This is a genomic window from Enterococcus larvae, from assembly GCF_017830045.1.
GTDB lineage: Bacteria > Bacillota > Bacilli > Lactobacillales > Enterococcaceae > Enterococcus_L > Enterococcus_L larvae.
Genome location: NZ_JAEDXU010000002.1, coordinates 288,358 through 519,043 on the forward strand (window position 1 = coordinate 288,358; position 230,686 = coordinate 519,043).

The window sequence follows — 230,686 nt, forward strand, 5'->3', positions numbered from 1 at the left end:
ACTTAAAGAGAGCACCATTCCAGCGATTTTAGCGGAATACGGTTATGACTATACAACTCTTTTGCTAAACGATGATCAGTGGTCGATTTTGGAACAGTCTGCTCCGGATATTTGTGCAGATCGCATCGATTACACATTAAGGGAAATTCACCGATATTTTGATGTTCCCCTCACTGAAATTCATGGATTCATCAAAGCTATGGAAATAATTGACGGAAAAATTGTTTTGACTGAGCTATTTTGGGGAGAATGGTTTGTTGATCAGTATAAGAAAATCGTGATTGATTTTTTCTATGCGCCTTTGAATGTTTACAGCTGTGAAATAGTTGGGAAAATGCTGGCTCACTCATTAAAAACAGGGGTGGTTACGGAATCTGACTTACATGAAACAGATACCTTTCTTTGGCAGAAAATGACTATTTCAAAAGATCGACAGCTGCATGCATGGGCTAAACAGCTGCGGGCAAAGATTTCTTTTGCATTTGTTGATGAGGATTCGATGTATGATCTTCACCAGCAAAAGAAAGTCAGATATGTTGACCCGTTGATTGAGTACCAAGGCGATGTGATTAGCGTTTCTAAGCTTTCGCAATCAGCAGCTGAGCAAATCACACAAATGATTGAACAAGGGGAAAAAGGGATTTATTTGAGCTACAGGATAGAGGAAATAGTTGATAACTAGAGGAGGAGGATAATGTGGAACTGACAGCATATACCGGCCAGAAAGAATACGCCAGACAGATAGAAAGCTATCAACTACCTGATGAGCAGATACTTTTTTCAGGGCTGCCGGCTACAGCCATTAAGCTCGCTGAGGGTGATCCAGATAAATATCCTATCTTTTTGGTAGATGATCAGCAGTTACCAGTATTTTTTATTCTGCATAAAAATGAAGGAGTCAAGCCATACACTGCAAATGATCAAGCGATGCTCCTTAGAAGCTTTTCGACAAATTTTATTTATCAGGGAATGGGATATGCTAAGACAGCGCTGAAAATTTTGGATAGCTATGTTCATGATCATTTTCCAGAGATAAATGAAATTGTATTAGCTGTGAATGCAGCGAATCAGCCGGCAATTTGTTTGTATCAAGCTTGTGGTTACCAAGAAACAGGTGACGTGATAAAGACAGAGTATGGGCGATTATTGATTTTGTCAAAAAAATTGTAAAGAGGAGAATGTATATATGAAATTGGATTTTATGTCTAAGGGATTGAATACCTTGCCTGAATGTAGTTATGATCCGTTAGAGGTCACAGCGTTTAATATCTATAACAATACTTTTGAGCAAATTCCCGAAGAGGCTTTTGAGATGAGGCACTTGAAAGATTTGAATATCTCTGTCAATCGAATCACATGTATTCCTGATGCAATCGATCAGTTAGGAGAATTGGAATCTGTGGATTTTGGGCACAATCAAATCAAACGTATACCCGCCTCCTTCTTCTCTTTAGCTAATCTTGCTGATTATGTCTATCTTCATAATAATCAACTGAAGGAGCTGCCGGATCTATTCGGAAAAACGAAAAAAATCATGTATTTGAATCTAAGTGATAATCAGCTATCTGAGCTTCCGACGAGTATCGGAGAACTGCAGGAGTTGTTGGAGCTAAGGGTCATGAATAATAAATTGGAAGAATTACCTGCTTCACTGAACCAGCTAAAAAATCTGAGAGAGCTTTACTTGAAAAACAATCAATTGAAAGAAATTCACTTTGATGGAAGCCGCTGCGAGTGGCATAAAGTAAGAGTATTGGATTTCGAAGACAATCATATCCATTCTTTAGGATTGGACTTTTCGATCCTTCAGCGTCTGCAGCGATTGAATCTAAGAAATAACCAGTTGAAGACATTGCCAAAGGAAGTCGGACAGGCGAGTCAGCTGATTGAACTGGATTTGAGAAGCAATCACTTGCTGACCTTACCGATAGAGGTATTGGAATTGAAGCAGCTGAAACGTCTTGATTTGCGGTGGAATCATGGGTTTGAGAAGCCTGAATGGTTTGAAGAGCTGGCTAAGCGGGATTGCGTAGTGTATTTATAGTCTAAGAACAATCATTCCTGCAGCTATTTAAAAAAAATTGGTGTATAGTAGTTGACTTAAAGTGGGCTTAAAGGTGTATACTTTTAGTTGTAATATATTTTATACAACTAAAGGGGGAGATAGACATGTCCGGATCGCTAAAGTTGCTAAAGGGAACGGAGCAGAAAAAAGTAAATGTATACTTTACTTTTTCACAACGCAACCTGTACTTGATTCCAGCTCAGCGAGAGGCTCAGGAAAGCTTGATAGTTCCATTGAATAAAATCAGTGCAAAATGCAGCAGTAGAACTGTTCGATTGACATTTTCAGAATCTGATAATAGGTATAAATTTTCTTTTGATGCGTCAGAAATGGATCAAAAGCTATGGGCTCGCTTGAATAAATCACACGAATAAGATTTTAAGCATAAAACGAACTGAATCTGTTAAGGGATTCCAGTTCGTTTTTTTATTAAGCTGCTGTTAACTGTATCTTTTCTTCTTCTGTGAAAAACTATAGAATAGATAGCAAGTAAATCAGATAAGGAGGATGGATAGGAATATGACAGGATATAGGATCAGACCAATCAATCAAGGAGAAGAAGAGCTGCTTGAGCTATTTCTTTATGAGGCAATTTTCCAACGGGAAGGAGTAGAGCCTTTACCAAGAAGTGTGATTCAACAGCCTGAGCTATACGTCTATATTGAGGATTTCGGTAAAAAGGATGACTATTGTCTTGTTGCTGAACAGGAGGACCAAATTGTTGGGGCTGTATGGACAAGGATTCTTTCAGGAAATCAAAGCGGATTTGGCAATTTAGACGATCAAACACCGGAATTTGCGATTTCTGTATTAAAGGAGTTTCGAGGGATGGGCATAGGAAAAGCTCTAATGAGTACCATGTTGGAAGAGTTGAAGACAAGGGGATATTCACGTGCATCTTTAGCTGTTCAGAAGGATAATTATGCGCTGAAGATGTATCAAAATTTGGGCTTTGAGATTATTGATTCGAATGAGGAAGAATATATCATGCTTCGATTGCTCGGCTAATTGTATTCGTGCATAAGTAAAAACGGAAATCTTATCTATCTTACATTAAAAAGGGCTGATACTCAGTGATATATTGAGTATTTAGCCTTTTTTTCTATTGAAACAAAAATGAACTAATGGTATATTAAATGAACTGGTAGTTCAGAAAGGTAAGAAATAATGGATAAAAAAGAAGCGATGGCACAATTCCATCAAGAAAGAATCATTGAAGCCGCAGAGCGACTATTCTTAGCTAACGGTATAGAAGCCACTACGATGGACATGATTGCAAGGGAAGCAAATTACAGTAAAACAACGATTTATAATTATTTTAGTAGTAAACAGGAAATTTACTATACAGTAACTTATCAAAGTTTTCTTATGGAGAAAAAAATCTTAGAAGAAGTGCTTGAAAGAGAACAAGATTTTTTTGATCAATATTTTTCTATCTGTCAATCGATGGTCGTCTTTCAAAAAAACTATCCGTTGTATTTTGACACGTTATTGGAAACGATTGATATCAATTCGGATGAACCTATCTTGAACGCTATCTATGATATTGGAGAAGAGATAAATGGTATTCTCCAAAGAATGCTGGAAAAAGGAATTGAGGAAGGTCAAATATCAGCAGATATAAAGTTCCCGGAAGTCATCTATATCATGTGGTCCTCTATTGCCGGAATAATCACTATGGCGAATAAAAAAGAGGACTATTTCACACAGACATTAGATATGTCAATGACAGCTTTTAGAAACTATGGATTCAAATTATTACTTCAAGGTCTAATGTAAAGGGGAGGTACTCATGAAGCGTAAAAAGAAAATGATTATTTGGACAATTGGTTTATTAGGTAGTATTGGATTGATTTTTGGCTTGAATTACTTGTATAGGACATATAGATATAAACAGATAGTTGCGGATATTGTTATTGAGCCGGTTGATTTGGCTCAAATCTCAGATGGTGTATATTCTGGAGAATTTGATGCGCTTCTTGTTGGTTCAAAAACCAAAGTCACTGTGAAGGACAATCAGATTGCAGCAGTTGATCTGATTGAGCACAAGACAGAATTAGGAGAAAAGGCAGAAAAAATCGTTGATGATGTAGTCAAGCAGCAGAGTTTGGAGGTCGATGTTGTCAGCGGCGCAACAAATAGCAGCAAAGTGATTCTGAAATCGATTGAGAATGCGCTGAATTCAGCAGTGGATAAGTAGCTCATTTGTGCGTATCAAGAACAAAATTTTCATTTTTTACAATTAAACGATAAGAATTTTTAAAAGAAGCAAGATTTTCAGAGAATATAAAAAAGATAATTATCAATATTGCAAAAAAAGTAAAACATCAGTTATTTTGGCTGATGTTTTTTGCTATACTTATAGTGAGCAAACAGCGTAAGAAGGTTTGGAATAAATCATAGATAAGTAAAGAAGAGTCAGCCGCTGCTGTAAAACATTAAAAATAGACCTTCGGGGGCTTTGATTCTTGTTTTTCAGCAGCTAGTCAAAAAAGAAGGAGTTATTGATCAAGGTATTCTTTACTCTGTGTCAGCTTAAACGGGAAAATAATTAAGAACTACATGAATAATAATTTTTGGGGGAAGATGAATGTGAATTTTTATATGGATGTCCAGTTTGTAGAAGAAAGGAAGGAAAACGGAGGCGTATTTGAAGTTGTCTTTTCCAACTATTCTGATGACAAAAAAATAGAGAAAATAATTGCCGGCGGGCTAAATTCTTTTCAAAAAAGAAATCCGTATATTCAAGTTGAAGATGGATTTATTGAGTTTTTTGAAGATAACTCAATCAAACTAAGAATCGAATGTACTTGTAAGTATCCTTTGTCAAAAAGAAGAATCGAGGATTTAAAACAGGAGTTGGTTCTAGCCTTTAAAATGACCAGTGAAGAACGGGCGCGCTTAGAGACCAAGGTGCAAGTGGAAAGTAAAGATAAAACAGTCTTGGCGGCTCTTCGGGAAATGAAGGAAGAGTGGAATCGACGTCTATCCAGTCAAGTTGGGGAGCTGAAGCAGGAATTTACAAAACAACTGTCAGTAACTCAAGCAGAAATGAGACAGCAGCTACAGGAAACCGGAGAAGCGCATACCCTTGGTCAAAAAGAGCTTCAGGAAACTGTAGCCTTGGAACATGAGATGCTGACGGATCATCTACAAGAGATTCTTCAAAAGGAAAAAAGCTTATCGAGTCAGCTGAAGAAACGTGTTGCTGGTTTGGAAACTTCACTAGTTCAGCGCGATGATGAGTTGAAAACAGCACTGGCAAATGTGTATAAAGAAACTTCGGCTGGAAACTTTGAAAAAATTGATTTTCTAAAAGAAAAGCTGTCCAGTGAAATAGATGAGAATAATTTTGAGCTAAAAGAAGAAATCGGTATTTTACGTAAAAAAATTGATGAAGATGCTCAAGGGATGACTGTTAATATACAGCATCTGGAAAAAGTATTCTCCCAAGCAGATACTTCAGCAGAAAAAAGAGAAGAACAGCTTAACAAGCAATTCAGTGATTTGAGTGAAACGATCAGCCAGCTGAAGGAAGAGCATGGACCACTGACTGCAGCGATAGAAAAGAAAGAAGAAACACTTTTTAAAAAGATCGATGGTTTTGAGAATGCTGTAGCTGAATTATCAGAAAAAGTTCAACAACTGCAAGATAATAAGGATCAGCCGATTATAGATAAGGTCAATGAGCTTAAGGAAAGCTTGAATGACAAACTGGAAGAAGAGATCAAGAAGATCAACGAAACTGTTCACCAGCAAGCGTCTCTATCCGCTGAAGAAGGCAGCGAGAATGAACAAAAGCTAGCCTTTGAAAAGCAATTGCTAGAGATGAAGAAGTTGGTCACTGGGAATCTGAACAAGATCACGCCATTGTTCTCGACATTGCAAAAAGAAAATATCATGCTTAGCCGTAAAATAGATAGCTTGGAAGTAACTGTCAATGGTTTTCTAACTATTGCTGATAACGCAGTAGTGGAGAAGCCGACGATCGAAGAAACAGAAGAACCGAAAAAGGAAATAAAAGAAGATGTAACAAAAAATGTAAAAGAAGAAGTGAAAGTAGAAGCAAAAGAAAAAATAGAGCCTGTAATACAGGTATCTTCTGCCCCAGAGCCGGATGTCGAATGTCCTGAGCCTGCTGCAACAGAGGAAAAAACGGAAGAGAAAAAAATCGATCCTGTTGCTCCGACTCCTAAAGAAAAATTGTCGCCGCTAAAACCAGCAGAGCCAGAACGAAGAATTAAAAAAATTGGGGCAAAGGAAGACGTTGCAGAAAAGGAAAAAACGACTATCACAAAGCGTGAGCAGGCAAAAGTACAAAGACTGCTTCCTAAAACGGACGCACCAGTAGAAACTAAACCAAAGGTGCCAAGAGAACGGCCGACAGTTAACCCATTTCTAGCAGATTTTCAACAGTTGGAACAACGCTTTTTAGAGTTGGATAAGAGTCAACGTTTTGATAAACCGGTTCGACTAAGTAAATTTGATTACCGAAAATCAATTACACATGTTCATTATATTGAATATCGTTGGGAAAATGTGGTACTTGATAAGGAGGATTATGACTTTTTCGGTCTTGAAACATTTGAATCAAGAATCAATGAATTGCCCGAATTCCTTATTGCATTGAAATCAGACAATAAAAAGGAATCGCTATTCAATCAAAACAGTTTCCGACTTAAGAAGTCAGTATGGGAGAAAATCAAAACATACCACTTATTAAGCATCTATTTAGAAGATATCCTGACTCTGAGAAAGGGATAGGCGTATCCAGCGACTATTTTTTTATTCTGCGGCAGTTATGAGAAGGAGAATAGGATAATGATCCACTTAAAAACAGACGATAAAAGAATCATCATTAAAGCTATAAGTAAAGAGGATATCTATCCGTTGTGGCATCTATCCTATCAAGAGAAATTGGAGTGGATGAAGTGGAACGGTCCATACTTCAATAATCCGATTTATTCGTGGGAAGAATTTAAAGAGAAAACATTGTCAGAGGTGAATTCAGAAATGACTGCGCTGATTCACTATGAAGGCACAATGATTGGTCAGGTTTTTGCTTATTGGGAAGATAAACCAATCAATAATTGGCTGGAGTTTGGTGTTGTTATTTATGATCATGATTATTGGGGGAAAGGGATTGGCAGTGAGGCTGCATCCTTGTGGATACCCTATCTATTTACTCTCTATCCGGATATTCAGCGAGTAGGTTTTACTACCTGGTCTGGAAACATAGGCATGATGCATATTGGAGAAAAAATCGGTATGGTAAAGGAAGCACAGATTAGAAAAGTTCGTTTCACACAGGGGAAATATTTTGATTCGGTGAAATATGGTCTTCTAAGAAGTGAATACAAGCAAATGAAGGTTTCCGATGAGTGATTGCGAAAGAAGTTGCTTCTAATCCACCGTTTATTCTAGCTTTAAAACGAAAAGAGTTTGAGAGTGTTTTATGGCTCAAGCCCTGACGGAAGATTTCATAGTACTATTTGCTATCAAGTGTTTCAACAATTTAGTATGACCGCAATACTGTACAATCAAGAAATTTTTAAAATAGAGTTCAAAAATCCTGATGGAGTTTTTCTCTTTCAGGATTTTTGAGTATAAATATGGAAATGGAGGACAATCAATAATGGAAATCATTTCAATACGGGAAAATCCTGATTATCAGGCAATGGCTATCGACTATTTTCAGAAACAATGGGGAAGTGAAGAGTCAAACAAGGTTTATGAGGACGCAATTACCCATTATGGGGCTGCTGCCGGCTCTTTACCTCAATGGTACCTGTTGATGGATCATGAGCGAATTCTAGGCTGCGCGGGCTTGATCACAAATGATTTCATCAGCAGGATGGATTTGTATCCGTGGTTGTGTGCTTTATATATTGACGAAGAGGTTCGAGGGAAAGGCTTGAGCCGCTTGCTGATAGAAAAAGTAAAGGAAGATACGAAAGCAGCAGGCTTCAAGCACTTGTATTTGTGTACAGATCATATTGGATTCTATGAAAAACAAGGCTTTGTATACATCGGGGACGGCTATCATCCATGGGGCGAAAAAAGCAGAGTCTATGCTGCCGAGGTTTAACTCTTGATTCAATAAGCATGAAGCTTTGCGGGCTTACTCAAATGAATAAAATATCGTATATGAGGAGGAAAGCTTTATGACAGGAAGATCAAAGCAAGATGATTTTGACTGCTATTATCGTGGGCAAGGGTTTATTATCTTGAAGAAGGCAGAGGAGTATCAGATCAATTGGCTTGTTGGAGCTTTTGGCGAAGAGGTAAGCTATCCGATTTCAGCAGAGCTGGTAGAAAAATCAATGAGGTCAGATCGGGATGCCTATGAAGTGATGATTTATGTTCAAACAGGTTCGTGCCCGCTAACTGCTGAAAAAAAGGAACAGGCAAACTTGGCGTTTTTAAGAAGACATCCGGAGCTGTTGATCAAGGTTCCTGAGAACCAGAAAAAATTTAATCAAAAAGAATTAAAAACACTATTAGCACGGGGAAAACGAGTTTTGGAAAAATAAGAAAGCGGGGAAAATAGCAATGAATGAAAAAGAGGAGAGTGACTTATGAAAAATATTCAAGGAACCTGTTTATGCGGGAGGAATCATTTAGCGATCAAGGAATATGGAAATTTTGTTTACAGCTGTCATTGTGATATGTGTCGAAAAATGTCAGCGGGACCAGTAATGGCTGTTGATCCTGAGACAAGTGATAATGTTGAATTAGCGCTTGATGAAGCCTCGGTTACTTATTATCAATCTAGTCCGGAGGTAGAGCGGGTGTTTTGTTCAACCTGTGGGACATACTTGTTCTGGCATCATCTTGAAAGAGATCATTATTGTATGAATGCTGAGCTGTTCCCTGATATTATCAAGGAGGCAAACTTTGGCTTACAGGTATTCTATGATAAAAAGCCAGCATACTATGATTATTCAAACGAGACAAAACGGATGAGCAGCACCTGGGAAGAACTATAGGAGTAACCATATATGATAAGGGAGTAATTCTATTATTAGACCTGAGATCTTAAAGAGATCTTCAGGTTTTTCTTAAATAGAGGAACGTCGCTAAAAATGTTTGACAGCTATGAAAACAATGCAGAAACAAGTCATGGAAAAATGATCTTTACTCATGAAAGGGGTAATGAACATGCTTGAAACGAAACGTCTGATTTTAAGAGAATGGAAAGAAAGCGATGCGCAAGCATTATTTGAGTATGCAAAGGATGAGCGGGTTGGTCCAATTACCGGATGGCCTCCCCACACAAGTATTGAGAATAGTAAAGAAATAATTAGAACTGTGTTGATGAACGAACTGACCTTTGCTGTTACACTAAAAGATGAGCCGGAACGAGCGATAGGCAGCATAGGTATCATGTTGAATAAGGGCGAAAAGCGATTTCCATTTATGAATGAAAATGATGCAGAAATCGGCTTTTGTCTGGGTGTTCCATTTTGGGGGAATGGCTATATTCCGGAAGCCGTGAATCGATTGCTGACTTATTGCTTTGAGGAATTGTCTGTAGATAATGTTTGGTGTGGCTATTATGAAGGGAACGACCAATCTAAACGAGTGCAGGAAAAAGTAGGCTTTGCCTATGAACGAACGGAAAAGCAGCTATTTGTTCCATTGCTCAAAGAATACCGTGATGAGCATTTTACTAAGCTGACTAGTAAAGAATGGAAAATTTCAAAACAGTAAAAGAGTAGGTATAGGGTGGGGATAAAGGAAATTGAAAAGGTCTTCTCACAAGAGAAGACCTCAGATGATGTATCTTCCTCGAATTAGAAGAAGAAGCCAACAACAGTCATAATTGCATTAATTACAAAATCGATAGCACCAAAAATGAATGACATTTGAGTAACCTCCTTATTTCTTAATGTAATAATAATATAACTTACATTTATGACGATTGCAATAGTTTTTTGAAAGAAATTAATTACATTGAAGGTGGGTATTAAAAATGAGGAGCGTTATTTATGGAAAAATGGCAAAGAAGAATAAGGGTGTTGTCATACTTGAATCAATCCATCAGAGCAAGTTTTACCCCAAAAAAACAAGAATCAAATCAAATGATAAGTTTATTCTTAACTGATATTATTCGCTGATGTTTGTTTATTTTTCAGAAAAGCATTTACAAAGTGTTTATTTTTTTATATACTTAATTAAACGACTTAAATAAGTGAGTTAATTAAGTGCGGAAGGAGGAGGTATCTTGACTATCACAAGGAAACATTTGATAAAAGAAGAAAACTTAAAGAAGATGAAAACATTTCTTTATCAAAATGAAATTGCAACAAAGGCAGAGCTGGCTGAAGCTGCAAGCATCAGTGTAGTAACATCGAATGCCTTGGTAAAGGAACTTGTAGAGTCTGAGGTATTTTTGGAGGGTGCCCAAGTACAACAGGAGATGGGACGTCCGGCAACCAATTATTATTTCAATTACAACCATCAACACTATTTATTGTTATCTATCCAAGCAAGAGATCGTCAATTGGAAATAGTGGCTAAGGTCATCAATTTGAAGGGGATTTCCTGTTACGATGAAAGAATTCCGTTTGCTTCTGTAGAATTGGGCGACTTAGCGAAGCTAAGTAAAACAATCTACGATCGATTTTCTACGATTCTGGCTATTGGCATTTCCTTTCCTGGGAAAATGGATGGGGATATTGTGACCTCCAGTTGGTACGATAAGATGAATGGCTGGAACTTTAAGGAAAAATTGAATGAGTATGTTCCGATACCGGTGCATGTTCAAAATGATGCGAATTTGGCTACTGTCGGTTACTGCATTGAGCATGGATTGCCGAAGCCGCACTTGATCACAGGAATTTATTATCCCGAAAAAAGTATGCCGGGGATTTCAGTATTTATGAATAATTACTTACTTCTGGGGAATCGTGGTTTGGCAGGAGAGGGAAAGTATCTTCCGATGTTTATGGATCAAGAGGATACATCGGCTCTCAGCTTTGAGAAATATACGACGAATCTGCTTGAGATGATTCTTTTATACAATGGTGTTGTTGCACCTCATGCAATCATAATCTTTAAAGCAGAAAATGAGCTTACCGAAAATCAGCTGACAGAGCTGCTGAACAAAAAGGACGTTTTTCTTCGACAACCAAACAGACCGGCAATCATAGTCACAGATTCCTTTGATATGAGTGTTTTCAAGGGAATCCAATGGCTGGCAATGAAGGAATCTATTTACTTCAATACATTGATATAAGGAAATAAAAAATGATATTAGCAGGAGGAATAAGAGCATGATCAAATTGATTTTATCTGATATGGATGGTACTTTTCTCAATCGAGAGGGGGATTTTAATCGTCCCCTTTTCAAGGAACTGAAGCAGCTGCTGAAGGAAACAGGTGTAGTCTTTGCTCCATGTACAGGGAAGCAGTGTGAACGGATCGAGGAGCTGTTTGGTCCGGAAGATGCGAAGGATCTCTGGATTCTGGGGGACAGTGCAACAAGGATCAAGCATAACGGCGAGTATGTCTACCAGTCATTGCTGCCAAATGAGTTAGGCTTGCGTATTATCAAGAAGTTAGAAGAGATCAGTAAAGAGTATACAATCATTGCCTGTACACCAACAGCAGCTATCGTTAAGAAATCAATTAGTGATGACGAACTGAAAATTGTAAAAGGCTCTTATGCAAAGGTGATTCAAGTGGATGATTTGAATGAGATCAAAGAAGATTTCGTTAAAATCACGATTTATGATAAAAAGCTGCAATGCTTTAAAACAAGAGAGAAGCTTGCTGAGTTTTTTGATTCGGCATACATCGTTGCTTCTGAAGCAGCATGGATCGATATTTCAAACCTGAATGTTCACAAAGGAACAACAGTAGAAAAACTTCAGGAAATGCTGGCAATCGATTTCGAAGAAACAATGGTTTTTGGTGATGGTTTGAATGATGTTGAATTGATGGAACGCGGGGCCTTCAGCTTTGCCATGAGAGATGGCTTTGAAGAAACGAAAGAAGCCGCAAACTATATTATTCGGACCAATGAAGATGACAGTGTTATGAAGACAATTATTCAAATTTTGTCTCTACAAAAAAAATAGATGGAAAAAGTACCTGTTCCTTGATACGGAATGGGTACTTTTCATTTATCTAGGGATTTACCAAAAAAAGTAAACGTTTCATTTCCAATTGGAAATGATATACTGAAAATAATAAAGGAGGGATTAGATGACGAATACACAGGATTTTTATCATGATTTTATTGAGCATTTTGCAGCAGTTGGTAAAGAGAGAGAAGATATAAAAGCAGCTTATATTATCGGCTCGCGAGCTAGAAAGAAACATCCAGCTGATCAGTGGTCTGATTTGGATGTTTTACTATATACGGACACACCCGAGTACTATTTGAACACTTCTGAATTTCTTCAACAATTTGGTGAAATATGGAGTTCGTTTGCAACGAAAACATTGGGCAATGATATGGAACGACTGACGCTTTTTGATGGAGGCTATCAAGTGGATCTTGTAACGAAAAGTGCCCAAGAATACGAGAAGGAATTGGCTTCCGGGACTGTTCCATGGCTGTTCAAACGAGGTGCCTGCCTAATTTTAGACAATACAGGAGAGGCAGCTAAGCTATTGCCTCAAGAAGATGTTTTACCTGAAAAATTGCCCTTGAATGAAGCAACCTTTAGTGAAGTGAATCAAATGTTCTGGTTTGTGACAATGTATATCAGTAAGCAGCTTCTACGAGAAGAAAGCTGGGCAGCTAAAGCTAGAGATATGGACTATAAAAATATTATTCTTCAAATGATTGAGTGGTACGAGCTGTCCGTACATGGCGAAGAGTATGACACGTGGCATGGCGGCAGATTTATTCATGATTGGGCAGAGCCGGATGTTTATGAAGCCCTATTTGATATCTTTGGTCATTTCGATTTAGCAGATAGTTGGACAGCACTAGAAAAATCAATCAAGCTGTTTTCTGATTTGACGGAGAAAATCAAAGCAAAGAACGGCTTTACTATTGCAGATGATTTGAGTAGAAATGTGACACAATGGATTGCGGATAAAAATGATTCGTTTAGTCTAAAGTAATGCATGCAAAATTAACTGTGGTGTAAATAGAAATCGCCTTTGCCGAGTAATTTCGGTAAAGGCGATCATTTTATATTCTTCTTTTTACTGCTGCAAATCTGTAAACAATAAAGCTCATCAGTAGTGAAATCAGTAAAAACCAGAGATTATCATATAATTTTATCGGCAGCATTTGTCCTCCAAAATAGAAGATCAAGAAGGTACCCAACGCACCTAAAACGGCGAATATTTTCCTGCGAACATTTCTTTTCGAATAATTTGAACCTGTAGAGTCATCAGAGGGGACATAGGAAGAAAGATTAGGATCTCGGCTCAATAGTCGATTGTCTCTGTCAATGTCATTTTTTCCAACTGACCAGCGCTTATCACCCATACTCATTGTGCTCATCTCCATTCTGGTTCATTACTTAATTATAGCATATATCCGATTATCCGGCGCTTTAGCTGTTTACAGTCAAGAGAATCAAAAATGGAAAATAGCTAAAAATTTTATCAAAGAAGCTTACTATATTTGGTATAATTTATTTCAAGAGGCAGGTTTCAAAAAAACGATAAAAAAACTATGTTGTAAAGGAAAGCAAAACGGTTATTCTACATAAGAAACAAGAATCAGATGATTGACTGGAATAATTTTTTTGAATAAGAAAAGGGACGGGATTAAGTATGGATGAAATGTTTAGGTTAGTATACCCATTGACTGTTGAAGATAATTTGATTTATCAGGAAAAAATTTTTTTGAGTAATAAAAATCCTAGTATTGTGGATAGTATTCGACGATGGACTCGCTTGTCCTTTTTATTGCTCGTCATTCTTTACCCTTTGCTGGTGTTTGTATTGACAAGCTCTTTAAAATGGACAGCAGCTATAGCGTTACTCGCTGTTATAATATTTGTATTGTTATGGATGAATGCTGCAAAAATTTATTGGAAAAGGTATCGCTCAAAAGCAAAAAAAGATATGATCAAAATCTATTTTGAAGGTGATGCCTTGGGAGTGGTTCCGATCGAAGCAATTTTTTTCGATGAAGAAGTAACTATTGCTTCAGAAGCAAGAACGAAAACAATCAGAAAATCAGATATTGATTTGACAGAAATCACAGCAGACTATATTCTTTTCTACACAATAAAATATGATGGTTCACTCATTCCATTAGCTGAACTGACAGAAGCAGAAAGGCAACAGGTTATAAACTGGTTCGATTAAGGACTGTTATCCAACTCTTCTGGTTTAGAATAGCTTTAAGATGGATATCGGATGTACTAATCCATCATTAATATAATCAAAAATGAAGGTTTCGGGGGGATTCAGATGATAACAATTAGAACAGCAACGGAGAAAGATACAGAGGCATTACACGAGATATATGAGCCCTATGTACTAGATACACCAATCACGTTTGAATACCTTGTGCCATCTTTGGAAGAGTTTCGAGGGAGAATCATAGACACTTTAACAAATTATCCCTACCTTGTAGCTGAGGATGATGGTGGGCGAATCATTGGGTATGCTTATGCCCATGAGTATAAGGCAAGAACAGCCTATGACTGGGCGGTGGAGGTCACGGTATATGTCTCTAAGAAAGCGCAGGGGATGGGTGCCGGTAAGTTGCTTTACCAGGCACTTGAAAAGGAACTGGGGGCACAGAATGTGGTAAGCTTGACTGCTTGTATCACTGGACAAAATGAACACAGCATTCGTTTTCACGAAAATATGGGGTATAGATATGTTGGTGTTTTTGAAAAAATCGGTTATAAGTTTGAGACATGGTATGATGTTGTTTGGATGCAAAAACAGCTGACACAAACGGATGAGCCTGCGGCATTTATCCCATACTCACAGCTGAAAAGATAGTCAAACAATGACGAACCTATAATTTAGGAAAGAAAAGAGGATACAGGTCATGTAAAAATGATTCTGTATCCTCTTTTAAGTTACTATAATATTATTATGTAAACTAAAAACTGGAAACAACAAATTTATGTTGCATTTGCAACTAAAAAGTTGTAAGATAATTTTAACAAATGACAAGGGAGGGCGGAAGAGATGGATATTCTTCGAGATATTGGAATAATCAGTCGAGTATTGGATTCTATTGCTAATATAGAGTTTAAAGAGCTGAAACTTACAAGAGGACAGTACCTTTATCTTGTAAGGATTTTTGAAAACCCGGGAATCATTCAAGATAAGCTGGCAGAATTGATCAAAGTAGACCGAACAACGACCGCGAGAGCCATTAAAAAGCTGGAAGCTAACCAATTTATCGAAAAGAAACCTGATGAGCAGAATAAAAAAATCAAACGATTGTTTCCAACCGCTAAAGGAAATAACGCAGCTGTCTATATTCTTCAAGAAAACAGCTACTCCAACAGTAAAGCACTAGAGGGCTTTAGTGATGAAGAGCAGCTGGAGATCTCTCGATTGTTGAAGAGGGTCAAAGACAATATTGAGGGCGATTGGGAGCAGGTAAAGAAAGGCCATAGACGAACCTATTAAGGAAGGAAGTTAGAAAATGAAAACCATGATCAAAAAAGGAACATCAGCAGACATAAAGATGCTGCAGGAAATCAGTATTGAGACATACACAGATACCTTTGGTGCCCAAAATACAGCAGAGAATATGGCTGCTTACTTAAATAGTGCTTTTACATTAGAGGGATTAGCTGAAGAAATGGGTAATGAAGGAACGAGCTTCTATTTTATTTATTTTGATGAGCAGCTGGCAGGATACCTAAAGCTGAATGTTGGTGACGCTCAAACAGAGTCAGTTGCGGAATCAGCGCTAGAGGTTGAACGGATCTACATTCTTCCGTCATTCAAGCGAAAAGGATTGGGGAATCAGTTGATTGAGACAGCTATTGAAAAGGCCAAGGCGCAAAATAAGAAAAACATCTGGCTTGGTGTCTGGGAAGAAAATGAACCGGCATTGAATTTCTATGAAAAAATGGGATTTGTTCAGTTTAGTAAGCACTCCTTCTTCATGGGAGATGATGAACAGACTGACTTGATCATGGTCAAATCTTTGGGGGAATAAATATGGAAAAGGGAGAGAGGCGCATGCAGGATGAGACAATGGAACAGCTCACAGCATTTTTTGAAGAAAACAGCGATTTGAAGGTTTTCGGGATGAACGGCTCCAGAACAAACAAGAACATTCCACTGGATCATTTCAAGGATTATGACGTTGTCTTTTTTACGGATGAAGTGCTCAAGTATAAAAATGACTCCACCTTCTTAAGTGATTTTGGTGAGATTCTCTTATTTACAGAGCCGGAAATCGATGCCTCCGATCCGTTATTTCCTGAAAATGAGGGGTATATCTATCTTGTTCAATATATAGATGGTACCAGAATCGATATACAATTTCGAATGGTAGATAAGCTGGATGCATATCTTAAAGAGGATAGCTTGACTCAGATTATTGGAGATAAAGAAGGACGGGTCACAAGTATGCCTACTCCGAGTGATTCAGATTATTGGTTGAAGCAGCCGACGCAAAGCGCTTATGAACAATCAATAAAGGAATTTTGGTGGGAATTCAACAATACCTTGAAAGCAACGCTGCGAGGTGAGCTTTTACTGGCACAATTTTATTTAAAATTGACCAGAGAGGAGCTGATCCTTCTTATGACATGGACAATAGCACAGAAGTATGGTTATGCTAAAAATTATGGAAAGAAGTATACAAAGCTCTTGGACCATCTTTCAGATAGTGAGCAGGCGATATTGCTGAGCACCTTTGATACAGGCTCAGTGGAAAGTATTTTTAAAGCCCTAAAACGGATGAAACAATTGGAGGAACGATACACCAAAGCATTTGAAGAGGGCGGAGTAGTTGATTATCAGAGCTTGTTGCCTTTAAAGGATGTACCGAGCAAGTATTTAAAGAGTAAAGGCTATCTTGAGCTTGCTGATTTCTTTTGTTGAACTGCCCCTTTTTTCTACTGAGTATTTGAATACTAAAAGCAAATAGGAGGAATAAAATGATAGAAACAAAACGATTGCTCCTCAGAAGATTTCGTTCATCTGAGGAGGATATGAATGCACTTTATCAGATTTTATCTGATAAGGAGGTCAATACGTATCTGCCTTGGTTCCCAGTTGAAAATCATGAACAGGCGATTGCTTTTTACAATCAGAGAATTTTGAAAAAATACGAGACAGAAGATGGCTTTTATTTTGCTGTTTGCCGTAAAGAAGAGGATCTGCCTATTGGGTATGTCGTAGTGAGCGGCGATGAGAGCCGTGATTTTGGCTATGGCTTGAGAAAGGCGTTCTGGAATCAAGGGATTATCACTGAGGCTGCTGCTGCAGTGATCGATTTTTTAAGAGAAAGCGACTGGAAATATGTGACAGCAACCCACGATCGCAAGAACAGTGCAAGTGGAGAGATAATGAAAAAGCTGGGGATGACTTACCGATATTCTTATGAAGAACAGTGGCAGCCTAAAGATATTCCGGTCATTTTTAGAATGTATCAGTTGAATTTTGACGGTAGTGATTGGACGTATCAAGCCTATTGGGATAAATATCCGGGGCATTCAGTTGAAGAGCTAGACTGATTCTTCACTGCATAAGAGGAACAAAAAGGCTGAGCTGTGATTCCTACAGCTCAGCCTTTTTGTTACACATCCATTTTTCTTTCAGCCATCCAACGGATCATATTAGGGTCTGCGTGGGAGAAGAACTGACTTTCGCCTTGATTCAGACCAGCAATGGCCTGTTTATCATCTTCTGTAAGCGCAAAGTCGAAGATAGCCAGATTTTCTGCCATACGTTCAGGCTTAACAGACTTAGCCAGAACAACGATTTCCTGTTCGATCAGCCAGCGTAGGATGACTTGCGCAACTGTTTTATTATATTTCTTGCCGATTGCAGTTAATACATCGTTGCTGAAAATATTGTTTTTTCCCTCAGCAAATGGTGCCCATGCTTCTGGAACAATACCTTCTTCCTTCAGCGCCTGAATAACCTCAGTCTGTTGATTAAAAGGATTGATTTCTATTTGATTCATTTGCGGAGTGATGTTGTTGAATTCAGCCAAGTCGACTGCACGATCAACGGCAAAATTAGAGATTCCAATTGATCGTACCTTCTTTTCTGCTAGAAGCTCTTCCATCGCCCGCCAAGCACCATAGACATCGTTATATGGCTGGTGGATCAAAAGCAAGTCGATATACTCAAGACCTAGACGCTCAAGGGAACGCTGAAAAGATTCTTTGACACCAGTATAAGAAACGTTTTCTACCCAAATTTTTGTTGTAACGAACAGCTCTTCTTGTAGAACACCGGATGCTGCAATGCCTCTGCCGACCGCTTCTTCATTCATATAAGACTGAGCGGTATCAATATGACGATAGCCCGCTTGAATGGCATCTTTTACTGCCTGTTCAGCTTCCTTTGGATCAGTGATTTGAAAAGTACCGAAACCTAATACAGGGATTTCTACACCGTTATTCATAGTAATTGTTTTCATATTGAATCTCCTCCAAATTATTTTTCTTTTTTTATATGTTTCATTTTCCATAATTCTTCGATTTCATCATCAGTTATATTTCCGTTTCGGAATTTGGCTATATGATCATCATATGTTTCGATTTTGTATTCAAGCAGATCTCGAACTTGTACCATTTCTGTAATTTTCTCGTTTAATTCTTTTAGCTGGTCCTTCAAGATATCCTTTTGCGCCAATCGTTTATCATCTTCCAATTGTGAAAGAGCCGCAAATTCAATCAGTGATTCGATTGATAAACCAGCATTACGCAAGCTTTTTGCCAGGAAAACCCAGTTCAAGTCTCTTTTTTTGAAAACTCGATACCCATTTTTATCTCGTTCGATCGGTGGAATGACACCTACGCGTTCATAATATCGAATCGTATCAACCGTTAGATCGAACATTTCAGCAACTTGTTTGATATTCATGGATTCACTCTCCTTTTCACTAACTGTTTGTGGGGCAAGGAACGCTATTCAAGATTGGAAAAGTCATGGTTGATGACGTCCAATAGTTTGAATGTGTTGTGATCAAAGGCAAACTTTAAAATACAGCAATTACCAATCCGTTCTTTTTGATCCACGTCACTTGTGTGACTCCAGTTTCTCATGAATTGCCTACAGGAAGCGCCATGTGAGACAGCCAACACAGTACTACCGGAAACGCTTTGCATAAGCTGCAGCAGAGTATCCGACACACGTTTTTTGAAGGCTTGCTCTTCTTCGCCGCCATAGCTGACAAAAAAGTCACCATAAGGGAGTGGGGGATTCAAGTATTCATGTTCAGCTTCCATTGTCCCAAAATTCCATTCCTTCAAGCCTTTGACTCTTCTATACTCTAAATCAGTAACCAATTCTAAGGTATCACAGGCTCGTTCTGATGTAGAGGAAAAAGCATGTTCCAGCTGAATATGATTTTCTCTAAAGTAATTTCCGGCAATTTCTGCTTGCTTTCTACCTTTTTCGGTAAGTGGAGAGTCAGACCAGCCTTGGATTTTTTTCTGCTGATTGAAAAGTGTCTCGCCGTGTCTCATCAAATAGAGTATTTTCGCCATATTCTTCATCCTTTCGTTTTTTCTATATAGTTATCATAAACCCTGAAGTACACTTCAAGGCAAGAGAAAACAAAAAATTTTTTTAAACTGTAAAAAGAGTAACTTAAGGAAAGCTTTAGCGATTGTTCCCTTGAAATGGATCGATGCCCCATGCTATTTCATGGTAGAATAACAAGTAACAGGTCTAAGAAGTAATCGAGAAAGTGAAACAAAACTGAAATCAGAAAATAGGAGAATAAATATGTTTGTTGAGTATGGTGCATTGAGTACAAAAATGTATGAATTAACTAAGCCGGTCGGGCATTCAATGGATGGGGATCTAGAGTATTACTTTAAGCAGCTGAAGAATACAAAAGGAAAAATATTAGAAGCTGGTGTTGGTACTGGGAGAATGCTGATTCCATTTATTCAAAAGGGATTGCAGATAGAAGGCGTAGATCTCTCAGAGGAAATGCTGGAGCAGTGCAGAATAAATCTCAAGAAGGCAGGGGTAACTGGAAAAATTTATCAAGGCGATCTGACTGAGTTACAGCTTGAAAGCAATTACGAGGCAATCATTATGCCTACAGGCAGCTTTTGCCTCCTACCAAGAGCAAAGGTGAACGAAATCCTTCAATCCTTCTATAAGCATCTAGAGAAGGGCGGGAGAGTAATTATTGATCTTGAACTACCATCTTGGTTCATAGAAAAAGAGGTAATTGTCAATGAATACCCAATAGATGATGAGGTCGGGATACTTTTCACAAGTACAGCGCAAAGCATGGATTGGCAGAAGCAAAAGACATCCTATATCCATCGTTACGACTTGGTCCGAAAGGGTTATGTAGAGCAGACAGAGGTTTCAAATTTTGTCCTTTATTGGTATGGGATCGATGAGTTTATCTCGCTGCTTAAGGCAAATGGATTCTCTTCAGTCACTCATGAAGTCGGCTATGGAGAAAATGCTGCAGCGTCACTAATTACCTTTACTGCAGTTAAATAGAAACAGGTAATTTGATTGACGGAAGATTAGGAGGAAAAACATGAGCAGACAAGCAATTATCTTTGATATGGATGGTGTGATCGTTGATACTGAATTTCTAGATTATAGGATTCAAAAGGAGTTTATTGCACAGGAGAATGGTGGAGTAAGCAAGGATGAACAGATAGACTACAGCTCTTTGATAGGTAGGTCTTATGATGATTTGTACAGAACTATGCAGACTTTTATTTATCAGGAGCACTCGCTGGAGTCATTAAAGGAGAAGTTTCAAGTATTTAATGCTGAAAGATATCAAGCGCTTGATTACCAAGAGTTGTTCAGAAGCGATATAAAAGCGATTCTAGAGGAAGCGAAGCAAGAAGGACGATTGTTAGCAGTGGCTTCTTCTTCGGAGTATGAGCATATCTTAGAAGTATTAGAGGCTTGTGGAATTGCAAGCTATTTTGATGTTATCTATAGTGGAGAGTTTGTTAAGGAGAGTAAACCAAATCCTGAAATTTATCGAAATACTTTGACAAAGCTTGGCGTATCACCTGAGCGTTCTTTAGCAATCGAAGATTCCAGTCACGGAATAAAAGCGGCTAAAAGAGCAGGCATACAGACCATCGCTTATAGAGAGATACGAATGAATATTGATCAGTCAGAAGCGGATTATTTGGGAGAAAATATGCTTGAAATCAGAAAAATCATCACTACGCATTTCAACAATATCGATAAATGATCATTATGTCTGAAAGTAGCTTGAATTTCTGGGATAAGAACAAGCGGCTCAGCTCGTTCAAGAATTGGGAGGTCTATCATGGAGTATACATGTAAAACACTTGAGAATGCAGACCTTCATCAGCTATATCAAACCTTTTTAGCTGCATTTTCAGATTATGCGGTCAAAATGGATTTGTCTTTTGAAGAATACAGAAAAATGCTGCAAAGAAGAGGAATGGACAACAGTGTATCAGTGGGCGCATTCAGTGATGCTGATTCCCAACAAATGATAGGGATGATGATCAATGGTTTACGAGAATGGCAGGGAAGACGAACAGCTTATGATCTTATGACAGGGGTTGTTCCCTCCGGTAGAAGGTTAGGAGTTACCAAGAATATGTTTGCCGAGGTGTTGGTCGCCTTGGAAAAAGAAGAGGTCGAACAATACTTGCTGGAGGTTTTACAGGAAAATCGTGCAGCTGCTGCTTTATACAAAAAACAGGGATTTGAAATAACAAGAAGCTTTTCTGTATTCAAGCTGGATAAAAATGGACAAGTCAGAAAACCCTCTGTGCATTCGAATGATGTCGTTGATGAACCAGCTTCACTTGATTGGGGAGTGTTGAGCGGGTTTTGGGACTTTCTTCCTTCCTGGCAAAATTCTATTGCTTCTATTCTTGCTGTATCTGATGCATTCATCTGTATGACGATTTCCAATGAAGAGGAAATCGTTGGTTACGGGCTGATCGATCAAGAAACAGGCGATATTCCTCAAATTGCTGTACATGATCAGTATAGAAGGAAAGGTATAGGCAGCAGTATAGTTTCAGCTTTAGCCAAACATACAAAAGCATCAGCAATAAGCATCATCAATGTTGATGATCGCTGTCAAGGAATGAAAGATTTCTTAAAACAGTTGGGCTTCAAGCAAACGACGAAGCAGTATGAAATGATACGTTCATTTCATAAAAATATATGACAGCATTGATATTGAAAAATGGCTGAGGCAAATAATTGCCTAGCCATTTTTTTGCTTCACTTAGTTAGTGCTCCTATACCAGTAGATTCTTGGCAGAATCATCTCTCTTGACGAGCACGCAAAGCGGATAAGATAGAAACGGTGTCAATAATTTCCTGCAGAGCAGCCCCGAGGAGTGCAGGAATGATTCCAGTGCTGGCAACCAACATCAGGAACACGCAAATGAATAGTCCGATCAATACAGATTGACGAGCAATCGTCATTGTATCCTGCGAAATCTTAACTGCTTCAGAAACTTTTGTCAGATCATCCTTTAATATAACGGCATCAGCACTTTCGCTTGCGGCGGTAGAGCCTCGAGCGCCCATTGCGATTCCAATATCTGCTACAGCTAAGGCAGGAGCATCATTGACACCATCACCAACCATAATGATTGGGCGATCAGCAGCAACAGCTTGCTCCAACACAGCAATTTTTTCCTTCGGCAAGCATTGGGCATGAACTTCTGTTATCCCCACCTGCTCAGCAATTTGATCAGCAACAACCGCTTGATCTCCTGTAAGCATCATGATTTTCTTCAAGCCCAATTTCTTCAATGCTGAAATAGTTTCCTTTGATTCAGGACGGATATTGTCTCTAAATGTAATTTTTCCTGCATAAACCTTGTCAATAGATACCCAGACACTTGTTTGATCAGAAGTTTTGGCAGTATCAGAATCGGCAAAATGTGCTTTCCCGACCTTGATCAGTTGGTTGTTGACGATTGCTTGAATCCCTTGTCCTGTGATCTCCTCCAAATGGGATACTGGATAAAAGGAGAGCTTAGCATCTTTGGCATATGAGACTAAGGAACGAGCGAGGATATGGGAGGATTCCTGTTCTGCACTGGCAGCTAATCGAAGTAATTCTTCTGAAGTGAGCTGTGATGAAGCCGGCTCAACCAAATCGACAAATAGCTTCCCTTCTGTCAGTGTTCCGGTTTTATCAAAGGCAATAGACTTAGCTCGTGCCAACTTCTCGATTGTCGTCCCGCTTTTTACAACGACGCCGTTACGACTGGAACGGCTCATACCGGCAACTAAGGCAATCGGTGCTGCCAAAATCAAGGGACAAGGAGAAGCAACAACTAAAACCTCTGCGAAACGTACCGGATCTTTTGAGAAAAACCAAGCCAAACCACCAATAATATAGGCAGTGATAGTAAATGGTACAGCATATCTGTCAGCCAAACGTACGAAGTGAGCGGGCTTTGCCTCAGACTCCTTGACTAGCTTAACAAGTGTTTGGTACTGGCTGTCTGCTGCTTTTTTTGTAACCTTAAATCGTAATGCGGTATCGCCGTTGATTGATCCAGACATTAGTTCATCAGAGATTGTTTTTTCTACTGGCTTAGATTCCCCTGTTAGTGAAGATTCATCGACGAAGGATTCGCCATCAATAATAATACCGTCAACAGGAACCAGTTCTCCCGGCTTGACTAAGATCAGATCATTGATTGCTGCATCACTTACAGGGATATCTTCTATCGTGTCTGTTAACACTCGATGAGCAGTTTGCGGCGAATTATCAAGCAAAGCACGCAGCTCCCGACCTGCCTGCTTTCCAGCATAATCCTCTAGGCTGTCTCCGCCAGTCAGCATAATAAGGACCATAAGGCTAGCCCAATATTCGCCTACTGCAAGAGTAGCAATAATTGCAGTGATTGCTAGAATATCAATGCCGTATTTGCCAGATTTCAATGTTTGTATCATTCCTAAAAACATTGAAACCGTTGTGATGCCGCCGACAAGGACGATCAGCCAGAAGGCGATTTTCGGTTGGTCAAAGACAAACTCACTAATCAAAGCAATAATTCCTACAGCAATCGTACTAATAAATTTCTTGAAATTGCTCATAATAACACCCCATTTATACTCGTTAAACCAAGTATAGCATCAGAGTAAGGTAAGGAATAACAAATGGGGCTAAGTGAAAACGATAATCATTTTAAGTGCTTTCAGCAGCTCAATGATTACGATAAGTGCTGTTGATCATAGTGAAATGGATCAGGAAAAAGAGCCGTCTATTTCACATATCAAAAACCTATTTACCAAATAAATGTATCAACTTATTGGCGAGTCAGCGGATGAGACGATCTTGTCGGCCATTGAGCTGGGAGAAAATCCACCTCAGCAGCAATTTCCAGCTTATAGAGAAGCGAAGAAAATCGATCTTTTAAAGCCAACCCTTGATTCCGATTCAGCTGATTAGAGAACAGGAAGAGAAGCAAGCTGCAGTCATGTGCAAACGCTAAGAATGACTGTTCTCACATGACTAGAGTGTGGTACACTTGATTCAAAAGAAACTCATGCATGGTTTTTTATAGAGAATAGCTGATATATATATAGGATAGAGCACAGTAAAGGTTATGAGGGTGGGTAAATGGAAAAAGAAGCGCTGATCAAGAAATATTACTCTGATTTTGACATTGAGTCACTGCAATTTTTGAATGCCGGTTATGATAGTGAAGCCTATCTTGTGAATGATCAGTTTGTTTTTAAATTTCCAAGACATCATATAGCTGCCGGCAATCTTTATAAAGAAGCACAGGTCTTGCTTGAGATCCGAGATCAACTTCCGATAAAGGTGCCTGAGGTAAAATACCTTGGGCAATCACAAGAGACAGGGCAGATGGAATTTGTAGGATATGAAAGGATTATGGGAGAAGCACTAACTCCCGAAATCATTCGAGTTTTAAGTAAAGAAACACGTGCTGCTTTAGCGAAAGAAATCGCGGATTTTTTCACTGCTTTGCATAGTATTAAGCTGAGACGTCCGATCGAAGGACTGACGATCAATAAAAAGGAGAAGTGTCTAAAAGAATTTGGTTTCATAAAATCAGTTGTCCTACCTGCCGTAACAGAGGAGTCAAAAGAAAAAATCAACACAATTTACGACTCTATTTTAGGATCAAAGTTTAGTGATACCAACTGTTTGGTCCATAATGATTTTGGAGCTAGTAATGTTTTCTTTGATATAAAAACAAATAAGCTATGTGGAATCATCGATTTTGGCGATATTGCTGTTTATGACAGAGACATTGATTTTGTCTGCCTGCTTCAAAGTCAGGAAGAGGGCTTCGATCAGGCATTTGTGGATATGGTTTTAAGCCAATATGGATACAACGATTTGGAAACATTGAATAAGAAGAATAGTTTCAATGAATTTTATGCACAGCTTGAAAATGTTTTTCTAGGGTATTCTTATGAAATGAACGAGCTTTTTGAAGAGAGTCTTGAAGCGTTAAAAAAGGGGATATCAGATTACGAAAGGCAGATCGTGATTGAACAAAATTATCGTTATTATATCTGATAATGTAAGATGGAGGTTATAGATGGGGATCAAAAAACTGGTGGAGGATCAAGCGTTTACCTTTCAGGAAAGCAAAGAAGGGAAAATCATTATTTTCTATTACAATAAACAAATCATGATCGTGAAAGAGCAGAGAGCGCGTACGCTGTCTCAAAAGTTGGCGAATGCTTCCCTTGAAGAACAACAAATGATTTTAGCGAAGACTACTGGTAATTTCAAAAGGGGAAACGAACGTTTAATCAATAAAAAACAATGAGTCAATACCTGATATAAAGGGGAAAGCATTCTGGAAAAGGAGGAAAGCAGATGATCTACGCACCGTTATGTGAATGTGATGTACCAAGCTTCTGCTGATCAGCGGAAGTTCTCCGCTGAGAATGACACGATAAACTAATTACGCGGAGGTTTTTAATAATGAAGATAAAAAGAATAGAGGGCTTACCTGAGTCAGCCCGATTAGCAGTGACAGAATTAACATTTATCAATAGTAAGTATGATGATGAGCTGTGGCAAAATCACTTAAATCCATTGCTAAAGAAGGTTGAACAGACATACAGCACGGAAAAAATACGTGAAGATGAACGAATTTCTTCCACAAAACAAGCCTATAGACAATTAGGACTGGACCGATCAAGGTATCGTCCGTCATCGGAGAGTCTTCTTCGGAGGGTAAGTAAAGGAAAAGGTCTTTATCAAATCAATACGCTGGTAGATGTTAACAACTATCTTTCTATACTGTTCCGATTGCCTGTAGGAAGCTATGATGTAGAACAAATGACAGCTTCTATCCATTATGGTGTTGGTCAGTCTGGAGAAAGCTATGAGGCGATTGGTAAAAAAAGAATGGATATCAATCATTTTCCAGTGCTGATCGATGAGAGAGGACCATTTGGCAGTCCAATATCAGACTCTACAAAAGCGATGATTTCTTTGGATACGACACATGCATTACTTGTTGTATACAGCTTTGATCAACCTGAAGAAGAGCTGGTGGAAATTCAACAGCAAAGCAGAAAAGTCCTTCAGGAGTTAATTCCCACAGCAAAGATTATTAAGCAAATGATTATTTAGATGTAACTAATTTTTTTATGGTTAGACAAGCCGGCACATTCTTCAAGGAGAAAAATGTGCTGGCTTGTTTTGGTAATGAAACTATCTTGACATTTTTTGCGAATTTAGTTAGTATACTAATTAAAAATAGTTAGTGAACTAATTATATTGGAGGGATATCTGTGAATACCGGTTATTTACTAATAAATATTTCAAAGCAGTTGAGGTATCATTTGAATCAAGCACTTATTTCAAATGGAATCACGATCCAACAATGGGCCGTACTTCAGCAGCTGTCTTCCGAAAAAGAGGCTGCGGCTGCAGAATTGGCAGCAGCGTTGGATATGGATAAGCCGACAATATCAGGCATCATCAAAAGACTAGTTAAAAAGGAGTATCTCATAAAAAAAGATAATCCAAGAGATAGCCGATCGTATATCTTATTGCTGACAAAATCAGGAGAGGCTAAAGCCTTGGAAGGTCGACAAATCAGTGATGAGCTTTTGACGGATCATTTATCTATGCTAACGGCAGAGGAACAGCAAACCTTAAATGTCCTTTTATCAAAAATCAATCAGAACAAGAAGGAGTAAGGATAATGGATCATATACTTATAATTGGTGGGAGCGGGAATATTGGCTACCCCTTAGTTGAATATTTAGCCGATCGTAAAGATATCACCCTCACACTGGGAATGCGTGATACGGAAAAAGAAAACGAACGATTTAAGGATTTTGAAAATGCGACGATCGTTCGTTTTGATTTTCTTGATCCTACAACATTTCCAGAAGCATTTGAGGGAGTCAATAAAGTCTTTTTCATTCGTCCGCCTCAGCTGGCTAAGCCGAAGGAAGATATGGCGCCTTTTCTATCCTATGCGAGGAAGCAGAACATTGAACAAATCGTCTTTGTCTCGTTGATTGGTGTAGAGAAAAATCCAGTTACTCCCCATCATAAAATCGAAAAGATGATTCGTGAACTGCAAATTCCCTATACATTCATTCGTCCAAGCTTTTTTATGCAAAATTTAAATACAACGCATCAGGAAGATATTAGAAAGAACCATGATCTTTTTATTCCTGCAGGTAATTCAAAAACAAGCTTCATCGATACGCGGGATATAGGAGAAATAGCTGGTATTTGCCTGACTGACAACCAGTATTTGAATCAAGAGTTGGAAATCACAGGTTCACAGGCTTTGACCTATGCGGAAATAGCCGCAATCATGAGCCGTGTGCTGAATGTTCCGATCACTTACAGTAAGCCGGGGCTGTTGAAATTTCGTCGGACAATGATTCATCGGGGAATGGAAAAAGAATATGTAAATGTGATGGTCATGCTGTATCTGATCACTCAGTTGGGAAATGCTAAGAAGGTAACAGATACTGCTGAAAAAGTCCTAAAACATGCTCCAAGAACCTTCGAAATGTATGTTCATGACTATAAGGATTCTTTTCTTTGATTGGGAAAGGAAGAGTGCAGTATTGCCTGTGTGATTTCCTTGAAGGACAAAGTGCATCCGTCTATCTCCTTGAGCCCTATCCGTGAAGTGGACAGCTGGATAAGGCTGATGGTATCATAAGTATAGTTACTTACTTTTAGATACTTAAAGGAGAGAAAAGGATGCTTACAAAAGAAGAATTACCCTTTTGTCCGGTTGCTACGACAGTCGATTTGATTGGAAATAAGTGGAAGCTGTTAATTTTAAGAGAATTATTAACAGGGACTAAACGATTCAATCAGATTCACCAAGCAGTTGAAGGGATCAGCCAGAAGGTATTAACGCAGAACTTAAGAAAGATGGAAGAAGACGGCATCGTCACTCGAAAAATCTATCCTGTTGTTCCGCCGAAAGTTGAATATTCATTGACTGAGCTGGGCGATTCTCTTCGTCCAATCATCGACAGCATGAGCAAGTGGGGAACGGACTATATAAAAAATAATTTATTAACTCAAAACTAACAGGGGTTCCAAAAGTTACTCAAAGGTAACTATCTAATAAAAAAGTGCCTTCTTCCCCGGGGAGGTTCTTTTCCTTATACTGAAATCATAGATTTAGTAGAGGAGATACAAACATATGCTTATTAAAAACGGTGAACAGAAGTTAAAAGAATTTTCAGAGGTTGCTTATCCAAAAGAAATCGTTAAGATCTCTGATCGAATCTATCACATCACAGGATACGGTCATAGTAACTGTATTGTTGTCGAGGGCGAAACATCAATTATTTTGATTGACACACTTGATTCCAATCAACGAGCGAAGAAAATGATTGACGATATTCATATTTTTATAAAGAAGCCTGTACATACGATTATCTACACCCACAGCCACCCGGATCATAGAGGAGGAGCTGGTGCTTTTCGAGAGACCGTTCAGGAAATTATTGCATTTAGCAATAAACAGCCGGCTTTGGCATATACGAATATGCTGACAGATGTTTTGAACCAAAGAGGCGTACATCAGCACGGGTATCATTTGACAGATGAGGAATCTCTTAGTCAAGGAATCGGCATCCGTGAAGGGCTGGCTGCTGCTGATGGGGCTTATGACTTTATTGACCCCACATTGATACTCAAAGAGCAGGAAGTAACGAAAGTGATTGACGGTATACCAATGACCTTTATTTCTACTCCTGGCGAGTGTGGAGATACTGGGTTGATTTGGTTTCCAGAAGACAAGGTCCTTTGCTGCGGTGATAACTACTATGCTTGTTTTCCCAATTTATACCCAATCAGAGGCGGACAATACCGTGATCTTTCTCAATGGATCAATAGCCTTGAAGTAATGATATCCTATAATGCTCGAGCTGTTTTACCAGGACATACAAAAGCACTTGTTGGAAAAGAAGAAGTGCTTAAGGTATTGTCGAGTTACAAAACTGCAATCGAAGGGTTGTTACTAGATACACTGCGTGCAATGGATCAGGGACTGACCATAGATCAGGTTGTAGCAGCTGTATCGTTACCTGAACAGCTAAAGGATGCTTCTTATCTGCAAGAGTTCTATGGTTCCACAGAATGGACAATTCGAGAAATCTATGGGGCTTATCTAGGCTGGTTTGATGGAAATCCCACAAATTTACATCCGTTGCCAGCTCCTGCCTACGCAGAGAAAATGGTTCAGCTGATAGGCAGTAAAGATATAGCTGTTGAGGAAATCAAGCAAGCTATTACAAATGAAGAGTACCAGTGGGCACTTGAGCTAAGCGACTTATTACTGAGCCTGAATTATTTTGAAGTGAAAGAATTGAAGCGAAAGGCATTGATTGGAATAAGCAAGCTGGAAACAAGTGCAAATGGCCGGCATTACTATCTTTCTTATGCAAAGCAACTGTAATGTAGATGGTGAAGGAGTTGCCACAAAGCAAGTTTTGGGAGGAAGCGTATGAAAGCTATTGTTATCCATGAAGCAGGTGGGTCTGAAAAATTACTTTATGAAGAACGGCCGATTCCAGATATTAAATCCGGCTGGTCTTTAGTGAAGGTAAAAGGCTTTGGAATCAATCGTTCCGAAATCTTTACTCGGAAAGGGAAGTCACCTTCTGTAGCATTTCCAAGAATACTTGGTATCGAATGTGTCGGGATTATCGAAAAAACAAGTGATTCAACACGATTTAGTCTTGGTCAAAAGGTCGTCTCAATAATGGGAGAAATGGGGAGAGCGTTTGATGGAAGCTATGCGGAATACGTTCTATTGCCTAATGAGCAGATTTATAAAATTGATAGCGATCTTCCTTGGGCGACATTAGCGGCAATACCGGAAACCTATTATACAGCCTATCAATCGATGCGGAATCTCTGTATTCAGGAAACAGACAGAGTTTTAGTTAGGGGGGCGACAAGTGGTGTAGGGGTAGCATTTGCTCAATTGGTTCGAGCGAAATTTCCGTCAATAGAGTTATACGGAAGCAGTCGATCTCTGGAAAAAGTCCAAAAGCTAAAGAACATCGGTTTTACAGGGTGCATTCAGGATAGAGCCGGCACCTTGGAGACGAATCAGACATTCCATAAAATCTTAGAATTGATTGGACCAGCCACTATCAAAAACAGCTTTGAACATATTGAAGAACGCGGTATTATTTGTAATACAGGACAACTGGGCGGGCAATGGTTTCTCAAGGAATTTGACCCAATCACAGAGATCAAGAAAAATAGTTATTTTACGTCGTTTTATTCTGGAAATATATCCGAGGGAAAGATGACTGAACTACTCAACTATATAGAGGAATTCCAAATTCAGCCGAACATAGAGAAGATTTTTACACTTAAGGAGACAGCTAATGCTCATGACTATCTTGAAGCAAAAGCCAGCTTTGGAAAAGTCATTGTTTTAAATGAAAAATAAAAAAATCCTGTGCATAGAAAAACACCTAGCAATCAATTGTTGGGTGTTTTTTCTATGCCACTAGTAAATATACCTTGCTATGAAGTGCACTTCATCGTTTACTCTAAAAGTGTAAAGTAGAGTTTTTGACTCTAAAATAAAAAATAGGAGCGAGTTTATGCAAAAATTAACGATGTACGGAGTAATCCTTAGTTCTATGGTATCTTTAAGTGCATGTTCTTCTGACAGCACCAAAAGCGAAGTATCGACAACCCAAAATAGAGAATCCACGACGAAGCAGAATAGTCGAAGTCAGAGTAACTACTTAGTGGTTTACTACTCAGAGCCTGAATCAGAAGGGACTGATGCGGTTGCCGGAGCAAGCAGAGCTGAGTATGAGAATCGTATAGTTGGGAATACCGCACTGATGGCGGAATGGGTAGCAGAACAAATGAATAGTGATATCTATGAAATTGAAACGACAGAGTCCTATCCAGGCAACCATGAGAAACTAGTTGATCAGGTTAAGGAGGAGCTTTCGCAAGGAATACGACCGAGATTATCCTCGTCTTTAGAAAATTTGGAGGATTATGACACTATTTTCATCGGTTATCCAATTTGGTGGTCAGATATCCCAACACCTCTTTATGCATTTTTAGAAGACACGGATTTGTCTGGAAAAAGAATCATCCCATTTTCAACTCACGGCGGAAGCGGGTTTTCCAATACAATTTCAACTATTTCTGAGCTGGAGCCTGATGCAGAGGTTGAGACACAAAACGTATTAACTATTTCAAGGGAAAATATTTCTGAAGCAAGGGAAGAGGTAAACGACTGGCTCAATGACTTAGGATTTTAGGCTGTTTTAAAGGAGATAGCTTCCGATTTCATATCTGGAGGCTTTTTCTATTTAAAGATACTTTTAAATAGGTTTGCTCTAGCTTGGAGGATGTGATAAAATCTAATTAAACAGTCGTTTAAATAGATTGCGAGGAGAAACCGTATGAGTATATCTGAAAGCTTTAAGGCTTTAGCTGTTCCGATGAGACGTGATATATTAGATCTTTTAAAAGAAGGGAAGATGTCTGCCGGAGATATCGCAAGCCATTTCAATGTGACTCAACCAGCGATTTCGTATCATCTAAATATTTTAAAGAAAGCGAACTTGATATACGAGAGTAAATATAAAAACTTTATTTATTATGAGCTGAATACGACAGTATTTGACCATTTGATTCTATGGCTTAAAACTATAAAAGGAGCTGATGAAGAATGAACCTGCGATTAGTTGTTTTACGAATATTTTCCACAACACCGATACTATTACTTGGCTTTTTACCCTTCATGAACCATTCATTTGCATGGCAGTATAATCTGGATGGTACACCGGTACGTTTTGGAAGTCGTTATGAGCTTATTCTATACATTCTGATTCCAATCATTATTGGTTGGGGCTGTTATTACTGGATAAATAATGGCAAAGGAAAGGGATATAACATTCAAAAAAATGAAAAGTTTGTTACAATACTCGCAATTACTATTGTCATTCTTTTTCAGGGATCAATGATTTGGAGTATAATTTCAGGGCTGAATACGGATGGCTCTAGCATTTCAACAGTGACTAAAATGATTCTTTATCTAGTCGGCATCCTACTTCTTGCTTATGGGAATCAACTCCCTAGAGCTTCCTTTAAAAGCGAATTTGGCTTTAAGAATATGTGGACCACCGACAGCGAGAAGGCTTGGATTTATTCTCAAAAATGGGTAGGGATACTCTGCATGTTATGTGGAATGAGTATAATCTTACTGAATGTATTCTTACCATTATCCAATCTAGCTGTTATTTTGTTGCTTCCAATTGGAGTGTTTGTTTTAGGCAGCTACTTACTATCTTACATGGCCTATATAAAAACAAGTAGAACTGTTTAACTGTATTAGAGGCATGTTATTTCTGTGGTATCAACAGCTTGACATACCGCTTCCAATTGCTATGCATAAAAATTCTTTACACAAGATCCCCATAATTATTAATAAGTCAGAGAAGGGGGCAAATGTCATATACTCTTTTTACAGCGGGAGAAAGAAGAAGTTACCGAAGACTAAAACAAGCCTCTCACATGTCAGAATAAAGTGCAGCACTCAGCATGTTCCTGTTGGGTGTTTTTGTTATGAAATAAAAAAGATTGGAGTGTTGAGGCAGAAACTATTGACGATACATAGATGTTTGTCTATATTATATATAGATAATTATCTATCTTAGAGAATAGGGGGAACCTCCATGGAAAAATATGAACAGATGTCTGTCATTCTAAAAGCTTTAGCTGATCCTAAGCGCCTTAAAATCATTGATCTTCTTTCTGCCGCCGAGTCTCTTTGTGCGTGTGATGTACTTGAACACTTTGATTTTACTCAGCCAACTTTATCTCATCATATGAAGATACTTGAAAAGGCTGGAATCGTGAAAGTAGAAAAAAGGAGCCAATGGCATCATTACTCTTTACAGGAAGAATTTGTTCAGCAATTTTTATCCGATCTAAAAGGGTTGCTTTTAAGTGAATCACCTGTAAGCTAAATCAAATGAACTTAAGGAGCCTTTGAAATGAATAATGTGAATAATGAAGCAGTAGAAAGACCTGAGATTGATTTCTTCGAGAAATACCTTTCAGTGTGGGTGCTTTTATGTATGGCTGCTGGTATGCTAATTGGTACTTTTTTACCTGGTATAGCAGATCAATTAGAAAGCTATCAAGTGTTAAATACCAATATACCAATCGCTGTACTGACTTGGGTCATGATTTTTCCTATGATGTTGAAGATCGACTTTAAATCTCTTTTAAACGTTCGAAAGACGTATCAGGGAATATTGATTTCCAGTATAACTAGCTGGTTGATCAAACCGTTTCTTATGTTCGGATTAGCTTCATTTTTCTTCTATGTTGTCTTCAGCAATTTCATACCAGCTGACTTGGCCAAAGATTATGTCGCCGGAGCTGTTTTGTTGGGTGCAGCACCATGTACCGCAATGGTATTTGTCTGGTCCAATCTAACAAAAGGAGATCCAGCCCATACGTTGGTCCAAGTATCTGTCAATGATTTACTGATTATTGTGCTCTTCGTACCGATCGTTTCATTCCTATTAGGTGTGAACAATGTGTTCGTTCCTTGGAACATTCTTTTTGGTTCAGTGGTTCTGTTTGTCGTGGTTCCATTGGTTGGGGGAGCATTTACTCGATACTTTATGATCAAACGAAAAGGCATCGAGTATTTCAATCAGAAATTCTTACCTAAGTTTGACACGATCACAACCATTGGACTACTACTGACACTGGTAATCATCTTTACCTACCAAGGAGACATTATATTAAACGATCCTTGGCATGTGCTTATGATCGCTGTTCCATTGATTTTACAGAACGTTATCACAGCAAACTTTGCTTATTTTACCTGTAAATGGACGAAGCAACCACATAATGTGGCGGCTCCAGCAGCTTTAATTGGTGCTTCAGACTTTTTTGAACTATCTGTCGCTGTAGCAATTACACTATTTGGTGTTAATTCACCGGTAGTTCTTGTCACAACGGTTGGTGTACTCACGGAAGTACCGGTTATGTTGTTATTGGTAAAAATGGTTAATCATACACGCAGCTGGTTTCCAGCAGAGAAAGGGGACAACTAATGAAGAAGATTTACTTTTTATGTACAGGAAATTCTTGTCGCAGTCAAATGGCTGAAGGCTTCGCCAAAAAATATTTAGGGGATCAGTGGGAAGTTCGCAGTGCCGGCATTGAGACCCACGGTCTAAACCCTAGAGCTGTTTCAGCTATGAAAGAAGCGGGTATCGATATTTCTTCACAAACATCTGATTTAATTGATCCGGAGTATTTTAATCAATCAGATTTGATTATCACACTTTGTGGAGACGCCGCTGATAAATGTCCTGTCATTCCCAAAGGTAGTGTTCACGAGCATTGGGATTTAGAAGATCCTGCGAAAGCAACTGGGTCAGAAGAAGAAATAACGGTTGCTTTTCAACAAGCAAGAGAAGAAATTGAAAAACGCATGATTGAGTTGGCAAATAAACTCAACTCATAAAATTAAGGATTATGCTATCATCATAATAGCAGGCTATGGATTAAGTAAGGTATCGGTTTTACATGTTTGACTGGATATTAACAATGAGAACCACATATTGACACTATGTGGTTCTCAAAAAACAACTTCGTATAATATATATTATGTAAACTAGAATAAAAACAGAATTTACTTCCTTCGATTCTTTCTGTTCTAAGTCCGTCCTTTACCCTTTGTTTGCTCAGTCATCGATTATATTACTTCACGTTTGACGTTTGATCCATATCATGAAATCATGTTGTTTCTCAAGGGTCATTATACAATGACAATGATAAGCTAAATCACTTTTATCATCAGGTGTGTTCTAATCCTTGGGATTCGCATTAAAGCTTCAATAAGACTTTTACTTGTGTATTTTGAGCTTCTTCATAAAGTGTTGCTGCTATGTCAATTGGTCATTCTTTCATTTTTATTCCAATAGCTGATTGTCTTTTCGTTCTTGAAGCAATGCGTTCTCCGAATGAATCAGTTCTTTGGCTTCTGCTTGAAGAGATTCTTTCTTATCCTCTAAATCGGAAAAATTTCGCTTATGCAGATGCACTATTTCTTCTTCCATCTCAGAAAAATAGTGAATGGATTTCTTGTCCTGTGTAGTCTGTATTATCTCAGAAAGGAATGCTTCATGCTGCATGGATAAGCGCTGACAATCCCGCTCCAGTTCTTCTAGTCGCCAACGCTGTTTACGGTTCATTTCTTGATCAGCTGTCAATTGAGATAGCTTCTTATTGATATGTTCTTCGCGGTTTTCCATGTGAATCAACTCCTTCTTACCTGTTAGTTGTAGTGTTATCTAGATATGCTTATTTATGTGTATATACCTGAACGATTTTGCTGTTAATTTTCTCCCAATTGATCTTAAAGGAAGTTAGAATTAATTAACAGGGGTTATGTATAGTTTAATTTAGAAGAGTATTCGTATCAAGAACTATTTTGTCTCTTAGTGATTTTTTCGTTGTCAGTCCCATTCTTTATGACCTCTTTTCACCGCAAACCATTGTTGAAGACAGTATTTGAGCCCTCTCCCCTCTTCGGGAAAAAGTCAGACGACTGTGTTCTCCTCAGTGCTTGAAGTAAATGGAAATTTTTATTTTGACAATCAAAGTATTTTATTTAATAATAGTCAGTAGAGTCTTCAACTGTTGAAGGTGTAATCTGTTTGATAAGAACGATTATTTTAAAAGTCGATTAGGAGGAATAGAGTTAGTATGGGATTTTTAGAAGGCAAAAAGATTGTGATTATGGGTGTTGCAAATAAACGCAGTATAGCTATGGGTTGTGCGAATGCAATGATTGAACAAGGTGCAGAGCTTATCTATACCTACCAAAATGAACGCATGAAAAAATCAGTAGCAAAATTAGTTGATGAATCCGCATTGTTAGTTGAATGTGATGTTGCTGATGACGCCAGCATTGCTTCAGCTTTTCAAGTAATAGAAAATAAGGTTGGTAAAATCGATGGTGTTGTCCACTCCGTTGCTTTTGCGAAAAAAGAAGAGCTTTCTGGAAATGTGACAGACATCAGTCGTGACGGCTATGCCCTGGCACAAGATATCAGCAGCTATTCGTTACTTGCTGTATCAAAGTATGCTCTGCCGATATTAAATGAAAACAGTGCAATCGTCAGCTTATCATATCTAGGAGCCGTTCGCGCGATTCCTAACTACAATATGATGGGGATTGCTAAAGCAGCTTTAGAATCTGCTATTCGTTATCTAGCAGCAGAGCTTGCGCCAAAAGGAGTTCGGGTAAACGGTATTTCTGCTGGAGCGATCAAAACCTTAGCTGTTACTGGTGTGAAGGATTACCAGAAGCTGATTCAGCTTTCTGAAGAGCGAACGCCTGACAAAGTAGGTGTTACTATTGAAGAAGTCGGTAATACCTGTGCCTTCCTGATGAGCCCTCTTTCAAGCGGGATCGTTGGAGACATTGTTTACGTTGACAAAGGGGTACACCTTACGTAGTTGTAGTTTCTATCTCTACTGAATGAATGTCAGGATCGATCATGGCGATGCTCTATTATGTACTAAAGTCATTATAAAAAAACCAACAGAAGAACTGTGAGTTACAAAACACAGCTTTTCTGTTGGTTTTTATTGCATTTATTTATAGCATTATCAAACGTGCATATATTGCTCTCTCAGCTGTTCCATTTTTCTATCTCTTGATTTACTGATTTCTTTTGTGCTTCCTTTTGGAAGTACTTTATCAGAAGTACACTGACTTTCACGATCCCAAGTCATAGGATCTCCGTAATCAAAGTTTGTCAGGAAGGTTACAGTCTCTCTGATAACATAGGTTGGTGTTGAAGCACCGCCGGTTACACCAACCACGTTGACATCTTTCAGCCATTCGATTTTGATATCAGAAATATCCTCAATCAGATGTGCTGGCGTACCTGTTTGTTCAATCGATACTTGTGCCAATCGGTTACTGTTGTTACTCTTTGCATCACCGACAACCAATAACAGATCACACTCACCAGCTTGCTCCACTACAGCAGCCTGACGCTCGATTGTGGCGCTGCAGATGTCTTTATGGTAAATAGCATTTGGGAATTTCTTCATCAGATATTCCGTCATTTCTTCTACATCCCACTGACTCATGGTTGTTTCGTTGGAAATGTAGATTTTTTCATTGCTTAGCTGGATAGCTTCCGCATCCTCCAAAGAGGTGATCAAATGAACTTTTTCCGGATTGATTCCAATCGTTCCGACAGCTTCCGGATGTCCGGCCATTCCAATGTAGAGCACATCAAAGCCTTCGTTTACTCTTTGCTCAACAATCTCATGAATGATAGCGACCTCAGGACAAGTTGTATCAACAACAGCCAAGCCTTTAGCAGCCGCAATTTCTCTTACCTTTGGCGATACACCATGTGCAGTGAAGATAACTGTGCCGGAATCAATTTTTGCCAGCATCTCTTCTCTATCCCCTTCCATTACGATGATCCCTGCTTCTTCAAACGCTTTTGCGACAATTGTATTGTGCACAACATACCCTAGTGAGTAGATCGGTCTTGGAAGACTTGTATCCTTTACAACATTTTTCGATAGGACCAATGCATCAACAACTCCGTAACAATGCCCTCTTGGTGTGATATTTAAAACGTTCATTTAATATAATCCCCTTTTCTGTTTGAGTGTATATAAATTCTATTGATAGACGAGAAACAAGCTTTAGGTATTTCCATCTATTTGAACATGCTTAGTAGAAATTGATAGAAACATAAGCAGCTTCTCGTGCAATAAATAATCAAATAGTAGTTATATAGCGAATTTAAATGTGTTGATTAATAATAGCTGCGGTTTCAGTATTTTCTGTGATAAAGAAATGACCACCTGCTACTTGAAAGAATCTGCATTCGGCGGTAGTATAGTTGCGCCAGTCTTCATGGTGTTCCAAGGCCTCAGCATCGTCTTCTCCATTAATGATGATCAATTCACAGTCCATCTGCTTTGGTATCTGTGAAACCAGTGAGTTCAGTAAAAGGTAGTCTGCTTGAACGATTGGTAAAAACAGTTCAACTAGCTCAGGACTTTCAAAGAACTCTTCAGATGTCGCACCCCCTTTCTTCATTTCCTTTAGAAGTGAAGCCTCATCTGTCTCCGCCAGTGCTAAATGCTCTGGTGGTTCGGCTCCGCAGATAATCAATCCCTTTGGGGGAGTTCCGCCGCGTTCGATGATCTTATGGTATAGATGCGGAAGTAATTCACCACCCATACTATGACCTAGAAGATAGTATGACTCGTCTTGTCCAGTCGATTCTGACAATAATGGCTCAATTGCCTGAAAGAGGTCTTCTGTTGACAACACACACTCTTCTCCGAAACGCATCCCCCGTCCCGGCAGCTCCAATGGAACCGCCGTATAATTGCTGCTGTTTAGCTTTTGTGTCAATGCATCGGTCAGAACTGTCGCAGATCCGCCGGCATAAGGGAGACAAAAGATGTTGGTTGTTCCCATTGAATAACCTCCTGTAATAAATTAGTTACAATGATAGTCGTAATGAATCAAATCCGGCAGACAGCCCTTTACACTGCCCGCCGAAATGACGCATTATTTATTTCTTAACGAGCGGATATAGTTTTCCAACTCTTTGTCAAGCTTACGAAGTAGTTCTTTTTCTGTCCCGCGTTCACACTCAAGATTCGTCAGAACAATACGTTCTTTTGTATGAAGGATATTTGCTACTTTTCTGCTGTTAGAGGTTCCGACAGCTTCGTTTTCTTCTAATAGTTGTCTTTCGTCAAAGAGACTGTTCTCCTGATCAAACATCATCAGGAAGTTGACGATTTGAGCGGGAAGGTTGGTCAAATTGATTTTTCCAACGATGTCCGCAGCGTTTGGATACATTTTCTGTAACTCTTGATTCTCCATCAATGACAGCAGATGAACACGATGCATACTCATATAGCTCATAATTGCTCTGCTTTTCTCTGTCAGTGTTTGATTCTGTCTTGTGGTAAAGGTTATTGGCAGTAAATCAATAAAACTTCCGATCTGTTCAGTAAATTGCTGCTGACCATAGCTCCTGCCGATTTGAATCATCAGTAATGGAACATCAATATCAGGAAATGCATGTTGTAGTGCAGTTAAATACAGTCTTTCAGCCAGCTTGAAGCCTTCATCTTCTGCCAAATCAACTTCCTGCATATCATGATGATAGGTGATCCAAGTGTATTCTTTTGCAGCTTTTGCGGCATGATAGCTTGTCAGTGCCTGATCGAAGGTCCTAAGCTCCAAAGCATCAATAAGCTCTGGTTCAGAAGTTGCCACAGGTCCCTGATTCAACAAATCTGTGTAGCTTTCGTATTGAGGAATCGCAGCAATTTTCGGCTGTTTCATCGCAAGCAGCTCATGGAACCGAGCATTCAACACTTCGCTGCTGAAGCCGTCGAAAATCAAGTGAGACACTGGGAGCAATACTTCATATGTCTGTCGACTCTGCTTAACCACCAGCATATGATGAGCAATATCATCTTGCAGCTCATACTCTGGTTTGCTGTAGCATTCTACTTGTTCTTCGATACCTTTGAGGTATTCCGATCTGTTCTCTGAAGGGTAAATAGAGAGATCAATAAACGGAATAGTTCCTATCTGTGCCCAGTCAAATACTGTTATTTCCAACTTCTTCGGATCGATCTGACTTCGTAAAATCTGCTGCTCCTTTAAAAGAGTATTCCAAACATTGCTGAATTCTTCTTTGTTCCACGGTTTTTCTACGTGAATTCGCCCAAAAGAGCCTAGAACATCCATTTTATATAAGGCTTTCTGAGAGGCAGACAACTCATTAGTCATCATTGCTTTTCCTGAAAGGATTTCTCCGCTGTATCCCTTGATTTCAGTCAGTAATTGCTCCATTTGCTGTTCAATTGAAGGTGCTGCCTGACCTTGTTCATTCGGCTCGATCTCAGTGAGTTCCTCTTCAACAGCAGTTTTGATTTTTTGCAGCTCTGCGATCTTGCTGCCAAGCTCCTTGATAGTTCTATATTGGAAGATGTCTCTAACTGAAAGCTTTATCCGTTTCTTGGTCAACATGGATAGAATACTGATTGCTTTGATAGAATCACCACCAAGTTCAAAGAAGTCATCTGATCGACTGACCTGCGCTATCCCTAAGACGGTTTCAAACATTCCTGCCAACATTTCCTCGTTCATACCTTGAGGTGCTTCGTATTGGCGATCGGTTTTCAGCTCTATTTCCGGCAAACTGCGCTTATCTACTTTACCAGTAGCTGTTACCGGTATTTGTTCTAATTGCATCATATATGGCGGTACCATGTAATCTGGCAGCTCTTCTCTCAAGGCTTCACGCAGTTGAGGAAAGACCAATTCTTCTTGGCTAACCATATATGCATGGATCGCTGATTCTCCTGTGTGATCAGGTTTAACAACAACAGCGGCATTACTGATTTGTGTCTGTTTCCGCAGTACGCTTTCGATTTCTCCTAGTTCTACACGTAAGCCGCGGATTTTGACTTGCTCATCAATTCGTCCCATATATTCCAGATCGCCATTTGGCAGCCAACGAACCAAATCGCCAGCGTGATACAGCTGTCCGGCACCAAATGGGTTTGGTACAAATTTTTCAGCGGTCAAATCCGGTCTCTTCATATAGCCGCGTCCCAGATTTTCCCCAGTAATACATAGCTCGCCAGGTACTCCAACACCACATAGCTGCCCGTCATTCATGACATATATCTGATTATTCGGTACAGGTTTTCCGAGTGCGATATAGCTGCTGTCTGTTATTTCATGAGTAACAATCAACACGGTCGCTTCTGTTGGTCCGCACATATTGAAGATACGCGCATTTGTATGTCTGCGCATTTGCTCAAACAGGCTTGCCGGGAAGACCTCTCCTCCTAAAATGATTGTAGTGAAGTGACGCATGTACTGGCAGTTCTCGTCATCCATCATGAACATCTTCATTTTAGACGGTGTTGTTACCAGTAAATTCGCGTTAGTCTTCTCAACTAACTGAGCCAATAAATCTTGACTTTCCTGCTGTTCTTCATCCGCCAGTACGATTTTGATCTGGTTCAGTAAAGGCAGGAAGCTTTCCTTGATAAATACATCAAAACAGTAAGTAGTTACTGAGACGAATGTCGGCTCCTCATGATTAAAGAAGGAATCGCCAAAGGCCATTTTTCCTGTACAGTAATTGACAATATTTCGGTGTTCCAACATGGCTCCTTTAGGCTTCCCAGTCGTTCCGGAAGTATAAAGACAACAGAATAAATCTGTTGGGCTATTAACTGTTGTGAGATTGTCAGTTGGCAGCTGTGTCAGTTCTTCGTTTTTGTGAAGCTCGATGATCGGTATAGTCGTTGAAACAGGTAATTCCCTATAAGCAGTAAGAATTGCTTTTGGCTCGCTATCCTCAAGCATATATCTGATTCGATCCTCTGGATAGCTTGGATCGATTGGGACATAGGCGCCTCCGGCTTTGATGACACCCAGCATTGCTACCAGTAGTTCAACACTTCGAGCAGTGAACAACGCAACACGGTCATCCGGCTGCAGTCCCATACTGCGAAGTTTAACAGCCAATTGATTGGCACGCTGATTCAGCATCGCATAAGTGATTTCCTGATCTTTGAAGACTAATGCGACTTTATCAGGAACATTGGCCGCCTCTATTTCAAATAACTCGACCACGGTCTTTCCTTTTCCTGAAGGGGTTTGTGTATCATTGAAATCAACAGATACCAGTTTTGCTTCTTCTTCGTCCAAAAGTGACAGCTGACGGATTGAAAGTTCTGGTTCCTTCAATATCCCCTGAAGAATCTGCTTCATTCGCTTCAGGACCAGTTGGATTTCTTCATTTGTGTAAATTGTCGGATCGTACAACACTTCGATTGTCAGCTGTTCAGCCATAAAGGCCTTAAGCGTGATTGGGTAGTTTGTCTGCTCTCTTACTGCATGAGTCTCAAATGCTGTTCCTTGCTCGACAGATTGACGGACTTCTTCATCAATATAGTAATTTTCAAAAATGAACAAGGTTTTGAAAAGGTCAGAGCCAAGACTGCTTTGCTGCTGCACCTCAGCCAGTGATAAATGATCATAGCTGCTGCTTTCGATGGATTGCTGCTGTACCTCCTTCAACAGATTCAGCACAGAACGCTCCTCTTCCCCATTTACACGTACGGGTACAGTGTTGATGAACAGCCCTACCGCTTTTTCGATGTCAGTCAATGGTACATTTCTTCCAGAGACTACTTTTCCGAAAACAGCATCTTTTGTATGGTTCAAGCGTTGTAGAGTCAGTCCCCACGCCGTTTCTAAGATACTACTCATGGTCAGCTGATTTTTAACTGAAAGCTCTTGCAGTCCCCTGCCCTCTTCTTCTGTCAATGTCAACTGCGCATCAGCAACCTGTTCCTGTGTCTCTTCTCTTCTTCCCAGCATCGGTAAAATTTCAGCGGCTTCTGAGTAATCAACCAGCAGTTCGCGCCAATAAGTAAGCGCCTCTTCCCTGTCCTGCTCCCTTTGCCATTGAATGTATTCCTGATAATTCGGTAACCCTCGCTCTTCTTCTTTCGCTCTCTCAGCGATTGTCTCAAAGCGTTGCCCTTCTGTCAGTGCTTGATAGTTTTCCATGAAATCCTTAAACAGGATTGGGAAACACCAGCCATCAAGAATAATATGGTGAGCACTCCAAATCAATAGTGTTTCGTTAGGAGAACGTAGGATCGTCAAACGAATGAGAGAATCGTTGTCAAAATCAAAGCCTCTTTCTACATCAGCAGCAATGAAGTCTGCGGATGTGCCTTTCGTTTGTTCAACAACCTCTGCTTCCAGATCCAAATCATTCAAGACGACTTGAACAGGAGTAATTAGATCCTTAAATACAATCTTTGTTCGTAAAACAGGGTACTTATATTTCAGCAATTTAAAACTTTGAATCAAGGTTTCGTTATCCGCCGGAACGCTTAGACGAAGAATCTGCTGCATAAAGTATTCCCCTGAACGGTCATTCTTCAGCTTATGATAGAGAATACCTGATTGCATTGGACTTAATGGATACACCGAATCAGTTTTTTCAAGGGGAACCAATTTTTGAACCTGCTGGAACTCCTCTAATGGCATATCCAATTGATAATCAGAAGCGGTCAATACACGCTCTTCTTGTGCGAGACAATGGCGTGTCAAGTCACGTAAGCTTTCGTTAAAGGCTTCGTAAAATTGCTTGATTTGTGCTGCTGAATACTCTGTTGAATCATAAATGATTGTTGTTTTCAGCTGCTTATCAATGATGGAGCAGTTGACTGTCAGCGCTTGATCCATTTTGTTATCGGCTGCTATTGCGTTGCCTGTGCTGTATATAGATGGCTGCAGCAATTCTTCCGGCTGATTGCTGTTGTTGCCTAGGTAGTTAAAAGCAATGTCTGTCGTGATTTTTGGAAGCATCCGTTCACTATTGTATTTGATAACACCATAGCCCAAACCATTATTCGGAACCTTGTAGAGGGCTTCTTTGGTTTGAATGATTGTCTTCTCCATCTCCGAATAGTTTGTCAACAGTAAAGGATACAGGCTTGTAAACCACCCTACTGTTCGATCTATTGCAGGAAACTCCTTTAAGTTTTCACGTCCATGACTCTCTAATTGGATACTTAATTTATCTCTACCGAGAAGTTTAGCAGCAGAACGGCTTAATGCTGTCAGCAATAAATCATTGATTTCTGTTCCATATGCTTTTCCTGCGTGGTAAAGGAGCGCTTCAGTTGTCTCCTGTTCCAAGGCCGTAGAGGCTTCATCATAAATACCAGTCTTGCTCTCAATGGAATGGTCAGTGCTTGCCAGCCCATTGATTTCATCTGATAGCTGCTGCCAAAATACCACTTCTTTTTGCAGCTCTTTGCTTTGACCGTATTGCTCCAGTGTTTTTGCCCATTGATCAAAGGAAGCTGTTTTTTCCGGCAGCTGAACAGCTTCGTTTCGAAGCAGAAGCTGGTAGCTTGTGGCAAGATCTTCGAGAACCACTTGCCAAGAAACTGCATCAACAACTAAATGATGGATACTGATAAAGAGATGATCCTCTTCCTTCAATTGATAAAGGACTGCTTTCACAAGAGGTCCTTGCTCAAGATCCATACTGGCTTGAACACGCGTATTCTCGTCCTTGATTTTATCTGCAACAGAAGTTTCGTTCTTCCAATCGACTATATGCAGTTCGATCAGACCACTCTCTTCTGCACGTAAAATAATTTGCTCGCCATTTCTGTATACACTTCTTAACTGATCATGGTGCGTAATGACAGCTTCCAAAGCTGTTCTCAGTGTTTCTTGATCAAGACGAACCGCAGCCATCAGCATCAACGATTGATTGAAATGTTCCGGCTGAGAATGGGCCGTTTTGAAGAAGTGCTTTTGAACTGGCGTCATTGCGGCAGGTCCGCTAAGCTCTAGTTGGTCATAGCTTATCGTTGGTGCTGTCATGCTGATTCTCAATGAGATCGATTGAACAGTGTATAGCTGCATGATGTCCTTGACGCTGACTTCATACCCCTTTTCTCTCATCTTGGATACTGCTCGAATCGCTTTGATAGAGTCGCCGCCAAGTTCAAAGAAGCTATCTGTGATACCGATGGGTGAAACAGCCAATACATCTTCAAAGACGTCAACTAATGACTGTTCGATTTCATTGTTTGGAGCGACATATTCTCGTTCATTTGAAATTTCTATTTGAGGTAATCTGCGTTTATCGACTTTACCGGTTGGTGTGACTGGTATGTCCTCCAACTGCATCATATAAGGCGGAACCATAAAGTCCGGCAGCTCTTGTCTTAATGCTTCACGTAAGGTAGATAAATCAAGGGCTTTTTGACTGACAAGATAAGCATGGATCGCCGACTCTTCTGTATGATCCGGCTTAACAACAACTGCTGCATTACTGATGTTGTCCTGTCTGCGCAACACACTTTCAATTTCCCCAAGCTCGACCCGCAGACCGCGGATTTTGACCTGTTCATCGATTCGACCTAAATACTCTAGATCACCATTTGGCAGCCAGCGAACTAAATCTCCGGCATGATACAGCTTACCGGGACCGAATGGATTTGGAACGAATTTTTCAGCAGTTAGATCCGGACGTTTCATATAGCCTCGTCCTAGATTTTCTCCGACAATACATAATTCACCAGGCAGCCCAACACCGCAAAGCTCACCTTGGTCCATCACGTAAATCTGGTTGTTCGGTACTGGTTTGCCTAATGGAATATAACTGCTGTCTGTCACTTCATGGGTAACGATCAAGACAGTCGCTTCTGTTGGTCCGCACATATTAAAGATACGAGCATCTGTATTTCTACGCATTTGTTCATAGAGGCTGCCCGGGAATACTTCGCCCCCTAAAATAATCGTAGTGAAATGGCGCATATAGCTGCAATTGGACTCGTCCATCATAAACATTTTCATTTTAGACGGAGTTGTTACTAAAAGGTTAGCCTGATGCTTCTCCACTAGTTGAGCCAATAAATGTTGACTCTCCTGCTCTTCTTCGTCTGCCATAATAATCTTGATCTGATTCAGCAACGGCAGGAAGCTTTCTTTGATAAAAATATCGAAGCAGTATGTCGTTACTGATACAAATGTTGGTTCCGGATGACTCATAAAAGAGTCACCAAAGGCCATCTTCCCTGTACAATAATTGACGATATTTCGATGCTCCAGCATGACGCCTTTCGGCTTCCCGGTTGTTCCAGAAGTGTATAGACAGCAAAATAGATCTGTCGGCGTATTCACACCTGCTAGATTGCTTACTCCCGGCAACGCACAGTCACTTTCAGGAGCAGTCACTTCAATCACTGGGATATCCACAGCCAGCGGCAGTTCTCTATAAGCAGTTAAAATTGCTTTCGCTTCGCTGTCATCCAGCATATATTTGATTCGGTCCTCTGGATAACTCGGGTCGATTGGCACATAGGCACCGCCAGCTTTAATAACGCCCAGCATGGCTACAAGGAGCTCAACACTTCGAGCTGTAAACAAAGCAACCCGGTCATCTGGCTTGATTCCCATTGAACGGAGATACCAGGCTAGACAATTCGCCCGCTGATTCAGCTCACTATATGTGACTTGCTGATCTTTGAAGACAATAGCGACTTTATCAGGTGTCTGTGCTGCCTGCGCTTCGAAAAGCTCGACCATAGTCTTTCCTTTGGCAGAAGGCGCAGCTGTGTCGTTGAAGGTCTGAAGTACTAGCAGCTCCTCCTCTGCTGATAATGCCGAAAGTGAATGGATCGACCGCTCCGCATTTTTGACTACTTCTGATAATAATTGCTCATAATGAGTAATCATGTGAATAATCGTTTCTTCTTCAAATAAATCAGTCGCATACTCAACACTTAGCTCATAGCCGGCATTTTTTTCAATCAAATTAAATGTTAAATCGAACTTAGCAGCAGGATGATTAAGTGTTAATTCCTCTACTTCGACATCCTTCAAGTTGATTTTAGCAGCTTCGTTATTTTGAAGAACGAACATCACATCGAATAATGGATTTCTTGAGAAGTCTCTGGAAAGTGCCAGATCCTCTACTACCTCTTCAAATGGATATTCCTGATGCTCATAAGCCCTCAAGCTCTCCTCTTTGATTTCCTCAAGGAAAGCAGTAAAGTGCTTCTCAGGTGTCGGCTTTCCGCGCATAGCCAGTGTGTTAACAAACATACCGAGAATCTTTTCTGTATCTTTATGGATTCTTCCGGAAATCGAAGTTCCAACAATGATGTCCTCCTGTCGACTATGCTTATGGAGCAACAACATACAGGCGGAAAGCAGAACCATATACTCTGTTGCGCCATGCTGTTGTGCTAACTGAATGATTCCGTCCTTCAGCTCCGGTGCGAGAGCTCTCTTGAGCATCGCTCCTTTGTAGGTTGGCTGTATAGGACGTTGATGATCGAGCGGCAGATCAAGAACCGGTAATTCTCTGCTGAAATGCTCTTTCCAGAAGTTTTGATGCTCTTGTTGCTCTCTATCGGCAAACCATTGGCTGTAGTCCTTGTAGGAAACAGTATATTTCGGTAGGACTGCATGTGAATCATTGTATAAAACAGAAAACTCCTCAAATAGCTGACTGATGGAAACTGCATCTGCGATAATATGATGGATATCGAAAAACAATACATACTGATTTTCACTGATTGTTGATAGTTGGATTCGTAGTAAAGGAGCATGGGATAAATCAAACGGCTGAACAAAGCAATCAAATAAATGCGAAAGCTCCTTCTCAGAAACCAAAACCGGCTCATGAGTAAAATCGATGGTGATTTGCTCATGTATTTTTTGAACCGCTTCTCCATCAATCGTATGGAAGCTGGTTCTTAGTATTTCGTGACGCTGCATCAACTGTTCAAAGGCACTTTTTACCTTTGAAGCCTCTAATTTTCCATTAAAACGGATAGCCGCTGGAAGATTATAAGCAACACCCAAATCATTCAATTCATTCATAACATAGATTCTTCGTTGAGCAGAGGACATTGGGTAATATTCCTGCTCTTTTGCTTTAGGAATCGGCTCATAGCCGGCTTCCTCTTTTTGCTGTTCAACAACTTCACTCAACTGCTCTACTGTCGGCGAGCTGAAAAGCATACGCAGCGGCAGTCGTATAGAGGTTACGGCTTCCAGCTTGTTGATCACTTGTGTTGCTCGAAGAGAATGTCCGCCGATTTCGAAAAAGTTGTCAGTGATACTGATTTCCTCTACATTCAGCACCTCTGAAAAGATATCTGCAATGATTTGCTGGAGTTCATTCACAGGAGCAACGACTTGTTTATCATCTGTTGTTGTATGGATTTCCGGCAGTTCTCGTCGACTGACTTTTCCTGTTGGTGTTACTGGGATACGGTCGATCTGCATCATATATGGCGGAATCATAAACTCAGGAAGTTCTTCCCTCAATATTTCTCGGATATGCTGAAGATCGATCAGCTGGTCTGAAACCATGTATGCATGGATAGCACGGTCGCCGTTGCGATCATTTTTAACAATAACTGCCGCATTACTAATGGCTTCCTGTTTTCGAAGGACACTTTCGATTTCCCCTAATTCCACTCGGAAACCACGAATCTTGACCTGCTCATCGATTCGTCCAAGATATTCCAAATCGCCGTTCGGCAACCAGCGTACTAAGTCGCCTGCATGATACAGCTGTCCTGGGCCAAATGGATTCGGCACAAATTTTTCAGCAGTCAGATCCGGGCGTTTCATATACCCTCGCCCTAGATTTTCTCCGGCAATACATAGTTCACCCGGCATCCCGACACCACAAAGCTGTCCTTGGTTCATAACATAGATTTGGTTGTTTGGTACCGGCTTCCCTAGCGGGATATACCTGCTGTCTGTTATTTCATGTGTCACAATCAACACCGTTGCTTCTGTTGGTCCGCACATATTGAAGATACGAGCATCTGTATTTTCCCGCATTTGCTCATAAAGCGTTCCGGGGAACACTTCTCCACCTAAAATAATCGTTGTAAAATGGCGCATATAGCTGCGGTTGGATTCGTCCATCATGAACATTTTCATCTTAGACGGTGTTGTTACAAGTAGGTTTGCTTGATGCTTTTCTACTAGCTGAGCCAATAAATACTGGCTTTCCTGTTCTTCTTCGTCAGCCATGATGATTTTGATTTGGTTCAACAACGGCAGGAAGCTTTCTTTGATGAAAATGTCGAAACAATAGGTTGTTACTGATACAAAGGTCGGTTCAGGATGACTCATAAATGAATCGCCAAACGCCATCTTCCCTGTACAATAATTAACGATGTTTCGGTGCTCCAGCATGACGCCTTTCGGCTTTCCAGTCGTTCCGGAAGTATAAAGACAACAAAATAAATCTGTTGGAGTATTGACTGTCGGTAGGTTTTCCATCATTGGAAGCTCTTTAGCTGCAGTTCTGTCTGTTACTTCTATGACTGGCAAATCAACAACCAGTGGGAAGGTGTGGTGAGCGGTCAAAACGACCTTAGACTCACTGTCCTCCAGCATGTATTGAATTCGCTCTTCTGGGAAGCTTGGGTCGATTGGTACATAGGCACCGCCAGCCTTGATAACACCCAGCATCGCTACAAGGAGCTCAACACTTCGCGCAGTGAACAGTGCAACACGATCATTCGGTTGAATGCCCAACTCACGAAGCTGAGCAGCTAAATGGTTTGCTCGCTGATTCAGCTCTTGGTAAGTTACTTGCTGTTCCTTGAAAACCAGCGCAACTTTATCTGGGGTCTTCTCTACCTCAGCTTCAAACAGCTCAACCATTGTTTGACCTTTGGCAGAAGGTGTTTTTGTATCATTGAAGGTATGAAGAACCTTCTGCATTTCTTTTTCTCCGAGACATTGAATCTCGCTGATTTTTTCTTCCGGCTTCAATGCGATGTGACTTAAAATCATTTTGAAGGTTTCCAAAAGCTGCTGCATCTCTGTATTTCCATATAGCTTTGGATCGTAAAGAGCCTCTAAGCTCAATGATTCTGTGTTTGTAGAATGGTAAACCTTCATAGCAATCGGATAGTTTGTCTGTTCACGCATTGAATCAGGTTCAACATCAATGCCCATCATCGTTTCCTGGAATGAATCAGCATCAAAGTAGTTTTCATACATAAGCAGTGTTTTGAACAAGTCGCCGCCTAGTTCACTTTGCTGCTGCACATCTGCCAATGAAAAATAATCAAAGCTGCTGCTGTCAGCGGCTTGCTGTTGAACAGCCTGCAGTAATTGTGCTGGTGTTTGATTTTCTCTTGCATCTACTCTGACTGGAATCGTGTTGATAAAAAGTCCCACAGCTTGTTCGATACCACGTAAAGGTGCATTTCGTCCGGAAACGATTTTTCCGAAAACAACATCCTGTGTCCAGTTGTACTTCTGTAAAGTGATTCCCCACGCGGTTTCCATCAGTGAGCTCATAGTAATCTGCATGGAAAGCGTTGCTTGATGAAGCTGTCGGCTGACCGCTTCATCAAGGGTAACTTTTTCTGTTCGAACCTGCTGGGTATCAGCAGTGTCTCCTGTATACATTGAACGGATTTCAGCTACTTCGGAATAATCAGATAACGTTCTCTTCCAATAGTCCATCCCTGCTGATAAATCCTGTTGCTTTTGCCAGCTGACATAATCCTTAAAAGAAAATGATGATTTGCTCTCTTGTATAGCAGCGGCTGCTAGTTCTTGAAGGCTCTCTCCTGTCAGCAATTTATTGTAATAGTAGATAAAATCTTTGAAAAGGATGGAGAAGCACCAACCATCAAGGATGATGTGATGCGCACTCCAAATCATAATAGTCTTTTCCTTATCCATGCGAACAAAGGTTACTCGAAGAAGTGAATCTTTTTCCAGATCAAATCCTCTTGTGATATCCTGCTCCTTGATTTCCTGAAGCATTTCTTGTTGAACTGCTGCTTCGTAAGCACTCAAATCAATGACTGTTGTTTCTTGTTCTTTTTCGTTCAGGACGATCTGTCTGGGTTTTGCTGCTTTTCTATATAAAAAGATTGTTCGCAAGCTTTCATGCTTTTTGTTCAGAAGCTGAATACCAGCCAGAAGCTTCTCCTCATCTACAATACCTTTCAGCTGGAAACTCTGTTGTAAAAAGTATTCGCTGGATGTTTCATCCAATAATTTGTGATAAATCATGCCAGACTGCATTGCTGTTAAATCGTAAATACCTGCAACATTCTTGTTGATCGTCCGCTGCTTCATTTTCTGTACCATGACCAATCTCCCCTCGTCGCCAACCGATGATCCAATGTTCTTTTTTAATCCAATAGTGTATTCAACAGATCGATCTCATCGGCTTCCATATCGAATACCTCAAAGTCTTCCGCTGTTCTGAATGCTTCTTCCTGATTTAGACAGTGACCAATGACTTGTAGAACTGCCTTTTCATACGCTTCATGGAACAAGTGAATCTGTTCTGCAGTAACCGTATCCTCAAGATAATCAACATTCAGCTGGAGTTCTGTATCGCTGAAAACGACAGATAGTTCCAATGCTGTGTGAATTGTTGTATACAACTGTTTTGTTTCTACCGTTTCACTGAACAGTTTCTCTGTTTCTGTATCCAGAAAGACTTGTTCAGCCTCCTTCAAACGGAATCGGATTGGTTTGGCTAACTCTATAACTTTTTCCTTGTCTGCTTTTTGTACTCTTCGTCTTTGCTCTTTTGTTTCTAGGATTGTTTCTGTCATATTCGAATTATTGCTCAGCTGAAGTGCTTCAAGCTCTGTAAACTGACCAACTGTACGAATGATATTCAATGCGTGCTTGTCAGCAATACGTCCATCGCTTTCAATCAGCACCTCTCTATTGTTTTGCCCTATTTCATCTAAAGCTGTGGTTAACGCGGTTAGCATCAATTCCTCTGTTGTTGTAGAGAATGCTTGGTTTGCCTGTTCCAACTGACTGACAAAATCAATTTTTTGATAACTTTGCTGCACCTGTTTTCTGCTTGACGCAGATGGCGTCCGGCTTTCAATATCAACTGCGACGACTAACTGCTGTGAAGTGCTTGTTTCAACCCAAGCGTGGAACGGTAGTGTTTTTTCTGGAAGTAAAGCAACAGCCTCTTCTTCCAAACTACTATATGCAGCAATCAAATCCTCTAGTAGTATTTGAACCGCTTTTTCATCTGCAATCAGTGGAGAAATACCCACTACCAGATGATCCTTATCAGAGAAATGAAGGAAGTGTCCGCTTAACAATTGTCCTTTATTGGTTTGCGCTGCCCGTTTCATTTCTTCTTCAGCCTGTGTCAAAATTTCACTGTTGCTGTTGCTGTCTAATGTTGTTGTTTTAATGTGGAATGCTTCTGCATCCGCAACAGGTACAATTTCCTGATGTTCCTCAGTGAAAATTGTACGCAGCACATCATGATGCTTTCTCAACGCTTCAAAGGCTGTTGTCAGGCGCTGTTCGTCAATTTTCTGGTTGAAGCCTAAACGTAGAACATGATTTTCCAGTAATGGATCATTCAACAATAATTTTTGAGCTGCTGATAGAGCTGTGATACCGCTTTGCTCTACCTGAGCAGCAGTCAAACCATTGTCAGCCGTTGATTGAACGTGTTTGCTGATTTGCTTGATTGTTGAATACTGAAGGATGTCCTTAACTAAAATATCAAGTCCATTTTCTCTAATTTTGGCAGCGATTCTGATTGCTTTGATTGAATCTCCTCCAAGAGCAAGAAAATGCTGATTTGTTCCAATTTCAGAAAGTCCCAACACGTCTTTGAATACTTGAACCAGTTGTTCCTCCATCGGTGTTTCCGGCTGAACCAATGCCTCTGCGCTGCCTAGTTTAATGACAGGCAAAGCTTTCTTATCCAACTTGCCGTTAGGTGTTGTCGGAATCTCTGAGAGCTGCATGATAGCATCTGGAATCATATATTCCGGCAATTGCTTACCAAGATATTTCTGTAATCCGCTCAGATCGATCTCATCATCACTAACGAAATATGCGGCTAATTGCGGATTGCTGTCAGCATTTGTCACAATGACAGCTGCGTCCTTGATAAAGTCTGCTCCACGCAGAATACTCTCTATCTCCCCTGGTTCAATACGGTAGCCTCTGATTTTGACCTGCTCATCGATTCGTCCCATATATTCTAGATTGCCGTCGGCATTCCAACGAGCCAAGTCACCGGAACGATAAAGCTTGCCTTCCCCAAATGGATTATCTATGAATGCTGCCGCAGTCAGTACAGGTTTGTTCAAATACCCTCTAGCCAGGCTGACTCCGCTGATACAAAGCTCTCCTACTACTCCTACACCGCAAAGCTGTCTATCTTCCATGATGAAAACATCAACATTTGTAATCGGTTTTCCGACAGATAGCTGTTCTGGCAATGTATCTTCTTGTACTGCTGCTGTCTTTTTGTAAGACCAGCTTGTCGTATAAACAGTTGCTTCTGTTGGTCCATAAGCATTTAAATAATGGCCAATCGTATTCCCGCTTTCTTCTGAAACGATCTTACGAGTAGCAACTGAGCCCCCTGTCATCACTGTATCAACATCTTTAATGTTGATGCTTGCTGCATATTGCGGCGGCAAAATAGCAAAACTGATATGCTCAGATAAATATTTCTCGATGAATGATGGATTTTTCAGCTGTTCTTCATCAACTAAGTGAAGCGCTGAACCATTCAGAAGTGCAGTAAATATTTCAAGAACAGAAGCATCGAATATATAATTTGAGAACTGCAGCATTTGATCTTGACCAGTAAGTTCAAGTGAGTCACTGAAGAATTGCTTCGCATTAAGAACACCCTTATGCTCAACAAGCACTCCTTTTGGTTTTCCAGTCGTTCCAGATGTGTAAATACAATACAACAAATCATTGCTTTGGTTCACATATTCCAGATTGTCTGTCTTGAATGTATTGAAACTCTCCTGTTTGGCAGAAACAACCGGAATACCATAAAGCTCTTGTGGAAGCTCAAGTGTTGTCAGTACCACTTTTGGCTGGCAGTCAGTTAATAGGTAACGTCTGCGTTCCTCCGGCGCCTGTGGATCAATTGGCACATAAGCACCACCAGCCTTGATCACACCCATCATACTGACAATCATTTCTATGCTTCGATCAGCAATCAATGCGATTAAATCATCGGGTCTTGTTCCAATGCTTCTCAAGTAATGGGCAACCTGATTCGCTCGCTCATTCAGTTCTCCGTATGACAGCTGCTGTGCACCATAAACGACAGCTGGTTGTTCAGCGTATTTTTGAACCTGTTGTTCAAAGCTTGATACAACCGTTTGGTTCAAATCAAGTGCCTTCTTCGGTGATTGGAAGGAATCAAGTACGTGTTTTTCCTGTTCGTTGATTAAAATCAAGTCCTTGATTGCTTTTTCGGAATGATCAACTGCATCTTCCAGTAATACAAGATAATGAGACAGCATGAATTCAATACTTTCAGCCTTGAACAGATCTTTCGCGTACTCAATGATCAACTGATAATCTGTCGCAGTTTCAGTGAAACGGAAGGATAGATCGAATTTAGCGACGGTCCCTTCAACTTCCAGTTCTTTTCCTTTGCTTCCGCCTAAAGTAATTGCTTCTTCTTGCTGATTTTGATAAACAAACATGACATCGAACAATGGATTTCTTGAAAGACTTCTTGGCAGCTCCAGCATTTCCACGATTTTTTCAAATGGAAACTCCTGATGCTCCAGCATTTGCAGGTTTTGCTCTTTGATTTCTTCCAAGAAAGCTGTGAAGCTCTTTTGCTTTTCAGGTCGTGCTTTCAAGACCAGCGTATTAACAAACATCCCCACCATTGCTTCAACATCTGCATGCGTTCTTCCTGACACAGAAGTCCCGACAACAATCTCTTCCTGACGGCTGTATTTATGCAGCAGGATTTGATATGCAGCCAATAGGATCATGTACTCTGTTGTTCCTGTTTGTTTGGCTAAAGCCGCCAATTTATGCTTAAGCGGCTCGCTGATTCGTGTACTTAATGTCTCGCCGGCAAAGCTCTGCTTTTGAGGACGACGATGATCTAATGGCAGTTCCAGTATTGGCAACTCTCCGGAAAGCTCTGATTTCCAAAACTGTGCATGGTCTTCCATCGAACGAGCACTCAACCACTCACTATAGTCCTTATACTGCAATTCTTGAGTTGACAGTGTCCCGCCGTTATATAGCTCTGCGAACTCTTTAAGAAGAATTTGAACAGAAAGTCCATCGGCAACGATATGATGAATGTCCATCAATAACAGTGAACCGCCAGTAGGAGTATGAACAATTTTTACTCTAAACAATGGACCTTCAGATAAATCAAAGGGTCGGACAAAATTCGTCAATAACTTTTGAAGGTCAGATTCGTCTTTCAACTCGCCTGTTTCCAGTGCAAAAGGAATATCCTCCGCAGCAGCTATTTTCTGGTAAACAATTCCGTCTGTTCCTGTATAGAAGGAAGTTCGCAGCGCCTCATGTCTCTTGATAAGTTGATGGAAGCTTTGCTCTACCTGCTTTTGATCGATTGCCTGTTCAAATGAAAGTCCTACTGGAACATTGTAGGCAATACCGGTTTCATCAAACTCGTGGATCACATACAAGCGAGTTTGTGTCGAAGATGCTGGATAAGTTTCTTGAACTGCTGCCTTTTGAATGCGTTCGTAGCCAATTGTGGAAGAACTGCTGATTTTTCTTGAGACATTCTCAACAGTTGGCTCTTCAAAGAAGTCCTTCAGCGGTATTCTAGTTGTAAAGACTGCTTCCAGCTTGTTCAATAGCTGCATCGCTTTTAGCGAATGACCGCCCTGGTCGAAGAAATTCGTTTTCACACCATTCATTCGTCTACCTAACACTTCAGAGAACACAGACGCAACTTTTGCTTCCAGTTCATTTCTTGGCGCAATACCTTCCTCCTCCGCTTCTTCCAGGATAATCGGTAAAGCACTTCTGTCGATTTTACCTGTAGGTGTTACCGGCATTTCCGCTAGTTGTAAAAGTAGATCCGGCAGCATGTATTCAGGTAACTGTTTTCGCAGCTGCTCCTTCAATGCGCTCAGATCGATTGGTGCGGCATCTGCTACATAGACAGCTATTTTCTTTTCCGCTGTCAGAATTGTCACAGCCTGTTGGATCGTTGTTGCATTCAAGATCGTATTCGTGATTTCTTCAAGCTCTACACGGAACCCTCTCAGCTTGATCTGATCATCGACTCTTCCAAGAAAATCGATGGAGCCGTCTGCGCACCATTTTGCAAGATCTCCCGTACGGTACAGCCTTCCAAATGGAGAATCGATAAATACCTTGTCTGTTAATTCCGCATTTTGCCAATAACCACGAGCTACGCCTGTACCACCAACACACAGCTCCCCTTTCATCCCAATACCACATAATTCACCCTCATCAGAGAGAATATAAGCAGTTGTTGTTGGAAATGGTTTACCAATCGGCACGACAGATTTCAAGTCATCTTGATGAATAAGATGATACTCAGAGAAGGTTGTTCCTTCTGTCGGACCATAAACGTGAAGCAGCGAAGTTGTCTGATTCACTTCCAGTAACTGTCCGACATGACGCTCTGACAGCTTTTCTCCACCGAACAAAAGTGATTCGAGTCCATCAAAAATATGAGGATCGATTTCGATATGCTGGTTGAACAAAGCTGTTGTCAGAAACATTGTATTGATCGCATGGGTTTCAATCGTTTGCTTAAGCAGCTGACTATTCATAAAGGATTCTTTTTCTGTAAGAATCAGTGAACCGCCCTTCAACAAGCTTCCCCATATTTCAAAGGTTGCAGCATCAAAGCTTAATGATCCAGCCTGAAGCATGATTGTACTGTTGGATAGACCAACTGGTTCAGATGATTCAAGTAAATGGAACACATTTCGATGTTCGATCATTGTTCCTTTTGGTTTTCCTGTTGTTCCGGAAGTGTACATCAGATACAATAGGTCGTCTTCCTTATTGACCACTGTCGGATTATCAGCAATCCCTTTTTCAGCAGCAATTTCATCAAGTGACAGGAGCGGAATAGATGCATCCGCCAATAGTTTGGAGAAAGCATCACTTGCCAGAAGAACCTTTGATCCGCAGTCATTCAGCATGTAAGTGATCCGACTTTCAGGATAATCCGGGTCGATCGGCACATAAGCAGCTCCTGCCTTGACAATACCCATAATTCCAACGATCGTTGATGGATCTCTTTTTGCTTCGACAGCAACAAAATCATTCGCTTTGACATCAGCTGCCTTCAAATGAGCAGCTAAATTATTGGCTTTCTCATTCAACTGCTGATAGGTCAACACTTGATCCTTATAGATAACTGCCGGCTTATTAGGGAAGGCAGCTGCTTGCTTTTCAAAAATCTCAGCAATTGTTTGATTGTTATAATCAGAAATCTTGTCTGAATCGTTGAATATAGTTTGGATTTTCTTCTGCTCCGCTATATCGACAGCGGATAACTGTGCCAATAATTGCGTTTCATCATTAGCAGCATTTTGAAGCAGGGTGATATAATGCTGCAGCATTTGCTCCATGGATACCTCTTTAAATAGCGCTGTTCGATAATCCAGTGATAACTCGTAGCCATCCGTTGTTTCTGAAATGCTGAAGGTCAGATCGAACTTCGCCCCTTGCTCCTCCATATTTGCCGACTCAATCGCTAAATCTCCCCAACGTTGTTCCGGCTGTTCATTGTTTTGTAAAACGAACATCACATCAAACAATGGATTTCGAGACAAATCTCTTGGAATGTCCAATTCGCCAACTAGCTCATCAAACGGAAATTCCTGATTTTGATAGGCTTGAAGACTACTCTCCTTGATCTCTTGAAGAAATTGAAGCAGGGTTTTATCCGCCTGAGGTCTTCCTCGCATTGCCAGTGTATTGACAAAAATCCCCTGAACATTTTCGATTTCCTGACGAGTTCGTCCTGAAATCGACGTACCAACAACGACATCCTCCTGCCTGCTGTATTTTCCAAGCATGATCATGCAGACACTCAATAGAACCATATATTCAGTTGTTCCAGTTCTTTGCGCCAGCTGTGCCAGTCCCTCTTTTGCAGCTGTTGGAATGGTTTGCTTGACTGTTTTTCCTTCAAAGCTTTGTCTTGCTGTCCGTTTATAATCTACAGGCAGATCCAGTGACTCCGGAACGTCCTTGAATTGTTCCAGCCAAAATTGCTTTTGCTTTTCCAAATCTTGCTTTTTCTGCCATTCACTGAAATCTTTATACTGTACAGTGAGGGGCGCTAAAGTATGCCCGCCGTATAATGCAGAGATTTCCCCTAATAATGTGTTGAAGGAACCTCCGTCGGAAATGATATGGTGAACATCAACAAAGAGCACGCTTTTTTCAGAATCAGAAAGAACCTTCATGCGCATCAGCGGTGCTGTTTCTAAATCAAACGGGCGCACAAATGTGTTGAACCCTTGCGCAATCACTTCATCTGAGAGCACTGCAACGGTCTCATCTTCTATCGCTGCTGACGTATTTTGCTGAATTACTTGGACCGGCTGTCCGTCAATCGTCTTGAATACCGTTCGCAAGCTGTCGTGACGTGTGATCAATTGCTGGAACACGGAAGTTAAGCGATCCGTATCTAGCAATCCGCTGAAGGCTAGAGAAACCGGTACATTATAAGATTTTCCTGTGTCATCCAGTGCTGTTGCGATATAGATTTGCTTTTGAGCAGAGGATAATGGATAAAATGCTCTTTCCTCTGCAACAGGAATCATTTCTATCTCTTGCTCACCAGCAGCATCTATTTGAGCACCAATTGCTTCCACAGTAGAATGTTTATAAATATCAGAAACAGATAATCGAACACTAAATGCCGCTTCGATTGCGTTCAATAGACGCGTTAAACGTAAGGAATGTCCACCAGCTTCAAAAAAGTCTGTTTGTCGTCCAACTTTTTCTGCTTTTACTATTTTTTCAAAGAAAGCTGCAATCTGCTTCTCTGTTTCTGTTTCCAACGCTACAAATGAGGTGCTTTCTTCAATCGGGATAGTTGCTAAGGTTTGACGATCGACCTTACCGTTAACTGTTAATGGCAAGGTCTCCAATTGAATGATATTTGCTGGGATCATATAATCCACCAGTCGTTGCCTCAACTGCTTTTTCAATGCGGGGATATCCAGCTGCTCTTTACTTGTCACGAATGCAGCGATACTTGTCTCTCTTTGGTTGTCTTCTTTGCTGATTGCAGCCACATTGATAATTGCTGGGTCCTTGAGTAGCGAATGCTCAATCTCTTCAAGCTCTACACGCATCCCGCGGATTTGAACCTGATTGTCACTTCGACCTACATATTCAAGCTCGCCTTTATGGTTCCATTGAACGATATCTCCGGTTTTCAACATCTTTCCATCTCCGAAAGGATTCGCAACGAAACGCTTTTCATTCAATTCAGTCAGATTCAAATAGCCTCCGCTAACAGCCATTCCAGTGACACAAAGCTCACCAGGCATGTAAAGACCATTGACTTTATTGTCATTCATGATATAGACTTTTGTGTTTGCAACTGGTTTACCAATCGGGATTTTCTTCACTTCTTCCCCTTGCTGATGCTCCCAGACACTTACTACTGTCCCTTCAGAAAGGCCATAGGCATTATAATATTTCGCTCCTTGCGCTACCATACGTTCAGCAGCTTCTTTGTGACAGGCTGAACCACCAGTTTCCACCATGCGTACACTATCCGGCAGCTGTACATAATCACAATAAATCGGCGGAAGTAAACACATTGTTGCTTGGATATCGTGCAGGAATTGGTTGAATAAAGGAATATTCTTGATTTTTTCATCTGTTAAAAGATAGAGTGTTGCGCCGGAAAGTAAGGTTGTCGTGATTTCACTGATTGCAGTACTGAACGTGATTGGTGCAAATTGCGGTACTCGATCATGTTCATTCAGTTTCAGAAAATCATAGGCATTGAACTCGCAATAATTGACGATGGCACCATGATTGATTCTTACACTTTTTGGCATTCCCGTTGTTCCCGAAGTATAGATAAGACAAAGTGTATCGTCCGGTCCTGCTTGACGCACAGGATTTTCAGCATCCCCTTCATACAACGCTGAATCATTTAAATCAACAATCGGGCAGAATTCCCCTAATTCTTCCGGACAACCAGTCGTTAAAATCATCTTTGCTTGACTATCCTGCATCATGTAACGAAGGCGATCTATTGGGAATATTGGGTTCATAGGAACATAAGCAGCTCCGCTTTTTAAAACACCAAAAATCGAGCAAATCAATTCTACTCCCCTGGCAGCCATGATTGCGACATAGTCACCGGACTGAATATTTTTCTTCTTCAAAAGTGCAGCAATACAATTTGCTCGACGATTGAACTCTTCAAAGGTGATTTCTTCCCCCTCATACACGAGAGCCGTCTTATTTGGGAATTTCTTTACTGTATTTTCAATAATTTCATGTACACAAGCGTCTTTAGAAAATTCATAATCTGTCTGGTTTACTTCAGCTAACAACTTTTTTTCTTTTTCTGAGACGATGTCATAATCCAGTACAAGTTTTTTAGGATCTTCCATAATTGCCGTAAGTAATGTTTGAAAATGAAGATGAAGAATATCCATCTCTTCTTCTTCATAGAGCTCAGAAGAATAGTGATACTGAACGAGAAGATCATCATGGCCGTTTTCTTCCACCTGAATCATCAGCTCACAAAGAATTTCATCTGACGTATTCGCTGTCCCGGTTTGCCAAACCGTTCCTCGAATGCCAGCCTTTTGTTCCTCTGTTTCTTCAAGTTTGGAGGTAGTCATCTGCTTCAGCATGTCTACAAGTGTAGCGTTTTCCAATAATTCTCCTGTTAGAGATCCGGTATAATTAGTATGTTGAAATAAGTCCATTGAAAAAATCTTGTTTCCTTTAGTTTTGCACATAAGCAAGAGAAAGACGCCGGAGAAGAACGCATTTTTTGATACACCCGCTTTCTCACAGACCTCCAACGCTTTTTCCGTATTCAGGCCAATACGTTTATTCAGTTTCTTCAAGTATTTTTTATTACTCATTTACACATCTCCTTTTCATTGTTTAATGATGTACACACCGATCTTTTACAAAAATAAAAAAGAATAAGAATCTATTGTATTGATAAATGTGTACAAAATAACTATGGATGATTGCTGTCACACCTTCGGAAGTTACGAAAAATCATCCTTAAGTTAAATATAAATCACATATAATATATGTTTTTATTTTAAAAATTTCATTATTTATTTTTAATAAAAACACCTTTTTTTTATTAATGTTTCCGAAGGGTAATGACAAGTTTAGAATGAATCAGAACATTTACCAAACGTTATTTTACATTTGATAAGTAGAAGTATACATAAAATAAAAATGGAATTCAATATAAAATTTGCGTTCCTATGTAAAATAACAGTTTTCTTGTGTAAAAAATACTTTTTATAAAGATATGTAGAGTGTTCTGGTTTGTTAATGGTCTTAAGTTTAGCTATTTCATTTACATCTTGCTTTTAGAGAGAATTATATTATACTTTATGGGTATGCTTTTTTGGAGGTGATAAAATGATTCAATTATATGCTATTGATTTAAATAACTATAAAGAGATTGGAGGATATACGCGCTTCTTCTCTCTTTTAGATGAAGAGCGATTGTTGCGTATTCACAGCTTTGAATTTGAAAAAGATCGATTGGTCTGTAGTTTGGCTGGTCTGCTGCTGCACTATATCAGCAGAAATTGCTATAAGATGAGTGAGCTGGAAACAATCTTGGTATATAATTCTCAAGGGAAGCCGCAGTTTAAAAACAGCCCTTTTCACTTTAGTATCTCTCATTCTGGAAATTGGCTTCTTTGTGCTTGGAGTAATCAGCTGGTTGGAATAGATGTAGAAAAAGTAGAAGTTATTCCAGACTATCTTGATATAGCTAAACAATTTTTTCACCCATGTGAGTATGAGAACTTGAAGCAAAAGAATCCGGCAAAACAGCTTCAAGATTTTTACAAACTTTGGACTGCAAAGGAGAGTTATATCAAATATTCGGGAGAAGGCTTGAGCTGCCCTCTATCCTCTTTTTTTATAGATGAAGATAGCTATGGCTTTTTTCTGTCAGAACGTCCCTTACCACGATTTTATAGCGGCTGGTTGGATTCTGAACATCCATATACTGTTTACTCAGACGAACAAATAGAAAATGATTCTTTTGTCTTTCTTTCCGAATCAGCCTTTTCCTCTGGGTTGGAAGAACACTTGAAACAATAGAGTATTTAAATCACAAAAAGCGCAGACTTCATTTATCTGCGCTTTTTTATTATTTCTATCCTCTACCTGTCTGTTTGTGTTCGATGATCACGCCATCCTTCATGTGTAGAACGTGAGAGCCGTATTCAGCAGATTCCTCAGAGTGAGTAACTTGAACAATCGTCGTCTTCTCTTCTTGGTTGATTTTTCGAAGCAGCTCCATCACTGCCTGTCCGTTCTTTGAATCCAGATTTCCAATCGGTTCATCGGCAAGAATCACCTTTGGCTCAATGATCAATGCCCGTGCAATAGCGACCCTTTGCTGCTGCCCGCCTGACAGCTCATTAGGAAAGGCTTTTCTTTTATCCCTGATCCCGATTTTTTTCAGCAGCACATCTAATTTTTCCTGATAATCTTTGATGTTCTGTCCATCCAAGATTAGAGGAAGTAGAATATTGTCTTCCACTGTTAAGTTAGGAACAAGATTGTAAAACTGGAAGATAAAACCGATGTCTCTTCTCTTTAAAAGGCTTTTCTCTTTTGCAGACATTTGCCCCAGTGGTTTATTATCGATTGAAATCCTTCCGGAGGTTGGGTCATCCAACCCGCCAAGTATATATAAAAGCGTTGATTTTCCTGATCCGGAAGGCCCCATGATCGATAGGAACTGTCCTTTTTTTACTGAAAATGTAATATCCTTCAATGCATGAACTTCCACTTCTCGATTGACTTCAAAGGTTTTTTGAACATTCTCTACACGGATGATACTTTTTGATTTCTTCTTTTCCATTGGTTCGCTCCTTGCTCTTTATTTTGAGGAAAGTAATTGAGGCTCTGTTTTCGTTATATTGATAATCGTGCAGCATCAAGAGAAATAGGCAAAACCAAACAATTATTTCCCTTCCATGCCATGTTTAGTGTCAGAAAGCGCATGTGCCATTATTCGTATTTTAGTTCTTCAATAATAGTCAGTTTTCGCAGTTTCCATAACGCTGGTATTGAGGAAAGTATGACAATCAGCCATAGCAGAACAAATACAATCGGAAGATAACCGACATTGATCCTTATCGGGAAGTCTGTTTCCATCAATTGCCCCATGACTTTCTCAACTAAATGCGCCTCTGCAAAGGTTAACGGAACACCAATGATAAAAGTAGCCAATACTGTCAGTATTCCTTCGTAAAGCAGCATGCCTGTTAATTGTCCCTGACTCATCCCTAAAGAAGCATACAAAGCAAAATCCTTTTTTCTCTGAAGGAAACTAATTGTTGTATTACTGATGATACCGAAGCTGCCGATAATGATTGTCATTAAGGAGAACGCCTGAAAAATGGAAATCATCAATTCATTTTGTTCAGTATTTTGCTGTGTCTGTTCATCCTTCGTATAGACATCAGCTGTATAGTCATTCAATTCCTTTTTCAGAAGCTTCTGTGTTTCCTTTTGCCCCTTTGTTGAATTGAAGTAGTAATTCGTAGTTGTAGATGCCCGAAGGTTCTCAGGAATATTATCCAAATTCAGTAAAAAGTAGTTGAAGGAGGATTTGTTTTTATACAGTCCAACCAGCTTCATATCCTTTTGCTCATTTCCAAATGGGAATGAGATCGTATCACCGACCTTCAAGTTCAGTTTTTCTGCATAGCTGTAGGTCGTCATAAAGGAATTAGAGCCGTCTCCAAGCTGCTCGAAAACCTTATCAAAGCTTTTATCCTGCCAATCGATATAGGCATAGTAATTTCTATATGCAGTTGGATCATCAAAGGCAATCAAGTTGTAGGCATAATCATCGATTTTGATATTCGTCAGGATTTCGCTATGGAAATTACTTTCAATCAACCCTGTTTCCTGCAGTCGTTCTGTCACTTCTTCCTGTTGGCTGCTCAAACCGTTAGCTGGAACTTGAATATTCACATCATAGTGGTAACCGGCATAAACACTAGTCATCGTGTTTCTCATACTATTTTCAATCCCGTTGATCAGCAGCATGACCATCAAGCCTACTGTAAATAAAGTAATATTGCTTCGAATGATTTTCGATGTTCCCATATTTTGAGCTGAGAGTGCCAACAAGCTAAGCTTATTTTTTAATCCGGAGAACAAGCCGTTCATCATTTTCTCTGTCAGCTTCGGATAAATCAATAGGAAAGCGATGAAAACAAGTGCCAGTAGAATAACCACTACTATTACCTGTTCTTTGAACAAGAAATATCCGACGAATGAAACAACCATTAGCAGAACGCCTACAAAGAAGCTGCTCCATTTTACCTTCTTCTCTACCGCAAACTCATTAAGGATGACTTCCTTAACTGAGTAACGCTTCAGCTTCACTACCGGGATCAATACCGCAAGCAGACTTAATCCAATCGAAAAAATCAGCCCGGTAAGAATCAATGTTGGTGAAAATACTACAGCTTCATAGATGTCGTATTCTGCCAACGGAGAGGACACCCGATTAATAATAACTGTCAATCCATAACCGATAAGCACACCTAATACACCGCCGACGAATCCATAAATGCCGCTCTCAGCTAAAAATAGCAGACGAATCTGTCCATGTGTTGCGCCTTGACTAAGGAAGGTTCCAACGGTGTTCATTCTTTCTGTGATCGTCAATCTAAAGGCTCCGTTAATAATTAGAATGCTGGCTAGAACAACCATCAAAAACATGAAGGTAATGACCATCGTGATCTGATTGACGATCTGTTCCATTTGACCGGAATCATACACTTCTGCAGCTGTATAGTCTGCATTCTCCTTGTTGAACGCTTTGATGGCGTTAACAACCGAAGCTTTATCAGTTTCTACAAAGACAACTGTATAGTCTGAGCCTGAAATATCGGTTAAATATTCTTTTTCAAACAGGATCGTGTAGTTTCCACGAGTGTCGTTATAGAACATCCCCTGATTCTGAGCGATCGCCCCCACCTTTAATTCTTGGTCTTTGTCATTGATAGGGATAGTGATCGTATCTCCCAGCTTTAGCTTCAGCTCTTTGCTGGCACGTTGACTAATACTTATACTATCTTTTGACCAATCTGTTTCCTGTATCTCTGTAAATACAGCTTTCTTAGGGAAATCTTTTTCCTGTCTCCCTCTTAAAGTTAATGAAGTATCAAAATCAGCCTTGCTGTTCTTCAGCTTGATTTTTTGCAGAAGAATTTCGGGCACTTCATTTTTCATTTTCACAAAATTGAGTTCATTAGGGTCGATTCCGGCTCCTGACGAGTAGTCATTTTTTGTGATGGATACCTCTTTCCCTTCAAATGCTTCCATCTGGATTTTTTTCTGGGAATCCATTACTGTCTCAAAGGCTTTTTGACTACCGATAAATAAACCGGTGCTTAAAGCGATGGAGACAATGAGCATCAGCAATCTGCCTTTGTTTTTTATCATGCTCTTTAAAATATACTTGACCAGAATTCTCATAACCCGCTCCTTTCCTTCTTACATTCACAATTGTTAGTGAATGTTTTTCTTTTGTAATTAATTTATAACACAACAAAACAATAGTAACACAATGAAGAAGACTTTTAAATATAAATAACAAGCAATTTGTAAAATTAAATCACCTGAAAAGTTACCTAGCTGCTATTTCATTATTGAACAAAAAAAGAAGACGACCTTTTCATTTGGCCGTCTTCTTTGATTTAAAATTATCTTTTTTATCTTAACTGAGTTCCCTTGATCGCTGCAGAAAAACATTGACTTACAGTGCTTTCCCCATTAGCTTTGTTTAAAGCATAACAAAAAAATATAAACAAGTTCGGCTAAAAAGATAATGAAAACAACAGCTTAGAGGTATTTCTACCCTAGTCAGAGGTGGCAGAAGCGCCGGTCTCCTGAAGCAGCTGTTGAATATCCTTATTGATCTGCTGCCCTTCAGAAGAATCTGAATAGTGCTGTGTTATGTAGGCGATGAGGCTTTCTAACAGAACAGCTTGTTCATTTGTCAGTTTTTCAGGTATATGCTGAAGGTACGCTGCAATCAACTCGAGATCCCCGGCAACAAGCTCCAAGCCCACAATCGGGCCGCCTTCCATCAAAAGCTGAGAAAAGATGCCGGTGACTCCGTCAATAATTTCTTTCTCCAGAGGCTCTTTTTGCTCAAGCAGCAGCCGAACGTTCCCCTTTTCTAAACATTCGTGGCCTAAATACATATCTAAGCCTCCGTTTCTGCAGCCGTTTTTGACGATCCAATCTTGTTGGGCTTCATTCGGCTCTTCAATCATTGTTATACTATGCACTTTGCCCCAGCCTGTTAAGGCTTTAGCATAGTCGATACACAGCTCGTTAAATGAGTTCTCTTCAAGCTTATTCTTAAGTGATATTAGAGAGAAATAAGTAAATTCTTCATGGCGTCCGAGTGTCTTCAACATTTCAACCTGCTTCTCTCCATATGGTCCAATCAACGGCTCTGATAATACGATTCCTGACTTTACTGCTTCAACAGAAGCTGATTCTGCCATTAACAGCTGACAAAGCGCTGCGTATCGATCGATCTGATTGTTGACAAGCTCGGCATTTTCTAATATTTTCGGTGTCAAATTGGGTGCAGCAGTCACCGCTCTATAGTTACTTGAGTCGACGAAAGAAAGAATATCCTTGACTATTTTTTTGTCTCCGGTCAGCAAATACCCTCCAACTAAATCAGCAAGCGCTGCAGCTTCTGTCTCATCACCATTCCCCATAAAATGATAAAGCAGTGTACCGTCGGATGCTCCCGCAGCAAATCGCAGCTCGCCTTCTTTTACCTCTGTTAATTGAAACTCATTTGTAATACATTTGTTTTTCTCGAGTTCTGTTTGAATTCTTTGGTAAACCGATTCATTTTTTCGTTTGAACAACCTAAACATGTTCCACTCTCCTATTTCTTTCTCGTTTCATCCTCTTTGCTTATGTCAGTAAAGATCTGTAAGAAGCGGATCTTCGCTGTTGAAGCTCGAGCCCTTTAAACCCTTTTCTTAGCCTTTAACTGGTCGATAGCTCTCCAACAGGCAAAAAGACTCGTCGTCAGAGTCGTATTCATATTTGAGGATCAGGCAGTTTGGAATCCCCTTCTCCACTTCCGGTGCGGGATCTTGCCAATGGCTTAAGAACAGCATACTAGCACCTGCATGAGAGACTGCTAAAACAGTATGGTGATCCTCCTGCTTCATGATTTTTCGACAAGTATCTACTAATCTTGCTCGTGCCTGTTCATCTGATTCTCCTCCGTATTCAACAAAAAAACTGCTTTTATCTTCAGGATTCAAATCCTCACTCTCTCCTTCAAAAGTACCAAAGCTCATTTCTTTCAACCCTTTTAATCTAGTATAGGCTATATCACTGCCAACGGCGATTTCAAGTGTATCGCAGGCTCTCTCAGCCGAAGAGCTGTAGAAATGATCGAAAGTGATATCCTTTAAAAACGCTCCGGCGATTTCAGCCTGTTGAATCCCAACTGCTGTCAATGGAGAGTCGCAGGCTCCTTGAATCTTCCGTCTGATATTAAAAAGCGTCTGTCCATGCCGCATCATGTAAAATGTCTTTTTCAAAATTATTCCCCCTATACTTTATCCTTCTATTCTAATCCTTCATTCTTAGTCCTATACTATTAGTTTACCTTATTCAACTTAAGAAAAATAGATGAATAAATCTACTTCTAAGCAAAAAAACAAGTACACAGCTATGCCGGAAAATAAGCAGTAGCCATATACTTGTATCTATTTAGAATTCAGAAAGCTGTCTTCTCTCTTTCATCTCTTTATTCAACTTTTTATGTGCCTTTTTCGATCCACGTGCGAGATCCTTCTTATATTTTCGATCTGCAAATGCTTCAAATAAGGAATCAAGATCATAATCCATTGGATAAAGCTCTTCAGCTGTCGCAAGTAATGTCAGTCGTCTAAGCGGTGCTTCGATCATTTCTTTATCAATGTACACCTGTCCTTGATAGTCATCAATATTGGTGTAAAACAAACCGATTTTTCCAGTATCATTGACACGCACACGATCACCTTTAGAGAAATTTTGCTCCTCAACAGCATGAACGTTGTGTGTTGCTTGAGGTTTTGCCAGTTGTTGAAATTCCTGCTTGCCCAAATCGTACGTACGATTTTCCAAATATGCTGCTGCTTTAGCAAGCACTCGTTCATTGATTTTCATTTTATCTGCAATCCAGAAGGCATGGCTTTCACCAGTTTCGCCTAGAAGCAGCCGATATTTCGGTGTCAGTGTTTCTGCATCAAAAGCCATTCCAGCTGTTGTAAAGTCTTCATGCTTCAGTGCAAACTCCTTGATTTCACCGAAGTGAGTTGTGGCAATCAGGAGGCTTCCTTTTTTATACATTTCTTCCATCAGTGCTATGGCTAATGCTGCCCCCTCATTCGGATCAGTACCACTACCTATCTCATCTAATAGAACCAGCGTATGACGCTTCACCTGCTTGAGAATATCCGACAGATTTTGCATGTGACCGGAAAAAGTGCTTAGGGAATTCTCCAGGCTTTGCTGGTCGCCGATATCAATAAAGATATCATCAAAAACGGCAATATCTGTCCCCTCTTTACCTGCAACTAAGATTCCTGTCATTGTCATCAAAGAAATCAATGCGACTGACTTCAATACAATGGTTTTACCGCCGGCATTCGCACCAGTAATGACTAGTGCTCGATTTTCTATACCGAGATCCAAGGATAATGGTACAGGATCATTTAGAAGCGGGTGTTTGACTTGATTGAAAATGATTCGTTCTTCTTTGTTGATCACGGGCTTTCTCCCATCAATTGCTCGGCTGTATTTCCCGCGAGCAAAGATGATTTCCAACTCAGTAACAACATCGATACAATACGTGATTTCAGACATCCGCTCACCAATCAAACCAGTCAGATAAGCAAGAATCTGATAGACTTCTCCAACCTCAGCAGCTTTTTCCATAATCAGCTGATCATTGTACTTTCTTACTGTCTCTGGTTCAACAAAGACAGTTGTTCCTTTAGAGGACTGATCGACAATTGTACCCCCGATTTTTTGCTTATATTCTGCCTTTATCGGAACCGTGTATCGGTCATCTTTGATTAGGATCAAACGGTCCTGCAGCTTCGACTGATTTTGGCTATTGGCCATAAATTTCCGTAGCCGCTGATCGATTTCTTTTTCCAGCTTTGCAATTTGATTCCTGATTTGTTTCAGAGCTTTAGAGCTTTCACTCTTGACTCGGTTTCCTTGAACAGAGTCATAAATCGCTGTGCCGATCTCTGAAAAATCTGTAAGGTCATTTGTGTAGGAATATAGAATCGGCGTCTGGTATTGATTTTTTTCAAATAGCTTGGCAATCAAGCGAAAGCTTCTTAAGAAATCCGCATATTCGATCAATTCTCCAGGTTCTAAAACCATGCCTTTATTGATCTGATTGGTCAGCTGCTCGATCCTTGTCAGTCCCATAAAGGGTACATGTTGACCGCTGGCTAAAATTGTTACTGCCTCTTCTGTTTCATCCAACCAACGCTGCACGGTTGGTAGAGACGAAGAAGGTTCACGTTTGTCGATGGCCTTTTTAGCGTAGTTGCTAAAGGCGTATTTTTTTAATTCATTTTTTATTGTGTCAAATTGTACTGCGTTATATATTTTATTATTCATGATATCCATTCCTTTCATCAGAAGAGATACCTGACATATCGTCAACAAAATTATTCAAAAAAAGACGGTGAAATTCCACCGTCTGCATCATCATTCTTTATAATTCGACAGGTATCTCATGAGCACGACAAAAAAGCATTGCCTAATTGTCCTATTAATTTGCTTGATTAGATACCTAAAACACTCACCAAAATACCTCATTTCGTCTATTGAACAACTTTGTTCACAAAGAATATTATACTGGAAATTTGAAAAAATGCAATCCCTTATTGAGCATATGCAATCATCTTGGCAATATCCTCAGCGGTCATCTGTACCTTCGATTTTTCAATCAGCACATTTTTACCTGTCATGATATAGGCGGGGAAAATGCGCAGCTGATCAGCGTAAACCTCTCTGTTTCTGAGTTTGTAGGTGGACATAGATGGAACAGCATTCTTGCCTGTCTGTTGTTTGGACAGCATATTAAATGCCTTTTTTGCGATATCCCCGTTCAGCATCACTGCCTTTAAATTCGGAAAAAGCTGCAGCTCTTTTTTCAACAATGGTAAGAATTCCTTCACTTGATTGGTGCTGATGGCTGTTTCAGTCTTAGGGCGTTTTACCGCATTTGTGATATAGATTCCCAGAGTAACAATATCTTCAATTGTCTGTATATCAATACCTGCTTGTTGGAATAATGGGATCGTTGTTTCCATGTAGAAGGATCGCTCTTCAGGACTATAAAAATCATTTACGGGAGCGTCAGCCACAATTTCGTTGATCATCACTATTTTTATGGCAGCAGCATCTATCTCGATGTTTGGATAGTATGCTAAGATATTTGTTCTCTCTTTTGGAAAAACCTTTTCTGTTATCTCGTTCATCTCTGATTGTATGTTCACTTCTATTCCCCACTTTCACTTAGGAAGAACCATCATTACTGCCTCTTCATAGTAAGAAAATTATGTAATGGATGCTTTTGTTCAACAAGAGAACATGCACCTTTATTTTTTTATAAGTCAGAATCAAAAGACTCTCATTTTCTTTGACTTCTCATTCATTTGTTCTTATAATAGCCTAACATAAAAGGTTGAAAGAAGGATAAAAATGGTTGATTTGAAAATGCTTGCGATGATTTTTTTCATCAATTTTGCGTATATTACATTAAATACAATTCGCTTTATGCTCACAATGAAAGGGTATAGAGTCATTGCTCCTCTTGTTAGTATGGTGGAAATAACTATCTACGTTTTAGGTTTAAGCATGGTGCTGAACAGGCTGGATAATCCGTTAAATTTGGTTGTTTATGCCCTGGGTTACGCTGTGGGGATAAGTGTCGGGATAAAGATTGAGGATCGTCTTGCCTTAGGCTATATCATGGTGACAGTTATTCTCCCATCAACGACCAAGCAACTGAATCTTTCAGATTCTCTTCGTGAGCATGGTTATGGTGTGACTGAAAGTGTCGCTATGGGTCGAGATGGTGAACGTCTGGTCTTGGAGATTCTTTCTCCTAGAAAGAATGAGCGAAAGCTTTACCGTCTGATCAATGATATCGAACCTCGAGCGTTCATTATTTCTTATGAGCCTAAATATATATCCGGTGGTTTTTGGACTAAGAAAGTTAGAAGCCGTAATTGACTGGATGTCTCATTTTCCTGAAGCTAGTAGATCGATTCCTGATCACTAGTTTCTTTTTTTAGAGCTCCTCTCCCCTATTGAAAATAAAAGCTCTTTTCAAACGACTTATTGTTTGTTAAAATATATGTAACGAGTTAGTGACAAGAAAAGAGGTCTTCTTATGTTTATATATGTTGGCTGCTCCGGCGGAATGACATCCAGTATGTTTTGCCAGAGGATCATAAAGGCAATTGAGAAAGTAAACTCCCCCCTTAGAGCCGTTTATGACGATGTAGGTACGATTATTCGAAGAAAAAAAGAATTTGAAGGTCATTTTGATCTTGTTTTTGCTTATGGTGGAATTAATTATATTGAACCATATAACGCGTATGATTTTGGTACAATATTCGATGTGGTTTTTATCGCACCGCAAATGCGTCATATGACAAAGAGCAAGCAGGAAATATTGAAGGATTATCCAGTCGTTGTAAAAGATATTGGGATGAAAACTTTTGGAACCATGGATGGAGAAACAGCATATAATAATCTTCTGGATGAACTGATTGGTCTTGATTATGAACGTTCTTATGTCTCCATGAAGCATCCGGAAACAAAGAATGGCGATAAGAATATTGAATTATTGGTGCTCGGTGCCAATAAGGAAGATTCCTTCTTCAAGTCCTTCTTTGATTATTGGGGAGCGCGAGGTTTGCGGGTTCTTGTAGAAAGCTATTCATTGGAAACCCTCTACGATTTTCATCCGGCAGAAACATTTGATATCAGGGTTCTTTTTGGAAGTTCAGATTTAGTAAATAAAGAAGATTTTCCAAAGCTGACCAGAAGAATCGATAGTGTGATGATGATGCCGTTTGCAAATCCAACTCTTGAAAAGAAGAAGCAATGGTTTAGTGATTACCATATACCTGTATTCATCTTTAGTGCCAGTAATGTTGCAATAAAAAACGGCGAGGCTGACGCTCGCCGCTATGATGATATATTGGATGATATTGTTTATCAATCAGAATTCACACGAGAAATAAGTCCCGCAGAATGGGAAACGCCGCCGCCTAAGAAAATCAAGAAGACTGCCCTTTTTGGTTTGATTTCTTGGGAATAAAGGATCTTTCAGCTAATACGACCCAGTTATCCCATTTTTCTTGATTAGTAAACAAATACAAAACGAACTCTTTTCCTAAAATAGTTTCTTTGATTTGAAGCTGTCTTTGCTCCTTGAATGCAAAGGCAGCTTGTTTTTCTACCTCTTGAAATGCTGTTGAAGATCGACCCTCCATAAGTGCTGAATAGACAAGCTTCTGTTCGAGTATAAGCGGTTCTCTTTCTGCAGAAGTAGGGATTGGCCCGAAAACTCGAGTCATCGCTTCATAGGTAGTCAACCAGACTGTTCCGCTTTTCCTGATCTCATCCTCATGAAATCGTCCTCTAGCGACAGCCTGTCTCAAGGTGTTTCCACCAGCCAGCTGCCATTTCTCTGCTGCTTCTGTAAAGGTCAGTACCTGACTTAAATCGACCATCCCTCATCTCTCCTCGCTTTTGGTTTGTTGGATTAATCCTGTTTAACCATTAGTTTACATAATATTATTATAGTTAACTAAATGATCAAGTAGCTTAATGATTCATTCTCACCCATAACTACTGATAGACAATGTTGATAAAACTGAAACTTGTTGAATACCCGCTGATTGCTATCTTCGATCTGGTTATAGTATACCAAATCGGTAGTTAGATCCATTTCTCCTATCTGCTGATTCTGAATAACAGGTAATTTAAGCTGCCAGCCTTCTTCTGTCCTCGCCAATTCGTCCGTCAAAACTAAAGCTTCAAGAAAAATATTTCTCTTATCAGCTATCCGTCTATTTTTTAGAACAGCACGAATGATTCGATAAGACTGAGCGGCGAAATACTGACTATCAACATCACCAATCAATTCCTGCAGAGGTTGAAATACCTCTGGAATATTTTCGCCGGAGGTCTCCTCCATCATTGCAAAATAAGTAGGAAAATCAAGTGCTGCACTCTCTTTTGGATGAATTGAGACAAACTGAAGCTGATCATTACCGCATTGCTCTTTTACGAAAAACAGCTGCGGTTTCATCTCTTCTTTATAATGAACGCCAAAGAAATAATCTTCTTCGCTTTCAAATAGCTGTTTCCAGACTATTTCTCCATAAAAAAGATTTGGCTCCAGCCCTGTATTCTTTTGAACAAAAAGCTGAGCAGACTCTTGCACTTGTTCTATTGCATCGGCTTCAAAAAAAGGAATTTCCAGATAATACCGACGATCCTCTCGACGGATTAATTCAAAATCAATCATTTCTTCCAAAAAACGTTCGAAATTTCTTTCCTGAAAAGCTTTCTTTAGCTCTCTCAAGATGGTCTCTTCTTTTTGGTGTTCGTTGAAGTAAGCAACAATTTGATGAAATAATGGATTCTTTACAAGCTTTTCTAATTTTTTCTGCTGCTTATGTTGAAAATAATACATAGTGGTCATTTTCGCTGCTCCTAACACCTGTTTTTTTCTTCATACATAGAAAAGCGAGGCTCAACCATTTTGATCAAAGCCCCGCCGTCTATTTTCTTAGTTAAACGCTTCAGTTAACTGCGGTACAATTTGTTTCTTTCTTGAAACGACGCCCTTAAGGAATGAACGATTGTTTTCCAGAGTGATGTTAAATGCTTTTTCAACCTTATCTAAAGATTGTCCGATCACTAGCAGCTCAGAGTCGCTGTCTAAGATGTTTGTGATGATCAATAGAAACATTTCATAGCCATTTGCAGCGATTTCTGCATTCATAGCCGCTTCCAGCTCATCTTGACGACTAAGAACATCATTAAAATCAACTGTATTTATTTGAGCAATACGCACATTCTTGTCTCCTAAAGGAAAGCTTTTTGCATCAAGATCAAGCAACACTTCAGCTGATTTATCACTTAAATTTGTTCCAGCCTTCAGCATGTCTAATCCATAACCATTCAAGTTGATTTCAGCAATGTCTGCCAGTTCATCAGCAGCCTTGATGTCCTCTTCTGTACAAGTTGGAGACTTGAACAATAATGTATCGGAAATGATTGCAGAGACCATCATTCCGGCAATCTGAGTAGGGATCACGACATTGTTCTCTTTAAACATTTTGAAAATGATTGTACTTGTACAGCCCACTGGTTCTGCACGATAATATAAAGGATCTGCTGTTTCAAAATTAGCGATTCTATGGTGATCCACAACAGCAAGAATTGTTAGATCCTTGATATCGGAAACACTTTGCTGAAATTCGTTGTGGTCAACAAGCATCACTTGATTGGTTTCTTTACCAGCTTCTTCGATCGCTCGTGGTGCCGGCACATTGAAATAATCCAGTGCATATTGTGTTTCTTCACTTGGTGCTCCCAGAGCAACAGGAACCGTGTTTTTCCCTAGTTCTTTTTGTAAATAAGCAAAACTGATTGCTGCACCGATCGCATCTGTATCGGGGTTTTGATGACCAAAAACAAAAATTTCTGACATGTTTTTATACACTCCTCGTAGGTATTGACCTTGATTTAGGAAAACTGACACAGCAGTTTAAGGTCTTGTTGATTAGTGTCCGTCGTTTTAGATAGGAAATGACTACTAAAACAGGGTACACTTTATCATTCATTACTAATAATAACAAAAATCGAAAAAAGAACAACAATTTTATGAGTTTTCTTCTGCTATTTCCACTTAGAAATCAAAAAAACTGCAACAACATGCTGATCCATGAGCTGCAGTTTTTCACTGTTCTTCTTTCTAACGATTCAGATAGCCTTTGTAATCATTCACGTGAAGAAGTGTTTTAGCATTGGTCACTCTATCTTCTGTTGGCGGATCGATTCCATCAAGTGGATACGCCAAGCCAAGATCGTCCCATTTGTATTTACCCATTGTATGATAAGGCAGAACCTCTACTTTATCGACGTTGTTCAGGGTTTTGATATATTCGTCCAAACGAATCAAATACTCATCATAGTCACTACGCTGAGGCACTAACACGTGACGAATCCAAACCGGCTGATTGATTTCAGATAAATATTGCGCCATATCCAAGATATTTTCATTTCCTAGTGAAGTCAGCAGCTTATGCTGTTCGTTGTCAATGTGCTTGATATCAAACAAGATCAAGTCAGTATACTTCATTAATTCCTGAAATTGACTGAAAAAGGGCTCTTCTCTTGTAAAAGGTTTACCGCAGGTATCTAAGGTCGTATTGATTCCTTGTTCTTGCGCCTTTTTAAATAGCTCAGTCAGAAACTCCATCTGCAGTAATGGCTCTCCCCCACTTACAGTAATTCCGCCTTTGTCTCCCCAATAAGAACGATATTTCATTGCTTCCGCAAGTACCTCATCTGGAGTAACTTCTTTCCCGCCGGAACCGATTTTCCAAGTATCCGGGTTGTGACAAAATTGACATCTCATGCGACAGCCTTGTGTAAAGACAATAAATCGTACACCGGGGCCATCAACGGTACCAAAATTTTCTGTAGAATGGATTCTACCTTTTACTGCTTCAGTCATAATCTTTTCTCTCATTTCTTAAGGAAATAAAGTCCGTACATTCTTAATAATGCCATTCCCTATTCCCTTTTAATTAAAAAAGCCCAGAACAAAATTAGTTATAAAATTGTCCTGGGCTGCTATTATTGATCAATTTGATACAAACGAATAATCCTTACTGATTACAGTTTGTCGTGTGAAGTTCTTGAAATAACGTCTGCTTGTTGCTCAGGAGTCAAGTCACGGAATTTCACGGCATATCCAGATACGCGGATTGTCAGGTTAGGATATTTTTCAGGATTCTTTTGAGCGTCTAACAGTAATTCATTTGTGAATACGTTAACGTTCAAGTGGTATCCGCCATTATCAAAGTATCCGTCCATTACGTTACGCAGGTTGTCGATTCTTGTAGAGTCGTCTTTACCTAAACCGCTTGGATTGATTGTTTGTGTATTAGAAATACCATCAAGTGCACATGTGTATTCCAATCTAGCTGTTGAGTTCAATGATGCTAAAAGACCATTTTTCTCGCCTAGGAATTTACCGTCGCGGTAGCTTGGGTTAGCTCCTGGAGCTAAAGGTTTACCAGCACGGCGTCCATCAGGAGTGTTACCAGTTGCTTTACCATAAACAACATTAGACGTGATTGTCAATAATGAAGTTGTTGGGCGAGCATTACGGTAAGTATGCTGACGTTTGATTTGAGTCATGAAGTACTCAAGAATCCAGTTAGCCATTGCATCTGCTTCTTCGTTGTCGTTTCCGTAAGTTGGGAATTCGTTTTGTGGTACATAGTCAACTGCTAATCCATCTTCGTCACGAACAACTTGTACATTACCATGTTTGATAGCCATTACAGAGTCAGCAGCGTGAGAGATACCGGCAATACCAGTAGCAAACGTACGTTGCAGATCACTGTTCATGAATGCCAATTGAGGCGCTTCATAAGCATATCTGTCATGCATATAATGGATAACATTCAATGTATTTACATACAGTTCAGCTAACCAATCCATGATATCTTTGAATCTGTCGATGAACTCATCGTATTCCAATGTTTCGCCAGTCATAGGACGGAACTTAGGAGCAACTTGCATCTTAGTCTTTTCATCAACACCACCGTTGATTGCGTAAAGAACAGCTTTAGCCAAGTTTGCACGAGCGCCGAAGAACTGCATATCTTTACCCATTACTGTTGCGGATACACAACATGCGATCGCACAGTCATCAGATCCCCAGTTAGCACGTAGTAAGTCATCATTTTCAAACTGGATTGAAGAACTTTGTTTCGCAATTTTAGAAGCGAATGTTCTGAATCCTTCTGGTAAATGAGAAGAATACAATACAGTCAAGTTTGGCTCAGGAGATGGTCCCATGTTTGTTAATGTATGCAGGATACGGAAATCACTCTTAGTTACTAATGAACGTCCGTCAAGTCCCATACCAGCAATAGATAATGTTGCCCAGATTGGGTATCCTGAGAATAATTGGTTGTATTCAGGCGTACGCGCAAATTTAACCATACGTAGTTTCATGATCAAATGATCGATCATTTCTTGTGCTTCGAATTCAGTGATCGCACCGTTATCAAGGTCACGTTGAATATAGATATCTAGGAATGCAGAGATACGCCCGATAGACATAGCTGCACCATTTTGTGATTTGATTGCACCAAGGTAACCGAAGTATAACCATTGGATTGCTTCTTGAGCGTTAGCAGCTGGTTTAGAAATGTCACAGCCATAAGTCGCAGCCATTTTTTTCAAGTCAGCCATTGCTCTGATTTGTTCAGAGATTTCTTCTCTTAAACGGATAACATCATCTGTCATCACTTTGTTACCAGTGTTGCTTAAGTCTTTCATTTTTTCTTGCATCAAGCGGTCAATACCGTAAAGAGCGATACGACGATAGTCACCGATGATACGTCCACGTCCGTAAGCATCTGGAAGACCTGTGATGATTTTATTTTTACGTGCAGCTCTCATTTCTGGAGTGTAAGCATCGAATACACCTTGGTTATGTGTTTTTCTCCACTCAGTAAAAATTTTAGTCATTTCATCGTCAACTTCAAAACCATTTGAAGTTAAGGAATTGTTCGCCATGTTGATTCCGCCGAACGGCATGTAAGCTTGTTTCAATGGTACATCAGTTTGCAGACCAACGATCTTTTCTTCTTCTTCGATCAAGTAGCCTGGTGCATGTGAAGTAATTGTCGCAGGGATATTTGTATCCATGTCGTACACACCATTTTTCTCATGCTGTACTTCAAATAATTCTTGTAGTTTTGTCCATAATTTGTCAGTACTAGGTGCAATCGGTTCTAAGAAACTATCATCACCTGTATATTCTGTATAATTTCGTTGGATAAAATCACGTGTATCAACTGAATGTTGCCATTTTTCGCCTTTAAAGCCTTTCCATTGCTCCATGTTGTGCCTCCTTAAAATATGCTGTTAACAAACTATAACAGCTTTATGTGACAAGTATAACACATAATCGATTTTATGCAAGCCTTTACTTGTTATATTTTTCCTTATTTATGATAATATTTATAAAAAGCTCCGATTATTGTTGATATTACAGCGTTCTAATTTCGTGAACATTTTCACTTAATTTGTTTCTAATAAATTTCATCTGTTTTTTTCTGTTTAAAAAACACCCCAAACTGTACTAATACAGTTTGGGGTGTTTCATAATTTTATAGAACAGCGTCGCCTTCTATTTCAAGATTGACCAGCTGATGAACTTCAGCAATGCCTACCTCTTCTTTTTCATTAATAACAAATGAACCATTTGAGCTGCGGTCATTTATCGGTGCATTTGCTGAATCAATGAGCAGTCGTGTGCCTTTTTGTGTAACTAGGAGAAGCTGTTTCTCCTTCTGACTTTCGCTCATGAAAATCACTCGATGCGGATTGCTCTTCAGCTCTCTAAGAACCATCAACCCTCGCTTCGCACGCCCCAGCTGATTCAGCTCTTGTGCAAGCATACGCTTCATACTTCCTCTTTGAGTAAGGATTGTGATTGGTGTATCGCCTTCTTTGTATACAAGCAAACCGTTCACAACAAAATCATTTTCTTTAAGATTCATGGATTTAACACCGGCAGCCTTCGCTCCCACTACAGGAACTTCTTCCAGCGAATAGCGCAAACCAAAGCCTCTGTGACTAACAAGGAATATATCCCATAGCTCTTGATCGCTTACCAAAGTAACATTCACGATTTCATCACTGTCGGATTTTAGCTTCATGCATGAGGCTGGACGGCTGCGATATGTTCGCCATGGCTCGAAATCAGACATCTTCGTCTGCTTGATCATCCCTTCTCTGGACATAAACACAAAGGTAGCCGCAGGATTGATTTCTTTATAGGTATAAACAGCAATAATCGACTCATCGATTGCCATACCTCCGATTGTCTGAGAAATATGCTCTCCAATATCCTTCCATCTCAAATCAGGAAGCTCATGGATTGGACGATAAATGACATTCGCCTTATTTGTGATCAACAGTAAATGATCCAAAGTATTAGCTGCTCCCACAAAAATCGGGAAGTCCCCTTCCTTCATCCCCAGTTCATCCGGTTTTGAAGCAGAATAAGAACGAACGCTGCTTCGCTTCACATAGCCTTCTTGAGTTACTGAAACAACAACATCTTCCTGAGTAACCAGAACTTCGGTTTCAATCTTGATTTCTTCAATTTCGTCTTCGATTTTTGTCATTCGTTGTGAGCTGTATTGTTTCTTCACTTCACGCAATTCCTTTTTCATAACGAAAAGAAGCTTCTTCTCATCATTCAAAATACTTGTCAGCTCAGCAACTTCCTCATTCAAAGCCTGTGCCTCTGCTTCCAATTGTGTGATATCTGTATTAGTCAAACGATAAAGCTGTAACGTGACGATTGCTTCAGCCTGTGCTTCAGAAAAAGCAAATTCATTGACCAGATTGTCCTTGGCATTCTTTTTATCTTTACTTCCTCGAATCGTTGCAATCACCTGATCCAAGATTGATAATGCTTTGATCAAACCTTCAACGATATGCTGACGCTTTTTCGCTTTTTCAAGCTCAAAACGGCTGCGATTTGTAATCACTTCTTTTCGATGAGTGATATAGCTCTCAAGAATTCGCAGCAGACCAACTTGATGTGGTGTCATTTTGTCGATAGCAACCATGTTGAAGTTATAATTGATTTGCAGCTCAGTGTTTTTGAAAAGATAGTTCAGGATTCCTTCTGCATTGGCATCCTTTTTAAGTTCAACCACCATTTGCAGACCTGTTCTATCTGATTCATCTCTGACTTCAGCAATACCATCAATTTTTTTGCTTAAACGGATTTCATCAATTTTTTTGACCAATACAGCTTTATTGACCTCATATGGGATCTCTGAAACAACAATTTGCTGTTTTCCGCCTTTGATGTCTTCAATTTTTGTCTTCGAGCGTAGGATGACTTTTCCTTTTCCAGTCTCATAGGCCTTTTTGATTTCTTCTTTTCCTTGAAGAATCCCTCCCGTTGGGAAATCGGGACCCGGAATGTATTCCATCAACTTATCCAAAGTGGCTTTTGGGTGATCAATCAAATAAATTGTCCCATCAATAACCTCTTCAAGATTGTGCGGTGGTATTTCTGTAGCATAACCGGCAGAGATTCCTGTTGAACCATTGACCAGCAAATTAGGATATCTAGCTGGGAGAACAGTCGGTTCTTTTTCTGTGTCATCAAAGTTCCAGACAAAATCAACGGTTTCCTTCTCGATGTCCTGCAGCATTTCTCCGCTCAGCTTTGATAGTCGAGCTTCCGTATAACGCATTGCTGCGGGCGGATCACCGTCCATACTTCCGTTGTTTCCGTGCATCTCAATCAAAACTTCTCTAAGCTTCCAATCCTGACTAAGACGTACCATTGCTTCATAGATACTACTGTCACCATGGGGATGATAGTTACCCATGATATTCCCAACAGACTTAGCTGATTTTCTAAATCCCTTGTCAAAGGTATTTCCATCTTTATTCATTGAAAAAAGAATTCTTCGTTGAACCGGCTTCAAGCCGTCGCGAATATCCGGTAATGCTCTTTCCTGAATAATATATTTGGAATAGCGGCCAAAACGGTCGCCCATTACTTCTTCAAGAGTCAGCTCTTGAATTTCCTGACGTGTATCCAAAACCGTCAACTCCTTTTGTTCTTTGTGGAAACTAGCCAGGTAACTATCTAGTTTCTCTATTTTGGAGGTCCGATGTCCTCTATCTCTAGGTTCTTTTCTATACTAGAATAGAGGCACTCCTTTATGTTGTTGAGGAAATCAGTCAGGTAACTTCCTGATTTCTCCATTTTTGAGGTCCGATGTCCATTATTTCTAGATGTTCCTACACCAGAATAATGGCACTCCTTTTATTCTTAGTAGAAACCAGATAGCTATCTAGTTTCTACATTTTGGAGGTCCAGTGTTCATTATCTCTAGATGTTCCTATACCAGAGTAATGGTCCCTTTTGTTCTTAGTTAGAAACCGGTCAGATAATAACTTTGTCATAGCACAAAGCGATCTGTGGGAGGGTTGCTCCAGTTTTTTGGGATTTCTTTATTCTAGTGGTGTACATGAAAATGTTTAGCTCTTCATGTACAACTACGATTTAAACTTAGAATAGTCTATTCTATATCAAACAAAGAGATTTCTTCGCTGGTTGCTGCTTCTGTTTCAGCTATTTCTTCTGTTGGTTGGGCAGCGATCGCTGTTTCTTCGTCTTGCTTATCAAGGATGCTTCCTTCTTCTTCCATGGTAAACTGTACGTGTTTTTCAATCCATTCACGCCTTGGTGCTACTTTATCCCCCATCAATGTGCTAACGCGTCGTTCCGCTTTATCATCTTCATCGATGTTTACTCGAATCAGCGTTCTTGTTTCAGGGTTCATTGTTGTTTCCCACAATTGGTCGGCATTCATTTCACCCAGCCCTTTGTAGCGCTGCAGCATATAGCCTTTTCCAATTTTTTTCGTTGCAGCTTCTAGCTCATCATCTGTCCATGCATATTCAAGAACTTCTTTTTTGCCGGAGCCTTTTGATACTTTATATAAAGGAGGTAAAGCAATATACACCTTACCAGCTTTAATCAGCTGCTTCATGTAGCGATAGAAAAATGTCAGAAGAAGTACTTGGATATGGGCACCATCGGTATCCGCATCGGTCATGATAATGACTTTATCGTAGTTGCAGTCCTCAACAGAAAACTCAGCACCAACGCCGGCACCAATCGTATAAATCATTGTGTTGATTTCTTCATTCTTGAGAATATCCTGCATTTTCGCTTTCTCAGTGTTCAACACTTTTCCTCGCAATGGCAGGATAGCTTGGAATTTTCTATCTCGTCCTTGCTTCGCTGAACCACCGGCAGAATCTCCCTCCACCAGATACAATTCATTCTTCTTCGGGTTTCGTGATTGTGCTGGAGTCAGCTTCCCTGACAACAGCGACTCACCCTTTTTCTTTTTCTTGCCGTTTCGGCTTTCTTCTCTTGCCTTACGTGCAGCCTCTCTTGCTTCACGAGCTTTGATAGCTTTACGGATCAGCATTTGGCTCATATCATTGTTTTCCTGCAGATAGAACACCATCTGCTCTCCTACAGCGGTATCTACAGCATTCCGAGCTAAAGGAGTACCTAGTTTTTCCTTTGTCTGTCCTTCAAACTGAAGCAGATTTTCAGGGACACGAATAGATAGAATAGCAGCTAAGCCCTCACGGAAATCACTGCCCTCTAAATTCTTGTCCTTTTCTTTCAATAAGCCAACTTTTCTCGCATACTCATTGTAGGCTTTAGTCATGGACATCTTCATACCGACTTCGTGTGTTCCGCCGTCTTTTGTACGAACGTTATTTACAAAGGATAGAACATTTTCAGAGAAGCCATCATTATACTGATAAGCCAATTCCACTTCAATGCCGTCTTTTTCTCCAGAGAAATAAACGACAGGAGTCAGAGAATCCTTATCTTCATTTAGATATTCAACAAACTCTTTGATTCCTTCTTCATAATGAAATACTTCTTCCTTCGGTTCATCTTCTCTCAAATCAGCCAAGATGATTCTGACGCCTCGCAGAAGGAAAGCGGACTCTCTTAAACGCCCGGCAAGTGTTTCGTAAGAAAATTTAGTTGTTGAAAAGATGCTGGCATCTGGAAGAAAAGTTACTGTTGTCCCATTTTTCTTTCTGGTTTTCCCGATTTTCTTCAATGTACCAACAGGTTTTCCACCATTTTCAAATCGTTCCATATATTCAACGCCATCTCGAACAATGCGGACCTCTAGCCATTCAGATAAAGCATTTACCACACTGGCACCTACTCCATGGAGGCCGCCGGAGGTTTTATAACCACCTTGTCCGAATTTACCACCCGCATGCAGAACAGTAAAAATCACCTGAACTGTAGGTATTCCTGAAGCATGCATACCTACTGGCATCCCACGTCCGGAGTCCGCTACCGTCAGACTGTTATCCTTATTGATCGTAACCTTGATCTCTTCACCATATCCGGAAAGAGCTTCATCGACTGCATTGTCGACAATTTCATATACCAGATGGTGCAAGCCGCGACTATCTGTTGAGCCGATATACATTCCCGGCCGTTTTCTAACAGCTTCAAGGCCTTCTAAAACCTGAATAGATGAATCATTATATTCATTCTTTACCTTTTTTACCAAAGAAAAAACTCCTTATACTTGGATTCTCATAGCATTCAAGCCACATCATTACAATAATACTCTAAAAGCTCTCAAAAAAAAAGAGCTTTCCGTTCGGGCTGCTCTTTCTTAATAATATACGCAAATTAAGAAGACATTTTTGCAAGCTCAATTTTAATACAACGGTTCATGATGATATCATGTCTGCCGGCATTTTTCAACAGCTCTGCTGCCTGTTCGCTCTCTAAGCCCAATTGAGCCCAAAAAACGTGTGCATCTGTTTTCAAAAATTCTTCAGCAACCTCTGGAAGAAATTCACTTCTTCTAAAAACATCAACAATATCGATTTTTCCTGGAACGGACATCAAGTCCGGATATACCTTTTCGCCTAGAATTTCCTGCCCTGCTAATACAGGATTCACAGGTATGATTTCATAGCCCTTGTTTTGAAGCAGCTCAGCAATTTGATAGCTGGTACGTTCTTCTTTGTTGCTTAACCCTACAACTGCGATCCGCTTTGCTTCTCTCAAATAGGAAAAAATCTGTTCATCTGTTGGATTTTGGAATATCATGATATAACCCCCTGTTTTTCTTGATATTTATGAATGTATTCCTTTACTGGTTCTTGTCAACATATACTAAGATAGCATTTTTTTCTGATTTTGAAAATGATTTCCTTCTTTTTTAGCATATATAGTACTATTCATTCCTTAGAAAGCTGGCTCTTTTTCACGATCAGAATGCCCTTGCTGACAGGAATCTGTCGATGATCAATTAACCCAACTCCTCTTCCTTGAAAAATTCATGATTGTTCCTGAAAATTTTTCATGATAAAATGGGGATTAGTTTGAATAAAGAAAGGGGCAAAAACATGAAAGTAGCACTATTACTAGTCATTGCCTATCTATTAGGCTCTATTCCTTCAGGAGTATGGGTCGGGAAATTATTTTTTAATAAAGACATTCGCCAGTTCGGAAGCAACAGTACAGGAACAACAAATACATTTCGGGTTTTAGGAAAGAAAGCCGGGATTGCAGTATTGCTGATGGACATTTTAAAAGGAACTTTGGCTACCTGCCTCCCTATGATTTTCTCACTCTCTGTTAACCCGCTTATCTTTGGGGTTGCGGCTGTTTTAGGGCATACCTTCCCTGTTTTCGCTAAATTCAAAGGTGGTAAAGCCGTTGCAACAAGTGCTGGAATGATTTTAGGCTACAGTCCTCTGTTTTTCGTTTACTCGGCTTCAATTTTTGTTATCACTTTGCTTGTATCTAGTATGGTCAGTGTTACCAGCATGGTGAGTGCTGTGTTGATTACACTTTCTACTATTATTCTACCTTTTATCTGGCCAGCAGTCTTACCGCACTTCGATTGGCTTCTGACAGCAATTGCAGCTGGTTTGACAGTCTTCATTTTTATTAGACATAAAGAGAATATCAGCCGGATTAAAAATGGAACAGAGAATAAAGTGCCGTTTGGGCTTAATAAGAAAAAAGAATAACGAAGCTTTATACTGCCTCCTGAAGGTCGTGCATACTAGCCGATCTCTAGGAGGCAGATTTTTTTCTTCGTTACTCTTTTTATTTTACATGGATTGCATAATTTGTTTTGAAAAGCCCTTCTGGCGCTAAGCGATTGATAGCGAACTTTTTGATTAGCTCTCCGGTACTACCCACTTTATCAGCGATTCCCCACCAAGGCTCAATACAGACGAAAGGAGCTTCGACCCCATATGGAGACCAAATACCGACAAAAGGAATATCATCATAGCTTAAGCTAACACTATGCTTGCTCTTATCACTTTTGAAGGAAATCTCAGTTTTTCCAGGTGTTTCATAAATCAACGCATCCTTTTCAAAAAGACTGCGTTTCAAATCATAATCAACACTTGTTTGGCCAAGAGTTTTATGCTCCAAATCGACAAATGGGCCTTCTAACGGCAGCTGGATTCTATCGACCTTTGGTTCAAAGGACAGGTAGTAGTCCGTAAATGACAACTGATCTTCTATTGGAATATTGAAGGCCGGATGACCGCCGATTGAGAACAGCAGCTCTTCTTTACCAGAATTGATTACCTGATAACCCACGATGATTGCTGACTCCTCTAGCTTATAAGTCAGAACCAGCTCAAAATCAAAGGGATAGATTTTTCTTGTTGTTTCACTGCTCTTCAGAGATAAGGAAATCATCTCATCTCCTTTTTCGATCACTTCAAATACCTGATCGCGGGCGAAACCATGCTGTCCCATGGGGTAAGTTTTCCCTTGATAACTGTAACGACCCTCTTTTAAGCGTCCGACAAACGGAAATAGTACAGGCGCGTGTCTTCCCCAAAATTCTGGGTCTCCCTGCCAGATATATTCAAGTCCGCTTTCTTTGGACTTCAAGCTGATCAATTCAGCACCTTCTTCAGCAATCGTTGCAATAAGCTGATCATTTTCAATAATAACGGTCATTTTTCTTCCCTACTTCCGCTTTTTGTCCAGTTCTTTGATAAACTGTTTATTCAATATTTTCAAGTAAGTCCCCTTCATTCCAAGTGAACGTGATTCAATGATTCCTGCTGATTCCAGCTTTCGAAGTGCATTGACAATCACAGAACGGGTAATACCAATTTCATCTGCAATGCTTGAAGCGGTCAAACGACCCTCGTCTCCTTCTAAAGCATTAAAAATAGCCTGTACAGCCTTCAACTCACTGTATGAAAGAGTATTGATGGCCATCTGAACAGCAGTAGCACTGCGGACCTCTGCTTCTATACTGCGTGATTTCTGATAAAGAATCTGCATTCCGACTACTGTTCCGCCATATTCAGCAAGAACAAGATCTTCATCCGCAAAGGACTCCTCCATTCGTGCTAAAATGATTGTTCCCAGACGTTCCCCTGCACCGTAAATTGGAATAACTGTTGTCAATCCATTCGGATATTCTTCTCTCAGTTCAACAGGAAAAGCAGTAAGATCACTATTGATTGGGATATTCGCTTCTGTTTTTTGCAGTACGGCAACCGCATCTGTGTAGCTTTGGGGAAATTGCTTCTCTTCAAACATGTGCTTCACACGTGCGTTATTCACATCCAGCTTCTCGTTATACCCCAACAGCTCCCCATTGCTGCTGATAATGTAGGCGTTGCTTACTAGGATATCTCCAAGAATTGTTGCCATTTTACCATAGGGCTGATCAGCTTCCAAATCAAACGTATTTTTCTGCTGAAGCAAACGGTTGATCTGGCGTGTTCGATCCAATAATGTTTCCATTTTTTGTGCTCCTCTTCTTTTTATAGAATGTAACGACTTAAATCTTCATTTTTCGCTATATTATCCAGTTTTTCATCAACATAAGCTTCTGTTATTGTTATTTCACCCATTTGCATATCAGGTGCTTCAAAAAGTAGTTCTTCCAACAGACGCTCCAAAATCGTGTGCAATCTTCTGGCACCAATGTTATCTGTATCGCTATTAACTTCGAATGCTATTGTTGCGATTCGCTCGATTGCTTCCTGAGTAAAGGTTACCTTCACGTTTTCAGTACCAATCAATGCAATATATTGTTTGATCAGCGCGTTGTTTGGCTCAGTCAGAATACGAACGAAGTCTTCCGCTGTAAGATCTTCCAGTTCAACACGAATCGGGAAGCGTCCTTGAAGCTCAGGGATCAAGTCACTAGGTTTAGCTAAATGAAATGCTCCGGAGGCGATAAACAAGATATGATCTGTCTGGATCACACCGTATTTTGTATTGACCTGTGAGCCTTCAACGATTGGCAGGATATCCCGCTGTACACCTTCTCGGGAAACCTCTCCTGAATTTTGTTGGTTTTTTGTGGTGATTTTATCAAATTCATCAATGAAGATGATTCCACTTGATTCAGCCAGTTTGATTGCTTCGCTGTGAATGTCTGCATCATTGACGATTTTTGCTGATTCTTCCTTCACCAGCAGCTCCTGTGCTTCTTTAACAGAAACTGTTCGCTCTACCTTCTTCTTAGGAGAAAGTGCACCCAAGGTTTCATTCAGATCAATTCCCATTTGTTCCATCCCGGCATTCATTGTTGGCATAGTCTTCTTTGGTTCATCGATTTCAATCGTTACTTCACGTTTATCAAGAAGACCTCGTTCCAGCTGATCAAGGACTGTTTTACGATTGACCTTGATTTCTTCAGTTACTTCTTCCTGTGATTCCTCAGGCTGTTGCTGTGCATTGAACATTTTCATCATCTGATCGAATTGGTTGCCAGACTGCTTTTGTTCCTTCTTGATACCAGGAACCAGTGCTTTTACAAGTCGTGCATTGGCACGTTTCAAGGCCTGCGAATAGACACTGCTGTATTGCTGCTTCTCTACGATTTTGATGGCATTTTCTACTAAGTCTCTGACCATAGATTCCACATCACGACCAACATAGCCCACTTCGGTAAATTTTGTGGCTTCCACTTTGATAAAGGGTGCATTAACAATGCTTGCAAGACGTCTGGCGATTTCTGTTTTACCTACTCCTGTAGGTCCGATCATCAACAGGTTTTTCGGTGTCACATCCTGCTGCATCTTTTCGTCCAGCTGCAATCTGCGGTAGCGATTTCTTAAAGCAACAGCTACTGATTTTTTTGCATTGGTTTGTCCAATGATATATTCATCTAATTCCTTGACGATTTCTCTTGGTGTTTTATTTAATTCATTCATATTCGATCCCTCATTTATAATTCTTCTACGATGATATTATGATTGGTGAAGACACAAATATCGGCGGCGATATTCAACGCATTTTCTGCGATTTCCTTCGCTGACATTTCTTTGTCTCCGTACCTTTTCATCGCTCGAGCAGCGGACAATGCAAAATTGCCGCCTGAACCAATTGCCAGGATGCCGTCATCAGGCGTGATTACTTCTCCAGTACCTGAAACAAGAAGCATCTCTTTTTCGTTCATCACGATCAGCATAGCTTCAAGCTTCTGCATAGACTGTTGTGTTCGCCATTCCTGAGCCAACTCAACTGCTGCACGTGTCAGGTTTCCATTATATTCATTGAGTTTTCCTTCGAATTTCTCTTCTAGTGTAAATGCGTCTGCGACACTACCGGCAAAGCCGACAACGACTTCATCATTATAGATTCGGCGTACCTTCTTCGCACTGCCCTTCATAACAACAGACTCTCCCATTGTTACTTGACCATCACCGGCCATGGCAAACTTGCCATCTTTTTCAACTGCACATATTGTTGTTGAATGAAACTGTGATTCTACCATTATATTTCCTCCTTAACATCCTCCATTACGCTCGAGGATGAAATGTCCGATAATTCTTTTGTAAGCTTTCTCTTGTCACATGAGCATATATCTGCGTTGTTGACAGGTTCGCATGCCCTAGTAATTCCTGAACCGTTCGCATATCTGCACCGTTATTCAACAAATGTGTGGCAAATGTATGACGCAGCATATGTGGATGAATGTCTGAACTTAAGCTGCTTTTTTTAATAAGCTGGTTCAGTACATACTCGATTCCCTTCGGAGTGATTGGATCACCACGATGATTGACAAAAATATATTGATGGTCTTTTCCATACTTCTCCATCAAGGGTTTGCGTCCGTTTTCCAGATAATCAGCCACAGTGTCTGATGCAAAAGAACCAAACGGTACGTAACGATCTTTTCCTCCCTTTCCGGTGATAAACAGCGTACTCATCGAAAAATCTACCCGCTCTATCGTCAGCGTTGCACATTCACTCAAACGAATTCCTGTGCCGTAAAGGATTTCCAAAAGAGCGCGATTCCTCAATTCTAATGGCTTGTCCCCCTGTGCACTGTCGAATAATGCCGTCATTTCCTTCTCATAAAAGAATCGCGGCAACCGCTGCTGCTTCTTTTTCAGATGAACATAAGAAAATGGATTCTCTTCGATCTGCTCATTTTTTAAGAGAAATTGATAAAAAGAACGCAGACTTGCTACCTTGCGCCCTACTGAATTCCGACTATACTGCTTATCGTAAAGCTCTCCCAGATAAGTTCGCACGTCCAGATGATCGATCAATAGATAATCAGCATCTCCGGATTTTTTTAAGAAATCCAGAAAATGGGTGAGATCATTTTTATAAGCGATCTTTGTTTTTTCGGAGTAACCACGCTCAACAATCAAATAATTGAAGAACAATTCCGGCCAATTTTTTTCTGTCATGAAACCCCCTCCAGTAATTACATTGTTACTGTAGCATAACAATTTTCAAAAAACAAACGAATTGTCAGAATTTAATCAATATTTCTAAATTTATTCACAATTCAATCGTTTTTCCTGCGAATCCTCTATTTATCTTTATGAAAACTTAGTAAAAATAGGCATGAGACTGGCTGGATTATTATCCGAATTCAAGAAATTTCTTCATGTACAACCATCTATTCCATCGCCTTATTTGCCCTTATAATGCTGTATCTGCTCTTGTTCATCGTTAAAGTCCAGATAAAAAGAGCCATAGCATTTACTTGCCATAGCTCTTATATCTCTAACTGTTTTTCAATTCTGCAATGATTTCTTTTTGCGCAGATAATGCTCTTTGTGCAATTGCTTCGTAGCGTTCCTTCTTATCCTTGATTCGCTTCGGCATTTCAGGGAATAATCCAAAGTTTGCGTTCATCGGCTGGAAGTGTTTGCCTTCTGCATGTGTAATGTAATAGGCCATGCTGCCCATTGCTGTTTCTCTTGGCAGAACAATAGGTTCCTCTTCTTTTGCTAGACGAGCTGCATTGATACCTGCAACCAAGCCGCTTGCTGCACTTTCAACATACCCCTCAACACCTGTCATTTGACCGGCAAAGAAAAGATCATCACGTTTTTTTGATTGATACGTAGGCTGCATCAGCTCCGGAGAATTCATAAAGCTGTTACGATGCATTACACCATAACGAACAAACTCAGCATTTTCAAGACCTGGAATCATTTGGAAAACACGTTTCTGTTCGCCCCATTTCAAATGAGTTTGGAATCCAACAATATTATACAAAGAAGCCGCTGCATTGTCCTGTCTTAATTGAATCACTGCATATGGACGTTTACCTGTCTTAGGATCTTCTAAGCCAACAGGCTTCATTGGGCCAAACAGCATCGTTTTGATTCCGCGTTTTGCCATCACTTCAATAGGCATACAGCCTTCAAAGAATTTTTCTTTTTCAAAGGTTTTAAGAGGCACAACTTCTGCTGTGACTAAAGCCTCATGGAAACGGTTGAACTCCTCTTCTGTCATCGGACAGTTTAGATAGGCTGCCTCTCCCTTGTCGTATCTGGATTTCAAATAAACTTTGTCCATATCGATTGTAGCACGATCAATGATCGGTGCTGCAGCATCATAAAAGTAAAACCCTTCAGAGCCGTTGAACTCTTTGATTTTTTCTGATAATCCTTCTGAAGTTAATGGTCCTGTTGCAATAATCGTGATTCCTTCAGGTATATCCGTGATTTCTTCATTCTTGATAGTGATCAGTGGATGATTCTTGATTCGTTCAGTAATCATTTTTGAAAAGCTGTCACGGTCAACGGCCAGTGCACCGCCAGCTGGGACAGCTGTTTCATCAGCTGAGCCAATAATGATTGAATCCAGTTGGCGCATTTCTTCTTTCAATACACCGACAGCGTTCGTCAAGCCGTTTCCACGCAAGGAATTAGAACAGACTAATTCAGCAAATTCTTCTGTTTGATGAGCCGGCGTATTTTTGACTGGACGCATTTCATATAGTGTGACTGGAACACCTGCTTGAGCAACTTGCCATGCTGCCTCACTCCCGGCAAGACCTGCTCCAATTACTGTGACTGTTTTTACCATATTCATCCTCTTTCTTCAAAAACAGCTTGGAGCTGTGACATAGATATGCCGCAGCTCCTTGAAACCACATAAGCAATGGTCCAATTTTATCATTGCAGCTGCTCATTATTACGGAGATGCGCAAGTATTGGATAGTCTATAGTGGTTTTACTGTTTGATTGGTTTATTTTTGTACGTTTTCTTCGTAATCGCCATTGATACAAACAACCTGTTTGCCGCCTTTGACTTTCTTCTCAACAAGATATTCTTTACACTTCGGACAGTTTCTGCCGATTGGCTTATCCCATGAAGTGAATTCACAATCAGGGTAGCGACTGCAGCCGTAGAAAATACGATTTTTCTTAGACTTACGCTCAATGACCTGTCCTTCATGACAAACCGGACAAGTTACACCTATTTCTTTAACAATTGGTTTGGTGTTGCGGCAATCAGGGAAATTACTGCAGGCATAAAACTTACCGTATTTTCCAAGCTTGATAACCATCGGATGACCACATAGATCACAATCAAAGCCGGCTGGCTCATCCTTGATCTGGATTTTCTCGATTTTTTCTTCAGCAACAACCAATTCTTTCTCAAAAGGCTTATAGAACTGATCGATGACTTCGATCCATTTTTCTTTCCCCTCTTCCACGTGGTCAAGGTCGCCTTCCATTGATGCAGTAAAGTGCACATCAACAATTTTCGGGAAGAACTCAACAATTAAGCCATTAACGATTTCTCCCAGCTCTGTTGGTTCAAAACGTTTATTTGTCAGCTTCACATAATAACGACGCTGGATTGTTTCCAATGTCGGAGCGTAGGTAGATGGCCGTCCAACTCCGTTTTCCTCTAATGTCCGAATTAGTGTTGCTTCACTAAAACGAGCAGGCGGTTGAGTGAAATGCTGTTTCGGCTCAATATCTACGGCTAGTACAGTATCGCCTTCAGCCATGTCAGGAAGAATGTTTTCTTTGTCTTCTTTCCCATCATCTCGCCCTTCAACATATACTTGCATAAAGCCTTTGAATTTTATCTTCGAACCATTGGCAATAAAAATCACACCGTTTTGCTTTAAGGTTACCTTCATTGTATCTAAAACTGCCGGTGTCATTAAGCTGGCAACCATTCTTGACCAAATTAGGGTATAGAGTTTCAATTGATCTTTATCCAAATACTGCTTGACCTCGTCCGGTGTTCTCAGCACACTGGATGGACGGATTGCCTCATGGGCATCCTGAGCTCCCTGTGCATTCTTTGCCTTACGAGCACCATGTGCTGAATACTCTTTTCCATAAGTCTCTTCAATGAATTGAGCAGCCTCAGCTTTGGCAGAATCAGCCAGTCTAGTAGAATCCGTACGCATATACGTAATCAAACCAACTGTTCCCTGCTTCCCTAAAGCAATTCCTTCATAGAGCTGTTGTGCTACCATCATTGTTTTTCTTGTACGGAAATTCAGCTTTCTAGCAGCTTCCTGTTGCAAGCTGCTGGTAGTGAATGGCAGTGCCGGGTTGCGCTTTCGTTCCTTTTTCTCAACTTTGGCAACGTCATATTCTTTGCCGTCGATACGGTCAGTGACTTCCTTTACTGCTGCTGGGTTCGGTAGTTTTTTCTTTTTGCCGTCTAAGCCCCAGAAGTTTGCTTTAAATTTTTTCTTACCTTTTTGGAAGTTTCCATCAATGCTCCAGTACTCTTCGGGAACAAACTTTCTAATTTCCTGTTCACGGTCAATGATGATTTTTAATGCAACAGACTGGACACGACCTGCACTCAGTCCCTTTTTGACTTTTCTCCAAAGGATCGGGCTGATGGAATAACCTACGATTCGATCCAATACTCGTCGTGCTTGTTGAGCATCAACCAGATCAAGGTTGATGGCACGCGGTTCTTTAAAAGCTGCCTTTACAGCTTCTTTAGTGATTTCATTAAAGACTACACGGTTTTTATCATTAAGATCCAATCCTAGCAAATGAGAAAGGTGCCAAGCAATGGCTTCCCCTTCTCTATCCGGATCGGCTGCGAGATAAACTTTCTCTGCTTTTTTTGCAGCAGCCTTCAATCCTTTTATAATATCGCCTTTTCCTCGAATCGAGATGTAATGAGGCTCATAATTATTCTCAAAATCAATACCCATCTTACTCTTTGGTAAATCACGGATATGACCAACACTGGCAACTACTTTATAGTTTCTGCCTAAATATTTTTCAATGGTTTTAGCTTTTGCAGGTGATTCCACAATTACTAGATATTTATACGCCATTCAATGTGCGTCTCCTTTCAACTTTCCTGTTTCTACTATTATAAAGAATTCATAGCACAAAAAGTGCCTTTTGTTTGTACTGTAGATAAAGAAAATAAATTTATCCTTTATCGCTTTAGTAAGATTCATATATATGTATAGTATAAACTCACAAATCGTAGTTCATCATATCTATTCATTTTGCGTTTGTCAAGGATTGATAGTAATAACTAATAAAAAAAATTCATTTGGCTAAGGATATCATGGGGAGAAAAAACGGAAATTGCTCCTTCTGAAATCAACGTATGGCCGCCTTCGGAGTGAGGGAGAAAAATATTTCCGGGAACAACGAATACTTCCCTTCCATACTCTAATGCTGCCTGTGCAGTGATCAATGAACCGCTGTTTTTACTTGCTTCTACGAGACAGGTACCACTACTTAAACCAGCGATGATCCGATTTCTCATAGGAAAATGGTGTTTCTTTGGTGGTGTACCATTAGGATATTCACTTAGGATCAGGTGTTCTTTTGCCATTTTATTATGTAGGAAGGTTGTTTCTTTAGGATAACATCTATCCAGTCCTGTTCCAATCACGCCGATCGTATTTCCCTTATTCTTGATGGCTTCTTCATGACAGCTGCTGTCGATGCCCCTTGCCAGACCACTGACAATAGTGATCCCCGCCTCTGTAAGGGCTGGAATGAATTCCCGAACAATCTGAAACCCATATGGAGATGCTGCCCTGGCTCCGACAAAAGATAACGCTCTTGTTTTTAAAAGTTCAGGGTTACCACGATAAAATAAGAGAGCTGGACAATTATAGATTTCTTTCAAGTTACTTGGGAAGTCATCATCGAGGATCGTCAAAAACTGATGCTCCGACTGAAATATTTCCAACTGCTCTCTTGACTGCCGCAGCTGTTCCCATGAATGGATGAATATAGCTTCATATTTATTGATATTGCCAATACGAATCAACTCATCCTTTGTAAAGTCTATATATTCTTTTTCCAGGATAAATCTCAAAACTTTCAATATTCCCAAATTTCCAATACCCTGGCAGTTCGTTAATAGAAACAACAGATTTTTAATTTCTTGATCCATAAAAAAACCTTCCTTTCAAATACTTTCTCAAAGTAGTATTTGCAAAAGAAGGCTCATCTCATTTTATTATTAACAAAAATCTTTTACTGGTGCAAAGGTTTTTCGATGGATTGGACAAATTCCAATCGCTTTGATTCCCTCAAGATGTTCCTTTGTTCCATATCCGGCATTTCTTTCAAAACCGTATCCGGGAAACACTTTCCCATAGTCTTCCATCAATCTATCTCGGCAAACCTTTGCCACAATGCTGGCAGCTGCAATTGAGATAGAGCGAGCATCTCCTTTGATCAGCTTCTTTTGGGGAAGCTTGATGTCAAGCTCCATTGCATCAATCAAAAGATAATCAGGAGTAAAATCGAGATCCTCAACAGCAATCGTCATCGCCTTTTTACTAGCCTGATAAATATTGATGCGATCGATTTCTTCGTGACAAACCACACCAATACCAATGGCAACAGCATTTGCTTGAATCTGCTCATACAACTCATCTCTACGTTTTGCTGAGAGCTGTTTAGAGTCATTCACACCTAAAAGTTCACAATTTTCAGGTAAGATGACTGCAGCAGCAACGACCGGCCCCGCTAAAGGACCTCGCCCGACTTCATCAATGCCGGCAATCATCCGATAGCCTTCGTTTCTTGCTTCGTTTTCAAAGATAGAAAGCTCCTTTAATAAAGCGTGCTCCTTTTCCAGCTTCAGCATTTTTCGTTCCCATTGAGTCAATGCCTGCTGTACTCCTGAACGTTCATCCTGTTGCCAGATAGCCAACCGACTATCCTCTCTGGACTGAATCCCTTTCAGTGCATCTTTGATTTCCTTGATTGACTCATGCTTCATCCTCAATTGCTCCTAACTCTTCCCAACGATCCAAGGTGTATGTGCCTAGCTTCCCACTACGTATCTCTTGAACGATCATCTCACTGGCACGGTCATAATCATCCTTGAACCCTCTTTTTTTACTGATAAGCATCAACAGCTCAGCTGAAGGCAGAAAAAGATCCTCTTCAGAAACCTGATAACGCTCCATCAAGCGTGTCGGATAAAAGCGGGCAAAGAATTCCAACCCAAAAATCGCCAAATCATCAAAATGCAGCAGCTGGTCTTTGATTGCACCTGTCAGTGCCAATTTTTTTCCGATTCTAGGATCTTCAAATTTTGGCCATAAAATCCCAGGTGTATCCAGAAGCTCAAGTTCTTTTCCGGATTTCAGCCACTGCTGTCCTTTGGTTACCCCAGGCTTGTTTCCTGTTTGTGCAATTTTTTTGCCAACCAATCGATTCATCAATGTAGATTTTCCTACGTTTGGAATCCCAATGCACATTGCTCGAATTGCTCGAGGTTTCAATCCTCTTCGTTTATCCCGCTCGATTTTCTCTTTCAGCGCTTTTTTCGCTTCGTGAACAATTTTATTTGTTCCCTGACTTTGCTGTGAATTGATGATCAGTGTGTGGAAGCCTTTTGCTTGGAAGTACTCTTGCCATTTTTTACTTTGCTCAGGATCGGCTAAGTCGCCTTTGTTCAAAAGCACGAGGCGCGGCTTTTGTTGTACTATTTGATCCATCATAGGGTTTCTTGATGATAGGGGCAATCTGGCATCTACTAGTTCAAAAACGATATCTACAAATTTTATTTTTTCTGATACTTCTCTGCGAGCCTTGGCCATGTGGCCTGGAAACCATTGTATTGTCATTTCATTCACCTATCTAATTAATAAATTTTATGTGTTTTAGAGGATAATATACAAATACGGCTTTTCCAATGATGTATTTGCTTTCCACCGCACCAAAAGAACGGCTATCCTTGGACATTCGGCGATTATCTCCTAACACGAAATAGCTATCTTCCTCAAGTATATCCTGGTTGATCAAATCCGAAAGTTCGAAATTTGTCGTGTACGGGTTGGTATCGTATTGCTTCGACTTGTTATTTTTTAAGAAGGGTTCTGCTGTTTTTTCTCCATTGACATACAGCTGGTCATCTTCATATCTGATAGAATCTCCCGGCAGACCAATCACTCTTTTTACATAGATTTCTCCATCTGGCAACTGAAAAACAATCACATCAAAACGCTTGATCGATGTATATTTTTCCATCAAAATCATATCGCCCTGACTAAGATTTTTTTCCATTGAACTCCCATCTATAGGCACAGGAATCAAGATAAAGCCTCTTATTATAAACAATAGAACCAAAGAAGGTATCAGTAATTTTATAAAAGAGATAAAATGCCCGATATATTTCTTCTTTTTCTCCATTCGTCTGTCACAACCTCTTCGTTTATTTTGACAAAAGCTCGATTGCTTGTGAATATGCCGGATCAGTTTCTAAAATTTTACTTCTCAACAATGCTTCAATGACACTTGCAGTTTGATCATCTACCTGACCGGTAACAGAAAGATCATACGTTTGCTGTACAGAAGAAACAGCTTCTTTAGTCTGTTCATCAAACATAGATGAATCACTTACTTCATAATCCAAGGCCTTCAGCATTTTATTCAAGTTAGCAACAACATCTGAGTCATCTCCTACTTGCAGGATATTGCTCCTTGATATTGGCGAAAGATAAGCATAATCTGGGTAATCTGCTTCAATTGTCGGTGCTAACCCTTCTTCGTGAACCCAGTTTCCGTCAGGAGTCAACCACTTCAGTATGGATAGCTTCATACTGGTCTTTTCCCCCAAGTCCTTCACTGTCTGAACAGTTCCTTTTCCATAGGTTTGTATTCCGACGATTTCCACACCTGCTGATTCTTTTAAAGCCGCAGCAAATATTTCCGAAGCGCTGGCACTACCGCCATCAACCAAAACAACTACAGGTTCTTTTACTTTGAAGCCGCCGTCCAAATCAGAAGAGGCTTTGTGCTCCAGTGTATTTTTACCTTTATCTTCGAACTGAACGATTACATCGCCATCTTTCAAAAACATGCTGGCCATTTTCTCTACTTGATCCAATAATCCCCCCGGATTTTGTCGAAGATCAATAACAAAGGATTCTGCGCCTTCTTTTCTTAAGTCTTTGACTGCACGCTGCAGCTCTTCGAAGGTCTTGCCGCCAAAGGAAGCTATGCGGATATTGCCAATAGTCGGCTCTTCCGTATCAAGCGCAGCACTGACAGTAGTCAATGGAATCGTGTCTCTGGTAATGACAACATCAAATACCTCGCCATCTCTATCGATCGTCAGCTTCAGCTTACTGCCCTTTTCCCCGCGTATTTTCTTGACTGATTCAGACAAGCTTTCCGCTGCAATTTCCTCGTCGTCAATTTTTATAATCGTATCATTTATTTTCAGACCGGACTTTTCTGCCGGCGAGCCCTCTATAGGTGCTTCCATGACCTTCAGTAAATCATTTTGTCTGCCTAGTGTAGCGCCAATTCCTTCAAAACTGCCGGAAACATCATCATTTAATGCAGAAGTCTCGTCTTCTTTCAAATAAGAGGAATAAGGATCATCCAATGAATCGATCATTCCCTGAAGTGCGCCTTCCACTAATTCTGATCTGTCAATTTCCCCTACATAGCCTTGAAGAATATCATCATACAGCTCATGAACTTCTTTCAATTCCGCAACCTCATGGGTCTGGCTGGCAACATAAGAAGTGTAACGATGGTTAAAATAGGCATAGCTTCCTCCCCCGACAATGACAGCTGTGCATAAAATCGAAATTATATATTGATGGTACGGGATCAGGTGCTGCTTTTTCATTTCATTTCTCTCCCTGCCTGCTTCTTTACTTTAAACTCGAGTGTGTTTAAAAGCTCTGATGAAATCTGAATGTTTCAGCGTATTTTATGAATATCTGAACCCAAAACACAGCTTACATGGTACATCTGCATGATGCTTATTCCACACTATTAGTGGAATAATATCAGTACAACAATCATCTAGTGCTTCCTAAGCTCAATCACTATAGTTTACCACGAAACGACGGATGAAAAAAGAGGGCAGAAAAAAGTATTCCATGTGAATCCAGTAAAGATTCTTTACACGAAAAGCGACCTTTGCACCAAGCTGTAACAAAAGAATTAGACGGAATTATGGTTTCTTTACTGGGATTTATACATGCTTAGAATTGATGATCATCCCTACCATTTTTGTAACAGGAGAGTAACTACAAAAGAACGAGGGATACCCAAATATATTTTTGGACATCCCTCATTCTTTTTTTATCGATTGTTTTCCAAGTATTTCTCCCAAAGCTCATCAAAGACAGTCATTGTCGGCAAATAGTTGACCTCCATCTCAAGATAACTTGAGAGCTCATGATAATCTTCTGAATGCTTTGGAAAACGGATATCCTTTGCTGCTGCATTAGCGAATTGTGTTTCAACATCTGCAGAAGGACCTTTCAATGTGACTAAATAGTGATAAAAGCTTCTTCTCATTTGTAGTTAGTTCTCCCAATTTTCTTTTAGAAAACGGCCGCGAATGTGATGGGCGTCCTCGTATCGCTCAGGATCTTTTTTATAAAAGTCCTGATGGTATTCTTCTGCCGGATAAAAGGTTGAAGCCGGCTCAATCGTCGTAACGATCTTCTCCTTGAATCTTCCACTGCTTTCCAGAGTATGTTTGCTTTTTTCAGCAATGCTCTTCTGCTCTTCATTCTGATAAAAAATCACAGGTCGGTAATTATCTCCACGGTCTTCAAACTGACCCAAAGCATCCGTTGGATCTGTTTGCTGCCAGTAGATTTCCACCAACGCTTGATAAGATATGATCTCTGGATCAAATATGATTTCTACAGCCTCTGTATGGCCGGTAGAGTAGCTTTTAACTTGTTCATAGGTAGGATTCGGTACATGACCGCCTGTATACCCTGAGATTACCGAATGAATACCCGGCTGTTGATCAAAGGGCTGAATCATACACCAGAAACAGCCTCCGGCAAAGATCGCTTTTTCTGTCATTCTCTGTCCTCTTTCCTATTCTTCTGAAGAGCTGGTTTCTGACGTTGCAGAACTATCTGTACTATTATCTTCCGGAAGATAAATGCTGACCCGAATATCATCATCGATCAAATTGATTTTATCTGCACGAATAAACATACCGTTCATCATCTGAAACTTATCCAATCGTAATAAAATATATTTCTCTTCCGGCATGACCTCTACCCATTCAGGCAAGTTGTAGTCTCTCTGGACAAACTCCAATATATCCTTGATAGGCAAACCTAGTGTCCCAATAGACAAGCTTTTCGCTTTTAGCTGTACGTTGCCGTCATCCATTACGTAAGGATCGAAATAAAGATTGAACTGGATGGGGTGACCTAAAATTTTGAAGTTCCCTGCCAGCATCGCTTCGTTTTCCAAATAGAAATCATAGGTTACTTCTGAGTCCTTTTGGAAATCCTCTAAATAGAATGAAATCAGTTCGTTGATCTGCTGCTTGTTTGACTGAATACTCAAAACAGGATTCCCACTTCGCGGTACTGCTTTTGAAGAGTCATAGTTCGGTTCTCTGACCTGAGTCACTCTGATCCCTACAAATAAGAGAATACCAACAAGCATACCAATCAACGCTAAAAACGCAATTTTCCACGGGTTAAGCTTTTTATTTACCGACTGCTTCTTCTCTTTTTTGTTTCTTTTTCTTTTTTTCTCCGGTTGCTTTTTTTCTGACTCTTCTACCATATTACTCGTTCACTCCTTTTACCAGCCATTCATCCTTTGTTTCAATCATCTTTTGTCTCACAGCATTCGCCATCAGCTGATAACCAAGATTGTTGGGATGGAAATGATCTTCCTCGTAAATCGCATTGTTTGTTATACTTTCTCCCGCATCTGCAGTATCATCCTCTGATCCGGTAATACCTACATCGCCATCAACACCTTTGTATAAAAGGTCATTGATAGGAATAAAATACATACGCTCTTGTTCATTTACAACAGTTTCTGTCCCAGCATTCCAGTTGGTAACGATTTGCTGCATTTCAGTGATTTCAGGAAAATATAAGTAAAAAGGATTGTAAATACCCAATACATAGACTGGGGCGTCCTCATTGTACTTTCGAATTTCTTCCAGCAGCGTGGTCATTTGCTTTTGATAGCTTTCCAAAGGCTTATCAAAAGAATCGATTGTGAGGTTGAATACATCTCCCTTGATTACCTTCATTAAGTCGTTCCCGCCAACTGTCAAGGTGATCATATCGGCTTCTCCAAGCTGTGCTTTTATATCATCGCTTTTTTTGATACGCTTTAAAATCTGATCGCTGCGGTCGCCATTCTTTCCGAAGTTCTCAATTTCTACTGCGTTTAGCTGATATTTTTCTTGAATATCCTTCGCAACCATCGGAACAAAGCCGCCGGAATTAGTTAAGTCTCCCACACCTTCAGTCAGAGAATCGCCTATCGCAACATATTTGAGTATTTCTTTGTCATTTTTATTCGTATTTCCTGTGTTTTGCGTATTAAAATAGGGCTGCGCTTTAGGAATCAGGAGCAGTAGCAATAGAGTCGTTAATAGTGCTGTTCCAAATGGAAGCAGAAGCATCACCCATTTTTTATGAATCAATTGTTTCATTTTATCCCTCTTCCATCGAAAGAATCTGGTATGTATTCGAATATGCCGCATAAAGAACTTGTAGAAACTTCTTTTTTACCAACTATTTTTTTCGCCAAATTCATTAGATGCTCTCCTTTTTATTGTATCTTAAAGGGTGAGACCTCAACCATTTCGATCAAGTCTCACCCTCCAAATTTAATCCTTAATCTGTATAGTACATGATCGCAAATGCACCTTTTCCAGTATGAGTAGCAATTACTGGATTTGTGTGCAGAACAGGTATATCCATGTCAGGAAACAGTTTCTGTAAGCCATCTCTAAAGTAAGTTGCCAACTCCAAACCTTCTGCATGGGAAATACCAATTTGGCTGACGTTAGAAAGCTTTTCCAGCTCTGCCTTTAGCTCATCAAACCATTTGTTGAAGGTTTTGACTCCTCGGCCTTTTACAATCGGGATCAGTTCAGTATGTTCAAGCTCCATAACTACCTTCATATTGAAAATATTAGAAAGTAAGCCTGTCACTCGGCTGATTCTTCCGCCTTTTACCAAGTTGTCTAAAGTCGAAATACCAATATACAGCTTTGTATTTTCTTTGATTCGTTTGACTTCTTCTACGATTTCAGCAACACTTGCGCCTTCTTTAGCCATTTTGGCAGCTGCAATCACTTGGAAAGAAAGAGCCTGGTCAGTGAAATCACTGTCAATCACAGTTACTTTACTTGAACTTAGATTGCTTGCCTGTCTGGCAGCTTCAACTGTACCGCTGAGCGCTTTAGTCATATGAATGGAAATGATCTCACTGCCGTCTTCTCCAAGTTCATCATAAAGCTCAACAAACTCTCCGATTGGCGGCTGACTAGTTTTCGGCAGAGCTTTGGCTCCATCCATCATTGCCATAAAGCGTTCTCCACCCAAATGATCATCATCTGGATAAACAACACCATCTATCATTACAGATAAAGGCATCATGTGAATATTCAAATCATCTCGCACTTCTTTCTCCATTGTGCAAGAAGAATCCGTTACAATCTTTACATTTGTCATAAATTAACCACTCTTTCTTTAAAAACAACCCGTATTCATGATAGAATGAATATACATGGTTTAGGTTATGGATATAGTATAACAGACCGAAAAAAATTTTTCATCAAATTAAATATAGAAGGAAGTTGATTTATTGGAAAAAGTTGAGTTTTCCCGCAAGTATCTTATTCTAAATGAAGTACTCAATGCTGTGACCCATGGCATCGGCTTTGGTCTAAGTATAGCAGGTCTTGTTATATTGTTGGTCAAAGGAGCTCAGATGGGTTCTGCACTGCATGTCGTTTCGTATGCCTTGTACGGCTCAATGCTGGCCTTGCTTTTCTTATCATCAACGCTATTCCACAGCTTGATCTTCACTAAAGCAAAAAAGGTTTTTCAGGTATTCGATCACAGCTCTATCTTTTTGCTGATAGCCGGAAGCTATACGCCCTTTTGCTTATTGAGTGTTGACGGCTGGTTAGGTTGGACATTGTTCGGTCTGATTTGGGCAATGGCGATTTTCGGGGTTGTCTACAAATCCGTTACACTCCATAAGCAAGATACTGTAAAAAATGCATCTACGATCATCTATATCATTATGGGTTGGCTGTGTCTGATTGCAGCTAAACCATTGTATGACAGTCTGAGTCTGACTGGACTATCTCTACTGGTTGCCGGCGGCGTTTCTTACACGCTGGGCGCAGTATTCTATAGCTTGAAAAATGTTCGCTTTATGCATGTTGTCTGGCATTTGTTTGTAATGGCCGGCGCAGCTTTTATGTATTTTTCCATTTTGTTCTTTACCTAATCATTTTTATCTAATGAGTGTATATGAACAAGTAGGACATCTATAATTAACCAAATAAAATAAGGAATGATTTTGTGGTAAACACGAAATCATTCCTTATTTTTTCTATTTTAAATCCTATTTAAGCTTCATTGTAGCCGTTGGGGTGTTTTTGTTGCCAGTTCCAAGTATCCAGACACATATCTGTGATCGTGTATTTGGGTTCCCAACCAAGAAATTCTTTCGCTTTCTCAATAGAAGCAAAAGATTCTGCTGCATCTCCTTCACGCTTTTCAACATATTCAAAAGGAATTTTCTTTCCAGTGACTTGTTCAAATGCTCGAAGGATCTCCAAAACGGAATATCCCTTTCCGCTGCCTAAATTAAGAGCCTCGAATCCAGAGAATTTATTAGAAGTAGTCAATAAATATTCCATTGCTGCAACATGCCCTTCCGCTAAATCATCCACATGCATGTAGTCTCTGACGCTAGTGCCGTCAGAAGTGGGAAAATCATGTCCGAAAATTTTCAACTCAGATAATTTTCCGATAGCAACTTGTGTAATATAAGGAGCTAAATTATTGGGCACTCCATTAGGATTTTCTCCCAAATCACCACTTTTATGTGCACCTAGAGGATTAAAAAAGCGTAAAGAAATAAAGGACCATCGCTCATCTGACTTAGCTAAATCTCGCAGAATCCGTTCACTCATTACTTTTGTTTGGCCGTAAGGGTTTGTTGGTTTTTGCTTATCCGATTCTTTGACGGGCAATGATTCTGGATTGCCATAAACGGTAGCGGAAGAGCTGAATACCAGATGGTATACGCCTTGTTCTTGCATGACAGACAACAAATTCAACAGAATCTCTAAGTTGTTTCTGTAATAAGCTAATGGTGCTTTGGACGATGTCCCAACGGATTTAAAACCAGCGAAATCAATAACTCCGATAATTTCATTTTCGTCAAAGATTCGTCTTACTTCTTCTTTTTGAGTAAGATCAACGGCATAGCTCTTAACTGTTTTACCTGTGATTGCCTCAATTGCATGAATTACCCTCTCGTCGGAATTACTGAAGTCATCTGCAATGATAACATCTATATCTTTTTCCAGTAACTTGATAACTGTATGTGAGCCGACATATCCTGCTCCGCCCGCAACTAGAATTGCTGCCATTATTCATTCCCCATTCATTGAATTTTTATAGTGATTACTTGCGAAGTATTTCTACATTCATACTGATACTGAATGCGCTCCTTACAGAAAGAGTATAAAGGGACTTCTCTTTTCCTGATATGAGATATCTCATAGATTGAATAAAAGATTTGACTGCCAGCATGTCCCTTAAAGAGTATATTATCCCTTTATCTAAAGTGAATATGAGTGATTACCTTGCTTATTAGCAGTTTATTCAACACGGAGTGGACCAAGCATACAATTTTTTTACCCTAAAATAAAAAAACGATAGTTTTCACTTTACAAAGCGAACAAACATTCGTATAATATACTTACGAACAAATGTTCGATTCTTTTGTGAGGTGATGAAAATGAAAGCAGTACGTCGCGGCGGGTTCATATTCTTTGTTTTATTTATTGGTATTTTTCTAGGTACGTTGGGCTTAAAATCTGCATTGCTTATCGTCGGCCCACTATTTATCATATGGTTTATGCTGTGGGATGAAAAACGATACACTCAACAGCGCAGAAGACAAGAAGAACACTATACGGTTTATCGAAAATATCAATGACCCACTTGATTGAGTAGTAGCGTATTTTAACAGTCAGCAGCTCAAGCACACCATTAACAGGACTCTGCCAGCAGCCCCTATCAGCAGAATAATGGATATGCGAATCTGTACTGTCTATTATTATCTCAATCGAATTCAAATAAAGAAGCGTGAGATGAAGATCTCACGCTTCTTATTCATTTTAATAATCCATCAGTGTGACAATTTCATAATTAGAGATCTTGTCTCTTCCATGAAGATCAAGCAGTTCAATGAGGAAAGCACAGCCGACAACCACGCCGCCCAGCTCTTCAACCAATTTAGTGGTTGCTTCAATCGTTCCTCCTGTAGCAAGCAAATCATCACAGATCAGAACTCTTTGTCCTGGAAGAATCGCATCCTTATGGATTGTCAATGTATCTGTTCCGTATTCCAAATCGTAAGTTACTTCGATTGTTTCACGAGGCAGCTTCCCTTTTTTACGGACAGGAGCAAATCCCACACCAAGTTCATAAGCAACTGGACAGCCTACGATAAACCCTCTGGCTTCCGGCCCTACAACCATGTCGATTCTTTTTTCTTTCGCGTAATCAACAATTTGTTTTGTTGCTTCACGGTATGCGTCCCCATTTGCCATCAAAGGAGAGATATCTCGAAAGACAATTCCTTTTTCAGGGTAATCAGGTATGCTGGCAATGTAATCTTTTAAGTTCATATTATTTTTCCTCCTCGTTCAACAACCACTGAAGTAGCTTCTTGCGATCGCTGTACAATAAAAATTCTTCAACTTTGATTTTCTTCAAACGTTTTTTGTAGACATCGCTTTCTGTCAACGGATGATTTTCCGGTTCTGCGACATTTCTTAAAACACCGTCTTCTATTGTAACAAATCCTAAATCAAAAAACACCTGAATCATAAAAATTAATAACTTTTCCTGAATATTCAGAAACTGAGCAACAGCTTTCAGCTTATAGCGAATATCAATGCTTTCCTGTTTACGAATCAAGGCATACAATTTTGAAAACTGCTCCCTTGTCCCCATTCCGTTTAAGTAGGCTTCATCGCTTGAGAGACCCATGATATAAACACGACTGACTTCACTCTGCGTAATCAGCTCCCTCATGTCCTCAATCTCACTTGGGCAGTCAACAATAACCAACTGATCGATCGTCAGCTCTTTCGTTTCAGCAAAAAACTCTTCCGTTGATGTAAATTGAATCGCTGTTGTTTTTGTTTCAACTAATTTTAGACTTTCCTTTTGGAAGTAGACAAAAATCGTATGTTCTAAAGGAATCTCCTGCTGCTGATTTGTCTTCCCGCGAAGGTCGAACAGCTGCAATTCTTCAATAGAATAATCCTCTGCCATCAGCTGCGGCTTTTTATTGCCGTTCCACTCATTTATCGAAAGCTTTCCTGCAATATTACAGGGAATATCTGAGAATTCCTTTGCCTCTTTTCCCATTTGAAAAGCAATGACATCTAAGTTGGCTGAACCATCCGTAATTTGAAGCTTCAAATGGTTTTGAGCAGCTCCGATTTGTCGTACCTGGACAGGCTGGACTTGCTTGTAAGCAAAATTAGGCATAGGATTATCTGTACCAAAAGGTGCAAGCAGCTTCAGTTGATCAATAAAGGAAATCGTTGTTGCTTCAATACTCAACACTTCATCAATGACCAGCTCTTGTCCTTGCGACAGATCTAGCTGATTTCTCTCAATGTATGCGATTAAGTGCTCACGAATTTTTTCAACATTATCAACCGGCAAGGTCATTCCCGCTGCCATATGATGACCGCCGAAATGAGTAAATAACTCTCGAACCTCATTCAAGGCATCATAAAGATTCAGGGCAGAAACACTTCTTCCAGAACCCTTGGCCGTATCACCAGCTTCATTGATCGTTAGAACAATTGCCGGCTTCCCAGTATCCTGCATGATACGTCCAGCTACAATCCCCAGAACACCTTCATGCCAACCCTTTTGTGCAAGAATATGGACTGGCGCATCGGGAACCAGCTGTTCGAAGGCTTCTGTCGTGATCGTATCGACAATCTGCTTACGTTCTGTATTCTTTTCCTCGATGAAAGCAGCAATCTCCAATGCTTCATCCTCATCAAAGGTTGTCATCAAAGCCACGCCTGGCCCAGCTTCTCCAAGTCTGCCTAACGCATTCAGCCGAGGGCCAATAGCAAATCCAATATTTTCTTCTGACAATTCATCTTTTTTAAGCCCAGCAGAATGAATCAATGCATCTAAACCTAGACGATCTCCTGTCTGAATTATTTTCAAGCCCAGCTGAACCAATACTCGGTTTTCTCCAGTCAGCGATACCAAGTCGGCAATCGTTCCAATTGCAACAAGGTCCAAAAATTCCATCGGTGTCTCCCCTAATAGAGCAGCAGCAACTTTGAACGCTACGCCGACTCCGGCAAGATCAGGGAACGGATACATCCCTTCTGGATGCTTGGGATGAATTACCGCAAAAGCTGTCGGCAGTACCTCAGGCAATTCATGGTGGTCTGTAATGATCACATCTACGCCTTGCTCCTGCGCATAAGCAACGGCTTCATGACCAGCTACACCATTATCAACAGTCACAATCAGCTGAATTCCTTCTTCAATCTTTTCTTGAAATACAGATAAGTTAGGACCGTAGCCATGAATAAATCGATTCGGTAAAAAGTAATCAACTTCTCCACCAACTAACTCAATGGCTTCCTTCATCACTGTAGTACTGGTAATACCATCTGCATCGTAATCTCCATAGACTAAAATACGTTCACCTTGTTCAATTGCCTGTTGAATTCGCCCAACAGCTTTATCCATATCATGAATCAAATAAGGATCATGGAGGGCTTCCAAGTCCGGATGAAGAAAAGCTGTCAATTGCTCTTCAGTCTGGATACCACGGTGCCATAAAAGCTTACCAATCAGAGGACTAATATTTTTTTCTTTCAATAATCCGCTGAAGGTATCAGAAAATGCCGGATCATCAGGGTATTTCCATATATATTTAGATTTTTTCACATCGTCACTCCTAACCAAGTAATTATAACAAAACAATAAAAAAAACTAAAGACAAGGCCTTATAAAATTTCCCATTTAATCGCTCTTAGAACAATTGCTTATCTATCTCTAAAATCATTTCTTAATGAGAGTCAGAGATAGATAAGCCTATTCTATGTTTTCTAACGTTACTTCTCTGCCGAAGGGGTATCAGAGGAATAAATGATTGTAACTTCACCTTTCCAGTCAGCTTGATAAATCACTGTGACGGTCAAAATCATATCATCTACGCGCTTTTCAAGTCGAATCGAAGCTTCTCCACTATCGATCTGAAATTCTTCCCCTACTTCAAAATCTTCTTCTTCTTTCAGGTAATCAACATAGTTCAACAACTCATCTTCAGATATCTCACCTTGTCCATAAGTTAGCTCTGTATGAACGATTTCCTTTGCTCCAACTGCCTTATAGAAGGAAGCAATTTTATTTTTACTAACTTCGATTTCTTCTGTTACGCTTGAACTGCAGCCAGCCAGAAGAACAAGAGCCACCAACAACAACGCTATTTTTTTCATTACGCTCCCCATTTCTTTATATGTATCATTCATTGATTTGCTCAAAAAAAGAGCCCGCTTCTCTAAGCTCGGACTCTTTCAGTATTCTAAAAGCTAGCACTCTTGTCAAGGCAAACATGCTATTCTAAATACTCGTCATGCTTCTCTAAATCTATTGATGGTTCGCCTTCAAGAAGATGATTATATTTTTGCTGCAGCTCAGCTAATTGATTCTCGTTGCTGCGTTGTGCCCGCTCAACAGCCTCTTGTATCAATCGATCAGATTCTTCTGTGTATATTTCTTTATCTTTGATCAAATTCTTGATTCGCTTTTTTTGATCTAAAATTGTTGTAACTGAAGTAATCACACCAACAAGCGCACCAATAATGGCTGAACCAAGAATAATCAGGATAAGCGGACCTGAGATTTTAGCGAAACCGAAGCTGACAGGTACACTCTGACTATTCAATACAGCAAATACTACAATCACTAGAACTAGAAACAAACCAACGATCACACGCCATTGATTTTTCATTTGCAAAGACTCCCCACGTTATTTTTTATTAAAAATACTTCCAGCCAGAAAATCACCGACATGAGGCAGCAGTGTGTAAAAACGAGCTGCACCTTCCATGATTCTAGGACGATTGATTTCACGCTTATATGTTCCCATTGACTGAACGATTTCTCCGGCAAGCTTTTCCGGTTCGAGAACAAACATTCCAACAGAATCAAGATAGTTTCCAGATGGATCAGCATGATCAAAGAAATTCGTAGATATCGGTCCTGGGTTTACAGTTGTTACAGCAATACCAAGCGGTTTCAGCTCTAAGCGCAGCGCATTTGAAAACCCTAATACTGCAAACTTAGTTGCCGAATAGATCGAGGTTTTCGGTGTTGCCATTTTAGCAGCCATTGAAGCTATGTTGATAATGTGGCCGCTGTTTCTCTCTGCCATTTCAACAGCGATTCGCTGCGTAAACACCATCATGCCCAGCACGTTCACATTGAACATATTACGAGCAACAGCCATATCTGCATCTAAGAAATCATCGAAAACACCAAAACCAGCATTATTGACTAAAATATCTACTGATCCAACTTCATTTTTGATCCGATCGATCACGTGCTCTACATTATCAGGATCAGATATATCCAATTGGAAAGAATGTGCTTCTTTTCCGCTAAGCTCTTCACAGTGCTCTTTTACTTTTCCGATAAGATTGATCCTTCTTGCACAGACCACAACGATGGCCCCTCTTTTGGCCGCTTCATAACAAATCTGTTCTCCCAAACCTGCTGAACCACCGGTAACTACAACGATCTTATCATTTAAATCCTGCCAAAATCTCATATTTGCGCCCCCTATTTTGATTCATTGAACGGAATATCAACGATATCCATATCTTTCACAGCTTTCACAAAAGGAAAAAGCTCCTTCGCTTCATTTTCCAGTTTAACAATATCTTTTGTCAAATATCTGGCACTAATATGAGTCAAAATCAGTTGCCCGACATTTGCAGCGGCAGCAATCTCTGCTGCATGATGACTTGTTGAATGAAAATGCGCTCGCGCCATCTTTGCTTCGTCTTTGTTATAAGTACTTTCATGAACCAGCACATCCGCATCCTTAGCAAGTACAGCGCTGTTTCCAGTCTTTCGAGTATCTCCTAAAATTGTGACGATTCTTCCCTTTTTCTTCTCACCGACAAAATCCTTACCGTTGACTACTTGTCCATCAGGAAGTGTCACAGTCTCTCCACGCTTGATTTGTCCGTACAGAGGTCCAGAAGGAATACCCAGTTCCTTCAATTTTTCCACTTGCAGTTCGCCTTCATGATCTGCTTCAGTAACGCGATAACCAAAGCTCTGGATGCCATGCTCTAAAGGCAAACACTCCACAGTAAAATGAGCATCTTCAAACACCTTGCCTCCATCTGTCAACTCGTGATATACGATAGGGTATGAAAGTCTGGTTTTTGAAACAGCCAATGAAGTTTCAATAAATTCTTTGATCCCTACCGGACCATAAATATCCAATTGCTCTTCTCCACCTTGAAAAGAACGGCTACTTAATAGACCAGGCAATCCGAAAATATGATCCCCATGCAAATGAGTAATGAAAATCTTTTCGATTTTTCTTGGACGGATGCTGCTTTTCAAAATTTGCATCTGTGTTCCTTCGCCACAGTCAAATAACCAGACTGCATTGATTTCATCTAGCATCTTTAAGGCAATACTGCTTACATTACGATGTCTTGCCGGTACTCCGGCACCTGTACCTAAAAATTGTAATTCCATTGATTTCCTTACTTTCCATTAGATTTCTTTCTTCATTTTAGAAGAAAGTCGCCTCATTAGCAAATAAAAATTTATTTTAGCGGTAGACTTACTGTAAAAGTGGTTCCTTTAGGCTCTGAATCGGAAACAGTGATTTTTCCATGGTGGGCTTCCACAATCCACTTAGCAATTGCCAGCCCAATACCATAGCCGCCTGTTTTTCGATTACGAGATTGATCCCCTCGATAAAAACGATCGAAAATTTCTTTCTTCTGCTGTTCTTCTATGCCTATTCCATGATCGATGACCCGAATGACCCACTCATTTTTTTCAATCGTAGAGGTCAGTTGTAGTTGATCCTGCTCATTCGTATATTTTAAAGCGTTATCCAGTAGAATAATCAGCAGTTGTTGAATCTTCTGACGGTCAAACGCCACCTGACCATCCTTTTCCAACACTAAGATAAAGTCCTTATTTTCAGCTAGAGCAAGCTCTTGATACGGTGCAATAGCAGCCTCAAGAAACTGATTGACATTGATAGGCTCTTTTTCCAGAACCACTGCGTTGGAATCCGAGCGTGCCAGCAACAATAAATCGTTGGTCAGCTGACCTAAACGCTGAACTTCCGTCAACGAGGTCGCAATCGTTTCTGACTCTTCAAGTATCGTGTGATTGGGTTTGGTAAACAGCTTTTCCAACTTAGCCTGAATGATTGTCAATGGTGTCCGTAATTCATGGGATGCATTCTCAACAAACTCCTGCTGTTTGCGCCACGAAACCATGATCGGCTTCATTGACCATTTAGACAAAAAGTAACTTAGGATGATTGATAACACACCGAAAATCACCATACAAGCAATCAATATCTGTTTTACTCGCTCAACAGTTCCTTTGATGGGATCAGTATTCGTCAAGATTTGTATGTATGCAACCTTTTCATCATTGTTGCTCATCATTGGTACAGTAATTGAACGAAATTGAAGTGTTCTGTCATTGCTGTCAGCTACTTCGATATTGGTCACAGTATCTAGCTGATCTGTAGAGAACTGAATATTCTGCAGATCGTTATATCGAGAGCCTAACCCTTCCGAGTTAAGGATATCCCCATCCTCCGACCAGAGAATAACCTGCTGTTGGAAGTTATTTGGTGGTGTTTTTGTCCCCTTTTCAGAATCAAATATGGGACTGTCTTTCGGGAACTGACCTGTTCGATCTACTTGAAGCATCTTGATTTGTCCCTCTAAAAATGTCTCGTTTCCTGCTAAATGATTAAGCTCGGTATCTACGCTCTGATAGATTGATGTTTGAAGCAGCTGAAAAACAATAATACCCAGAATCAGGAAGATACTTGCAAAGGAAATCATATTAACAATGAAATAACGTATTCGTTGATTTTTGCTTCGTTGTTTCTTCATACTACTGTCCTTCCTCTGGTTGGAACAGGTAGCCTACATTTCGTAATGTTTTGATCCATTTATCGATTTCAAAAGGCTTCAAATGCTTTCTCAGGTTACTCATATAAACCTCAACGACGGTCAATGTTGTATCTGATTGAAATCCCCAGATTCGGTCAAACAGCTGATCCTTAGTGATGATTCGTCCCTTATTCTGTACAAGATAGAGAAGAAGATCGAATTCCTTCCCTTGAAGCTGAATTTCCTGATCTTTATACAGTACCTGACGGTTGTCGATTTCGATGCAAAGCTGTCCAACTGTCAACTCATTTTTGGGGTTCAATCCCATCGATCGACGAATCAATGCTTGCACACGCATCAATAACTCTTCTCGGTGGAAAGGCTTCGTCAGATAGTCATCCCCACCATTTTTAAAGCCGTTGACCTTATCCTCCAACCCATCCTTGGCAGTTAAAATCAAAACAGGGGTATAGATTTTCTTTTCCCTTAGTTTTGTAAGTACATCCTCCCCGGACATACTCGGAAGCATCAAGTCAAGTACGATCAAATCATACACTTCTCGTTCACCTTCGTACAGTGCCTCTTCTCCATCATAAACCTGTTCTATTTCCCCTATTTCGGATAATATTTCCTGAATACTATCTGACAAGACCTCATCATCTTCTACTAAAAGTATCTTCAGCATTTTGATCACCTTCATTCTTTTTATTATGTATAAACACAAAAGATGAGACAACTCTGTCATACAGATTGTCTCATCCAATTGATTCTCCGACAGTACAGATGCGTTCAAGCATGGCTCTTTTTCAATTAGTTAACATCAGCAGAAGCAAGCTAAGCTGCTATTTCTGCTTATCTGTACTGCGGAAAACTATTTTCTTATTCATCTTATTGATTTTTCTCATCAATCAGTTAGTATCTGTATTTTTTTTATCATCCATCCATGCATCATTAGCAGCTTCCTTCACTTTCTTTTCAACTGCTTTGGCTTTTTCGATTTCTTTCGTTACATTTTCATATTCAAGACGTGTGATTTCACCGCCTAAGTCATTCATGATCAAATGGTTCAATTGACGATTATCATCCTCTTCGGCAATCATGATCAACCCTGTTTGTCCTTCAGCGATTTTCTCTGTCAAAAATTCGAAAATAGATTGCGCCCCTTGAATTTCTTTCGCATCTTGAGTTGCACCAATCAAACTGCCGGCAAACCAGCCTAGCAAGACGCCTAAAGGACCACCTAAGATTCCAATCACCATCCCAATCAAGCTATCTTTAGAGGTATGGTCATTTCCTGTGAAATCTAGAAAATCATTGATTTTAAACTGGTGTGCACCGTCATTGTTATGGGTGATGACTGCCATCTGTTCACCTTTGATTTGTCGTCCAACATGTAGTTTTTTTACTTCTGAAAAGGCCTGATAGGCTTGACTCTCTACATCAAAATTCATGATAATCACGCGTTTAGACATTTTTCCCACCTCATTTGGTTTATTACCTTATTCTACCAGTAAATCTCCTGTTTGGGCAACGAAAATCATTTGACAGCTATGCTTTGTCGTCCAGTAATAAAGCAGCAACGCTGTCTATCTGCCGCCAGGACCACCGCCCATCTGATTAGCGGATGCTGCTGATCCGTCTTGTGAAACGGAGGTCATCTGTCCACTTAGAGTCAATGTTCCCAGTTCTGAACCGCCTTCATAGCTCCCATCCTGATAAAGCCCGAATAAGGAAGTCCCTGAACTGCTTCCCCCTGATGACAACGTAAGGGTTTGTCCACTAGTCATTTCAGAAGTGCTAACGACTAAATGATCAAACTGCTTGGATGGCTGGAAGGTTGCTATTGTATTGCCTGAGCTATCCTTAAGATTGATCACCGTGTCAGCGGCTTGTGTTGAGTTGAAGAAAATCCCAACAGCTGCTTGAGCTGAGCTGTCACTAACACCCATCGCCATACCTGAGCTCCCACTTGCGAGTAAAGTGCCTCCATCCATAGCGAAGGTTCCTTCATAATCCAGTGCGCCATTACCACCATTGACTGGTCCATTCACAAGTAAAGTTCCGCCATTCATGCGAATATCTCCATTACTGTCTACACCGTCTCCTTCAGCTTCAACATAGATTGTACCGCCGTTGATTTCCAAATACTTACTGCTGTCAGCAGCTTCTGCACCGCCGCCACCAAAGCTGTCGCCGCCAAATGCTCCGGATTCACCGTCACTACCTCCTGCTGCATTGATCCCATCATCAGAGGCATGAACTTCTATTGTGCCGTCGTTGATTGTTACCGTCGATCCTTCCAAACCTTCATATGACTTGGCAACAGTGATTTTCCCATTATTGATGACAAGATCTGTATCTGCATGTATTCCGTCATCGCCACTGTTCATCGTGAACTCACCGTTATTGATTGTTACCGCACCATTTGCATGAATGCTGTCATCAGCAGTATCCAGCTGATAGGTTCCATCATCTATCGTTATTGCTCCAGAAGCTTTCAAGCCTTTGTAGCTTGCTGTCGAATCTATTGCGGTATTCGAACTGCCTTGACCTGTCTGAATGGTCATTTCTGCTTTAGCAATGGATAAAGTCGTTTCAGCTTGAATACCATCTGTTCCGGTCGTCAAGTTGAACGTCCCATTATCAATACCGATCCATCCCTTTTCCGTTTCTGTGGCATTGTCTGACTGAATCCCGTCTCCTTCAGTAGAGCTGATCGTAAAAGTACCTCCAGCGATTGAGACAGAGTCTTTTCCCTTTATCCCGTTATTTTTTGCAGTCACATGAATATCACCGTTGGTAATGACTAAGTCATCCTTACTTTGAATCCCATTATTGTAGTTTCCGTTTACTGTCAGCTTCCCGGAACCATTGATTGTCAAATCGTCTTTACTAAAAAACGCCGCGTTTGGGTCGGTCTCATCCGCCGTCGCATAGACATATTCGCTACCATCTGTCAGAGTGTTTTCTGAACCTTCAGCTAATGTCGTGATTACTTTTTCCGCTTGTTCGACATAAATAGCTGCTGAATCATCATTAGTAATCGTTACACCATTGAGTACTAGCTTAACCGTTCCTTGAGCAGCTGCTACTTTTATTTGTCCTTCATAGCTTCCTGATAAAATATAGGTTCCACCAGCACTGATCGTCAAAATTTGTCCACTCTCTGAAGCACCTGAACCAGATATTTTACTACTTGTTCCATTTAGCTTGATGTTGGTCGCATTCGCTTCGTCGTAGCTTTCATCAAAGTCTTCCTCATCATAAGACCCATATTTAGTCTCTCCGATCGCTGTTGTATTAACTGCCGTCAATTCGGTCGAGCTTGCTGTCTGACTACTGCTTTGTGAAGATAATGCTGTCTGACTTGCTGTTCCACTACTGTTTGTATTCTCATCTACTTTCTGACAACCCGCAAAAAGAAGCAGTGCTCCGGTTATCAGTGAAAGCTTAATTACTGTTTTTTTCATGATAGTCACCTACAATTCATCTTTATTGGTGGAAACTTTCCCTGATACAATCGTCAAATTCCCATTTCTAACTCGCAAGGCATCCATCAATGCTTTTTCTTTCTGAGCATCCTTCAGTGTGACATGATAGCGAAGCTCGTATAGACTCCCCATATTCGTTGTTTTGACAGAATCCAAATTGTGATTATAGGTAAATTCTTTGAATAAATCATCAAAAAGTCCCGGATAATCCAGATCCTCAGGTATTGTGATTTTGATTTCACGTTCTGCTACCTTATTTTTTTCGCCGAAATGACTGGCATTAAGAGCCACTAAAGCAATAGCGATCACAACAGAAAATAAAATGACATAACTGATAAAGCCCATACCCGTTGCTAAGCCGATACCCATTGACCAGAATACGCTGGTAATTTCACGAGCCCCTCCCGCAACAGAGCGAAAACGGATCAAGCTGAAGGCCCCCATTATGGCAACGCCAGTTCCCAAATTTCCATTAACAAGCATGATCACCAATTGAACTAGAATTGGTAAAATCACCAATGTGATAATAAAGTTTTTTGAGTATGTGCTTCGATACATATGCACACAGGCAACTAGTATTCCTAATGCAAGTGAAGTAAGAATACATAGAAATAAACTCATTAAATCTAACTCCACTGAACTCTCTGTAAATAGACTAGACAACATGGCTGAATTCCTCCTTAGAAAATAGATAACGCTGATAGGTTTGAGCGTATTTTGAAAATGATGCCGGATAGATTTCTAGTTCCCCCAACAGTTCCGAAAACCACAGCGGATAGGCACCTAATGCTTTGACTTCCATCAAAACATCGATCTCAGGTGCCACTCGTTCCCCGTCAGCACCACTAGCAATATCGAGATTCTCTGTTCGATAGCGAATATTGAAGTCAAAGGTTACTCGAAAATCCTCATCTTTCGGATAGAAATAAGCTCTGCGGTCATACGCAATCATTACCTTCGGTTCAAGCTTTCTTCTTAGGACCAACCAATCTATTTCATCTTTGATCTGCATGTCTTTTGAGCTGCTGAACTTAAAAGCAGACCTCTTTGTTTCAAAAAATTCACCAGCTTCCTCATAAGGAAGCGTCACTCGACGTTTATAGACGACGCCCTTTACCTTCTTTTTTATTTCCATAAATACATTGGTATCCTTCTGAGGAACACCATAGCTTCGCAAGCGGAATTTTTCTTTGAAGACCGGTTTATTGATTGAATGCCGAATCATTTCAAAATCATCTGTATCAAAATAGACTGAAATAATTGTATGCAGTCCATACTCATCCTCTTGCATATGCTGATTCATTTTCTCCACAAGTCTGTCATATTTTTCGTAGGACAATTTATATTTTTTTTCCCGTCGTTGAAAACAATTTTTAAGTTTTACCATTTCCTATCTCCTCCTGTACACCTTGAGTATAGAAAACTCAACATAAATCAAGCTTAAAAACATGAAATAAAAATGAAAACATCTTCATAATCAATTTAAATCCTTGGATCATCCTTATTTGGGAGACTATTTGAACACAAAGAAACACCCGAAAACAAGCTTCCTGTTGCACTTGTTCTCAGGTGTTAGGATCAAAAAGGAGATAGTATCATACCTCAACCTAATCAACGCTATTTCTAATTTTACGCACTTACTTTCCGACTTGACTGTAAAGTCGATCTACTCAGCTGCTTCTTGCCAACGTTTAAGCTGAGACAAGTACGCTCTGGTTTGCTCCTTGATTTTCTTTTTTTCAGTCTCTGTATCTGCTCCTTGATATTCTGGAGAGTATTCTAAGCCCATTTCCACATACTGCTCCAATGTCAGCTCATTGGCAAAAGTCCCATCCTTATAGCAGTAAGCACAATAGTCAACAGATAAAGTACCATCTGCGTTGCTTCCTTTATGTTCTTCCTTTGAAATATCCATTCCGCAACTTTGACAGATTTCCATAGCCATTTCCTCCTAGTGGTCTGCATTATATTTACTATACCAAAACAAGAAAGCGGATACAATCCGTTCGAGTATTGTAACCCACAAAAAGAAACGGAGCATCCCAGCTCAGGATTCTCCGCTTCTTTGTACTATTCTAATATCTAGAATACTTATTCAACAAACTCAAATTCATATCCGCCGATACGAACGATATCTCCATCTTTAGCTCCTCTGGCACGAAGCGCTTCATCCACACCCATTCCACGCAGCTGTCTTGCAAAACGCATGACTGTTTCATCGTGTTCAAAGTTTGTCATCTGGAACAGACGCTCCAATGCTTCTCCTGAGAGTACCCAAGCCGCATCAGAATCACGATCGATCGAGAATTCAGGCCCTTCAGGATTGAAGCCGTAACGTACCGTTTCTTCTTCCACTTCATCAGCATACAGAGGAAATTCAGGAGTTACGTCAATGAGATCTGCTGTAGCATTCAATAATGGCTCCAAGCCCTTTTTCGAGACACCGGAAACTGGAAAAATCGGGATAGGATCAGCAAATTCATCTTCCTGCTCCTTAGCAATTTCTTTTCTGAATTTCTTCAGATTTTCTTCTGCTTCAGGCATATCCATCTTATTTGCTACGATGATTTGAGGCCGCTCCATCAATCGAAGATTATGTGAAGCCAGCTCCTTATTGATAGAAAGATAATCCTCATAAGGATCTCTTCCTTCCATGCCGCTCATATCGATGACATGAAGAATAACTCTGGTTCTTTCTATATGGCGTAGAAATTGTGTCCCCAATCCAACACCTTGAGAAGCTCCTTCGATCAATCCAGGTAGATCTGCTGCAGCAAAGCTGCGGCCATCGCTTGTTGTTACCATGCCTAAATTTGGTACCAGTGTGGTGAAATGATAAGCACCAATTTTAGGTCTTGCCGCCGAAATAACAGATAGCAAGGTTGATTTTCCAACTGAGGGGAAACCAACTAACCCAACATCTGCTAAAACCTTTAACTCTAATTCAATTTTTCTATCTTGCCCAGGCTCGCCGTTCTCAGCGATTTCCGGTGCAGGATTTCTAGCTGAGGCAAACCGTGTGTTCCCGCGTCCGCCACGTCCGCCTTTGGCTACTGTTAATGTTTGACCATTGTCTACTAAGTCACCAATCAAAGCACCGCTTTCAGCATCACGAACTGTGGTTCCCGGCGGTACCTTAACAATCAAATCCTCAGAGCCTCTTCCGTGCATTCCCTTACTCATACCGTTTTCTCCGGCTGGCGCTTTAAAGTGGCGATTAAAGCGGAAATCCATCAACGTCCGCAAGCCCTCTTCCACCATCAGAACAACGTCGCCGCCATTCCCGCCGTCTCCTCCGGCTGGTCCGCCATCTGGTACGTATTTCTCTCTTCTAAAGGCAACCATTCCGTCGCCGCCTTTTCCAGCTTTGACATCAATCACTACCTGATCTAAAAACATGGACATTTTTTTGCCCTCCCAATCACTAAATAATCTATGAATTTCCTTATTGCTACTTACTTATAGCGGAATCATCCATTCTAAATAACACATCTATGTTTCTGATCATTAAATGACAATTGCTTCTAGTTCCTTTGTTATGCACGTAGAGCAAAGGTCACTTTTCATGTGATGAATCTTCAATAGGATTCACATAGATATTTACACTATCATTATTTGAATGAACTTGCAAGAAACACTTGCTGTTTCCTCCCTATGTCGGAAAGCTATGTAACGTTCAAAATTCTAGTGTAAGTATAGCACAAATTTCTTGTGATAAAAAACAACTTCTACAGTAAAAGTTTTGATTTTCATCTACTCAAACGCTGTCTCCTCCAAACAATTCAGCTTAGCTGACTTGCTAACGGTACAAATCCTGTTAAATAACCAAAATTTTCTCTATCTATAGTGCAATAAACAGACACCTTCTTAGGCAATCAATTCTTGAACAGGAATTATATAGTCCATAAAAGTAAAAATAGTCCTATCCAGCTATAAAAATCTAATTTTTTTACAAGAAGAATCCTTTGATTGTGTAATTTAAGTTTCCAATTTTCACTTATAATTAACGCATAAAGGACTTATAATGGTATGAACGGAATGTATCCGCTTTCTCATTTGGAAAGTTATTTCTATTCCCGAAATGCCGAATACTATTCAGATAGAGGTGTGTTTAAATGGAAGACGGAGTCAAACGTGAATCAAGTACTTTGCTCTCACGGAAACAAAAATTGGATGCCAGTTTTACTAGACAGGGAATTACCAGTGGGATTCTTTCAGCAGTTACATTCGGACTTTACAGTACGATTTCTGCTTATGCGATGACGCTTGATCCCTTAGCAGGGGTTGTCAGTGTATTTGCGGCACCATTTGTGGCATCAGCAATCAATGATACGATCGCAGCAATTTGGCTATTGGCATTCAATGTCGCCAAGGGACGGTTCAAAGAAATCGGACGCAGTCTTGCTATCATTCCGGGATTGATGGTGATCTTAGGTGCCTTGTTCGGAGGGCCCATTGCAAACGGCGCTTACCTGATCGGTATCGCTTCAGCAGGGGCAGCTGCAATACCAATATCCGCACTATTCCCGATGTTTGGAGCAATTTTTGCTCGAATTTTTTTAAAACAGCAAATTTCCAAACGTGTAGGAATCGGTATGGCAGTCTGTATCATGGGGGCGATTTTGATTTCTATGGATGGCGGCGGATCTGTCGGGTCTGACTTTACCTTTGGAATCATTTGCGCATTCATCGCAGCAATTGGCTGGGGAATGGAAGGCGTCTTCTCTGCTTTTGGTATGTCCATGATCGATTCGAATATTGCAATCAATATTCGACAAGCTGTTTCCGGCATCGTTTTTATTGTTGTCGTACTTCCTTTGTTCAATGCTTTTGATCTATTCAAGGAAGTTTTAGCAGCACCTTCCCTTATGCTGATCATTGCAGCAGGTGCTCTATTCGCTGCCTCATCATTTCTTGCCTGGTATGTGGCCAACAGTAAAGTAGGCGTTGCCACTGGTATGTCTTTAAACAGCACATATGTACTATGGGGGGTTGTCTTCTCAGCGATTTTCCTGAGAACCAGCTTGAGCCCGATGATGATTCTTGGAGCTGTAATCATTACTGCCGGAGCCATTGTTGTTTCAGTGAATCCCCTGGACTTTATCAAGAAGAAGGAGGACTAAGTATGCTACTACCGATTCGTTCACGCGTACTACATTATATCGCTACCACCGGTGTCTCTACCGTTGATTCAGTCATGGATGGTCTGAGAGAAGAATACGGAACTGAGCGACAATTTACCCAACCGAATTTTGTTGAACATATGCTTTCATTGAAGGAAAATGGGCTGATCGACGAGCTGTCCTATGATTTGGATGATAATGATAATCTTCAGATCGAGTACAATATCAATGAAGAAGGAATCAATACGATCAATAAATACTTACCAAAAAAATGGCGACTTGATCAATAATTTTTGAGCAACAATAAAAAAACAGGATGAGAACATGTGTGATACAGCTACTGTCCTCGTCCTGTCTGTCTATTATCTTTTCAACTGCTTACACCAATATGAACATTTTTTCGATATTTATTTGGAGTTATACTCATCTGACGATAAAAAACTCGGTTGAAATAAGACGGATCATTGAATCCGCACTCACTTGAAATACGGTATGATGGGTAGTCGGATGTTTCCAGTAACTTACAAGCGTAATCGATGCGCAAATTGTTTACGTAGTCTGTGTAAGAAAGTCCGACTTCTCGTTTAAATACTCTACTGAAATATTGGGGATTCATATATACATGAGCTGAAACCTTTTGCAAGGTAATCTTTTCTTTGTAATTTTCTTGAATAAAATGAAGAGCTTCCTTGATGAATCCCTGGATTTCAGAGACAGTAATTTCTTCATTATCACTATCTGCTGCAGGTCTTCTCCCGGTATCAGCAAGTTCAGCTATCAAGCGATGAAGCATTGCAATGATTTCCCGAGGCTTCACCGGCTTCAACATATATTTGGACACCTTTAGATCGATAGCCTTCTGTGCATATGAAAAATCTGAAAAAGCAGATAAAATAACCGCTTTAGAATCTGGTAAAAAGGTTCGTATCTCTTCCAAAACACTCAATCCATCCTTTTCAGGAATCAATATATCCAGAAAGATAATCTCCGGACAATGCTGTTTTGCTAAAGTTATCGCTTCTCCACCTGTGGAGCAGGATAGAACGACATGCTTCGCACTGACCTCTTCCATTACAATGGCTTTAAGAAAATCCCTTTCCAACATCTCATCTTCAACAATTAAGATCGCTCCCATACTTTCACTCCTTAATTATTTCTCGGTATCCTGATCGTTACTATACTGCCGCCATAATCAGACTTCGGCACGTCCAAACCATATATTTCTCCAAAATGCTGTTTCAGTCTTCCGTCGGTACTTCGAAAGCCCAGGCTCATCTTATCTTCTCTATGTTCCCTTATGGACTGAAGAACATCCTGACGAAAACCATTTCCATCGTCTTCTACACTGATAATGATATCTTCCTGAACAACCTCTGCATATATCCGAATCGTCCCTCCATCTCGCTTTGGAGTAATGCCATGAATCAAAGCATTCTCAACGATTGGCTGGAGCGTCATGTTCAAAATCCGTTCAAACCGCAACTCTTCCGGAATCGTTATCTCATACTTCAAGCGATCCTTGAATCTAACCTGCTGAATATAGAGATACTTCTCAATATAATCAAGCTCTGCCTCAATTGTATGCAGCTGGTTCTCCTGCTTCAGGGTATACCTTAATAGATCTGATAAACAGTAAATCAGCTCTTCTGTTGTATGAGACTTTTCAAAATACGCTGTTCTGGCAATAGAATTCAGAGTGTTGAATAGAAAATGAGGGTTGATCACGAGCGAGTTGTTTTTCGTTTCAAGATCAACAATTTTTCTTTCCAAAAGCTCTTTTTCAATGGATAATCTCTCTATATCTGGATTCTCATTCAATATTTTTTCTTTGACATCCAAAGCGATGCTGTTTGCTACATGTCCGCAGATTTGCTCGTAGATTCGAATTTCTTTTTCATCAACTGTTGCCAACGCAGCCAGAGCTTTTGCAATTGCTTCTGCTGAAACACCCGTCCTTCTGTTTATTTCAGATATATCAAGAAGGTATTTTTTATATTCAGTTTCAGTGGAAAAAGCCTGTATACCTATAATGTAGCCTAGCACCTCATTCTCTATGACTACCGGCATATAAACATTTTCCAAACCATATTCACATACGTAACGATGGCCGTTTTTTTCCTGAAGACATGTCATACAATGATCACAAACTCTATTTTGCGACTTCTGACAGACGATTTTACAAAAATCCGGCACAGGATTAAACTCCATAAGAATCTGACCATGCGCGTCAATCAGGATCAAAGAGATGCTGGAAATGGGAACAACACTGCTGTAACGGCTGAATAAACGATTATCAACCAATTTTTGCAGTGGATTTTCTTTCGTATTCATAGGTGGCACCACCTTAAATAATTCTTGAATTGGTACATAATTTAATATACTAAAAATTTTGTCTTTTCTATTTCTTAAATCGGAAAGATCATAGTATGAAGGATGGCAGCTCGATTAATCATAAGCCATTCTCTCTGTTTGTAAACGTTTCCTCCTATATAAACATACTATATTACCATCTGAAATTCAAACAGATTTCTATAATTGCAGATAGTAAACATTCACTTCAAAATCACTCATTTTTCAAATAGCTCAAAAGGGGCTGTGACATTGTATGTACGAGCCCCTTAGTTTGAATAACCACTCTCGGTACACTCTTTTAAGTGAGCCGATTTTTCTATTCTGTTTGATTTATCCTTTTGGTGTCGGCAAAATGTTTTCTACTTCTCCATGAGGACGAGGAATCACGTGAACGGAAACAAGCTCTCCGATTCTTTGTGCTGCTGCAGCCCCTGCGTCTGTTGCTGCTTTTACAGCCCCTACATCGCCACGGACCATAACAGTTACAAGTCCTCCGCCAACAAATTCTTTCCCAATCAATACAACGTTAGCTGCCTTTACCATAGCATCTGCTGCCTCGATTGATCCTACTAAACCTTTTGTTTCGATAAGTCCTAAAGCTTCTGATTTCATTACATTTCCTCCTGATTGTTTTTAATAATATATACTTTGGATTTAGAATTTAATCCCATAGCATTCGCTTCTTCTACGTCCAGATGACACTCCAGACGAAATTTGCTGCTGACTCGGATCACCACGTTGTCAAATATACCGCCGCGTTCACTAGCCAGTTTGATCATGACACGTTCGCCATCTCTTACTTTATAAGCATGTGCATCCTCAGGAGACATATGAATATGTCTCTGAGCCACAATAACTCCTCTGTCTATCTCAACACTACCAGTCGCACCAATAATGGTGATTCCCGGCGTATCACTGATTTCCCCAGACTGCCTTACTGGAACACTTATTCCTAATTTGAAACAGTCACCAGTCATCACCTCTACTTGTGTAGCTGGTCGAGCTGGTCCCAGAACACGAACCTTTTCAATCACGCCTCTCGGTCCGCAGATTGTGACTGTTTCCTTACAGGCATATTGGCCCGGCTGAGAAAGATCCTTTATTTTAGTTAGTTGATGACCTTTTCCAAACAGCTTGTCTATCTCGTTTTGAGATAAATGGATGTGCCGATTGGAGATACCTAAAGGGATTCCTGCATCGTCGGGCTTCGCTTCTTTTTCCAGAATATCAATAAACAACTGCAGCAGCGCCTCTTGATTTTTCATGATTAGGGCTCACCGCTTTCTTTGAAAAATGAAACCAGCTCTTTGATCAACTGTTCTACCTCTGCCTTATTGACACTCTTAGCTGAGTCAACTGTTGATTGACAATCGCTGGCATAGGGATTCTTGATCTCTTTGATTCCACAAGCGATCCGTTTGATGTTGATCAAATGTTCTGGTGTGACATTATCTGAGGTGGCACTGCCGCCCCATGTTCCGCACCCTAAGGTAAATGCCGGAGAAATTGCTGTGCTTGCTCCGACGCCGCCTTGAGTAGATCCCGTATTCACAAGGATTCTAAATACCGGTTTCTCAGCAAATTTCATCAATAGCTCTTTATCCTGTGTATGAATAGCGAAACTATGACCGACACCGCCATTATTCAATAATTCAATACTTAGTTCACAGGCTTCCTCCCAGTCCTCAACAGTATAGAAGCCTAAAACAGTTGTCAGCTTTTCATAGGACAATGGATGACCTTCCCCAACGCCGGTCTGTCTACCTAAAAGAACCTTGGTTCCCTCGGGAATCTTTATCCCGGCTGCTTCCGCAATTACCTGAGGTGATCGCCCAACCAACCGAGCGTTCATCGCATGACCTTTCACAAATAGCTTTTCGGCTACTTTAGCTGTCTCATCAGCAGTCATAAAATAGCCGCCCTGTTGCTGAAATTCGGCTACGATTTGTGACTCCATTCCTCGTTCCACGATGACGGCCTGCTCTGAGGCGCAAATCGTTCCATTATCAAATGTCTTGCTGGCAATGATATCAGCAACTGCTTTTTGGACATCGGCTGTTTTTTCAATATAACTCGGAACATTTCCAGGTCCAACGCCTAATGCCGGTTTGCCGACACTATATGCCGCTTTTACCATTGCAGCACCACCTGTAGCAATAATCAAGGCTACCTCAGCACTACGCATCAATTCATTTGTCGCCTGCATAGATGGTTTTGAAATACAGGTTACTATATTATCCGGAGCCCCTGCAGCAACTGCGGCATCATTCATTAGTTGGGCAGCTTTCATCGTAGCTTTCAACGCCGATGGATGAGGAGAAATCACGATCCCATTTCTCGATTTGATTGAAATGATTGCCTTGTAAATCACTGTTGAGGTTGGATTTGTAGATGGAATGATCCCCATCAGAAGCCCCATAGGTTCAGCAATCTCAATCAGCTTTTTATCTGGATCATCTTTGATGACCCCAACTGTTTTCATGTCTTTGATAAATGTGTAAAGTTCTGTAGATGCATGATGGTTTTTAAAAATTTTATCTTCGATTTTTCCGAATCCAGTTTCTTCCACTGCCATTTCCGCTAGGATCACCGCATTTTCTTCTGCTGCTGCAACCATCTTTCGAATGATTGTATCGATTTGTTCTGCATTATAATGCGCCAGTTCTTGCTGTGCTTTCTTTCCTTTACGTGCCAGTGTTCTTGCTTCTTGGATCGACTCTAAATCGTAATCATATTTTTCCAAATGCTTGATTCCTCCTTTCTGATTTCCCTGTGCTTATTTCACTTATTCTTTCTTATCAACTTGCTGTTTACCGGCCTCTTTCAACCGCTTGATCAATGTTGCTCGATTCGCTTTTTGAATCGCCTTTACAGATAATTTCACATTATTGTTTTTTTCAGCCAGTTTCCGCAGTTCTCCTACAGATAGTTTTGTTAGCTGCTCATCTGAATAATCATCTGAAACTATAACTGCTTCTTCTGATAATGTAGGTTCAGACAGAATCGCTGATTCAATGATCGTAGGTTCAATATCGTCTTCCGGTAAAGTCAACGCTTCCTTTTCCTCATCAACAGGATTTTGTGTCTCTGGCACCTTCTTATCAGTAAATAAAACACTGCCAATTTCATTATGCGGTCGTGCAATCACATGTCTGGAAATCAAACAGTCTTGTCCAAATGCTGACACTGCTGAGGCACCGGCATCTACAGCAGCCTTAACTGCTCCTACATCACCTGTAACAGTGATTGTGACTAGACCACCACCAACTAGTGCCTTTTCCACCAACTCAACCTGCGATGTTTTCAACATAACATCAGCGGAATCAATAGCTGGAATCAATCCCTTTGTTTCAATCATTCCAATTGCCTGCACTGAGTGATCCCCCTTTCTTATTTCAATTTTGATATTATTTTCTTAATCGAACTTTTTGACTACTATCAAAATGGAGCCTGTTGAGAAGCGTTTCAGGAACGCACATAGAATATTTTTGCTTTTCTTGGCGTAGAACGTTCCAACTGGATTCCTGCTGGAATAGATACTAGATCGCCCGCTTGAGCTTTATAGCTTTTCCCATTGATTTTCACAGAAAGCTCACCTTCCAAAATAAGATTCAGTTCTTGTGATTTTGTTCTAATGGAAAAATCTGTCTCTTCCAACATCAATAGGCCAGCTTCTGTATTTTTCGTTTCATTTTTAAAGAGAATTTGCCCACATATTCTCTTATTTCCTTCCACAAAGGAATCCATTCTCACAGACTTTCCAAGGATGATTTCCACACCTGATTCGTCCCGCTCAGATGTATAGGGTTCATCCTTTAGAGAAGTGATCAAGGCTTGAAGCACATCTTTATTTTTCAATAGCTGAAAAATATCACTTACAATTTTATCCGAAGCTGTATGAGCATTTGACTCATTAGCTGAAAAATCGTGTTTTACAAATTGTATTCCTCTTTCTTCTGCCAAATCAACCGCTGCAGGTGTAATGATCGTATCAGGAGTGACTAGGCATTCATTCTTTTTCTCAGCTGACAATTTTTCTATATCTGCTATGGAAATAAGCTTTTTTATCGTCATCACCACCCTTATAGTCAAAATTTGCAATCGTCATCGATGATCCCAATAACAGCGGCATCTATCGGCAATACATTTTCCTCAAAAATCCTGCCTGCAGAGGAGCCTTGACAGATGATCACACGGTCGCCGATACCGGCACCAATCAAATCAACAACAATCAATCGTTGGCCTTCACCAACTTCTTCAATCACTTCTGCCAACATTAGCTTCAACCCGTTCAATGATTCGATTTTTCTTGTTGCCCAAATGTTATCTACCAATTTTGCTGCCAACATCTTAATCACTGCCTCTGCTTTTTTTCATTTTCACTTTTATATTGTTGACTGCGGTTTCTACGGATGCGGTATCTCCAAGTAATGCTAGTAAGACCATGTTCTGCGGACAACTGCCGCGAACATCTACAGCTGTTATGCCAGCCGCTTTTTCAGCAAGATCCGCTACATAAACCATATCAATCAGCTTTCCTTGAATCAGCCCAACAGCATCACAGTCTGTCAGCAACTCTTTCGCAGAAACGCTACTCATGCCCATTCTGCGACTGATGATTTCCAATGCACCAGATGAAGGAGACTGAATGATTCGATAATCCATTAGCTTGACCTCCTCGCTCTTTAAACTAAAATCTGTTGTTTGCAGCTTAACGCAATCCCTAAAGGCGTCACGAACATAGGGTTTTCCGGTTTATAGGTAGGTATCCCAGTTTTAGCTGCTATGACTTTTTCGATACCAGTCAGGCAACAGGTTCCCCCAACCAAATAAATTTTCTCCACCTCGTGTGGCTCAATATATTGAGTCACGATCGTTGACACCTTTTCTATGACTGGCTTCAATACTGGCAACAGCTCTTGGTGGTTTTCAACATTTCTCTTGAACAAGTCAGCTTCTTCATAAGGAAGCTTATAAGCACCTGAAACCACCAAAGAAAAATGTGTACCGCCTGTCGGTTCATCTGCTACCTCAATTACCTGACCGTCCCTGATGATTGTGATTCCTGTTGTCCCTCCGCCAATATCTACGATTGCACCGTTTTGAATCTGCAGGACTTCATTAGCAGCTGTCGGCTCATCCAATAAAGCTGTGATTTCAAATCCTGCTCCCTCAACCACATGTCGAATGACACCGTGATCCAATGCGAGCGTTCCGGGAGGTAGAGCTGCCGCACAGTAACGCAGCTCTGTTTGCAGTTTTTCTTCAAGCTTTTGCTTCAGCTCAGAAACGATTTGAATCGCTCCTAAATAGTCAACGATCATACCATCCTTCACAACATCAGCAAAACGATAGGCGCCGGCAACTGGTTCTTTGTTCTCATTCAACACGGAGAGAACAATGCAGGAAGTGCCTAAATCGACACCAGTATAGTAACATTCCAGCTTACTCTTTTTCGGCTGATGGATCACTTGCTCAAATTGAGCAATCAGCTGGTTGCAATAACTGAACAGCTTTTCATTTTCCTTCACTGACATCATCTCCTCCAATCGCTTTATGAATCAATCCTTCTAAGACGGTACATACCTTGTCAACCTTCTCAATTATGAGATTCAATTGTTCTTCCATACCTGTTTTCTCACTCCAATTTGTCATAAGCTCTGCTCTAAAAACCTTCAAATCTGCTAACAAGAAATTTAAAAAAGCAATTTCTTTTCCCTTGGATGATTGAATATGGAAGGCCGAAACAACATGTTTCTTTTCAGTTTTTAAACTTAGATCAACTGTGACCCTTGGATGCTCATCGTTCTCATTACATAAATCGGCTAGATAATTTTCCAATATCAATACCTGCTCAGCAGTGTACATATCTTCGTCTGTCAGAAAACTAACCATAAGGAGGAATGTTGCCGAAATTTTTTCAAGCTTCGGTTTCAAATATGAAGATATACTTGTATACTCTGGAGCTTTAGAATTTGATACATTGGATAATTGCGATTTTTGTTGTTTTTGCTCTAAGAATACAATCTTTCTGTCGAGGAGAAATTGTCTTGCCTCAGGAGTTAGACGTGTTCCCTGTTTTATTGTGTAGTCAGTGAAATGCTCCTGCTGATAATGCAACCGCAGCTCTGCTTCAGTGATAAAATACATGGTCAACACCACTCCTTTCTATGACAGTAGTTGTAATAGCTCTTCTCTAAGTACAGCTGCTTCTTTAGAAGCAAAGCTGCTCATACCTATTGGTGTTTTGACACCGGTTGCAAGCAAGGAGCTGACGGCAGAATCAGAAGGTTTTGTACCCGTTACCTTTGTAATGATTCCCTTGACCGAGCAATTGAAGGATGCTGCAAAGTTCGGCGGATAAATCGTTTCTCTCACTTGATTACTTTCTAAAAAAAGCACGCAGACCGCTGTTTGAGCTAAGGTCAGGATATAGCGATACATAGAAGCATTTTCCAGATATTGAGCTGGAACATCGATCGTATACTTTCCATAAATAGCATCCTGTCTTTTCTTTAGCGGTTCTTCCACGCCGTTCAACCAGTTTGCGGCTGAGGATTTTCCACTATTGCGAGCACCGATAATCAAAATTCTCTTCCTCATGTTTTCGTTACCGGTACAACGGTAAAGTTCAGCATCTCACTTAACACTCCGTTAACTTCTTTGATTGCCGCTTCTACACTAGCCACATCACCAGTAATTACCAATGAGCCTGTAAAGCGATCAAGAAAGCCAATTTCCACCGCAGAAGCCTTAGTTGCCACATCGGCTGCAATAATGGCTGTTTCCGAGGGTGTAAAAGTCATTAGACCTACGGCGTCTCCATCTTCGATGCCCAATCGTTCGCAGATATCTGACATTGGAGAAGCCAGAACATGGGCGAGTGTTACCTGTTTTCCTGGAACAGATTCTTGTATAATGCGCTGCATTCTTGCCCCACCTCCTAATGTCGAATAACTTTAACAGGAAAATCGTATTCAGAAATCTGTTCTTCGATTCGATCAAGATCCTCTTCAGACATACTTAAATCCTGAGTGATTGGATAGATTCGATCTAATTGGTCGTATTTGTTTACTCCAAGCTTGTGGTATGGGAGTAAATCTATTCCTTGAAAATTCCGTTTTTCTTTGTGAGGCATCAAAAATTCAATGGTTCGACGAATCGTATCAGGATCATTATTCAACCCTTTCATCAGAGGCATACGAACCTTCACATTGTATCTTTTACGAAGGAGCTCTTCCATATTTTCTAAAATCCGCTCATTTCGGACTCCTGTCAGCTCCTGATGCTTTTGGGAATCAATATGCTTTAAATCAAACAGGAATAGATCACAGAACTCGGCAATTTTTACCAAAGATTTCATCGGGGCATGACCACAAGTCTCGATTGCTGTATGAATACCTGCATTCCTACATTCCATCAAAAGATTTGCTGCGAATTCCGGCTGCATCGTCACTTCTCCACCACCGAGAGTCACACCACCACCTGATGTCTGGTAAAAAGGAATATCTTCAATAGCAACCTCCAGTAATTCAGAAATCAATTTATCCTCACCGGAAATCGTAAAGGCGTTCTTAGGACAGACCTTTTCACAAGCACGACACCCACCGCAATTGATCGAACGATCAATATAATGACCAACCTCAGGGTCCATTTTGTGAACCTGCAATGGGCAAACCTTCACACAAGCACCGCAATCTATACACAGTTTCTTTTGAAACATTACTTGATGTTTTTTTTCAATACTTTCCGGATTGGAACACCATTTACATCGTAGTGGGCAGCCTTTAAAGAAGAACAAGGTACGAATGCCCGGACCATCGTAAATTGAATATTTTTGAATATTGAATATCCGAGCTTTTCTTTCAATCTGAATTACTTTTTCCATCTCCATCACCTATGCTCTTTTTTTGTTTATTTAAAAGTGCTCCAGCATTGTACGACTAATGATCTCATCCTGTACTTCCTTACATAACTCAGTGAAGTATGCACTATAGCCAGCCACTCGAATAATCAAATCACGATAGCTGTCCGGGTCTTTCTGTGCTTCTTTCAATACTTCATTATCAACATAGCTGAACTGCATTTCTCCATTTCCTAATACTGATGCGGTACGTAATAACGTAATCAACCCCTGGCGTCCCTCCGGTGTCTCCAGAATCCCGCGCAATAGCTTAAAGTTATGAACCATCCCGATGTTCATTGAAGCAACATCCATCTTCGATACTGATTTAATGATTGCTGTAGGTCCTTTCTTATCCGCACCTTGTGTTGGACTGATTCCATCTGATAATGGTGCCCATGCTCTTCGCCCATTCGCTGATGCACCAAGCATTTCTCCAAATGGTGTGTTGTTTGAAATCGACAATGTACCATGACTGAAAACGGAATATAACGTTTTATATTGAGAATGAATTTTTTCAGTCCAATTAACAATATCTGCAGCAATCAAATCCGCATAGTCATCATCATTTCCGTATTTTGGTGCATCCAGACAATCACGATGCAACTCTTCATAGCCTTGGAAATCAGCCTTCAAGCCATCACGCATTTGCTCAAGAGTGTACTTCTTATCATCAAATACCAGCTTTCTAATAGCAGCCATTGAATCGGCATATGTTCCTAAACCTGACCATATCAAGCCTGGTCCCCAGTTGTGAACACAACCGCCGGCAGTAACATCCTTACCGCTTTCCATGCAGCCTTCCATCATCAATGACATCAATGGTTTCGGAGCCACATCACGATGGACACGTTGACTAATAACTGTACCAACTGCAGAGAGCTGAGTAATGTAGTGGATTTGCTTTTTCACAGCTTCTTCAAATTGTTCATAGCTCTGGAAGCTGTTCAGTTCGCCTAAATCTAATCCTTGTTGTGACTTGTGCCACAGCATCCAACCACGATTCAATACGAATTCAATGGCAATCGGCCATTGCGTATATCCTGTGGATGTCCACTGATAGAGACGACCTGATTTTTGCGGTTCCACACAACCCATCAAGCAGTAATCACGTGCATCTTCCATACTGAAGCCTTTTGCCAACATCATCTTGATATGGGAATCGTCGAAATGACAAGCAGGAAACCCTAATCCGGCACGAACAACATCAACGATTTTCTCTAAATATTTTTGTGGAGATTGGTTATGGATTCGACAAGCAAGAGACGGTTGATACACGCCTACATGACGAACAGCATCCATCAATAGGTAAGTCAAATCATTACAGGCATCGCCGCCCTCTCGCTTAACACCACCAACACACATATTTACAAATGGTTGATAACCGGCAAAGAATTTCGAACCGCCTTCACTGGATACCCACATCATTTCTGAACACTTGATGAGGAATGCTCCGGCAATTTCAAACGCATCAAAATCATTCAAGCGTCCAGCCTTTTTATCAGCTTCATAGAATGGATACGTATATTGATCTACACGACCAACCGATAAGCCAGTTTGGTTTTCTTCCACCATGAATAGTGATTCAATGGTCCATACAGATTGTAATGCTTCATGGAAGGTTGTCGGTGCGTTCGCAGGTACTCTGGCATTGATTTCACCGATTTTTTCCAGCTCTTTTCTCCGTTTTGGGTCATTTTCCCTTTGTGCTAGCTCATAAGCATGATCGGATAAACGTTTTGCATAGGTCATAACACCCTCTGTTGTATCAAGAACAGATTTGTAATAATAAATGCGATCGATATCCTCTGGATTTTCCATCGATAAACCAGCTAGATGATCTCTTGCTTCTTGCTGAATATCCTTCATTCCTTTTTTCATAAGAATGACATCATAGCCTGGATTAGAGTCGCCGCCGCCATTGATTTGATGGTAAGATAAATCACTGACAAATGCTTCACCTGAAAATTCCCACAAGCCGGCTTCACGGTATTGCTGCTCACAGATTTCGTCTAGGGAACGCCCCTCCCAAAATGGGAAAAACTCTTCACGCATCAGTCGCTTATCTTCATCCGAAATATAGAAAGGATCTTGAGCACGCTCATGAATCGTATCCAATTCATCCCTAGTCCAACGCCAAGCAATATCCGGTGAAAATGCTCCGGCTCGCGGTGCACCACATGGATGTCCAACAATTAGTTCATCTTTTTGGATAAGTAATGGCGCTGTTTCACAAGCTTTTCTGAAGGCCTTCGCCCGCATCATGATTGTCGGCAGCCCGGGGTTTTCCTTCACAACCTGAGTCACGGCTTTCGCACGGTGTGTTGTGATGCTAGGTACAGCAGTTAAATAGTTATCCTTTAGACGTTTTAAGCGATGCGTCATTCCCTCTGGGTAGGTCTCAGGATTTACTGAATCTACAGCTACTGATGCATCTGTAGCACAGGTAACCGTCAAATCATCTCCCGAATTCCCTAGTTCTTGGGAAATTCCTTGGAATAATTTCAACATAGCGGATTTTTCTTCCGGAGACATATCCTTTGCTACGTTTGTGAATTTCTCTGAAATATCTTTAATATTCATTTCTTTCCCTCTCATTCCATTACTATTTAATAGACTTTTTCATAAATCTCCCTTAGTTCATCAACAGAAGGCTCCCTTGGATTAGACGGTGTGCAGCGATCGTTTTTCGCTGCCTGAGACATGTATACAAGACTATCCTGATAGTCCTGCTCAGCAATCAACTCACCAAAACCACCTTCAATTCCCAGCTCTCGTTTCAAGCCTTTTATCGCATCAACATAACTGACAACGCCTTCTCTTATCGTTCTCGCTGGTAAGTTCAACATCTTAGCCAGCTTTGCATATTTCTCAGCAGCCAGTGTATTGGCTGAACCATTTAATTCAGCATTGTATTCAATCACTACCTCAAGAAGCAGCGCATTGCAGCGGCCATGAGCCAGGTGGAATTTCCCTCCAATCGCATGAGACAAACTGTGTGTAATCCCTAATCCAGCATTCGTGAAGGCAATCCCCGCCATACAAGAAGCATTATGAACGCGGTCTCTGGAGTAAGAATTCTGAATATCTTGATTAAGAATAGGCAAATGTTCAAATAAGAGTTGAATCGTTTTTTCTGCCATTGCATCGGTGAAGTCTGTGGCTTTCGAAGAAACATATGCTTCTGTCGCATGAACAAGCACATCGATACCAGTATCAACAACAACCTTATTTGGGACATTCTTGATACATGTTGCATCAAGAATAGCTAAATCCGGTGCTATAAATTCATCAACAAGACAGATTTTATCCCCGCCTGCAGTGATAACAGAAAAATCAGTGACCTCCGATCCCGTTCCACTCGTAGAAGGAATTGCAACAAAGTACGGTCGTTCTTTTGAACAGTCAATAAACTGACTTGCTGCATATAAAATTCCTTTTGCTGCATCAATAGCCGAGCCGCCGCCAATTGCAATCAAAATATCAGGATCTGCTTTTTGGAAAGCTTTCAGTCCTTCAGCTACGACCTTTGTGTCGGGATCGGGCTGAATACCGGTAAAGCTTTCTGTGCCGATCTGAGCCTTAGTCAAATGATCGATTACTTGACTCAAGTACCCGAATTCTGCCATTACTTTGTCAGACACAATAAAGGCTTTTCGCCCTTTAAGTTTCTCTAACTCTTTCAAAGAGCCTTGATTAGCAAAAATTTTTGTTTTCAATGTAAACTGATCAATTATTTTACTCACCTCTTTATTCCATGATTTCAATCATTCGTCTAATGACTGCCCCGATTTCATCAAAATCAGTGTTTTCTTCATTCTTAGTTAGTGCTTGTGTCATTTGATTGGATGGTTGATCCAGACAATCCGAAATCATTCGAACCCCGTATCCTACCTTGCGAATATGTGTTAGGTGTCGAGGAGAAATATTATCTGATGCTTCATCGTTGCCTAATGCTACACTTCCTAATGTCATTGATGGGAACAGGTTTGTCGTTGCTCCCATTCCTCCAAAGGTTGAAGGAGTATTGACCAACACTCGTGATACTGGTTTTTTTAAAGCAAATTCCCGAATCACTGCTTCATCTTTGGAATGGATCACCAAAGTATGACTTTTCCCGTTTTCCACCAATAGCTCTATACATTTTTCACAGGCATGCTGCCAATCCTCTTCTACATACAACGCAACGACTGGGCATAGTAGTTCTTGTGTAAAGGGATTAGAATCAGAGACATACTCCTGCTCATAGATAAGCAGCTTTGTCTCTTTAGGCACAGTAAGTCCTGCTAATTTAGCGAGAGAAACCGCCGATATACCCACTGCCTCAGCGTTTACTGTCTGATCATGATCAAATAATATTTTTTCAAGGGCAGCAGCCTCTTGCCGATCAATAAAATAAGTTCCTTGTTTGGTAAACTCTTCTTTTACATGGTTTAGGATCGGACCGTCAACAACAATCGACTGCTCTGCTGCAGAGACAATTCCATGATCGAAAGTGCGACTGGCAATGATATCGGTCACAGCTTGTTTGACATCACAGGAGCGTTCTAAAAACACTGGTCCATTACCACTTCCTCCATAAATGAAAGGCTTAGCTGCATTCTTGGCAATCGGCAAGAGTTTAGGTACTCCTGTAATAATTGTTAATGCAGAATCTTCATGATCAATCAGCTCTTTGGTTCCACTGAGACTAACCATCTGCATACATTGAATCGTTCCCTCCGGCAGCCCGGCTTCAGCTCCTGCTTTGCAAAGAAGCTCAACTGTTTGTTGGATAACCAGTTTTGCACGAGGATGCGGTGCAACAATGATCGGATTTCCTGCTTTGATTGCAATCAGGACGTTGTGAATCGTTGTTGCTGTCGGACTCGTTGCAGGAGGAATACAAACAATTGGACCAATCGGAATACCTATATCCATAGTTTTGTTCAATTGATCTTCTTTAAGAACACCTACATAACGCTCATTCCTAAGTTTTTTAGGCAAATAACTACAGATAAACCTGTTTTTGATCTTTTTATCCTTTAAACAGCCATAACCTGTTTCTTCTACTGCTTGTTCTGCTAATCGATCACTAAACGCTTCAATAGATGTACTGATTTGTTCAACAATGTCATCCAGCTCCTGCTGAGAAAAGCTCAACAATTCGACTGCCGCTTCCCTTGCACGTTCGATACAAATTCTGGCCTCCTGAATGGATAAAAGATCATTGTCAACTTTATACATTCATCCACCTCTATCCTTTTGTTTCAATTAAATTAGATATCAAATCCATATCTATCAATGATTTTCTCAACATCTTTATGAGGACTGGCAATCACGTTATGACTGTATACCTCCGCGCCCATACCTTCGACCGCCGCTACACCGGCTTCTACAGCGGCATTTACTGCACCGACATCGCCTTTGACCAATACTGAGATATACCCTGATGCCACATTTTCATAACCAATCAGCTCAACATCCGCCGCCTTGCACATGGCATCCGCCGCTTCCATTACAAACACCAGACCGAATGTCTCAATAAAACCTAATGCATCTGTCATTGACTTACTCCTCCTTTTCCTTCAGCTTTTATCTATGTCATGTGCCATAACGATCTGCCCAATTGGTCGGATCGGTCTTGGCATAACATTCGCTGCTGTCAGCTCACCGATTCTTTCAGCTGCCTTAGCTCCAGCTTCAACAGCTGATTTAACCGCTGCAACATCTCCCTTGACCATAACAGTCACAAGCGTCGACCCAATATTTTCATATGAAACAAGCTCCACATCTGCAGTCTTCAGCATAGTGTCTGCCGCTTCGATTGCCGGAACCATGCCCTTTGTTTCAATCAAGCCCAATGCTTCATCTCCGTGATACTCCATTTTTGTCCTTCCTCTCTTCCTTCATATAACAAACGCAGTCAAATTGAACAACTTAAAAATAAGATTTTCTTGCTGTCATAACGAAAGCGCTTCTTTATTGATTTCATACTATCATGCAGAATCTTTAAAGAATGGAAGATTCAAGAGATGATTTTGCATTATTGTAACCGATTACTTTTCGAGGATTGTAAAATCAAGATATTTTTGTACTTTTAAGATATTTTTGTCCTTTTTGACAGAAAATCAGCTCCGTATATCCCTTTTTTTTAGTAAGAAAATAAAGTATAATGGCATCATTGAAGCATTTTTACAGAAAAATTTGTTTAGTTTCTTCTTTGTACGAAACTAAAACTTCAAAATTGATATTTACTGCGAAATTTACATTGGAAAAGCATCGACTATGAGTGTTGCTTGCCAGCTTGATGTACCTTTCTCAGTTCCTTAGAATAAATTTGATAGGATGTTATTTTATGACAACTCACAATGAAATGAATTTTGAACAGCAAAATATCGAACAGATCATTGAGGATAAGCTGCGGGAGGTATTTCAGGATGATACTCTAACTTTTGATCGTTCTGTCTTTGCCGGCGGCTTGACGAATTACAACTATATTATGAATATCCATGGCGATGATTATGTTATCCGACAACCGGGGAAGCTAACCGAACAGATGATCGACAGAGAGATCGAGCAGGTAAATAACGGGATTGCTTCTCAATTTGGAGTCAATTCTGAGTGTATCTACTTTGATGCTGAAACAGGCATCAAAATCAGCCGTTTCATTCCAGACAGCAAAAATCTAGCTCAGTCCAATCCATTTTCTCCTGAAAACCTAGCTGCTGTCTCTCAAGTAATGAAGAAAATACACACAAGCCCTGTTCATTTTGACAATCACTTTCAATGGTTAGATGAATTAGAAAAATATGAAGAAATCATCGAGCAAATCCATGGAAACCTGTTCTTTGATTATCATGACCTGAAAAGTAAGCTTCTGAGCTTCTTTACAGATCACATTGTAGAATCTCAGCTGGTCCCGTGTCACAACGATACTGTTCCTGAGAACTTCTTAGCAACAGCCGATGGCCAATACTACCTGATTGATTGGGAATACTCCGGCTTGAATGATGCCAATTGGGATTTAGCTGCATACATTATTGAAACCAGACTCCCTGAGTCTTCAATCGATATATTACTCGAAACCTATTATCCTGATGGTTATTCTATTGAGGATATAATGAAAATAAAGGGCTATATCATGGCTCAGGATCTTCTCTGGACAGTTTGGGCATTGATCAGACATTATTGCGGAGATAATTTTCTGGATTACTGTGATATGCGCTATGAACGTTTTAGAAAAAATATTATTGAACTTTCTGCTGCCCCTGAGTATCCTTTGTACAAAATGGTCTATGTAGAATAAAAGCTTCCCCTCTTTCTCTGTTTTGAGAAAAGAATGGGGAAGCTTTTTTCAAGTTCCTTATTACTTCATCTGTTCAGATAAAAAAACAATTTAGTCTCCCTTCACTTTTCTTTTTAATCTGAACCACCCATCATCAACTTTTGTTATATAGGTATGCTCCCTTTTGAGGTGTATCTTTTGACAAAAAAATAACGGGGGCGCAAACTAGAAGTGTACTAAAATTGAAGGAGGAATTTTCATTATGACAGTTAAAGTAGGTATTAACGGTTTTGGCCGAATCGGCCGTCTTGCTTTTCGACGTATTAAAGAAGTTTCAGATGATATTGAAGTGGTAGCTATCAATGACTTGACCAGCCCAACAATGCTGGCTCAGCTATTACAGTTTGACTCTACTCACGGAACTTATCCTGGAACAGTCACTGCAACTGAAAACTCCATTGTTGTTGATGGTGAAGAAACTCGTGTTTATGCAGAGCCTGATGCAAGTAAAATTCCTTGGGCCAAAGAAAATGGTGTTGATATTGTCTTGGAATGTACTGGATTTTATACTTCAGAAGAGAAAGCAAAAGCCCATTTGAATGCTGGTGTGAAGCGTGTTGTGATCTCCGCTCCGGCCGGCGCAATGAAGACAATTGTTTATAACGTGAATGACGATACCTTAGATGCAGGAGATAAAATCATTTCTGCAGGTTCTTGTACAACAAACTGTTTGGCACCAATGGCGTACTTCTTGAATAACGAGTTTGGTATTGAAGTTGGTACAATGACAACAGTCCACGCCTATACTTCTACACAAATGCTGTTGGACGGTCCTGTAAAAGGCGGTAACTTACGTGCTGCTCGTTCTGCTGCTGATAATACTATCCCTCATTCAACTGGAGCGGCAAAAGCTATCGGCTTAGTTATTCCAGAGCTGAATGGTAAACTACAAGGTCATGCGCAACGGGTACCCGTTGTTGATGGTTCACTCACTGAATTAGTTTCTATCTTAAAAACAAAGGTAACTGCAGAACAAGTCAATGAAGCAATCAAGAAGCATACAGTAGATAATCCTTCATTTGGTTATGATGACCGACAAATCGTATCTGGTGATGTTATCGGAACAACAGAAGGTTCTATCTTTGATCCAACACAAACAGAAGTAACTACAGCAGGAGATTTCCAGCTGGTTAAAACTGTTGCATGGTATGACAACGAATATGGCTTCACTTGCCAAATGATTCGTTTGTTGGAAAAGTTTGCTAATCTATAAATTAGTAATGAATATCATAAAATAAAAAAGAGCCGAGACAATTGTTTGTCTTGGCTCTTTGTCTATACAAAAATCTTATTCCTTATTCTTTTTCTGACATTCCAGACAAATCCCATGGAATGTTAATCGATGATCCTTGACCACGAAGTGATAGCGTTGTTCAATGATTTCCTCTACTTCGCCTAAAAGATCTTCTTCTACTTCTTCAATATTTCCACATTCCAAGCATAAAAGATGGTGGTGGAAATGTTTTGCTCCTTCTTTTCTCAAATCATATCGAGCTAAGCCGTCATTAAAGCTAACCTTATCGATCACCTTCAAATCCGTTAAGATTTCCAATGTTCGATAAACAGTTGCCAGACCGATTTCAGGACTTTTCTGTTTTACTAAGAAATAGATTTCTTCTGCCGACATGTGGTCCTTTTCATTCTCGAGTAAAACCAGCAAGGTTGCCTCCCGCTGTGGCGTCAGTTTGAAGCCGGACTCATGCAGTTGTTGTTTTATTTTCTTTAATGCTGTTGTTGAACTCATAAGAGAAAACTCCTTATTTATAATTATTATAATCTACATAAGATATCTGTACTTTTAAATTATAATAAGTATAAATTAACTTAACAATATTTGCAAGAGATTCTCAATTAGAAAAAGCAATCCTTAATCTTTCAGTAAAATCGTATAGCCATCTTCCTGCTTGATTCTCTTTTCTTTTAGTAAATGTCCAATTGCTCGTTTAAATTGTCCTTTGCTGATGCCAAAAGCCTGCTTGATTTCTTCAGGATCTGATTTATCTGTAAAAGGGATTCGTCCTTCAGCAGAACGTTCAAGAAAAGTCAAAATCATTCCTGCATCGCCGCCAATTGCTTCGTGTGCTCTCGGCTTCAAAGAGAGATTCAATAGCCCATCCGGACGAACTCCTATGACCCGACCATTGACCTGTTCGCCCAAGCGAGGTTCCTGAAAACGTTCTGAGGGATGGATAAAGCCGATTCTCAAATCCTCTGTCAGCACATACGTTCCAGCCATTTTCAGACGGTAAACAGTTCCTGAGATATTTTTATTCTGCATCTCTGAATCTCCTGGGTTTGACATTGCCTTGAAATGTTTTTCATCTGCCAGTTCGCCCCAGATTCGCCCCTTATCATCGACTCTCAATGCAATCATCAAGCGATCCCCTTTTTTTGGCCAAAGCTCCTTCATCGTTGAAAGCTCATCAAGAGAAACAACAACATCCTTGTCCTCCAAACCAATATCAACAAAAACACCCAAATCTCTTCGAACACCAGTTACTGTTCCAAAAGCATAGTGTCCAATTCGGCTTTGAGGAATCACAGTTGTCATAACAGGTTCCTGCTTCTGATTCAAATACCCAAATCCTTCTACTGCTTCCCCCAGCTGGTGCTCGCCTTCTTCTTTAGCAAGACGGAAAGTTACGCCGTTTTTTTGTAGAAAGTAATACTGATCATTCTGATCGATAATCAACGCAGTAAATACATTTCCTAATAATTCATTCATTTTCATTTTCCTTTCTCAACTTAAAAAATAAGTCTTAACAATGCAATTGTAACGACACCTACAATCACTGTTTTCATCAAATCCTTTGTTCGAATTGCAACAAGCAATGTTGGAATACAGCTGATGGCTTCAATCAATTCTATTCGGGGAAATTCCCCTTCTTTATATATAAGTATACTTTGGAGCAGCAACGCTGTTAAAATACAAATTGGAATGTAGGATAAAAAGTTTAATAACGGCTTCGGAAAAGCAATCTTTTTCGTTAACCCAAACGGAATGATCCGAGGCAGCCAGGTCACTATGGAGCAACCTAAAATCGTAAGCAAAACATAGCTATTCAGCATCCGGTATCGTCACCCCCACTCCGCAGCCTAACAAAGTAGCAATCAAAACAGCTACCTCTGACGAAACGAAACGCATCGATACATATAAGGATATGCAGACAGCCAACAGGACGATCACTGTTTTTTTCGTTTGTTTTTTGATTGCGGGATCTACCTGTAGTACAAACAATCCGGCAAACATCGCAACCAATGCAAAATCTAATCCAAGCATGTTAGGATCAGGAATCCAACTGCCCAGCAGTGCCCCTGCTACCGTTGATCCAATCCAAGCCAAGTAGGCAGTAATATTCAATCCATGGGTCCAGACAGAGCTTATCTTATAATCATTTGCAACAGCAGTCATCAACACACCATAGGACTCATCTGTCAGAAGACTGCCAATACCAATATTTGTAATCAATGGCTCATCAGAAAAATGACTAGCTACAGACATACTCATCAAAAAATGCCTTAAATTTACTAAAAATGTTGTTAAAATAATTGCTGAAACTGGTGCTTGTATTGCCAACATTCCACAGATGATGAACTGCGCACTTCCTGCATAAACAAGTATTGACATAAGTGCAACTTGAAAAACAGACAAGCCGACACTTCTGCCTACAACGCCAGCTGCAATGCCGATTCCTGCATACCCGAGTACAGTCGGCAGACAAGCAGATACCCCTTCCCTAAATGTTTCATACCCTCTTTCCTCCATAAGAGTAAATTCCTCCATTCACAAATTGATGCTTTTCTTTCGATAATAGAACAAGAGTCCGGGATATCGTGTTGCTCCCAAACTCTTTTCTCTAATAAACAATTGATTAAACAAAGAAAACGTGATCAGCAGAAACCAAATACGCTGGGTTTACTGTTCTGACGTCAAAACTGCCTCATCTTTCCGAGCTTTGGTTAATCTGGATTTGCCATGATGATACGCTGAATCAGCGTCCGGCATTTCTTGAGGCATTCCCTTTAAACCAACCGGTCTGTGCATTGATGGTCACTAAATAGGTCCCATCTGTTTTGTATAAATTGTAGTACCCTTGTCCATTAACAATTCTCGCAGGTTCTAGATAATAACCGCCATCTACAATATAGCCGCGGCTCATACAAGTTGCAATAACCTGCTCCTTGATTCCTGCTGCCCATACCCATGCTGCATTACTTGTATCTGCAACTTGTTCCGGAATCGCTGTATAAACAGGAGCTGTATAGACTCCACTGCTGTCAGGTGCTGAAAAAGCACTTGGGTCTAGAGAAGTATTTACTTCAGCAGCAGGAGCATCGACTGCTGCTGATCCAGTTCCACTAGCCGCATCTGTGGCTGCATTCGTTTCTGTACCAGCAACAGCCGTTTGCTGTTCCGTCTCACTACTCTCGGATGTTTCACCCGCTAAAGCAGCTTTGGCTCCATTTAAAGAATCCGTCAATGATTTTTTCAATTCATCATTTTTGACCTTATTGACCTCTGTTACTGCGGCTTCATATGTTTGCTGCGTCAACAGAGTACGAGCCTGACCATCTTTATAGATGATATCAACTGCATTCTTTGCCTTATCCAGCTGGTCATACTGTGCTTGTGCACCATCGATTGCCTGGTTGATCAGCTTAGAAAAACCGTCTGTTCCTGTTTCTTTTTCCATGGTAACTTCCTTATCAGAAGCGATTGCCGCCTCTTCATAAGAGCTTCCTGAAATAACCGGTGACACATACAGCTCATTGACTTTGGTGATCAATGCTTGCTTTTCTTTGATTTCATTCAAAGTCTTTTCTAAATCACTATAGCCATCCTGATCTTTCAGTTCCTTTAAATCAGCTTCAATCGTCTCTGTACTAACAGCAACCATATCCGGCTTGATATACAGTTGATCCTTGTCCGTAAAATAGTTACCCAACGCTGTCTTCGTCTCAGCCAGCAAAGTTTTTTCTGAGTCATCAACTTTAGCTTCCTGTTTTTGATTCCCATTTTGGTTTTGAACATAGTACCAACCGCCCGCACCTATAGCAAGAATTGCTGCTGCTGCTAAAAAGACAGGTACTTTTTTATTTTTTTTCTTTTCAGGTTCAGGTACTTCAGAACGCGAAGTTTTTGGGCGTTCTATATTATCAAATGTAGCAAATTGAGATTTCTTCTTTGGTCCAAGTTCAGAAGGCAAGATATCTTTTTCCTCAAAGAATATCGGAGCAGCATCCATTTCGATTTCTTCCGGCTTTTTACTTTTAGTTGGAATAGCTCCCAGTGCCGGAACTTTATCCTTAGAATCAATATCAGTTCCATCACTTTCAGACTGTTCATCTATTTCGGGTGCATGATCTCCGTCATTTTCTGTAGTATCAGCAGCTTCTTCAAGCATTTCTTCTGCAACTGCCGATTCTGCATCCAACGATTTGTTGTCCTCAGATTGCTCTGGTGTTTTTTCATTGTCTGCTTCAGAAGTTAATTCAGCCTCTGCCAGCCTCTGCTCCTCTTTGTGAGCTTCGATATATTCTTTCAAGCTGCCCGTACTCACATCTTCCGGTTCAGGTGAATCTTCTGCGTCTGTCATTTCGTCAGTGCTTTCTTCTGAGTCCGCAGTCGATTCCTCAGCATTTGTTTCTACCTGATCATCTTTTGACGATTCTTTACTCTCTAAAGCATCGTCAAGTTCACCCTCTGTCTCGTCATTCTCTTCCGTTGAAAGAATGTCTTCTGATTCTAATTCTTGAACTTCTTCTTGAGCTTCGTCAGTATCTTTTTGCCCTTGCTGCTCATTGAACAAATCCATCACATGACCAATACTTAAATCCTTAAGATCGGCCCATTCAATGTTTTCATTTTGTTCATCCGCCGAAAAGTGAGAGGAAGTGTCTTCACTATGATGTGTTGAATCCTCCTGTTCAGCTGCTATGTTATTTTCAACTTTTTCTATATCCTCTGAAAAGACAAAACCGCATTCAGGACATTTCACTTCTTTATCATCAATTTCATTTCCGCAATTCGGACAATGCTTCGTCATTTTTTCGCCTCACATTCTACTTTGCCAAGTAAATCTAATCTATCACAAAAACACTATTGTTCCAATATGTACTACATAACTTTTATGTTACGATTTCGTAAAGTCATTCTATTTTTGACGTGTAAAGCTATAAAATCTGTGCTCTCTTCTCCAGTATTCTTCATTAGAGTATCCTTTAGCTCTATCACAAAAATGAGAGCCAAGCTGATTTCTAAGTTCAGAACAAGCAAAAAAGGGCAGGACAATAATCGTATTGAGAATTCTCCTACCCTCTAAAGCTGAATAAACAGTGGAATAAAAGCGGCTTCTTTAACTGTAAGACGAAATTCGACTTGCTGTCTGAAGCACGCAGCTATTCCGACCTTTATCAAAATAGTACTGACTTATTGCTTTTGAACTGCGCTAAGTCAAAACCTCTTCAAAATAGACTATTCTAAAAAGTCTTTCAATTGTTTAGAGCGTGATGGATGTCTCAGCTTGCGTAGTGCCTTTGCTTCAATTTGACGGATACGCTCACGCGTTACGCCAAAGACTTTCCCCACTTCTTCAAGTGTCCTTGTTCGTCCATCATCAAGACCGAAACGTAATCGTAAAACATTCTCTTCACGGTCCGTTAATGTATCAAGGACGTCCTCCAACTGTTCCTTCAGTAACTCATAAGCTGCATGTTCAGCTGGACTTGTAGCATCCTGATCTTCAATGAAATCACCCAGATGAGAATCATCTTCTTCACCAATCGGTGTTTCAAGAGATACAGGCTCTTGAGCAATTTTAAGTATTTCACGAACTTTTTCAGTTGGAAGATCCATTTCTGCACCGATTTCTTCCGGCGTTGGTTCTCTTCCCAAATCTTGCAATAGCTGACGTTGAATTCGAATCAATTTGTTGATTGTTTCAACCATATGCACAGGAATACGGATCGTACGTGCCTGATCGGCAATTGCACGAGTGATCGCCTGACGAATCCACCATGTCGCATAAGTAGAGAACTTAAATCCCTTACGGTAGTCGAATTTTTCTACAGCTTTCATCAGACCCATATTTCCTTCTTGGATCAGATCAAGGAACTGCATACCACGTCCAACATAGCGTTTTGCAATAGAAACTACCAGACGTAGATTGGCTTCTGCCAGACGCTGTTTCGCTTCTTGATCGCCTTCTTCTATTTTCAGTGCAAGGTCGACTTCTTCTTCAGCAGTCAATAGCTGAACTCGGCCGATTTCTTTCAAATACATACGTACTGGATCATTGATCTTAACACCTGTTGGGGCAGATAAATCTTCCATTTGAGCTTTGGTAGCTACTTTTTCATCCTTTTTCAGGCTGTGTTCGCTTGGATCACCGTTTTCATCAACGACACTGATCCCTGAATCTTCGATTTTTTGGATCAGTTTTTCCATTTCATCGGCATTCAGTGTAAAAGGCGTTGCCAGCTTATTGGTCAAATCATCATACAAAACTGTCCCTTTTGGTTTGTTTTCTTTGATGAAGCCCTTAAGTGCCGTTTGATATTTCTTTTCTGTTTCTTTTTCCATGAAAGAAGGCCCCCTTCATATTTGCATACTTGTCCATTATATAACAACTACTTGTAGTTTGTTAATCATTTTATTGTATATTATCTGGTTTTTTGTCTTTTTTTTGCTAAAGTAATCAGTTCCAGCGCCAATTCATCCACACGAGCACGATTTCCTAAGCGTTCAGCTTCTCGTTTCTCTATGTTCTTTTGCTGAATCTGTTCTTCAATATCAGAGTGGTCAATGACATTCAATAAATCTCCCAGCTCTCTTTCTGAGCTCTCATCCGACATCTCCTGATAAGAAATATCCACAGTCATTTTTTTCAACTCGTTATCTTGAAGAAATTCAAGAAATTGAGCCAAAACAAAATCCGGGTAGATAGATAAAAAACTATCTATAAGTAAATACAGCTCCTGATATTTGGTATGAGCGAAGGCAAAATCCCCTCGCTGCTGTACCATCGCTCGAGTACCGGCTTCATTCATCAAACGATAAAGAAGCATCCGTTCAGCTTTTTCTATCTGAGAGAAGTGCTCCTTATTTTGAAAAGATACACTTGGTACCTCCTCATCAAAAGGCGGCGGAAAATCCATCGGCGGCTGTTGCTGTTGATAGTGATGCTGCTGGTTGTTCTGTTGACGATTGTCTCTGGCCGTTTGACGCTGCTCGGATTCGATTATCCTCAACTGCTCTTCCAGGCTTTGACTTGAAAGGTGAAATTCTTCTGCTAAAAGCGTTAGATAGCGATCCTTTTCCAAGGGAGAATCAACATTAGCCAGTTCACGGAGCATCGTGTTCACATAATCCAACTGTTCCTTCTCATTATTCATATTTCGTGAAAGTCTGTGGTAGCGCATTTTGAACGCAAAAACAGTTTCACGACCATGAAGTGCCAATTCTCTAAAGGATTCACTACCGTATTTACGCAGATAATCATCTGGATCAAGCTTTTCCGGTATATTCACAATACTCAACTTGAAGCGACTATGTTCACTTAATAATGAAATCGCTCGGTTGGTAGCCTCTATTCCAGCTGTATCTCCATCATAGCAAAGTACCAGTTCACCAGCTGCTCTCTCAAGCTGCCTGATCTGTTCATTGGTAAGACTAGTTCCCATGGAAGCAACACCGCTTTTGATCCCTGCTTCCCATGCAGCGATCACATCCATAAAGCCTTCAAAAAGAAAAACTGTGTCATCTTTTCGAATTTCTTTTCGAGCGCGGTTGAAGTTAAACAGTGTATCACGTTTATTGAACAGCTGTGTTTCGGGACTGTTCAAGTATTTAGGCATGTCATCGCCGGAAAATTCTTCCGTCTTTAGTAATCGTCCGGAAAAAGCAATGATTTTCCCCTTTGCATCCCAGATAGGAAACATGATCCGCTGATAGAAACGATCTAGAAATTCACCGCTTTCTCTCTGGATAAATAATCCTGACTCCTGAAACAGTGTCGCATCAACTTTTTCATTAGAGAATACCTGACTTAAAAAATCCCTTTTTTGCGGTGCAAACCCAATCTGAAACTCTTCGATAAGCTCCTTTGTCAAGCCTCGAGACAAGAGATAATTCAATGCCGGCTCTCCGATTTGTGTGTTCAACAAAACATGATGATACAGCTCTGCCGCTTTATTATGAAGCTCTAAAAGCTTATGCTGCTGACTGTTTGGCTGACTCTTTTCTATATGATCGGATAAATTGATTTGTAGAGGAATCTGTTCCATATCAGCTATCTTCTGTACAGCCTCCGGAAAACTAACTCCCTCGATTTCCTGAACAAAATTAAAGACACTACCGCCCTTGCCGCAGCCGAAACAATGGAAAATCTGTTTATCCTCTGCTACAGAAAAAGATGGCGAGCGTTCTTCGTGAAAGGGACAAAGTCCCATATAGTTCTTGCCTGATTTCTTAAGCTGAACATATTGACCAACGATCTCAACTATATTTGTACGTTCTCTAACCTCATCGATGACCTCTTGAGGTATTCTTTGTGCCATTGGTCTCACCTCCAAAAAAGCAAAATACAGATTTCTGTAAACCATTGTAACAGAATCAAAAATACGACCTTTCATTCGAATAAAATACCTAATTCGAATAAACGGCGGGACAGAAGCAGTTCCTTGGAAATAAGCCACTCTCTCGAAAATCAACAAATAATTTTGAAATAGTCTTATTTATTTCCCAATACTGAACACTTCTGCCCCGACCTCTTTAAAAGACACAATTACACATAGTCAATTGTATCACAAAATCTAGTTATTTCAAGCTTTTAGACTTGGTAATCAGATGAAATCATTTCATTGCTTGTCTTACATTAAAAGTGAATAAAAAAGAAGGAGCGATAGAAATTTTAATAATCTCTCATTCTCCTTCTTTTATTCTATTTTTATAATTCGTTGACAGTTACATTCGCTTTCTTCATCTTGTACATACCAATCAATACACGGACAACAATATTGATTGCCATCATCACAGCAAAAATTGGTAATGTTGTAGAAGTCAGGAAGCCGACCTCAAGAATATGATGGAACAGCATTGCCGCCACATAAATTCCGCCAATCGTTGTTACAATCAAGAAAATGCGTAACGGATTTAACGGTAAGCATGCTCGTACAACGGCCATACAGCTGATACCGATCAATAGATAGTACATCAAAGTCGTTGTGTCCAGATGACTGAAGCCTTGGCTCTCTCCTATCAAGTACACAGTAACAATATTGATCACCACCAACACAGCATTCACAGAAGCATTTCGTAAGGCTGTAGGCAAGAACTTCCCACGAACCTTTCTCTTATCTGATTCAAAGGAAAGGAAGAATGCCGGATATCCCTCGATCGCCAAATCGATCAACGTGATCTGAATTGGGATAAATGGGAATGCAATAGCAGTCAACCCGCAAATCACTGACAAAATCAAAGAATAAATCGTTTTGATGAAGAACACACTTGCCACCCTTGTTACATTGTTTACCACACGGCGTCCTTCAAATAAAACATCAGGTAGTGTTGTAAAATCTGAATCCAACAGCACCAGATTAGATATTTGTCGTGTTGCTCCGTCTCCTTCTGCCATTGCAATACTACAATCTGCTTCTCGTAACGCAAGTACATCGTTTACGCCATCACCAGTCATTGCAACCACACGTTTATTGTCCTTAAGTTCTCTGACCAGCGTTCGTTTCTGCTGCGGGGAAACTCGACCGAAAACTGTATACTCATGAACAGCTTGACGGACTTCTTCTTCTGTTTCTTTTGTTGACAAATCGACATAAGATTCATAGCCGAATAGACCTGCACGACGAGCAATATTTGAAACAGTGACTGGATTATCTCCGGAAATTACCTTGATATCAATTCCCTCTTCACGAAGATAAGCCAAAGTTTCATTTGCATTTTGACGAATTGGGTCATCAATTTCTAAAAGAACCAAGGGCTCTAAATAAGGCAACGTGTCCTCATCGTCTAAAATCCCCTGTTCGGCTATCCCCATCATCAAGACACGATAACCCTCTTCTTGTGCAGAGAAAACTTCCTTCGGTAGTCGGTCTTCACTAAAAAGCTTTTCAGGTGCGCCGAGAACCACTGTTCCAATTTCATTAAATTGAATGGCTCCCCACTTCTTCTCAGAAGAAAAAGGAACTGTTTTGACAGCGCCGTAGCGATTAGAAATCTCAAAATGTTCTCGAATTGCCTGCATCGTGATATTATTGTCTGTGCTTTCTGCCATATAACTTCCGATAATCAACGGAAGACTTTCATTAAACTTCGGATTCAGCTCATGGACATGCTGAACCTTCATTTTTCCTTCTGTAATCGTACCTGTTTTATCCAAGCATAGTGTATCAACATGAGCAAGAGTTTCCATTGCATACATGTCCTGAACCAGAATCCGCTTTTTCGCAAGCTTGATGACCCCAGTTGTCAGTGCAATACTAATCAATAGAACAAGACCTTTTGGCAGCATCCCCAGTAATGCTGCAGCTGATGCTACAACAGATCCCTTCATACCTGAGTCACGAATAAAGTAACCCTCAATAAACAAGATAACTCCCAATGGGATAATCACGTAGCTCGTAAATTTTGATACTTTACGAATCGAACGAATCAACTCGGAACGAATTGGCTTGTGCACCTTAGCCTCTGAAGTAATCTTAACAGCATAGTTATCCGCGCCAACATGAATCACTTGTGCATAAACCTGTCCGCTTGATAAGAAGCTTCCTGACAAAAGAACATCGCCTTCTGTCTTTTCAATCAGATCAGACTCCCCTGTCAACAGGGCTTCGTTAGCCTCTGCCTTCCCATCAACAACCTTCATATCAGAAGGAACCTGTTCTCCTGCAGAAATCAGAACAATATCATCCATGACCAACTCGTCCGTCCCAATTGACTGTTCCTGACCATCACGAATGACGATGACGTCCTCTTTTGCTACAATCGACAGCTTCTGAACTAAATTTCGAGCATGGATTTCCTGATAGATCCCCATCCCCATATTAATCAAAATAATGGCTAAAAATGCCAGATTGGAATATGCGCCCACAGCGAATAAAAATACCGCAATCGCAAAGTTGAGGAAGTTAAACAATGTCATGACATTATCATAAATAATATCCTTGGTTGACTTTGCCACGTTCTCTTCATAATCATTTTGAAGCCCTTGCTGCTTCCTGCTCTCTACCTCTTGAGCAGTAAGTCCCTTTTTTAAATCAAATTTATTTGATGACACATAATCCCTACTTTCTCTCACTCATCCTAAAATTACACCTTCTATAGTTTACTTGTTCGAAGAAAGAACTTCAAGAAAATCGTGAAAATAACTTTCAATTGCTCTGCATTTTAATGTTTCTTTATGTAGTTGCCCTTTGAATGAATCCCTTCTGTTGTGCTCCTTTTACCTCCCCTTCAGTTGGATTGTGTTATAATGAAGTGTTGTTCAATACTATGATTTAAGGTGGGATATACTTTGAATAAATTTGAAATGATGGCTAAGCGCTACGACACTCCTGATCGGCTAAAAATCGCAACGATCATAGCTGATGAAATCAGGAAAACAATCAGCCCTTACCATTACCAAACTGCTTTGGACTTCGGCTGCGGCACTGGCTTAGTTGGTTTACAACTCAAAGATTTATTTCAACAGATGATTTTTACTGATCCTTCAGCTGGAATGATCGAACAAGTCGATCAAAAAATTGCAAAACAAGATATTCATAACATCACTACACTTCATGCTGACTTACTGGCTGACTCACGCTCTGACATTCAAGTTGACTGTATTTACATGTCGCAGGTGCTCCTGCATATTCCTAATACTGAGCAGGTATTTAAAGGACTGAAGCCGCTGATCAAATCCGGTGGTCGTTTGGTGATTGTTGATTTTGATCAAACACCTTCAATTCAATCAACAGAGATTCATACTGGCTTTTCACACGCAGAACTGACTAGTCTTGCAGGAGCTGCAGGCTATACAGACATAGCGATCAAAACTTTTTATCATGGTGAAAATCTTTTGATGAATCAGGATTCTTCGTTATTTATCATGGAAGCAAAAATTTAAAAAGAAGGAACAGCTGTTAAGTGAAGTGCACCTTCGTAGTAGACGTCAAGAATTTCCCGTCACTATGAAAGGATCGACTCACAAGCCTGTTCCTTCTTTTTTAGCTAAACCACTGAATAAACTGCCGATTCATTTTGACGATATCAGCATAAAACATATTCCCGCCGTTTTTATAGAGAAACCCGCCGTTATGAAACACAGACTGAAATCTGTAATAAGGGTATGTTTCTCCATCACTATTCCCTAATAAAGGAGATAAGAACTCCTTAGAGTATTCTTCCGAAAGTGCAACGGTATTTTTCCCGCCGCGTTCCTGTACAAAACGGATATATTCCAACCCGAAATTATACGCTTGAACCGCCGTCCATAGGTCATTTCCTGCCTCTTTATTCTTTTGTATGGATTCGGCTAAAAATTTCACCCCATACTCAATGCTTTCTTGAGGGTCATCTATGACTGCCTGCTGACCATAAACACTCTCGCTGCTCTGCATCAAATCAGCCGATCGGCCTTTAGATTCTGTATAGATGATTGCAAGGATCAACTCCTTGTATTCGGCAATCCCATTTGCCTCTGCAGCAGCTGCCACCTGGTCCTCATATTTAATAACTTGTTGAACATTTCCACGAATTTTGTAACCTGTATATATAAAACCGATGATGATTATACTAATTAAGATAATACTCAATCTTCTTATGATTTTCATAGTGGTCTATAAAAGCCTCCAAACCTAAGAGCAATATTTACCTATCATACTTTACTCCGCTAAAAATATCTTATTCCAATATTATTCTTTAAAATTCTTTAATAAACATTCCGGAAATTACTGCTGTCTACATATCATTTCTCAAAATCAACAAAACTGACTATACTTTAAGTAAGTAGGTGATAAAAATGGTAGTAGAGAAAAAATCCGTTACAGCATCCGATGGTAGTAAGCTGTTTTATGAAATAAGCGGTTCCGGCTTCCCTCTTTTTCTTCTTCATGGGAACGGCGGCAGCGGTGATTATTTTAAATATCAACTGCCCGTTTTCAGCCGTTATTTCAAAGTTTATACGGTTGATTTGCGGGGACACGGCTACTCCACGAATACGCAAAAAACGCTTTCCTTCTATTTATTATCTGATGACCTTTATCTTATCATAGAGAAGGAGAACATTCACTCTCTAAATATCGTTGGTTTCAGCGATGGTGCGAATATTGCCATGCGCTTTGCAGCCGACCACCCAAGTATGATCAAACACCTTGTGTTGAACGCTGGAAACACTACCTTCAAAGGGATGACTGCTTTAGCGCAAATCGGTGTTTACCTCGAATATTTCTGGTTTTCTCTACTTGCCGTTTTTCCAAAATGGCGAAATCGACCGGCAATCACTCGATTGATGATGAAAGATACTGGTATCACCGCAGAGGATCTTCAACTAATTACAGCTGAGACACTCGTCATAGTCGGTAAAAGAGATGTGATCAAGCTGAGGCACTCCATGTATATTGCAGATGAAATACCTCATGCAGCATTCGTTCTCGTACATGGACAGGGTCATCTTTTTGCACAAAAAAATCCGAAATTATTTAATACACATATTCTATCATTCTTATTGGAAAAGCAGGTGATTCTATGAAAACAGTTATACAATGGTTCAAAAATCGAGCAAGCTTCTTCAAATTGATTTTCATTATTTCTGTTCTTTTTATCGTCGTGAGTGAGCTTTCATCAATTGGAAAAACTATTTCTTTTGAACAGTTGAAAGTCATTTTTCTGGATTTGTCATTTTGGAAAGTTGCTTTGATGTTACTTATCGGGTTGCTTGCTGTGACACCAATGCTTGGCTATGACATTGTACTTAATCGAACCTTGAATCAAAAGGTCAAAAAATCCTACTTATTTGAAACTAGTTGGATGATTAATTCCATCAATAACATTGCCGGCTTCGGAGGACTGATCAGTATTGGTCTTCGATCGGAGCTTTACGGAAAAAACACCGATGGAAAAAAAGTAGTAAAAGCCTTATCCAAAATTTTGATTTTTTTGCTTTCTGGTTTGTCTATTTATAGTTTATTGTCCTTTCTTTTGGTTATTTTCGGTCACGACAATGACTTTCTCAAGCAATATTCTATCTGGTTGATTGGCGGAGGATTATATTTTCCAGCAATTATGCTGCTGACTGTCTTTAAAAAGGATGATTATATCGGTGATACCCCTCTTGCTTCACGTCTACAGCTGATTCTTACGTCCTTCTTGGAATGGTCTGGTGTTTTGGCTACCTTTCTTTTGATTGGTAAGCTAATGGGTATACCTTTTCATTCAGCTCAAGTTATTCCTTTGTTTATTGCAGCTTCTGTTATCGGAATTATCTCGATGATTCCCGGAGCTTTAGGGAGTTTTGATGTCATGATGATTCTTGGGCTTTCTTCACTAGGAAACATCCCAAGAGAAACTGTTATCGCGTGGCTGCTGCTCTATCGATTGTTTTATTATATTATTCCTTTTTTGATTGGTGTTGTTTTTTTCCTTAAAAACTTGAGCAGTAGTTTGAATGAACGCTATTCCGGTGTACCTAGAGAGCTTTCTATTGAAATCAGTCACAAGCTGTTGGTTTTTCTGATGTATTTCTCAGGGATAATGATTGTTCTCTCGTCAACAATTCCCGAAGCCTTCTCCCAGTTTCATTGGCTGAAACAGCTGAATCCCTGGTCTTTTCATTTACTCACTCAGTTTCCGGCAATTCTTTTAGGCTTTTCCCTATTGATCATGGGACGAGGAATTGCTGCTAAAGTGACTCGTGCCTACATTCCAACAATCGGTCTAATTCTATTGACGCTAGCCTACACTCTCTTCAAGGATTTGAGCTGGAGTGTCATTATTATTTTGGCAATTCTATTGCTTTTCGTCATTTTTTCTAAAAAAGAGCTTTATCGAAAACAATTGGTTTATTCTTGGGAAATGCGAACAATTGATGGTGTGATATTTGCAGCATTGATGGTGCTTTATGTCGTCATCGGCGTCTATAATCTACCTGCCTTTCCGCATCATCAACACCATGTCATCTCCTTCTTCCTGTTCCCTTCTGAACGGATTTGGTTTTCCGGATTTTTGGCAATCTTGATTATTGCACTATTCATGTTTGTTTTCATCCGTTATTTGCAGGGGAAAAAAATTGTGGTGGGAGAAGTCTTGGACTCAGAACGGGCATATTCACTTTTAAAAAAATACGGTGGAAACGCTGATAGTCAGCTAATCTTTCTTGAAGACAAGGATATGTATATTTATAAAAATCAGGCTGGCGAAGAAACTGTACTTCTACAATTCAAAACGTTTAACAATAAATGTATTGTCATGGGTGATCCTTCTGGAGAAAAAGATGATTTTGCTGATGCTGTAGAACAATTTATTCAAGAAACAGATAATTTAGGCTATCTTCCTGTTTTCTATGAAGTCTCTGAATCAATCGTACTGACGCTTCATGAATTTGGTTACGACTTCATTAAAATGGGAGAAGAAGCACATGTAGATCTTTCAAGCTTTACGATTTCCGGGAAAAAGCGCAGAGCAGACAGAGCGACAATGAACCGATTCGAAAAGGAGCACTATCGATTTGAGGTTCTTTCTCCACCATTCCTTCCTGAAACAATGGCAGAATTAAGAGCTGTTTCCGATGAATGGCTGGGAAATAGAAAAGAAAAAGGCTTTTCCCTTGGCTTTTTTTCTGAAAAATATCTGCAACTATCAGATATTGCTGTAGTTAAGGATCAGGCAGGGGCTATCGTTGCCTTTGCCAACATCATGCCGACGTATACCAAACAAGAAGGAACCATTGATTTGATGCGCTATAAACAAGAAGCACCTCCCGGAGTAATGGATTTTCTTTTCATTTCGATTTTCAACAGAATGAAGGAGGAAGGGATTACTTATTTCAATATGGGAATGGCGCCTCTTTCGAATGTTGGGACATCCAGAAAAAGTTTTATTCAAGAACGGTTTGCCTTTTTAGTCTATAAATTCGGCTCTACCTTCTATTCTTTCCAAGGTTTGCGAGCCTATAAAAACAAGTATGCCTCAAGCTGGGTGCCTCGGTATACCTTGTATTCACGTGACTCTTCAATCATTTATGTCATGATTGCCTTACTGATTATTGATAATGCACCAGTGGACAGTCCAGACAAAAAACTGCATGGCGTTAAACGAATTCTTAAAAATAGATACCAGCGTTAATATAAAAAGAACCAAAAGCGAGAAATTGCGACAACTGCATGTCATCTCTTGCTTTCGGTTCTTTTTTAATTCGACTTTTATATAAGAATACTGAATTCCTGATTTTTACAAGCAGTCCCTGTAATTGCTACATGATGATGCCCATCATCAACACGTCTCGTTTGGACAGTCAGACTGCCTTCTTTTTCCACATGTTTTCCTTGAAGCACGGTGATTTGCTGCATCGCTTGTTGTTGGTACACGTGATCCAGCAAATATGCCCCCATAACACCGGAGGCTGTACCAGTCACAGAATCTTCCACTGTTCCAGAAAACGGGGAAGAAAAATGTCTGGCTGTATAGATATCCTCTTCTATATTCGAAAATGCAAAAGGATGGATTGAAGATTTCGGCATCTCCTTCAACACATCAGGAAAGTTCTCGGTTTGAGGAACCATCTTATCCAATACACTTGACTCTCTTACAGGAACGATCAAGGTCCAAGAACCAGTATTTCCGTAAAGAATCGGCAGTTCAGCATCCAAATCAGATGCAACGATTCCCATTACCTCGCAAAGAGCCTCTTTCTCTCCATCAAATGCAACAAACTGAGCCGGCGACTGTTCCATTGTCATCTCCTCAGTTGTTTCCAGATAATTAACAGTAATCAAGCCAGCCTGTGTTTCTACAAGCCATGTTCTATCTTGTTTCTCCTGCTGAGAAAGCAGATAAATCGCTCCCATTGTTGCGTGTCCGCACAATGGTGTTTCATGGCCAGGCGTGAAATACCTAAGCTTGACATCTCCCAACTGGCTTTCACAGACAAAGACACATTCATTAAAGCCAACCTTCTTCGCTATCTGCTGCATCTCCTCATTTGAATAATCATCCCCATTTAAAATCACGCCTGCCGGATTTCCCAGTCCGGGCTGCTTCGTAAATGCATCTACTTGTACTACAAGACAGTCCATTTTATACTCTCCTTCATTTTTTGACTGATTATAGCATAGATAAAGAGGTTCTGCCAGAAATGCTGAGATTCCGGTTATCTGCTTGATTTGTTTGTTTTAAATGCAAAGAAAACTCAAATAAATCAAGGTATATAAGAATCTGTAAAAAAAGGGCCTTCAGCTATGGCCGAGAGCCTTGTTTTTATATTGGATATGAAGTAGAGGCGATTGCAAAACAAATTAGTTATATGAAACGTTCAAAAACAAAAGACAGCGTTCTTACATGAAATTTTATACGAATTATGATTTTACAAAGATTCATTTATGATATAGATTTGCTAATAAGCACTGTTAATCGTTATCTGTAATATCGATATTAGTAAATATGAATGATCTTGTTTTATTTCTTATTTTTATCGTATAGACTGCACCCGCTTTTAGATAGCGATATGAGTAACAGAGTCTGCCTTTATAATCGCTAATGTCAGGCTCCAAGTCAATCGTGCTTCCCTTTTCAAAGACTTGTAATTCAAAATCTTCCTGTCTATTTTCAACCAAATAAATTCTAATCGTAGCTTCAAGATTATGGTCATTGATTCTTCGTTCTATGGTTTTCTCTTCACCAGGGAAAAATACTGGTAATTGACTTCTAAGAGCAAAGAATAACAGGAGAAATCCAACCACAACGATTGTTAAAATGCTACTTATTTTTATTGTATTTTTTGAAGTCATCAATGCCCTCCTGAACCATATCTCCATCTTCTAAATTGTCACCATAACCATTAGCTTTCCAAATTTTTATAGCTTCAATTAGTCCTATTCTTATAGAAGGTATACCTCCATTTGGTTATTATCTAGTAACTCTATCGTTATTTATACACTGCTACAATTTGATCTCTTTAAATACTTTCTAAATTGTTATTTTTTTGGAAAAGCTTTTTATTTGAGGGGTCATCTTGTTTCTCACAAATACCGAATAAAGTCAGGACTTTATTTGATATAATAATTGCTACAAACAACTGTTGGATGAAAAGGAGGTTAAAAAATGAAATATGCTGCAAACATCATTACCACTATTCGTTTACTCGTTGCTTGTCTTTTGCTCTTCACAAGAGCATTGAGTCCGCTTTTCTTCCTTTTATATATTATTTGCGGTATCAGTGATATGTTAGATGGTTTTGTTGCGAGAAAAACCAATACTGCTACATCAACAGGTGCAGTACTAGATAGCTTGGGGGATCTGGTATTTTTAGCTGTCGCAGCAATAAAGCTTCTTCCTATTCTCCATCTTCCTTCTTGGGTTTTATGGTGGGCATTGCTTGTCGCCTTGATTCGTTTGCTTTCTTACCTCATTGGATATATAAAATATAGAAAGTTTGCCAGCTTGCATACCTACCTCAACAAGCTGACAGGCTTACTGCTCTTTCTTTCTCCCTTGCTCTATTTAGTCCTAGGCACTGTTTCACTTGCTCTCATCGTTATTGCTGCAGCAATTATTTCGGCCTGTGAGGAACTGTTCATCACGCTGCAGTCAAAGGAACTGGACAGAGACAGAAAAGGTCTCTTCTTGCACTGATTTATCTCCACCAAGTTGAGCAAACAAAAAATCAGACAGAACAGTCTTGCTTCGTTCCGTCTGATTGTTTTTTTATTTTTCTATTTCTGTTACGATCCCTGAGCCAACTGTTCGTCCACCTTCACGAATGGAAAAGGTTGTTCCCATTTCCACCGCAATTGGATGAATCAACTCTACATCAATCGTCACATTATCGCCGGGCATGACCATTTCAACATCATTTGGCAGCTCAACAACCCCTGTAACATCCGTTGTACGGAAGTAGAATTGTGGACGATAGTTTGTAAAGAATGGTGTATGACGTCCGCCTTCTTCTTTTGTCAGAACATAAACTTCTGCCTTAAACTTCGTATGAGGAGTGATTGATCCCGGTTTGGCAATAACTTGTCCACGTTCGATTTCATCACGATTGATCCCTCGAAGTAAAATTCCGACATTGTCTCCAGCTTCACCATAGTCCAATGTTTTTCTGAACATTTCGATTCCAGTAACTACAGCTTTGGTTGTTTCCGGTTTGATCCCAACGATTTCAACCTCATCATTGACCTTAACTTGACCACGATCGATTCGGCCAGATGCGACAGTTCCACGACCAGTAATAGTGAACACATCTTCTACAGGCAGCAGTAATGGTTTATCTGTATCTCTTTCAGGAGTTGGAATATATTCATCTACTGTATCCATCAATTCCATGATAGCCGCTTCTGCATCCGGATCTCCTTCGAGAGCCTTCAATGCGGAACCTTTAATTACCGGAATATCATCCCCAGGGAAATTATACTCCGTCAACAGCTCTCTGATTTCCATCTCTACCAAATCGATCAGTTCATCATCATCGACTAAGTCTGTCTTATTAAGGAAAACAATCAGATGCTTTACTCCTACTTGTCGGGACAATAGAATGTGCTCTCTTGTTTGAGGCATCGGACCGTCTGTTGCAGATACAACTAGAATCGCTCCGTCCATCTGCGCTGCCCCGGTAATCATATTCTTCACATAGTCTGCGTGTCCCGGTGCATCGATATGTGCATAGTGACGTTTTTCAGTTTCGTACTCCACGTGAGCCGTGTTGATAGTGATTCCACGTTCACGTTCTTCCGGTGCTGCATCAATACTAGCATAGTCCTGCGGGTTTGCCAGGCCTTTTTTCCCTAGTACTGTAGTAATTGCAGCGGTCAATGTTGTTTTCCCATGATCCACGTGACCAATAGTCCCGATATTTACATGGTCTTTACTTCTGTCATAATGTTCTTTTGCCATAATATGCAAACCTCCTATTTGTATTTGTAAGATCACCGAATGTTCGTTTTTATTTGACGTTCACTGACCTTTACTTTTCAAATTATATACCTTTTTTGAAATATGACAACTAATATGCTTACTAATAATAAGTATCGTTTTTTCGCCGACAAAGCAGCTTTTCAGCTTCAGATAAAACAAAAAAAGAGCAGTTTCCTGCTCTCTCGAGTTTCAGACAAATAACGCTGTATCTCAGCTTTTATGACTTTTTATAGTAGAACATCATGACGTTCTACTATATCTCATTAATAATTCCGCTGATCACTATTTTACAAAATAGCTAAATCCTTCATCAGCTTATCCACCCTTTTCATTTGAGCACTGGATAAATCAGGTTTTCGTTCATTGAGTACCCGCTGAAACGAAGTCTTATTTTCCTCATTTAGACAAATAGAGATTCTTTCAGCATGTTGAGGTACTTCTTTTGACCGACAAGTGCCCAGATGAGTCATCAGAAACGGAAATAGTTCTTTTTCATACCGACGATCAGCCTTACATAATTTTGCAAATACTGAGATGCTATTGTCAACTGTGATCACACTACCATTAGTATAGGCATATTTTACCTTATCGATCTGCTTATAAATCTTATCTGCCTTGTATTCAGTTATAGTAACCAATGCCGTCATAGCACCCCAAACGATCCGATTATTGCGGCTTGTCAGACTCTCTAAGAACACATCAACATGGTCGGAAATAAGCAACGGATTGCGCTCGCCAATCTCATATAAAACCTTGATACAATCATTCGCAATCCCCTTTTTCATCTGCAAGCCTTCAATAAGCTCTTGGATTCCTTCAGTATCCTCTTGCGCAACCAGTAACTCTGCCAGCTCTATATTAGGAGCTTCATCCTTTCGATTTTGACTAACTGCCAATTTCTCTAAAACCATCTGGTCTTCATCTCCTAAAGCTAAATTTTAGTTTGCTAAATTGCATCACAATTGATGCACGATAAAATTGATTTTGCTTACCGGATTGACTTCCTATTAGGATATTTTATTACATAGTTGACTAGCGATCATTCTTTTGTCAACACCCACTATACTCTATATTCTTCCTTCAATAACCCATACTCATAGGTATCCTGCCAAATCGGATTTCCTTGTTCATCTTTCCAGAAAAAAACATTTTTCTTCAACGTTCCTTCTCGTCTCATTCCTACACGCTCCATTAGTTGCCATGAAGCGGTATTCTCCGGGTTGCACAATGCAGTGATGCGATGGGCATCAAGTATTGTAAATGCATGCTGAACAACAGCTTGTACACCTTCAGAGGCATAGCCATGTCCCCAGAAACTTCTATTGAATACATACCCAATCATCCAAGTATCAAAGGCGCCTTTACTAAAATAAACATTCCCAATCAATGTGTCATCCTTTAAACAGACCGCATAAAAATCAGGATTTCCCGATCGTCTGATTGCTTCTTGTTCCGCTTCTTCCATTGAAAAAGCTTTATAAGGCTCATATTTTACAACTTCTTCGTCAGAAAGGTAATCATATAGTGCCGGACCATCTGTTTTCTCAAAACTACGCAAGTAAAGTCGTTCTGTTTCTAAATTATTCATCGTTACCCCTCTTTTTTTATCAATATCATTTATTTTATCAAAACCTATCACTATTTTCTATGCTCCTTTTACTCGTGGCAAAACAACTTACTAAGAAGATAACAAAAAAACAGGAAAGTCGATCACTCGAGGCTTTCCTGTTTTGCGATTTCTTTTTATTTTACAACTGTTTTCCCAATTGTTTCATTGGCTTTTACAGCTTGACCAGATTTTGTTAAATCATAAGAAGAAACAACATCCTGATTTGTAAATACAACGATCAAGTCAGATTTCTTTCCTGCTTTTTCCAAAGCAGATAAATCAATTGTCGCAATCTTGTCGCCGGCATTTACTGTTTGACCTTCAGTTACATGAAGTGTGAATGGTTCACCCTTCAATTCTACTGTATCTAAGCCCATATGCAGCAATACTTCGATCCCTGAATCAGTTAAGATCCCCATTGCATGTTTTGTTGGGAAAATATTTGTGATTTTACCTGCAACAGGAGTAAAGACTTCTCCGTTAGTTGGAAGTACTGCATATCCGTCACCCATCATTTTTGCTGAGAAGACGTCATCACTTACTTCACTGATTGGAACAACTTTACCGTCAGCTACTGCATAAAGATCAGTTGTGCCGCCAGCTACTGTTGCCGCTGGTGTTTCCAACTGTGCTTCAGGCTTTTTTGTTGCTTCACCTGCTGGTGCACCTGTAATTCCGCCTGAATTATGCAGCTTAGTCATTTCATCCGCAACAAACTGGACTTCGGTTCCAACAATAACTTGAATATTTTTATCATCGATCACTTTTACGCCAGGGACACCTGTCGCTTTGATCTTGCTTTGATCCACAGTTCCAGTATCTTTTACTGTTAAGCGCAGACGAGTTGTACAATTATCAATTGATGTTACGTTGCCTTGTGCGCCTAAGCCTTCATAAATTTTACGTGCCAATGACGCAAACTTGTTGTCGCCGTCAGCAACATCCGGTGTTTCTTCCCCATCGCCTTCTTCACGTCCCGGTGTCATCAAGTTGAATTTCTTGATTGCAAAACGGAAACCGAAGTAGTAAACTGCCGCAAGGAAAATACCTTCAACAATCAGCATCAACGGGCTGTTTGCTACTGGATTTTTCAAGCTTAAGAAGTAATCCACAAATCCGGCACTGAATGCAAATCCGGCAGTCCATTGGAAGAACGCTGCAACTGCCAATGACAGACCTGTAAATACAGCGTGCAGAACATATAATGGCCATGCAACAAACATGAATGAGAATTCTAATGGTTCAGTTACACCTGTAAAGAATGAAGCGAACGCTGCAGCCATCATCAATGAAGCTGTTGCTTTTTTCTTTTCAGGACGAGCGCTTTGATAAATTGCTAAAGCACCAGCTGGTAAACCGAACATCATTACCGGGAAGAACCCAGCTTGATACATCCCTGTTTTACCAACAATAGCCAGACCTTCTTCGATTGCCTTTTGACCACCAAGGAAGTTTCCGATATCATTGATCCCCGCAACATCAAACCAGAACACAGAGTTCAAGGCATGGTGCAGTCCAGTTGGAATCAATAGACGGTTAAAGAATCCGTATAGTCCGGCGCCAATGAATCCTAGACCGGAAATAGCTTCACCAAACGCTACAAGTCCGTTAAAGATAACTGGCCAGATGAAGTAAAGACCTGCCGAGATAACAACCATTGAAGCGGCTGCCATGATCGGAACCAGACGTTTCCCACTAAAGAAGGACAACGCCATCGGCAGCTTCACATTAGAGAAACGATTATACATTGCCGCTGCTACTAAACCGGCAATGATCCCAATCAAAACATTATTCTGGATTTTTGAAAATGCTGCAGCTACTTCACTGACATCATCCAATCCTTGAATCATTTGAACAGATGCAGGAGCCAATAGTTTTTCAGGAATCAGATAAGCAACCAAACCTGCTAAAGCAGCTGATCCATCTTTATCTTTAGACATTCCCAAAGCCAACCCTACAGCAAATAACAGCGCCAGATGTCCAAGAATCGCATCTCCGGCATTAAACATAAAAATAGTAAATACATTGACATTCGGATCTCCATTACCGACCCAGTTTGCAATCCCCATCAGGATCGCTGCAGCCGGAAGCACTGCGACTGGAAGCATTAATGAACGACCCATTCTTTGCATGTATTCTTTCATGATACATAACCCCTTTTCTATTTGTTTTTGATCATACGCAACCGCTCAATATGAATTGCCAGATAACCCAGCTCTTCACTCGGTACTTGATAATGAAAGTTTTTCATTAGTAGTACTTGAATTTTCTTTGCGATTTCGTAGCTTTCTGCATATTTTTTTCGAACAACATCGAGGATATCATCATCCAATACCGCATAATGATTCTGCTCAAAGCGATGGATGAACAAGCGTAGATGATTCGCCAAGCGTGAATAGCTCAGGCTCATCTGCTCAGAGTAGACATCGATATCCAGTTCTTTTTCAATCAATCGTATAATTTCAGAAACAATAGTAACTTCGCGTATACTCTTGCTGTTATCTGTCCGACCACCTCGAGCACTGTGAATATGGATAGCAATGTATCCAGCTTCATCATAACTAAACGGCAACCCCAATGTCTGAGTCAGATAATCCACTGCCCACTGCGCAATCGCAAATTCCTCACTATAAAGAATCTCGATTTCGTTCAGTAGTTTGTTTCGAACAATGATATTATTCTGAATATTCTCAGCAGCAAAAGCGATATGATCGCTCAAGCCGACATTGATATGGGCATTCAGCTTTTCGCCAAGAGAATTCTCAGCGTACTTGATGATTTCTTCTGTTGCAAAAAAATATTTCTCGTCGATTTGGGATAACAAGACCTGAAGTTTTTTCAGACCTTCCGGTTCCATCACAAAAATCCGTTCTATCTGCTGCGGATACAGCAAGTCATTCTTTTTTTTGTTGAAACCAACACCCTTGCCGACAGCAACTTTCTCCTGTCCTTCGTCAAAGACAAGAACTGCGTTTTGGTTTAGCACTTTTTTAATTTTCATAAACATTCCTCTTCTGCAGAAGTGTTTGCCTGTTTTCATCTCGATCGAAGACGCAAAAAAAGCATAGAACAATCCCATATAATAGTATGAAGGACTCACACGTATACGAAATTCTTCCATGCCTAGTATTATCTAGTCACATGAAAACATATTTACAATGTGTTAACATCAACCAGTTTACAAATTTCTTAATAATTTGTCAACCTTTTTCTATAATTATTCTTTTTCAGGAAAAACCAGCTTCCAATGGAGTCATCTCTTTTTTACATTTCCAGATCCTCTCATTCCTCACCAACTGAAAGATATTCTCATTTACAAAATGCCAAAAAGAAGGTATCATAAACGATAGCTAACGATAAAGGAGTCGAGAAGACAATGAGCGAAGAACAAAAATGGTCTGCTGAAGAAATTGAAGGGATCAAAGAAGAGATTTTAACAGCTCTTGAAACAGTAATTGACCCTGAATTAGGCATTGATATTGTAAATTTAGGCTTGATTTATGAAATAGAATTCGATGAAACCGGCGAGACGGTCATCAAGATGACCCTGACAACTATGGGCTGCCCTCTGGCAGATATCCTGACAGAACAGATTCACCAAGCTGTAGCTGACATTCCTGAAGTGAAGAATGTTGAAGTTAAGCTAGTCTGGTATCCTGCATGGACAACTGATAAAATGTCCCGCTATGCACGTATTGCTTTAGGGATAAGATAGTCTATTAAAAGAAAATTGAAAGGAGCTGCAGTCAACTGCAGCTCCTTTTCTGTTTCCTAAACAGCAAAATCGATGGAGCTGTACATGCTCAATTCGATAAGCTGAAACTTTTTGAATATAGTGAAACATCCGAAAGAATTACTGACATATCGTAATTCATATAGTGCACGTTTTTATTTAATGATATACTGGTCTACATATAAAAAGGAGTTGGTACCATGGAAATAAGAACCACCTTTAGTAACAACTGGTATATTTTAAGAAAAGATGGAAAAAGTTTTTTATTGGATATGACTGGAAATCGTTATTTCAATAAGTCGGCATTTAGGTTGTGGCTAACCAAGAAAAAAGCCTATATTTTAGCTGAAGAAGAAGCTGATATTTTAGTGAGGGAAAAGCTTTTTACTCAAGCACCTCCTTCTTGGTGGAGCATGCTAGCTTTTTTCAGTCTTTTATATTTTTTAGAGAGAATACATGTTTCTACATCATTTTCTCTTCGTTTGTCTTTGCTGATCCTCGCTCCAATTGCCCTCACGATTATTCTAGGCATTCGTAGTAAAAAAGAAGGTCAGCAAATTGAACAATTGCTTAATAAAAAAATCATTTATGCGGATTATGTACAGGTGGCTTTCAATGACAGAAAAGAAAAGATACGGTACATTTTCAGAAGGTTCCTGGCATTTATCATTTTTATTTTGCTGACTATCTTGACAGGCTTTGCTTTTTTTATCACAGGTTTTGCAACATTGCTTGCCTTCTATGCAGTTCTTTCCACTTTGCCTTTTGGAACGATTGTTCCTTGCCCGGCGAATGATCGGTGTAAGAACATCGATTTTATTCAAGTAAATGAAATCGTCGACGAAGTGAAGTCCATAGATTTGTAAAATATAAGACCATCATTACAAAATAAGCGGGACAGATTTTGATTAAAATCTGTCCCGCTTATTACAACACTAATTTCATTTTTTCCGTAATAAATACGTTATCCAGCCACTTGATTCAGCAGTATTTTCCAGCTCAAATCCCCATCTAGCCATATAGTCTGCAAATACAGTTGTTTTTGCAATATCTTTCAAATAATAATGAAGCTTCGCTTGCTCACATGCAATCAACAGAATACCATCCGACTTAAGTACTCGATAAATTTCTACAAAAGCTTTATCCAAGTCTTCCCAATGAAAGTGCGTTTGGTAAGCTGTCACTAAGTCATAGCTTTCTTTTTTCAACTGCGTCTCTTCTATACTTCTGACAAAAAATTGAACACCAACGACTGCTCGGTCATTTGCTGCTTGAATCGCCGCATCGGAGATATCAATACCAACAATCTGAGCATCTGGAAAATATTCCTTCAACAGCAATGTGGAAGCGCCGTTTCCAACGCCGATGTCCAAAATTCGTTCTGCTTTTCTCTCTGTAAAGACTGTCAAGGACCAACGAGCCATCGGAAGGTACACACGATTCCAAATCTTCATCATTCCTCGTCCGACGATTCCTGTAGGTTTCTTGGACTGCTTCATCAAGTAGAAGAACAAAAAAGTAATCACTAAAAGAACTGCCGCAAATAGAATCATCCTTGTCCCCTCACTTCTTTTTTTATGTCTCTTACCATCATAACATAATCCAAACTTGAGAATTTCAAACAAAAAAAGACCCTTCAAGAGAAAGGTCCCAGCAGCTCATAGATTCGGTTGATAGATAGCAACTAAATTTAAGCCTTCTTTTTTAGTACGGCTTTCAGCAGCAAAATTCCGGATACGATCGTTATTATTGCTTTCAAAAGCTGAATCTTATCGATTTTCTTGTTCGTGCTTTGCTTATTCATAACTCATCCCTCCAGTATTTATCCTACATTCATTTTATAACCAGAATGATTGTAATACCAGTAATAGGCAATGATCTAGTAAAATCTTTGACTTTTCTTATGCACGATTTTAGCGTGCTCAACACAGCCGAAGCGCCGATTCAAAAACAGAATTGTTAACCGCACAATCCATCAACCTCAATTTCATGATTGGCATTATAAGAAACATTGATGGCGTGATACGCAAAATAATCAGGACTGCACTCCAAGTACATAGTCATAGAAAAATCTGCTAAATCAGCGTCAAAAGTAATTCCCAAACTGTTGAAAAACAAACTGCCAGCGAAATCCTTCTTACTGATTGGCAGCTGCACCTGTTGTCCATTCTCTACTTCATAACACGCTTCTTTTCCTTCAACTTCTTGGGCTCCACTGACCCAATCTTCTGCTAACTCCAACATCCCATCATCAACTAAAGCATCAATGAGCATTTCTTTATTGTTTTCGACCCAGTTGATTTCCTTTGTGACAATCTTTACCAATAAATATTTTTCCTGTATGTTCAGTTCCTCCAATGGTTTTTCTAAAGAAACAGAAAAAGGAACCTCCTTTTCCCATAAGTCAGTAGAAAAAACATAATAATTCGTCAATCCCTTTTCCTTTTTCCATTCATGTATCGGCTGAACCACGACAACATGTCCCATGACATAACTCCTCTCCTATTAATTACTATATTTAAAGGCTCTTTATAGATAAGATTCACTTTTTGAATCTTGAAGAAATATTTGTATAAACCAATAAAAACAATGTCGGTAGAATGATCAACCAGCCAAAGAAATCGTTGATAACGGAAAACCAGACTGGAAGAACACATAAAACCGCTACATACAGCAGAAAAACGCCTAATGCTTTTCCAAGTGCTTTTCCATTAACCCTCTGTCGTTTCTCTTCGCTCATCGTATTATAGCCGGCAATCAGCATCAACCATTTTCCTCGTAGTAACTGTACGCCGAAAACCAAGCTCATTAGAGCAATCCCTAGTTGTAAAACCGAGTCTGAATCCATTTTTTCTACCTCCTTTTCACTTCCAACTTAAATTATAGCATATAGAAAACCGGGAATACCCTACACTCAAGTAGATAGTAAAAAAATTTGCGTGTTGAAGAAGGATTGGCTAAATGTAACATCAATGGTATGGTTGAATGAAAGAATGCTTATTAATGGGAGTAATCTATGAAAAAAATATTGGTTTGCCTACTGCTCTTGACCTTGTTTTCCGGTTGCACCAAGCCAAATCGTACTAAAAACCAAGAGTCAAAAATGACCTTCTCTACCAACTCGTCTACTGAAGGGGATCGATACATATCCTTTGTTCTAAATGAAGCAAAGGATCGTGTGACAATCACAAATAAATCAACAGACATCATAACCATCCATCAATCTGAAACGGTTACTTTAAAAAAGGATGGCGAAGATTGGGTCCAAAATGATGATGAAGAATATAGCGGGAAAAGTCTTCTGTATATGACATTCAATATCCAAAGCGGAGAAAGCTCAGATTATGACCTCCAGATTCCCTTTGATACCGGAACAATCAAAGTGATCTTTATGTATTCAGCAGGTCAAAAAGAATACCTGAAGGAAATCATTTTTGAAAAATAAACACGCCATTAAACACACGGATTCTCTCCTTTAAAACCATCGAGTCAATACAGAAATAAAAGAAGTGTGTGGAACAAACAGCGTCCACACACTTCTTTTATGATTGCTGCTTTAAATGACTACCGTGAAGCTTGCCGGCATTTAAATAAATCAATCCGGCTAGCAGCGATGGTGTAATTATAAAGCCAAACTGAGGCTTCAAAAGCATCAATAGCGGAATCAACAGGTACAGCACCACGTTCAATAGGCTGATATACCATTTCTTAACAATGTAATACATAGAAATCTGAAAAACAGCTCGAATCGATGCTGTAGGGTTTTTCATCTGAAAATACCAACAGTTGATACTTAAAGCAATTCCCATAGCTGCGAGAATGAAAAAGAACGGCATCAGCCACTGACCATTTGGGACCTTTATGAAGAAAAGTATGTCTACTGCCGCAATAATTGTACCCGCCAATCCCGGTAACCAGAGCAACAGTCCTTGTAACCAAAACCGGCGATAAGCCTTGAAAAAACTATGGACAGGTTCTACATCCAGTTCCTCTTTGAAGCTATCTATAACAGAGAATACTGCAGGCATAGCTGGGCCAAAAAAGAGTAAACTGCCAATAAAAGGAAGAACATTCCGACTATCGATTGCCAATAATAGAACTGCAAGAAAAAAAGGCAGTATCGTCAGTGTGAAACAAACACTGGTCATCAGAACAATATACACCCAGCGAAACAGCTTCATATAAATGTTATTATCAAAGGTTTGTTTTCGAAACATCTCTCTATCCCTCTTTCTTTTACCCCTTCATCCCTGAGGTAGCAATTCCCTCTACAAAATACTTCTGCATAGTCAAAAACACGATGCCAACTGGTAAAATAGATACTACTGAAGCAGCCATGATCAACGCATATTCTGCATCAAAGAGCCCGACAAACATTTTTAGTCCCAGCTGGATTGTTTTATTTTCTGTAGAAGATAAATAAATGAATGGCCCCATGTAATCATTCCAAGTATTCACAAAGGTGATGATTGTCAAACTTGCTAAAGCGGGCTTCGTCAGTGGTAAGATGATTTTTCGATAAATACCCCATTCAGTCAATCCGTCGATCCTAGCGCTCTCACATAGCTCATCAGGAATGCTGCTGTAATATTGTTTCAATAAGAAAACGCCGAAAGCACTGAATGCTTGAAGCAGTACCAAAGACCAGAGTGTATCTGTTAGACCGATTTGACGCATCATGATGAATTGCGGAATCATATAGGATTGCCAAGGAACAGCAATAGTGGCGATATAAGCAAGGAATAATGTATCTCGACCCCGAAAATGCATCTTTGAGAAACCATATGCTGCAAAGCTGGATGTCAACAGCTGGATCAATGTGATAATAATACTTAAAAAGGCCGTATTTTTGAAGAAGGTTACAAGCGGAATACGTTCCCAAATCACTGAATAGTTCTCAGGATGCCATTCCTTTGGTACCCATTGGATTGGGATCGTAAATACCTCATTATTCGTTTTGAAAGAAGCGGACAGCATCCAAATGAATGGAACCAAAGTAATCAATGCCAAAACCAGCAAGAGGCCGATCAATAGGATTCGTCCAAGGGTCACTCGTCCTTTTTTCTCTTTCTTTTTTTCTTCCGTTTTTAATGCAGTTGCTTCCATATATCTCGCCTCCTTATTAGCGTTCTCGTAGTTGATTCCATTTGAATTGCACAACAGTGATCAGCAGAACAATTACAAATAACACCATAGCGATTGCCGATGCATAACCAAAATTGAATTTCACAAAGGCTTCATTATAAATGTTATAAACCAGAACATTCGTTGCTCGCCCCGGTCCTCCTCCTGTCATTACCTGTACCAAATCGAAAATCTTGAAACAGTTGATCACCAACATGATCGTCACAAAAAAAGTTGTCGATCTTAATGACGGCAGTGTCACGTTCATGAACTGTTTCCATTTATTTGCCCCATCCATTGAAGCTGCTTCATACAGCTCTTTGGGAATACTCTGAAGACCTGCCAAGTATAAAATCATATAATACCCCATCCCGCGCCAAACACTAACGATCACAATTGCTGTCAGCGCCCAATCTGAGCTGGAAGTCCAGCCAGGCGGGTTTTCTATAAAATGACGCAAAAATTGATTGATTGGCCCCATAGTCGGATGGAAAAGCATATTCCAAACCACTGCTATTGCTACCAGAGAAGTGACGTATGGGAAGAAAAAGGCGGTTCTAAACATCTTCATTCCACGAATTTTTTGATTCAGCAGGATCGCCAAGCCTAAAGAAGCAATCAAGGTTAGCGGAACAACGCCAATTGTGTAAAGGAATGTATTCTTTAATGAAATCCAAAAGGTGTCATCGCCAAGCATCTTAGTAAAATTCTTCAAACCGACAAACTCAGGTGCTGAAAATGAATCCCAGCTCATAAAGGCCAAAACCAGTGAAAATACAACAGGGATCAAGGTAAACAAGAAAAAACCGATAAAGTTTGGCGCAATGAATGACCAGGCAATCAATGTATTTTTCCGCTTTAATCGACCAGCGGCTTTTGTTTTAGATGTAATTTCCATAAAAAAGCTGCCTGACAAGTCTATTGGGGCTTATCAGGCAGCAGTCCCCCTTTCTTAAAGCTCCTCACAGCTGCTTTTTTTACTCCATGAGGGTCTTATTCTATTTCAGATTTCACACGTTTTTCCATGTTCTTGATGCCGTCTTTCGGTGTTTCATCATTCACAAGAATCAGGTCATGCTCTTCTTGCAAAATTTTATCGATTGCTGGACCATTTTTATCTACCGGAAATTCGATAGCAACATTTTCCGGATTAAAAGCAGTTTTCGATACTTCATCTGAAGGCATTCCTTTCCGTGAAAAGTACAGATCATCAATTGCATCCGTTTTATAGGATGGTACAACCCCAACTTCTGCTAAGACCTTAGCGCCTTCTTCTCCTGAACAGAAATCAAGAAACTTTTGAGCTGCTTCCTGCTGCTTAGAGTTTTTATTGACTGCAAATGCCGTTGGGGAACCAAAGGTATCAATTGCTTCCCCTGCTTCTTTTTGAGGAATTTGTGCAATGCCCCACTCTACATCTGTTTTACCTTCATCCTTATTCGTCAACAATGCACCCATATACCATGTACCCATATACATCATTGCTGTCTTGGAATTTTCAAATTGAGACTGGTAAGTGACCTTTGTAGACTTAGCTGTCCCAAAGTCCATTTGAGACTTCGCATCCTGCATACGCAGTGCACGATCATAATAATCTGTCATATAGCTATAATCCGGATCAAGCAAGTTGCCGTCATTTTGAGCAGCAGCAATTGCCTGGATCGTTGAACGCCATGTATGCTGGTAAGCACCATAAACCTGTTCTTCAGGCTTGGAGAGTTTTTCAGCAATTTCTTCGTATTCTTCCCAAGTTAAATTATCCGGATAATCTATCCCTGCTTCATCAAACATCGCTTTGTTGTAATACAACACCCAAAAATCTGTACGATAAGGTTGAGCATACGTTTTTCCGCTAACTTCATACATCTCATAGCTGGCAGCTGCAGGTTCGATATCTATATCCTTCAGATGATCTGTCAAATCAACCAATTGATCACGTAAGGCATAATTAGAATAAGAAAGAAGATTTTTCATCGTTAGGATATCTGTTGTATCTCCTGATGAAAGCATTGTCGTAAGCTTCGTATCATAATCATCCGAAGCGATATCTACAGGAGTAACGGTGATTCCGGGATTAGCTTCCTCAAATGCTCGGAATAGCTTTTCGAATTCAGGGGTCGTATCATAGTTCCAAGTTGTGACCGTTAATTCAATATCCCCATCTGATGCAGTGGAATCCTTACTTCCAGATTTATCAGAGCCTCCTCCACATGCTGTTAATCCAGCAGCAAGTCCCAGTAGTGCAACAGTAGTTAGACTTTTTTTCCAAAATTTCATTTCAAGACCTCCAATATTTTTTATACTTCAAGGTTCCCCTTGATATTTACCAATAGCTGTACCAACTGATTGCCAGTCGTGTCAGAGCTTCTACATAGTAATAGTCGCCCCAAATCATACACTCATCCACACCTTTATCAGAATTCTTGTCGTATACACCATGCAGCAGCAGACCATTCGAATTTGGAGTATTCCGTGTCGTATAGTTTTCTGCTAAAGCAGCCATGATGTCCAGTGCGGCCTTTTCATAGGTCTCATGCTTTTCATCAGAAAGCGGCAATTGCTTTGACAATTCCAACAAACCGCAAACCGCAATCGATGCCGCTGAGCTGTCTCGTTCTTCTCCGCTTCCATCGCTGAACACTAAATCCCAATAACAAATTTTGTCTGCTGGTAGTTCTTCAATAAAATAGTCTGCCAGATGCTTTGCTGTTTCTAAAAAGGAGACATCTCCTGTATAAAGATAGCTGAGTGTAAATCCATAAATCCCCCATGCTTGTCCACGTGCCCAACAGGAGCTGTCTGAATAGCCCTGTGCGGTTTTACCATCTAAGGCTTCACCAGTTTCCGTATCAAAGAAATAGGTGTGGTAGGTTGTATAGTTGGGACGCACAATGTATTTTTGTGTCTGCAGTGCATGAGCGTAGGCTGCCTTTTCATAGCGTTCATCTCCTGTTGCTTCTGAGGCAAAATATAAAAGCGGCAGGTTCATCAAACAGTCAATGATCATTCTTCCACGTTCGTTCGGATCGTTCAAATCCCCCCATGCTTGGATGATTTTAGCTTTAGGAGAATAACGCTTCATCAATAAATCTGCCGCTTTGACAGCTAACTCTTTAGAAGCTTCATTGCCATTCACATGATAATCGGCAATTGCTGACAAGATGTAGAGAAAACCAATATCATGTGTTTCTAATTCTACCTCCTGATCCAATCGCTTCTTGAAAGAGTGAAGCTGACTGGAAATGGTTGAATCAAAGTCTGCCGAACCCGTCAGCTCCTTCGCCAAAAAGAGCATACCTATCCAAAAGCTGGCTGTCCAATCGGTGTTTCCCTCCGGTTCATAAACCTGTTCTTGACTGGCAGCGGGCGGGACCAATACTTCAAAGGTCGATTGATTTTCCCGAATTTTTCTTAAAACATAATCAATTTCTTTCGGCAGCCAGAACAGGCTGTCTTTTACTGACACAGTTTCCATAACTTCCTCCTAGTTTTCCAATGCAGCGAACCAGCTTTTCTCTGCCTGTGTAATAATGATTTTATTTCTCTCAATTGAAATTTCCGGATTTTCCAGCGTTTCATCAGATAATCTACCACTGATGACAGAAATCAACACATGGTTTCCTTTCTCTAGATGTCCTTTGATATGCGGCAGCATCGTTACCGGATAAAATAAATTAGTATTCGGTTCTGTCCGCACGACATCAGCCTTATCAAATCCATAGATCCCTTCCACACTTGAGATACCTTCTGTCGTTTCATACATCGCTCGTTGTCCATCGATCAAGGGAGCATGTGCTTCATTCAGCGGCAGACTGAATCCGCCTTCATAAACATCAATCATACGCTGCGTTTGGACCTCATGAATCCGTATGTGACAGTTCGTTATAGGGATGATCGTACTCTTGATCGTCACATCGCTCCATGGCTGCCAGTAATGAATGATTCTATCTGAGCCTATTTCATAAGTGATATCCTGATCTTTGCTTCGGAAATGGCAATCATTCTCTGCTACAGCTAAACAGCTGTCAAATGCTCCTTCATAGTAAAGGTAGCTGCTTTTCGGTACGCTGAAGCCAAATTGCGAAGAGTAAACAAACTTGTTGTATTTTGCTCCGGCATGATTTTGAAAATGAAGAAACTGCCCTGCTGGAAATACTTGAAGATGACTTCTATCATCGTTGTACTGATAAAAACTGCGGCTTTCAGGAAGACTCAATGGGTTTTCTTCGATTTGCAACGGCTGAGGCTCTGCTTGCCAATATGGATGATCCTCAGGGACTGCTAATAGAATGAATGTCTTGAATGACCAATATGGAGAACCCGGTGCATTATATCCTTCGGCAAAGGTCAAATTCTGATAATGATACCCTACAGAAAGTAGTCCTTCCGGAGTGAATATTTCATGGTTCATCCAACGATGCATATGACGACTGATCAACCCTTTAATTTCTCCCCATGGCAAAGCCTCCACATTAGCGAATACTAAAGCGCTGAAAAAGGATACCTGTGCAAAACGGTAAGTCAAGCTGCGCCCAAAAGGGATCGCTTCGCCAGTACTGTCGAACCAATATTTAAAGGTCTGAGCAAATAATGTTGCTCGTTTCTTCATCTTCTGAACACGTTTTGGATCGTCCTCTTCCATAAAACGACAGTATAGTAAGCTATAGTAGTGGATGGCAAATGAGACGTAATAATCGATTTGTGTTTCAACGCCGTCAAAATACCAGCCCTTCCCTATATAAAATGAATCAATTATTGCTAAATCCTGATCGATCATTTCCTGAGAGTACGGTTTGCCGCATTTTTTCATAGCAACATTGACTAACACTCGGAAAAAATGCCAATTATTTTTTGGAATCGTATGCTCGTTCGCCTGAATCAACCATTGATATAGATTTTCTTGCTCGTCAATGGTCAGAATGTCCCATGTCTTCTCCTTGTTTAAAAGTAAGAATGTGCTAAGAGAAGCCATTTCAACAATCAGCTGGTCAAAATTTGTCACTTGACCCCAATAAGCTGGATTATCAGGATCAGTACCTGCTTTGATACCATGCATATAAGTTTCCAAAATCGAATGATCCTGTGTTGTCAAAAATGGGCCTAAGCCCCATAAAGGTCTCAGAAAAGCTTCGGCTTCTCGCTTTGTTTCAGTATAAACAGTTCCGTGACTACCCAATTTCAGGTGTCCAGGATCATCAGCCTGAAAAAACGGCAGCACTGGTGATAATAAATCTAGAAACCCTCTGCTGACCTCCTCCTTTGTTTCAAATGTGTTTTCTTTGATTCGTTTATTCAACATGATTCCTACCCATCCTTTTCAATCAGAATACCTTTGAGAAATCCATAATATTCACCATAGACTGTCACGTCATCCCCAACCTCAAAATCATTTTCCTGTTCATTAAATACTTGATATTGACTATTTTCGCTAATTAGAATAAAACGATCACCTTTCTTCAATACCTTTTCACTGCTATCACTCTTTAAAATCGTTCCTTTGATTTGCACGAATTCATTCAAAGGAACTTCTCCATCTTGAAACGCTTGATTTGAATAATGCTTCGCCTTCTCTTTTATGTTTTCTACCGCTTCCTTACTGAAAGAAGCTTGTCGTTCACTCTCCCCTTTCATTTCAGAAGAGCAGCCGGATAGAAATGATAGAAGTAAAACTGATAAAAGCAAATACCTACGTTTTCTTTTCACAAAACCGCCTCCCTTTCATGTAAAACGCTTTCTTTAGGAAAATTTTACTATTTTTTACAAAAATAATCAAGCTTTTTTAGTAAAAATATTTTTTAAGACTTGATTTTTTTTACTAAAAAGAAATATACTATGGGTATAGAGAAAAAATCATAATATGAGGAGGTATGACTATGGCAACAATCACAGATATTGCACAAGCAGCGAATGTGTCGATTTCAACTGTTTCCCGTGTGCTGAATTACGATACAACTCTCTCCGTTACTGAAGAAACCAAACGGAAGATTTTCGAAACAGCTGAAAATCTGAATTATACAAAGTACAAAGCAAAGAATAAAAAAAGAATTATAGAAAGCGCTGATGCCCATGCAGCTGAGAAGAAAAATGAACGATCGATCGGTATCATTCAATGGCGCACCGATGATGAGGAATTAGAAGATATTTATTACATGTCTATTCGCTTTGGTGTAGAAAAGCGAGCGGCTGAGTTAGGCTACGACATTTTGAAGCTCTCTCAAATTGATGATCAGTCCATCAAAGCCGTTGACGGACTTCTCGCTATCGGAAAATTCACACAGGAGACGCTTCAACAGCTTCAGCAGCTCCATCCGAACCTTTGTGTCATTGGCAGTAATTTCCCATTAGAGGATTACGATTCAGTCAACACAGATTTTTCACAGGCAACGGAGCTGGCACTCAATCACCTGTTTGAGCTTGGTCATGAGAAAATTGCTTTTATTGGAGCAGAAGAAAGTCAAAATCTGCATGGCTATCGCCGCTATAAAACGCCAACAGCAAACATGTACTTAGACATGATCAATGATCGTCAGCTTTTCAAGGAGAAATATTTTATCCTCAAGGAAAATAGCCGTTTAGATGTCAGCACCGGAGAAAAAATGACAGAGCAGGCCTTGAAGGATTGGACGGATGACCTGCCAACTGCTATTTTAGCTGCAAATGATGCTTTCGCAATCGGTGTGATCCACACGCTGACAGCTCATAACATCAAAGTGCCTGAAGAAATCAGTGTGATGGGAATCAATGATCTGTCGATTTCACGTTATGTCTCTCCCCCATTGTCTACTGTCCACGCCTTTACCGAGGAAATGGGTGAAACAGGGGTTATGACTTTGCATGAGCGTTTAGAAAATCCGGGGATCTCACGTAGGATTTTCCTCAGTACAGAACTGATCGTTCGAGAATCGACGGCTGTTCCACGCCGGAAAAGCTAGCTTCATACACTAAAAAACTGTCACGCTCGGTCTTCAGCCAAGCCATGACAGTTTTTTATTTATTTTTCCAGATTTTTCTATACTCATCAGATAAATCATGCTGCTTCATTGCTCAGTTTTTCCTAAGTTTGGAACAGCTGTCAGAGTAATTTGACTATTGCTCTTCCCTTCTGATTCAAACAGGATGATTTCGTTCTCCCCTTCCTTTAAAAATGGTGCTGGAAGGTACAAATGCTGCTGTGGCCCTTTCTCCCAATATCGACCAATATTATGCCCATTGACCATCACAAAGCCTTTTCCCCAACCAGTTAGATCAACAAAAGTGTCCCCAAGTTCTGTTACCGAAAAACAGAAGCGATAAAAAGCGGGCTGCTCTGCCTGCCATTCTTTCGTAAAGTCCAGAGTAGTCAAGTCCTCCATTGGCAGACTATATATCGTCCATCCACTTTGGAAAGCGCCGTTTATAATGACACCATCTTCGATCCCCTTTAGCTGATGATTCATTCTGACTGAGTAATTGACACGTCCCATATTTTCTACTAGAATCCCTAAATCATTCTCCTTATTCGTCAAATCAAAGGAGAGCTTTTCCCCAATTTCCAAATCATACTGTGTCTTCAGATGTCTATTATTTAGGAATATTTGTGCTCGGTCTGCACAACCAATCAGACGAAAGTCCTCAATTTGGCGAGGTTTACCGATTGAGCTTTGATAATAAATGTACCCAAACGCCTGATTCAGCTCCTCCATAGTCAACGGATAATTACTGATTGTTTTTACCGATAGCTGATCAAGATTTCCAAACAAAGAAGTACGCTCTGATACAGGTATTGCGCCATAGTTGATTTTCTTTATTTCAGTCGAAAAGCTCACTTCAGGAATGTCTGTATATTTAGCAATTACCTTTTGAAACTTTCGATACTTGTCTGTGATATCTCCCCATTCTGTCAAAAGTGCATCATAGTCATAGCTAGTGACATCAGGCGCAAGCTTCTCATAATAATTTGCCCCACTGGTAAAACCGAAATTTGTCCCGCCGTGAAACATATAGATATTGACTGACCCCTGTGCCAAAATATCATCCAGCTCCTTAGCTGCTGTCTTACCATCAGTTGTATGGTGAATCGAATCTCCCCATGCATCAAACCAGCCAATCCAAAACTCCATGACCATTAATGGTCGCTTCTCCCCGTGAAAATCACAAAGACGTTGAAAGTGCTTCTTCACATCAGAACCGCAATTGATTGTAGGAAGAGCAAGCTCGGAAATCGATCCATTCTCCAGCATATCTCCCCAAGGTCCGTCTGATGTAACAAGCGGTGTTTCTACTCCATATTGGCGCAATAATTGAACTAGCTTTTTCAGGTATGATTGATCATTGCCATACCCGCCGTATTCATTTTCTACTTGAACCAGAATAATAGGCCCACCCTTAGTGATCTGTAGATCCCTGATTTCAGGAAGCAAACGGCTGTAATATTCCTCAACTTTTTTCATGAATACAGGATGATCGAAACGCAGCTTTGTCGTTCGATCTTTTATCAGCCAGTACGGCAAGCCTCCAAATTCCCATTCTGCGCAAATATACGGTGCTGGTCTCAGGATTACCTTCAGCTCGAGATCAGCTGCCAATTGAATGAATTTTCGTAAATCTAACTGTTTTTCAAAACAAAACTCCCCTTCCTGCGGCTCATGAAGATTCCACGGAACATAGGTCTCAACAGTGTTACATCCTAATGCTTTTAGCTTTTCTAAACGATCCTGCCAATATTCCGGTACCACTCGAAAATAATGAATAGCGCCTGAAATGATTTTGTAAGGCTGGCAATCATAATAGAACTCCTCTTGAACATCAAATGTATGCATCAGTGTCCTCCCTTAATGATTCATTCATCTTCACTCTAACTCTGATTACTGCTTCCACTCCAGCTTTGTAAAGCGCTTGGATCCTATATGCTTTCTGTTCCTTACCTGAATGATCCCGATAGCGCTCTGTCAATACAGTGATGTCTGTAGTTTCAAATCCAATTTCACAAAAGCTTTGCTTCCCTTGCAAAAAGACCCTCTGCCCCTCTATACGAGGTTGAAGTTGCGAAACAAAATTCTCAACAACCTCATTGTCAGCAGTATCAAATAGAAAATGATCTGTCAGTATACTTTCACGTTGCTCTGTGTTCACTGCAAAGGAACGTCTAAAGCTTCTCAACTCCTCATTTTTACTATATGTCTCCTGCAACTCCATCGAAAAGTTCAGCTGAGTTGACTGTTTATCGAATGACACATTTTCAGCAGATACTGCCCCAGGCTGCTGCTCTTCTCCATTTATGCGGGGGATATGATGACTAGTTGCACCAGCAGTGAAGTATCCATAGCGTTTATCCTCATTGAAATAATCTCGTGTATACTCTCCGGCGCCAAGGTCAGTCAGAAACAGTTCATTTATATCCCCTAGAACAAAATGCCCGATATCTAAATGATTATGACTCTCTTCATTTGATCCGCCTTTGGCGGCAAAGAAAAATGCTGGTTCCTGCCTTCTGCTCATCAGCCATTGTGCATCTGAAAAATAATGACAAACCGTTAACTGAGAATCTGTCTGAGCTCCTTCTTTCTTCCAGAGTAAATTACGTAAAAGGGGTGCGAAACGATAACAATGATCGAAATCCAATGAGCTTGCTTCCGCTAACTTTGGTATTGACACATCAAATCGATTTTTACAAAAATTGATTAGTCCACTTGGTAAGGTTGGCTGAGAATAATCTGAAAAAGGGACGAACTGTTTTTGATCGATCATTGTAAAATAAGGAAAAGCCGCTATTGCCTTTACTTTGGGCAGCTTCAAATATCGATCCTCCTGCAGCACCTCTTTCAACATCTCTGCGTAATAGATAAAATAACCAAAGCCATAGCTCCAATAACTGACACCTTCTACACAGGCGCCATCCTCTCCAAAGCCTCGCAAATAGCTCTGCATCGAAACATCCAGACGATCAATGATAGGCTGTAATCGCTGATCTGTTTGTTCTATCAAAGATAGCGCTGTCATTCCGAGGCATCCCGCAATCACTGCACTCCAATTGTTTTCCTTCTGCTCCCAAGCCCACTGCTGTTCTTCAAAGGGCAGTAAAATTCTACGTTCAATTTCTGACATCATTCGCTGTAAAATCAATGGTGATAATTTTGAACCAATCAATCGGTAAAGTTCAGCTAGTGTTTGTCCTGTCTCTGCTGCAAAAAGATCGATACAGGCAGGTGCTTCCTCAGCAAACTCATTCTGATCGATCGACAGATGTGCAGGTAACGCCCAAGTATATTCATTGCATATCTCCCAAATAATCTGTTCCAAAAATTGAAGCGTTTCTCTCGAATCTTCTAAATAAACAGCTAATCCCATCACTGCAAGCTGACGGCGACGTTTAAAATACGCTAGCTCGAAGGTTAAGCGATCGCCGGATACTAAGTAATTTTCATACCCTGATACCGGTAATGAGACAACTGTCTGAGACAGCAGATATTCTTCGGCAGCGTCTCTGATTTGCTGTTCCAGTCTCTGTGTATACTTCATTTTTATTCTCACATCCCTCACTATTTTTTTAACACTAAGAATGATGCATCATTTCTGCTTTTAATAAAATGTATTATTTTACTAAAATTTTACTAATAGAATACCAGATGTCTGTTCTTTTTCCAACTATATTTTTCGATTTAGGCAGTTTTTTTCTCAAAAATAAAAAAACTGCCTGATTTCTCTCCATTCAGCAACCGCCAAATGGATAAAATCAAACAGCTTTTATTTCAATCCACCAATCTATTCACAGTCAAGTGAAATTAGATCATCGTATGTTTCCCTTCTTATAACTAGCTTGTCTTCGCCATTTTCGACAAATACAACAGCCGGTCTAGGGTTTCGGTTATAGTTACTAGCCATTGAATAGCCATAAGCTCCTGTACTAGTCATGGCAAACAAATCTCCTGAGACCATTTCAGGCAACTTGATATCTTTGATCAGAATATCGCCTGATTCACAGTATTTCCCTACTACTGCAACGTTTTCCATATTTCGGTCACTGATCCTATTTGCCAGCAGACCTGTATACTCCGCGCTATACAAAGCGGGACGAATATTATCTCCCATACCGCCATCAACAGAAACATAGTGGCGAACCTCAGGAATCTCTTTTTGTGAACCAACAGTGTAGAGGGTCGTCCCTGCTTCTGCTACGATACTGCGCCCCGGCTCTATCCAAAGCTCAGGCAGCGGATAATCCTGCAAGCTGCACTGCCCCTTCACTGCCTCAACGATTGCCTGTACAAATTTTTCCGGTTCAAGAGGTGTATCGTTTTCGGTATATTGAATACCAAAACCGCCCCCCATATTTAGGACTTCTGCAGTATAACCATAATCTGCCTTCCATTCTTCCAAAATAGCCACCATTCGCTCAACAGCGACAAGAAAACCCTCGGAAGAAAAAATCTGAGACCCGATATGGCAATGAATCCCTTTTAATGTCAAACCTTTAGCAGCTACTACTTTCTGCATTGCTTTTGTTGCCTGACCGCTATTCACATCGAAGCCAAACTTAGAATCCACCTGACCTGTCAAAATATAATCATGTGTTTCAGCATCTACCCCAGGTGTTACCCGAAGCATGACATCTTGTGTCACACCTTTTGCAGTAGTCAACTCTTCTAATAGCTCCAGCTCATAAAAATTATCAACAATAATCATACCTATTTGGCTATCTAACGCCAACTCAAGCTCTGATTTTAGTTTATTGTTTCCATGAAATTCAATATTTGCCGGTGTCATGCCGCCTTTCAATGCTGTATATAATTCTCCACCCGATACAACATCACAGCCAAGACTTTCCTCTTCCAGCAGTTTGTACATCGCCAAACAGCCAAAGGCTTTACTGGCATACACTACCTTATTCTTGATCCCCAGTTCATCAAGTGTCCGCTTGAATCCTCTGGCTTTTTCCCGAATGTGTGCGACATCATAAATAAACAGCGGTGTTCCATACTTTTCAGCAAGTTCTGTTGTATCACAACCACCAATGACAAGATGGTCTTTTTCATTGAATTCTGCTGTACCAAATAATAACGACATTTTTTCACCTTCTTCATTTTAGTTATCAATGATGATAACACAAAAATGAAAAAGTTCCTATCTGTTTTTTCATTTGAATTTAAGTGATTTTTTTGAAAAAACCAGTGATTTTCCTGTTTATTTAAGTAAGTGGATAAAGAATTAGACATTGATTATTTGATATAGTTTCCGTAATAGAACGAACGACACCGCCATTATATAATTGACGAAGAAGCAATCATCAGAAAATCTGCTCCTACTCTGTCACCTCATCGTTGTAAACTTAACTGATTCCTGCTAAATAACAAATTATCTCTTTTATTACTCAAATTTCGATTCTTGAGCGATAGTCAGAATGGCTGCCGGTATTCTGTAAGGTGAGCAAGACACATAATCAATTGGCAGTTTTCTTAGGAAACGAATAGACTGAGGATCTCCTCCAACCTCTCCACAAACACCAATTTTACTGCCCTTTGAGGTTTTATGAATATTCGCAACGGCCATTTCGATCAACTGTCCCACACCTTCCTCATCAAGGTGTTGGAACGGATCGGCTTTCAACAGATCTTGTTCAATGTATTCTCCTAAAAATTTTCCTGAGTCATCCCTCGAGAAACCAAAAGTAAGCTGCGTCAAATCATTCGTTCCAAAGCTGAAGAAATCCGCATACTCTGCAATACCATCCGCAATGAGGCAAGCTCTTGGTGTTTCGATCATCGTTCCTATTTTATATTCAAGCGCCTCACTGTTTAATACCTCTTGGATCACTTGATCCAAATGCTCTCTCAGAAGAGCCATTTCTTCTTTCGTACTGATCAACGGAATCATAATTTCCGGGATAGTTGTAAAGTCCTGTTCACGATTTACTGCCAATGCAGTCTCAACGATTGCTTTTACTTGCATCTCATAAATTTCCGGAAGGCTCACAGCAAGTCGACAGCCTCGATGCCCCAACATCGGATTTTGTTCCTCCAGCTCGTCCATTCTCTTGCGTATCTGTGCCGGCATTCTTCCGGTTGCTGCTGCCAGCTCCTCGATCTCTTTGCCTGTTCTTGGAAGAAACTCATGGAGAGGAGGATCTAATAGTCGGACTGTACAGGGACGTCCTTCCATCAGCTGAAAAATTTCTTTGAAGTCCTGCTTTTGATAAGTCTTCAATTTTTCCAATGGTTCTTTCAACCCTCTTTTGTCTTTAGCAAGAATCATTTTTCTCATTTCACTGATTCGTTCTTCACCAAAAAACATATGCTCTGTTCTTGCCAGACCAATGCCATCTGCGCCAAGGTTCAAAGCCGTTTTAATATCCTCCGGTGTTTCTGCATTAGCAAAGACCTTCAACTCATTGATTTCTTTTCCCCAGCCTAAAACCTCCTGCAGAAGCTCCTGTTCGTTGCCTTCTCGCTTTGAAATCGTTCCTCGATATAGCTGACCTGTTGTTCCATCAACAGACAAAATATCTCCAGCTTTGAAGACATGCTCCCCACAGATAATCTGTTCCAAAAACTCATCTACCTGTAATGTTTCACATCCAGCAACACAGCAAACACCCATTCCTCGAGCAACAACAGCAGCATGTGACGTCATTCCACCTCGTGAGGTCACGATTCCTTCACTCACAACCATTCCTTCAATGTCTTCTGGAGAGGTTTCCTGCCGAACCAAAATCACTTTTTCCCCCCTCAATGTGGCGGCCTTTGCGCTTTCGGCAGTGAAATAGATTGCACCACTGGCCGCTCCCGGACTTGCCGGAAGACCTTTCGCTATTGATACAGCCGCTGCTAGTTCTGCTGGATCAAATACAGGGTGAAGCAGCTGTGTGACCATCGACGGAGTAATACGCTGCAGCGCCTCTTTACGTGACAGGATTCCTTCTGCTACCATGTCAATACAGATTTTAAATGACGCTTTAGCCGTCCGTTTACCGTTTCTAGTTTGTAGGATATACAGCCTTTGATCTTCAATTGTGAATTCAATATCCTGCATATCCTTATAATGAGCTTCTAAACTTGAACTGATTCTTTCAAACTCTTGATACACCTCTGGCATGGATTGCTTTAGTCCGGCAATCGGCTGTGGCGTACGAATCCCTGCTACAACATCCTCTCCTTGGGCATTCAGCAGAAATTCTCCAAAGATTCCCTTCTCACCGGTTGACGGATTTCTCGTGAAAGCTACTCCCGTCCCGCTTTCAAAACCAGCATTGCCAAAGACCATCTCTTGAATATTTACAGCTGTGCCTAAGTCATCAGGAATTTGATGCAATCTGCGATAGGTCACTGCTCGTTTATTATTCCAAGAACGAAAAACAGCTTCTACAGCTTGAAATAGCTGTTCCACAGGATTTTGAGGAAATGGACGGTGCAACACCTCCTGATAGATTCCTTTATAGACATCCACCAGATAGTGCCAATCCTCCTCCTTCATTTCTGTATCTTCCTGATAGTTTCTTTTATTTTTATAGAAGGTCAATTGGTCTTCAAATCGACTTTTATCAATTCCGCAAACAACATCACCAAACATCTGCAGCAGACGACGATAGCAATCATAGGCAAAGCGTCCATTCGCTGTTTTATCAGCCAAGGCTTTGACTGTTTCATCATTCAAGCCCAAATTCAGGATTGTATCCATCATTCCAGGCATAGAAAATTTAGAACCGCTACGTACAGATACAAGAAGCGGCTGACTTGTACTGCCAAATCCCTTATTTGTTTTTTTCTCTAAAGCTTTGATATGATTCTGTATGTCATTTTTCAACTCCTCCTGCAAGCTGTCCTTTCCAGCCAAATAGTCTATACAAGCTTCTGTTGTTAAGGTAAACCCATTTGGTACAGGTAAACCTAAAGCAGTCATTTCTGCCAGATTGGCCCCTTTTCCTCCTAACAATGCAGTTTGTTCCTTTGACCCCTGTGAAAACTCATAAACAAAATTCATACTTACCCTCCTGAATAGTGTAACACATTTATTTTCAATCGCATTATATAGTGTATCACATTTGATGTCAACCTATTTATGATACATTTTATTTATACTTGCTTTTATATATGACCCTATATATAATATATAGTATGTCACATTAAGAGAGTAGGTTATACGAATGAACTTAACTTCCAGACAGCTGGAAATCATTAAAATAGTGAAGGATAATGAGCCCATCAGCGGTGAATCCATCGCAAAAACATTGGGTCTTAGTAGAGCAACCCTTCGTAGTGATCTGGCCATTCTGACAATGACTGGTCTACTCGATGCACGGCCCAAAGTCGGTTATTTTTATACCGGTCAAACAGTTGAGCCGTTGCTTTACGAAAAGCTGTACAGGAAAAAAGTGAAGGATATCATGATTCCTCCACTCTTGATTCCTCAGTCAACGACTATCTATGACGCAGTGACCAATTTATTTATGTATGATGTTGGTTCTCTGTATGTAAAGGACGAACAGGAGAACCTGATTGGGCTTCTGTCCAGAAAGGATCTTTTACGGGCTGCTATCAGCAATCCTCATACTGAGAAAACTCCTGTGGCAGTAATCATGTCGAGAATGCCGAACATCACAACCGTCACTGGAGAACATACTATATTAGAAGCCGGCGATTTGCTGCTTCAGCATAGCGTAGATACCCTACCTGTAGTTAGCGAGCAGGAACCAACTAAAGTGATTGGTAAGCTTACAAAAACAAAATTGATGGAATACTTTATCCTAGCTGGTAAAGATATAGAAAATGAAAATTATTAGGAGTGTTTGATGAACATGAAGAAAAATAACGTAAAAATCTATTTAATTTCTGACTCTGTGGGAGAAACTGCTCAGAAAATCATTTCTGCTGTTTCTGCGCAATATCCTGAAATCGATATGAGAGATATCCAACGCTTCCCATTCATTACAGATGAGGACTTGCTTCAACCGATCCTGAAGGATGCCCTACATGATAAAGCGATCGTTGTCACTACTTTAGTAAACAAGCAGCTAGTCACTTTAGTTCGAGATTTTGCAGCAAGAACCGGACTGCAATTTGTTGATTACATGAGTCCTTTGAGCGAAATCATTGAGTCTACCTTTGGTATTGCTCCACTACAGGAGCCCGGAGCCTTGCATAAATTGAATGAGCAGTATTTTAATCGTGTTGCTGCCATTGAATTTGCGGTTCGCTATGATGACGGGAAAGACCCGAAAGGCTTTTTAGAAGCTGACTATGTCCTGCTTGGTGTATCAAGAACATCAAAGACACCTTTAAGCATGTATATGGCAAATAGAAATCATAAAGTAGCGAACCTGCCGCTGATTCCCGAAGTTCCTCTGCCAAAAGAATTGGATCAAATCGACCCAAGTAAAATCATCGGTCTAACTACTTCTATGGAAAGCCTGAGAGATATTCGAAAATCTCGCCTGCATTCATTGGGGCTAAAAGAGGATTCTGCCTACACAAACTGCGATAGAATCAAGGAAGAGCTGGCTTATGCTGCTCAAGTCTTTGATAAATATCACTCCTTTGTTATTGATGTCGAGAAAAAGTCAATTGAAGAAACCTCTTCAATCATTGAAAACTTAGATGAAAGATAGCAATATGTGCGCTTAGCAAGCTCATTTAGCTTTTGACTTGATTGTCAAAGAGAGCTGGTCCTCATGAAGCGAGATACAAAAAACGGTGACCTCTTCCTCCATGTTGCTTTCAGATTACAAAAAATAGTCTGGTGCAGTGTGAATGGTCCGTTATCAGGACACCGTTTTTTCTCGCCGAAAAACATACAGTCAAAGCAAAACTGGTCGATCCTAGAAGTCCTATTCTTTGATCTCCCGCAAGGAGGAAAATAGATGCAACAGCCTAAAAATGAATTGATTGCTGAAATTGTCAATCTTGAAGCCATTTTGAATCTCCCTAAAGGAACAGAGCATTTTGTCAGTGATTTACATGGTGAATTTGACGCCTTTGATCATATATTGAGAAACGGATCTGGAAGCATTAGAGAAAAGGTTCGTTCCATATTTGGAAAGGTTCTTTCTGAAGAAGATATTGATTCTCTGTGTTTCCTGATCTATTATCCAACTGAAAAAATCGGACTATTGAAACAAGAACAGCAGCTGACCTTCTCTTTTTGGTATCGAACCATACATCAGCTGATTACATTAGTCAGATTTTGTTCCTGCAAATATACTCGCTCCAAGGTTCGGAAAGCATTACCTGAAAAATATGCATATATTTTAGAAGAGCTGATCTATCCTTACGACGAAGAAGCAGATAAGCAGGATTATTATGAACGAATCATTGAAAAAATCATTGATTTAGAAGAGGCAGAGTTCTTTGTTTCAGCTCTCTGTTTCCTGACACAGCGCTTGATCATCGATCATCTACATGTAATTGGCGATATCTATGACCGAGGACCCCATCCAGATAAAATCATAGATAAGCTAATCGACTATCATTCAATCGATATCCAGTTTGGAAACCATGACATTATCTGGTTGGGTGCCTTTTGCGGCTCTAAAGCCTGCTTGGCAAATGTTTTACGAATCTCTGCCAGGTACGGAAATCTTGATTTACTAGAGACTGCTTATGGTATAAATCTTGATTCTTTCAAGCAGTTTAGTCGTAAATATTATACATACAACTTAGCCTTCCAACCAAAGAAGAATCCCTATCGTACTTTGACAAAAGAGGAAACTATGGACAGTATGCTGATTCAGCAAGCAGCTGCCGTCATCCAACAAAAGTTGGAGGGGCAAATAATTCTTAGACGACCGGACTTTAACATGACAGATCGACTGCTCCTAGATAAAATCAGTGGTAAAGCAATAACCATCAATCAAAAGGACTATCGTTTGGTCAACGCTTGTTTTCAGACCATTGATCATAGAGACGCCTATTTATTGCTACAGGAGGAAGAAGATGTATTCAATGATCTACTTCAGCAGTTTCAACAATCAAAACGACTAAAAAGGCATATGTCTTTTCTAATGGAAAAAGGTTCTCTGTATTTAAGCTATAACCAAAATCTGTTGATTCATGGTTGTATTCCATTAACAGAAAATGGCGATTTTCAAGTAGTTACTTTCCGAGGAAAAAGCTATTCAGGAAAAAAATTATTAGATTACTTTGACCGGTGTATTCAGACAGCCTTTGCTAATCGATCAAGCAATATTGAAGAATTGACGGATATTATTTGGTACCTGTGGTGTGGAGAAGGCTCTTCTCTTTTTGGTAAGAAGGCAATGAAAACCTTTGAACGTTATTTTCTTGAAGACACGGAGCTTCATGTCGAAAAGAAGAATCCGTATTATCAACTACGAGAACAGGAAGCAACCTGTCAAAAGCTGCTGCATGAATTCAGCACTGATCCAGATAAAGGCTGTATCATCAATGGTCATACGCCTATCAAGGTAACGAAAGGTGAAACACCCATCAAAGCAAATGGAAAAATGCTGGTGATTGACGGCGGTTTTTCCAAGTCTTATCAACGTATAACTGGAATCGGCGGCTATACGCTCATCTATAATTCCTACGGTATGCATCTGGCTGCTCACAAGCCCTTTACTCATAAAGCTGCTGCTATCAAGAACAGCGATGATATCATTTCCACTAGACAAATCATCGATCGGAAAGTCGATAGAATCAAGGTTCGAGATACAACGATAGGGAAAAGGCTCAGTCACGAAGCAGACAGCCTGCAACACTTATTGATCGGACAAACAAAAAATCAGAAAAACGAAAAGTAATTTCCTTCGTTTTTCTGATTTTTTTGTAGGTCTTGTTACGCCTCTGAGTCCATCACTTCTTTTTTATTGGTCTGCTTTTCAGTAAATTGATGATTTTTAAGTTCGTAGACAGTATCACAAGCATTTGCTACATCCTGTTCATGTGTCACGATAATGATGCATTTATGTTCATCATGTGCGACCTTTTGGAAAAGCTTCACAATATCCTCAGATGTTTTTTCATCCAGATTCCCAGTGGGCTCATCTGCTACGATCAATTCATGATCACAGCAGAGTGCACGGACGATTGCCACCCGCTGCTGCTGTCCACCGGAAAGCTGTGTCACACTCTTTTTCGCCAGCACCTCATCGATTCCCACTGTAGCCAACTGTTCCAACGCATAGGCTTTCTTATCTTCCTTTTTCAAGCCTGATATTGCCATTGCAGTCAACACATTATCTAATGCTGACATATACGGCAACAGATTGTACGCCTGAAAGATGATTGACACATCATTTCTACGATAATTTCTTAAACCAATATTTTTTAGCGATTCACCATTATATTGAATCGTTCCTGCCTTAGGCACGTCCAAACCGGATATCAATGAAAGAAACGTCGTTTTCCCAGAGCCGCTGGCACCAAGAATTGCGTACATTTTTCCTTTATGAAACTCCAAATCTATATCCTTATATAAATAATCCTGCTCGTTGGTATACCAGTAGCCAACATTCTTTGTTTCAAGCATATGCAATTCCCTCCTAAGTTGTCAGTATTTTCCGAGGCTGTAGACGAATGATGCCGATTGATGATAGTAGTATAGAACCAAAGCTGATCAGGATACCCATACCAGCCAGCATGACGATTTGGTCAGCAGTCACTGTGATATCCATTTCCTGAATTTCCTGTGCGGCTTCCTGAGAGCTGGCACCAATACTACCGAAGTTGCCTCCACCTCTGTTGCCGCTAGGTCCGCCTTGCCCCATTTCGTTATCATTTGAAGCCGTTTGTGTAGATTCTGTCTGCTGTTCAAGCAGCTGCTCGCCGATAACATTTCCAACAATGTTTCCGCTGAACGATGCTACGACTAATGCAAACAACATACACACCAGAATTTCTGTAAAGAATTGCATGATCACTTTCACTCTTGCCTCACCCATTGAAAGAAGTACACCAATTTCGTATCTTCTTTCGCGAATGGTCATCATGACAATCAATGTCAAAATAATCACACCAGCTACCGCCACTAAAACAACGATATTCGTTGCAAAGCTGGCAACATTGTTTAATGGCTGCAGCATTTGCTGATACATTTGATCATTTGTCTGCAAGCTGAATGTTTCTGTATCAACTAGCTTCTCAGCTTCTGCTACGAACTGATCCATACTTTCAGGATCTGACAATGTATAGGAAGCAGAATCGATTGTCCCCTCAGAATCATCGCCTTTTAATGTATTTGCGAAAGTATATGAGCTATAGAGCATATTTGCAGGATTCAAAAAGTTGAACATCGTGCCCATGCTGCTGCTGCTTTCAGATGTTTCATAGATTCCTTTGATTGTTACTTCATAAGTTGTCTCTTCATCCTCGGGGCTTGTAATTGTGAATGTATCTCCTACACTCAATTCGTTTGCTTCCGCAAGTGTCTGTTCAATTACAATATTATTTGTTCCCTCATCCTCTGCGGTAATTGCTTCGCCTTCAACGATGCTTGATGTTCCTTCGGAAAACCCAGAATACATTGACAGCTCCATGACACCTGTCACTTGAAAATCGCTTTGCATCATCGCAGCTGCACCGCCGGCTTCTCCGCCTCCCATCATTTCTCCACCAGGAGCGCCTCCCATCATTCCTTCGCCTTCTGTTGCTGTAGACGAGGAGGCCGCAGTATTTTCATCCTCTGAATCATCTGAGCTGGAAATTGGTGTAATATCATCTGTTGCTCCTGCAGACGATGATGAGATAAAGGAATAGCTTTTCACATTATCCAATGCAGAAATTTTTTCTGCATCCTCTAAATTTACCGGTGTAACAGTAAAACTGCTAGGGTCCGGCCTTTCACTTCCATCCTCGCCTTCTGAACGCTCCATTCCATTCTGGCGATTAGTCGACAGTGTTACTGTCGCTCCAACACTCTTCTTAGCATTTTCAGTTGCTGATAAGGCTGCACTTCGAATCGTCAGCCCCGCTAAGACAAAAATCAAGATTGCAGAAAATACTGCACTTAACAGTAATGTCCTTCCCTTTTTTGCCTTCATACTTAATAATGCTCGTCTTATAAAATCCATATAATAGCCTCCTAGCCAAATAATCATGTTGGAACAAGTAACACTTTATTCTTATCAGCTTAAATAGAACTTAAAAATACCGATCTCATCTTCATCTTGCAAAAGAATTCGAAAAATGATTAAATGGAACTGTCTCAGAATTATTTTAGAGAGGAAAAAAATAGTGGAGAAAAAGAAAATAGGCTTTTATGGTTCGATTTTCTTTATTTGTTTCTTTTTGATCATTGTCTTCTTCTTTTCTACACATACCTTTGATTATGCTGTAGAACAAGAAAGTCAATCATCTACTTCAGTATCTGCTCTTGAGTCAACGACCCCATCAGATATTGAACAAGCTATAGAGTCGAATCAAGAAACGTTTGATTCACAGGCAATTTTTGATGCTTCGATCGCTTTGGGTTCTGTCGATTCAGTAACACAGGATAGTGCTTCTGCACAAGCAATGATCAGGACAGATATTCAACCGTCCATAAGTAACGCTTCTGAACAGGCTTTAGTAACTGATGAATCAGAAATGCCTGTCGAAGATAGTAAAACAACGGCTGAAAAGAAGTTCTATGAGCAAGTGCAAAAAGCAATAGACAAGGCCTCTGCTTCCTTTGATGGAACAATGGCCATCACTTACGTAGATCTGACAACAGAAACTCAGCTCTCTATCAATGATGAAAAAGAATTCTATACAGCCAGTACAATCAAGGTTCCCTTAGCAATGATGGTTGCAGACAAAGTAAATGAAGGCGTATTGAAATGGACTGATAAAATCACCTATAAAGAGGATACCGACTACGAAGAAGGAACAGGGCGAATCCTCAATGATATCCAGCCTTCATACACTTTACAGACCTTGCAGGAGTACAACATCACCTATTCAGATAATATTGCTAAAAATATGCTCTATGGTCTTTTCGGTGGCAATGATCAGGCAAAACGGCAGCTGTACAGATACTTTTTCAATAGAGAAGCAGATGTTGAAGATACCAAGTTCACTTCGGCAGATGGCGCTGAAATTCTTTTAAGGCTTTATGAAGAAAAAGAAACAAACAAAGAATATCAAAAAATCTATGATTACATGAAAAAAACAGTTTTCCACGAACGACTGGAAACTTCCCTTACAACTGGGAAAGTCGCTCATAAAATCGGCTCCTATGATAACGATATTCATGATATAGGTATTCTTGAATCCTCTCACCCATTCATCCTCTCGGTTTTTACCAATGGAGAAAATGGGAAGGAAGCTATCTCAGCAATTACCGATCAACTGTGGAAGCTGCAGGAAGAGCAATATCCTACCAGTAATTAAAAGAACAGTACGCAAATCTTGCGTGCTGTTTTTTTATTGAGCAAACTTCCCTTTTATTTTTTTCAATCAGGAGCGACTCTTTTTAATAGTAATCCATTGATAATGATTATCATTACAGATTAGAAAAAATACAATTAAAAACCTTTATAAATAGCTATTTTTCTAATTGATAACCACTATCGTTCTCAATTAGATATATTTATTATCAATTAGAGTATATTCTGTGTTATGCTCTAATTGAGGAGGCGATCATCATGAAATTATCAAAAGAAAAACAGGCATTATTAGCTACTACCCTGTGCTTTCTATTTATGGTTGCCGGTTTGATCATGGAAAAAATCGGCCTAACTATTTACCCAACAGCATTTATACTGGCTATACTATTCGGTGGTTTCAAACAGACCAAGGAAGGTATTATTGACACATTTGAAAACAAGCATTTGAATGTTGACTTACTTATGGCCTTGGCAGCAATTGGCGCTTGTATTATCGGCAATTGGTTTGAAGGAGCTATGCTGACCTTCATTTTCTGCCTTAGTGGTGCGTTAGAAGAATATGCAACAAATAAAAGTAAAAAAGAAATATCCAACCTGATTAATCTACAACCTGAAACAGCTTTGAGATTACACAACAACCAGACTGAAGAGGTTCCCGTCAGTGAGCTCCAGATAGGCGATCAGCTTTTGGTACCAAAAGGAGCTGGGGTGCCAATCGATGGTATTCTTTTAAATGGAAACAGCTCTATTGACGAAGCTGCGGTTAGCGGAGAATCGATTCCAGTCGACAAGAAAGACGGTGATGAGCTTTTTGGCGGAACAATCAACCTAGGAGAAGCCTTTACCATGACTGTCACAAAAGACAGTGAAGATACCTTGTTTGCAAAAATCATTCGACTTGTGAACGAAGCGCAGAACACACCTTCACAGACAGCAAGCTTTATTAGCCGAATTGAAAATATTTATGTCAAAGCCGTTTTGATCATTATTCCCTTGATGATCTTCATCCCTTATCTTTTTCTTGGATGGAGCTGGGATGAGAGCTTCTATCGGGGGATGGTTTTATTAGTAGTTGCTTCCCCTTGTGCTCTTGTTGCTTCAGCCACACCCGCCACACTAGCGGCTATTTCAAACGGCGCCAGAAATGGTGTACTATTCAAGGGTGGCGTCTATCTGGAAAATCTTGCTGAATTACGAGCAATTGCTTTTGATAAAACAGGGACATTGACCGAAGGAGCACCAACAGTTACGAATGCAGTCTTTCTAAGCGATAACAAGGAAGGACTCGATATTTTACTTTCTATGGAACAGAAATCTACCCATCCGTTAGCTCAAGCAATTCTGGCTTATTATAAGGATGAGTCCATTCCGTTATTCGAAGACCTGACCGTTCGCAATGTTATCGGCTTTGGGATGGAAGCCGATGTATCAGGATCTGTCTGGCGAATCGGGAAGCAAACCTTTTCTGAAACAGCACCCTTCTCAGAAGAATTGCTTCAAGAAATCGAAGCTCTTCACAATGAAGGAAAAACAGTGATTTATCTATTTAAAGACGATCAACTTGCTGCCTATTTTGGTTTATTGGACTTACCTAAATCGGAGGCTTATCAGGTTCTTGCTTATTTTACTGAAAATGATATTCACACTACAATGATTACCGGAGATCATTTAAAAACAGCTGAAGCCGTTGGAAAAGCTCTTCCAATCAATGAGATCCATGCAAATTGTCTACCAGAGGATAAAACTCGCTTGATCAAAGAGCAAAAAGAGAAATATGGTGTCAACGGTATGGTCGGTGATGGTATCAATGATGCACCGGCACTTGCAAATGCTGCGATTGGCGTGGCGATGGGTGAAGGAACAGATGTAGCGATGGATGTTGCAGATGTTGTACTTATGAAAAACGATTTGGAAAAACTGCAAATGAGTCACATTTTATCGAAGAAGCTGAAACGGATCGTTACTCAAAACATTGTTTTCTCTGCAGCGGTCATATTACTACTGATTCTTTCCAATCTATTTCAAGTCATTAATCTGCCCCTTGGCGTGATCGGACATGAAGGAAGTACTATTTTAGTTATCCTAAATGGATTAAGATTATTGAAAACAATTCCAGTACATCCTACTGATGAACAAAAAGGTATTAAACATCAGAAACTGGCTGAAAGTCATTAGCTTTATTGATGTTAACCACCAACAGAATAAACAGAGAAACAGCTCAGCCGAAGTATCGGCTGAGCTGTTTCTCTGTTTAAAGTTTTTCTTCAAGGATATCTGCGATTCGTTTTGAAGCCAGTCCATCACCATATGGGTTACTGGCATGACTCATCCGTTCGTACTCCTGAGGGTCCTCCAACAGCTGCTTGAAATTCTTATAGATGGTTTCTTCATCTGTTCCGACCAGCTTGAGAGTTCCCGCTGCAATCCCCTCCGGACGTTCTGTCGTATCTCTCATAACTAGAACCGGCTTACCTAATGAAGGAGCTTCTTCTTGAATCCCACCACTATCCGTTAATATCAAATAGCTTCTTTCCATAAAATTGTGGAAATCAACGACCTCTAAAGGTTCGATCAAACGAATCCGATCATCCCCGGAAAGATATTTATCAGCAATCTCTCGTACCTTAGGATTCAAGTGTATCGGGTAAATGGCCTTGACATCTTCATGCTCATCAACGATTCGTCTGATTGCCCGGAACATATGCTCCATCGGCTCTCCTAGATTCTCTCTTCGATGTGCTGTTATCAAGATCAACCGATCAGTCCCTACCCAGTCCAACTCTGCATTATGGTATGAAGACTTCACTGTCGTTTCCAGAGCATCAATTGCCGTATTCCCTGTCACATAAATATCAGAAGCCTGCTTCCCTTCCTTCAGCAAGTGTTCCTTTGCTGTTTCTGTTGGTGCAAAATGAAATTTGCTGATCAATCCTACTGCCTGACGATTAAATTCTTCTGGAAATGGAGAATAAATATTGTAGGTTCTTAGCCCAGCCTCTACATGCCCCACCGGAATTTGCAGGTAGAAGCAAGCTAGTCCTGTCGCGAAAGTTGTTGTTGTATCACCATGCACCAATACAACATCCGGCTTCTCCAGTTCCAGTACCTTCTTTATGTTTAATAGAATGGCACTGGTCACATCGAATAATGTCTGGTTCGCTTTCATTACAGATAGGTCATAGTCCGGCTTTACATCAAATACATTCAATACTTGATCCAGCATCTCTCTATGCTGTCCAGTCACGCAAACCTTGACCTCCAAGCTTTTACGACTTTTCAACTCATTGACTAAGGGACACATTTTGATAGCCTCAGGTCTTGTGCCAAAAACTAATAATACTTTTTTCATTCTGCTTCGCTCCCCTTCTATTCAATATTCCATGAATGCCTACTCACGACTGCTCTTATTGAAACGGTCTTGCTTAGACCCATTTCAATAAGTCACATCTCTTTTTTATTCTTCAGACATCATACTGCAACTCTTTGATTCCTGCCGCCAAAAGATCTGTTGATGTTTTGTTTTCTTCTTTATCGTAATTAGAAATTGAAATAACCAACTCTATTTTGACACTACCAAGAATCTCTGATATAGCAGCTTTTTTTTGGAAATCCTCCTTCAATCGAGCGCGTATGATTTTCAATTCATTGATTTCATGAAAAGTCAGGATTCCCCAAGTCGGAACACTGTGATCAATAATATACTTGAAATTCTGTTCATTGAAATAGGTATTGACCTGTTCCGTAATGAGGTGAATCAGCTCTTTTGTTTGATCGTTAGTTAATCTGCTTTTTAGACTGTCCCAATACCGAACACGAATGACCATCATATTGAGGTGTGCTGGATGATCCTGTGTCCCCATCGATAACACCGCAAAGTCTTCATCAAACATGTTCAATGTTCGAAGATTTGTTTCCTGATCCAAAGCACTCAATCGTGTATTGTTTCGTTTCAGCCTGATATTTTCAGCGATTTGCTCCCTAAGCTGCAATGTAATCCCATAAATCAATAAACAAAGGACAGGCGGCACAATCAGCCAAAAAGCATAGCCTAAAGTAAAGCCGTCTTTATACATGCTGACATAAAAAACATAGACAAGCTGACCAAAGAAAAACAGCAGGTTAAAAATTAAGCCTGTCACAATATTGGTGAAATAAGTGATAATCACTAAAATGAATGTAATCATCAAACAGATGAGATTGAAGAAGAAAGTATTTGGACCAACTGACATAAAAATTGCTGTCAGTAAAACAACAGTCATAAAGCCTAACAGACTGAGGTCCATGATTACGCCACGCTTGTTGTTATCATTCATCACGATTCCCTCCTCTTTCACCTGTATTGGAATAGTAACGCTTGATGATATAATATAGAACCAACGCTACCAGCACTACAGCTAATATGAAGACAACGCTATAAACTAACGCATCTCTTCGGCTGACAATTCTTGAAACAATAGATTCCTCTTCTTCTGCAGAAGCTTCTTTTTTGAAACGATAATCATATCGGCGATAGTCTGTATCTACAACAACAGCATCTCCTTGATAAATAGACGTATTCGCCTGAGACTTCAACTGAGTAGATGCCAAATAGACATTTTCAGAATCAACACCTGTCAAAATAAGCGAAACTGCCTCTTTGTTATAGGGAGAAAACAGCAGTTGAGCTGTTCCTATACTCTTTCCGTATTCCGATTCAATACTTAGCTTCTCATTAGAAACAAAGGTATCAAAATCATCGGAATATTGGAAATACAGCTCCTTGTTCAGCTTTTTGATCAACGGATTATCTTTAGGAGTACCCAAAATAATCAAATTGTGAGAAACCAGTTCATTTTTAGATGGTTCATCTTTATAAAAAGTGATGTCTCCTGTATTACTTTGCGTATAGTTCCCTAGAAGGTTAAGAACATTCGTTAATGCCTTGAAATAGTCTGCGTTCAGTTTTTCAGGTAGAACAATACCTAAATCAGCAAAGGTTTGGTTTTGGATAAAGATATTAGGGTAATTTGAAAACAATACTTCCTCGGATTCTTCCGTTTGTATAAATACATTGGAATCATTTTGAATCAGAGCCCACGGCGTATCTCCATTGTGCAGGATTTCCGGATTACTGACATTCAAATCGAATGCCACTTTAATGACAAAGGCATCTGATATTTCCAACCCATCTGGAAAGTTCAACTGCAGCTGATCTCCGTTAGCCTTGCTTTTACTTAATTTCTTACTTCCTACAGGTAGATCATTCACGTAAACAGTAACGAGTGAATGATCAAAATCCAAATTATCAGAATACTTCATATGAATATCAAGAGAGCTGCCATCGGCATTATTTCTATCTACAGGCAGATCTACAAAATAGACTTGCTCTTGATGATAGCTGCCTACCAGTTGATCACCGCTGGAAGTCAAAGGAATATTCCCATCAAATTCCAAAGAAGAGGTAAAGGTTTTAGTATTGGCATCAATGACTTTCTCCGCTTTTTCAGTCTGAGTCATCAATTCTTCATTCGCAATATAGCGCCCGGCATTCATCAATTGTGCTGTATCCTTTGATGTTGCCACCAGCACATGCTGGTCTTCTGTATTGAAAAATTTCAAAATCGCCTTGTCACTCACTTCTTTTTCATCAATCTGACTCTTGTATTTGTCAGGCAGCTGGTCATAGCTGCTGATAACCAGTAAATAAGGCTTGTTCAATACATCTTTCTCATCTAAAGAATGCAAAGGTAAGTAATTTTCACTCGTTGTGATGATTCTTGAGACCCCTGTTAATGCATAAGAAGCTGCGGAAAGCTCCTCAACTGATGCATTCTCCGGAACTACGATAGCGCTTTGCTGATTTGCAATCGTATCGGCTCCGGCAAAGTGATTATAAAACGAGTGGATCGTATTTTCCGGCAGAATCAAATCATACTGGAAGTTCACATTAGAGCCATCATAGATGGTCAGCCAATTCGCAGGAGTCTGGACTAGCTTGTAGCTGTCGGAGCCTTCTGCATTAACGATCTGACCTTCAATCGTAAGCGTATTTGAACCGCTGATCAAATCCAAGGGGATGTCGATCGTCTCCGTTTGAATGTCTGTTGTTTTGCCAGGACGCCACGAGTAAAATTTGACCCCGTTGACAGCCACTGTAATATCAGAGTTTTCTTCATTTTCCAGCTGGGTGATTTGGTATTTTAGATTGAATGTCGCTTTTTTAACATCCCAATAATCAATTTTGGTGAAGTACATCGTTGCTTTAACAGAGGTTCCTGTCAAAGAACTGGTTACATTTTGAAACGGTTGACTAAAGGTATGGTTACTCTGCTCCTCAGTTTCTGCATGTGCTGTAGCTGGAACACCTATAAATAAACAAACAGCTATAAATACAAATAATTTTTTCATCTTCATCCCTCACTTAAATCTCTCAGTTTTATACCACTTTGTTGCGGTCTGTTTATGGAATACGTTCTCCTTGATGTACATGAACATACCGTATGCAGCAACAACCAGCCACATTTGGCTATAAGTTACATACATCAAGCTGATGACCCCGATATTACGAAGATTCATTTCTCCTTTTTCAGTACTGATGCTTAAAAATGTGCTGAAAATAAACAGGATGACAGCCAATCCCCACAAAGAATTACTAAAGCCCTGCAGATTCGTATGGGCATATCCGGATACTGATAATACTAAAAAGACATCAGATAAAACTAGTGAGGTCATCAGCAAAAAATAAATCGATAAAAAATACAGAATATCAAATCGAATCTTTCTAGCCTTCGGATCAAACAATAGCTTGGCATTTTTTACTATGACATAAATATTCCCTTTGACCCAACGAGTTCTTTGTCTGAACCAAACAGAAAGCGTCTGAGGCTCCTGTTCCCAAGTAACAGCCTTCGGTTGAAATTTGATCTTATAACCCATCATATAGATCCTAAAGCTGATCTCTGTGTCTTCCGCCAGTGCCTTATCATCCCAACCGCCAATTTCTTCGATGATGCTCCTTCGAACGATGAAATTAGTGCCGGGAATCGTACAAAGCTTGAAGAGCTGGAATCGGCCAGCCTGAGCCATCCACTGAAAAGCTAATGTCTCAACATTGATAAATTTCGTCAGTATGTTTGTTTCCTTATTTCTTGTACGAAATTTGCCCACTACTGCGCCGTATTCCTCACTATTGACCAGCTCAGCAACTAAATAACGTAATGCATTAGGTTCGGGAGTATTATCTGCATCATAAATTGCAATGACCTCTCCTTTTGCCTGCTTGAAGCCTATATTTAATGCATTCGATTTGCCTTTACCACCAGTGATATTGTCTGTATTGATCACATGAAGGTTTCGATCAGGATATTCCTTACCTAAATTGTTTAACAGCTCTGCACTATTGTCGCTGGAATTATCATTGATCACGATGATTTCATACTTATCACGAGGAAAATTAAAATTCAGCAACGCTTCCACCGTTTTTACAATAACGATTCCTTCGTTATGAGCAGGCACCATGATCGTAACAAAAGGCACCTCCTCTTCATTCAGCTCAGGCGGATCTTTAGGATCTGTCCGCAGGTAGTAGATATATCCGGCAATAACCAAAATCATGTTAACAATCAACAATGACCAAATAATCAATGTTGCAGCAAGCATAATGATATCCGTAATTGTCATTTTTTATCCCCTCCCTGATTAAAAAATTTTGATTTATAATTGCGATTCCCTTGAATAAACAGAAAAACAAGAACAACTAAAACAATTCCTATGAACCAGATGAGTCCTGAGTTGACCCTTCGAAAGAAATTTGCAAACAAACCTTTAAATCCCTCTTTCGGCAACTCCGGCTGTTCATCTGCTACAAATTGGCTGACTGTCTGTCCATTTAAAACAAGGCGACCGTCAATATATTCAATGTTCTGCGTTTGTGTCTGCACTTGAAAATGATAGTTGGCATCATAGTTCTGACCAAAGTCAAACACGCTATTTTCAATTTGTGCCAACGCAACTGCTTCAGCACTTTCATCAACAGGAAAGTCTATTGCTAAGCTGACAGGAAAAGGAAAGGCATATTCTGTATAATTACTGTTTCGAGCCCATTCGATATTTTCCAGACTTTTTAGCGGTAAAGAATAGAATGCAGTCTCATAAACCGCAGACCGATTATCCTGTGCACGATAATGGATATTATCCGTTGACGGATTTGCTTCCAGAATAATTGTTTTTCCATAACTCAGTGCATCTGCTCGATACTGCGTATCCTGATTCCAATATCCCGGTGCGCTGATGCCGATTGGATAAAGACTACCTGATACAAGTAAACTGATCTGCTCCTCCATGATTCCTCGTAGTGCATGCCCATCATTTAAATCCGCACCGTTTGCTGCGGGAACTTCTAAAAAGAACAATCCGGATTTCTGTGCATTCGCCAATATACCGGTAAATACTTGATACGTAAGTAAATCATTGTTTTGCTGTGTACTAGTTGAACTCAGCGCATAATACAAAGCCATTTGATTGATCTTATCTATAAACGCATCAGCAACCTTCATATCGTTCAAGGGAGTGAACCCTTTGAATGTCAGCATCGGTTTATACGATTCATTTTCTCCAAGCCATTGTTGAATCAGCTCAGCTGCTTGGAGGAAGACTGCCCCCTCCGTATCATACATGGGAAGAAATGCTGCCTCTTCCTGTATCACTCCAAATGGATAGCTTTTCTCTTCAATCTCCTGGGCGTGCAGGGTGCCAAAAATCGTACCGACATCAGTAGCCAGTATCAGGCTTTGATCCTGATAATCCAGCTGCTGTTGGTACTGATTTTTTTGATGATGCAGACTGTATTGCCGGTGACTCAGTTGTTTGAAATCGCCGCTGAAGCTCTCTTCTTCATCAGCGGCAACATCCATGCCAATGTGGAGTTTCTTGCCAGTAAACACTGCACGATCTTGGATGAATTCCTCAGATCGGATTCCTTTTTCCGACCAGTTTACAAAGGAAATAACCCCTGTATAGATATCCTCGCGTAGTGTGCCTTTCAGATAGTCCTCATCTTGAACCGTATCCACACGCACACCTAGACTAGTCAATAAACGCTGCAGTGAGTCTACCTTCTCCTCACCAGAATCAGCAAAATTCAAACTATCGTATACAAGGAGGACCCGATCAGTGTCTGCCGCCTCGGCCTTTGCTGAAAACAAGACAGTACCTGCAAGGAAACTTAGGAAGACTAGAAATAATTTTCTCATTCAACAGACCTCCTTTCATCAGACCAAAAACGACCGCCCAGCATATCTGTGATGAAAATCAAAAGAATCAAGTCAAAATAAACAGATGTCAAGAACAAATGTCGTGTAAAATCTGCATCGCCTGTGTAAATCACAGCAACAATGAACGTCATGAAAAAATTAACGAATAGACCGAGTATGATAAAGAAGCGGAAACATAGCCAACGTTCCTTCTTTCTAAGTCCTTGATAAAAACCGATCCCGTAAACAAATAAAATCACAGCTGCCAGAAGTAAGAAAAAACCAAAGTTCTTTGGAAAAGCTGCTGCTTTGATTTGACTGAACAATGCAAAAAAATGCGTTTTTTGCCCAGCCTCCCTACTATCCTTCTCTAAATAATTCCCCAACTCATTAGGCTTCACTAGATACATGTCCTGTACTCCTAATGTTAGGAGCTTCGATAGTTCCTGCGGATTAAGCAAATAGGAAGCTGTGATCCACAAATAATTGGTTTGGTTGATCAGATCTGCTTTAAGGGTTTCCGAGCTCAGAGGTACAGGTGAGAATTCATCATAATAGCTGGTACCTCTAAGCAAACTATACTGAGGGTTCACATCCCCTTCGGCGAGTATTTCTTCCGGGGAGTCAGCGTTTAGATTCAGCCCTCTATTCACACTATGATAAACATCGCGGTCATAGGTAATATCCGGCGTCAGTGCGTATAGTGTTACAAACATCCCAGTTAAACCTAGAACTGTCGCGATCAACGTGAGCTGCTGCGTACGATTCGACAAATATGTCAACAAGCCTGCTGCTGCAATCACAACACCGATTATCAAAAATAGAAACTGCCGATATGCTCCAATAAAGACAAGAACAGAAACAAGCATGCAGATCGAAAAGCCATACACACTTGTCTTCACTCTGAAAAAGTAGAAAAGAACAGCAGCAAAATACAGCAGCCCAATATATGCAGCCGCTTCAGGATAAAACGAATTAAAATAGATGATGTACATCCCATCGCCAAACATGAATCCGAGAATCACAGCAGAAATGTATCCTCGACTTTTCTTCATCCCAAATGTCAGTGCACGTGTCAGTAAATAAATTGCCGGTAATAAAGCTGCCAGATAAACCAATCCTAAAAAGCGAAGATCAAACAGACTGCTGCTGAAAAATAGTTTGTTCAGCCAAATCGCAACTGTGATGAACAGCTGACCTGTAGATAAAAAACCAGTAGTTGTCTCATTATAGAATTGTCGGATACCATAGATATTTTGAAAATAGCTATTGTACTGATAGTTATCTGGATTTTGAATATATAAATCATTTGAATTAAGAATCATGAAATAATCACCATTATCTGCCAGTCCGTTGATTGGCGGAACAAACAACAGTAAAATTGCTGGTATCCCAACAATCAATACAGCCAGCCAAGCCGGCGATATATAGCGACTCAACGAGTTCACAAAATTTCTGACCTTCATTGTTGCCCCCTCATTTCCCCATTAAAACCCATAGGCTAAAAGTGCCATTAAATTATTAAACGAGTACACTTCCTTTGTAAGCGGATCGCCAATGCCCCCATAAAGAACATTTGTAGCATCCATTGTCTGAAAATTTTCCAAAACTGATAGGGCTTGTGTATACAGCTCATCATCATTGGTAAAATACCCAATCAGTGCTGCTATTGCGTAGCTGGCCGCTGATTGATTTTTATCCACTGGATTGCCATTCAAATCGTAAGCATTGAATAGTGTTCCTTTTGCAACGTGCTCTTTCACAAATTCCAAACTGTTTGGATCTGCTTCTCCGATTTCTGCCAAATAGCGGATCGTTAATAAGGATTCAATGATATTTATATTGTCTCCATCCAAATATTTCTCTGATTTATAGCTGTATCTCTGGTGATATAACGGAAATTCATCAGAAATATAGCCGTTTTTAGCGATATTCACTTGGTATTGCAGGTATTTCGCATCAATATCATGCAGCTGATACAGATAACTCAGCGTTCTGTAATCCAAATAGAAGAGAGAAATTTCCTGAGATTTCTCATCATTTTTCACATCGTAAAAATCAATCAATAATCCATCATTTGTGGAATGTTGAATAAATTTTTCAGTAAAATCCTGAATGTCCTCATCATAGTCAGTGGTATCAAAATTAGCCTTTGCTATAATCAACGCCCGAAAAATACGCAGATCATCCAAGCTGGCATTAACATCATATTTGACACCCTTATCCGTTACCCGGTAGCTGAATTGCGTACCATCATAGAAAGTATCCACTGTTCTTTTATAAAAGACATCAAACCGCCCTTTTGTATCTTTAGCTGCAAGATCCAGAAGATACAGGCCGGCCGATTCACTTAATAAATCATGACCTGTGGCAACATTTTGCTGTTCTTCATTAGGCAGATAATTTGTGATGATATTGCCGTCCTTCATCAGTTTCTGCTGAATAAATGTTTTCAGCAGTGATCTGCGATTTTGAATTTCTTCATTGGATCGCCCAAAGGTCAATAGAAAATCCTCCGGTTTACTGGTCATCATATTTTTCACACCCTCATCGATTGACGGGACCTCTATTGTTGTTTTTTGGTTGCTGTGCCAAAAAAAGAAGCCTCCTGCCCCTACTAACACAACAATAATAAGAAGCATTATACGCTTTTTCATAATTCCTCATACCTTCACAATATTTTTCTTCATTCTACAATCTTGTGTTCTTTTTTACCAATGAAAGCCCCTGACATACCACGTAAAACAAAGTGCAGAGAGCACATCTCCGAAAAATAATTTAACTGTTAAGGAAAAAATCTTGTCATCTTTTATTGCAATGACCGAAGGGATTCGGTATAATGATTACTGTTGAATTACATTTTGGATACCCAATATGTAAGACCTTATTTTATCGGAGGTGAAAGAAATGCCAAATATTGAATCTGCAATCAAACGTGTACGTACTTCTGCAAACGCGAATGCTAAAAATTCATCTCAAACAAACGCTATGCGTACAGCTATCAAGAAATTTGAAGAAGCTGTAGCTGCTGGAGCTGACAATGTAGATGCACTTTATAAAGACGCTGTAAAAGCTGTTGATATGGCTGAAACTAAAGGTTTAATCCATAAAAACAAAGCGAACCGCGATAAATCTCGCTTAAGCAAACAATTAGCTAAATAATTGACCTTTTAGAAGCTGACAGCTGTCAGCTTCTTTTTTGTACAAAAAAACGGATGTGGTGATCAGTCGATCACACATCCGTTTACTATTTCCTTCTACTGATTGTATCTTCCATGCTCATCTCTTGTCAGCTTGGCTGCTTTGTCTGCCCTGATATTTTGAGAATGAACAACTCAAACAGCAGCTCTTTATCCATTTTCCCAGTTTTTACGATAAAATCATTTTCTACAAGCTCATCAAAAATTTTCTCTAATCGCGCCAGTTCAAACCGTTTGCTTTGCTGCAGTCCAAGTTTGATCCGATAAGGATGGACCTTTAACGCTTCAGCTATATTTGCCTGCTGATACCCAAGCTGGCTTAGAATCTTGATTTGCAGCAAAAGGCGTATTTGACTTAGTAAAATTGCTGAAAGCTTGATTGTTTCTTCTCCCTGCAGTAATAAGTCCTCATACGTCTGTAATGCTTTCCCGCTATTTCCTGAAAGGATTTCTGAGCTCAAATCAAACACATTGTGCTCCAAAGACTTTGGAACCAGCGCTTCAACAGTAGATAGAAGGATTCTTTTTTCATCAGAAGAAAACAAATAGAGCTTCTGCAGTTCCCCCATGATTTTAGTTAGTTGAAAATCTGACAAATGCAATAACAGGTCAAATGCCTTAGGTTCTATTTCGTATCCTTCACTTTGGATTGATTGCTGAACATAGCTTCTTAATGCCTTATCGTCCATAGGAGAAACGTCCACAACAGCTGCTGTTTTCTTTAAGAGCTTCGTTACTTTTTTTCTTTCATCAAGCTTTTCCACACTTGCATGAAAAACTAATATAGTCGATTCTGATGGCTGCTCTAAGTAATCTGTCAGCTCCTTGATATCATGCTCAATTCCATTATTTTTTTTCTCACTAGTTAGAAAATAAGGATTCTCAACAAAGACCAAACGATGGTCACCAAAAAAGGGCAGCGTTTCTGCCTCTGCCAAAGCAACAGAGAGAGAGACCTCTTCCATATCGTATGAAGTCACATTAAACTCATCGTCTCCCGATTCAAAAAGCTGAGACAGCAGTTCTGTCTTAAACAGCTCGCTTAAATATATCTCGGTTCCTAAAACCAGATATATCGGAGCGATTTTCTTTTCTCTGATTTCTTTCAATACTGTCTGCAAACTCAATTTGATCCCTCTTTTCTCCTATTCATCCTACCATTACTACCAGACAAAATCTAGTCAGAATCTAAAATAGTCTTCACATCAGAAATAGGCAGAAACGGCGACCACTCGTAGTAGATCATCCCTTCCTGATCCGTCCTGAAAATCTCCACATCATTCTCTTCTAATGTCTGTATGGTATCTTCGTGGGGATGGCCAAATCGGTTATTCCTGCCACAGGAAATGATGGCTTGAGTCGGTTCTACTGTCTCAATGAACGTTTTGCTGCTTGATGTCCTGCTACCATGATGGCCAACCTTTAGAATGTCAACAGGCAGCTTCGGATACTTTCTTACCAGCTCAGCTTCTCCTTCAGCCTCTAGGTCTCCTGTGAATAAAAAATGTGCAGCTGCTATCTCTGTATGAAGCACCAATGAATCGTTATTCTCCCCTTTTCCGGCAGTTGAAGGTGCCAAAACATTCAATTGAAAAAAGCTATCGATTTTCTGCCCTGCAAGTAACCGATAAAAGCTGGTCCCTTTTTCAGACAGTTGTTGAATCACTGCCCTAAACTGTGAATCCAGTTCTGCTCCTTCCGGAAAATAAACAGCCGTAATAAATATTTTCTCACTGATCGACAGCAAATCGCCCATATGATCTGTATCAGAATGAGTGATAAACACCTTATCAAGCTTTTTTATCCCTCTACTTTTCAAAAAAGGAATGACTGTGTATTCCGCATTGCTTTTTTGATTCTGGCGTACTTTCCACTCTTCTTTTGAAAACATGAGTTTTCCACCAGTATCTATTAGTATTGCCTCTTGGTGGAAAGGTGCTTGAATCAATATGCTGTCCCCCTGTCCTACATCTATGTAGGCGACGATTCCCAACTGCAGAACATATTTTTGACCCGCAAAAAGCAGCAGAAAACCTAACAATAGAACTGAGCGCTTCCAATTCACAGCCAAGTCGTTTACAATCAGAAAAATCAATAACAGCTCTGCCAAAAAAAGCCAAACTGGAATCTGACCAGTTACGACAGAAAAATGATTCACTTCTCCTAAGAAATGAAAACAAGATGTCAGATAGCGTAAGGCATATTCAAAGAGAGGTTCAATAGGAGATGTATAAATTAAAAAGGAAGATATAAAGATGATTGTCAGTGCAGGCAACAGTATTTTTTCAAAAAAAGGGACCAGTAAGAATGTCAAAAAAATCCCTATCGGTTGCCATTCATGGGTAGTAACAGCTACCAGCGGTAATGTAAGCAATGACAATACCGCAGAAAAGCAGAAGGTTTGTACGATTGGTTGATGGATGCGATTTAAAGGAGGACGGATAAACATGATAAAGAAGGAAAGAAAGTAGCTATACTGCCCAGCTAAAGAAAATAGCGTATAGGGATCGAGGACTATTGCAAAGAAGATGGTCAAGCTCCATACATCTAAAGGAGACCATGTCAGCTGAAATTTCCGGCCAACAGCAGATAGGTTGTTTTGGAGCAATGCACGGAGAACACTGATTGAAAAACCAGTCAATCCGGCAAATGCAAAAGAAATCAAGAGCTGCAGCCAGAAATACTGTTCCAAGCTCACACCCAGCCTCAATGCTGTAAAACGAAACAACTGCAAAAAGAACAGGACATGCATACCAGATAAGCTGAATAAATGAAGAATGCCCAGGTGATTGAAGGTATCTGTCAGCTCAGCATCATTACTGCGTTCTCCGAACAATAAAATTTGACTATATGTGACAGTAGTATCAGAAAATCGCTGCTCACAATACAGAAGCAATCGCTTCCTAATCAATGTGAGCTGAGCAGGAATATCATATAATGGACTATTCTCAGGTTTCAGCTTATGAATTTTTTCGATTGTCAGGATTTGGTTGATACGCTTGATACTAAGCGTTTCTCGATAATCAAAGCCATTTAGATTCGTCCTTGGCAAAGGTCGATCTAGCGTTCCCGATATAACCGCCATAAGTGTGCTGTCACGATGCTTCCACTCCTGCTGTTCCTGTTCTGTGGAAAGCTGATAAAACGCTCGTACACGCTGCTTCAGCCCGTTAGAGTGAACAGTCCCTTCCAGCTGTAAAACATCACCATTTACATGAATCTTATCTGCCTGTATTTGTAACTTGGCTTCACTGATCGGTCCTGAAGATTCAACCTCCTGTTCTTCTCTTAAATAGAGAGTTAATAAAAATGGCAACAGAAAAAAACTGAACAGAAAACCGGAAGTGATAACTCTTCGATTTCCTGTTCGAAGAAGCCGGATCAGAGTAAAGAGACAGAAGATCACGGTAATACTGTTCATGTGTAAGATCAGACAATTAACAGCTACGGCAAAAGCTGTAGGAAAAATCCAAACGTTACTCAGTTCCAGAAGGTGGGTTCTCAAGGGTATTTGTTTCCTCTTCTCCTAATTGAAGCTCAGCAAAATATTTTTTCGATAGTGTTACTTTGTCAGCAGTTGCACCGGCCTTGGCAATCAATTCGACTGCATAAGGGTCGTTTCTATAATCCTTCAGATAATGGATCTTCTTGATTCCGGCCTGCAGAACCATCTTCGTACATTGCAAGCACGGAAAATGAGTCACGTAAATCTCTGCACCTTCAGTTGGAATACCGAACTTTGCACATTGAAGAACTGCGTTCATTTCTGCATGGATCGTTCTAACGCAATGTCCATCCACAACATAACAATCTTCATCAATACAATGTACATCTCCGCTGACAGAGCCGTTATAGCCGCCAGCGATGATTCGCTTATCACGGACAATCGTCGCTCCTACCTCTAGTCTCGTGCAGGTACTTCTTAATGCCAACAGCACACTTTGCGCCATAAAATACTGGTCCCATGGGATACGTTCTAAAGTCATGTCTATTCTCCTCTTCCCTATCAGATAGCTTTAACGCTTCTTTGTCTGATGATTTCATGTTCCTTTTCACAAAAAAATGAAGGAACTGCTTTGGTAATTTTTGGGCTTTGTATCCATACTTCAATCGGTTTTAAACATGGTTATATGATACAAAATTAATTAAATTTCTCACGATTCAAAAAGATATATATCATGGTTTGCTGAAACCCAAGATATACAAATAGTACGTGAATTCAAAATTGCCGTCAATAGTATTTGAAAAATAATTCCTTTTAGGAGACATAAACTGAATCTCTGATCTTTTCAACCGTCTTCTCTCCGAAGCCTGAAATATTCGTTAATTCTTCAACAGATGTAAATCCGCCGCTTTCTTCTCTATAGCTGATGATTTCCTGTGCCTTTTTTTGTCCAATTCCCGATAGTGTCATTAGCTCCTGTTCTGTCGCAGTATTCAAATTGATTTTCCCCGTTTTCTCTGGGTCTTTTTCTTCTTGCCCAGCTGTCAAATCTGGAACAGAAAACACGCCTTCCTCTCCTATTGTCGGTACATAAATGACCATCTGATCTTGAACTTTTTGTGATAGATTGATCTGTTTTTCGTCTGCTTGATCGGTCATCCCTCCAGCCAGCACTAACACATCCCAGACTCGCATGTCTGAATCGATGGTGTAAATTCCCGGAGAATGGATTGCCCCCTTCACATCGACATACATCACTGTTTTCGGCGTCTCACTTGAATCAGATATTTCCACTGTATCTGGTTCAGAAGAAGCATTGAGCCATTCTTCAGGTTCTTTCTCTCTCTTATTAGTATTGAAGAGCAACAAGCCAGCTAGCAATAGCACCAATAAACTGCTCCCGACAGCTATGAACAAAGTGCGATAATTTTCAAATTTTTCCCTCATGCCTTCCCTCCTAAAAAATAATACGCATTTTTTTAGAAAATGGATAAAAATTTCTGATTGCCAACGTATAATATTATGAAAGGGGGATCGGAATGGATGATGAGATTGTAGAGCTATTGAAAAAGCAAGATTTCAAAGGACTAGAGCTGCTAATTGAGCTGCTGGGTAACGACATCATAAAAACCATTTGCGCTGTTCTGAATCGCCCTGAAGAATACAGCCACCATAAAGATGCTGAAAACGAAGTTTTTTATAAACTATGGAAAGGGATCTCACAATTTAATGAAGAAAAAAGCAGCTTAAAAACCTGGGTTTTGACCATTACGAGAAACACATGTATTGATAAGAAAAGAACTATTCTTCGGACAGGGACTATTCCCTTAGATAACATTAAGGAGCATCCAGCCTATGACCGCTATTTAGAAAAAGAAGAGTTTTTAGAATTGATTCACTCCCTTAAGTCAGAAGATCAATGGATATTTTTAAGCTATTACTTTTATCAGGAAACACCGCAGCAAATTGCAGAAACGTTAAATATCGAAGCAACGCAAGTCTATAATCGTTTATCAAGAGGCAGAAAAAAGCTGAAAACAGTGTTCGAACAGGAGGGCTATCATGGGAAACACCTTTAGAAAAACCGTCAGAAATATGAATCAGAAGTATCAAAGACAGCCAAATGAAGCGACTCTTTCATCAAATCAGAAAAAAAGATTATTTAAGCAAACTAAAATGTATATTCTCGTACAGGAAATCCTTGAGTCTCTGGAAGAACATCATTTGAAGCACAATGAAACGATTCGCTCTTTTCTACCATTGACCAATGACGGAGCCAATATTTCTTTCATGACTAGTGGAATAATGGGGCTTTATCATCCTAAGAGTAAAAAAGCAAAAAAATATGTCAATGACTTTCATGATTTGAGAGGCAACCGACTTTTTATTTTTACCAGCCAGCGAATTATTTTTATGACCATTATTGAATATCTTGATCAAGAACTGTTTTACACCTATCCTTACGACAAAATAGAAACAATTACCTTAAAAAAGAATACATTGGGGTATTTTGACTGGGAAAAAGGCTTTCCTCCTGCTCGAAAAAAGATGTATACGTACTTTTTTGATTTTGAATGTGACAATGCGATTTTTTCAGAGCTGTTCAGTGAAATGGATGGAAAAATCGTTTTGGAGCAAGTAAATAAAATTGAAGAAATGAAACATATTGCTGTCTCAGAGGAGGTATATCGCCAACGGGCATTTGATGCGCTTTTGAACAATCCTTTATTTGGTTATCGAGTCACTAAATTCATCTCCTATGGGTTGATTTTACTCTTTCTAACATTTCTTATAGGCCTTTTCTTCGGCATGGGGCCATTTGCAGTTTATCTAAGATGATGCTAGAAGCGGGCTCACAACTGAAAACGATCCTCTCTAGGGTTCGATGCCATATGTATAAATCTATTCAACATATCCAGCTACATAAACAGCCTCTACAAGTGCGATGATATTCGCAGGACTTGTAGAGGCTCTATTTTCCAACAGGTTTATCCCTTTGGTTCGTAAGAAATCAGTGGGTCAGCATTAATAATTTATTTACAGTATTTGCATTCCTGATGGTCACATTATTATTTACTGATGAGCTGGCAATCTTAGACCATCTTGATTTGTTGAAAGTTTCTCTAGGAGCCGACCAAAAAATCACATTTTCATGATAAGCAATTTGCTCATATTCCGGTTTCACCTCTCCAACCGCAGCAAATACCTCTGCCACACTCATAGGAGAAATAACAAAAATTGCATAGTGTATCGCATCCTTGTCTATGTTCCACCAGTCTGGTGCATGCTGCAAGGTCGTCGATAAATCTGCGGCAGAAACAATTGCAACCGGTATATTCAACATAAACTTCTCTACTATTATCGCTTCACATTGCTTTATCAGCTCAACTCTATCCTTTGAATCACTGGAAAAAACCACGTTTCCACTGTTTATATAGGTCACTACATCTAAAAAGCCGATCTCCTCAAAAGCAGTTCTCAATTCCGGCATAGATATCTTATTTTTCCCACCCACATTGATTCCACGTAAAAGTGCAATATACGTTTCCAATAGACAACCTTCTTTCCGTTACTATACTTATTATATGATACAACTATTCTATCATACGTCGGCGGCGATGATAAAGCCTCCCTACAGTCTGAGGCAACAAAAAGAGGCTGAGACAGAAGTGTTTAGCTACAAGCAATAAGCCGGAATTCACGAAAATTGTTTCACAAATTTTTGTTGAATTCCGGCTTATTGTCGTAGGAGCTACTTCTGACTCGCCGTTTATTCGGATTTAGGGTATGGAAAAGAGTGGCAACAGATTATTGTCCCACTCTCTTCTTCATTATTTTTCTTCCAGATTCTCTAAATAGTCCAATGCATCCTGCACGGTTTTAACAGGAACAATTTTCATTTCTGTATTGATTTTTTTCCCAGCTTCAACAGCTTCCTCATAATTGGTTTTGATATCCGGATTTTCTTCTCGAATCTCCTCTGAGATCTCATCGTCTGGAGCAAAAAATATTTCTGCACCATTTTGACTCGCAGTCACAACCTTTTTATCGATGCCGCCAATTCTTCCAACAACACCTTCAGAATTAATTGTACCTGTTCCTGCAATTTCGTGACCTTTACGAATATTCTTATTTGTAAGCAGTTCATAGGTCTCCAGCGTAAACATTAAACCAGCAGAGGGACCTCCGATGCTTCCAGCATCAATTTCCACAGATGTATCAGAAGTAATTTCAGTATGATCCGTCAAACCAATACCGATTCCCGGATTTTTTGTGGAAAGCTCGATCAAATCTCCAGTTGCTTCCTTCTCTTCTCCATCGTGCTCAAAAGAAACCGTTACTTCCTGACCAACCTTGAGACCCTTGATATATGCAACAAGCTCCTCACTGCTTTTAAAGGTCTTTCCATCTACGCCAGTAACTGTATCGCCAACAGCTATTTTCCCTTTAAAGTCAGATTTCTCATCAATCGTCAGGACGTACACGCCCTTGAAGGTCATCTCATAATCAACACCAGCTAATTTCATGGCCTGTTCGATTGCTGCATTTTGAGAAGAATCCATGTAATATTTCTGTATCTGCTCATATTCCTTGTTTGTACTACTTCCCATCAGCTCTTCTTTACTTACCAATTCATTAAAATCTGAAAAATGGGCGAATATAGCCGTGGCAATGGTTGCTTTTCTAACCCCTACAGTAGTTAGATAGAACCCCCCAGAAGAATCATCTGTTTTCCCATCAACAGTAACAAAATCTTTGAGGTTTTCAGTTGATCCCGGCCCTTCGATATAATAAGGAATCCTGACAACAAATACAAGTGCAAAAAGTGCAATTAAGATATAAGGTAAAAATGATTTCAGTGAAAAGCGTTTCTTATCCTTCATTCTGCAAGCCTCGATTCTTCAGCGCTTGATTCACTGCATCTGGTAAATAATCGGAAATATCTCCATCAAAAGCTAGAATTTCCTTCAATATACTGGAGCTGATATGACCATATCTTTCATCTGCCAAAAGAAAGACTGTATCAATATCTCCTTGTAAATGTCTGTTCATCAAAGCAATATTTTTTTCGTATTCATAGTCCTGTGTATTTCGAATACCGCGAATCAAGAAGCTGGCTCCAAGTTCTTGAGCAGCTTCTACTGTCAACTTTCGCTCTTGCTGTATTACTTGAACATTTCCAAGATGCTTTGTCGCTTCAACGATCATCTTTTCTTTTTCTACTGCATTAAATAATGATTTTTTCGTTGTGTTTGTAAATACGCCTATAATCACTTGATCAAAAAGTACGGAAGCTCGTTCAACTGTGTTCAAGTGCCCCATCGTAAATGGATCAAAGCTTCCCGGAAAAAGAGCAATTCTAGTCATTAGATACGTCCCTTCTATAAATCGTGATTTGAGTAATACCATAAACAGTTTCTTTGGATTTATACAAAGAACTGATTTCTTCAGGCAAATCAACAGTTTTATCCGTTTCACAGACCACAACGCTATGAGCGCTCAGCATTTGATTACGATCCATCAGCTCAAGCTGCTGCTCAATTTTCTGATGCGCATATGGCGGATCTAACAGTACAATGTCAAATACTTTTCCTTCCTCAAAAAGAGAGTCGAGTGCCTTGTCAGCGTCCAGCTTTTTCACAGTAAATTTTTCCACTTCTTTTGTAACAGCAATATTTTCTCTGATTACTTTCAGTGCGGAAAAATTTCTTTCGATACAATACGCATGACCAGCGCCTCTTGAAATGGCTTCTATTGCCAAGCCACCACTACCTGAATAGAGATCCAGCACCATTTCTCCATCAAAATATGGACCGATCATATTAAAAATCGATTCCTTTACTTTGTCTGTTGTAGGTCTGGTGTTTTCACCATCCAATGCCTTTAATCGTCGGCCCCTATATTCTCCTGCTACTACACGCATTCTTTCACTCCTCTGCTTCAAAACAATTACCACTCTTCAACTCTGTTGAGCTGAGGAACAAACTTCTTACTGCTTTAGTTTGGGTAACATGCTATTTCTATTTTATCCCTACTCAATGGAAAAAAGATGAAAAATGTTTGAAATTCCTACACATTTTTCATCTTCTCGTCTATTACTTATGATCAAACGTTTTCTGCCAGACGTATTTGAGTATTGATTTCTTCCACTTCAAATCCTTCTTCTTCCACATATTGGTAGGCTGCTTTCGTACCAATCTTTTCAGCAAAATTCATTTCCACATCCGGACGATAAGAACGTTCCACCTTACGAACAAAGTGTAGATTGTTGATTTTTTCCTCTGTTGTGTCAACATTTTCCTCGTTCATATATAAAACGACATATTTCATCCTTCTTGAAACATACTGAATGAATCCATGACGCTTTAAAGTTTTCAGCTGTTTCAACGAATAAACCCATACGATCAACGATCGGCGTTTTTGAATCACTAATTCTTTTTCCTCATCAACTTGCATGACAACTGCCCCCACATCCATGGTTATTTCCTTTTGTAAAGAATGGATTTCCTGCATCTACTTTGATGTCCTCAGAAATCGTTTTTGCTATAGCCGAGCTGATGGTATCAAGAATATCCTGAACCTCTGTCTCGGACACTCTAAACTCAGCAACTTCCTCGCACATATCAAGCTGTCTCTTCGCCTTACGGACTGCTCGCTGCTTCGTTCTGAAGTCAGGAGCATGAGAGCCATAGCTTTCTATACGTTCGAAATCAGTTTTAGCTCCCAAAAAACCTGATAAGGCTTCTTGAACCACTTCTGATTCCTTCATTCCTTCTTTGTTACTCCTATATTGTTTAACATTTTTACTTAATAAAACAGTTTGAATCAACTGTTCAGTTTGATCCTCTATATCAAAAAGTGATTCATTCACTATCATTCTATCTACCTACTATCTTCTGTTTCTTCTGTATTATTTTCAACAGCCTGTATTAAGACTAACACATCCTCTTTAGAAAAAGCAACGCCAATGGCTTCATTTTCGCCATGAGAAAAACGAGCATAATAAGCACCATCTGAAAACCAGTATAAGGCTGCAAATGAGAGGTCATACACCGGCGTCATAAATATTCCCTGTGACTTACGCAAATCTAAATCACTTTTTGCAATCATTGATTCAAATTCAGAGTTAGTAAGAATAAAAGCCATTGCAATATCCCCTAAGCTTTCACTCTTCACTCGTGACAAGGACTCCAATCTTTCAACAGAAAGAAAATCCACAGAATTTTCTTCGTAAAAGCGATACAACAATTCTGCATTTTTTTCAGCGGAAATATGGAAAGTATAAGCCGGTAGGTCTTCTTTTATGCGAAGCATGTTGATCATACGGGTCATCGTTTTTTGTTTTTCATCTACGATATCCGGTGTAGACTCGCTAATCGTGATAGGCAGTGCTTCACCAGCTATCAACTGATACGGCATGACTGTTAGCAAGTATTCCTTTGATAGATAAGTGACCCCGGAAAGAACATCCTTTCCATGTGTAAAAAATAGAACAGCGAAGCTATCATTGTCAAAAGCAATCAATGGACGGTAGTTCATATCTTCCTCCATCAGCTCGATGGAATAGGACATTGTATCATATTCAATATCAAAATTTGAGTATATTGTTGTTATATCCGATACCTCTGAAAGAGTCATACCTAACTTAAAAGGAGAAACATCTTGCGTCGTATTAAACACCTTTACTGCACCAATTTTCTGATTTCTAACACTTACCTCGATATACTCACTGTCTTCTTCACCAAAGGTCCATAGCTCATAACCAAATCCTGTATCGTAGGAAGTCAACGGTTCGCCATACTCATTTGTAAAATCACTGATTTTCTTTCCTATGTACAGAGCATACCCGGAAGCGGGCAGCTCTTCATGCGGCAACGCCGTATGGGAGATATTTTGTCTTCCAATATCATCTATGTTGATCTCAGCTTTTTCGGGAGGAAAAAATACAGGTTGAAGATAGCCAATGACCAATACTGAAATCAGCACTGCTAGAAAAGCTAAAAATCGTTTCATTTTTTCCTCCTGATTTGCCTTTATTTTTCTGTAAGTTCAATCAATAGATCGCCAGAGCTGATTGCTTCTCCTTCAGTCACATAAATATGATCTACGGTTCCATCAAAATGAGCTTCCAGACTGGTTTCCATCTTCATTGCTTCGGTGATCATCAACGGATCACCCTTTTTGACCTTATCGCCCTTTTTAACCAGTATTTGAAGAACTGATCCAGACATGGTTGCGCCAACTTGTCCTTTATTGGTCGGCTCTGCCTTACGCTTTGTCTGAACACTAGACGTGATTGAACGATCCTTGATGACGATTTCTCTACGTTGCCCATTTAAATTGAAGAAGAGTGTTCTGTTTCCTTCAATATCGGGTTCGCCGATTTCATCAAGCCGAATAATCAGTGTCTTCCCTCTTTCGATCTGGACTTCTACAGATTCACCTAGACGAATCCCGTGGAAGAAAGTTGGTGTATCCAGCAATGTTACATCGCCATAATTTTGATAAGATGTTCGATAATCAAGAAATACCTGTGGATACATCAAGTAGCTGAGTACTTCTTCTTTCTTCGGTTCATAGCCAATTTTTTCTGCCAGCTCTTTATGAACTTCTGCAAAATCAACCGGAGCTGCCAGACTGCCTGGACGTTCAGTAAATGCCGGACGACCTTTAAGGATAACCTTCTGCAATTCCTTAGGAAATCCTCCAACAGGCTGTCCCAGATCTCCTTGGAAGAACGTAACAACTGATTCAGGGAAGCTCAATTCGCCTCCGTGATCGTAGACATCCTGCTCTGTCAGATCATTTTGAACCATGAACAATGCCATATCTCCAACAACCTTAGAGGACGGTGTCACCTTGATGATATCGCCAAACATTAGATTTACAGTACGGTACATCTTCTTGATTTCGTCCCATTTGTCGCCAAGACCGATTGCTTTCGCCTGCTGCTGCAGGTTTGAATACTGTCCTCCCGGCATTTCATGCATATATACTTCTGTTTGCGGTGCATTCAGACCATTTTCAAATGGCGTATAATACATCCGGACATCTTCCCAATAATGATTGATTTTTTGTGCATTATCAACATCGATATCTGGAGTACGGGCACCATTGACCAGTGCATAATAAAGGCTGGTCATACTCGGTTGGCTCGTCGCCCCACTCATGGCGCTTGCAGCCACATCAACAATATCCACACCGGCTTTTGTCGCTGCCGAGTAAGTGATGATGCCGTTGCCGCTAGTATCATGTGTGTGAAGATGGATCGGTACATTTACTGTATCCTTCAGCTCGCTGATCAATCGATAAGCAGCTTGCGGCTTCAATAGTCCGGCCATGTCCTTGATTGCTATAATATGACTTCCCAGCTGCTCCAGCTCTTTCGCCATATCTTTATAATATTGGACATTATATTTTGCTCTATCCGGATCATTGATATCGCCAGTGTAGCAAATTGCCGCTTCAGCGATTTTTCCTGAATCACGAACCGCTTGAATACTTTTTTCCATCTGTGGAATCCAATTCAAGCTATCGAAAATTCTGAAAACATCGATCCCCTGGTCAGCGGACTCTTTGATAAATTCTGCAATAACATTATCTGGATAATTTTGGTAACCCACAGCATTTGAACCTCTGAACAGCATTTGGAATAAAGTGTTCGGCATCAGCTTTCTAAGCTTTCTTAGACGCTGCCATGGATCTTCATTAAGAAAACGATAAGCAACATCAAAGGTCGCCCCACCCCACATCTCACTGGAGAATAATTCCGGAAGGCCTTCTGCTGTCAGTTGAGCAATTGCTTTAAAATCCTGTGTTCGCACTCTTGTGGCAAGTAAGCTCTGATGTGCATCTCTGAAGGTTGTATCAGTAAGCAAGACATTCTCCTGCTTTTTGACCCATTCAGCTACTGCATCAGCACCGTGCTGATCCAAAACATTTTTAGCAGTAACAAATTCTTTTTTCTCAATGAAATCGCTGGGAATCCTTGGTTGTTCATAGAATTTTTTCGTTGTTTTTTCAACACCCGGGAAGCCATTGACAGTGACTTCTCCAATGAATTTCATCGTTTTATTTCCACGATCCCTTACTTTCGGAAACTCAAAAAGATCCGGCGTGTTATCAATAAATGTCGTGTTTGCTTCTCCTGAAATAAAGACAGGATGGCTGACAACATTCTGTAAAAACGGAATATTGGTTTTAACACCTCTGACACGGAACTCCTTCAAGCAGCGCTGCATTTTCTGAACAGCTTTTTCAAAGCTGTATCCATGTGTACAGACCTTAACAAGTAATGAATCGAAGTAAGGAGTGACCGCATAACCTGAATAAGCATTCCCCACATCCAAACGAACACCAAATCCACCTGGTGAACGATACGTATCAATTTTACCAGTATCAGGCATGAATTGATTCAATGGATCTTCCGTTGTGATTCGACATTGAATAGCCGCACCATTCAGTTTCAGCTCATCCTGATGAGGAATCTCCATATCCTTGTGCAAATCCATTCCTTGTGCTATTTGAAGCTGAGAAACAACAATATCGATATCTGTAATCATTTCAGTGATGGTATGCTCTACTTGAACACGAGGATTGACCTCGATAAAGTAGAAACGATCACCTTCCACTAGAAATTCTACGGTTCCGGCATTCACATAGCCTACGTGACTCATCAGCTGAACAGCTGCGTCACAGATATCCTTACGTAGCTTCTTACTCATTGACACACACGGTGCTACTTCTACTACTTTCTGATGGCGTCGTTGAACTGAGCAGTCTCTTTCAAATAAATGGAGCACATTGCCGTGTTGATCCCCCAAAATTTGAACCTCGATATGCTTAGGATTTGAAATATATTTTTCAACATAGACTTCATCTGAACCAAAAGCCGCTTTTGCTTCACTTTTCGCTCGATCATAGCCTTCACGTGCTTCTTTTTCATTATACGCCACACGCATGCCTCGTCCGCCGCCGCCCAAGGCCGCTTTGATCATGACTGGAAAATCGTGGCTTTGTGCAAAAGCAAGAACCTCGTCAACTGTTTCCACGGGACCGTCAGATCCTGGAATAGAAGAAATCCCTGCCGCTACTGCAGCTTCTTTCGCCTTTATCTTGTCTCCAAAAATATCCAGATGGTGTGATTTCGGACCGATAAATGTGATGCCTTCTTCTTCACAGCGCTTAGCAAATTCAAGATTTTCAGATAGAAAACCATATCCCGGATGAATTGCATCAGCTCCGCATTTCTTCGCAATATTCAGAATACCTTCAATATCCAAATATGCTTCGATTGGTTTTTTCCCTTTTCCAGCCAGATAAGCTTCATCTGCTTTAAAGCGATGGACAGAATATTCATCTTCTGCCGCATATACAGCTACTGTTCTGATGCCCAGCTCAGTACACGCTCGGAAAATACGTACGGCGATTTCGCCACGATTTGCTACTAAAACTTTCTTCATCTTCCCACTCCTACCTTTTAATTTTTACCTTCAGTAATTATCTATCAGTTTCAATCATCTGATATTCGTCAACTAATTTCTGCCGCTTCTCATCTGCGCTGATATTCAAAACAAAACCGATTGCGACTGAAATGATCAGCAGGCTGTTCCCGCCATGACTAAGAAATGGGAATGTGATCCCTGTTAACGGAATGACTCCTGTAATACCACCTAGATTGATAAACACTTGGATCAGCAGCATTGCACCTATTCCGATACAAAGCAAAGAATTGAACGGTTTTCTTGAACGAACTCCGACTAAAATGATTCGTGCAATCAAAAAGAACAGAACAGCAAGAATGAGCAATGAAACAATCAGTCCCAGCTCCTCTACTGTGATTGCAAAAATGAAATCGGAATGGGCTTCGGGAAGAAATCCCTTTTTCTGGATGCTATTTCCCAAGCCTCTGCCGAACCAGCCGCCGTTGCTTATTGCATAGTAAGAATTCACTAATTGGTGCCCTGTGTCTCTTTCATCGATGAAAGGATTCAAAAACACCTCAAAACGTTGATATACATATTGATATTTCGTCGGAATAAAGCTTCCTTTGGTCAACAGCAGAGCTTCGATAAAGCCGATACTTCCCAAAATTCCCAGCCCGCCGAATAGATACGTATACATATAATTAATACCACTTGAAAGCAGCATAACAATTGCAATCAATGTCAGGACTGCCGCATTTCCCAAATCGGGTTGGATAATAACAAGGAAAATCAAAAAGCCAACCAGCAGCATCGGCCGCAGTACAGCCTTTTTGAATTCTCTATCAATATACTTCTGTCTTCTGGCTAAAATGTACGCTAGATACCATATAACCATTATTTTCAAGTATTCAGCCGGCTGCATTGAAAAGCCGCCGATTCTGATCCAGCCCTGAGCCCCATTGATCGTAACCCCAAGGTTGGTAAATCGAACCGCCAGCAGCAAAGCTGAAATAACTGCTATAGCCAGCATAATAAAGCCCTTATTTTGATAAACGGTTGTTTTCATCTTATAGATAAAAAACATTGCCACCAGACTCAACGCCCAGAACTGCAGTTGATTAATAACCATACCGGCAGCTGGCAAGCCCTTACTCATCTGATTCGCTGAAGTAGAGCTGTAAACCATGATCAGTCCCACACAGCTTAGAATCATATAAGGAATCAAAATACTATAGTCAAGCAAATGCCTCTTTTTTACTTTCTTTGGCAAAGCTTAAACCTCCTTGCCGCTCTCTTTTTTATCTTGTGTTTCTTCGTATACTTCAGTATATAAACGATTGAGTTCCTTTTCCAGATCACTCAGTAATTGATGACCTTCCTTAGAGCTCAAGATCCCCAGACGAATTGCATAAGTCATTTGTCTTGAAAAACCATACATTTGTGTATCTACAACTTCCTCAAAAGCTTTACATTGAGAGATACAGAGACTGTTCTTTTGATTACGGATCAACATTTTGATTCTATCCGCATCCTCTTTCAGCAGTTCTAATGCAAATTCTTTAGAAATAGGTTCCATCTGCATTCAACCTCCTATCTTAATTAGACAATTATAGCATATTTTTTACCCTTATTAATAGAAATTTTCTGAAAATCAAAAGACTAAATCAATTTTTAATTTTCATAAACTGTCGGCCGTCTGAGGAACGTGAAACAAATGTTATTTTACACGCCTCGATTGAGAAGCTGAATCAACACTGTTTTCATAGATCCTTGATACGAGCGCACTCCACGAGCTCTTCATTTCCTCCTTAGGACAAGGCAGCCATTTTTTTACGTAATGAAAACTTTAACAGAATATATATTATCAAAAAAGAAAAGAATCTGCATGTATCTTCCATTAAGCGGACTGATGATTTTTGATCGCCGCCAAAAATGTTTCTCCATACTTGTCCAGCTTGTTCTGTCCAACACCTTTGACCTGTAAAAGTTCAATCGGATTTTTGGGCATTTTCTCACAAAATTCTTTCAAGGTGCTATCAGAGAATATCAAGTACGGTGGAACATTTTCATCCTGTGCCAAATCCATTCGTAATGCTCTCAGTGTTTCAAACAGCTGATCATCAACTGCCAGTTTTCTGATTTTTTGATCTTCTTTTCTATAAACTTGCTGTTTTCCAAGAAGAACCTCCACACCGGAACTTGAAACCGACAGTAAAGGAAATTGTCCATCAGACGGGGATAAATGGCGTTCAGCTGTCAAATAGTCGATCAGTTGACTAACTTCCTTTTGTGTACGATCTTTCATTAGCCCATAGGTAGGCAAGCGATCAAATTTCCATTGATCGATTTTCTGATCCTTCGAAGCGGTCAACACCTTGGCAACCAGCCCTTTTCCAAAGCGTTCCCCCATTCGTTTAACACAGGAAAGCACCTTTTGAGCATCTACCGTGATGTCCACCAGCTCTCTATCATCAAGACAATTCGAGCATTGACCGCACTCTGTTCCTTCTTCTCCAAAATAGCGCAGGATAAATTTTTGCAGACAGACCTGAGCGTTCGCATACTGGGACATTTCCCGCAATTTCATATATTCCTTTTGCTTATACTCAATCGGAGAATCTGACTGATCAATAAAATATTGTTGTACTTGTAAATCCTGAGGGGCATAAAACAAGACAGCATCACTAGGTAAGCCATCCCTTCCCGCTCGACCAGCCTCCTGGTAATAAGATTCGATGTTGCCGGGAATTTGCGCATGGATAACAAAGCGAACATTACTCTTATTGATGCCCATTCCGAATGCGTTGGTTGCAACCATCACTTGTATTTCATCAAATAGGAACTGCTCTTGATTTTGGCTTCGTGCAGCTTCGTTCATACCGCCATGATACATGCCCACTGAATGATTTTTACTTTTCAACAAGTGGTAGATTCGCTCCACTTCTTTTCTGGTACTAGCGTATATGATCCCGGATTGGCTGCTGTTCATTTTTAAATATTCTAATAGAAACACGTCTTTATTTTGATCCTTGATTACTTGAAAAGATAGATTTTCTCTCGCAAACCCAGTTTTTATTTGATTTTTTTCCGGAATATCCAGCTGAGCAATGATATCATCTGCTACCTGCGGCGTTGCCGTCGCTGTCAGCGCAATGATTGCAGGTGTTTGCTGAAACTTGCGAATGACTTCTGCCATTTTTAGATAGCTTGGACGAAAGTCGTGCCCCCATTGAGAGATACAGTGTGCTTCATCTACTGCTAATAAATCAATATCTATATGCATCAAAAGCTGCTGAAATTCAAAAGACTCCAGTCTTTCCGGTGCAACATAAAGCAGCTTGATTTTCTTATCTACTGCCAATTGTATTCGCTGATTGATTTCCTGTGGAGAGAGTGTGCTGTTGATAAACGTAGCAGGTATCCCCATCAAACTCAGCGCATCTACTTGATCCTTCATTAAAGAAATCAGAGGAGAAACGACAATTGTTAAATTATCCATTAGTAATGCCGGCAGCTGATAGCAGATTGATTTCCCGCCACCTGTAGGCATGATTCCCAATACATTTTCTTGGTTCAAAACGTGATCAATGATTTCCTTTTGTCCTGTTCTGAACTCTTCATAACCAAATACTTCCTTTAAGACCTTTTGACTGTCGACCATGAATTACTGTCTCCTATCTTTTTCACTGTTAGCCATTTTAACACGAGAAGAACTTTTCATTCAAGGGAACACCGTAAACAGAAACCTTATCTATAATAAAAAGCAATGATTTGATAAGTTGCCCATTCCTGAACTACTTTTCAAATCATTGCTCTGTTCAAATAAATTATTGCCCTTGGCTGTCAACTTCTCATACTTCTAGTATTCGCATAACATACTCAAATCTACTTTATTTTTAAACTAAAATAATTATTCTACAGCCAGCTCTTCCCCATCTTCAAAAAACAACAGCAAATCCTGCAAGGTAAGAGAAGATTTTTCTTCCTTCGTCAAATCCTTAACAATTCGGCCTTTTTGTAGAACAATCAGGCGATTGCCATATTTCAATGCATCCTCCATACGATGAGTGATCATTAGGCAAGTCAGCTGACCATCAGCGATTCGCTGATCCGTGAGCTTCATCAATTGCTTGGATGTTTTCGGGTCTAAGGCTGCTGTATGTTCATCTAAAAGAAGTAAACGAGGCTTCGTTAGTGTTGCCATCAGCAGGCTCAAGGCTTGGCGCTGACCACCGGAAAGATGACCTGTCGGCGTGTCTAGATGCTCTTCAAGTCCGTTCCCCACTTCGCTGCAGATTTCTTCAAATAGTGCTCTTTGCTCATTTAGTTTTCTAGGCTTAAGCGTTCGCTTCTGTCCTCGATATAAAGCCAGAAGCAAATTTTCAGCAACAGTCATTCTTGGGGCAGTTCCCTGTTTCGGGTCCTGAAAAACGCGAGAAAAATAATGTGCCCGCTTCTCTTCTGAAAATCCGGTAATATCTTTTCCATCAATTTCTATCTTGCCTTCTGTCAAGCCAAGAGTTCCTGATATACTGTTGAACAGGGTACTTTTCCCAGCGCCGTTTCCGCCTAAAACTGTGATAAAATCACCTTCGCGAATTTCAAGAGACACATCATCTAAAATAACCTTTTTCTCATTCATTCCGTTGTCGATAACTTTTTTTGCGTGACTGATTTGCAGGATACTCATTTATTTTCCCTCCTTCTCAGATAAGCCCTTGAGGTTCAATGCTTTTCTCAATTGCGGGATCATTAGACAAATCGCCAGAATAGCCGCTGAGAAGATTTTCAGATAAGTCGTATCGAAGCCGAGCTTGATTACTGCCAGAATCAATAATTGATAAATGATACTACCGATCACGATCGCTACTAATCTTTCCGCAAAGGTCAGTTCTCCAAAAAGAACCTCGCCAATAATAATGGACGCTAAGCCAATAACGATAACACCGATTCCCTTATTTACATCTGCATACCCATCATTTTGTGCAATCAGTGCACCGGAGAGTGCAATGATTCCGTTTGAAAGAGTCAACCCTAAAATCTTCATAGAATCTGTTTTGATGCCGATTGAGCGAGCCATGTCTTCATTATCCCCTGTCGCAATGTAGGCTTGTCCTAACACCGTATTGAAGAAGAAAAGAAGCAAACCAATGATCAACGCTAAAACAATGATTCCTAAAAAGATGATATCAAAATAGTTCGGTAGATTTAGTGCAGAAAAGACATCTTGTATTTTCGGTTGGTTCAATAAAGAAAGATTGGGTGTCTGCATCACATAAAGAATTACTGAATTCAATCCAGACATTACCAATATACCAGATAAAATCACCGGTATTTTCCCTTTAGTAAAAAGCAATCCAGTTACTAGTCCGGCACCCATCCCAGCTAAAACACCTAACAGTGTTGCCAGTACCGGTGACACACCATTCGTGATCGCAGTCACACAAACCGCTCCGCCAAGAGGAAATGATCCCTCTGTTGTCATATCGGGAAAGTTCAAAATCCGATATGTCATAAATATTCCTAATCCTAAAATCGCCCACAGCATACCCTGACCTATTGCTGAAACAATCATTTCATCCACTCCTGTCAATTTTCTCTCTATTTTGTTCTTATATTCGTATTGGTCTTCGGTCTACATAAAAGCCGCCAGTTTTAAAAGCTAACTTCCTGATGCTTTATTCCGTGCCAACAAGCTTTGCATCCTCTACCACGTTTTCCGGAATTGTCAGACCTAGTTTTTTCGCCTGTGCCTCATTTATGATAACATCGCCAGTTTCAAAGGTGTAGATAGGTGTAGTTGCAGGATCTGATTTCCCAGCGAGGATATCAGCTGCCATTTTCCCTGTTTGAACTCCCAGCTCGTATTGATTGATACCAACGGTTGCCAAGCCGCCTTCTTCAACCATTGTGTCCACGGATGGGATGATTGGTGTTTTTGATTTATTTGCTTCGTTGACAACAGTCTGCATTGCATTGGCAATTGTATTATCTGTAGGAATATAGATGAAATCCACCTCACCAGACATCACTTGTACTGTTTGAGCAATCTCATTACTTGAAGGAACCACGTATGATTTAGCTGTAAGTCCCAAAGCCTTTGCAGCTTTCTCCGCTTCTGCTGCCTGATATTTTGAATTTTCCTCCGCAGAAGAATATAGAATACCTACCGATTTCGCATCCGGCAGAAGTTCGAGTGCTAAATCAAATTGCGCATCTACAGGGGACTTATCACTAACTCCTGTAATATTTCTTCCCGGCTTTTCATTCGTCTCCACTAAACCAGCACTAACTGGATCTGTGATCGCTCCCAGAACAATTGGAATGTCACTGGTGCTGTTAGCCAGTGCTTGAGCTGCCGGAGTTGCAATCCCTATCAATACATCCGATTTTTTATCGATCAGCTGCTGACTCATTGTCGCTAACTTGCTTTGATCTGCCTGTCCGTTTTGAAAAGCGATCTTCAGGTTCTTACCGTCCTCATAACCACTTTCCTTCAGACCATCTTTGATTCCCCGATAAATCTCATCTAAAGCAGGATGGCTGACAAACTGAAGGACCCCAACAGTTGGTACATCTTCTTTCTTTTCTTCATTCTTTTCAGTAAAAAAAGAAACGATTAAAAATAACACGAGAACACTGATTACTGCCAATAATTTTTTCGACTTCATACTTTTTCCTCCTAATCACTCAAGCTTTCATTTTTTAAAACTAATAAGCTTATTTTCCATACAAAAAGAGCAGTGACGAACTCCATAAGAGTGGTCACTGCCCGTACACAAAAACCACATAGATAGTCATCTATGTGGTTTGATATCAGTCAATCAAAAGAACCAGCATAGATACAAATTTTAGAATCCGTCATTTGTCTTCTAAAGTTGTATCTATGAAGAATCATACATACAACTTATCTACGCCAGTTTTGCCATGTTTGGTTTTTTTGGTTAGATAATTGTCTCATGTCGATTCCTCCTGTTATTTTCGTTAAAAGTAGTCTACACCGAAACATTCTATTCTGTCAAGAATTAATTTGAAGGCTCAATGATTTAATATGGCTACATTACTGGTATTTCGGACCACTGTAGACAGCAAACTCATTGTCTTCAAAGAAGTCCACTCGATTTATCATTCTCATCAGCTTATGGAAAATCCGCTAAAGAAGTTACTTTCTAACAGGTGTCTTCAATCGCTTCCGATAGCTCCAACTGTTTTTATGCTCCTTGTATGGATAGAATTTCAAGCTGGTAAACATCTTTTGAGATGCTTTGTTCCAATTGAATATCTCACTAACAACAAGTGTGTCCCATCCATTTTTCTTTGCTCGATAGATAAAATATTTTGTCACGATCCGACCAATATGACGATTACGGTGCTCTTGATCAATAACAATCGCATAATCATTTTTTGCGAGCCAAACATCTCCGATTGTTTTATAGCCATTTCCATCCAGATACTCTATATAAAATAATTCTCCATTTTTATTCTGCCAATCGTACATCTGCACGATTTTATCACGATCGTAAACGATCGATTTCCCAACAATATTTTTCATACTTTCTTTATCCTGATACCAGGCTAAGGACTCTTCTCTCATACAGTCATATGATGCCAGTCGTATTCGTTCATTTAAATAAATCCGTTTCTTTCCCGACCACTTGAAAGAGGGCTCCTGCTTTCCTGCCGGAACCCTCTTTCTATTGAACAAGTCTGCTGCCATCTTCTTCCAATCAGTAACGATCACGTGAACCCCTTCTTACATATACAGGTACAGGTTTTCTGCGTGTGTTCATCAGTAAATAGAAGATACTTAAAGCGAATAAAATCATCATTCTCATCTTAATCCCCTCTTTCTGTCAGCTTATTGAATCGTTTGCAGTTTTTCCTGATGAATCTGTTCTTCATTTTGAACAGTTTCAGTTGTTTCCTGTGGTGCTGCATCTTGTGTCTCTCCTGATGCTTGCTCCTGAGCTTGGTTTTGTTGTTCCTGTGTTGCAGGATCGACAGCAGCTAAAGGCAACTCATTCAACTTAGGAATAAACGCAGTTTTGACATCCATGCTCTCATCAACAGTGAAACGATTTTTCTCTTTGCCGCTTTCAAAAAAGATAACTGTAATAGTTTCCTTTTTTACATTATACTTCTTTTCCAAGTCTGCTGCATCATATACGATCGGATAAATCGTAATACTACGACTATAATCCTGCATTGCTTTCTCATCCTTGAACAAAGAAATAAGCTGCTCGTAGGTTTTCCCGCTCGGAACAGTGAATAAAACAGTCGTAGCTTTACTTTCTTCAATTTCCTTATCGATCGTCTTTGTATCAGCAAATTTGACTTTTTTACTTGAAAACTCCACATCCACCAAAGAATCAATCTGCGAGGAACGAATATTAGCCTGAGCACGTGGAATAATTAATATGAGGGCCAGTACAACAACGACCACAGCTATCCCCAATCGAACAATCAACTGTTGCTGCTTACTCAACGAGCTAGTTACATTTTTTGATGTCTTATTTGTATTTGGCTTTTTTTCCAATTTTTTCTCCCCTTTTATAAGTGATACCTATTCTTTAACCACTCTAGCTTTCTCTTGAACGATTCAATCCACACCACACTATCTGATGGAACATCTCGCTTAATTTTTCGAAGCATTTTCTTCATTATACTAATAGTTTCTTTTTTTGCCTAGTTAAACTGATAAAAACAAACCGAGAAAACGCATTCATTCACAAATGAATTATGGTACACTATAAATAAAAACAAGAGAAGTTGGCAGCAAAAACAATTCCTATCGATTTTTTCTTATGAAAGCAAAGGAACCGAGAATAAAAAATACTGGCTCCATGACTTATTATATGCATGGACCAACTAATGTTTAAACAAGATACACCTAAACTGTTGCTAGCTGAAAAAGTAAGTTTCGTATAGCCCTTTCCAGCAGCATGCCTTTGTTTAGACACCAACATTTTCAAGCCTGCGCCAACCACTATTGGCTATAGAATCACAAAAAATTAGACCTTCTAATCTTCAAAATGATGAAACTGTAAAATAATTTAAATAGATTTTATCAACTAAAAGAGCGAGGAGTGTTGTGCATGAGTTCCATCAATCAGTTACCCATCAGCAAAATCAACAAATCAAACCAGCTTTTTTCAAAAATCAGAAGTACAGTGGAAACCGCATTTTACGGGAATAATGTTTCTTCAGTCACTTCTATTGCAGAGGCTTATACCCTTGCAAAAAATACATCTGGTACCATCATCACCGATCTTCCTATTTTCCAACCGGATAAGCTGGGATTGCCTGTCGACAGTCATGTATTGGTGACCAACGACGGCAAAATTGTCGGACGAACGGCAGCCGCTCGTCGAATCATTGGTCAGCCCGGCATTAACGAGGATTATTATAGCGGCATTATTCGTGAGGCTGCTTATCAGCTTTCAAAAAAAGGCTGTAGGACAGCAACCATCGGCATTGGTCTATCTGATGCTTTTATGCTTCGTGGGCACCTATTGCTGCCAACAGGTTTTGAAGGAAATCTTTACTCTTATATACTCAATTTTCAATTTTTCGATGATAGTTATCAAAAACAATTCAGATCATCTGTTTCCTATGATGAAGGAGATATCTATATTCTGGCTGATCCAGACTGGAAACATCCAGATTTTCCAGATGGTCTAGTGCTGATCGACCCCCTTCATAATACCGCTGCGGTCTTAGGTTTAAGATATTTTGGAGAGCTGAAAAAAGCGACATTAACGCTGGCTTGGGCAGCAGCTCATCGAAATGGTTTCATTGCTTGCCATGGCGGGATGAAACAATACCAACTACAAAATACTAACTATACAATGGCCGCATTTGGACTCTCAGGCTCGGGAAAATCAACAATTACTTTGGCAAAAAGTAAAAACAAACAACCTGTTTCTGTTTTGCATGATGATGCCTTTATTATCTCCAAAAAAGATGGCTCATCTATTGCATTGGAGCCTTCCTATTTTGATAAAACACAAGATTATCCAATGAATGATCCAGCTGTTGCCTATTTTCTAACTTGCCAAAACATCGGAGTCACTTTAGATGATTCAAACAGCAAGGTGCTGATTACAGAAGATGTTCGAAACGGCAACGGACGAACAGTCAAATCTTTTTTCTCTACGCCTGATCGAAAAAATCATCTGACAGAAAAAATTGATGCTGTTTATTGGATCATGAAGGATGACAGTCTGCCCCCAGTTGTGAAAATCACTGACCCAATATTAGGTGCATTGTTCGGTGTTACTTTGGCAACTAAGCGCTCCAGTGCGGAGAATCTCAGCGGCGGAGTTGATCAAGATAAATTGGTCATCGAGCCTTTTGCGAATCCATTTCGCTGCTATCCATTGGCGGAGGATTACGAAGATTTCCGAAGACTCTTTCAGCAAAACACAGACTGCTATATTTTGAACACCGGTCATTTCAATGGAAATAAAATCACAGCAAAGGAAACATTGACAAGCATTGACCTGATTGTGGAGCAACAGGCAAAATTCCTGCCATTTGGGTCCATAGAATCAATGACCTATCTACCAGTAGGTGAACACCTGCCGGATTTTGATGATCCAAACTATCTGAAAAAAGTAAGAAGCCGACTGACTGATCGGTTGACGTTTATCCAGGAGCAGACAACTACCTTTGATGGGTACAATGCCTTGCCGGCAGAAGCTGCTTCACACGTTTCTGCTTTGATTGCCTCTCTTGATGACGCATTGTCTTAGACACAGAAAAGAGAGTGGGACAATAATCTGTTGCCACTCTTTTCCATACCCTAAATCCGAATAAACGGCGAGTCAGAAGTAGCTCCTACGACAATAAGCCGGAATTCAACAAAAATTTGTGAAACAATTTTCGTGCATTCCGGCTTATTGCTTGTAGCTAAACACTTCTGGCTCAGCCTCTTTTTGATTCGTTGTACATGACTACTGCACCGGCTATGCTGGCCGCTCCAAGAATCAACGTCCATTTGTGAGGCGTCAATAGTCCAAAAGCTGCTAATCCAAGCCCGACAATACTATTTGTCGTCGCACTGATC

General features: G+C 40.1%; 204 protein-coding genes (2 of these 204 running past the window's edge). 69 read left to right on the top strand and 135 right to left on the bottom strand.

Features of this window, described 5'->3' with window-relative positions; all coding sequences use genetic code 11:
- The 17 genes from I6N96_RS05450 to I6N96_RS05525 form a co-directional block, all read left to right on the top strand.
- Nucleotides 1-682 carry the 3' portion of an HD domain-containing protein gene (locus I6N96_RS05450; RefSeq protein WP_209556502.1) on the top strand. Its footprint begins 317 nt before the window's first position, so 682 of the gene's 999 nt are visible here — the last part of the coding sequence; its start codon lies beyond the left edge, outside the window; it ends in the stop codon at nucleotides 680-682.
- 14 nt (nucleotides 683-696) lie between these two features.
- Nucleotides 697-1,170 (top strand): GNAT family N-acetyltransferase, encoded by a 474-nt coding sequence (locus tag I6N96_RS05455; protein WP_209556503.1) that lies wholly within the window; start codon nucleotides 697-699, stop codon nucleotides 1,168-1,170.
- A gap of 16 nt (nucleotides 1,171-1,186) precedes the next feature.
- Nucleotides 1,187-2,044, top strand: coding sequence for a leucine-rich repeat domain-containing protein (locus I6N96_RS05460; protein WP_209556504.1), 858 nt, complete (start codon nucleotides 1,187-1,189; stop codon nucleotides 2,042-2,044).
- Nucleotides 2,045-2,169: 125 nt separating this feature from the next.
- Complete coding sequence (locus I6N96_RS05465; protein WP_209556505.1) at nucleotides 2,170-2,439, top strand: hypothetical protein; 270 nt, start codon at nucleotides 2,170-2,172, stop codon at nucleotides 2,437-2,439.
- A gap of 145 nt (nucleotides 2,440-2,584) precedes the next feature.
- Nucleotides 2,585-3,073 carry a GNAT family N-acetyltransferase gene (locus I6N96_RS05470; protein ID WP_209556506.1) on the top strand — a complete coding sequence of 163 codons (489 nt, stop codon included), beginning with the start codon at nucleotides 2,585-2,587 and terminating at the stop codon, nucleotides 3,071-3,073.
- Nucleotides 3,074-3,232: 159 nt separating this feature from the next.
- On the top strand, nucleotides 3,233-3,844 hold the full coding sequence (locus I6N96_RS05475; RefSeq protein ID WP_209556507.1) for a TetR/AcrR family transcriptional regulator: 612 nt from the start codon (nucleotides 3,233-3,235) through the stop codon (nucleotides 3,842-3,844).
- A 13-nt stretch (nucleotides 3,845-3,857) separates the two neighbouring features.
- Nucleotides 3,858-4,265, top strand: a complete 408-nt coding sequence (locus I6N96_RS05480) for an FMN-binding protein (protein ID WP_209556508.1) — start codon at nucleotides 3,858-3,860, stop codon at nucleotides 4,263-4,265.
- Nucleotides 4,266-4,657: 392 nt separating this feature from the next.
- Nucleotides 4,658-6,829 (top strand): hypothetical protein, encoded by a 2,172-nt coding sequence (locus tag I6N96_RS05485; RefSeq protein WP_209556509.1) that lies wholly within the window; start codon nucleotides 4,658-4,660, stop codon nucleotides 6,827-6,829.
- A gap of 57 nt (nucleotides 6,830-6,886) precedes the next feature.
- Nucleotides 6,887-7,450, top strand: coding sequence for a GNAT family N-acetyltransferase (locus I6N96_RS05490; RefSeq protein WP_209556510.1), 564 nt, complete (start codon nucleotides 6,887-6,889; stop codon nucleotides 7,448-7,450).
- A gap of 250 nt (nucleotides 7,451-7,700) precedes the next feature.
- On the top strand, nucleotides 7,701-8,153 hold the full coding sequence (locus I6N96_RS05495; protein WP_209556511.1) for a GNAT family N-acetyltransferase: 453 nt from the start codon (nucleotides 7,701-7,703) through the stop codon (nucleotides 8,151-8,153).
- A gap of 76 nt (nucleotides 8,154-8,229) precedes the next feature.
- Nucleotides 8,230-8,598, top strand: coding sequence for a hypothetical protein (locus I6N96_RS05500; RefSeq protein ID WP_209556512.1), 369 nt, complete (start codon nucleotides 8,230-8,232; stop codon nucleotides 8,596-8,598).
- A 45-nt stretch (nucleotides 8,599-8,643) separates the two neighbouring features.
- Nucleotides 8,644-9,054, top strand: coding sequence for a GFA family protein (locus I6N96_RS05505; protein WP_209556513.1), 411 nt, complete (start codon nucleotides 8,644-8,646; stop codon nucleotides 9,052-9,054).
- A 172-nt stretch (nucleotides 9,055-9,226) separates the two neighbouring features.
- Complete coding sequence (locus I6N96_RS05510; protein ID WP_245186849.1) at nucleotides 9,227-9,778, top strand: GNAT family N-acetyltransferase; 552 nt, start codon at nucleotides 9,227-9,229, stop codon at nucleotides 9,776-9,778.
- 278 nt (nucleotides 9,779-10,056) lie between these two features.
- A complete protein-coding gene (locus I6N96_RS19865; protein WP_283811161.1) occupies nucleotides 10,057-10,185 on the top strand; it encodes a hypothetical protein in 129 nt (42 codons plus the stop codon).
- A 107-nt stretch (nucleotides 10,186-10,292) separates the two neighbouring features.
- Nucleotides 10,293-11,306 (top strand): ROK family protein, encoded by a 1,014-nt coding sequence (locus tag I6N96_RS05515; protein WP_209556515.1) that lies wholly within the window; start codon nucleotides 10,293-10,295, stop codon nucleotides 11,304-11,306.
- 37 nt (nucleotides 11,307-11,343) lie between these two features.
- Nucleotides 11,344-12,150: an HAD-IIB family hydrolase gene (locus tag I6N96_RS05520; RefSeq protein WP_209556516.1), complete on the top strand. Its 807-nt coding sequence runs from the start codon at nucleotides 11,344-11,346 to the stop codon at nucleotides 12,148-12,150.
- Nucleotides 12,151-12,277: 127 nt separating this feature from the next.
- A complete protein-coding gene (locus tag I6N96_RS05525) occupies nucleotides 12,278-13,147 on the top strand; it encodes an aminoglycoside 6-adenylyltransferase (protein ID WP_209556517.1) in 870 nt (289 codons plus the stop codon).
- 70 nt (nucleotides 13,148-13,217) lie between these two features.
- Here I6N96_RS05525 and I6N96_RS05530 read toward each other — a convergent pair whose 3' ends face one another.
- Nucleotides 13,218-13,526, bottom strand: coding sequence for a hypothetical protein (locus I6N96_RS05530; protein ID WP_209556518.1), 309 nt, complete (start codon nucleotides 13,524-13,526; stop codon nucleotides 13,218-13,220).
- Nucleotides 13,527-13,810: 284 nt separating this feature from the next.
- On the opposite strand from I6N96_RS05530, the gene I6N96_RS05535 reads away from it, so the two are divergent.
- The 6 genes from I6N96_RS05535 to I6N96_RS05560 all read left to right on the top strand — a co-directional run bounded on the left by I6N96_RS05535 (nucleotide 13,811) and on the right by I6N96_RS05560 (nucleotide 17,706).
- Nucleotides 13,811-14,350 carry a hypothetical protein gene (locus tag I6N96_RS05535; RefSeq protein ID WP_209556519.1) on the top strand — a complete coding sequence of 180 codons (540 nt, stop codon included), beginning with the start codon at nucleotides 13,811-13,813 and terminating at the stop codon, nucleotides 14,348-14,350.
- A gap of 105 nt (nucleotides 14,351-14,455) precedes the next feature.
- Nucleotides 14,456-14,998, top strand: coding sequence for a GNAT family N-acetyltransferase (locus tag I6N96_RS05540; protein WP_209556520.1), 543 nt, complete (start codon nucleotides 14,456-14,458; stop codon nucleotides 14,996-14,998).
- Between the two features lie 192 nt (nucleotides 14,999-15,190).
- Nucleotides 15,191-15,640, top strand: coding sequence for a MarR family winged helix-turn-helix transcriptional regulator (locus I6N96_RS05545; protein WP_209556521.1), 450 nt, complete (start codon nucleotides 15,191-15,193; stop codon nucleotides 15,638-15,640).
- Between the two features lie 16 nt (nucleotides 15,641-15,656).
- Nucleotides 15,657-16,178, top strand: a complete 522-nt coding sequence (locus tag I6N96_RS05550; protein ID WP_209556522.1) for a GNAT family N-acetyltransferase — start codon at nucleotides 15,657-15,659, stop codon at nucleotides 16,176-16,178.
- A 2-nt stretch (nucleotides 16,179-16,180) separates the two neighbouring features.
- A complete protein-coding gene (locus I6N96_RS05555; RefSeq protein ID WP_209556523.1) occupies nucleotides 16,181-17,071 on the top strand; it encodes an aminoglycoside 6-adenylyltransferase in 891 nt (296 codons plus the stop codon).
- Nucleotides 17,072-17,127: 56 nt separating this feature from the next.
- Nucleotides 17,128-17,706, top strand: a complete 579-nt coding sequence (locus I6N96_RS05560) for a GNAT family N-acetyltransferase (protein WP_209556524.1) — start codon at nucleotides 17,128-17,130, stop codon at nucleotides 17,704-17,706.
- A gap of 62 nt (nucleotides 17,707-17,768) precedes the next feature.
- On the opposite strand, the gene I6N96_RS05565 is transcribed toward I6N96_RS05560, so the two are convergent.
- The 3 genes from I6N96_RS05565 to I6N96_RS05575 are packed head-to-tail and all read right to left on the bottom strand — an operon-like array spanning nucleotide 17,769 to nucleotide 19,692.
- Nucleotides 17,769-18,620 carry an aldo/keto reductase gene (locus tag I6N96_RS05565; RefSeq protein ID WP_209556525.1) on the bottom strand — a complete coding sequence of 284 codons (852 nt, stop codon included), beginning with the start codon at nucleotides 18,618-18,620 and terminating at the stop codon, nucleotides 17,769-17,771.
- 17 nt (nucleotides 18,621-18,637) lie between these two features.
- On the bottom strand, nucleotides 18,638-19,066 hold the full coding sequence (locus tag I6N96_RS05570; protein ID WP_209556526.1) for a MerR family transcriptional regulator: 429 nt from the start codon (nucleotides 19,064-19,066) through the stop codon (nucleotides 18,638-18,640).
- Nucleotides 19,067-19,110: 44 nt separating this feature from the next.
- Nucleotides 19,111-19,692, bottom strand: coding sequence for a histidine phosphatase family protein (locus tag I6N96_RS05575; RefSeq protein WP_209556527.1), 582 nt, complete (start codon nucleotides 19,690-19,692; stop codon nucleotides 19,111-19,113).
- Between the two features lie 241 nt (nucleotides 19,693-19,933).
- Here I6N96_RS05575 and I6N96_RS05580 point away from each other — a divergent pair, with 241 nt between their 5' ends.
- The 3 genes from I6N96_RS05580 (at nucleotide 19,934) to I6N96_RS05590 (ending at nucleotide 22,355) form a co-directional block, all read left to right on the top strand.
- The gene (locus I6N96_RS05580; RefSeq protein ID WP_209556528.1) at nucleotides 19,934-20,674 is read left to right on the top strand and encodes a class I SAM-dependent methyltransferase; all 741 of its coding nucleotides are present in this window, start codon (nucleotides 19,934-19,936) and stop codon (nucleotides 20,672-20,674) included.
- Between the two features lie 40 nt (nucleotides 20,675-20,714).
- Nucleotides 20,715-21,395 carry an HAD family hydrolase gene (locus tag I6N96_RS05585; protein WP_209556529.1) on the top strand — a complete coding sequence of 227 codons (681 nt, stop codon included), beginning with the start codon at nucleotides 20,715-20,717 and terminating at the stop codon, nucleotides 21,393-21,395.
- A gap of 78 nt (nucleotides 21,396-21,473) precedes the next feature.
- Nucleotides 21,474-22,355 (top strand): GNAT family N-acetyltransferase, encoded by an 882-nt coding sequence (locus I6N96_RS05590; RefSeq protein WP_209556530.1) that lies wholly within the window; start codon nucleotides 21,474-21,476, stop codon nucleotides 22,353-22,355.
- Nucleotides 22,356-22,453: 98 nt separating this feature from the next.
- On the opposite strand, the gene I6N96_RS05595 is transcribed toward I6N96_RS05590, so the two are convergent.
- The gene (locus I6N96_RS05595) at nucleotides 22,454-24,250 is read right to left on the bottom strand and encodes a heavy metal translocating P-type ATPase (RefSeq protein WP_209556531.1); all 1,797 of its coding nucleotides are present in this window, start codon (nucleotides 24,248-24,250) and stop codon (nucleotides 22,454-22,456) included.
- A 73-nt stretch (nucleotides 24,251-24,323) separates the two neighbouring features.
- Here I6N96_RS05595 and I6N96_RS19870 point away from each other — a divergent pair, with 73 nt between their 5' ends.
- From I6N96_RS19870 to arsC, 15 genes are all read left to right on the top strand, one after another.
- The gene (locus I6N96_RS19870) at nucleotides 24,324-24,452 is read left to right on the top strand and encodes a hypothetical protein (RefSeq protein ID WP_283811162.1); all 129 of its coding nucleotides are present in this window, start codon (nucleotides 24,324-24,326) and stop codon (nucleotides 24,450-24,452) included.
- 324 nt (nucleotides 24,453-24,776) lie between these two features.
- Complete coding sequence (locus tag I6N96_RS05600; protein ID WP_209556532.1) at nucleotides 24,777-25,706, top strand: phosphotransferase family protein; 930 nt, start codon at nucleotides 24,777-24,779, stop codon at nucleotides 25,704-25,706.
- A 22-nt stretch (nucleotides 25,707-25,728) separates the two neighbouring features.
- The gene (locus tag I6N96_RS05605) at nucleotides 25,729-25,962 is read left to right on the top strand and encodes a hypothetical protein (RefSeq protein WP_209556533.1); all 234 of its coding nucleotides are present in this window, start codon (nucleotides 25,729-25,731) and stop codon (nucleotides 25,960-25,962) included.
- A 158-nt stretch (nucleotides 25,963-26,120) separates the two neighbouring features.
- Nucleotides 26,121-26,777, top strand: coding sequence for a B3/B4 domain-containing protein (locus I6N96_RS05610; RefSeq protein WP_209556534.1), 657 nt, complete (start codon nucleotides 26,121-26,123; stop codon nucleotides 26,775-26,777).
- 161 nt (nucleotides 26,778-26,938) lie between these two features.
- A complete protein-coding gene (locus I6N96_RS05615; protein WP_209556535.1) occupies nucleotides 26,939-27,349 on the top strand; it encodes a MarR family winged helix-turn-helix transcriptional regulator in 411 nt (136 codons plus the stop codon).
- Nucleotides 27,350-27,354: 5 nt separating this feature from the next.
- A complete protein-coding gene (locus I6N96_RS05620; protein WP_209556536.1) occupies nucleotides 27,355-28,218 on the top strand; it encodes an NmrA family NAD(P)-binding protein in 864 nt (287 codons plus the stop codon).
- A 161-nt stretch (nucleotides 28,219-28,379) separates the two neighbouring features.
- Nucleotides 28,380-28,718: a winged helix-turn-helix transcriptional regulator gene (locus tag I6N96_RS05625; protein ID WP_209556537.1), complete on the top strand. Its 339-nt coding sequence runs from the start codon at nucleotides 28,380-28,382 to the stop codon at nucleotides 28,716-28,718.
- A gap of 115 nt (nucleotides 28,719-28,833) precedes the next feature.
- On the top strand, nucleotides 28,834-30,093 hold the full coding sequence (locus I6N96_RS05630) for an alkyl/aryl-sulfatase (protein ID WP_209556538.1): 1,260 nt from the start codon (nucleotides 28,834-28,836) through the stop codon (nucleotides 30,091-30,093).
- Between the two features lie 48 nt (nucleotides 30,094-30,141).
- Entirely contained in the window at nucleotides 30,142-31,101 is a 960-nt protein-coding gene (locus tag I6N96_RS05635; RefSeq protein ID WP_209556539.1) for an alcohol dehydrogenase catalytic domain-containing protein, read from the top strand.
- A 157-nt stretch (nucleotides 31,102-31,258) separates the two neighbouring features.
- The gene (locus I6N96_RS05640) at nucleotides 31,259-31,939 is read left to right on the top strand and encodes a flavodoxin (protein ID WP_209556540.1); all 681 of its coding nucleotides are present in this window, start codon (nucleotides 31,259-31,261) and stop codon (nucleotides 31,937-31,939) included.
- Nucleotides 31,940-32,083: 144 nt separating this feature from the next.
- The gene (locus I6N96_RS05645; protein WP_245186850.1) at nucleotides 32,084-32,356 is read left to right on the top strand and encodes an autorepressor SdpR family transcription factor; all 273 of its coding nucleotides are present in this window, start codon (nucleotides 32,084-32,086) and stop codon (nucleotides 32,354-32,356) included.
- Nucleotides 32,353-33,009, top strand: a complete 657-nt coding sequence (locus I6N96_RS05650) for an SdpI family protein (protein ID WP_209556541.1) — start codon at nucleotides 32,353-32,355, stop codon at nucleotides 33,007-33,009. The genes I6N96_RS05645 and I6N96_RS05650 overlap by 4 nt, the downstream gene beginning before the upstream one ends.
- A 349-nt stretch (nucleotides 33,010-33,358) precedes the next feature.
- The gene (locus tag I6N96_RS05655) at nucleotides 33,359-33,652 is read left to right on the top strand and encodes an ArsR/SmtB family transcription factor (RefSeq protein WP_209556542.1); all 294 of its coding nucleotides are present in this window, start codon (nucleotides 33,359-33,361) and stop codon (nucleotides 33,650-33,652) included.
- 27 nt (nucleotides 33,653-33,679) lie between these two features.
- On the top strand, nucleotides 33,680-34,756 hold the full coding sequence (gene arsB / locus I6N96_RS05660; RefSeq protein WP_209556543.1) for an ACR3 family arsenite efflux transporter: 1,077 nt from the start codon (nucleotides 33,680-33,682) through the stop codon (nucleotides 34,754-34,756).
- Nucleotides 34,756-35,172 carry an arsenate reductase (thioredoxin) gene (gene arsC, locus I6N96_RS05665; RefSeq protein WP_209556544.1) on the top strand — a complete coding sequence of 139 codons (417 nt, stop codon included), beginning with the start codon at nucleotides 34,756-34,758 and terminating at the stop codon, nucleotides 35,170-35,172. The genes arsB and arsC overlap by 1 nt, the downstream gene beginning before the upstream one ends.
- Before the next feature lie 448 nt (nucleotides 35,173-35,620).
- Here arsC and I6N96_RS05670 read toward each other — a convergent pair whose 3' ends face one another.
- On the bottom strand, nucleotides 35,621-35,962 hold the full coding sequence (locus I6N96_RS05670; RefSeq protein WP_209556545.1) for a DUF3958 family protein: 342 nt from the start codon (nucleotides 35,960-35,962) through the stop codon (nucleotides 35,621-35,623).
- A 454-nt stretch (nucleotides 35,963-36,416) separates the two neighbouring features.
- Between I6N96_RS05670 and fabI the strand changes: the two genes are divergently transcribed.
- Nucleotides 36,417-37,172 (top strand): enoyl-ACP reductase FabI, encoded by a 756-nt coding sequence (gene fabI, locus I6N96_RS05675; protein WP_209556546.1) that lies wholly within the window; start codon nucleotides 36,417-36,419, stop codon nucleotides 37,170-37,172.
- A 153-nt stretch (nucleotides 37,173-37,325) separates the two neighbouring features.
- On the opposite strand, the gene I6N96_RS05680 is transcribed toward fabI, so the two are convergent.
- The 4 genes from I6N96_RS05680 to I6N96_RS05695 all read right to left on the bottom strand — a co-directional run bounded on the left by I6N96_RS05680 (nucleotide 37,326) and on the right by I6N96_RS05695 (nucleotide 61,208).
- Nucleotides 37,326-38,324, bottom strand: a complete 999-nt coding sequence (locus I6N96_RS05680; protein WP_209556547.1) for a 4-hydroxy-3-methylbut-2-enyl diphosphate reductase — start codon at nucleotides 38,322-38,324, stop codon at nucleotides 37,326-37,328.
- Between the two features lie 163 nt (nucleotides 38,325-38,487).
- Nucleotides 38,488-39,174: a thioesterase II family protein gene (locus tag I6N96_RS05685; protein WP_209556548.1), complete on the bottom strand. Its 687-nt coding sequence runs from the start codon at nucleotides 39,172-39,174 to the stop codon at nucleotides 38,488-38,490.
- A gap of 93 nt (nucleotides 39,175-39,267) precedes the next feature.
- Nucleotides 39,268-51,426 carry a non-ribosomal peptide synthetase gene (locus I6N96_RS05690; protein ID WP_209556549.1) on the bottom strand — a complete coding sequence of 4,053 codons (12,159 nt, stop codon included), beginning with the start codon at nucleotides 51,424-51,426 and terminating at the stop codon, nucleotides 39,268-39,270.
- Nucleotides 51,427-51,470: 44 nt separating this feature from the next.
- The gene (locus I6N96_RS05695; RefSeq protein ID WP_209556550.1) at nucleotides 51,471-61,208 is read right to left on the bottom strand and encodes a non-ribosomal peptide synthetase; all 9,738 of its coding nucleotides are present in this window, start codon (nucleotides 61,206-61,208) and stop codon (nucleotides 51,471-51,473) included.
- Between the two features lie 520 nt (nucleotides 61,209-61,728).
- Here I6N96_RS05695 and I6N96_RS05700 point away from each other — a divergent pair.
- Complete coding sequence (locus I6N96_RS05700) at nucleotides 61,729-62,424, top strand: 4'-phosphopantetheinyl transferase family protein (protein WP_209556551.1); 696 nt, start codon at nucleotides 61,729-61,731, stop codon at nucleotides 62,422-62,424.
- Nucleotides 62,425-62,479: 55 nt separating this feature from the next.
- Here the strand turns inward: I6N96_RS05700 and I6N96_RS05705 are convergent, their stop codons facing one another.
- The 6 genes from I6N96_RS05705 to I6N96_RS05730 form a co-directional block, all read right to left on the bottom strand.
- Nucleotides 62,480-63,193 carry an ABC transporter ATP-binding protein gene (locus I6N96_RS05705; protein WP_209556552.1) on the bottom strand — a complete coding sequence of 238 codons (714 nt, stop codon included), beginning with the start codon at nucleotides 63,191-63,193 and terminating at the stop codon, nucleotides 62,480-62,482.
- Nucleotides 63,194-63,342: 149 nt separating this feature from the next.
- A complete protein-coding gene (locus tag I6N96_RS05710; RefSeq protein WP_209556553.1) occupies nucleotides 63,343-65,829 on the bottom strand; it encodes an ABC transporter permease in 2,487 nt (828 codons plus the stop codon).
- A 383-nt stretch (nucleotides 65,830-66,212) separates the two neighbouring features.
- Nucleotides 66,213-67,256, bottom strand: a complete 1,044-nt coding sequence (locus tag I6N96_RS05715; protein ID WP_209556554.1) for a hypothetical protein — start codon at nucleotides 67,254-67,256, stop codon at nucleotides 66,213-66,215.
- A gap of 108 nt (nucleotides 67,257-67,364) precedes the next feature.
- Nucleotides 67,365-67,940 carry a histidine phosphatase family protein gene (locus I6N96_RS05720; protein WP_209556757.1) on the bottom strand — a complete coding sequence of 192 codons (576 nt, stop codon included), beginning with the start codon at nucleotides 67,938-67,940 and terminating at the stop codon, nucleotides 67,365-67,367.
- 169 nt (nucleotides 67,941-68,109) lie between these two features.
- On the bottom strand, nucleotides 68,110-70,020 hold the full coding sequence (locus tag I6N96_RS05725) for an endonuclease MutS2 (protein ID WP_209556555.1): 1,911 nt from the start codon (nucleotides 70,018-70,020) through the stop codon (nucleotides 68,110-68,112).
- A 266-nt stretch (nucleotides 70,021-70,286) separates the two neighbouring features.
- A complete protein-coding gene (locus tag I6N96_RS05730) occupies nucleotides 70,287-70,904 on the bottom strand; it encodes a uracil-DNA glycosylase family protein (protein WP_347339064.1) in 618 nt (205 codons plus the stop codon).
- A gap of 205 nt (nucleotides 70,905-71,109) precedes the next feature.
- Here I6N96_RS05730 and I6N96_RS05735 point away from each other — a divergent pair, with 205 nt between their 5' ends.
- Nucleotides 71,110-71,643 carry a DUF2179 domain-containing protein gene (locus I6N96_RS05735; RefSeq protein WP_209556556.1) on the top strand — a complete coding sequence of 178 codons (534 nt, stop codon included), beginning with the start codon at nucleotides 71,110-71,112 and terminating at the stop codon, nucleotides 71,641-71,643.
- Between the two features lie 160 nt (nucleotides 71,644-71,803).
- Nucleotides 71,804-72,739 (top strand): PTS sugar transporter subunit IIB, encoded by a 936-nt coding sequence (locus I6N96_RS05740; protein WP_209556557.1) that lies wholly within the window; start codon nucleotides 71,804-71,806, stop codon nucleotides 72,737-72,739.
- Here I6N96_RS05740 and I6N96_RS05745 read toward each other — a convergent pair.
- From I6N96_RS05745 to I6N96_RS05780, 8 genes are all read right to left on the bottom strand, one after another.
- Complete coding sequence (locus I6N96_RS05745; protein WP_209556558.1) at nucleotides 72,699-73,154, bottom strand: helix-turn-helix domain-containing protein; 456 nt, start codon at nucleotides 73,152-73,154, stop codon at nucleotides 72,699-72,701. The genes I6N96_RS05740 and I6N96_RS05745 overlap by 41 nt on opposite strands.
- Before the next feature lie 77 nt (nucleotides 73,155-73,231).
- Nucleotides 73,232-74,131: a DUF1803 domain-containing protein gene (locus tag I6N96_RS05750; protein ID WP_209556559.1), complete on the bottom strand. Its 900-nt coding sequence runs from the start codon at nucleotides 74,129-74,131 to the stop codon at nucleotides 73,232-73,234.
- Between the two features lie 87 nt (nucleotides 74,132-74,218).
- Nucleotides 74,219-75,145, bottom strand: coding sequence for a manganese-dependent inorganic pyrophosphatase (locus I6N96_RS05755; RefSeq protein ID WP_209556560.1), 927 nt, complete (start codon nucleotides 75,143-75,145; stop codon nucleotides 74,219-74,221).
- A gap of 264 nt (nucleotides 75,146-75,409) precedes the next feature.
- On the bottom strand, nucleotides 75,410-76,174 hold the full coding sequence (gene pflA, locus I6N96_RS05760; protein ID WP_209556561.1) for a pyruvate formate-lyase-activating protein: 765 nt from the start codon (nucleotides 76,172-76,174) through the stop codon (nucleotides 75,410-75,412).
- 161 nt (nucleotides 76,175-76,335) lie between these two features.
- A complete protein-coding gene (gene pflB / locus I6N96_RS05765; RefSeq protein WP_209556562.1) occupies nucleotides 76,336-78,582 on the bottom strand; it encodes a formate C-acetyltransferase in 2,247 nt (748 codons plus the stop codon).
- A 269-nt stretch (nucleotides 78,583-78,851) separates the two neighbouring features.
- Nucleotides 78,852-81,317 (bottom strand): DNA topoisomerase IV subunit A, encoded by a 2,466-nt coding sequence (parC, locus tag I6N96_RS05770; RefSeq protein ID WP_209556563.1) that lies wholly within the window; start codon nucleotides 81,315-81,317, stop codon nucleotides 78,852-78,854.
- A gap of 483 nt (nucleotides 81,318-81,800) precedes the next feature.
- A complete protein-coding gene (parE, locus tag I6N96_RS05775; RefSeq protein ID WP_209556564.1) occupies nucleotides 81,801-83,846 on the bottom strand; it encodes a DNA topoisomerase IV subunit B in 2,046 nt (681 codons plus the stop codon).
- Between the two features lie 125 nt (nucleotides 83,847-83,971).
- Nucleotides 83,972-84,397, bottom strand: a complete 426-nt coding sequence (locus tag I6N96_RS05780; RefSeq protein ID WP_209556565.1) for a CoA-binding protein — start codon at nucleotides 84,395-84,397, stop codon at nucleotides 83,972-83,974.
- 299 nt (nucleotides 84,398-84,696) lie between these two features.
- Here I6N96_RS05780 and plsY point away from each other — a divergent pair, with 299 nt between their 5' ends.
- A complete protein-coding gene (plsY, locus tag I6N96_RS05785; protein WP_209556566.1) occupies nucleotides 84,697-85,326 on the top strand; it encodes a glycerol-3-phosphate 1-O-acyltransferase PlsY in 630 nt (209 codons plus the stop codon).
- Between the two features lie 79 nt (nucleotides 85,327-85,405).
- On the opposite strand, the gene I6N96_RS05790 is transcribed toward plsY, so the two are convergent.
- From I6N96_RS05790 to I6N96_RS05870, 17 genes are all read right to left on the bottom strand, one after another.
- Nucleotides 85,406-86,281, bottom strand: coding sequence for an aldose 1-epimerase family protein (locus tag I6N96_RS05790; RefSeq protein WP_209556567.1), 876 nt, complete (start codon nucleotides 86,279-86,281; stop codon nucleotides 85,406-85,408).
- Between the two features lie 9 nt (nucleotides 86,282-86,290).
- Entirely contained in the window at nucleotides 86,291-87,082 is a 792-nt protein-coding gene (codY, locus tag I6N96_RS05795) for a GTP-sensing pleiotropic transcriptional regulator CodY (protein ID WP_209556568.1), read from the bottom strand.
- Between the two features lie 20 nt (nucleotides 87,083-87,102).
- Entirely contained in the window at nucleotides 87,103-88,503 is a 1,401-nt protein-coding gene (hslU, locus tag I6N96_RS05800) for an ATP-dependent protease ATPase subunit HslU (protein WP_209556569.1), read from the bottom strand.
- A 14-nt stretch (nucleotides 88,504-88,517) separates the two neighbouring features.
- On the bottom strand, nucleotides 88,518-89,066 hold the full coding sequence (hslV, locus tag I6N96_RS05805; RefSeq protein ID WP_209556570.1) for an ATP-dependent protease subunit HslV: 549 nt from the start codon (nucleotides 89,064-89,066) through the stop codon (nucleotides 88,518-88,520).
- Between the two features lie 25 nt (nucleotides 89,067-89,091).
- Complete coding sequence (gene xerC / locus I6N96_RS05810; protein WP_209556571.1) at nucleotides 89,092-89,991, bottom strand: tyrosine recombinase XerC; 900 nt, start codon at nucleotides 89,989-89,991, stop codon at nucleotides 89,092-89,094.
- 322 nt (nucleotides 89,992-90,313) lie between these two features.
- Entirely contained in the window at nucleotides 90,314-91,627 is a 1,314-nt protein-coding gene (gene trmFO / locus I6N96_RS05815) for an FADH(2)-oxidizing methylenetetrahydrofolate--tRNA-(uracil(54)-C(5))-methyltransferase TrmFO (RefSeq protein WP_209556572.1), read from the bottom strand.
- Between the two features lie 163 nt (nucleotides 91,628-91,790).
- Nucleotides 91,791-93,869, bottom strand: a complete 2,079-nt coding sequence (gene topA / locus I6N96_RS05820; RefSeq protein ID WP_209556573.1) for a type I DNA topoisomerase — start codon at nucleotides 93,867-93,869, stop codon at nucleotides 91,791-91,793.
- Between the two features lie 209 nt (nucleotides 93,870-94,078).
- Nucleotides 94,079-94,954, bottom strand: coding sequence for a DNA-processing protein DprA (gene dprA / locus I6N96_RS05825; RefSeq protein ID WP_209556574.1), 876 nt, complete (start codon nucleotides 94,952-94,954; stop codon nucleotides 94,079-94,081).
- A gap of 69 nt (nucleotides 94,955-95,023) precedes the next feature.
- The gene (rnhB, locus tag I6N96_RS05830; RefSeq protein ID WP_209556575.1) at nucleotides 95,024-95,791 is read right to left on the bottom strand and encodes a ribonuclease HII; all 768 of its coding nucleotides are present in this window, start codon (nucleotides 95,789-95,791) and stop codon (nucleotides 95,024-95,026) included.
- Nucleotides 95,781-96,644, bottom strand: coding sequence for a ribosome biogenesis GTPase YlqF (gene ylqF, locus I6N96_RS05835; RefSeq protein WP_209556576.1), 864 nt, complete (start codon nucleotides 96,642-96,644; stop codon nucleotides 95,781-95,783). The genes rnhB and ylqF overlap by 11 nt, the downstream gene beginning before the upstream one ends.
- A 13-nt stretch (nucleotides 96,645-96,657) precedes the next feature.
- Entirely contained in the window at nucleotides 96,658-97,209 is a 552-nt protein-coding gene (gene lepB, locus I6N96_RS05840; RefSeq protein ID WP_209556577.1) for a signal peptidase I, read from the bottom strand.
- A gap of 22 nt (nucleotides 97,210-97,231) precedes the next feature.
- Complete coding sequence (locus I6N96_RS05845; RefSeq protein WP_209556578.1) at nucleotides 97,232-98,659, bottom strand: S41 family peptidase; 1,428 nt, start codon at nucleotides 98,657-98,659, stop codon at nucleotides 97,232-97,234.
- Between the two features lie 461 nt (nucleotides 98,660-99,120).
- Nucleotides 99,121-99,339, bottom strand: a complete 219-nt coding sequence (locus I6N96_RS05850; RefSeq protein WP_209556579.1) for a YozE family protein — start codon at nucleotides 99,337-99,339, stop codon at nucleotides 99,121-99,123.
- A 6-nt stretch (nucleotides 99,340-99,345) separates the two neighbouring features.
- A complete protein-coding gene (msrA, locus tag I6N96_RS05855) occupies nucleotides 99,346-99,861 on the bottom strand; it encodes a peptide-methionine (S)-S-oxide reductase MsrA (RefSeq protein WP_209556580.1) in 516 nt (171 codons plus the stop codon).
- A gap of 15 nt (nucleotides 99,862-99,876) precedes the next feature.
- Entirely contained in the window at nucleotides 99,877-100,584 is a 708-nt protein-coding gene (locus tag I6N96_RS05860) for a YpmS family protein (protein WP_209556581.1), read from the bottom strand.
- A 1-nt stretch (nucleotide 100,585) separates the two neighbouring features.
- Nucleotides 100,586-101,473, bottom strand: a complete 888-nt coding sequence (locus I6N96_RS05865; protein WP_209556582.1) for an SGNH/GDSL hydrolase family protein — start codon at nucleotides 101,471-101,473, stop codon at nucleotides 100,586-100,588.
- A 184-nt stretch (nucleotides 101,474-101,657) separates the two neighbouring features.
- Nucleotides 101,658-102,500, bottom strand: coding sequence for a DegV family protein (locus I6N96_RS05870; RefSeq protein ID WP_209556583.1), 843 nt, complete (start codon nucleotides 102,498-102,500; stop codon nucleotides 101,658-101,660).
- A gap of 133 nt (nucleotides 102,501-102,633) precedes the next feature.
- Between I6N96_RS05870 and trhA the strand changes: the two genes are divergently transcribed.
- Nucleotides 102,634-103,287, top strand: coding sequence for a PAQR family membrane homeostasis protein TrhA (gene trhA, locus I6N96_RS05875; protein WP_209556584.1), 654 nt, complete (start codon nucleotides 102,634-102,636; stop codon nucleotides 103,285-103,287).
- 121 nt (nucleotides 103,288-103,408) lie between these two features.
- Here the strand turns inward: trhA and galE are convergent, their stop codons facing one another.
- The gene (galE, locus tag I6N96_RS05880) at nucleotides 103,409-104,443 is read right to left on the bottom strand and encodes a UDP-glucose 4-epimerase GalE (protein ID WP_209556759.1); all 1,035 of its coding nucleotides are present in this window, start codon (nucleotides 104,441-104,443) and stop codon (nucleotides 103,409-103,411) included.
- A 368-nt stretch (nucleotides 104,444-104,811) separates the two neighbouring features.
- On the opposite strand from galE, the gene I6N96_RS05885 reads away from it, so the two are divergent.
- On the top strand, nucleotides 104,812-105,012 hold the full coding sequence (locus I6N96_RS05885) for a hypothetical protein (RefSeq protein WP_209556585.1): 201 nt from the start codon (nucleotides 104,812-104,814) through the stop codon (nucleotides 105,010-105,012).
- A 181-nt stretch (nucleotides 105,013-105,193) separates the two neighbouring features.
- Here I6N96_RS05885 and I6N96_RS05890 read toward each other — a convergent pair whose 3' ends face one another.
- From I6N96_RS05890 to obgE, 14 genes are all read right to left on the bottom strand, one after another.
- Nucleotides 105,194-105,706, bottom strand: coding sequence for an adenine phosphoribosyltransferase (locus tag I6N96_RS05890; RefSeq protein WP_209556586.1), 513 nt, complete (start codon nucleotides 105,704-105,706; stop codon nucleotides 105,194-105,196).
- Between the two features lies 1 nt (nucleotide 105,707).
- Complete coding sequence (gene recJ, locus I6N96_RS05895; RefSeq protein WP_209556587.1) at nucleotides 105,708-108,017, bottom strand: single-stranded-DNA-specific exonuclease RecJ; 2,310 nt, start codon at nucleotides 108,015-108,017, stop codon at nucleotides 105,708-105,710.
- Between the two features lie 167 nt (nucleotides 108,018-108,184).
- The gene (locus I6N96_RS05900) at nucleotides 108,185-108,568 is read right to left on the bottom strand and encodes a lipoprotein (protein WP_209556588.1); all 384 of its coding nucleotides are present in this window, start codon (nucleotides 108,566-108,568) and stop codon (nucleotides 108,185-108,187) included.
- Nucleotides 108,569-108,687: 119 nt separating this feature from the next.
- On the bottom strand, nucleotides 108,688-109,083 hold the full coding sequence (locus I6N96_RS05905) for a LapA family protein (protein ID WP_209556589.1): 396 nt from the start codon (nucleotides 109,081-109,083) through the stop codon (nucleotides 108,688-108,690).
- 18 nt (nucleotides 109,084-109,101) lie between these two features.
- The gene (locus I6N96_RS05910) at nucleotides 109,102-109,902 is read right to left on the bottom strand and encodes an SDR family NAD(P)-dependent oxidoreductase (protein WP_209556590.1); all 801 of its coding nucleotides are present in this window, start codon (nucleotides 109,900-109,902) and stop codon (nucleotides 109,102-109,104) included.
- 11 nt (nucleotides 109,903-109,913) lie between these two features.
- Nucleotides 109,914-110,849, bottom strand: coding sequence for a ribonuclease Z (gene rnz, locus I6N96_RS05915; protein WP_209556591.1), 936 nt, complete (start codon nucleotides 110,847-110,849; stop codon nucleotides 109,914-109,916).
- A 71-nt stretch (nucleotides 110,850-110,920) separates the two neighbouring features.
- Nucleotides 110,921-112,243 carry a sensor histidine kinase gene (locus I6N96_RS05920; protein ID WP_209556592.1) on the bottom strand — a complete coding sequence of 441 codons (1,323 nt, stop codon included), beginning with the start codon at nucleotides 112,241-112,243 and terminating at the stop codon, nucleotides 110,921-110,923.
- Between the two features lies 1 nt (nucleotide 112,244).
- The gene (locus I6N96_RS05925; protein WP_209556593.1) at nucleotides 112,245-112,928 is read right to left on the bottom strand and encodes a response regulator transcription factor; all 684 of its coding nucleotides are present in this window, start codon (nucleotides 112,926-112,928) and stop codon (nucleotides 112,245-112,247) included.
- Between the two features lie 223 nt (nucleotides 112,929-113,151).
- Complete coding sequence (locus tag I6N96_RS05930; RefSeq protein ID WP_209556594.1) at nucleotides 113,152-113,715, bottom strand: DUF1269 domain-containing protein; 564 nt, start codon at nucleotides 113,713-113,715, stop codon at nucleotides 113,152-113,154.
- Nucleotides 113,716-113,829: 114 nt separating this feature from the next.
- Nucleotides 113,830-115,713 carry a carbohydrate-binding domain-containing protein gene (locus tag I6N96_RS05935; protein ID WP_209556595.1) on the bottom strand — a complete coding sequence of 628 codons (1,884 nt, stop codon included), beginning with the start codon at nucleotides 115,711-115,713 and terminating at the stop codon, nucleotides 113,830-113,832.
- A gap of 9 nt (nucleotides 115,714-115,722) precedes the next feature.
- On the bottom strand, nucleotides 115,723-116,400 hold the full coding sequence (locus tag I6N96_RS05940) for a DUF4956 domain-containing protein (RefSeq protein WP_209556596.1): 678 nt from the start codon (nucleotides 116,398-116,400) through the stop codon (nucleotides 115,723-115,725).
- Entirely contained in the window at nucleotides 116,390-117,121 is a 732-nt protein-coding gene (locus I6N96_RS05945) for a polyphosphate polymerase domain-containing protein (protein WP_209556597.1), read from the bottom strand. The genes I6N96_RS05940 and I6N96_RS05945 overlap by 11 nt, the downstream gene beginning before the upstream one ends.
- A gap of 279 nt (nucleotides 117,122-117,400) precedes the next feature.
- Entirely contained in the window at nucleotides 117,401-117,673 is a 273-nt protein-coding gene (locus I6N96_RS05950) for a zinc ribbon domain-containing protein (protein ID WP_209556598.1), read from the bottom strand.
- 152 nt (nucleotides 117,674-117,825) lie between these two features.
- Nucleotides 117,826-119,139 carry a GTPase ObgE gene (obgE, locus tag I6N96_RS05955; RefSeq protein ID WP_283811164.1) on the bottom strand — a complete coding sequence of 438 codons (1,314 nt, stop codon included), beginning with the start codon at nucleotides 119,137-119,139 and terminating at the stop codon, nucleotides 117,826-117,828.
- Nucleotides 119,140-119,849: 710 nt separating this feature from the next.
- Between obgE and I6N96_RS05960 the strand changes: the two genes are divergently transcribed.
- Nucleotides 119,850-120,857 (top strand): DMT family transporter, encoded by a 1,008-nt coding sequence (locus tag I6N96_RS05960; RefSeq protein WP_209556599.1) that lies wholly within the window; start codon nucleotides 119,850-119,852, stop codon nucleotides 120,855-120,857.
- Between the two features lie 2 nt (nucleotides 120,858-120,859).
- On the top strand, nucleotides 120,860-121,147 hold the full coding sequence (locus tag I6N96_RS05965; RefSeq protein ID WP_209556600.1) for a hypothetical protein: 288 nt from the start codon (nucleotides 120,860-120,862) through the stop codon (nucleotides 121,145-121,147).
- A gap of 80 nt (nucleotides 121,148-121,227) precedes the next feature.
- Here the strand turns inward: I6N96_RS05965 and I6N96_RS05970 are convergent, their stop codons facing one another.
- The 19 genes from I6N96_RS05970 to I6N96_RS06060 form a co-directional block, all read right to left on the bottom strand.
- Nucleotides 121,228-121,992 (bottom strand): response regulator transcription factor, encoded by a 765-nt coding sequence (locus I6N96_RS05970; RefSeq protein ID WP_209556601.1) that lies wholly within the window; start codon nucleotides 121,990-121,992, stop codon nucleotides 121,228-121,230.
- Between the two features lie 11 nt (nucleotides 121,993-122,003).
- The gene (locus I6N96_RS05975; RefSeq protein ID WP_209556602.1) at nucleotides 122,004-123,188 is read right to left on the bottom strand and encodes a histidine kinase; all 1,185 of its coding nucleotides are present in this window, start codon (nucleotides 123,186-123,188) and stop codon (nucleotides 122,004-122,006) included.
- Between the two features lie 351 nt (nucleotides 123,189-123,539).
- Nucleotides 123,540-123,821, bottom strand: a complete 282-nt coding sequence (gene eutM, locus I6N96_RS05980; RefSeq protein WP_086347653.1) for an ethanolamine utilization microcompartment protein EutM — start codon at nucleotides 123,819-123,821, stop codon at nucleotides 123,540-123,542.
- Nucleotides 123,821-124,474, bottom strand: coding sequence for a phosphate propanoyltransferase (locus I6N96_RS05985; RefSeq protein ID WP_209556603.1), 654 nt, complete (start codon nucleotides 124,472-124,474; stop codon nucleotides 123,821-123,823). Before I6N96_RS05985 ends, eutM begins: the two co-directional genes overlap by 1 nt.
- Before the next feature lie 2 nt (nucleotides 124,475-124,476).
- Entirely contained in the window at nucleotides 124,477-125,952 is a 1,476-nt protein-coding gene (locus I6N96_RS05990; RefSeq protein WP_209556604.1) for an acetaldehyde dehydrogenase (acetylating), read from the bottom strand.
- A 42-nt stretch (nucleotides 125,953-125,994) separates the two neighbouring features.
- Nucleotides 125,995-126,582, bottom strand: coding sequence for a BMC domain-containing protein (locus I6N96_RS19875; RefSeq protein ID WP_347339065.1), 588 nt, complete (start codon nucleotides 126,580-126,582; stop codon nucleotides 125,995-125,997).
- A 92-nt stretch (nucleotides 126,583-126,674) separates the two neighbouring features.
- Nucleotides 126,675-127,283: a cupin domain-containing protein gene (locus I6N96_RS06000; RefSeq protein WP_209556605.1), complete on the bottom strand. Its 609-nt coding sequence runs from the start codon at nucleotides 127,281-127,283 to the stop codon at nucleotides 126,675-126,677.
- 14 nt (nucleotides 127,284-127,297) lie between these two features.
- Nucleotides 127,298-127,558, bottom strand: coding sequence for a EutN/CcmL family microcompartment protein (locus I6N96_RS06005; RefSeq protein ID WP_209556606.1), 261 nt, complete (start codon nucleotides 127,556-127,558; stop codon nucleotides 127,298-127,300).
- 1 nt (nucleotide 127,559) lies between these two features.
- Entirely contained in the window at nucleotides 127,560-127,874 is a 315-nt protein-coding gene (locus tag I6N96_RS06010) for a BMC domain-containing protein (RefSeq protein ID WP_209556607.1), read from the bottom strand.
- A gap of 20 nt (nucleotides 127,875-127,894) precedes the next feature.
- A complete protein-coding gene (gene eutJ, locus I6N96_RS06015) occupies nucleotides 127,895-128,746 on the bottom strand; it encodes an ethanolamine utilization protein EutJ (RefSeq protein WP_209556608.1) in 852 nt (283 codons plus the stop codon).
- Nucleotides 128,727-129,359, bottom strand: a complete 633-nt coding sequence (locus I6N96_RS06020; protein WP_488225880.1) for a hypothetical protein — start codon at nucleotides 129,357-129,359, stop codon at nucleotides 128,727-128,729. The genes eutJ and I6N96_RS06020 overlap by 20 nt, the downstream gene beginning before the upstream one ends.
- A gap of 18 nt (nucleotides 129,360-129,377) precedes the next feature.
- Nucleotides 129,378-129,797, bottom strand: coding sequence for a EutP/PduV family microcompartment system protein (locus I6N96_RS06025; RefSeq protein ID WP_209556610.1), 420 nt, complete (start codon nucleotides 129,795-129,797; stop codon nucleotides 129,378-129,380).
- A gap of 11 nt (nucleotides 129,798-129,808) precedes the next feature.
- On the bottom strand, nucleotides 129,809-130,138 hold the full coding sequence (locus I6N96_RS06030; RefSeq protein WP_209556611.1) for a BMC domain-containing protein: 330 nt from the start codon (nucleotides 130,136-130,138) through the stop codon (nucleotides 129,809-129,811).
- A gap of 14 nt (nucleotides 130,139-130,152) precedes the next feature.
- Complete coding sequence (cutD, locus tag I6N96_RS06035) at nucleotides 130,153-131,103, bottom strand: choline TMA-lyase-activating enzyme (RefSeq protein WP_209556613.1); 951 nt, start codon at nucleotides 131,101-131,103, stop codon at nucleotides 130,153-130,155.
- Nucleotides 131,104-131,127: 24 nt separating this feature from the next.
- Nucleotides 131,128-133,695 carry a choline trimethylamine-lyase gene (gene cutC, locus I6N96_RS06040; RefSeq protein WP_209556615.1) on the bottom strand — a complete coding sequence of 856 codons (2,568 nt, stop codon included), beginning with the start codon at nucleotides 133,693-133,695 and terminating at the stop codon, nucleotides 131,128-131,130.
- Nucleotides 133,696-133,721: 26 nt separating this feature from the next.
- A complete protein-coding gene (locus I6N96_RS06045) occupies nucleotides 133,722-134,858 on the bottom strand; it encodes a 1-propanol dehydrogenase PduQ (protein ID WP_209556617.1) in 1,137 nt (378 codons plus the stop codon).
- A 4-nt stretch (nucleotides 134,859-134,862) separates the two neighbouring features.
- Nucleotides 134,863-136,338 (bottom strand): aldehyde dehydrogenase family protein, encoded by a 1,476-nt coding sequence (locus I6N96_RS06050; protein WP_209556619.1) that lies wholly within the window; start codon nucleotides 136,336-136,338, stop codon nucleotides 134,863-134,865.
- A gap of 32 nt (nucleotides 136,339-136,370) precedes the next feature.
- Entirely contained in the window at nucleotides 136,371-136,658 is a 288-nt protein-coding gene (locus I6N96_RS06055) for a BMC domain-containing protein (protein WP_209556621.1), read from the bottom strand.
- Nucleotides 136,659-136,679: 21 nt separating this feature from the next.
- Nucleotides 136,680-136,979 (bottom strand): BMC domain-containing protein, encoded by a 300-nt coding sequence (locus tag I6N96_RS06060; protein ID WP_209556622.1) that lies wholly within the window; start codon nucleotides 136,977-136,979, stop codon nucleotides 136,680-136,682.
- Nucleotides 136,980-137,449: 470 nt separating this feature from the next.
- On the opposite strand from I6N96_RS06060, the gene I6N96_RS06065 reads away from it, so the two are divergent.
- Nucleotides 137,450-138,400, top strand: coding sequence for a choline kinase family protein (locus I6N96_RS06065; RefSeq protein WP_209556624.1), 951 nt, complete (start codon nucleotides 137,450-137,452; stop codon nucleotides 138,398-138,400).
- A gap of 241 nt (nucleotides 138,401-138,641) precedes the next feature.
- Nucleotides 138,642-139,652 (top strand): type I glyceraldehyde-3-phosphate dehydrogenase, encoded by a 1,011-nt coding sequence (gap, locus tag I6N96_RS06070; RefSeq protein WP_209556626.1) that lies wholly within the window; start codon nucleotides 138,642-138,644, stop codon nucleotides 139,650-139,652.
- Nucleotides 139,653-139,727: 75 nt separating this feature from the next.
- Here gap and fur read toward each other — a convergent pair whose 3' ends face one another.
- The 8 genes from fur to I6N96_RS06110 form a co-directional block, all read right to left on the bottom strand.
- Nucleotides 139,728-140,183 carry a ferric iron uptake transcriptional regulator gene (fur, locus tag I6N96_RS06075; RefSeq protein ID WP_209556628.1) on the bottom strand — a complete coding sequence of 152 codons (456 nt, stop codon included), beginning with the start codon at nucleotides 140,181-140,183 and terminating at the stop codon, nucleotides 139,728-139,730.
- A 123-nt stretch (nucleotides 140,184-140,306) separates the two neighbouring features.
- On the bottom strand, nucleotides 140,307-141,164 hold the full coding sequence (locus I6N96_RS06080; RefSeq protein WP_209556630.1) for a CvfB family protein: 858 nt from the start codon (nucleotides 141,162-141,164) through the stop codon (nucleotides 140,307-140,309).
- Between the two features lie 20 nt (nucleotides 141,165-141,184).
- Nucleotides 141,185-141,508, bottom strand: coding sequence for an AzlD domain-containing protein (locus tag I6N96_RS06085; RefSeq protein ID WP_209556631.1), 324 nt, complete (start codon nucleotides 141,506-141,508; stop codon nucleotides 141,185-141,187).
- Nucleotides 141,498-142,205 carry an AzlC family ABC transporter permease gene (locus I6N96_RS06090; RefSeq protein WP_209556633.1) on the bottom strand — a complete coding sequence of 236 codons (708 nt, stop codon included), beginning with the start codon at nucleotides 142,203-142,205 and terminating at the stop codon, nucleotides 141,498-141,500. The genes I6N96_RS06085 and I6N96_RS06090 overlap by 11 nt, the downstream gene beginning before the upstream one ends.
- Before the next feature lie 226 nt (nucleotides 142,206-142,431).
- A complete protein-coding gene (locus tag I6N96_RS06095) occupies nucleotides 142,432-144,486 on the bottom strand; it encodes a cell division site-positioning protein MapZ family protein (protein ID WP_209556634.1) in 2,055 nt (684 codons plus the stop codon).
- A gap of 428 nt (nucleotides 144,487-144,914) precedes the next feature.
- On the bottom strand, nucleotides 144,915-146,021 hold the full coding sequence (gene rpoD, locus I6N96_RS06100; protein WP_209556635.1) for an RNA polymerase sigma factor RpoD: 1,107 nt from the start codon (nucleotides 146,019-146,021) through the stop codon (nucleotides 144,915-144,917).
- Between the two features lie 80 nt (nucleotides 146,022-146,101).
- Nucleotides 146,102-147,997 carry a DNA primase gene (gene dnaG / locus I6N96_RS06105; protein WP_209556636.1) on the bottom strand — a complete coding sequence of 632 codons (1,896 nt, stop codon included), beginning with the start codon at nucleotides 147,995-147,997 and terminating at the stop codon, nucleotides 146,102-146,104.
- 389 nt (nucleotides 147,998-148,386) lie between these two features.
- Entirely contained in the window at nucleotides 148,387-150,729 is a 2,343-nt protein-coding gene (locus I6N96_RS06110; RefSeq protein ID WP_209556637.1) for a cation-translocating P-type ATPase, read from the bottom strand.
- Between the two features lie 237 nt (nucleotides 150,730-150,966).
- Here I6N96_RS06110 and I6N96_RS06115 point away from each other — a divergent pair, with 237 nt between their 5' ends.
- Nucleotides 150,967-151,560 carry a class I SAM-dependent DNA methyltransferase gene (locus tag I6N96_RS06115; protein ID WP_209556638.1) on the top strand — a complete coding sequence of 198 codons (594 nt, stop codon included), beginning with the start codon at nucleotides 150,967-150,969 and terminating at the stop codon, nucleotides 151,558-151,560.
- Nucleotides 151,561-151,660: 100 nt separating this feature from the next.
- Here the strand turns inward: I6N96_RS06115 and I6N96_RS06120 are convergent, their stop codons facing one another.
- Complete coding sequence (locus I6N96_RS06120) at nucleotides 151,661-152,266, bottom strand: lysozyme family protein (protein ID WP_209556639.1); 606 nt, start codon at nucleotides 152,264-152,266, stop codon at nucleotides 151,661-151,663.
- Between the two features lie 188 nt (nucleotides 152,267-152,454).
- On the opposite strand from I6N96_RS06120, the gene I6N96_RS06125 reads away from it, so the two are divergent.
- Together I6N96_RS06125 and mprF are read left to right on the top strand one after the other, a co-directional pair.
- Entirely contained in the window at nucleotides 152,455-153,183 is a 729-nt protein-coding gene (locus I6N96_RS06125) for an alpha/beta fold hydrolase (protein WP_209556640.1), read from the top strand.
- Nucleotides 153,180-155,774 (top strand): bifunctional lysylphosphatidylglycerol flippase/synthetase MprF, encoded by a 2,595-nt coding sequence (gene mprF / locus I6N96_RS06130; RefSeq protein WP_209556642.1) that lies wholly within the window; start codon nucleotides 153,180-153,182, stop codon nucleotides 155,772-155,774. Before I6N96_RS06125 ends, mprF begins: the two co-directional genes overlap by 4 nt.
- 77 nt (nucleotides 155,775-155,851) lie before the next feature.
- Here the strand turns inward: mprF and I6N96_RS06135 are convergent, their stop codons facing one another.
- Together I6N96_RS06135 and I6N96_RS06140 are read right to left on the bottom strand one after the other, a co-directional pair.
- Complete coding sequence (locus tag I6N96_RS06135; protein ID WP_209556643.1) at nucleotides 155,852-156,724, bottom strand: PhzF family phenazine biosynthesis isomerase; 873 nt, start codon at nucleotides 156,722-156,724, stop codon at nucleotides 155,852-155,854.
- Nucleotides 156,725-157,054: 330 nt separating this feature from the next.
- Nucleotides 157,055-157,435 (bottom strand): hypothetical protein, encoded by a 381-nt coding sequence (locus tag I6N96_RS06140; RefSeq protein WP_209556644.1) that lies wholly within the window; start codon nucleotides 157,433-157,435, stop codon nucleotides 157,055-157,057.
- 313 nt (nucleotides 157,436-157,748) lie between these two features.
- On the opposite strand from I6N96_RS06140, the gene I6N96_RS06145 reads away from it, so the two are divergent.
- Nucleotides 157,749-158,279: a CDP-alcohol phosphatidyltransferase family protein gene (locus I6N96_RS06145; protein WP_209556645.1), complete on the top strand. Its 531-nt coding sequence runs from the start codon at nucleotides 157,749-157,751 to the stop codon at nucleotides 158,277-158,279.
- Nucleotides 158,280-158,351: 72 nt separating this feature from the next.
- Here I6N96_RS06145 and tuf read toward each other — a convergent pair whose 3' ends face one another.
- From tuf to I6N96_RS06170, 5 genes are all read right to left on the bottom strand, one after another.
- Nucleotides 158,352-159,539, bottom strand: a complete 1,188-nt coding sequence (gene tuf / locus I6N96_RS06150; RefSeq protein ID WP_209556646.1) for an elongation factor Tu — start codon at nucleotides 159,537-159,539, stop codon at nucleotides 158,352-158,354.
- Nucleotides 159,540-159,847: 308 nt separating this feature from the next.
- The gene (locus I6N96_RS06155) at nucleotides 159,848-160,471 is read right to left on the bottom strand and encodes a hypothetical protein (RefSeq protein ID WP_209556647.1); all 624 of its coding nucleotides are present in this window, start codon (nucleotides 160,469-160,471) and stop codon (nucleotides 159,848-159,850) included.
- Between the two features lie 149 nt (nucleotides 160,472-160,620).
- The gene (locus tag I6N96_RS06160; protein ID WP_209556648.1) at nucleotides 160,621-161,148 is read right to left on the bottom strand and encodes a GNAT family N-acetyltransferase; all 528 of its coding nucleotides are present in this window, start codon (nucleotides 161,146-161,148) and stop codon (nucleotides 160,621-160,623) included.
- A 155-nt stretch (nucleotides 161,149-161,303) separates the two neighbouring features.
- Complete coding sequence (gene nagE / locus I6N96_RS06165; RefSeq protein ID WP_209556650.1) at nucleotides 161,304-163,313, bottom strand: N-acetylglucosamine-specific PTS transporter subunit IIBC; 2,010 nt, start codon at nucleotides 163,311-163,313, stop codon at nucleotides 161,304-161,306.
- 17 nt (nucleotides 163,314-163,330) lie between these two features.
- Nucleotides 163,331-164,170, bottom strand: coding sequence for a PRD domain-containing protein (locus tag I6N96_RS06170; protein WP_209556652.1), 840 nt, complete (start codon nucleotides 164,168-164,170; stop codon nucleotides 163,331-163,333).
- A 375-nt stretch (nucleotides 164,171-164,545) separates the two neighbouring features.
- Here I6N96_RS06170 and I6N96_RS06175 point away from each other — a divergent pair, with 375 nt between their 5' ends.
- Complete coding sequence (locus tag I6N96_RS06175; protein ID WP_209556654.1) at nucleotides 164,546-164,884, top strand: metal-sulfur cluster assembly factor; 339 nt, start codon at nucleotides 164,546-164,548, stop codon at nucleotides 164,882-164,884.
- A gap of 218 nt (nucleotides 164,885-165,102) precedes the next feature.
- Nucleotides 165,103-165,768 (top strand): hypothetical protein, encoded by a 666-nt coding sequence (locus tag I6N96_RS06180; protein ID WP_209556655.1) that lies wholly within the window; start codon nucleotides 165,103-165,105, stop codon nucleotides 165,766-165,768.
- A gap of 75 nt (nucleotides 165,769-165,843) precedes the next feature.
- Here I6N96_RS06180 and I6N96_RS06185 read toward each other — a convergent pair whose 3' ends face one another.
- The 3 genes from I6N96_RS06185 to I6N96_RS06195 form a co-directional block, all read right to left on the bottom strand.
- Nucleotides 165,844-166,455, bottom strand: a complete 612-nt coding sequence (locus I6N96_RS06185; RefSeq protein WP_209556657.1) for a class I SAM-dependent methyltransferase — start codon at nucleotides 166,453-166,455, stop codon at nucleotides 165,844-165,846.
- A 406-nt stretch (nucleotides 166,456-166,861) separates the two neighbouring features.
- Nucleotides 166,862-167,389: a DUF2262 domain-containing protein gene (locus tag I6N96_RS06190; RefSeq protein WP_209556660.1), complete on the bottom strand. Its 528-nt coding sequence runs from the start codon at nucleotides 167,387-167,389 to the stop codon at nucleotides 166,862-166,864.
- A 55-nt stretch (nucleotides 167,390-167,444) separates the two neighbouring features.
- On the bottom strand, nucleotides 167,445-167,750 hold the full coding sequence (locus tag I6N96_RS06195) for a DUF3784 domain-containing protein (protein ID WP_209556662.1): 306 nt from the start codon (nucleotides 167,748-167,750) through the stop codon (nucleotides 167,445-167,447).
- Between the two features lie 168 nt (nucleotides 167,751-167,918).
- Between I6N96_RS06195 and I6N96_RS06200 the strand changes: the two genes are divergently transcribed.
- Nucleotides 167,919-168,347, top strand: a complete 429-nt coding sequence (locus I6N96_RS06200) for a hypothetical protein (protein ID WP_209556664.1) — start codon at nucleotides 167,919-167,921, stop codon at nucleotides 168,345-168,347.
- Nucleotides 168,348-168,444: 97 nt separating this feature from the next.
- Here I6N96_RS06200 and I6N96_RS06205 read toward each other — a convergent pair whose 3' ends face one another.
- From I6N96_RS06205 to I6N96_RS06235, 7 genes are all read right to left on the bottom strand, one after another.
- Entirely contained in the window at nucleotides 168,445-169,119 is a 675-nt protein-coding gene (locus I6N96_RS06205; RefSeq protein ID WP_209556665.1) for a DUF624 domain-containing protein, read from the bottom strand.
- A gap of 19 nt (nucleotides 169,120-169,138) precedes the next feature.
- Nucleotides 169,139-170,008, bottom strand: coding sequence for a carbohydrate ABC transporter permease (locus I6N96_RS06210; protein ID WP_209556666.1), 870 nt, complete (start codon nucleotides 170,006-170,008; stop codon nucleotides 169,139-169,141).
- Between the two features lie 16 nt (nucleotides 170,009-170,024).
- Nucleotides 170,025-170,924: a carbohydrate ABC transporter permease gene (locus I6N96_RS06215; protein WP_209556667.1), complete on the bottom strand. Its 900-nt coding sequence runs from the start codon at nucleotides 170,922-170,924 to the stop codon at nucleotides 170,025-170,027.
- A 95-nt stretch (nucleotides 170,925-171,019) separates the two neighbouring features.
- Complete coding sequence (locus I6N96_RS06220) at nucleotides 171,020-172,303, bottom strand: ABC transporter substrate-binding protein (protein ID WP_209556668.1); 1,284 nt, start codon at nucleotides 172,301-172,303, stop codon at nucleotides 171,020-171,022.
- 46 nt (nucleotides 172,304-172,349) lie between these two features.
- Complete coding sequence (locus tag I6N96_RS06225; RefSeq protein WP_209556669.1) at nucleotides 172,350-173,501, bottom strand: glycoside hydrolase family 88 protein; 1,152 nt, start codon at nucleotides 173,499-173,501, stop codon at nucleotides 172,350-172,352.
- A gap of 9 nt (nucleotides 173,502-173,510) precedes the next feature.
- Entirely contained in the window at nucleotides 173,511-175,325 is a 1,815-nt protein-coding gene (locus I6N96_RS06230) for a DUF2264 domain-containing protein (RefSeq protein WP_209556670.1), read from the bottom strand.
- 5 nt (nucleotides 175,326-175,330) lie between these two features.
- The gene (locus tag I6N96_RS06235; protein WP_209556671.1) at nucleotides 175,331-175,729 is read right to left on the bottom strand and encodes a hypothetical protein; all 399 of its coding nucleotides are present in this window, start codon (nucleotides 175,727-175,729) and stop codon (nucleotides 175,331-175,333) included.
- A gap of 170 nt (nucleotides 175,730-175,899) precedes the next feature.
- Between I6N96_RS06235 and I6N96_RS06240 the strand changes: the two genes are divergently transcribed.
- Nucleotides 175,900-176,958, top strand: a complete 1,059-nt coding sequence (locus tag I6N96_RS06240; protein WP_209556672.1) for a LacI family DNA-binding transcriptional regulator — start codon at nucleotides 175,900-175,902, stop codon at nucleotides 176,956-176,958.
- A gap of 105 nt (nucleotides 176,959-177,063) precedes the next feature.
- On the opposite strand, the gene I6N96_RS06245 is transcribed toward I6N96_RS06240, so the two are convergent.
- The 4 genes from I6N96_RS06245 to ppdK form a co-directional block, all read right to left on the bottom strand.
- Nucleotides 177,064-178,824, bottom strand: coding sequence for a glycoside hydrolase family 35 protein (locus tag I6N96_RS06245; RefSeq protein ID WP_209556673.1), 1,761 nt, complete (start codon nucleotides 178,822-178,824; stop codon nucleotides 177,064-177,066).
- The gene (locus tag I6N96_RS06250; RefSeq protein WP_209556674.1) at nucleotides 178,811-180,523 is read right to left on the bottom strand and encodes a hypothetical protein; all 1,713 of its coding nucleotides are present in this window, start codon (nucleotides 180,521-180,523) and stop codon (nucleotides 178,811-178,813) included. Before I6N96_RS06250 ends, I6N96_RS06245 begins: the two co-directional genes overlap by 14 nt.
- Before the next feature lie 243 nt (nucleotides 180,524-180,766).
- Entirely contained in the window at nucleotides 180,767-182,068 is a 1,302-nt protein-coding gene (lysA, locus tag I6N96_RS06255) for a diaminopimelate decarboxylase (protein WP_209556676.1), read from the bottom strand.
- A gap of 300 nt (nucleotides 182,069-182,368) precedes the next feature.
- Entirely contained in the window at nucleotides 182,369-184,978 is a 2,610-nt protein-coding gene (ppdK, locus tag I6N96_RS06260; protein WP_209556678.1) for a pyruvate, phosphate dikinase, read from the bottom strand.
- A 163-nt stretch (nucleotides 184,979-185,141) separates the two neighbouring features.
- Between ppdK and ccpN the strand changes: the two genes are divergently transcribed.
- The 3 genes from ccpN (at nucleotide 185,142) to I6N96_RS06275 (ending at nucleotide 188,753) form a co-directional block, all read left to right on the top strand.
- Nucleotides 185,142-185,777, top strand: a complete 636-nt coding sequence (ccpN, locus tag I6N96_RS06265) for a transcriptional regulator CcpN (protein WP_209556680.1) — start codon at nucleotides 185,142-185,144, stop codon at nucleotides 185,775-185,777.
- Between the two features lie 15 nt (nucleotides 185,778-185,792).
- Nucleotides 185,793-186,602, top strand: a complete 810-nt coding sequence (locus I6N96_RS06270) for a pyruvate, water dikinase regulatory protein (RefSeq protein ID WP_209556762.1) — start codon at nucleotides 185,793-185,795, stop codon at nucleotides 186,600-186,602.
- Nucleotides 186,603-186,854: 252 nt separating this feature from the next.
- On the top strand, nucleotides 186,855-188,753 hold the full coding sequence (locus I6N96_RS06275; protein WP_209556681.1) for a fructose-1,6-bisphosphatase: 1,899 nt from the start codon (nucleotides 186,855-186,857) through the stop codon (nucleotides 188,751-188,753).
- Between the two features lie 35 nt (nucleotides 188,754-188,788).
- Here the strand turns inward: I6N96_RS06275 and I6N96_RS06280 are convergent, their stop codons facing one another.
- Both I6N96_RS06280 and I6N96_RS06285 read right to left on the bottom strand, forming a co-directional pair.
- On the bottom strand, nucleotides 188,789-189,481 hold the full coding sequence (locus tag I6N96_RS06280; RefSeq protein ID WP_209556683.1) for an ABC transporter ATP-binding protein: 693 nt from the start codon (nucleotides 189,479-189,481) through the stop codon (nucleotides 188,789-188,791).
- Nucleotides 189,482-189,494: 13 nt separating this feature from the next.
- Entirely contained in the window at nucleotides 189,495-191,021 is a 1,527-nt protein-coding gene (locus I6N96_RS06285; protein WP_209556685.1) for an ABC transporter permease, read from the bottom strand.
- Between the two features lie 163 nt (nucleotides 191,022-191,184).
- Between I6N96_RS06285 and I6N96_RS06290 the strand changes: the two genes are divergently transcribed.
- The gene (locus I6N96_RS06290; protein ID WP_347339066.1) at nucleotides 191,185-192,321 is read left to right on the top strand and encodes a serine hydrolase; all 1,137 of its coding nucleotides are present in this window, start codon (nucleotides 191,185-191,187) and stop codon (nucleotides 192,319-192,321) included.
- 254 nt (nucleotides 192,322-192,575) lie between these two features.
- A complete protein-coding gene (locus I6N96_RS06295) occupies nucleotides 192,576-194,492 on the top strand; it encodes a heavy metal translocating P-type ATPase (protein WP_209556687.1) in 1,917 nt (638 codons plus the stop codon).
- Nucleotides 194,493-194,568: 76 nt separating this feature from the next.
- Here I6N96_RS06295 and wecB read toward each other — a convergent pair whose 3' ends face one another.
- The 7 genes from wecB to I6N96_RS06330 all read right to left on the bottom strand — a co-directional run bounded on the left by wecB (nucleotide 194,569) and on the right by I6N96_RS06330 (nucleotide 204,204).
- On the bottom strand, nucleotides 194,569-195,666 hold the full coding sequence (gene wecB, locus I6N96_RS06300; RefSeq protein WP_209556688.1) for a non-hydrolyzing UDP-N-acetylglucosamine 2-epimerase: 1,098 nt from the start codon (nucleotides 195,664-195,666) through the stop codon (nucleotides 194,569-194,571).
- 112 nt (nucleotides 195,667-195,778) lie between these two features.
- Nucleotides 195,779-196,630: a diguanylate cyclase gene (locus tag I6N96_RS06305; RefSeq protein WP_209556690.1), complete on the bottom strand. Its 852-nt coding sequence runs from the start codon at nucleotides 196,628-196,630 to the stop codon at nucleotides 195,779-195,781.
- Entirely contained in the window at nucleotides 196,623-198,704 is a 2,082-nt protein-coding gene (locus tag I6N96_RS06310) for a cellulose biosynthesis cyclic di-GMP-binding regulatory protein BcsB (RefSeq protein ID WP_209556692.1), read from the bottom strand. Before I6N96_RS06310 ends, I6N96_RS06305 begins: the two co-directional genes overlap by 8 nt.
- Nucleotides 198,705-198,713: 9 nt before the next feature.
- Entirely contained in the window at nucleotides 198,714-199,976 is a 1,263-nt protein-coding gene (locus tag I6N96_RS06315; RefSeq protein ID WP_209556693.1) for a glycosyltransferase family 2 protein, read from the bottom strand.
- The gene (locus I6N96_RS06320; RefSeq protein ID WP_209556695.1) at nucleotides 199,973-201,547 is read right to left on the bottom strand and encodes a hypothetical protein; all 1,575 of its coding nucleotides are present in this window, start codon (nucleotides 201,545-201,547) and stop codon (nucleotides 199,973-199,975) included. The genes I6N96_RS06315 and I6N96_RS06320 overlap by 4 nt, the downstream gene beginning before the upstream one ends.
- Complete coding sequence (wsfD, locus tag I6N96_RS06325) at nucleotides 201,544-203,013, bottom strand: glycan biosynthesis hexose transferase WsfD (protein WP_209556696.1); 1,470 nt, start codon at nucleotides 203,011-203,013, stop codon at nucleotides 201,544-201,546. Before wsfD ends, I6N96_RS06320 begins: the two co-directional genes overlap by 4 nt.
- Nucleotides 203,014-203,034: 21 nt before the next feature.
- Complete coding sequence (locus I6N96_RS06330; RefSeq protein WP_209556702.1) at nucleotides 203,035-204,204, bottom strand: hypothetical protein; 1,170 nt, start codon at nucleotides 204,202-204,204, stop codon at nucleotides 203,035-203,037.
- Nucleotides 204,205-204,454: 250 nt separating this feature from the next.
- On the opposite strand from I6N96_RS06330, the gene rpsT reads away from it, so the two are divergent.
- Nucleotides 204,455-204,709, top strand: coding sequence for a 30S ribosomal protein S20 (rpsT, locus tag I6N96_RS06335; protein ID WP_202060189.1), 255 nt, complete (start codon nucleotides 204,455-204,457; stop codon nucleotides 204,707-204,709).
- 127 nt (nucleotides 204,710-204,836) lie between these two features.
- Here rpsT and holA read toward each other — a convergent pair whose 3' ends face one another.
- The 4 genes from holA to I6N96_RS06355 all read right to left on the bottom strand — a co-directional run bounded on the left by holA (nucleotide 204,837) and on the right by I6N96_RS06355 (nucleotide 209,638).
- Nucleotides 204,837-205,874, bottom strand: a complete 1,038-nt coding sequence (gene holA, locus I6N96_RS06340; RefSeq protein ID WP_209556704.1) for a DNA polymerase III subunit delta — start codon at nucleotides 205,872-205,874, stop codon at nucleotides 204,837-204,839.
- A gap of 50 nt (nucleotides 205,875-205,924) precedes the next feature.
- The gene (locus I6N96_RS06345) at nucleotides 205,925-208,252 is read right to left on the bottom strand and encodes a DNA internalization-related competence protein ComEC/Rec2 (protein WP_209556705.1); all 2,328 of its coding nucleotides are present in this window, start codon (nucleotides 208,250-208,252) and stop codon (nucleotides 205,925-205,927) included.
- Nucleotides 208,224-208,733: a ComE operon protein 2 gene (locus I6N96_RS06350; protein ID WP_209556707.1), complete on the bottom strand. Its 510-nt coding sequence runs from the start codon at nucleotides 208,731-208,733 to the stop codon at nucleotides 208,224-208,226. The genes I6N96_RS06345 and I6N96_RS06350 overlap by 29 nt, the downstream gene beginning before the upstream one ends.
- A 272-nt stretch (nucleotides 208,734-209,005) precedes the next feature.
- Entirely contained in the window at nucleotides 209,006-209,638 is a 633-nt protein-coding gene (locus tag I6N96_RS06355; RefSeq protein ID WP_209556709.1) for a helix-hairpin-helix domain-containing protein, read from the bottom strand.
- 92 nt (nucleotides 209,639-209,730) lie between these two features.
- Here I6N96_RS06355 and I6N96_RS06360 point away from each other — a divergent pair, with 92 nt between their 5' ends.
- Nucleotides 209,731-210,270: a sigma-70 family RNA polymerase sigma factor gene (locus tag I6N96_RS06360; RefSeq protein WP_209556710.1), complete on the top strand. Its 540-nt coding sequence runs from the start codon at nucleotides 209,731-209,733 to the stop codon at nucleotides 210,268-210,270.
- Nucleotides 210,254-211,030, top strand: coding sequence for a PH domain-containing protein (locus tag I6N96_RS06365; RefSeq protein WP_209556712.1), 777 nt, complete (start codon nucleotides 210,254-210,256; stop codon nucleotides 211,028-211,030). Before I6N96_RS06360 ends, I6N96_RS06365 begins: the two co-directional genes overlap by 17 nt.
- 172 nt (nucleotides 211,031-211,202) lie before the next feature.
- Here I6N96_RS06365 and I6N96_RS06370 read toward each other — a convergent pair whose 3' ends face one another.
- The 16 genes from I6N96_RS06370 to I6N96_RS06445 form a co-directional block, all read right to left on the bottom strand.
- On the bottom strand, nucleotides 211,203-211,742 hold the full coding sequence (locus I6N96_RS06370; RefSeq protein WP_209556714.1) for a DUF1697 domain-containing protein: 540 nt from the start codon (nucleotides 211,740-211,742) through the stop codon (nucleotides 211,203-211,205).
- Nucleotides 211,743-212,022: 280 nt separating this feature from the next.
- A complete protein-coding gene (locus I6N96_RS06375; protein ID WP_209556716.1) occupies nucleotides 212,023-213,075 on the bottom strand; it encodes a SepM family pheromone-processing serine protease in 1,053 nt (350 codons plus the stop codon).
- Entirely contained in the window at nucleotides 213,065-213,559 is a 495-nt protein-coding gene (coaD, locus tag I6N96_RS06380) for a pantetheine-phosphate adenylyltransferase (protein WP_209556718.1), read from the bottom strand. The genes I6N96_RS06375 and coaD overlap by 11 nt, the downstream gene beginning before the upstream one ends.
- Nucleotides 213,552-214,136 (bottom strand): 16S rRNA (guanine(966)-N(2))-methyltransferase RsmD, encoded by a 585-nt coding sequence (rsmD, locus tag I6N96_RS06385; RefSeq protein ID WP_283811165.1) that lies wholly within the window; start codon nucleotides 214,134-214,136, stop codon nucleotides 213,552-213,554. The genes coaD and rsmD overlap by 8 nt, the downstream gene beginning before the upstream one ends.
- A 161-nt stretch (nucleotides 214,137-214,297) precedes the next feature.
- Nucleotides 214,298-214,648, bottom strand: a complete 351-nt coding sequence (locus I6N96_RS06390) for a YlbG family protein (protein WP_209556721.1) — start codon at nucleotides 214,646-214,648, stop codon at nucleotides 214,298-214,300.
- Nucleotides 214,638-215,069 carry a YlbF/YmcA family competence regulator gene (locus I6N96_RS06395; protein ID WP_209556723.1) on the bottom strand — a complete coding sequence of 144 codons (432 nt, stop codon included), beginning with the start codon at nucleotides 215,067-215,069 and terminating at the stop codon, nucleotides 214,638-214,640. Before I6N96_RS06395 ends, I6N96_RS06390 begins: the two co-directional genes overlap by 11 nt.
- A gap of 5 nt (nucleotides 215,070-215,074) precedes the next feature.
- Nucleotides 215,075-216,205: a CAP-associated domain-containing protein gene (locus tag I6N96_RS06400; protein ID WP_209556724.1), complete on the bottom strand. Its 1,131-nt coding sequence runs from the start codon at nucleotides 216,203-216,205 to the stop codon at nucleotides 215,075-215,077.
- Nucleotides 216,206-216,225: 20 nt separating this feature from the next.
- Entirely contained in the window at nucleotides 216,226-219,654 is a 3,429-nt protein-coding gene (locus I6N96_RS06405; RefSeq protein WP_209556725.1) for a pyruvate carboxylase, read from the bottom strand.
- Nucleotides 219,655-219,691: 37 nt separating this feature from the next.
- A complete protein-coding gene (locus I6N96_RS06410; RefSeq protein WP_209556726.1) occupies nucleotides 219,692-220,888 on the bottom strand; it encodes an FtsW/RodA/SpoVE family cell cycle protein in 1,197 nt (398 codons plus the stop codon).
- 3 nt (nucleotides 220,889-220,891) lie between these two features.
- Nucleotides 220,892-221,194, bottom strand: a complete 303-nt coding sequence (locus I6N96_RS06415; RefSeq protein WP_209556764.1) for an Fpa/YlaN family protein — start codon at nucleotides 221,192-221,194, stop codon at nucleotides 220,892-220,894.
- A 321-nt stretch (nucleotides 221,195-221,515) separates the two neighbouring features.
- Nucleotides 221,516-223,279 (bottom strand): DNA helicase RecQ, encoded by a 1,764-nt coding sequence (recQ, locus tag I6N96_RS06420; protein ID WP_209556727.1) that lies wholly within the window; start codon nucleotides 223,277-223,279, stop codon nucleotides 221,516-221,518.
- Between the two features lie 249 nt (nucleotides 223,280-223,528).
- Nucleotides 223,529-224,308: an ABC transporter ATP-binding protein gene (locus I6N96_RS06425; protein WP_209556728.1), complete on the bottom strand. Its 780-nt coding sequence runs from the start codon at nucleotides 224,306-224,308 to the stop codon at nucleotides 223,529-223,531.
- The gene (locus I6N96_RS06430) at nucleotides 224,309-225,193 is read right to left on the bottom strand and encodes an ABC transporter permease (RefSeq protein ID WP_209556729.1); all 885 of its coding nucleotides are present in this window, start codon (nucleotides 225,191-225,193) and stop codon (nucleotides 224,309-224,311) included. It abuts the gene before it with no gap.
- A gap of 103 nt (nucleotides 225,194-225,296) precedes the next feature.
- On the bottom strand, nucleotides 225,297-226,289 hold the full coding sequence (trpX, locus tag I6N96_RS06435; RefSeq protein WP_209556730.1) for a tryptophan ABC transporter substrate-binding protein: 993 nt from the start codon (nucleotides 226,287-226,289) through the stop codon (nucleotides 225,297-225,299).
- Between the two features lie 491 nt (nucleotides 226,290-226,780).
- Nucleotides 226,781-227,359: a GNAT family N-acetyltransferase gene (locus tag I6N96_RS06440; protein ID WP_347339067.1), complete on the bottom strand. Its 579-nt coding sequence runs from the start codon at nucleotides 227,357-227,359 to the stop codon at nucleotides 226,781-226,783.
- Between the two features lie 117 nt (nucleotides 227,360-227,476).
- Entirely contained in the window at nucleotides 227,477-228,154 is a 678-nt protein-coding gene (locus tag I6N96_RS06445; protein WP_209556731.1) for a hypothetical protein, read from the bottom strand.
- Between the two features lie 559 nt (nucleotides 228,155-228,713).
- Here I6N96_RS06445 and I6N96_RS06450 point away from each other — a divergent pair.
- Nucleotides 228,714-230,372 carry a phosphoenolpyruvate carboxykinase (ATP) gene (locus I6N96_RS06450; protein ID WP_209556732.1) on the top strand — a complete coding sequence of 553 codons (1,659 nt, stop codon included), beginning with the start codon at nucleotides 228,714-228,716 and terminating at the stop codon, nucleotides 230,370-230,372.
- A gap of 172 nt (nucleotides 230,373-230,544) precedes the next feature.
- Here the strand turns inward: I6N96_RS06450 and I6N96_RS06455 are convergent, their stop codons facing one another.
- Nucleotides 230,545-230,686 carry the 3' portion of a hypothetical protein gene (locus tag I6N96_RS06455; protein WP_209556733.1) on the bottom strand. Its footprint extends 116 nt past the window's final position, so only the last 142 of its 258 coding nucleotides appear in the window; the start codon falls outside the window, past its right edge — the gene reads right to left on this strand; the stop codon is at nucleotides 230,545-230,547.

Excerpts from the sequence above, each read along its gene's own strand:
- I6N96_RS06000 (WP_209556605.1), bottom strand. The coding sequence starts at position 127,283 with ATGACGATAAAAAAGCTTATTTCCATAGCAGATATAGAAAAATTGTCA.
- I6N96_RS05860 (WP_209556581.1), bottom strand. The coding sequence starts at position 100,584 with ATGGTAGAAGAGTCAGAAAAAAAGCAACCGGAGAAAAAAAGAAAAAGA.
- I6N96_RS05740 (WP_209556557.1), top strand. The coding sequence starts at position 71,804 with ATGTTTATATATGTTGGCTGCTCCGGCGGAATGACATCCAGTATGTTT.
- I6N96_RS06010 (WP_209556607.1), bottom strand. The coding sequence starts at position 127,874 with ATGGATTATCGAATCATTCAGTCTCCTTCATCTGGTGCATTGGAAATC.
- I6N96_RS05705 (WP_209556552.1), bottom strand. The coding sequence starts at position 63,193 with ATGGAAAAGAAGAAATCAAAAAGTATCATCCGTGTAGAGAATGTTCAA.
- I6N96_RS05650 (WP_209556541.1), top strand. The coding sequence starts at position 32,353 with ATGAACCTGCGATTAGTTGTTTTACGAATATTTTCCACAACACCGATA.
- I6N96_RS05670 (WP_209556545.1), bottom strand. The coding sequence starts at position 35,962 with ATGGAAAACCGCGAAGAACATATCAATAAGAAGCTATCTCAATTGACA.
- I6N96_RS05885 (WP_209556585.1), top strand. The coding sequence starts at position 104,812 with ATGAAAGCAGTACGTCGCGGCGGGTTCATATTCTTTGTTTTATTTATT.
- I6N96_RS06320 (WP_209556695.1), bottom strand. The coding sequence starts at position 201,547 with ATGAGAAAATTATTTCTAGTCTTCCTAAGTTTCCTTGCAGGTACTGTC.
- I6N96_RS06200 (WP_209556664.1), top strand. The coding sequence starts at position 167,919 with ATGAAAAAAATATTGGTTTGCCTACTGCTCTTGACCTTGTTTTCCGGT.
- I6N96_RS05645 (WP_245186850.1), top strand. The coding sequence starts at position 32,084 with ATGAGTATATCTGAAAGCTTTAAGGCTTTAGCTGTTCCGATGAGACGT.
- xerC (WP_209556571.1), bottom strand. The coding sequence starts at position 89,991 with ATGACAGAAAAAAATTGGCCGGAATTGTTCTTCAATTATTTGATTGTT.
- I6N96_RS05600 (WP_209556532.1), top strand. The coding sequence starts at position 24,777 with ATGGAAAAAGAAGCGCTGATCAAGAAATATTACTCTGATTTTGACATT.
- I6N96_RS05590 (WP_209556530.1), top strand. The coding sequence starts at position 21,474 with ATGGAGTATACATGTAAAACACTTGAGAATGCAGACCTTCATCAGCTA.
- I6N96_RS06275 (WP_209556681.1), top strand. The coding sequence starts at position 186,855 with ATGCAACAGCCTAAAAATGAATTGATTGCTGAAATTGTCAATCTTGAA.
- I6N96_RS05635 (WP_209556539.1), top strand. The coding sequence starts at position 30,142 with ATGAAAGCTATTGTTATCCATGAAGCAGGTGGGTCTGAAAAATTACTT.
- I6N96_RS05940 (WP_209556596.1), bottom strand. The coding sequence starts at position 116,400 with ATGTTGTCTAGTCTATTTACAGAGAGTTCAGTGGAGTTAGATTTAATG.
- I6N96_RS05975 (WP_209556602.1), bottom strand. The coding sequence starts at position 123,188 with ATGAATACGAAAGAAAATCCACTGCAAAAATTGGTTGATAATCGTTTA.
- I6N96_RS06185 (WP_209556657.1), bottom strand. The coding sequence starts at position 166,455 with ATGATTCTATTTGCGGCAGTTCTTTTAGTGATTACTTTTTTGTTCTTC.
- I6N96_RS05560 (WP_209556524.1), top strand. The coding sequence starts at position 17,128 with ATGATAGAAACAAAACGATTGCTCCTCAGAAGATTTCGTTCATCTGAG.
- I6N96_RS05945 (WP_209556597.1), bottom strand. The coding sequence starts at position 117,121 with ATGGTAAAACTTAAAAATTGTTTTCAACGACGGGAAAAAAAATATAAA.
- I6N96_RS05900 (WP_209556588.1), bottom strand. The coding sequence starts at position 108,568 with ATGAAAAAAATAGCGTTGTTGTTGGTGGCTCTTGTTCTTCTGGCTGGC.
- I6N96_RS05520 (WP_209556516.1), top strand. The coding sequence starts at position 11,344 with ATGATCAAATTGATTTTATCTGATATGGATGGTACTTTTCTCAATCGA.
- I6N96_RS05490 (WP_209556510.1), top strand. The coding sequence starts at position 6,887 with ATGATCCACTTAAAAACAGACGATAAAAGAATCATCATTAAAGCTATA.
- rnz (WP_209556591.1), bottom strand. The coding sequence starts at position 110,849 with ATGGAATTACAATTTTTAGGTACAGGTGCCGGAGTACCGGCAAGACAT.
- I6N96_RS05910 (WP_209556590.1), bottom strand. The coding sequence starts at position 109,902 with ATGAGATTTTGGCAGGATTTAAATGATAAGATCGTTGTAGTTACCGGT.
- I6N96_RS05850 (WP_209556579.1), bottom strand. The coding sequence starts at position 99,339 with ATGAGAAGAAGCTTTTATCACTATTTAGTCACATTGAAAGGTCCTTCT.
- I6N96_RS06080 (WP_209556630.1), bottom strand. The coding sequence starts at position 141,164 with ATGAATGAATTATTAGGAAATGTATTTACTGCGTTGATTATCGATCAG.
- pflA (WP_209556561.1), bottom strand. The coding sequence starts at position 76,174 with ATGACTGAAGCAGTAAAAGGTAGAATCCATTCTACAGAAAATTTTGGT.
- I6N96_RS05755 (WP_209556560.1), bottom strand. The coding sequence starts at position 75,145 with ATGTCAGAAATTTTTGTTTTTGGTCATCAAAACCCCGATACAGATGCG.
- I6N96_RS06400 (WP_209556724.1), bottom strand. The coding sequence starts at position 216,205 with ATGAAACGATTTTTAGCTTTTCTAGCAGTGCTGATTTCAGTATTGGTC.
- ppdK (WP_209556678.1), bottom strand. The coding sequence starts at position 184,978 with ATGAATTTTGTTTATGAGTTTTCACAGGGGTCAAAGGAACAAACTGCA.
- ylqF (WP_209556576.1), bottom strand. The coding sequence starts at position 96,644 with ATGACAATACAATGGTTTCCAGGCCACATGGCCAAGGCTCGCAGAGAA.
- tuf (WP_209556646.1), bottom strand. The coding sequence starts at position 159,539 with ATGGCAAAAGAACATTATGACAGAAGTAAAGACCATGTAAATATCGGG.
- I6N96_RS05580 (WP_209556528.1), top strand. The coding sequence starts at position 19,934 with ATGTTTGTTGAGTATGGTGCATTGAGTACAAAAATGTATGAATTAACT.
- I6N96_RS05630 (WP_209556538.1), top strand. The coding sequence starts at position 28,834 with ATGCTTATTAAAAACGGTGAACAGAAGTTAAAAGAATTTTCAGAGGTT.
- I6N96_RS05780 (WP_209556565.1), bottom strand. The coding sequence starts at position 84,397 with ATGATATTCCAAAATCCAACAGATGAACAGATTTTTTCCTATTTGAGA.
- I6N96_RS05870 (WP_209556583.1), bottom strand. The coding sequence starts at position 102,500 with ATGACAAATGTAAAGATTGTAACGGATTCTTCTTGCACAATGGAGAAA.
- I6N96_RS05495 (WP_209556511.1), top strand. The coding sequence starts at position 7,701 with ATGGAAATCATTTCAATACGGGAAAATCCTGATTATCAGGCAATGGCT.
- I6N96_RS05750 (WP_209556559.1), bottom strand. The coding sequence starts at position 74,131 with ATGACCACTATGTATTATTTTCAACATAAGCAGCAGAAAAAATTAGAA.
- I6N96_RS06205 (WP_209556665.1), bottom strand. The coding sequence starts at position 169,119 with ATGTTTCGAAAACAAACCTTTGATAATAACATTTATATGAAGCTGTTT.
- I6N96_RS05950 (WP_209556598.1), bottom strand. The coding sequence starts at position 117,673 with ATGGAAATCTGTCAAAGTTGCGGAATGGATATTTCAAAGGAAGAACAT.
- I6N96_RS06160 (WP_209556648.1), bottom strand. The coding sequence starts at position 161,148 with ATGAATAATTTAGAAACAGAACGACTTTACTTGCGTAGTTTTGAGAAA.
- I6N96_RS05625 (WP_209556537.1), top strand. The coding sequence starts at position 28,380 with ATGCTTACAAAAGAAGAATTACCCTTTTGTCCGGTTGCTACGACAGTC.
- I6N96_RS05710 (WP_209556553.1), bottom strand. The coding sequence starts at position 65,829 with ATGAGAATTCTGGTCAAGTATATTTTAAAGAGCATGATAAAAAACAAA.
- I6N96_RS05985 (WP_209556603.1), bottom strand. The coding sequence starts at position 124,474 with ATGAAAAATCAAGAGGCGCTGCTGCAGTTGTTTATTGATATTCTGGAA.
- dnaG (WP_209556636.1), bottom strand. The coding sequence starts at position 147,997 with ATGGCACAAAGAATACCTCAAGAGGTCATCGATGAGGTTAGAGAACGT.
- I6N96_RS05685 (WP_209556548.1), bottom strand. The coding sequence starts at position 39,174 with ATGGGAACAACCAACATCTTTTGTCTCCCTTATGCCGGCGGATCTGCG.
- I6N96_RS06365 (WP_209556712.1), top strand. The coding sequence starts at position 210,254 with ATGGGAAACACCTTTAGAAAAACCGTCAGAAATATGAATCAGAAGTAT.
- I6N96_RS05700 (WP_209556551.1), top strand. The coding sequence starts at position 61,729 with ATGATTCAATTATATGCTATTGATTTAAATAACTATAAAGAGATTGGA.
- I6N96_RS05865 (WP_209556582.1), bottom strand. The coding sequence starts at position 101,473 with ATGAAACAATTGATTCATAAAAAATGGGTGATGCTTCTGCTTCCATTT.
- arsC (WP_209556544.1), top strand. The coding sequence starts at position 34,756 with ATGAAGAAGATTTACTTTTTATGTACAGGAAATTCTTGTCGCAGTCAA.
- I6N96_RS06425 (WP_209556728.1), bottom strand. The coding sequence starts at position 224,308 with ATGAGTATCCTGCAAATCAGTCACGCAAAAAAAGTTATCGACAACGGA.
- I6N96_RS05480 (WP_209556508.1), top strand. The coding sequence starts at position 3,858 with ATGAAGCGTAAAAAGAAAATGATTATTTGGACAATTGGTTTATTAGGT.
- wsfD (WP_209556696.1), bottom strand. The coding sequence starts at position 203,013 with ATGAAGGTCAGAAATTTTGTGAACTCGTTGAGTCGCTATATATCGCCG.
- I6N96_RS06005 (WP_209556606.1), bottom strand. The coding sequence starts at position 127,558 with ATGTTGGCAGCAAAATTGGTAGATAACATTTGGGCAACAAGAAAAATC.
- lepB (WP_209556577.1), bottom strand. The coding sequence starts at position 97,209 with ATGGAGAAAAAGAAGAAATATATCGGGCATTTTATCTCTTTTATAAAA.
- recQ (WP_209556727.1), bottom strand. The coding sequence starts at position 223,279 with ATGGTCGACAGTCAAAAGGTCTTAAAGGAAGTATTTGGTTATGAAGAG.
- msrA (WP_209556580.1), bottom strand. The coding sequence starts at position 99,861 with ATGACAGAAAAAGCGATCTTTGCCGGAGGCTGTTTCTGGTGTATGATT.
- I6N96_RS06405 (WP_209556725.1), bottom strand. The coding sequence starts at position 219,654 with ATGAAGAAAGTTTTAGTAGCAAATCGTGGCGAAATCGCCGTACGTATT.
- I6N96_RS05565 (WP_209556525.1), bottom strand. The coding sequence starts at position 18,620 with ATGAAAACAATTACTATGAATAACGGTGTAGAAATCCCTGTATTAGGT.
- I6N96_RS06330 (WP_209556702.1), bottom strand. The coding sequence starts at position 204,204 with ATGAAAAAGCGTATAATGCTTCTTATTATTGTTGTGTTAGTAGGGGCA.
- I6N96_RS06415 (WP_209556764.1), bottom strand. The coding sequence starts at position 221,194 with ATGGAACCTATTTCTAAAGAATTTGCATTAGAACTGCTGAAAGAGGAT.
- I6N96_RS06430 (WP_209556729.1), bottom strand. The coding sequence starts at position 225,193 with ATGATTGTTTCAGCAATAGGTCAGGGTATGCTGTGGGCGATTTTAGGA.
- I6N96_RS06230 (WP_209556670.1), bottom strand. The coding sequence starts at position 175,325 with ATGTTGAATAAACGAATCAAAGAAAACACATTTGAAACAAAGGAGGAG.
- I6N96_RS06245 (WP_209556673.1), bottom strand. The coding sequence starts at position 178,824 with ATGCATACATTTGATGTTCAAGAGGAGTTCTATTATGATTGCCAGCCT.
- I6N96_RS05465 (WP_209556505.1), top strand. The coding sequence starts at position 2,170 with ATGTCCGGATCGCTAAAGTTGCTAAAGGGAACGGAGCAGAAAAAAGTA.
- I6N96_RS06175 (WP_209556654.1), top strand. The coding sequence starts at position 164,546 with ATGAGCGAAGAACAAAAATGGTCTGCTGAAGAAATTGAAGGGATCAAA.
- I6N96_RS06180 (WP_209556655.1), top strand. The coding sequence starts at position 165,103 with ATGGAAATAAGAACCACCTTTAGTAACAACTGGTATATTTTAAGAAAA.
- I6N96_RS06270 (WP_209556762.1), top strand. The coding sequence starts at position 185,793 with ATGAAGAAAAATAACGTAAAAATCTATTTAATTTCTGACTCTGTGGGA.
- I6N96_RS05845 (WP_209556578.1), bottom strand. The coding sequence starts at position 98,659 with ATGAAAAAGCAGCACCTGATCCCGTACCATCAATATATAATTTCGATT.
- topA (WP_209556573.1), bottom strand. The coding sequence starts at position 93,869 with ATGGCGTATAAATATCTAGTAATTGTGGAATCACCTGCAAAAGCTAAA.
- arsB (WP_209556543.1), top strand. The coding sequence starts at position 33,680 with ATGAATAATGTGAATAATGAAGCAGTAGAAAGACCTGAGATTGATTTC.
- nagE (WP_209556650.1), bottom strand. The coding sequence starts at position 163,313 with ATGAAAGAATACATGCAAAGAATGGGTCGTTCATTAATGCTTCCAGTC.
- I6N96_RS05550 (WP_209556522.1), top strand. The coding sequence starts at position 15,657 with ATGAAAACCATGATCAAAAAAGGAACATCAGCAGACATAAAGATGCTG.
- I6N96_RS06215 (WP_209556667.1), bottom strand. The coding sequence starts at position 170,924 with ATGGAAATTACATCTAAAACAAAAGCCGCTGGTCGATTAAAGCGGAAA.
- I6N96_RS06140 (WP_209556644.1), bottom strand. The coding sequence starts at position 157,435 with ATGACTTCAAAAAATACAATAAAAATAAGTAGCATTTTAACAATCGTT.
- eutM (WP_086347653.1), bottom strand. The coding sequence starts at position 123,821 with ATGAAATCAGAAGCTTTAGGACTTATCGAAACAAAAGGTTTAGTAGGA.
- I6N96_RS05960 (WP_209556599.1), top strand. The coding sequence starts at position 119,850 with ATGGAAGACGGAGTCAAACGTGAATCAAGTACTTTGCTCTCACGGAAA.
- I6N96_RS05605 (WP_209556533.1), top strand. The coding sequence starts at position 25,729 with ATGGGGATCAAAAAACTGGTGGAGGATCAAGCGTTTACCTTTCAGGAA.
- I6N96_RS06120 (WP_209556639.1), bottom strand. The coding sequence starts at position 152,266 with ATGAAAATCATAAGAAGATTGAGTATTATCTTAATTAGTATAATCATC.
- I6N96_RS06170 (WP_209556652.1), bottom strand. The coding sequence starts at position 164,170 with ATGAAAATTAAAAAAGTGCTAAACCAAAACGCAGTTCTTGTCTTTGAC.
- I6N96_RS05610 (WP_209556534.1), top strand. The coding sequence starts at position 26,121 with ATGAAGATAAAAAGAATAGAGGGCTTACCTGAGTCAGCCCGATTAGCA.
- I6N96_RS06315 (WP_209556693.1), bottom strand. The coding sequence starts at position 199,976 with ATGACAATTACGGATATCATTATGCTTGCTGCAACATTGATTATTTGG.
- I6N96_RS06125 (WP_209556640.1), top strand. The coding sequence starts at position 152,455 with ATGGTAGTAGAGAAAAAATCCGTTACAGCATCCGATGGTAGTAAGCTG.
- I6N96_RS06285 (WP_209556685.1), bottom strand. The coding sequence starts at position 191,021 with ATGGATTTTATAAGACGAGCATTATTAAGTATGAAGGCAAAAAAGGGA.
- obgE (WP_283811164.1), bottom strand. The coding sequence starts at position 119,139 with ATGTCCATGTTTTTAGATCAGGTAGTGATTGATGTCAAAGCTGGAAAA.
- I6N96_RS05525 (WP_209556517.1), top strand. The coding sequence starts at position 12,278 with ATGACGAATACACAGGATTTTTATCATGATTTTATTGAGCATTTTGCA.
- I6N96_RS05620 (WP_209556536.1), top strand. The coding sequence starts at position 27,355 with ATGGATCATATACTTATAATTGGTGGGAGCGGGAATATTGGCTACCCC.
- trmFO (WP_209556572.1), bottom strand. The coding sequence starts at position 91,627 with ATGGTAAAAACAGTCACAGTAATTGGAGCAGGTCTTGCCGGGAGTGAG.
- I6N96_RS06310 (WP_209556692.1), bottom strand. The coding sequence starts at position 198,704 with ATGAAAAAATTATTTGTATTTATAGCTGTTTGTTTATTTATAGGTGTT.
- I6N96_RS06225 (WP_209556669.1), bottom strand. The coding sequence starts at position 173,501 with ATGGAAACTGTGTCAGTAAAAGACAGCCTGTTCTGGCTGCCGAAAGAA.
- I6N96_RS05790 (WP_209556567.1), bottom strand. The coding sequence starts at position 86,281 with ATGACCGTTATTATTGAAAATGATCAGCTTATTGCAACGATTGCTGAA.
- cutD (WP_209556613.1), bottom strand. The coding sequence starts at position 131,103 with ATGGAGATGGAAAAAGTAATTCAGATTGAAAGAAAAGCTCGGATATTC.
- I6N96_RS05905 (WP_209556589.1), bottom strand. The coding sequence starts at position 109,083 with ATGAAAAATCAATGGCGTGTGATCGTTGGTTTGTTTCTAGTTCTAGTG.
- I6N96_RS05545 (WP_209556521.1), top strand. The coding sequence starts at position 15,191 with ATGGATATTCTTCGAGATATTGGAATAATCAGTCGAGTATTGGATTCT.
- fur (WP_209556628.1), bottom strand. The coding sequence starts at position 140,183 with ATGAGTTCAACAACAGCATTAAAGAAAATAAAACAACAACTGCATGAG.
- wecB (WP_209556688.1), bottom strand. The coding sequence starts at position 195,666 with ATGAAAAAAGTATTATTAGTTTTTGGCACAAGACCTGAGGCTATCAAA.
- hslU (WP_209556569.1), bottom strand. The coding sequence starts at position 88,503 with ATGAATGAATTAAATAAAACACCAAGAGAAATCGTCAAGGAATTAGAT.
- I6N96_RS06085 (WP_209556631.1), bottom strand. The coding sequence starts at position 141,508 with ATGCTGAATAGCTATGTTTTGCTTACGATTTTAGGTTGCTCCATAGTG.
- dprA (WP_209556574.1), bottom strand. The coding sequence starts at position 94,954 with ATGGATCAAGAAATTAAAAATCTGTTGTTTCTATTAACGAACTGCCAG.
- I6N96_RS06020 (WP_488225880.1), bottom strand. The coding sequence starts at position 129,359 with ATGTATTTTATCACTGAAGCAGAGCTGCGGTTGCATTATCAGCAGGAG.
- I6N96_RS05505 (WP_209556513.1), top strand. The coding sequence starts at position 8,644 with ATGAAAAATATTCAAGGAACCTGTTTATGCGGGAGGAATCATTTAGCG.
- rpoD (WP_209556635.1), bottom strand. The coding sequence starts at position 146,021 with ATGGAAAAAGAAACAGAAAAGAAATATCAAACGGCACTTAAGGGCTTC.
- I6N96_RS05965 (WP_209556600.1), top strand. The coding sequence starts at position 120,860 with ATGCTACTACCGATTCGTTCACGCGTACTACATTATATCGCTACCACC.
- I6N96_RS06055 (WP_209556621.1), bottom strand. The coding sequence starts at position 136,658 with ATGACAGATGCATTAGGTTTTATTGAGACATTCGGTCTGGTGTTTGTA.
- I6N96_RS06145 (WP_209556645.1), top strand. The coding sequence starts at position 157,749 with ATGAAATATGCTGCAAACATCATTACCACTATTCGTTTACTCGTTGCT.
- I6N96_RS06250 (WP_209556674.1), bottom strand. The coding sequence starts at position 180,523 with ATGAAGTATACACAGAGACTGGAACAGCAAATCAGAGACGCTGCCGAA.
- I6N96_RS06050 (WP_209556619.1), bottom strand. The coding sequence starts at position 136,338 with ATGTATAAAGTTGACAATGATCTTTTATCCATTCAGGAGGCCAGAATT.
- I6N96_RS06135 (WP_209556643.1), bottom strand. The coding sequence starts at position 156,724 with ATGGACTGTCTTGTAGTACAAGTAGATGCATTTACGAAGCAGCCCGGA.
- trpX (WP_209556730.1), bottom strand. The coding sequence starts at position 226,289 with ATGAAGTCGAAAAAATTATTGGCAGTAATCAGTGTTCTCGTGTTATTT.
- I6N96_RS06350 (WP_209556707.1), bottom strand. The coding sequence starts at position 208,733 with ATGACTTTAGAACGTATCCCATGGGACCAGTATTTTATGGCGCAAAGT.
- lysA (WP_209556676.1), bottom strand. The coding sequence starts at position 182,068 with ATGTCGTTATTATTTGGTACAGCAGAATTCAATGAAAAAGACCATCTT.
- I6N96_RS05640 (WP_209556540.1), top strand. The coding sequence starts at position 31,259 with ATGCAAAAATTAACGATGTACGGAGTAATCCTTAGTTCTATGGTATCT.
- I6N96_RS05655 (WP_209556542.1), top strand. The coding sequence starts at position 33,359 with ATGGAAAAATATGAACAGATGTCTGTCATTCTAAAAGCTTTAGCTGAT.
- rpsT (WP_202060189.1), top strand. The coding sequence starts at position 204,455 with ATGCCAAATATTGAATCTGCAATCAAACGTGTACGTACTTCTGCAAAC.
- I6N96_RS05540 (WP_209556520.1), top strand. The coding sequence starts at position 14,456 with ATGATAACAATTAGAACAGCAACGGAGAAAGATACAGAGGCATTACAC.
- I6N96_RS05735 (WP_209556556.1), top strand. The coding sequence starts at position 71,110 with ATGGTTGATTTGAAAATGCTTGCGATGATTTTTTTCATCAATTTTGCG.
- I6N96_RS06190 (WP_209556660.1), bottom strand. The coding sequence starts at position 167,389 with ATGGGACATGTTGTCGTGGTTCAGCCGATACATGAATGGAAAAAGGAA.
- I6N96_RS05595 (WP_209556531.1), bottom strand. The coding sequence starts at position 24,250 with ATGAGCAATTTCAAGAAATTTATTAGTACGATTGCTGTAGGAATTATT.
- I6N96_RS06195 (WP_209556662.1), bottom strand. The coding sequence starts at position 167,750 with ATGGATTCAGACTCGGTTTTACAACTAGGGATTGCTCTAATGAGCTTG.
- I6N96_RS06355 (WP_209556709.1), bottom strand. The coding sequence starts at position 209,638 with ATGAGGGAAAAATTTGAAAATTATCGCACTTTGTTCATAGCTGTCGGG.
- I6N96_RS19865 (WP_283811161.1), top strand. The coding sequence starts at position 10,057 with ATGGAAAAATGGCAAAGAAGAATAAGGGTGTTGTCATACTTGAATCAA.
- I6N96_RS05890 (WP_209556586.1), bottom strand. The coding sequence starts at position 105,706 with ATGAACTTAAAAGATTACATTGCCAGCATACCTGATTACCCTGAAAAA.
- fabI (WP_209556546.1), top strand. The coding sequence starts at position 36,417 with ATGGGATTTTTAGAAGGCAAAAAGATTGTGATTATGGGTGTTGCAAAT.
- I6N96_RS06360 (WP_209556710.1), top strand. The coding sequence starts at position 209,731 with ATGGATGATGAGATTGTAGAGCTATTGAAAAAGCAAGATTTCAAAGGA.
- I6N96_RS06390 (WP_209556721.1), bottom strand. The coding sequence starts at position 214,648 with ATGCAAGTTGATGAGGAAAAAGAATTAGTGATTCAAAAACGCCGATCG.
- I6N96_RS05530 (WP_209556518.1), bottom strand. The coding sequence starts at position 13,526 with ATGAGTATGGGTGATAAGCGCTGGTCAGTTGGAAAAAATGACATTGAC.
- I6N96_RS06305 (WP_209556690.1), bottom strand. The coding sequence starts at position 196,630 with ATGAATGATAACAACAAGCGTGGCGTAATCATGGACCTCAGTCTGTTA.
- I6N96_RS05500 (WP_209556512.1), top strand. The coding sequence starts at position 8,230 with ATGACAGGAAGATCAAAGCAAGATGATTTTGACTGCTATTATCGTGGG.
- I6N96_RS05690 (WP_209556549.1), bottom strand. The coding sequence starts at position 51,426 with ATGGTACAGAAAATGAAGCAGCGGACGATCAACAAGAATGTTGCAGGT.
- hslV (WP_209556570.1), bottom strand. The coding sequence starts at position 89,066 with ATGGTAGAATCACAGTTTCATTCAACAACAATATGTGCAGTTGAAAAA.
- I6N96_RS05555 (WP_209556523.1), top strand. The coding sequence starts at position 16,181 with ATGGAAAAGGGAGAGAGGCGCATGCAGGATGAGACAATGGAACAGCTC.
- I6N96_RS05970 (WP_209556601.1), bottom strand. The coding sequence starts at position 121,992 with ATGGGAGCGATCTTAATTGTTGAAGATGAGATGTTGGAAAGGGATTTT.
- eutJ (WP_209556608.1), bottom strand. The coding sequence starts at position 128,746 with ATGTCAGTGAAGGAAAATGAAAAGCTGTTCAGTTATTGCAACCAGCTG.
- I6N96_RS05475 (WP_209556507.1), top strand. The coding sequence starts at position 3,233 with ATGGATAAAAAAGAAGCGATGGCACAATTCCATCAAGAAAGAATCATT.
- I6N96_RS05925 (WP_209556593.1), bottom strand. The coding sequence starts at position 112,928 with ATGCTGAAGATACTTTTAGTAGAAGATGATGAGGTCTTGTCAGATAGT.
- I6N96_RS06155 (WP_209556647.1), bottom strand. The coding sequence starts at position 160,471 with ATGGTTTTAGAGAAATTGGCAGTTAGTCAAAATCGAAAGGATGAAGCT.
- I6N96_RS06375 (WP_209556716.1), bottom strand. The coding sequence starts at position 213,075 with ATGAAGGATAAGAAACGCTTTTCACTGAAATCATTTTTACCTTATATC.
- I6N96_RS06295 (WP_209556687.1), top strand. The coding sequence starts at position 192,576 with ATGAAATTATCAAAAGAAAAACAGGCATTATTAGCTACTACCCTGTGC.
- I6N96_RS05920 (WP_209556592.1), bottom strand. The coding sequence starts at position 112,243 with ATGAAGAAACAACGAAGCAAAAATCAACGAATACGTTATTTCATTGTT.
- I6N96_RS06030 (WP_209556611.1), bottom strand. The coding sequence starts at position 130,138 with ATGCAGCGCATTATACAAGAATCTGTTCCAGGAAAACAGGTAACACTC.
- I6N96_RS05460 (WP_209556504.1), top strand. The coding sequence starts at position 1,187 with ATGAAATTGGATTTTATGTCTAAGGGATTGAATACCTTGCCTGAATGT.
- gap (WP_209556626.1), top strand. The coding sequence starts at position 138,642 with ATGACAGTTAAAGTAGGTATTAACGGTTTTGGCCGAATCGGCCGTCTT.
- codY (WP_209556568.1), bottom strand. The coding sequence starts at position 87,082 with ATGGAAACATTATTGGATCGAACACGCCAGATCAACCGTTTGCTTCAG.
- pflB (WP_209556562.1), bottom strand. The coding sequence starts at position 78,582 with ATGGAGCAATGGAAAGGCTTTAAAGGCGAAAAATGGCAACATTCAGTT.
- coaD (WP_209556718.1), bottom strand. The coding sequence starts at position 213,559 with ATGACTAGAATTGCTCTTTTTCCGGGAAGCTTTGATCCATTTACGATG.
- rnhB (WP_209556575.1), bottom strand. The coding sequence starts at position 95,791 with ATGAAGCATGAGTCAATCAAGGAAATCAAAGATGCACTGAAAGGGATT.
- I6N96_RS06280 (WP_209556683.1), bottom strand. The coding sequence starts at position 189,481 with ATGCTTGAAACAAAGAATGTTGGCTACTGGTATACCAACGAGCAGGAT.
- I6N96_RS05725 (WP_209556555.1), bottom strand. The coding sequence starts at position 70,020 with ATGAATAATAAAATATATAACGCAGTACAATTTGACACAATAAAAAAT.
- I6N96_RS06240 (WP_209556672.1), top strand. The coding sequence starts at position 175,900 with ATGGCAACAATCACAGATATTGCACAAGCAGCGAATGTGTCGATTTCA.
- I6N96_RS06210 (WP_209556666.1), bottom strand. The coding sequence starts at position 170,008 with ATGGAAGCAACTGCATTAAAAACGGAAGAAAAAAAGAAAGAGAAAAAA.
- I6N96_RS05715 (WP_209556554.1), bottom strand. The coding sequence starts at position 67,256 with ATGTTTAGGTTGTTCAAACGAAAAAATGAATCGGTTTACCAAAGAATT.
- I6N96_RS06065 (WP_209556624.1), top strand. The coding sequence starts at position 137,450 with ATGACAACTCACAATGAAATGAATTTTGAACAGCAAAATATCGAACAG.
- I6N96_RS05510 (WP_245186849.1), top strand. The coding sequence starts at position 9,227 with ATGCTTGAAACGAAACGTCTGATTTTAAGAGAATGGAAAGAAAGCGAT.
- ccpN (WP_209556680.1), top strand. The coding sequence starts at position 185,142 with ATGAACTTAACTTCCAGACAGCTGGAAATCATTAAAATAGTGAAGGAT.
- I6N96_RS05575 (WP_209556527.1), bottom strand. The coding sequence starts at position 19,692 with ATGGCGAAAATACTCTATTTGATGAGACACGGCGAGACACTTTTCAAT.
- I6N96_RS05935 (WP_209556595.1), bottom strand. The coding sequence starts at position 115,713 with ATGAAAAAAACAGTAATTAAGCTTTCACTGATAACCGGAGCACTGCTT.
- I6N96_RS06090 (WP_209556633.1), bottom strand. The coding sequence starts at position 142,205 with ATGGAGGAAAGAGGGTATGAAACATTTAGGGAAGGGGTATCTGCTTGT.
- cutC (WP_209556615.1), bottom strand. The coding sequence starts at position 133,695 with ATGAATATTAAAGATATTTCAGAGAAATTCACAAACGTAGCAAAGGAT.
- I6N96_RS06450 (WP_209556732.1), top strand. The coding sequence starts at position 228,714 with ATGAGTTCCATCAATCAGTTACCCATCAGCAAAATCAACAAATCAAAC.
- I6N96_RS05470 (WP_209556506.1), top strand. The coding sequence starts at position 2,585 with ATGACAGGATATAGGATCAGACCAATCAATCAAGGAGAAGAAGAGCTG.
- plsY (WP_209556566.1), top strand. The coding sequence starts at position 84,697 with ATGAAAGTAGCACTATTACTAGTCATTGCCTATCTATTAGGCTCTATT.
- I6N96_RS05745 (WP_209556558.1), bottom strand. The coding sequence starts at position 73,154 with ATGGTCGATTTAAGTCAGGTACTGACCTTTACAGAAGCAGCAGAGAAA.
- I6N96_RS06395 (WP_209556723.1), bottom strand. The coding sequence starts at position 215,069 with ATGATAGTGAATGAATCACTTTTTGATATAGAGGATCAAACTGAACAG.
- mprF (WP_209556642.1), top strand. The coding sequence starts at position 153,180 with ATGAAAACAGTTATACAATGGTTCAAAAATCGAGCAAGCTTCTTCAAA.
- I6N96_RS06220 (WP_209556668.1), bottom strand. The coding sequence starts at position 172,303 with ATGAAATTTTGGAAAAAAAGTCTAACTACTGTTGCACTACTGGGACTT.
- I6N96_RS05695 (WP_209556550.1), bottom strand. The coding sequence starts at position 61,208 with ATGAGTAATAAAAAATACTTGAAGAAACTGAATAAACGTATTGGCCTG.
- I6N96_RS05570 (WP_209556526.1), bottom strand. The coding sequence starts at position 19,066 with ATGAATATCAAACAAGTTGCTGAAATGTTCGATCTAACGGTTGATACG.
- I6N96_RS05585 (WP_209556529.1), top strand. The coding sequence starts at position 20,715 with ATGAGCAGACAAGCAATTATCTTTGATATGGATGGTGTGATCGTTGAT.
- I6N96_RS05930 (WP_209556594.1), bottom strand. The coding sequence starts at position 113,715 with ATGTCTAAACGCGTGATTATCATGAATTTTGATGTAGAGAGTCAAGCC.
- I6N96_RS06095 (WP_209556634.1), bottom strand. The coding sequence starts at position 144,486 with ATGACGAAGCATTGTCCGAATTGCGGAAATGAAATTGATGATAAAGAA.
- I6N96_RS05680 (WP_209556547.1), bottom strand. The coding sequence starts at position 38,324 with ATGAACGTTTTAAATATCACACCAAGAGGGCATTGTTACGGAGTTGTT.
- I6N96_RS05535 (WP_209556519.1), top strand. The coding sequence starts at position 13,811 with ATGGATGAAATGTTTAGGTTAGTATACCCATTGACTGTTGAAGATAAT.
- I6N96_RS06060 (WP_209556622.1), bottom strand. The coding sequence starts at position 136,979 with ATGGAGTATCACGGAGATGAAGCATTGGGCTTGATTGAAACAAAGGGC.